General features: G+C 31.7%; 225 protein-coding genes, 2 pseudogenes and 1 riboswitch (2 of these 228 cut by a window edge). Of the genes and pseudogenes, 106 read left to right on the forward strand and 121 right to left on the reverse strand.

What is annotated here, in order from left to right; translation table 11 throughout:
* From Q0828_RS09630 to Q0828_RS09660, 7 genes are all read left to right on the forward strand, one after another.
* Positions 1-284 carry the 3' portion of a DoxX family protein gene (locus tag Q0828_RS09630; RefSeq protein WP_298420008.1) on the forward strand. It extends 73 nt beyond the left edge of the window, so the window shows 284 of its 357 coding nt (coding positions 74-357); its start codon lies beyond the left edge, outside the window; the stop codon is at positions 282-284.
* 23 nt (positions 285-307) lie between these two features.
* Positions 308-844, forward strand: coding sequence for an NAD(P)H-dependent oxidoreductase (locus Q0828_RS09635; protein WP_298420010.1), 537 nt, complete (start codon positions 308-310; stop codon positions 842-844).
* A 103-nt stretch (positions 845-947) separates the two neighbouring features.
* Entirely contained in the window at positions 948-1,388 is a 441-nt protein-coding gene (locus tag Q0828_RS09640) for a MarR family transcriptional regulator (RefSeq protein ID WP_298420011.1), read from the forward strand.
* Positions 1,389-1,493: 105 nt separating this feature from the next.
* Positions 1,494-2,351, forward strand: coding sequence for a pirin family protein (locus Q0828_RS09645; protein ID WP_298420013.1), 858 nt, complete (start codon positions 1,494-1,496; stop codon positions 2,349-2,351).
* Between the two features lie 309 nt (positions 2,352-2,660).
* On the forward strand, positions 2,661-3,377 hold the full coding sequence (locus tag Q0828_RS09650) for a pirin family protein (RefSeq protein ID WP_298420015.1): 717 nt from the start codon (positions 2,661-2,663) through the stop codon (positions 3,375-3,377).
* Positions 3,378-3,515: 138 nt separating this feature from the next.
* The gene (locus Q0828_RS09655; protein WP_298420017.1) at positions 3,516-4,463 is read left to right on the forward strand and encodes a glycosyl hydrolase family 17 protein; all 948 of its coding nucleotides are present in this window, start codon (positions 3,516-3,518) and stop codon (positions 4,461-4,463) included.
* 183 nt (positions 4,464-4,646) lie between these two features.
* Entirely contained in the window at positions 4,647-6,671 is a 2,025-nt protein-coding gene (locus Q0828_RS09660; RefSeq protein ID WP_298420018.1) for an NADPH-dependent 2,4-dienoyl-CoA reductase, read from the forward strand.
* A 135-nt stretch (positions 6,672-6,806) separates the two neighbouring features.
* Here Q0828_RS09660 and Q0828_RS09665 read toward each other — a convergent pair whose 3' ends face one another.
* Positions 6,807-7,697 carry a TraB/GumN family protein gene (locus Q0828_RS09665; RefSeq protein ID WP_298420020.1) on the reverse strand — a complete coding sequence of 297 codons (891 nt, stop codon included), beginning with the start codon at positions 7,695-7,697 and terminating at the stop codon, positions 6,807-6,809.
* A gap of 298 nt (positions 7,698-7,995) precedes the next feature.
* On the opposite strand from Q0828_RS09665, the gene Q0828_RS09670 reads away from it, so the two are divergent.
* From Q0828_RS09670 to Q0828_RS09680, 3 genes are all read left to right on the forward strand, one after another.
* Complete coding sequence (locus Q0828_RS09670; protein ID WP_298420593.1) at positions 7,996-8,178, forward strand: CAL67264 family membrane protein; 183 nt, start codon at positions 7,996-7,998, stop codon at positions 8,176-8,178.
* A 147-nt stretch (positions 8,179-8,325) separates the two neighbouring features.
* Positions 8,326-8,856: a sigma-70 family RNA polymerase sigma factor gene (locus Q0828_RS09675; RefSeq protein ID WP_298420023.1), complete on the forward strand. Its 531-nt coding sequence runs from the start codon at positions 8,326-8,328 to the stop codon at positions 8,854-8,856.
* A 1-nt stretch (position 8,857) separates the two neighbouring features.
* Positions 8,858-9,670, forward strand: a complete 813-nt coding sequence (locus Q0828_RS09680) for an anti-sigma factor (protein ID WP_298420024.1) — start codon at positions 8,858-8,860, stop codon at positions 9,668-9,670.
* A 197-nt stretch (positions 9,671-9,867) separates the two neighbouring features.
* Here the strand turns inward: Q0828_RS09680 and Q0828_RS09685 are convergent, their stop codons facing one another.
* The 5 genes and pseudogenes from Q0828_RS09685 to Q0828_RS24540 all read right to left on the reverse strand — a co-directional run.
* Complete coding sequence (locus Q0828_RS09685) at positions 9,868-10,032, reverse strand: hypothetical protein (protein ID WP_298420026.1); 165 nt, start codon at positions 10,030-10,032, stop codon at positions 9,868-9,870.
* 175 nt (positions 10,033-10,207) lie between these two features.
* A complete protein-coding gene (locus tag Q0828_RS09690; RefSeq protein WP_298420029.1) occupies positions 10,208-10,393 on the reverse strand; it encodes a hypothetical protein in 186 nt (61 codons plus the stop codon).
* A 168-nt stretch (positions 10,394-10,561) separates the two neighbouring features.
* A complete protein-coding gene (locus Q0828_RS09695; RefSeq protein ID WP_298420031.1) occupies positions 10,562-11,857 on the reverse strand; it encodes a cell surface protein in 1,296 nt (431 codons plus the stop codon).
* A 112-nt stretch (positions 11,858-11,969) separates the two neighbouring features.
* Positions 11,970-12,905 (reverse strand): annotated as a pseudogene (locus Q0828_RS24535) (DUF4331 family protein).
* A gap of 33 nt (positions 12,906-12,938) precedes the next feature.
* Positions 12,939-13,211, reverse strand: a pseudogene (locus Q0828_RS24540) (DUF4331 family protein); the annotation flags it as partial.
* Between the two features lie 290 nt (positions 13,212-13,501).
* Between Q0828_RS24540 and ettA the strand changes: the two are divergent.
* A complete protein-coding gene (ettA, locus tag Q0828_RS09710) occupies positions 13,502-15,193 on the forward strand; it encodes an energy-dependent translational throttle protein EttA (protein ID WP_298420037.1) in 1,692 nt (563 codons plus the stop codon).
* A gap of 126 nt (positions 15,194-15,319) precedes the next feature.
* On the opposite strand, the gene Q0828_RS09715 is transcribed toward ettA, so the two are convergent.
* The 3 genes from Q0828_RS09715 to Q0828_RS09725 form a co-directional block, all read right to left on the reverse strand.
* The gene (locus tag Q0828_RS09715) at positions 15,320-16,210 is read right to left on the reverse strand and encodes a phospholipase D family protein (RefSeq protein WP_298420039.1); all 891 of its coding nucleotides are present in this window, start codon (positions 16,208-16,210) and stop codon (positions 15,320-15,322) included.
* An 81-nt stretch (positions 16,211-16,291) separates the two neighbouring features.
* Positions 16,292-16,837 (reverse strand): aspartyl/asparaginyl beta-hydroxylase domain-containing protein, encoded by a 546-nt coding sequence (locus Q0828_RS09720; RefSeq protein WP_298420041.1) that lies wholly within the window; start codon positions 16,835-16,837, stop codon positions 16,292-16,294.
* A 26-nt stretch (positions 16,838-16,863) separates the two neighbouring features.
* Positions 16,864-17,277, reverse strand: a complete 414-nt coding sequence (locus tag Q0828_RS09725) for a dioxygenase (RefSeq protein WP_298420043.1) — start codon at positions 17,275-17,277, stop codon at positions 16,864-16,866.
* Positions 17,278-17,449: 172 nt separating this feature from the next.
* Between Q0828_RS09725 and Q0828_RS09730 the strand changes: the two genes are divergently transcribed.
* Positions 17,450-19,648: a response regulator gene (locus Q0828_RS09730; RefSeq protein WP_298420044.1), complete on the forward strand. Its 2,199-nt coding sequence runs from the start codon at positions 17,450-17,452 to the stop codon at positions 19,646-19,648.
* Here the strand turns inward: Q0828_RS09730 and Q0828_RS09735 are convergent.
* From Q0828_RS09735 to Q0828_RS09750, 3 genes are all read right to left on the reverse strand, one after another.
* On the reverse strand, positions 19,641-20,198 hold the full coding sequence (locus Q0828_RS09735) for a VTT domain-containing protein (RefSeq protein WP_298420046.1): 558 nt from the start codon (positions 20,196-20,198) through the stop codon (positions 19,641-19,643). The genes Q0828_RS09730 and Q0828_RS09735 overlap by 8 nt on opposite strands.
* A gap of 109 nt (positions 20,199-20,307) precedes the next feature.
* On the reverse strand, positions 20,308-21,261 hold the full coding sequence (locus Q0828_RS24545; RefSeq protein ID WP_366523577.1) for a bifunctional helix-turn-helix transcriptional regulator/GNAT family N-acetyltransferase: 954 nt from the start codon (positions 21,259-21,261) through the stop codon (positions 20,308-20,310).
* A 71-nt stretch (positions 21,262-21,332) separates the two neighbouring features.
* Positions 21,333-22,349, reverse strand: a complete 1,017-nt coding sequence (locus tag Q0828_RS09750) for a formimidoylglutamase (protein WP_298420048.1) — start codon at positions 22,347-22,349, stop codon at positions 21,333-21,335.
* A gap of 126 nt (positions 22,350-22,475) precedes the next feature.
* Here Q0828_RS09750 and Q0828_RS09755 point away from each other — a divergent pair, with 126 nt between their 5' ends.
* Together Q0828_RS09755 and Q0828_RS09760 are read left to right on the forward strand one after the other, a co-directional pair.
* Positions 22,476-23,510 (forward strand): helix-turn-helix transcriptional regulator, encoded by a 1,035-nt coding sequence (locus Q0828_RS09755; protein WP_298420050.1) that lies wholly within the window; start codon positions 22,476-22,478, stop codon positions 23,508-23,510.
* A 206-nt stretch (positions 23,511-23,716) separates the two neighbouring features.
* Positions 23,717-24,472: an isoprenylcysteine carboxylmethyltransferase family protein gene (locus Q0828_RS09760; RefSeq protein ID WP_298420052.1), complete on the forward strand. Its 756-nt coding sequence runs from the start codon at positions 23,717-23,719 to the stop codon at positions 24,470-24,472.
* A 73-nt stretch (positions 24,473-24,545) separates the two neighbouring features.
* Here Q0828_RS09760 and Q0828_RS09765 read toward each other — a convergent pair whose 3' ends face one another.
* Together Q0828_RS09765 and hutI are read right to left on the reverse strand one after the other, a co-directional pair.
* A complete protein-coding gene (locus tag Q0828_RS09765; RefSeq protein ID WP_298420053.1) occupies positions 24,546-25,106 on the reverse strand; it encodes a hypothetical protein in 561 nt (186 codons plus the stop codon).
* A 150-nt stretch (positions 25,107-25,256) separates the two neighbouring features.
* Positions 25,257-26,492 carry an imidazolonepropionase gene (hutI, locus tag Q0828_RS09770; protein ID WP_298420055.1) on the reverse strand — a complete coding sequence of 412 codons (1,236 nt, stop codon included), beginning with the start codon at positions 26,490-26,492 and terminating at the stop codon, positions 25,257-25,259.
* A 74-nt stretch (positions 26,493-26,566) separates the two neighbouring features.
* Between hutI and Q0828_RS09775 the strand changes: the two genes are divergently transcribed.
* Positions 26,567-27,256, forward strand: a complete 690-nt coding sequence (locus Q0828_RS09775) for an aspartate/glutamate racemase family protein (RefSeq protein ID WP_298420057.1) — start codon at positions 26,567-26,569, stop codon at positions 27,254-27,256.
* A gap of 145 nt (positions 27,257-27,401) precedes the next feature.
* Here Q0828_RS09775 and Q0828_RS09780 read toward each other — a convergent pair whose 3' ends face one another.
* The 3 genes from Q0828_RS09780 to Q0828_RS09790 form a co-directional block, all read right to left on the reverse strand.
* Positions 27,402-28,514 (reverse strand): T9SS type A sorting domain-containing protein, encoded by a 1,113-nt coding sequence (locus Q0828_RS09780; protein WP_298420059.1) that lies wholly within the window; start codon positions 28,512-28,514, stop codon positions 27,402-27,404.
* Positions 28,515-28,601: 87 nt separating this feature from the next.
* Entirely contained in the window at positions 28,602-30,461 is a 1,860-nt protein-coding gene (locus Q0828_RS09785; RefSeq protein ID WP_298420061.1) for an endonuclease, read from the reverse strand.
* Between the two features lie 35 nt (positions 30,462-30,496).
* Positions 30,497-31,702, reverse strand: a complete 1,206-nt coding sequence (locus Q0828_RS09790) for a methyltransferase domain-containing protein (RefSeq protein WP_298420062.1) — start codon at positions 31,700-31,702, stop codon at positions 30,497-30,499.
* Positions 31,703-31,952: 250 nt separating this feature from the next.
* Between Q0828_RS09790 and Q0828_RS09795 the strand changes: the two genes are divergently transcribed.
* The 9 genes from Q0828_RS09795 to Q0828_RS09835 all read left to right on the forward strand — a co-directional run bounded on the left by Q0828_RS09795 (position 31,953) and on the right by Q0828_RS09835 (position 39,088).
* Positions 31,953-32,531, forward strand: coding sequence for an RNA polymerase sigma factor (locus tag Q0828_RS09795; protein ID WP_298420065.1), 579 nt, complete (start codon positions 31,953-31,955; stop codon positions 32,529-32,531).
* A 128-nt stretch (positions 32,532-32,659) separates the two neighbouring features.
* Positions 32,660-32,974 (forward strand): hypothetical protein, encoded by a 315-nt coding sequence (locus tag Q0828_RS09800; RefSeq protein WP_298420067.1) that lies wholly within the window; start codon positions 32,660-32,662, stop codon positions 32,972-32,974.
* 8 nt (positions 32,975-32,982) lie between these two features.
* Complete coding sequence (locus tag Q0828_RS09805) at positions 32,983-33,426, forward strand: Spy/CpxP family protein refolding chaperone (RefSeq protein ID WP_298420069.1); 444 nt, start codon at positions 32,983-32,985, stop codon at positions 33,424-33,426.
* A 68-nt stretch (positions 33,427-33,494) separates the two neighbouring features.
* Positions 33,495-34,664 (forward strand): YHYH protein, encoded by a 1,170-nt coding sequence (locus tag Q0828_RS09810; RefSeq protein ID WP_298420071.1) that lies wholly within the window; start codon positions 33,495-33,497, stop codon positions 34,662-34,664.
* Between the two features lie 160 nt (positions 34,665-34,824).
* Positions 34,825-35,628 carry a YHYH protein gene (locus Q0828_RS09815; RefSeq protein ID WP_298420073.1) on the forward strand — a complete coding sequence of 268 codons (804 nt, stop codon included), beginning with the start codon at positions 34,825-34,827 and terminating at the stop codon, positions 35,626-35,628.
* 4 nt (positions 35,629-35,632) lie between these two features.
* Positions 35,633-36,223, forward strand: a complete 591-nt coding sequence (locus tag Q0828_RS09820; protein WP_298420075.1) for a toxin-antitoxin system YwqK family antitoxin — start codon at positions 35,633-35,635, stop codon at positions 36,221-36,223.
* Complete coding sequence (locus tag Q0828_RS09825) at positions 36,189-36,875, forward strand: SCO family protein (protein WP_298420077.1); 687 nt, start codon at positions 36,189-36,191, stop codon at positions 36,873-36,875. The genes Q0828_RS09820 and Q0828_RS09825 overlap by 35 nt, the downstream gene beginning before the upstream one ends.
* A 129-nt stretch (positions 36,876-37,004) precedes the next feature.
* On the forward strand, positions 37,005-38,021 hold the full coding sequence (locus tag Q0828_RS09830; RefSeq protein WP_298420079.1) for a hypothetical protein: 1,017 nt from the start codon (positions 37,005-37,007) through the stop codon (positions 38,019-38,021).
* A 5-nt stretch (positions 38,022-38,026) separates the two neighbouring features.
* A complete protein-coding gene (locus Q0828_RS09835) occupies positions 38,027-39,088 on the forward strand; it encodes an oxidoreductase (protein ID WP_298420081.1) in 1,062 nt (353 codons plus the stop codon).
* A 3-nt stretch (positions 39,089-39,091) separates the two neighbouring features.
* On the opposite strand, the gene Q0828_RS09840 is transcribed toward Q0828_RS09835, so the two are convergent.
* The 6 genes from Q0828_RS09840 to Q0828_RS09865 form a co-directional block, all read right to left on the reverse strand.
* On the reverse strand, positions 39,092-42,409 hold the full coding sequence (locus tag Q0828_RS09840; protein WP_298420083.1) for a hypothetical protein: 3,318 nt from the start codon (positions 42,407-42,409) through the stop codon (positions 39,092-39,094).
* A 289-nt stretch (positions 42,410-42,698) separates the two neighbouring features.
* On the reverse strand, positions 42,699-43,154 hold the full coding sequence (locus Q0828_RS09845; protein WP_298420085.1) for a sensor of ECF-type sigma factor: 456 nt from the start codon (positions 43,152-43,154) through the stop codon (positions 42,699-42,701).
* Between the two features lie 4 nt (positions 43,155-43,158).
* Positions 43,159-43,689, reverse strand: a complete 531-nt coding sequence (locus Q0828_RS09850; protein WP_298420087.1) for a hypothetical protein — start codon at positions 43,687-43,689, stop codon at positions 43,159-43,161.
* Between the two features lie 30 nt (positions 43,690-43,719).
* A complete protein-coding gene (locus Q0828_RS09855) occupies positions 43,720-44,268 on the reverse strand; it encodes a sigma-70 family RNA polymerase sigma factor (protein WP_298420089.1) in 549 nt (182 codons plus the stop codon).
* A 161-nt stretch (positions 44,269-44,429) separates the two neighbouring features.
* Positions 44,430-46,250: an ABC transporter ATP-binding protein gene (locus Q0828_RS09860; protein WP_298420091.1), complete on the reverse strand. Its 1,821-nt coding sequence runs from the start codon at positions 46,248-46,250 to the stop codon at positions 44,430-44,432.
* Complete coding sequence (locus Q0828_RS09865; RefSeq protein WP_298420093.1) at positions 46,250-47,974, reverse strand: phospho-sugar mutase; 1,725 nt, start codon at positions 47,972-47,974, stop codon at positions 46,250-46,252. The genes Q0828_RS09860 and Q0828_RS09865 overlap by 1 nt, the downstream gene beginning before the upstream one ends.
* A gap of 98 nt (positions 47,975-48,072) precedes the next feature.
* On the opposite strand from Q0828_RS09865, the gene Q0828_RS09870 reads away from it, so the two are divergent.
* Complete coding sequence (locus tag Q0828_RS09870; RefSeq protein WP_298420095.1) at positions 48,073-50,721, forward strand: T9SS type B sorting domain-containing protein; 2,649 nt, start codon at positions 48,073-48,075, stop codon at positions 50,719-50,721.
* Here the strand turns inward: Q0828_RS09870 and Q0828_RS09875 are convergent.
* Positions 50,711-51,673 carry a glycosyltransferase family 2 protein gene (locus Q0828_RS09875; protein ID WP_298420097.1) on the reverse strand — a complete coding sequence of 321 codons (963 nt, stop codon included), beginning with the start codon at positions 51,671-51,673 and terminating at the stop codon, positions 50,711-50,713. The genes Q0828_RS09870 and Q0828_RS09875 overlap by 11 nt on opposite strands.
* Before the next feature lie 8 nt (positions 51,674-51,681).
* The gene (locus tag Q0828_RS09880) at positions 51,682-52,188 is read right to left on the reverse strand and encodes a DUF4199 domain-containing protein (RefSeq protein ID WP_298420099.1); all 507 of its coding nucleotides are present in this window, start codon (positions 52,186-52,188) and stop codon (positions 51,682-51,684) included.
* A gap of 147 nt (positions 52,189-52,335) precedes the next feature.
* Here Q0828_RS09880 and Q0828_RS09885 point away from each other — a divergent pair, with 147 nt between their 5' ends.
* The 3 genes from Q0828_RS09885 to Q0828_RS09895 all read left to right on the forward strand — a co-directional run bounded on the left by Q0828_RS09885 (position 52,336) and on the right by Q0828_RS09895 (position 54,337).
* The gene (locus Q0828_RS09885; RefSeq protein ID WP_298420101.1) at positions 52,336-52,587 is read left to right on the forward strand and encodes a type B 50S ribosomal protein L31; all 252 of its coding nucleotides are present in this window, start codon (positions 52,336-52,338) and stop codon (positions 52,585-52,587) included.
* Positions 52,588-52,719: 132 nt separating this feature from the next.
* Entirely contained in the window at positions 52,720-53,895 is a 1,176-nt protein-coding gene (locus tag Q0828_RS09890) for a GlmU family protein (protein ID WP_298420103.1), read from the forward strand.
* A 13-nt stretch (positions 53,896-53,908) separates the two neighbouring features.
* The gene (locus Q0828_RS09895; protein WP_298420105.1) at positions 53,909-54,337 is read left to right on the forward strand and encodes a hypothetical protein; all 429 of its coding nucleotides are present in this window, start codon (positions 53,909-53,911) and stop codon (positions 54,335-54,337) included.
* A 75-nt stretch (positions 54,338-54,412) separates the two neighbouring features.
* On the opposite strand, the gene Q0828_RS09900 is transcribed toward Q0828_RS09895, so the two are convergent.
* The 4 genes from Q0828_RS09900 to Q0828_RS09915 all read right to left on the reverse strand — a co-directional run bounded on the left by Q0828_RS09900 (position 54,413) and on the right by Q0828_RS09915 (position 55,798).
* Positions 54,413-54,730 carry a hypothetical protein gene (locus tag Q0828_RS09900; protein ID WP_298420107.1) on the reverse strand — a complete coding sequence of 106 codons (318 nt, stop codon included), beginning with the start codon at positions 54,728-54,730 and terminating at the stop codon, positions 54,413-54,415.
* A gap of 117 nt (positions 54,731-54,847) precedes the next feature.
* Entirely contained in the window at positions 54,848-55,147 is a 300-nt protein-coding gene (locus Q0828_RS09905; RefSeq protein ID WP_298420109.1) for a hypothetical protein, read from the reverse strand.
* 48 nt (positions 55,148-55,195) lie between these two features.
* Positions 55,196-55,501 (reverse strand): hypothetical protein, encoded by a 306-nt coding sequence (locus tag Q0828_RS09910; RefSeq protein WP_298420111.1) that lies wholly within the window; start codon positions 55,499-55,501, stop codon positions 55,196-55,198.
* An 18-nt stretch (positions 55,502-55,519) separates the two neighbouring features.
* Complete coding sequence (locus Q0828_RS09915; protein WP_298420113.1) at positions 55,520-55,798, reverse strand: hypothetical protein; 279 nt, start codon at positions 55,796-55,798, stop codon at positions 55,520-55,522.
* Positions 55,799-56,037: 239 nt separating this feature from the next.
* On the opposite strand from Q0828_RS09915, the gene Q0828_RS09920 reads away from it, so the two are divergent.
* Positions 56,038-56,556: a hypothetical protein gene (locus tag Q0828_RS09920; RefSeq protein ID WP_298420115.1), complete on the forward strand. Its 519-nt coding sequence runs from the start codon at positions 56,038-56,040 to the stop codon at positions 56,554-56,556.
* Between the two features lie 24 nt (positions 56,557-56,580).
* Here Q0828_RS09920 and Q0828_RS09925 read toward each other — a convergent pair whose 3' ends face one another.
* Complete coding sequence (locus tag Q0828_RS09925) at positions 56,581-58,212, reverse strand: ABC transporter substrate-binding protein (RefSeq protein ID WP_298420117.1); 1,632 nt, start codon at positions 58,210-58,212, stop codon at positions 56,581-56,583.
* A 129-nt stretch (positions 58,213-58,341) separates the two neighbouring features.
* On the opposite strand from Q0828_RS09925, the gene mtaB reads away from it, so the two are divergent.
* Both mtaB and Q0828_RS09935 read left to right on the forward strand, forming a co-directional pair.
* Positions 58,342-59,679 (forward strand): tRNA (N(6)-L-threonylcarbamoyladenosine(37)-C(2))-methylthiotransferase MtaB, encoded by a 1,338-nt coding sequence (mtaB, locus tag Q0828_RS09930; RefSeq protein ID WP_298420119.1) that lies wholly within the window; start codon positions 58,342-58,344, stop codon positions 59,677-59,679.
* Between the two features lie 181 nt (positions 59,680-59,860).
* Complete coding sequence (locus tag Q0828_RS09935) at positions 59,861-60,760, forward strand: DUF6438 domain-containing protein (RefSeq protein ID WP_298420121.1); 900 nt, start codon at positions 59,861-59,863, stop codon at positions 60,758-60,760.
* Positions 60,761-60,818: 58 nt separating this feature from the next.
* Here Q0828_RS09935 and Q0828_RS09940 read toward each other — a convergent pair whose 3' ends face one another.
* On the reverse strand, positions 60,819-61,115 hold the full coding sequence (locus Q0828_RS09940) for a GNAT family N-acetyltransferase (protein ID WP_298420123.1): 297 nt from the start codon (positions 61,113-61,115) through the stop codon (positions 60,819-60,821).
* A gap of 114 nt (positions 61,116-61,229) precedes the next feature.
* On the opposite strand from Q0828_RS09940, the gene Q0828_RS09945 reads away from it, so the two are divergent.
* From Q0828_RS09945 to Q0828_RS09990, 10 genes are all read left to right on the forward strand, one after another.
* Positions 61,230-61,892 (forward strand): alpha/beta hydrolase, encoded by a 663-nt coding sequence (locus tag Q0828_RS09945; protein ID WP_298420125.1) that lies wholly within the window; start codon positions 61,230-61,232, stop codon positions 61,890-61,892.
* 425 nt (positions 61,893-62,317) lie between these two features.
* A complete protein-coding gene (locus Q0828_RS09950; RefSeq protein ID WP_298420127.1) occupies positions 62,318-63,283 on the forward strand; it encodes a lytic transglycosylase domain-containing protein in 966 nt (321 codons plus the stop codon).
* Between the two features lie 168 nt (positions 63,284-63,451).
* Positions 63,452-64,093 (forward strand): hypothetical protein, encoded by a 642-nt coding sequence (locus Q0828_RS09955; protein WP_298420129.1) that lies wholly within the window; start codon positions 63,452-63,454, stop codon positions 64,091-64,093.
* Positions 64,094-64,097: 4 nt separating this feature from the next.
* Positions 64,098-65,231 carry an AAA family ATPase gene (locus Q0828_RS09960; protein WP_298420131.1) on the forward strand — a complete coding sequence of 378 codons (1,134 nt, stop codon included), beginning with the start codon at positions 64,098-64,100 and terminating at the stop codon, positions 65,229-65,231.
* On the forward strand, positions 65,204-65,929 hold the full coding sequence (locus Q0828_RS09965; protein WP_298420133.1) for a hypothetical protein: 726 nt from the start codon (positions 65,204-65,206) through the stop codon (positions 65,927-65,929). The genes Q0828_RS09960 and Q0828_RS09965 overlap by 28 nt, the downstream gene beginning before the upstream one ends.
* Before the next feature lies 1 nt (position 65,930).
* Entirely contained in the window at positions 65,931-68,309 is a 2,379-nt protein-coding gene (locus tag Q0828_RS09970) for a hypothetical protein (protein ID WP_298420135.1), read from the forward strand.
* Entirely contained in the window at positions 68,306-69,709 is a 1,404-nt protein-coding gene (locus Q0828_RS09975) for a hypothetical protein (protein WP_298420137.1), read from the forward strand. Before Q0828_RS09970 ends, Q0828_RS09975 begins: the two co-directional genes overlap by 4 nt.
* Positions 69,690-70,691 (forward strand): hypothetical protein, encoded by a 1,002-nt coding sequence (locus Q0828_RS09980; RefSeq protein ID WP_298420139.1) that lies wholly within the window; start codon positions 69,690-69,692, stop codon positions 70,689-70,691. The genes Q0828_RS09975 and Q0828_RS09980 overlap by 20 nt, the downstream gene beginning before the upstream one ends.
* Before the next feature lie 61 nt (positions 70,692-70,752).
* Positions 70,753-71,718 (forward strand): YCF48-related protein, encoded by a 966-nt coding sequence (locus tag Q0828_RS09985; RefSeq protein ID WP_298420141.1) that lies wholly within the window; start codon positions 70,753-70,755, stop codon positions 71,716-71,718.
* Positions 71,719-71,851: 133 nt separating this feature from the next.
* The gene (locus Q0828_RS09990) at positions 71,852-72,055 is read left to right on the forward strand and encodes a class I lanthipeptide (RefSeq protein WP_298420143.1); all 204 of its coding nucleotides are present in this window, start codon (positions 71,852-71,854) and stop codon (positions 72,053-72,055) included.
* Positions 72,056-72,179: 124 nt separating this feature from the next.
* On the opposite strand, the gene Q0828_RS09995 is transcribed toward Q0828_RS09990, so the two are convergent.
* Positions 72,180-72,746, reverse strand: a complete 567-nt coding sequence (locus Q0828_RS09995; RefSeq protein ID WP_298420145.1) for a DUF2892 domain-containing protein — start codon at positions 72,744-72,746, stop codon at positions 72,180-72,182.
* 169 nt (positions 72,747-72,915) lie between these two features.
* On the opposite strand from Q0828_RS09995, the gene rpmH reads away from it, so the two are divergent.
* The 8 genes from rpmH to Q0828_RS10035 all read left to right on the forward strand — a co-directional run bounded on the left by rpmH (position 72,916) and on the right by Q0828_RS10035 (position 82,783).
* On the forward strand, positions 72,916-73,074 hold the full coding sequence (gene rpmH, locus Q0828_RS10000) for a 50S ribosomal protein L34 (protein ID WP_083777297.1): 159 nt from the start codon (positions 72,916-72,918) through the stop codon (positions 73,072-73,074).
* A gap of 104 nt (positions 73,075-73,178) precedes the next feature.
* Positions 73,179-76,034 carry a carbamoyl-phosphate synthase large subunit gene (gene carB / locus Q0828_RS10005; protein WP_298420148.1) on the forward strand — a complete coding sequence of 952 codons (2,856 nt, stop codon included), beginning with the start codon at positions 73,179-73,181 and terminating at the stop codon, positions 76,032-76,034.
* Positions 76,035-76,401: 367 nt separating this feature from the next.
* A complete protein-coding gene (gene rsgA, locus Q0828_RS10010) occupies positions 76,402-77,466 on the forward strand; it encodes a ribosome small subunit-dependent GTPase A (RefSeq protein ID WP_298420150.1) in 1,065 nt (354 codons plus the stop codon).
* Positions 77,467-77,700: 234 nt separating this feature from the next.
* Positions 77,701-79,152: a serine hydrolase gene (locus tag Q0828_RS10015; RefSeq protein WP_298420152.1), complete on the forward strand. Its 1,452-nt coding sequence runs from the start codon at positions 77,701-77,703 to the stop codon at positions 79,150-79,152.
* A 102-nt stretch (positions 79,153-79,254) separates the two neighbouring features.
* Complete coding sequence (locus tag Q0828_RS10020) at positions 79,255-79,803, forward strand: GNAT family N-acetyltransferase (protein ID WP_298420154.1); 549 nt, start codon at positions 79,255-79,257, stop codon at positions 79,801-79,803.
* Between the two features lie 322 nt (positions 79,804-80,125).
* Positions 80,126-80,689 (forward strand): Crp/Fnr family transcriptional regulator, encoded by a 564-nt coding sequence (locus tag Q0828_RS10025; RefSeq protein WP_298420156.1) that lies wholly within the window; start codon positions 80,126-80,128, stop codon positions 80,687-80,689.
* 70 nt (positions 80,690-80,759) lie between these two features.
* On the forward strand, positions 80,760-81,368 hold the full coding sequence (locus Q0828_RS10030) for a short chain dehydrogenase (RefSeq protein WP_298420157.1): 609 nt from the start codon (positions 80,760-80,762) through the stop codon (positions 81,366-81,368).
* A gap of 266 nt (positions 81,369-81,634) precedes the next feature.
* On the forward strand, positions 81,635-82,783 hold the full coding sequence (locus tag Q0828_RS10035) for a VWA domain-containing protein (protein ID WP_298420159.1): 1,149 nt from the start codon (positions 81,635-81,637) through the stop codon (positions 82,781-82,783).
* Between the two features lie 76 nt (positions 82,784-82,859).
* Here the strand turns inward: Q0828_RS10035 and Q0828_RS10040 are convergent, their stop codons facing one another.
* From Q0828_RS10040 to Q0828_RS10050, 3 genes are all read right to left on the reverse strand, one after another.
* A complete protein-coding gene (locus tag Q0828_RS10040; protein WP_298420161.1) occupies positions 82,860-83,369 on the reverse strand; it encodes a DUF1440 domain-containing protein in 510 nt (169 codons plus the stop codon).
* Between the two features lie 5 nt (positions 83,370-83,374).
* The gene (locus tag Q0828_RS10045) at positions 83,375-83,875 is read right to left on the reverse strand and encodes a carboxymuconolactone decarboxylase family protein (RefSeq protein WP_298420163.1); all 501 of its coding nucleotides are present in this window, start codon (positions 83,873-83,875) and stop codon (positions 83,375-83,377) included.
* Between the two features lie 141 nt (positions 83,876-84,016).
* Positions 84,017-84,604, reverse strand: a complete 588-nt coding sequence (locus Q0828_RS10050; RefSeq protein WP_298420165.1) for a Crp/Fnr family transcriptional regulator — start codon at positions 84,602-84,604, stop codon at positions 84,017-84,019.
* Between the two features lie 304 nt (positions 84,605-84,908).
* Between Q0828_RS10050 and Q0828_RS10055 the strand changes: the two genes are divergently transcribed.
* Positions 84,909-86,360: a sigma 54-interacting transcriptional regulator gene (locus Q0828_RS10055; RefSeq protein WP_298420167.1), complete on the forward strand. Its 1,452-nt coding sequence runs from the start codon at positions 84,909-84,911 to the stop codon at positions 86,358-86,360.
* A gap of 35 nt (positions 86,361-86,395) precedes the next feature.
* On the opposite strand, the gene Q0828_RS10060 is transcribed toward Q0828_RS10055, so the two are convergent.
* Positions 86,396-87,253, reverse strand: a complete 858-nt coding sequence (locus tag Q0828_RS10060) for an AraC family transcriptional regulator (RefSeq protein ID WP_298420169.1) — start codon at positions 87,251-87,253, stop codon at positions 86,396-86,398.
* A gap of 146 nt (positions 87,254-87,399) precedes the next feature.
* On the opposite strand from Q0828_RS10060, the gene Q0828_RS10065 reads away from it, so the two are divergent.
* Both Q0828_RS10065 and Q0828_RS10070 read left to right on the forward strand, forming a co-directional pair.
* Positions 87,400-87,924 (forward strand): ankyrin repeat domain-containing protein, encoded by a 525-nt coding sequence (locus Q0828_RS10065; RefSeq protein WP_298420172.1) that lies wholly within the window; start codon positions 87,400-87,402, stop codon positions 87,922-87,924.
* Positions 87,921-88,682 carry a T9SS type A sorting domain-containing protein gene (locus tag Q0828_RS10070; protein ID WP_298420175.1) on the forward strand — a complete coding sequence of 254 codons (762 nt, stop codon included), beginning with the start codon at positions 87,921-87,923 and terminating at the stop codon, positions 88,680-88,682. The genes Q0828_RS10065 and Q0828_RS10070 overlap by 4 nt, the downstream gene beginning before the upstream one ends.
* Positions 88,683-88,774: 92 nt before the next feature.
* Here Q0828_RS10070 and Q0828_RS10075 read toward each other — a convergent pair whose 3' ends face one another.
* Positions 88,775-90,058 carry a hypothetical protein gene (locus Q0828_RS10075; protein WP_298420177.1) on the reverse strand — a complete coding sequence of 428 codons (1,284 nt, stop codon included), beginning with the start codon at positions 90,056-90,058 and terminating at the stop codon, positions 88,775-88,777.
* 208 nt (positions 90,059-90,266) lie between these two features.
* Here Q0828_RS10075 and Q0828_RS10080 point away from each other — a divergent pair, with 208 nt between their 5' ends.
* A complete protein-coding gene (locus tag Q0828_RS10080) occupies positions 90,267-90,596 on the forward strand; it encodes a T9SS type A sorting domain-containing protein (RefSeq protein WP_298420179.1) in 330 nt (109 codons plus the stop codon).
* 62 nt (positions 90,597-90,658) lie between these two features.
* Here the strand turns inward: Q0828_RS10080 and Q0828_RS10085 are convergent, their stop codons facing one another.
* The 3 genes from Q0828_RS10085 to Q0828_RS10095 all read right to left on the reverse strand — a co-directional run bounded on the left by Q0828_RS10085 (position 90,659) and on the right by Q0828_RS10095 (position 95,332).
* Positions 90,659-91,216: an acyl-CoA thioesterase gene (locus Q0828_RS10085; RefSeq protein ID WP_298420181.1), complete on the reverse strand. Its 558-nt coding sequence runs from the start codon at positions 91,214-91,216 to the stop codon at positions 90,659-90,661.
* A 94-nt stretch (positions 91,217-91,310) separates the two neighbouring features.
* A complete protein-coding gene (locus Q0828_RS10090; protein WP_298420183.1) occupies positions 91,311-92,996 on the reverse strand; it encodes a CotH kinase family protein in 1,686 nt (561 codons plus the stop codon).
* Positions 92,997-93,148: 152 nt separating this feature from the next.
* The gene (locus Q0828_RS10095; RefSeq protein WP_298420185.1) at positions 93,149-95,332 is read right to left on the reverse strand and encodes a DUF5916 domain-containing protein; all 2,184 of its coding nucleotides are present in this window, start codon (positions 95,330-95,332) and stop codon (positions 93,149-93,151) included.
* A gap of 293 nt (positions 95,333-95,625) precedes the next feature.
* Here Q0828_RS10095 and Q0828_RS10100 point away from each other — a divergent pair, with 293 nt between their 5' ends.
* Genes Q0828_RS10100 through Q0828_RS10110 form a run of 3 tightly spaced genes read left to right on the forward strand, consistent with a single transcriptional unit; the run spans position 95,626 to position 97,851 of the window.
* Positions 95,626-96,636: a sensor histidine kinase gene (locus Q0828_RS10100; protein WP_298420187.1), complete on the forward strand. Its 1,011-nt coding sequence runs from the start codon at positions 95,626-95,628 to the stop codon at positions 96,634-96,636.
* The gene (locus tag Q0828_RS10105) at positions 96,633-97,349 is read left to right on the forward strand and encodes a response regulator transcription factor (protein ID WP_298420189.1); all 717 of its coding nucleotides are present in this window, start codon (positions 96,633-96,635) and stop codon (positions 97,347-97,349) included. Before Q0828_RS10100 ends, Q0828_RS10105 begins: the two co-directional genes overlap by 4 nt.
* Entirely contained in the window at positions 97,333-97,851 is a 519-nt protein-coding gene (locus Q0828_RS10110; RefSeq protein WP_298420191.1) for a hypothetical protein, read from the forward strand. The genes Q0828_RS10105 and Q0828_RS10110 overlap by 17 nt, the downstream gene beginning before the upstream one ends.
* Positions 97,852-97,923: 72 nt before the next feature.
* On the opposite strand, the gene Q0828_RS10115 is transcribed toward Q0828_RS10110, so the two are convergent.
* Positions 97,924-99,156 (reverse strand): HEAT repeat domain-containing protein, encoded by a 1,233-nt coding sequence (locus Q0828_RS10115; RefSeq protein ID WP_298420193.1) that lies wholly within the window; start codon positions 99,154-99,156, stop codon positions 97,924-97,926.
* Between the two features lie 224 nt (positions 99,157-99,380).
* On the opposite strand from Q0828_RS10115, the gene Q0828_RS10120 reads away from it, so the two are divergent.
* The 3 genes from Q0828_RS10120 to Q0828_RS10130 all read left to right on the forward strand — a co-directional run bounded on the left by Q0828_RS10120 (position 99,381) and on the right by Q0828_RS10130 (position 103,336).
* Positions 99,381-101,537: a VIT and VWA domain-containing protein gene (locus tag Q0828_RS10120; protein ID WP_298420195.1), complete on the forward strand. Its 2,157-nt coding sequence runs from the start codon at positions 99,381-99,383 to the stop codon at positions 101,535-101,537.
* On the forward strand, positions 101,530-102,537 hold the full coding sequence (locus Q0828_RS10125) for a hypothetical protein (RefSeq protein WP_298420197.1): 1,008 nt from the start codon (positions 101,530-101,532) through the stop codon (positions 102,535-102,537). Before Q0828_RS10120 ends, Q0828_RS10125 begins: the two co-directional genes overlap by 8 nt.
* A gap of 223 nt (positions 102,538-102,760) precedes the next feature.
* Entirely contained in the window at positions 102,761-103,336 is a 576-nt protein-coding gene (locus Q0828_RS10130) for a hypothetical protein (RefSeq protein WP_298420199.1), read from the forward strand.
* A 198-nt stretch (positions 103,337-103,534) separates the two neighbouring features.
* On the opposite strand, the gene rmuC is transcribed toward Q0828_RS10130, so the two are convergent.
* From rmuC to Q0828_RS10140, 3 genes are all read right to left on the reverse strand, one after another.
* Positions 103,535-104,956, reverse strand: a complete 1,422-nt coding sequence (gene rmuC, locus Q0828_RS10135) for a DNA recombination protein RmuC (RefSeq protein ID WP_298420201.1) — start codon at positions 104,954-104,956, stop codon at positions 103,535-103,537.
* Between the two features lie 374 nt (positions 104,957-105,330).
* Positions 105,331-105,636 carry a DUF4293 family protein gene (locus Q0828_RS24550; RefSeq protein ID WP_366523579.1) on the reverse strand — a complete coding sequence of 102 codons (306 nt, stop codon included), beginning with the start codon at positions 105,634-105,636 and terminating at the stop codon, positions 105,331-105,333.
* 15 nt (positions 105,637-105,651) lie between these two features.
* A complete protein-coding gene (locus Q0828_RS10140; protein WP_298420203.1) occupies positions 105,652-106,152 on the reverse strand; it encodes a GNAT family N-acetyltransferase in 501 nt (166 codons plus the stop codon).
* Positions 106,153-106,463: 311 nt separating this feature from the next.
* On the opposite strand from Q0828_RS10140, the gene Q0828_RS10145 reads away from it, so the two are divergent.
* From Q0828_RS10145 to Q0828_RS10155, 3 genes are all read left to right on the forward strand, one after another.
* Positions 106,464-109,061, forward strand: a complete 2,598-nt coding sequence (locus Q0828_RS10145) for a LytTR family transcriptional regulator DNA-binding domain-containing protein (RefSeq protein ID WP_298420205.1) — start codon at positions 106,464-106,466, stop codon at positions 109,059-109,061.
* A 155-nt stretch (positions 109,062-109,216) separates the two neighbouring features.
* Positions 109,217-109,402, forward strand: a complete 186-nt coding sequence (locus Q0828_RS10150; RefSeq protein ID WP_298420207.1) for a hypothetical protein — start codon at positions 109,217-109,219, stop codon at positions 109,400-109,402.
* Positions 109,403-109,444: 42 nt separating this feature from the next.
* Positions 109,445-109,633, forward strand: a complete 189-nt coding sequence (locus tag Q0828_RS10155) for a hypothetical protein (protein ID WP_298420209.1) — start codon at positions 109,445-109,447, stop codon at positions 109,631-109,633.
* 870 nt (positions 109,634-110,503) lie between these two features.
* Here the strand turns inward: Q0828_RS10155 and Q0828_RS10160 are convergent.
* The 3 genes from Q0828_RS10160 to Q0828_RS10170 all read right to left on the reverse strand — a co-directional run bounded on the left by Q0828_RS10160 (position 110,504) and on the right by Q0828_RS10170 (position 113,612).
* Positions 110,504-111,223, reverse strand: a complete 720-nt coding sequence (locus Q0828_RS10160) for an ABC transporter ATP-binding protein (protein WP_298420211.1) — start codon at positions 111,221-111,223, stop codon at positions 110,504-110,506.
* 184 nt (positions 111,224-111,407) lie between these two features.
* A complete protein-coding gene (locus Q0828_RS10165; RefSeq protein ID WP_298420213.1) occupies positions 111,408-112,439 on the reverse strand; it encodes an iron ABC transporter permease in 1,032 nt (343 codons plus the stop codon).
* Positions 112,440-113,612 (reverse strand): ABC transporter substrate-binding protein, encoded by a 1,173-nt coding sequence (locus Q0828_RS10170; protein WP_298420215.1) that lies wholly within the window; start codon positions 113,610-113,612, stop codon positions 112,440-112,442.
* Positions 113,613-113,684: 72 nt separating this feature from the next.
* Positions 113,685-113,922: riboswitch (cobalamin riboswitch) on the forward strand.
* Between the two features lie 64 nt (positions 113,923-113,986).
* Here Q0828_RS10170 and Q0828_RS10175 point away from each other — a divergent pair.
* On the forward strand, positions 113,987-115,852 hold the full coding sequence (locus Q0828_RS10175; protein WP_298420217.1) for a TonB-dependent receptor: 1,866 nt from the start codon (positions 113,987-113,989) through the stop codon (positions 115,850-115,852).
* A gap of 86 nt (positions 115,853-115,938) precedes the next feature.
* Here the strand turns inward: Q0828_RS10175 and Q0828_RS10180 are convergent, their stop codons facing one another.
* The gene (locus Q0828_RS10180; protein WP_298420219.1) at positions 115,939-116,568 is read right to left on the reverse strand and encodes a hypothetical protein; all 630 of its coding nucleotides are present in this window, start codon (positions 116,566-116,568) and stop codon (positions 115,939-115,941) included.
* Between the two features lie 227 nt (positions 116,569-116,795).
* On the opposite strand from Q0828_RS10180, the gene Q0828_RS10185 reads away from it, so the two are divergent.
* A complete protein-coding gene (locus Q0828_RS10185; protein ID WP_298420221.1) occupies positions 116,796-118,043 on the forward strand; it encodes a beta-1,3-glucanase family protein in 1,248 nt (415 codons plus the stop codon).
* A gap of 65 nt (positions 118,044-118,108) precedes the next feature.
* Here Q0828_RS10185 and Q0828_RS10190 read toward each other — a convergent pair whose 3' ends face one another.
* Positions 118,109-119,608, reverse strand: coding sequence for a S41 family peptidase (locus tag Q0828_RS10190; RefSeq protein ID WP_298420223.1), 1,500 nt, complete (start codon positions 119,606-119,608; stop codon positions 118,109-118,111).
* 152 nt (positions 119,609-119,760) lie between these two features.
* Here Q0828_RS10190 and Q0828_RS10195 point away from each other — a divergent pair, with 152 nt between their 5' ends.
* The 4 genes from Q0828_RS10195 to Q0828_RS10210 all read left to right on the forward strand — a co-directional run bounded on the left by Q0828_RS10195 (position 119,761) and on the right by Q0828_RS10210 (position 121,896).
* A complete protein-coding gene (locus Q0828_RS10195; RefSeq protein ID WP_298420225.1) occupies positions 119,761-120,270 on the forward strand; it encodes an RNA polymerase sigma factor in 510 nt (169 codons plus the stop codon).
* Positions 120,257-120,688 carry a hypothetical protein gene (locus tag Q0828_RS10200; RefSeq protein WP_298420227.1) on the forward strand — a complete coding sequence of 144 codons (432 nt, stop codon included), beginning with the start codon at positions 120,257-120,259 and terminating at the stop codon, positions 120,686-120,688. Before Q0828_RS10195 ends, Q0828_RS10200 begins: the two co-directional genes overlap by 14 nt.
* Positions 120,689-120,691: 3 nt before the next feature.
* On the forward strand, positions 120,692-121,234 hold the full coding sequence (locus tag Q0828_RS10205; protein ID WP_298420229.1) for a DUF4252 domain-containing protein: 543 nt from the start codon (positions 120,692-120,694) through the stop codon (positions 121,232-121,234).
* Positions 121,235-121,350: 116 nt separating this feature from the next.
* A complete protein-coding gene (locus Q0828_RS10210) occupies positions 121,351-121,896 on the forward strand; it encodes a DUF4252 domain-containing protein (RefSeq protein WP_298420231.1) in 546 nt (181 codons plus the stop codon).
* Between the two features lie 63 nt (positions 121,897-121,959).
* On the opposite strand, the gene Q0828_RS10215 is transcribed toward Q0828_RS10210, so the two are convergent.
* The 3 genes from Q0828_RS10215 to Q0828_RS10225 all read right to left on the reverse strand — a co-directional run bounded on the left by Q0828_RS10215 (position 121,960) and on the right by Q0828_RS10225 (position 124,560).
* The gene (locus Q0828_RS10215) at positions 121,960-122,502 is read right to left on the reverse strand and encodes a hypothetical protein (protein WP_298420233.1); all 543 of its coding nucleotides are present in this window, start codon (positions 122,500-122,502) and stop codon (positions 121,960-121,962) included.
* 62 nt (positions 122,503-122,564) lie between these two features.
* A complete protein-coding gene (gene purB / locus Q0828_RS10220) occupies positions 122,565-123,908 on the reverse strand; it encodes an adenylosuccinate lyase (RefSeq protein WP_298420235.1) in 1,344 nt (447 codons plus the stop codon).
* A gap of 79 nt (positions 123,909-123,987) precedes the next feature.
* On the reverse strand, positions 123,988-124,560 hold the full coding sequence (locus Q0828_RS10225; RefSeq protein WP_298420237.1) for an adenylosuccinate lyase: 573 nt from the start codon (positions 124,558-124,560) through the stop codon (positions 123,988-123,990).
* A 37-nt stretch (positions 124,561-124,597) separates the two neighbouring features.
* Between Q0828_RS10225 and Q0828_RS10230 the strand changes: the two genes are divergently transcribed.
* Entirely contained in the window at positions 124,598-125,074 is a 477-nt protein-coding gene (locus Q0828_RS10230) for a heme-binding domain-containing protein (RefSeq protein WP_298420239.1), read from the forward strand.
* A 31-nt stretch (positions 125,075-125,105) separates the two neighbouring features.
* On the opposite strand, the gene Q0828_RS10235 is transcribed toward Q0828_RS10230, so the two are convergent.
* Together Q0828_RS10235 and Q0828_RS10240 are read right to left on the reverse strand one after the other, a co-directional pair.
* Entirely contained in the window at positions 125,106-125,795 is a 690-nt protein-coding gene (locus tag Q0828_RS10235; protein ID WP_298420241.1) for an NAD-dependent deacylase, read from the reverse strand.
* Complete coding sequence (locus Q0828_RS10240; protein ID WP_298420243.1) at positions 125,777-126,973, reverse strand: hypothetical protein; 1,197 nt, start codon at positions 126,971-126,973, stop codon at positions 125,777-125,779. The genes Q0828_RS10235 and Q0828_RS10240 overlap by 19 nt, the downstream gene beginning before the upstream one ends.
* A 100-nt stretch (positions 126,974-127,073) precedes the next feature.
* Here Q0828_RS10240 and Q0828_RS10245 point away from each other — a divergent pair, with 100 nt between their 5' ends.
* On the forward strand, positions 127,074-127,733 hold the full coding sequence (locus Q0828_RS10245) for an RNA methyltransferase (protein WP_298420245.1): 660 nt from the start codon (positions 127,074-127,076) through the stop codon (positions 127,731-127,733).
* A 101-nt stretch (positions 127,734-127,834) separates the two neighbouring features.
* On the opposite strand, the gene Q0828_RS10250 is transcribed toward Q0828_RS10245, so the two are convergent.
* From Q0828_RS10250 to Q0828_RS10260, 3 genes are all read right to left on the reverse strand, one after another.
* A complete protein-coding gene (locus tag Q0828_RS10250; RefSeq protein ID WP_298420247.1) occupies positions 127,835-129,145 on the reverse strand; it encodes a hypothetical protein in 1,311 nt (436 codons plus the stop codon).
* Positions 129,146-129,244: 99 nt separating this feature from the next.
* Positions 129,245-130,081 carry a helix-turn-helix domain-containing protein gene (locus Q0828_RS10255; RefSeq protein WP_298420249.1) on the reverse strand — a complete coding sequence of 279 codons (837 nt, stop codon included), beginning with the start codon at positions 130,079-130,081 and terminating at the stop codon, positions 129,245-129,247.
* A 103-nt stretch (positions 130,082-130,184) separates the two neighbouring features.
* Positions 130,185-130,643, reverse strand: a complete 459-nt coding sequence (locus Q0828_RS10260; RefSeq protein WP_298420251.1) for a DUF1801 domain-containing protein — start codon at positions 130,641-130,643, stop codon at positions 130,185-130,187.
* Between the two features lie 108 nt (positions 130,644-130,751).
* Here Q0828_RS10260 and Q0828_RS10265 point away from each other — a divergent pair, with 108 nt between their 5' ends.
* Positions 130,752-131,117, forward strand: a complete 366-nt coding sequence (locus tag Q0828_RS10265) for a VOC family protein (protein WP_298420253.1) — start codon at positions 130,752-130,754, stop codon at positions 131,115-131,117.
* Between the two features lie 36 nt (positions 131,118-131,153).
* Here Q0828_RS10265 and Q0828_RS10270 read toward each other — a convergent pair whose 3' ends face one another.
* Together Q0828_RS10270 and Q0828_RS10275 are read right to left on the reverse strand one after the other, a co-directional pair.
* A complete protein-coding gene (locus tag Q0828_RS10270) occupies positions 131,154-131,318 on the reverse strand; it encodes a hypothetical protein (protein ID WP_298420255.1) in 165 nt (54 codons plus the stop codon).
* Between the two features lie 116 nt (positions 131,319-131,434).
* Complete coding sequence (locus tag Q0828_RS10275; RefSeq protein ID WP_298420257.1) at positions 131,435-133,075, reverse strand: alpha-amylase family glycosyl hydrolase; 1,641 nt, start codon at positions 133,073-133,075, stop codon at positions 131,435-131,437.
* Positions 133,076-133,534: 459 nt separating this feature from the next.
* Between Q0828_RS10275 and Q0828_RS10280 the strand changes: the two genes are divergently transcribed.
* The 3 genes from Q0828_RS10280 to Q0828_RS10285 all read left to right on the forward strand — a co-directional run bounded on the left by Q0828_RS10280 (position 133,535) and on the right by Q0828_RS10285 (position 134,747).
* Positions 133,535-133,873 (forward strand): TM2 domain-containing protein, encoded by a 339-nt coding sequence (locus Q0828_RS10280; RefSeq protein ID WP_298420259.1) that lies wholly within the window; start codon positions 133,535-133,537, stop codon positions 133,871-133,873.
* Between the two features lie 122 nt (positions 133,874-133,995).
* Positions 133,996-134,289: a DUF2752 domain-containing protein gene (locus Q0828_RS24555; protein ID WP_366523584.1), complete on the forward strand. Its 294-nt coding sequence runs from the start codon at positions 133,996-133,998 to the stop codon at positions 134,287-134,289.
* Positions 134,286-134,747 (forward strand): hypothetical protein, encoded by a 462-nt coding sequence (locus tag Q0828_RS10285; protein WP_298420261.1) that lies wholly within the window; start codon positions 134,286-134,288, stop codon positions 134,745-134,747. The genes Q0828_RS24555 and Q0828_RS10285 overlap by 4 nt, the downstream gene beginning before the upstream one ends.
* A 117-nt stretch (positions 134,748-134,864) precedes the next feature.
* Here the strand turns inward: Q0828_RS10285 and Q0828_RS10290 are convergent, their stop codons facing one another.
* From Q0828_RS10290 to rlmH, 5 genes are all read right to left on the reverse strand, one after another.
* Positions 134,865-135,647, reverse strand: coding sequence for a carboxypeptidase-like regulatory domain-containing protein (locus Q0828_RS10290; RefSeq protein ID WP_298420263.1), 783 nt, complete (start codon positions 135,645-135,647; stop codon positions 134,865-134,867).
* Between the two features lie 113 nt (positions 135,648-135,760).
* Complete coding sequence (locus Q0828_RS10295) at positions 135,761-137,560, reverse strand: DEAD/DEAH box helicase (protein ID WP_298420265.1); 1,800 nt, start codon at positions 137,558-137,560, stop codon at positions 135,761-135,763.
* A 201-nt stretch (positions 137,561-137,761) separates the two neighbouring features.
* Positions 137,762-138,751 (reverse strand): hypothetical protein, encoded by a 990-nt coding sequence (locus tag Q0828_RS10300; protein ID WP_298420267.1) that lies wholly within the window; start codon positions 138,749-138,751, stop codon positions 137,762-137,764.
* Positions 138,752-138,760: 9 nt separating this feature from the next.
* Entirely contained in the window at positions 138,761-139,339 is a 579-nt protein-coding gene (locus Q0828_RS10305) for a non-canonical purine NTP diphosphatase (protein WP_298420269.1), read from the reverse strand.
* Positions 139,340-139,351: 12 nt separating this feature from the next.
* Positions 139,352-139,825 carry a 23S rRNA (pseudouridine(1915)-N(3))-methyltransferase RlmH gene (rlmH, locus tag Q0828_RS10310; RefSeq protein WP_298420271.1) on the reverse strand — a complete coding sequence of 158 codons (474 nt, stop codon included), beginning with the start codon at positions 139,823-139,825 and terminating at the stop codon, positions 139,352-139,354.
* Positions 139,826-139,975: 150 nt separating this feature from the next.
* Here rlmH and nadC point away from each other — a divergent pair, with 150 nt between their 5' ends.
* The 5 genes from nadC to priA all read left to right on the forward strand — a co-directional run bounded on the left by nadC (position 139,976) and on the right by priA (position 145,491).
* Positions 139,976-140,836: a carboxylating nicotinate-nucleotide diphosphorylase gene (gene nadC, locus Q0828_RS10315; protein WP_298420273.1), complete on the forward strand. Its 861-nt coding sequence runs from the start codon at positions 139,976-139,978 to the stop codon at positions 140,834-140,836.
* A complete protein-coding gene (locus Q0828_RS10320) occupies positions 140,836-141,777 on the forward strand; it encodes a YihY/virulence factor BrkB family protein (RefSeq protein WP_298420275.1) in 942 nt (313 codons plus the stop codon). Before nadC ends, Q0828_RS10320 begins: the two co-directional genes overlap by 1 nt.
* Positions 141,778-141,853: 76 nt before the next feature.
* Positions 141,854-142,420, forward strand: coding sequence for a chalcone isomerase family protein (locus Q0828_RS10325; protein WP_298420277.1), 567 nt, complete (start codon positions 141,854-141,856; stop codon positions 142,418-142,420).
* Between the two features lie 18 nt (positions 142,421-142,438).
* Positions 142,439-142,870 (forward strand): DUF2147 domain-containing protein, encoded by a 432-nt coding sequence (locus tag Q0828_RS10330; RefSeq protein WP_298420279.1) that lies wholly within the window; start codon positions 142,439-142,441, stop codon positions 142,868-142,870.
* Between the two features lie 167 nt (positions 142,871-143,037).
* A complete protein-coding gene (gene priA / locus Q0828_RS10335; RefSeq protein WP_298420281.1) occupies positions 143,038-145,491 on the forward strand; it encodes a primosomal protein N' in 2,454 nt (817 codons plus the stop codon).
* Between the two features lie 98 nt (positions 145,492-145,589).
* On the opposite strand, the gene Q0828_RS10340 is transcribed toward priA, so the two are convergent.
* Positions 145,590-146,282 carry a LytTR family DNA-binding domain-containing protein gene (locus tag Q0828_RS10340; RefSeq protein ID WP_298420283.1) on the reverse strand — a complete coding sequence of 231 codons (693 nt, stop codon included), beginning with the start codon at positions 146,280-146,282 and terminating at the stop codon, positions 145,590-145,592.
* Between the two features lie 187 nt (positions 146,283-146,469).
* On the opposite strand from Q0828_RS10340, the gene rpsF reads away from it, so the two are divergent.
* The 5 genes from rpsF (at position 146,470) to Q0828_RS10365 (ending at position 148,579) form a co-directional block, all read left to right on the forward strand.
* Complete coding sequence (gene rpsF, locus Q0828_RS10345) at positions 146,470-146,808, forward strand: 30S ribosomal protein S6 (protein WP_298420285.1); 339 nt, start codon at positions 146,470-146,472, stop codon at positions 146,806-146,808.
* Positions 146,809-146,813: 5 nt separating this feature from the next.
* Positions 146,814-147,110: a 30S ribosomal protein S18 gene (gene rpsR / locus Q0828_RS10350; RefSeq protein WP_007094157.1), complete on the forward strand. Its 297-nt coding sequence runs from the start codon at positions 146,814-146,816 to the stop codon at positions 147,108-147,110.
* 14 nt (positions 147,111-147,124) lie between these two features.
* A complete protein-coding gene (gene rplI, locus Q0828_RS10355; RefSeq protein ID WP_298420288.1) occupies positions 147,125-147,574 on the forward strand; it encodes a 50S ribosomal protein L9 in 450 nt (149 codons plus the stop codon).
* 152 nt (positions 147,575-147,726) lie between these two features.
* On the forward strand, positions 147,727-148,008 hold the full coding sequence (locus Q0828_RS10360; RefSeq protein ID WP_298420290.1) for a carboxypeptidase-like regulatory domain-containing protein: 282 nt from the start codon (positions 147,727-147,729) through the stop codon (positions 148,006-148,008).
* A gap of 100 nt (positions 148,009-148,108) precedes the next feature.
* Positions 148,109-148,579, forward strand: a complete 471-nt coding sequence (locus tag Q0828_RS10365) for a DUF6495 family protein (protein WP_298420292.1) — start codon at positions 148,109-148,111, stop codon at positions 148,577-148,579.
* 92 nt (positions 148,580-148,671) lie between these two features.
* Here the strand turns inward: Q0828_RS10365 and Q0828_RS10370 are convergent, their stop codons facing one another.
* Complete coding sequence (locus Q0828_RS10370) at positions 148,672-148,830, reverse strand: hypothetical protein (RefSeq protein WP_298420294.1); 159 nt, start codon at positions 148,828-148,830, stop codon at positions 148,672-148,674.
* Positions 148,831-149,018: 188 nt separating this feature from the next.
* On the opposite strand from Q0828_RS10370, the gene hisS reads away from it, so the two are divergent.
* Entirely contained in the window at positions 149,019-150,386 is a 1,368-nt protein-coding gene (hisS, locus tag Q0828_RS10375) for a histidine--tRNA ligase (RefSeq protein ID WP_298420296.1), read from the forward strand.
* 218 nt (positions 150,387-150,604) lie between these two features.
* Here the strand turns inward: hisS and Q0828_RS10380 are convergent, their stop codons facing one another.
* Together Q0828_RS10380 and Q0828_RS10385 are read right to left on the reverse strand one after the other, a co-directional pair.
* Entirely contained in the window at positions 150,605-151,723 is a 1,119-nt protein-coding gene (locus Q0828_RS10380) for a GTP cyclohydrolase (protein WP_298420298.1), read from the reverse strand.
* 32 nt (positions 151,724-151,755) lie between these two features.
* The gene (locus Q0828_RS10385; RefSeq protein WP_298420300.1) at positions 151,756-152,754 is read right to left on the reverse strand and encodes a transporter; all 999 of its coding nucleotides are present in this window, start codon (positions 152,752-152,754) and stop codon (positions 151,756-151,758) included.
* 86 nt (positions 152,755-152,840) lie between these two features.
* Here Q0828_RS10385 and Q0828_RS10390 point away from each other — a divergent pair, with 86 nt between their 5' ends.
* From Q0828_RS10390 to Q0828_RS10400, 3 genes are all read left to right on the forward strand, one after another.
* On the forward strand, positions 152,841-153,128 hold the full coding sequence (locus Q0828_RS10390) for a DUF4834 family protein (RefSeq protein ID WP_366523580.1): 288 nt from the start codon (positions 152,841-152,843) through the stop codon (positions 153,126-153,128).
* Between the two features lie 72 nt (positions 153,129-153,200).
* Positions 153,201-155,732 (forward strand): YfhO family protein, encoded by a 2,532-nt coding sequence (locus Q0828_RS10395; RefSeq protein WP_298420302.1) that lies wholly within the window; start codon positions 153,201-153,203, stop codon positions 155,730-155,732.
* A 13-nt stretch (positions 155,733-155,745) separates the two neighbouring features.
* Positions 155,746-157,032, forward strand: a complete 1,287-nt coding sequence (locus tag Q0828_RS10400) for a glycosyltransferase (RefSeq protein ID WP_298420304.1) — start codon at positions 155,746-155,748, stop codon at positions 157,030-157,032.
* Positions 157,033-157,103: 71 nt separating this feature from the next.
* Here the strand turns inward: Q0828_RS10400 and Q0828_RS10405 are convergent, their stop codons facing one another.
* Both Q0828_RS10405 and Q0828_RS10410 read right to left on the reverse strand, forming a co-directional pair.
* Positions 157,104-158,309 carry a hypothetical protein gene (locus tag Q0828_RS10405; protein WP_298420306.1) on the reverse strand — a complete coding sequence of 402 codons (1,206 nt, stop codon included), beginning with the start codon at positions 158,307-158,309 and terminating at the stop codon, positions 157,104-157,106.
* Positions 158,310-158,695: 386 nt separating this feature from the next.
* Positions 158,696-159,337, reverse strand: a complete 642-nt coding sequence (locus tag Q0828_RS10410) for a hypothetical protein (RefSeq protein ID WP_298420308.1) — start codon at positions 159,335-159,337, stop codon at positions 158,696-158,698.
* 572 nt (positions 159,338-159,909) lie between these two features.
* On the opposite strand from Q0828_RS10410, the gene Q0828_RS10415 reads away from it, so the two are divergent.
* Positions 159,910-160,998: a DUF3667 domain-containing protein gene (locus Q0828_RS10415; protein WP_298420310.1), complete on the forward strand. Its 1,089-nt coding sequence runs from the start codon at positions 159,910-159,912 to the stop codon at positions 160,996-160,998.
* 149 nt (positions 160,999-161,147) lie between these two features.
* Here the strand turns inward: Q0828_RS10415 and uvrA are convergent, their stop codons facing one another.
* Positions 161,148-163,928, reverse strand: a complete 2,781-nt coding sequence (uvrA, locus tag Q0828_RS10420; protein ID WP_298420312.1) for an excinuclease ABC subunit UvrA — start codon at positions 163,926-163,928, stop codon at positions 161,148-161,150.
* Between the two features lie 308 nt (positions 163,929-164,236).
* Here uvrA and Q0828_RS10425 point away from each other — a divergent pair, with 308 nt between their 5' ends.
* Positions 164,237-164,818, forward strand: a complete 582-nt coding sequence (locus tag Q0828_RS10425) for a sigma-70 family RNA polymerase sigma factor (protein WP_298420314.1) — start codon at positions 164,237-164,239, stop codon at positions 164,816-164,818.
* Between the two features lie 213 nt (positions 164,819-165,031).
* Here the strand turns inward: Q0828_RS10425 and nth are convergent, their stop codons facing one another.
* Positions 165,032-165,697, reverse strand: a complete 666-nt coding sequence (gene nth, locus Q0828_RS10430; protein ID WP_298420316.1) for an endonuclease III — start codon at positions 165,695-165,697, stop codon at positions 165,032-165,034.
* 46 nt (positions 165,698-165,743) lie between these two features.
* Here nth and bcp point away from each other — a divergent pair, with 46 nt between their 5' ends.
* Positions 165,744-166,205, forward strand: coding sequence for a thioredoxin-dependent thiol peroxidase (gene bcp, locus Q0828_RS10435; protein WP_298420318.1), 462 nt, complete (start codon positions 165,744-165,746; stop codon positions 166,203-166,205).
* A gap of 163 nt (positions 166,206-166,368) precedes the next feature.
* Here the strand turns inward: bcp and Q0828_RS10440 are convergent, their stop codons facing one another.
* Together Q0828_RS10440 and Q0828_RS10445 are read right to left on the reverse strand one after the other, a co-directional pair.
* On the reverse strand, positions 166,369-166,851 hold the full coding sequence (locus Q0828_RS10440; RefSeq protein ID WP_298420320.1) for a CIA30 family protein: 483 nt from the start codon (positions 166,849-166,851) through the stop codon (positions 166,369-166,371).
* 64 nt (positions 166,852-166,915) lie between these two features.
* Positions 166,916-168,379 carry a TonB-dependent receptor gene (locus Q0828_RS10445; protein WP_298420322.1) on the reverse strand — a complete coding sequence of 488 codons (1,464 nt, stop codon included), beginning with the start codon at positions 168,377-168,379 and terminating at the stop codon, positions 166,916-166,918.
* A gap of 166 nt (positions 168,380-168,545) precedes the next feature.
* On the opposite strand from Q0828_RS10445, the gene Q0828_RS10450 reads away from it, so the two are divergent.
* Positions 168,546-169,313, forward strand: coding sequence for an MBL fold metallo-hydrolase (locus tag Q0828_RS10450; RefSeq protein ID WP_298420599.1), 768 nt, complete (start codon positions 168,546-168,548; stop codon positions 169,311-169,313).
* Between the two features lie 26 nt (positions 169,314-169,339).
* A complete protein-coding gene (locus Q0828_RS10455; protein WP_298420324.1) occupies positions 169,340-169,861 on the forward strand; it encodes a hydrolase in 522 nt (173 codons plus the stop codon).
* On the opposite strand, the gene Q0828_RS10460 is transcribed toward Q0828_RS10455, so the two are convergent.
* From Q0828_RS10460 to Q0828_RS10530, 15 genes are all read right to left on the reverse strand, one after another.
* On the reverse strand, positions 169,862-170,935 hold the full coding sequence (locus tag Q0828_RS10460) for a S41 family peptidase (RefSeq protein WP_298420326.1): 1,074 nt from the start codon (positions 170,933-170,935) through the stop codon (positions 169,862-169,864).
* Positions 170,936-171,035: 100 nt separating this feature from the next.
* Positions 171,036-171,974, reverse strand: coding sequence for a helix-turn-helix domain-containing protein (locus tag Q0828_RS10465; RefSeq protein ID WP_298420329.1), 939 nt, complete (start codon positions 171,972-171,974; stop codon positions 171,036-171,038).
* A gap of 205 nt (positions 171,975-172,179) precedes the next feature.
* Complete coding sequence (locus Q0828_RS10470) at positions 172,180-172,749, reverse strand: hypothetical protein (protein ID WP_298420331.1); 570 nt, start codon at positions 172,747-172,749, stop codon at positions 172,180-172,182.
* A 1-nt stretch (position 172,750) separates the two neighbouring features.
* Positions 172,751-173,404, reverse strand: a complete 654-nt coding sequence (locus Q0828_RS10475; protein ID WP_298420333.1) for an alpha/beta fold hydrolase — start codon at positions 173,402-173,404, stop codon at positions 172,751-172,753.
* A gap of 10 nt (positions 173,405-173,414) precedes the next feature.
* A complete protein-coding gene (locus tag Q0828_RS10480; protein WP_298420335.1) occupies positions 173,415-173,741 on the reverse strand; it encodes a hypothetical protein in 327 nt (108 codons plus the stop codon).
* Complete coding sequence (locus Q0828_RS10485) at positions 173,738-174,994, reverse strand: dihydroorotase (RefSeq protein ID WP_298420337.1); 1,257 nt, start codon at positions 174,992-174,994, stop codon at positions 173,738-173,740. The genes Q0828_RS10480 and Q0828_RS10485 overlap by 4 nt, the downstream gene beginning before the upstream one ends.
* Positions 174,991-176,940, reverse strand: a complete 1,950-nt coding sequence (locus Q0828_RS10490) for a BatA and WFA domain-containing protein (protein ID WP_298420339.1) — start codon at positions 176,938-176,940, stop codon at positions 174,991-174,993. Before Q0828_RS10490 ends, Q0828_RS10485 begins: the two co-directional genes overlap by 4 nt.
* Positions 176,941-177,249: 309 nt before the next feature.
* Positions 177,250-177,441 (reverse strand): hypothetical protein, encoded by a 192-nt coding sequence (locus Q0828_RS10495; RefSeq protein ID WP_298420341.1) that lies wholly within the window; start codon positions 177,439-177,441, stop codon positions 177,250-177,252.
* Between the two features lie 24 nt (positions 177,442-177,465).
* Positions 177,466-177,897: a hypothetical protein gene (locus tag Q0828_RS10500; protein WP_298420342.1), complete on the reverse strand. Its 432-nt coding sequence runs from the start codon at positions 177,895-177,897 to the stop codon at positions 177,466-177,468.
* Positions 177,894-178,232 carry a PadR family transcriptional regulator gene (locus Q0828_RS10505; protein ID WP_298420601.1) on the reverse strand — a complete coding sequence of 113 codons (339 nt, stop codon included), beginning with the start codon at positions 178,230-178,232 and terminating at the stop codon, positions 177,894-177,896. Before Q0828_RS10505 ends, Q0828_RS10500 begins: the two co-directional genes overlap by 4 nt.
* A 142-nt stretch (positions 178,233-178,374) precedes the next feature.
* The gene (locus tag Q0828_RS10510) at positions 178,375-179,709 is read right to left on the reverse strand and encodes a S41 family peptidase (protein ID WP_298420344.1); all 1,335 of its coding nucleotides are present in this window, start codon (positions 179,707-179,709) and stop codon (positions 178,375-178,377) included.
* Between the two features lie 46 nt (positions 179,710-179,755).
* Complete coding sequence (locus tag Q0828_RS10515; RefSeq protein WP_298420346.1) at positions 179,756-180,193, reverse strand: MarR family transcriptional regulator; 438 nt, start codon at positions 180,191-180,193, stop codon at positions 179,756-179,758.
* A gap of 116 nt (positions 180,194-180,309) precedes the next feature.
* Positions 180,310-181,104, reverse strand: a complete 795-nt coding sequence (locus tag Q0828_RS10520; RefSeq protein ID WP_298420348.1) for a hypothetical protein — start codon at positions 181,102-181,104, stop codon at positions 180,310-180,312.
* Between the two features lie 16 nt (positions 181,105-181,120).
* Positions 181,121-181,948: a hypothetical protein gene (locus tag Q0828_RS10525; RefSeq protein ID WP_298420350.1), complete on the reverse strand. Its 828-nt coding sequence runs from the start codon at positions 181,946-181,948 to the stop codon at positions 181,121-181,123.
* A 108-nt stretch (positions 181,949-182,056) separates the two neighbouring features.
* A complete protein-coding gene (locus tag Q0828_RS10530; protein WP_298420352.1) occupies positions 182,057-182,620 on the reverse strand; it encodes an NUDIX domain-containing protein in 564 nt (187 codons plus the stop codon).
* Positions 182,621-182,814: 194 nt separating this feature from the next.
* On the opposite strand from Q0828_RS10530, the gene Q0828_RS10535 reads away from it, so the two are divergent.
* Together Q0828_RS10535 and Q0828_RS10540 are read left to right on the forward strand one after the other, a co-directional pair.
* Positions 182,815-184,923 carry a LodA/GoxA family CTQ-dependent oxidase gene (locus tag Q0828_RS10535; protein WP_298420354.1) on the forward strand — a complete coding sequence of 703 codons (2,109 nt, stop codon included), beginning with the start codon at positions 182,815-182,817 and terminating at the stop codon, positions 184,921-184,923.
* Between the two features lie 48 nt (positions 184,924-184,971).
* Positions 184,972-186,051, forward strand: coding sequence for an FAD-dependent monooxygenase (locus tag Q0828_RS10540; protein WP_298420356.1), 1,080 nt, complete (start codon positions 184,972-184,974; stop codon positions 186,049-186,051).
* A gap of 115 nt (positions 186,052-186,166) precedes the next feature.
* Here Q0828_RS10540 and Q0828_RS10545 read toward each other — a convergent pair whose 3' ends face one another.
* The 6 genes from Q0828_RS10545 to Q0828_RS10570 all read right to left on the reverse strand — a co-directional run bounded on the left by Q0828_RS10545 (position 186,167) and on the right by Q0828_RS10570 (position 192,473).
* Positions 186,167-186,862 carry a hypothetical protein gene (locus tag Q0828_RS10545; RefSeq protein WP_298420357.1) on the reverse strand — a complete coding sequence of 232 codons (696 nt, stop codon included), beginning with the start codon at positions 186,860-186,862 and terminating at the stop codon, positions 186,167-186,169.
* A 159-nt stretch (positions 186,863-187,021) separates the two neighbouring features.
* Complete coding sequence (locus Q0828_RS10550) at positions 187,022-187,681, reverse strand: hypothetical protein (RefSeq protein ID WP_298420358.1); 660 nt, start codon at positions 187,679-187,681, stop codon at positions 187,022-187,024.
* 131 nt (positions 187,682-187,812) lie between these two features.
* Complete coding sequence (locus tag Q0828_RS10555; RefSeq protein WP_298420360.1) at positions 187,813-188,253, reverse strand: hypothetical protein; 441 nt, start codon at positions 188,251-188,253, stop codon at positions 187,813-187,815.
* Positions 188,254-188,390: 137 nt separating this feature from the next.
* On the reverse strand, positions 188,391-189,515 hold the full coding sequence (locus tag Q0828_RS10560; RefSeq protein WP_298420363.1) for an SRPBCC family protein: 1,125 nt from the start codon (positions 189,513-189,515) through the stop codon (positions 188,391-188,393).
* 64 nt (positions 189,516-189,579) lie between these two features.
* On the reverse strand, positions 189,580-190,431 hold the full coding sequence (locus Q0828_RS10565; RefSeq protein WP_298420365.1) for an AraC family transcriptional regulator: 852 nt from the start codon (positions 190,429-190,431) through the stop codon (positions 189,580-189,582).
* A gap of 269 nt (positions 190,432-190,700) precedes the next feature.
* A complete protein-coding gene (locus tag Q0828_RS10570) occupies positions 190,701-192,473 on the reverse strand; it encodes a TIGR04141 family sporadically distributed protein (protein ID WP_298420367.1) in 1,773 nt (590 codons plus the stop codon).
* A 239-nt stretch (positions 192,474-192,712) separates the two neighbouring features.
* On the opposite strand from Q0828_RS10570, the gene Q0828_RS10575 reads away from it, so the two are divergent.
* The 4 genes from Q0828_RS10575 to Q0828_RS10590 all read left to right on the forward strand — a co-directional run bounded on the left by Q0828_RS10575 (position 192,713) and on the right by Q0828_RS10590 (position 195,881).
* Positions 192,713-194,269 (forward strand): FAD-dependent protein, encoded by a 1,557-nt coding sequence (locus tag Q0828_RS10575; protein ID WP_298420369.1) that lies wholly within the window; start codon positions 192,713-192,715, stop codon positions 194,267-194,269.
* A gap of 455 nt (positions 194,270-194,724) precedes the next feature.
* Positions 194,725-195,150, forward strand: coding sequence for a hypothetical protein (locus Q0828_RS10580; RefSeq protein ID WP_298420371.1), 426 nt, complete (start codon positions 194,725-194,727; stop codon positions 195,148-195,150).
* A 213-nt stretch (positions 195,151-195,363) separates the two neighbouring features.
* Positions 195,364-195,534, forward strand: coding sequence for a hypothetical protein (locus Q0828_RS10585; protein WP_298420373.1), 171 nt, complete (start codon positions 195,364-195,366; stop codon positions 195,532-195,534).
* A 152-nt stretch (positions 195,535-195,686) separates the two neighbouring features.
* Complete coding sequence (locus Q0828_RS10590; protein ID WP_298420375.1) at positions 195,687-195,881, forward strand: hypothetical protein; 195 nt, start codon at positions 195,687-195,689, stop codon at positions 195,879-195,881.
* Between the two features lie 19 nt (positions 195,882-195,900).
* Here Q0828_RS10590 and Q0828_RS10595 read toward each other — a convergent pair whose 3' ends face one another.
* Complete coding sequence (locus tag Q0828_RS10595; protein WP_298420377.1) at positions 195,901-196,662, reverse strand: TIGR02757 family protein; 762 nt, start codon at positions 196,660-196,662, stop codon at positions 195,901-195,903.
* A gap of 63 nt (positions 196,663-196,725) precedes the next feature.
* Between Q0828_RS10595 and Q0828_RS10600 the strand changes: the two genes are divergently transcribed.
* Positions 196,726-197,736: a carboxypeptidase-like regulatory domain-containing protein gene (locus tag Q0828_RS10600; RefSeq protein ID WP_298420379.1), complete on the forward strand. Its 1,011-nt coding sequence runs from the start codon at positions 196,726-196,728 to the stop codon at positions 197,734-197,736.
* Here Q0828_RS10600 and Q0828_RS10605 read toward each other — a convergent pair.
* From Q0828_RS10605 to Q0828_RS10625, 5 genes are all read right to left on the reverse strand, one after another.
* Complete coding sequence (locus Q0828_RS10605) at positions 197,724-199,571, reverse strand: cytochrome c peroxidase (protein WP_298420381.1); 1,848 nt, start codon at positions 199,569-199,571, stop codon at positions 197,724-197,726. The genes Q0828_RS10600 and Q0828_RS10605 overlap by 13 nt on opposite strands.
* Positions 199,572-199,575: 4 nt before the next feature.
* On the reverse strand, positions 199,576-201,042 hold the full coding sequence (locus tag Q0828_RS10610) for a phosphatase (protein WP_298420383.1): 1,467 nt from the start codon (positions 201,040-201,042) through the stop codon (positions 199,576-199,578).
* A gap of 477 nt (positions 201,043-201,519) precedes the next feature.
* Complete coding sequence (locus Q0828_RS10615) at positions 201,520-202,086, reverse strand: hypothetical protein (RefSeq protein WP_298420384.1); 567 nt, start codon at positions 202,084-202,086, stop codon at positions 201,520-201,522.
* Between the two features lie 106 nt (positions 202,087-202,192).
* Entirely contained in the window at positions 202,193-202,855 is a 663-nt protein-coding gene (locus tag Q0828_RS10620) for an ABC transporter ATP-binding protein (RefSeq protein WP_298420386.1), read from the reverse strand.
* 50 nt (positions 202,856-202,905) lie between these two features.
* Positions 202,906-205,386: a DUF5916 domain-containing protein gene (locus Q0828_RS10625; protein ID WP_298420387.1), complete on the reverse strand. Its 2,481-nt coding sequence runs from the start codon at positions 205,384-205,386 to the stop codon at positions 202,906-202,908.
* A 215-nt stretch (positions 205,387-205,601) separates the two neighbouring features.
* On the opposite strand from Q0828_RS10625, the gene folE reads away from it, so the two are divergent.
* Entirely contained in the window at positions 205,602-206,198 is a 597-nt protein-coding gene (gene folE, locus Q0828_RS10630; RefSeq protein WP_298420389.1) for a GTP cyclohydrolase I FolE, read from the forward strand.
* A gap of 115 nt (positions 206,199-206,313) precedes the next feature.
* Positions 206,314-207,528, forward strand: coding sequence for a DUF885 domain-containing protein (locus Q0828_RS10635; protein ID WP_298420392.1), 1,215 nt, complete (start codon positions 206,314-206,316; stop codon positions 207,526-207,528).
* A 5-nt stretch (positions 207,529-207,533) separates the two neighbouring features.
* On the opposite strand, the gene Q0828_RS10640 is transcribed toward Q0828_RS10635, so the two are convergent.
* The 7 genes from Q0828_RS10640 to Q0828_RS10670 form a co-directional block, all read right to left on the reverse strand.
* Complete coding sequence (locus Q0828_RS10640; protein ID WP_298420394.1) at positions 207,534-207,746, reverse strand: hypothetical protein; 213 nt, start codon at positions 207,744-207,746, stop codon at positions 207,534-207,536.
* Positions 207,743-208,645: a sterol desaturase family protein gene (locus Q0828_RS10645; RefSeq protein WP_298420396.1), complete on the reverse strand. Its 903-nt coding sequence runs from the start codon at positions 208,643-208,645 to the stop codon at positions 207,743-207,745. Before Q0828_RS10645 ends, Q0828_RS10640 begins: the two co-directional genes overlap by 4 nt.
* Before the next feature lie 2 nt (positions 208,646-208,647).
* The gene (locus Q0828_RS10650; RefSeq protein ID WP_298420398.1) at positions 208,648-209,154 is read right to left on the reverse strand and encodes a hypothetical protein; all 507 of its coding nucleotides are present in this window, start codon (positions 209,152-209,154) and stop codon (positions 208,648-208,650) included.
* Positions 209,155-209,822: 668 nt separating this feature from the next.
* A complete protein-coding gene (locus Q0828_RS10655; RefSeq protein WP_298420400.1) occupies positions 209,823-210,488 on the reverse strand; it encodes a pyridoxamine 5'-phosphate oxidase family protein in 666 nt (221 codons plus the stop codon).
* Between the two features lie 2 nt (positions 210,489-210,490).
* A complete protein-coding gene (locus tag Q0828_RS10660) occupies positions 210,491-211,006 on the reverse strand; it encodes a GNAT family N-acetyltransferase (RefSeq protein WP_298420402.1) in 516 nt (171 codons plus the stop codon).
* Positions 211,007-211,019: 13 nt separating this feature from the next.
* Positions 211,020-211,310: a DUF1272 domain-containing protein gene (locus Q0828_RS10665; RefSeq protein WP_298420404.1), complete on the reverse strand. Its 291-nt coding sequence runs from the start codon at positions 211,308-211,310 to the stop codon at positions 211,020-211,022.
* 1 nt (position 211,311) lies between these two features.
* Entirely contained in the window at positions 211,312-211,830 is a 519-nt protein-coding gene (locus tag Q0828_RS10670; RefSeq protein ID WP_298420406.1) for a DinB family protein, read from the reverse strand.
* An 80-nt stretch (positions 211,831-211,910) separates the two neighbouring features.
* Here Q0828_RS10670 and Q0828_RS10675 point away from each other — a divergent pair, with 80 nt between their 5' ends.
* Both Q0828_RS10675 and Q0828_RS10680 read left to right on the forward strand, forming a co-directional pair.
* Entirely contained in the window at positions 211,911-213,389 is a 1,479-nt protein-coding gene (locus Q0828_RS10675; RefSeq protein WP_298420408.1) for a PLP-dependent aminotransferase family protein, read from the forward strand.
* Positions 213,390-213,500: 111 nt separating this feature from the next.
* The gene (locus Q0828_RS10680) at positions 213,501-213,824 is read left to right on the forward strand and encodes a hypothetical protein (RefSeq protein WP_298420410.1); all 324 of its coding nucleotides are present in this window, start codon (positions 213,501-213,503) and stop codon (positions 213,822-213,824) included.
* A 62-nt stretch (positions 213,825-213,886) separates the two neighbouring features.
* On the opposite strand, the gene Q0828_RS10685 is transcribed toward Q0828_RS10680, so the two are convergent.
* The 9 genes from Q0828_RS10685 to Q0828_RS10725 all read right to left on the reverse strand — a co-directional run bounded on the left by Q0828_RS10685 (position 213,887) and on the right by Q0828_RS10725 (position 225,717).
* Positions 213,887-214,447: a type 1 periplasmic binding fold superfamily protein gene (locus tag Q0828_RS10685; protein ID WP_298420412.1), complete on the reverse strand. Its 561-nt coding sequence runs from the start codon at positions 214,445-214,447 to the stop codon at positions 213,887-213,889.
* 11 nt (positions 214,448-214,458) lie between these two features.
* Positions 214,459-216,858, reverse strand: coding sequence for a TonB-dependent receptor (locus tag Q0828_RS10690; protein WP_298420414.1), 2,400 nt, complete (start codon positions 216,856-216,858; stop codon positions 214,459-214,461).
* A 42-nt stretch (positions 216,859-216,900) separates the two neighbouring features.
* Complete coding sequence (locus Q0828_RS10695) at positions 216,901-217,233, reverse strand: hypothetical protein (protein ID WP_298420416.1); 333 nt, start codon at positions 217,231-217,233, stop codon at positions 216,901-216,903.
* 149 nt (positions 217,234-217,382) lie between these two features.
* Entirely contained in the window at positions 217,383-217,910 is a 528-nt protein-coding gene (locus Q0828_RS10700) for a DUF6787 family protein (protein ID WP_298420418.1), read from the reverse strand.
* A 39-nt stretch (positions 217,911-217,949) separates the two neighbouring features.
* Positions 217,950-218,381: a DUF6146 family protein gene (locus Q0828_RS10705; protein ID WP_298420420.1), complete on the reverse strand. Its 432-nt coding sequence runs from the start codon at positions 218,379-218,381 to the stop codon at positions 217,950-217,952.
* Between the two features lie 137 nt (positions 218,382-218,518).
* The gene (locus Q0828_RS10710; RefSeq protein ID WP_298420422.1) at positions 218,519-221,440 is read right to left on the reverse strand and encodes a CHAT domain-containing tetratricopeptide repeat protein; all 2,922 of its coding nucleotides are present in this window, start codon (positions 221,438-221,440) and stop codon (positions 218,519-218,521) included.
* A 2-nt stretch (positions 221,441-221,442) separates the two neighbouring features.
* Positions 221,443-222,996: a T9SS type A sorting domain-containing protein gene (locus Q0828_RS10715; protein ID WP_298420423.1), complete on the reverse strand. Its 1,554-nt coding sequence runs from the start codon at positions 222,994-222,996 to the stop codon at positions 221,443-221,445.
* A 111-nt stretch (positions 222,997-223,107) separates the two neighbouring features.
* Positions 223,108-225,081 carry a T9SS type A sorting domain-containing protein gene (locus Q0828_RS10720; protein WP_298420425.1) on the reverse strand — a complete coding sequence of 658 codons (1,974 nt, stop codon included), beginning with the start codon at positions 225,079-225,081 and terminating at the stop codon, positions 223,108-223,110.
* 27 nt (positions 225,082-225,108) lie between these two features.
* Positions 225,109-225,717 (reverse strand): hypothetical protein, encoded by a 609-nt coding sequence (locus tag Q0828_RS10725; RefSeq protein WP_298420427.1) that lies wholly within the window; start codon positions 225,715-225,717, stop codon positions 225,109-225,111.
* Between the two features lie 144 nt (positions 225,718-225,861).
* Between Q0828_RS10725 and Q0828_RS10730 the strand changes: the two genes are divergently transcribed.
* Together Q0828_RS10730 and Q0828_RS10735 are read left to right on the forward strand one after the other, a co-directional pair.
* Positions 225,862-226,464 carry a sigma-70 family RNA polymerase sigma factor gene (locus Q0828_RS10730; protein WP_298420429.1) on the forward strand — a complete coding sequence of 201 codons (603 nt, stop codon included), beginning with the start codon at positions 225,862-225,864 and terminating at the stop codon, positions 226,462-226,464.
* A 32-nt stretch (positions 226,465-226,496) separates the two neighbouring features.
* Positions 226,497-227,186 carry a hypothetical protein gene (locus Q0828_RS10735; protein ID WP_298420431.1) on the forward strand — a complete coding sequence of 230 codons (690 nt, stop codon included), beginning with the start codon at positions 226,497-226,499 and terminating at the stop codon, positions 227,184-227,186.
* A gap of 298 nt (positions 227,187-227,484) precedes the next feature.
* Here Q0828_RS10735 and Q0828_RS10740 read toward each other — a convergent pair whose 3' ends face one another.
* From Q0828_RS10740 to Q0828_RS10755, 4 genes are all read right to left on the reverse strand, one after another.
* Positions 227,485-228,150 carry a DUF937 domain-containing protein gene (locus Q0828_RS10740; RefSeq protein ID WP_298420432.1) on the reverse strand — a complete coding sequence of 222 codons (666 nt, stop codon included), beginning with the start codon at positions 228,148-228,150 and terminating at the stop codon, positions 227,485-227,487.
* A gap of 190 nt (positions 228,151-228,340) precedes the next feature.
* A complete protein-coding gene (locus Q0828_RS10745) occupies positions 228,341-229,300 on the reverse strand; it encodes a D-2-hydroxyacid dehydrogenase (protein ID WP_298420434.1) in 960 nt (319 codons plus the stop codon).
* A 48-nt stretch (positions 229,301-229,348) separates the two neighbouring features.
* Positions 229,349-230,413, reverse strand: a complete 1,065-nt coding sequence (serC, locus tag Q0828_RS10750) for a 3-phosphoserine/phosphohydroxythreonine transaminase (protein WP_298420436.1) — start codon at positions 230,411-230,413, stop codon at positions 229,349-229,351.
* A 138-nt stretch (positions 230,414-230,551) separates the two neighbouring features.
* On the reverse strand, positions 230,552-230,686 hold the end of the coding sequence (locus tag Q0828_RS10755; RefSeq protein WP_298420438.1) for a hypothetical protein. Its footprint extends 606 nt past the window's final position; only the last 135 of its 741 coding nucleotides appear in the window; its start codon lies beyond the right edge, outside the window — the gene reads right to left on this strand; its stop codon occupies positions 230,552-230,554.

A 230,686-nucleotide genomic window follows, 5' to 3' on the forward strand; every position in this document is an offset into this window, starting at 1 on the left:
TGTATATTTTTAATAATGCAGCTATCACAGAAGCTTTTACAAGTTTCGGATATCCAACATATATTATATATCCATTAGCATTTGCTAAAATTTTAGGAGTCATTGCAATTTGGCAAAATAAATTGCCTGCATTAAGAGAATGGGCGTATGCAGGATTCTTTTTCGATCTTATTTTAGCATTTTTTGCACATTACATGATTAGCGATGGAGAACAAGGAGCATCAATTATAGGAATTATCCTTTTAATAGTATCATATTATTTTAGTAAAAAATTAAACAAATAATAAAACAACATAAAAAATATAAAATGAAAACAATTATAGCCTTTGCAGGAAGTGACAGTAAAAATTCAATCAACAAAAAATTAGCAGCTTACGCAGCGAATTTAGTGGAAGGTGCAACCGTAAAAGTATTAGATTTAAATGATTACGAATTACCGTTATACGGAATGGACAGAGAAGTAGCAAACGGAATTCCAGATAATGCACATATATTCTTAAAAGAAATTCAAGAAGCAGATGGGATTGTATTATCACTTGCAGAACACAATGGAGCATATGCAACTGTATTCAAAAACATATTTGATTGGATGTCTCGTATTGATGGAAAATTATGGTCAAACAAACCAATGCTATTAATGGCTACGTCACCTGGAGGTAGAGGTGGACAAACTGTATTAGATATTGCAAAAGGAAGATTTCCATACATGGGAGGTAATATTGTAGCAGATTTTTCATTACCATCATATGGAGACAATTTTTCAGAGAATGGAATTAAAGATGAAGCATTAGCTCAAAAACTAGAAGAAGCTGTATTTCAATTATCAAAAGCAGTTTTTGAATAACATACATCTTTAGTATCTTTAAGAAACATTTAAAACAAATCTTATTGCGATGGAACGCATATAGTAGCTGGTTTCAAAGGATAATAAAATAATAAATTTACGCATGGGAGATATCTCTAAAGACATACAATCAACATTTCCATCAGAAAGAGTGAAAGCTTATATCAACATAAAATATACTGCTAATTGGCTAAGTAGTCAGGAAAATGAGTTTTTCAAAACATTTGGAATCTCTCCACAACAATTCAATATATTACGAATATTGAGAGGAGCAGGAAAAGCAATAAAAGTGCAAGAAATCAAAGATAGAATGATCGAAAGAGCACCAAATGCCACTCGTTTAATGGACAAACTATGTGCTAAAAATATGATAGAGCGTATCCGATGCCCAGAAGATAGAAGAGTTGTACACATTGCAATCATAGACAATGGATTAAAATTATTAAAAGAGATTGATACCATAGGAGAAAAAAGAAATATTCTAGATAAATTAACAGAAGAAGAAGCAAAACAATTAAGCGATCTGTTAGATAAAGTCAGATAAAAAAGCAGTATTACGAATAGGCTATTATTATATAGTCTATTTTTAAAAATATTTATTTTCCATGGAAAATATTTTAAACACAACAAAAAAGAAAGAGTAGAAATTATGAAAACACTACGAAGCATAGTATACAAAGGAAAAAGTGACTATGTAAATATGGGCGGAAACTTAATTCGTCAACCTTTGCCAACACAAGAAGTAGATCAAGTAGATCCATTCTTATTACTACACCATTACAAATATGATGTAGGACCCTACAGTCCAGGATTATCATTATCTCCACATCCACATAGAGGATTCGAGCCTGTGACATTTATATTTAAAGGAGAACAATTACATCGCGATTCACTTGGAAACGAAGGTATACTACATGCAGGCGATGTACAATGGATGACAGCAGGAAGTGGAGTAGTGCATGATGAAGGTCCAAGCAAAGACTTTGTAGGTACTATGGAAGGAATTCAATTATGGGTAAATCTTCCCAAAAAACACAAAATGACAACACCAAAATACCAAGATGTAAAAGCAGAAAAAATGCCTTTAGTAGCGGTGAAAAACGGTAAAGGAATTATAAAAGTGGTTGCAGGTGAACTCAATGGGCAAAAAGGACCAACAAGCACTTTTACAGATATCAATGCGTATATAGCTAATTTGGAAGCAGGAGATAACATCACGATCCCAATTCCGGCAAATCATGAACTATTAGTATACCTATTAGAAGGCGAAACACGTGTAAACGATGTAGATACCTTAAAAGAAGATAAGTTACAAATACTCACTTTTGCCAAAGATGGTGAAGCAATTTCGTTAGAAGCAAATCAAAACAGTACACTTTTGATTCTTTCAGGTGAGCCAATAGAAGAAAAAGTCACTTCTTGGGGACCATATGTCATGAATACGCAAACTGAAATCATGGAAGCTATGCGCGATTTCCAACAAGGAAAAATGGGGTATCTCTACTAATCCAAAAAGGATTGACAGCTCATTATTGAGAAGTTGAAAATTTTTCAATAAACAAAAATGGTCTGAGGTTCTCGTGTAGTCTGAGGTTCTCGAAGACAATTAATAATATTAATTATTATAAATGATAGGGCGTATCTCCCAAGAAAAATGGGAGTCGCGCTTTCGAGAGTCGCTCTCTGCGAGGAGCTTCAACAAATCTCTCAATCGCTTACGCGAACTTAGAATTGAGATTTTGGTAGTGAATATTGAGAGCTTCTAAAATAAACTTTGAGACTTTTGAAGATCAAATCAACAAACACCAAACTTAAAATGAACACAATAATTCATAAAGCAAATACAAGAGGAAAAGCAGATCACGGTTGGCTAAAAAGTCATCACAGTTTCAGTTTTGCCAGTTATCACAACCCTGAACGAATGGGATTTGGACAATTAAGAGTATTAAACGACGACATTGTAAAACCAAAAATGGGATTCGGAAAACATCCACATCAAAATATGGAAATCATTTCCATTCCATTAAGTGGCGCATTATCACACAAAGACAGTATGGACAACAAACGCGCCATCACGGTTGGAGAAGTACAGGTAATGTCTGCCGGAACTGGTTTACAACATTCTGAATTTAATGATAGTAAAACAGATGAGGTGAACTTTTTACAATTATGGATTCAACCACAAGAACTTGGAGTAACGCCACGTTACGAGCAAAAAGAGTTTGATATATCCAAGCGAGAAAATCAATTTCAAACGGTTGTAGCTCCAAAAAATAACGTCATTGACGATGCACTTTGGATACACCAAGATGCATACATTTCTATCGGAAACTTTAATGCGGAAAAAACGATCAATTTCAAACTCAACAATGCTGCTCACGGAATCTATATATTTCTATTAGAAGGTGAAATTACTATTGAAGACGAAATACTTGATACAAAAGACGCTATCGGAATTTGGGATGCAGAAAACGTTCAAATCAAGACTCATAAAGATTCAAAAATCTTAGTGGTGGAAGTTCCGATGAATTAATAAAAAAATTCAATTATAGTAAAAAGACTATCTGAAAAAAATTACAGATAGTCTTTTTCTTTTTCTGAAATATTAAAACATCGCGACTCCTAAAGATTATTTCTTTTATACGTATCTTATAAAAAAATAAAACCAACCATGAATAACAGAAATTCATTATTCGGTGGAAGCGATATGATGGGCGTATGTTATGCACCATATCATCAAGCCGCTTCTGTAAAAAAGACAGCTTACACTAAAGCAAATGTAGATGCAGATTTAAAAATCATTAGTGACTTCAAAATGAAATTCATTCGTACCTACACAGTACAAGGATGTCAACAATACCTGCCAGAATTATGTAAAAAACACAGTATGGGTATTGCTTTAGGTACATGGATTTTTCCAGGCGATAGTACCAAAACACATACAGAAATAGATACAGCACTTACACAGGCAAACGCATATCCAGAAATGGTAAAAGTTATAGTGATAGGAAATGAAGTAGATCTTGGTGCAAATGGATATACATTTAGTGAAGTAAAAGCAGCCTTTGAGTATGCAAAAGCACAACTAGTTAAGTATCCAAAAATCAATCATGTTCCTTTAACGATTTGTATGACAGGAGCTGGACCAATGAGTGCTACTTGGTCACCATTGTTGAATATTATAGAAAACTATGCGTTTCTTACCATTTATCCGTGGTATGGACAAAAAGGAAATCATGAAAAGGATTCTAAAAAATATCCAATGACTCCTGGCGACATTACAGGAAACATGCAATATTCCTATGAAAATGGAATGAAACAAGTAGAAGCAATAGGATTGGAAGTAGTCATTGCAGAAATCGGTTGGCCAAGTGATGGAGATATAAATGCTGATACAAATTGGAAAGCAGAAGTAACCAACTTTAACGCAACATGCGAATGGATTAATGGAACCAATAGTTACAACAAAGCTTTTATTACCATGTGGTTTGAAATGTTTGATGAACCATGGAAAACTGCAGAAGGCGCTTGGGGACCACATTGGGGAATTTATGGCTCAGGTGTATCTCCCAAAATAAAAACTGATAATGCTAAGACTCCATTTTCCAAATGTAGTTGATTTTAAACAACTGCAAATACAGGGCAAACATCGAATAATCTTCTTGACTTCATAAAAAAATAGTTATATTGCATAATGTTATGCGTGCATAATAAAAATATACTATTCTTTGTGAAAGAATTGCACTATATTTAATAGAAGAACTCATGAAAATGAGTTCAGTAGGAAAAACTATCGATACATATGAAGTATAAACACATATTTGAACCATTAGATTTAGGGTTTACGACGCTAAAAAACAGAGTGTTAATGGGTTCTATGCATACAGGTTTAGAAGAGGAGAAAAATGGATTTGAACGATTGGCAGCGTTTTATGCAGAACGTGCAAAAGGTGGCGTAGGATTAATTGTTACTGGAGGAATGGCGCCAAGTATTCGTGGTTGGTTAACACCTTTCTCATCTCGAATGAGTACAAAAAAACATGCACGTAAACACAAGATTATTACTGAAGCTGTTCATAAAAACGGCGGAAAAATATGTATGCAAATATTACATGCAGGTCGTTATGGACATCATCCATTAAACGTAGCACCTTCCGCAATAAAATCACCAATAACACCATTTAAACCAAAAAAACTAAGTAATTCAGGAGTTCAAAAAACGATCAAAAACTTTGCCAATTCAGCTTCGTTAGCAAAATCAGCAGGTTATGATGGAGTGGAAATTATGGGTTCTGAAGGATACTTAGTTAATCAGTTTATCGTAGAACATACAAATCAACGAAATGATGAATGGGGCGGGAATTACGCAAATCGAATGAAATTCGCTGTGCAAATAGTAAAAGCCGTTCGAGATGCTGTTGGCGCAGAATTTATCATAATCTATCGTCTTTCAATGTTAGACTTGGTAGAAAAAGGAAGTAGTTGGGAAGAAGTAGTACAACTTGCGAAGGCAATTGAAAAAGCTGGCGCTACTATCATAAATACAGGAATTGGTTGGCATGAAGCCAGAATTCCAACAATTGCTACTTCAGTTCCTAGAGCTGCATTTACGTGGATTACGGAACGTATGAAAAAAGAAGTAAACCTACCTTTAATTACGTCTAACAGAATAAACATGCCAAGTGTAGCAGAAAAAATTCTGGCTGACGGACAAGCAGATATGATTTCAATGGCACGTCCATTTTTAGCAGATGCAGATTGGGTAAACAAAGCAGAAGTAGAAAAAGACGATGAAATTAATACATGTATTGCCTGTAATCAAGCGTGTTTAGATCATATATTTAAGCAAAAAGTGGCAAGTTGTTTAGTAAATCCAAGAGCATGCCATGAAACGGAATTTGATTACAAACCAGCAAGTATAAAAAAGAAAGTAGCCGTTATTGGAGCTGGTCCAGCAGGATTAGCAGCTGCTACAATTGCTGCACAGCGTGGTCATGAAGTTACTTTATTTGACGATCATAAGGAAGTTGGTGGACAATTTAATATTGCAAAACAAATTCCTGGAAAAGAAGAATTTTACGAAACAATACGTTACTTCAATAAACAAATTGAATTGCACAATGTTGAATTACAACTAGGAAAACGTGTAAATGCAGATGAACTTTCACAAGGAAACTTTGAAGAAATCATTTTGGCAACAGGAATAAAACCAAGAGTTCCAAGAATTGACGGAATAGAACATGAAAAAGTACTAAGCTATATAGACGTTTTAAAACATAAAAAACCAGTAGGGAAACGCGTTGCTGTAATTGGAGCAGGAGGAATTGGCTTTGATGTTTCAGAATACTTATCACATGAAGGCGAATCTACTTCGCAAAATATTGACGCTTGGTTGGCAGAATGGGGAATTGATAAAACTTTAGAAGCTCGTGGTGGAATTGAAAATATGAAACCAGACTTTCACGGTTCGCCAAGAGAAATTTACATGTTTAAGCGCAGCAAGGGAAAATTTGGAGGAAACTTAGGAAAAACTACAGGTTGGATTCATAGAGCAAATTTGAAAAAGAAAAAAGTAAACTTTATCAATGAAGTTCAGTATACAAAAATTGATGATCAAGGATTACATTACATGCAAAATGAAGAAACTCAAATATTAGAAGTTGATACTATAGTTATTTGTGCAGGACAAACGCCATTAAAAGAACTTTTAGATCCACTACAAGCAAAAGGAATGACCGTTCATGTAATTGGTGGTGCAGATATTGCTGCCGAATTAGACGCAAAACGCGCTATTGATCAAGGGAGTCGATTGGCAGCGAAGTTGTAATATTGAGAAAAGATAACATAATAAATCCGTAATATTCTATAAGGAATGTTACGGATTTTTTTATATAATTTGTTTAAAGCAAGATACTTCTCGCTAAAATGAGAACCAGTTACAAAAGCGAAGCAGTCTAGTAATCTAATATACTGGTGTAACTGTATATCCTTGATTTCGTAATAAGTTAATAACACCTTGTTCACCAGGTAAATGCAATGCGCCAACACCAATAAAAGTAGGCGATGCTTTTGTCATTTTCATAATTAGTGGAATCCAATTTCTATTTCGTTGATCGACTAAATTTTCTTGAAAATCAGCTTCCAAACCTTGTTCAGCGGTTACTTTTAACAAACCTTCTAAATCTTCTGCATTGTAATAACGTGTCATTTCGTCAAAACCCTTTTTACTTTCTTCCATACCTTCTTTTGCCATTTCTACTAAGGTTTTCAGTTGATCTTCATATGGAATATTGTCAAATACTTTCATTTGATCACCAATGGTTTCCAAACCGATGATTTCTTCTTCTTGCGCTTGTGCAATTTTCATAAACTCCATATCGTAAGCAGTTCGATTGTCACAAACCGCTATTTTTGAAGTCAGTGCTGAAGAAATAGCCAATGGTTTCATGGTATTGTAAATCTGCAAATCTAAGCTAACTTGTTCTTCAAAAAATGTTGCTAAGGTTGTATAATCTTCATCACTTAGTAAGCTTTTAATGGTTTTTCCATCTTCTAGAAAAATATATTTCATCATATTTATTTGCAATTTCGGATCGGATATATCGATCTCCAAAGCGAGTTGATCTGTTTCATCAAAAGCTTTTTTCAATTTATCTGTAAAAACATAGTCACAAGTTAAATGAATTGTTCCGTACAAATACGAAGGTTTTTCAATGCCATTCCCTGAGATTTTCCAAAGTAATGAGTTTTCGAGTTTTGGTGTTTTTGATGTATCTGTGACTGATTTTGTTGAATTACAACTTACAAATAGTGCAAGTACACACAGTACTAATAATGAAAGACTTTTACGCATGGGGATAATTTAAATGTATATGTGTTTTGTATAAATTTTTTGAAAGATACTAAAAATCATAGTGAATAATTTGAAACAAGAAAAGAAGTCATTTTGAATTGTGTCTGTTAAATTTTTAGTTTTTAAATTAAAAATTAGATATTTGTAACTCATAAAAGCGCAAAGGATAGAGGTTTTTTGGTTAATTCACCATAAACATTTGTTGAAGCTCCTCGTAGAGAGCAACTGCCGAAAACCTAACTTTTGAAATACTGAGGAACTCTAAGTATTACAAAAAATGCGCCCAAACAAACAATATATGGGAATGAACAAAAATACAGTATTAGCATGGGCAACATGGATTATGATCATTGTTGGAATTGGCTTGATTGTTTTAGGAATTGTAAAATATGAAGAAGTAGCAGCCATCGGATTTTCAGCAGTAGGAATAGGCTTTTTTGCTATTGCATGGGTTTTCAATGCTCTGAAAGGTCGCGTATAATACGAAAGATTTTAAAAATAAAGAAGCTTCAGTTTTTGAAGCTTTTTTTATGTCCAAAAGTGAAATAATCATACGAAAAATTGTAAATTGAAACATTAAAATGAATCTCTTTTTTAGGAGAGAAATGATAGCTGATCAATTGTATTTATGGAGTTAGAGAAACTCATAGAAAAATTTCAACAAAAAGATGTCAAGGCATTTGAATCGTTATACACTATGTATAATGATAGCATTTTTGGGGTGATATATACAATTGTAAAGAATGAAGATATAGCTACCGAAATTTTGCAAGATGTATTTGTAAAAGCATGGAATAAAGCAGATAGTTACAATGCTGGAAAAGGTCGCTTTTTTACTTGGTTGTTAAATATAGCAAGAAACGCGGCGATAGATAAAACACGTTCGAAATCGTTTAAGAATGCACAGCAAAACCTTGACGTTGATTTTTTCGTACATAGTATAGAAACCAATGATAGTTTGGATGAAAAAACCAATGCAATTGGTCTTAAAAAATATGTGAGTAAACTTGCCGAGAAATGTAAAAAAATTATAGATTTTATTTATTTTAAAGGATATACACAAAAAGAAACTTCGGAAGCACTTGAAATTCCTTTAGGAACCATAAAAACTCGAAATAGAAATTGTATTAATGAACTTCGAAAAATGTTAGAAGTATAGCATGAATAGTAAAGAATACATAGCATCAGGAATATTAGAACTGTATGTAGCTGGAGCGCTTTCCGAAAAGGAAAACGAAGAAGTATATGCAATGATGCAAAAGTATCCTGAAGTAATGCAAGAAGTACTTTCTATTGAAGCGGCAATTGTACAGTTAACAGCTGCGACAAGTGCTACAGACACTACAGGCATATTTGATGTTATTCAAACAGAATTGAATCTTTCTGATGATACCTCTAGAGAAACAACGATTGTTCCAATACAAAAACCACGTTCTATATTCCGTTATACAGGTTGGGCTGCTGCTGTGATATTAGGAATTAGTTTGATTTATTCTGTATTGAAAACGAGCGATTTACAATCGGAACTTGAAGTTGTACAATCTGAAAAAGAAGCACTTAAAGAGCAAATTTATAAAGCAAATAACGATTTAACAGCTGCTACAAAATTGTTATCTGTGTTGCGTACAAAAGATATTATTTCTGTTCCACTTGGTGGACAAGCGGTTTCGCCAACATCATATGCAAAAGTATATTGGGATAAAAAGGCAAATCAAGTATACTTAGATTTACAAGGATTACCAGATCCGCCAGCAGGAAAAGTATATCAAGTTTGGTCATTGACACTAAATCCGTTAACACCAACAAGTTTGGGAGTTATAGAAGGTTTTTCTTCAGACAAAGACAAAGTATTTGATGTAACAAATACAAACGAATCGGAAGCTTTCGGAATTACCTTAGAACCAGCAGGTGGAAGTGAATCGCCAACACTTGAACAGTTATACACACTTGGAGTTGTGGCTTCAAATCCATAATTGATTATATTCCAATACAAAAACTATCTAAAAAAAATTAAAGAACGTCATTCTGAATTCCTTTTCAGAATCTCATAAAACTCATATTCAAATATGATGAAGAATCGAATCAAGTTCGACTTGATGAAAATTTTACTTTTTTGAAAAAAGAAAAGCGAACTTTACAGTCCGCTTTAAGTTTCAATTCATATATCTTTTTAACAAACCCAAGGGCAACTATTAAAAAATGATACACAATAATCATTTCTACATTCGGTAAGTCTGTCACTTGCGCCACGACCTCCAATTTTGGAACCTGTAACTTCTAAATGTGAAATCGCTTTTTTGTTTAATGCTAACGATTTAAAATTTCTTTTTTTCATGGTATAATTGTTTGGTTAAACAGCTAAAAGTTAAAAAGAAGAAGCTAAAGTAGTTTACGGGATTACCTTAATTAACAGTTTTTTAGCTGCCACCTTTATAAATATAAAAAGACACTTTGTTGTAAAGTGTCTTTTCAATTAATAGAACTAATCTTGTCTACTAAAAAGTTCGTTTTTAATCTTCACATCTAACCAAAATGCTTGCAAGATCACAATTTGGATGGTATGTTCTTTTACAAAGAATTTGTCCATTTGGAAGTGGATAAGATGTAAAAACAGAACCGCCTTTTGGCGAAGCTGGATCAAAATTAGAAATTTCTGTTTTGTTTAATTTCAAAGATTTAAGACTCTTTTTTTTCATGGTAGGTATTTTTTTAAATTATGTTTAAATGTATTGAAATTGGATTGTTTAGAGTTACGGGATGGCCGTAAAATATAGGTGAGTTAAAAAGACACTTCATCGTGAAGTGCCTTCCAATCAATAAAAACCAATCACTTAACGAAAGTTAATTCTTTAATAACTAACGAATTATAATCGCTGTATTTTTTCTGTCATAATAGGACCTAGTTCAAAACTACTTTCTAGTAATTCAGCTTTTATCTCCGAAACTGTTTCTGTATGTCCATTTGCTTTTAAAATTTCAGCAACATGATACATAGCAATAGGTTCAAACGTTTTGTCGATGACATGAGTTTGAATAACTTCTAAGGCTTTAGCCGAATTACCATGTAAATGATACGTCCAAGCTAATAAATCATAAGATTGCGCAGTTGGACGCAGTTTTACTTCATGTTGCGCAATTTCCAATGCTTTCTCCGTATTATTTAACTCTTCTGATAAAACTGTAATCGCGTACGAAGTATACATTACACCATAATTTTCATCTTGAATCGCATCCATAAACGCTTGAATGTTTTTTTCTTTTTCTGCATTATTCCCCATGTATTCTGCAATTTCTGCTTTCAATAAGTAATAATCAGGTGCTATGTGTTGTGACATGATGGTATTTAAAATTCGTAATGCTTCTACTGAGTTTTTCTCATGAGAGAATACAATCCAAGCAATTCCTTTTTTTGCATATGCATCATTTGAATCTAATTCCAAAGCTTTTAAATAATGATTGTACGCATCTTTAATTCTTCCCGCATGACCGTAAAAATCTCCCAAATTTGTATAAGACCATTGTTTTAAATAAGTATTATTAGCATCTTCAGCTTTCAACTTTGCTTTCTCCATTACTTTAATGGCTGCCATCAATTTTCCTTCATGATCGTACCATTTGGATAATCGAATCAAAGCATCAAAACTGTATTCGTTTTTAAAATGATTTAAATACTGTTCGGCTTTCTCAATATTTCCAAGTTCAAGATGTACATCAAAAAGCATCTTTTGTGTTGCTTGTAAATTTTCGCCTAATATTTCAGCTTTTTTTAATAATGTCAATCCTTCTTGAAAACGATGTTGCGAAATATAGTTTCGAACTAAACTTCTTATATAATTTGCGTTTTGATACTTTGTGCGTTCATTCAGCAATTCTAAATGTTTAGAAGCCGCAATCAAACTTGAAATATTTCCAGTTGTGGCAAATAACTGCGAATGTGAACTAGCTATTTTGGCATGATAAGGAAATTGATTTGGTGCTTTTTCAAGCTTTTCTAACCAAAATTCTTTAATCTCTTTCGCATTAATACTGTTTTTATTTTCAGCAACTTCTAAATAGCTATTATACGATTCAGCAGTTGTAATTTTTTGTGAAGGAGTAGATGTACAACTCATAACAAGCATACAGATTCCAAGAATTTGAAAGGCAGTTTTAGGATTCATTAGTTTGATTTTTAGATGTTTAATAATTAAATGAGAGAGCATTTAGCATGATCGCTAAAAACTAATTAAGACAACAAATTGTTAGGCTAAATGCTCTCAACAGCAAGTTAAATTACCACGGCGTGGCTAAGTATGGAAATGAGGACAAAAAAGGTTTGTCGTTAGCGTCAACATGATCATCAGAAAGATTTGGGTTTTCTGTGAAGTCTTCGCCTCCAAAAATTAATAATAATTCTACCGTAATAACATCATCTGCTAACGCACGACCTGTTAATACATTTGTTCCATCGTAAAAAGTAGTTGTGCCATCTAAAGAAACATTCAATACATCTGTTGCTAATAATCCTGTAAAAGCTGCTGCATCTTGTCCTAAAGCATTTTGATCTCCAGTATTTGCGAACGCTGGACTTAAACCTGTTAAATTGGTTTGAAACATGCTCTGAAAAGCTGCATTCTGTTGCGATGGTATTGTGGTATTAAATAGATCTTTACTAGTAGAAGAAACAAACACAGTATTCACTGCGGGTCTTCCCATTTGATCTTGCTGAGCAAAAGTTCCTGAGAAATCTGGCGTATTGTCAATAACAATTGTATTATCGTCTGAAGAACAACTTGTAAGTGTAAAAGCGCTTATAAGTACGATTCCTAAAATTGATTGTATAGTTTTCATTGTGATATCTTTTTTTGTGTAAATTTTTAATGATTATTGTTTTCCTTTGGCTTCAACCCAAACATTGATTGTTCCTGAACCACCAATTTGAGATTTTGGCACTTCTACAACAATGGATAACACATTGGAACCTGCGAAGGTGTCAGTTCCAGGATCATTGAAGGAAGTTGCGTTTCCGGCAATGATTTCACCATATTGAGCAAAATCCATAAAGAATGGATCGTCTCTTGGGCCAGCAAAAAATTGCATTCCGTTATTCGTTTCTACAATAGCATTGCTACCATACGGAGTAATATCTACTGAAGAAGTAGTGGCAGAAGTTTCAATAACACTATTCAAACCTGTAGCACTTGGTGCTACAGGGCCAAAAAAGTACATTTTATCTCCTCTAGGAATTGCTTGAATCACTAAATCTTCAATATTGTCTCCCGTAGTATCAATATTAATTTCGATTAAAGTGTTTTCATCGAATGAAGCTGCTGAAGTAGCGGTCGGACTCAATAACCCTTGTGTGTTTACTACAAATGCAATAGCATTTGTATTTGCACCCTGAAAGGCATAGAAATCTGTAATATCAGAAGTTGTTCCTTGTACTGCTGGCGCATCAATATGATCGGCGGCAATTAAAAAGAAACTTCCAATCAATACAATACTGATTCCTAAAATGGTTGTTACTCGTTTCATAATTTAAAGTTTAATTAGATTTTTACTGTTTGGAATTATATACGAGAGCAATGACAAGACGGTTTTTTAAAAATGCATTTTTAAAAAAAAAAAATATAAAAACCCATCGCTTTAAAATTTTAACATACTGTTTATTAGTTGTTTGTGTGGTTTTTGGGAAAGACAATATTTTATGAAAAAATAATCGTTAAACTATTTAATCGTTTAATTTTTCAATCCTAAATTTATATGTGCGAATGCTACGACAATTATGTATATTTGCTGTAAAGCAATTAAATTAAAGTATAATTATGTCAGACGATAAGAAAGTTATCTTTTCAATGAATAGGGTTTCTAAAACCTATCAAAGTACTAACAAACAAGTTTTAAAAGATATATACCTAAGTTTTTTCTACGGAGCTAAAATCGGGATTCTTGGTCTCAATGGTTCTGGTAAATCTACCTTACTAAAAATTATAGCTGGTGTAGAGAAAAATTACCAAGGAGATGTTACATTTTCACCAGGTTATAAAGTAGGTTACCTAGAGCAAGAACCACAACTTGATGAAACAAAAACGGTGATGGAAGTTGTAAAAGAAGGTGTTGCTGAAACAGTTGCCATTCTTGATGAATACAACAAAATTAACGATATGTTTGGCTTGGAAGAAGTATATTCTGATGCAGACAAAATGGACAAGTTGATGGCACAACAAGCAGATTTGCAAGATAAAATTGATGCTTCAAACGCTTGGGAATTAGATACAAAACTTGAAATTGCAATGGATGCTTTGCGTACGCCAGAACCAGATAAATTGATTGGTGTACTCTCTGGAGGAGAACGTCGTCGTGTAGCTTTATGTCGCTTACTATTACAAGAACCAGAAATCTTATTATTAGATGAGCCTACCAACCACTTGGATGCAGAATCTGTACATTGGTTAGAACATCATTTAGCACAATACAAAGGAACTGTAATTGCGGTAACGCATGATAGATATTTCTTAGATAATGTTGCTGGTTGGATTTTAGAATTAGATAGAGGAGAAGGAATTCCATGGAAAGGAAACTATTCTTCTTGGTTAGATCAGAAATCTACCCGTATGGCGCAAGAAAGCAAAACAGCTTCTAAACGTCAGAAAACATTAGAACGAGAATTAGAATGGGTTCGCCAAGGTGCAAAAGGTCGTCAAACAAAACAAAAAGCACGTTTGAAGAACTATGACAAATTGATGAGTCAAGATCAAAAGCAAATGGACGCGAAACTGGAAATCTACATTCCAAATGGTCCACGTTTAGGAACAAATGTGATTGAAGCTACAGGAGTTTCCAAAGCTTTTGGGGATAAATTATTATACGAAGATTTAAACTTCAACTTACCACAAGCAGGAATTGTTGGTGTTATTGGTCCAAATGGAGCAGGAAAAACGACTATTTTCAAAATGATTATGGGTGAAGAAGCGCCAGATAAAGGAAACTTTACGGTTGGAGAAACGGCAAAAATCGCGTATGTAGATCAGTCGCACTCTAATATTAATCCTGATAAATCAATTTGGGCAAACTTTTCAGATGAGCAAGAATTAGTTATGATGGGCGGAAAGCAAGTAAATTCTAGAGCGTATTTAAGTCGATTTAATTTTGCTGGAAGTGAACAAAATAAAAAGGTAAGTACACTTTCAGGTGGAGAGCGTAACCGTTTACATTTAGCTATGACGCTAAAGGAAGAAGGAAATGTTTTATTACTAGATGAGCCAACAAACGACTTGGATGTAAACACATTAAGAGCTTTGGAAGAAGGTTTAGAGAACTTTGCAGGTTGTGCAGTAGTGATTTCGCATGATAGATGGTTTTTAGATCGTATCTGTACACATATCTTAGCTTTTGAAGGAGATTCGCAAGTATATTTCTTTGAAGGAAGCTTCTCAGATTATGAAGAAAATAAAAAGAAACGTTTAGGTGGTGATTTAATGCCGAAGCGTATTAAATATAAGAAGTTGATTCGATAATTGATTAACTTTAATTGTCACATCGAGCGCAGTCGAGATGCCTTTAATACTAAAAGAGTTTCTCGACTGCGCTTGAAATGACACATGTAAAACCAAAAACCCTTGCAATTTGCGAGGGTTTTAACTTTATAAGATTGGATTTCTCATGCTAGTTTTACCATTACTTCTTTTGCCAGTTTTGTGACAATAATTTTCACCATAATCATAGTTTTCAAATTGACTCCAAGTTTTGTAAGCATTGTAAGAAAATGGTCTTTCAGGGTTAAAAGGAATTTGCTCGCCAGTTCTTATACAAAACCCGTGGAATTGTTTCTTTTCTTTACGTTGATATCTTGATGCAGTTGATTTTTTCTGTTCAGAGCGGTCTTGTCTTTGTGGTTTTTTATTAAATACTTTATCAATATCCGTAATATGCTCGTTTTCAAACTCACATAAGCTTTTTGAGTCATATTTTTCACCTCTAAAAAAACTATCAGAAATATCAAATATTGTAGAAGAATCTAGATACGATTTAGTTAAGCCAAACATTTTTTTCTTGTAACGTGGTCTTTTTAAAAAAACTACTTCACTCTTTTCGAAAATCAACTCATTTGTAAATCTTTCTGTTTCTTCAAATAATTTATCAATTGGATTAAGAACTGTTTTACTAAAATATACACCATATTCAATATTATTAACTAAGGAGTAGTCATAAAGATTTAAAGAAGTTATTAAACCTTCTCTTTCATTACAATAATGTTTTGCATGTAAATCTTTTAAATATAAAATAGAGATGTTTTTAAATTCTTTAAAATAGTCAAAATCGTTTTTATTGAAACTATCGTATTTAGAATTTTCATTTTTACCGAAAATCAAATGTATTTTTACTTCATGTCCAGTTTTAATTTTTTCAAAAATACTTTTTACATGATTATCTAGTTTTATATACGGAGAAATAATTATGACATATTTTTTAGCATTCCATATGATGTCAGTTAACTTATCTTCAAGTTTTTTTCCTGTTAAAAAATTACTCATTATTCTACTTTATTTTTTATAAAAGTAAGATAATGGATACTATTTTGCAATGAGGTTTCCCGTAAGATAAAAAGAATCATATTACTCTTTACAAGAAGCTTCTTCAAAAACACCAGTTAGCCAATCATTTACAATACAATCTAGAATAATATGTACGCGTGGTTGATCACTATTGTTTTTGACTTCGTGCTCGAGATGAAAATTACAATACCAACATTCGCCTTCTTTCATCTTTATAACTTCGTCATTAACTATTATTTCTACCTTATCATTGGTGTATATAGGAATATGAAGTCGCACTTGTCCCATTTCAAAACTATAACCAGTATCTCTATGTTTTTGAATACTTGCGCCAGGATCTAAAGTGTGAATGCGAAAAGTTTCTACTTGACATTCAAATTTCTCAAACATAGAAAGTAAATAGGGACATTTTTTGAGTGCATCATTCGGTAAGAAAATAGGAAGTCCATCATCGCCAATAATTGGTTCTATAAAGTGTATAAGCCATAATGTTTCTAGCATTACGGAAGAATTATAAATATCTTGATAGTCCGTTTTTGAAAATTGAGAAAGTTCTTTTTTTATGATTTCTACATCAAATTCAAAAGGTAATTTTAGTGCATTCATATAGGTAAGGTACGCAGTTTTTATAATTATTTGGCAAAGACTTCATTTTCATCAGAAAAGGCTTTGAATTCTAATGGATTTCCACTAAAATCAAAGACAAACATTGTCCGTTGTTCGCCCACTTGTCCAGCATATCGTGTTTGTGGTTTTACTACAAATTCAATATTATTTGCTTCAAAAACGTGATGTAAGGTTTCAAACTGAGCAATTGTAAGTACACAACCAAAATGCGGAATCGGAACATTCACTCCATCAACTTTTCCACAGTAATCTAATTTTGGAAAATTCTCACTTACATGACCAGATAATTGATGTCCGTAAAAGTCAAAATCGATCCAGTTTTCAGTTGATCTGCCTTCCGTACAACCTAATAATTCAATGTAAAACTTACGAGTAGAAACAATGTCTTTTATTTTAAATGCGTAATGAAAAATGTTCATGAACTATGAATTCGATTATATTATTCTTTAAAAATAAGCGAAAGATTAATGGTATACAACCTAAATAGTACAATGTGTTTAGATATCAATTTTTAATCATTAGAAAATACTTAGATGTAACACTATCTTATTTTTTTGTATTTTGTAAATGAAATAACCAAAGCTTCTTTTTTTGAAATTTAAATTAATACCTACCATTGTATGTTTCTTTTCTCTGTTCTTCTCGCAAGGTCAGGATATAGATAGCTTAGCTATAAAAGATAGTATACATAAGTATTCTTATAAAATTGAAGCTAGCTTTAGCAATTATAACTATAAAAAAACATTAGAAGCTGCAAATAAAGCAATTGAATTTGCAGAACAGATTGATGATTACTATAATTTGTCAATATTGTACAATGATTTAGGTTTGGTGTATGAAAGTTTTTCTGAATTTGATAAATCAAAATCGAATTATCTTAAAGCCCTAAAATATGGGAAGCTAGTAAAAAATGACACACTTAAGAGTTGGTATTATAATAACTTAGGAAACATTTATTCAGAAGGTTATAAAAATACTGATTCTGCTCTTTTCTATTATAATGAGTCTTTAAAAATTGGGGTGAAACTCAAAGATACTGCCGAAATTTTCACACCAGTTTTAAATATTGGTTGGACTTATATGGATTTAAAAAAATATGATACTGCGTATCCATATTTGATAGATTCAGAAAAGATGATCAATACAAAACACGGTGATATTTCAGCAAAAGCACAAATTAATTTTTTACTTGGACGTTATCACATGCATGAAGGAAATTACGAATTGGCTGATAGCTATTTTAAAGAGTCAATTTTTCATGCAGAAAATGAAAAAAGGCTATTTGAACTAACAGAAATCTACAAATCATATGCAGAATTGGCTCAAAAGCAAGAGAAACCAAATGAAGCTTACACACGATTAGAAAAACATTTAAACTATAAAGACTCGCTATACAATAAGAATAAACTTCGCGAGTTACAAAATGCGCAAATAAAATTTGAAGTAGCAGAGATTAAGAAGAATTATAAACTTGTAGAAACGGAAAAGAAAGACCAAGCTATCATTTTACAACAATCACAACAAATATCTTATATATTGATGATAGCAGGTTTTATTTTGATTCTTTTACTGATAAATATGTTTAAGAATTACAAATTCAGAAACAAAGCACTGGCCAAGCTACGCTTAAAAAATTCAGAATTGCGAACAGCAAAAGAAGAAGCCGAGCAACAAGCCAATTTAAAATCACAGTTCTTTTCTACGGTAAGTCACGAATTGCGAACACCTTTGTATGGAGTAGTTGGTTTAACGTCTTTACTTTCAGAAGATTTCCCAAATTTGAAAGAAAATGAGAACTTTAAATCATTAAAATTTTCTAGTAAATATTTATTGTCTTTGATCAATAATGTTCTTCAAATTAATAAGATAGAATCCAAAAGCGTAAAGCTTGAACGAATACCTTTTAACATTCGCAATTTAGTAAATGAAGTCGTAAACTCATTTGGTTTTGCAATCAATCAGAATGAAAATACAGTACATAAGGAAATTGATACTAAGATTCCAGAAATATTGCTTGGTGATTCAGTGCGATTGTCTCAAATATTAATGAATTTAATTGGGAATGCTATCAAATTTACAGAATCAGGAAACATCTGGATTCAGTTAAATTTAGTAGAAATTGACGCTAATAAGCATACCATAAAGTTTACTATTAAAGATGATGGTTTGGGAATCCCTGAAGAGAAACAAATTGCAATTTTTGATAAATTTGTTCAGTTACGACCAATTGAAAAAAACTATCAAGGAACAGGTTTAGGATTGCCAATTGTAAAGCGTTTACTGGAATTGTTTAAAAGTGATATAACACTAGAAAGTAAAGAAAATGAAGGTGCAAAGTTTACATTTACTATTGTTTTTGAAGAAAGTAAAGAATTATTAGAACAATCGCCGTTTATTACAGATAATACGATTGATGCTGATAAAAAGAACATATTAGTAGTAGATGATAACAAAATTAATCGGGTAGTAACAAAGCGTATTTTAAAAAGAAAAGGCTATCAATGTGATGTTGCAGAAGATGGTTTTGAAGCGTTGGAAAAGTTAAAAAACAAAGCATATCATTTAATTTTGATGGATATTAACATGCCAAAAATTAATGGAATTGATACAACAAAACAAATCCGTCAATTGAAGATTGAAACACCAATTATAGCATTAACTGCGGTTGAAGAAGATCAAATTAAAGATAAAATATATGATGCAGGAATGAATGACTTCATTATAAAACCATATGATATTGAAGAGTTTCATCAAATTATCTTGAAAAATTTATATGTAAACCTTATATAAAATACGCACTTCCGTAGACGTATACACTGCACAAAATCAATTCTCCAATAAAAATACTAATGGCAAAAATAATAGGATTAATCTTCATCGCGCCAGCTGTATAACAAATTAAATCTGTTGGCACAAAAGGGAAAAAAGCCCAAAAAATGATAAACAACGGACCGTATTTTCCAGAAAGTTTCTCTTTGACAAGGTTTGTAGTTTTCGTATTCTTATCAAACAGTTTGGAAAAGCCCAATTTGTCTGAGAAATAATATACAATCATAGAAGATATCACAATTCCGATAACAGAAAGTAAAAGAACCAAAAATAAATCATTAGGAAAAAGAAAAACACCCGCAAAAATTAACGCCGTACTTGGTAGCATTACAAATCCTCTGATGAGGTGACAGAAAAAGAAAATTGCCAAACCGTAGTTTCCATACGCTTGAATATGTGTTGCGATATTTTCTCTGGAAAACGTTTCTGGATAGATAAAATTGTATGCTATAAAAGCAATAATGAGTAGTATCCAAAAGCGTCTAAAAAACGTGATGTAACTTTCTTTCATTGATGATTCAGAATTCAATACGCATAGTAGACGATAAAGCTACAGAAATGTTACGGAAAACGCAGATTAATTTAAAGTTAATATTTTGAACTCACTTAATACAAGTGATTTAGGTAGTAAAGGTCAATTCCATCTTAATATCACCACGTGCATACGGATTATTTTCTTCAATAGGAATTTCAACAAAACCATATTTCTCATAAATATACAGTGCATTTTTTAGCTTTCGACTAGAGTAGAGTAGGAGTTTTTGAAAATTTTGTGCTTTGGAAAAATCTAAGCAATGTTGTAATAGTTGTTGCCCAATTTTTTTACCTCTAAAAGAAACCGAAACTGCCATTTTACTCAATTCAAATATTCCATCTTCTATTTTGATTAATGCTACAGTTCCTGCTATTTGATCTCCTATTTTTGCAAAAAAGATATGACCGCCATTGTCAATGATATATGTTTTTGCCTGACTTAATACTTCTTCGTCATGAGGTTCAACATAAAAGAATGTTTCTAACCATTCGATATTTAAATCATAAAAATCTGTAGCATATTTTTCGTCAAACGGAATGATAGAAACGGTTACTTTTTCAGATTTTTTAATGTGTTCAAGCATCATTATGCTCATATCTTTTTGAGAAAACTTACTTTCCAATTTATCCAAATGTTCTACTAATGAACCTGACGAATGTGTTGTGTATTTTTGTAATACTTCATACATACGATTCCAAACGGGAATGATTCGAATTAAGAGTTGTTCTCCTTTTGGAGATAAGCAAATGTTCTTTTTGCGCTTATCTTGATCATCGGCTTTTATGATGATTAATTCTTTCTTTACTAGTTTATTTAATGTTTGGGTAATAGCAGGTTGCGATACATGTAACACTTCTCTAAGTTCTGTGTTTGTCACTTTGTTTTCTAGCGAGATTAATTTGAAAACAGGAAATAAATACGGATCAAAGTCAATAGCAAGTGCATCATACACTTTTTGTGTTTCTTTCATCATGTATTCACTCAAACGAGTTAAGCGTGAACCAATTCCTATTTCTCTAAAACTACGTAATGCATCCATTTGAATAACTGTTTATATAAGTGGTTATGTAAAATTATGAAGTTCTAGTATAATTTCCAAATAGGAATGAATTATTTACGCATAAAATCTGTGATAATGTAGCTTAAGAGTTTTCCAATTCGATACATTTCGTCTGCATCATTCTCGTTTGGTGCTGCTTCACATAAGTGTAAATATGCTGCATTTCTATGTTTTCCAAAGAAAGAAGCAAAAGCTCTAGCTTGATTGGTACTAAAACCGCTTGGTGTCATGGCACTGCTAGGAACATTTTCAATAGAATCACAATCGATTTCTACACCAAATGGGCGATTGTTTATAAAATTCAGTGCACGATTCATTTGAAAAGAAAATCCTTGTTCTTGCCTAATTTCAATACTTTCAAAAGTATTGTACTGCAAACGATCCGAATAGGTTTCTAAAATGTTGAAAATCTTTTTTGAAGTATAGTTTTCATGCAACCCAAACATAAAATAGTTGTGCAGAAAACATCTTTTAAACGCATAACTAAAACCATTTCCGCTATGTCTACCTTCTAACGATCGAAAGTCGGTATGTGCATCAAAATTTACAACATTAATGGCTTCGCTTTTACCAAGTGAAGTTCCTTTAATATTTCCGTATGCATTATTATGTCCACCACCAATAATGATCGGTTTTTTACCTGCTTTTACAATTTGAAAAATTAAATAACTAACTTCTTCATCAACTTTATTGACTAAATAGGAAAGTTGTTCGTGGTAATCAACCGTTGTTGGATCTAAACTTTTAGCAGCTTCCATTAAAGCAGGAAACTCTAAATGCCCTAAAACTAACATCCTTTTTCCTTTATTAATAGCGTTGTCTTGCGTATTTAGTAATGAACTTAAAACGGCTTTCCAAGCACTAGTAGCACCAGCTTTTCCACGATTTGCTCTAATTCCAATATCTTCAGAAATTCCTACTAATACATATTTAGCTTCACGCTGTTTCAATTGATCCACTAAGTTTTCTTGTGAAGAAAGTGTATCTACTTTTTCACCAAATTTAGTTTCGCCTTTGCGTGCGCTTATGAAAGTTTCAAGTGTAGCTCTAGTGTAAAGTTGTAGCATAGGTTTTGATCGATTGCGTATTGCTAATTTACACTTTTATATGAATGAAATCCATTTCTTGAAAAGATTATTTTATGTTTAGTTAGACTAAAATTAAGATAAAAACGTTGTGACTAAAACTACTTTATGCTGCAAACAATACAAATATTAGCATTAATCCAAGGGCTCTTTTTATTAATTGTAATATTTAAGAATAAAAAGCAATACAAATCAACAGTGTTTTGGTTGTTTGTGGGCAGTATTGCAGCTTTACAATTGTACATTTTAGGAGATGATGATAACAATCTATTTTTCGAGGATACAGATTTATTTCTCTTTGATATTACGTTGTTTGCCACGTTTTTATTTCTTTTCATAACCTATAAAACAAAACCAGAAAAGACTTTTTCAAAAAGAGATCTTTTGTATTTTATTCCAAATATAGCATACTTGATTATAGAAATTTTAGAATCGAAAACTATGTCAAATGGAGTTTTAATTGAATTTTTAGAATTGGTTATAGAGCTTACATTTTTAAGTTATTTTATTGCTATTGCAAAAATGTTATTTGACTCTAAATCTGAGAAATGGATGCTGTATTTTTTAATCCCAATGATAACTGTGATCAGTTTTTCTATTGGTGGTGAGGTGACTACACTACTCAGTTTTCCTGAATTTTGGTTATTTGGCGATCAATATTTTAATAGTTCTATGATCATATTAGTTGCATTTTTATATTATTCATTCAGCTTTAAACTCATTATTTCGCCAAGAGAAGTTTTACCTAGTGTAAAACCATCAAAATATAAAACATCAAGTTTAGCTGTTCGTGAATTTTCAAGTTATCAAAAAGAATTAATTCGCTTAATGGAAAAAGAAGAATTATACAAACAGGCAAAGCTATCTATTCATGATGTTGCGCGCACACTTTCAGTTCCAAGGCAACATATTTCAGAGGTTTTAAACGTGCATATGAATGTAAGTTTTCAAGATTTTATCAATCAGTATAGAGTGAATGCATTTATCAATTGTTTACAAAAGGAACAATATGCGCATTATACACTGTTTGGAATCGCAAATGAGGTTGGTTTCAATTCAAAATCATCATTCAACACTACATTCAAGAAAATCAAAGGATTAACTCCTTCAGAGTATAAAAAAACGCTACTTGTCGTTTCTTAAAAAATGTTCAGAATGCGCATACTGAGCGCTAAGCATATATTTTAAAAGATAATACATACGTTATTTGATGGTAACAAAACCACAAGTATATGAATGTATTATTTTCTATGAAAACTTATCTTTTAATTGGATTACTTTTTTGCATTACAACTTCAAATGCTCAAGTAGACGAATTTCTAATTGGATTCTCATTAAAATTTTAAGTTATGGCATTACAAGAAGAATTTAAAACACAAGGTGATTACTTATTCAAAAACAGAAGTAAATTACCATTACTTATTCTCATAGTAGCTTTAGGTGTATATGGTTATATGGAATATTCAGAAACAGAAACTGAAAGAGAGGATTTCTTTATAGAAGCTGAATACGTATATTTATTAGTAAGTCTTTTTGGGCTTTTTTTACGAATAATTACAGTCGGATTTACACCAAAAAACACTTCAGGAAGAAACACAGCAGATGGACAGTTAGCTGCAAAATTGAATACTACAGGAATGTATTCACTTGTACGGCATCCATTGTATTTAGGAAACTTTTTTATGTGGTTAGGTTTAGGATTGATGACAGAAAGTTTCTGGTTTATCATTAGTTTTATATTGATCTACTTTATGTATTATGAACGAATTATGTTTGCAGAAGAAAGCTTTTTAAGAAAGAAATTTGGAGACAAATATTTGCAATGGGCAGTAAATACTCCAGCAATTATTCCATCATTTAAAACCTGTGTAAAACCAGCTTATTTCTTTAGTTGGCGTAAAGTATTGAAGAAAGAAAAAAATGGTTTTACAGCAGTATTTCTTTTATTTTGGTTGTTTGAAGTTATTGGTGAAAGTATTGAAAATCATGAATTTAGCTTTGAGTTTAATTTTTGGAGTATTGCTGCATTTGCTTCATTAATCATTTATTTAATTTTAAAATATATTAAAAAGAAAACAAACTGGTTTGAAGAGGCGTATAGATAGGTTTTTAATAATAAAAATAACCTAGAATAATATTTGAAACGTTGTAAATTTATATTTTAGCCTTAACTCAATGTTATTGAGTTAAGGCTAAAATACATGCTTCTCTAATTTTCCATATTTTTTGGAAGGAATAGGGAAGCTTTTCTTCAAGAATCCATTGTTTTAAGAAATTTTGATGCCAAGTTACTTTGTAATTAGCAATTTGATGTGGAAGAATTTCTTGTTCAATGAGTAAACTATCTTCAAAAGCAGCTTCGCTTTTGGTGTTTCTAGTAATATCAAGGATGTTTCCATTGATTTTAAGATACGTATGTGCCTCTGGAATATAATCTAATTGATACTTCGTTAAAACGCTTCCAACACCTTTGGTATTGATTTCATCCATTTTATAAATGCCAATATACAATGCTACTGTTTCTTGATTGTTTTCAATAGCGAGTTGCTTTAAGAAAGCGTGTTTTGTAGAGCAGGTTCCTTTGTGTTCAGGAATGATCAAACGATAATTGCTTCTATCAGATGTTCTTCCGTATGGCAATTGATTCACATATGCAATCGCACTTTTGAAATCTACGATTCCTTTATCAAGCAACAACTTTGACAGAGATGAATTCAGCGAAAGCAAGAAATTATACATGAAAATTATTTTAAGTATTCGTCATACTGAACTTGATTCAGGATCACATTATTTAAGTATTGTTTCTTAGTACAGACAATTTACAGTAGTATGAAATTTATTTCAATCGAAGAATCTAAAAGTATAGCGTGTCTAGAAATCTAAGAAATTCTAAATTACTTTTCCATTAATTAAAACCTGTTCAATATTGTTATCTCCAAACGCATATGGTAATACGTGATAGGAAGGAATTTCTTTGGTAATGATTAAGTTTGCAGCTTTTCCTTTGGTAATACTTCCATGTGTCTCCGAAAGTCCCATAGCATACGCACCATTTATAGTTGCTGCATTGATGGCTTCTTCGGGCGTCATTTTCATCTTTATACAAGCTGTACTTACCACAAAATTCATATTTCCAGATGGTGTTGAACCAGGATTGTAATCTGTAGCCAAAGCAACAGGCAAGCCAGCATCGATCAATCTTCTAGCGGGCGTATATGGAATGCTTAGAAAATAGGAGCATGAAGGCAATGCAACTGGCATTGTATTACTTCCTTGTAACGCTTCAATATCAGCATCATTCAATTCTTCCAAATGATCTACAGAAAGTGCATTGTATTTTACGCCCAAAGCTACACCTCCAAACGCATTGAATTGATTTACATGAATTTTTGGTGTTAAGTTGTATTGTTGAGCCGCTTTTAGTAAGCGTTCTGTATCTTCTAGGGTGAAATATCCTTTTTCACAAAATATATCAACATATTCGGCAAGTTTTTCTTCTGCAACTTTTGGCAACATTTCATCAATAACCAAATCCATATAACCATCTTGATTTCCTTTGTAATTTGCAGGAATAGCGTGTGCGCCTAAAAATGTTGTTTTAATAGGAAAGTTATACGTCTCTTTTAAACGTTTGGCAACACGCAACATTTTGAGTTCGGCTTCCGTTGTGAGTCCATAACCCGATTTTATTTCGATGCCGCCAGTTCCCATGTGCATTACTTCTTCTAATCGTTTGGAAGATTGTATAAATAAATCATCTTCGGAAATTTCTTGAAGTTTTTTAGCAGAATTTAAAATTCCACCTCCACGATTTGCAATTTCTTCATAACTTAATCCATTAATTCTGTCTACAAACTCTTGCGATCTGTTTCCTGCATATACCAAATGCGTATGACTGTCGCACCAAGTTGGCAATACTACTTTCCCAGTACAATCGATAATTGTATCTGCGGAAGCGATTTCTATAGTTGCCATTAAACCAACATCAGAAATCACATCATCTACAATATATACATAGGCGTTTTCTAAGATAGGAAGTTGTTTCATATCGTTTCCTGAAACTTTAGAAACGTTGGTTTCTCGAACTTGAAGTAATTCTTTAATGTTGATGAGTAAGGTTGTCATGTGCAAATATTATACATACAAATGTAGAAGCAAAGCGAATAAATCCCTAATTTTAACGGTATAAATTATCAATCATGAAAACTATTGGACTTATTGGTGGAATTACATGGCAATCTACCATTTTATATTATCAAGTGTTAAACACCTTAGCTGCAGAACGACTTGGTGGAAAACACACAGCAAAAAGTATTATTCATACTGTACAGTTTGAAGAAATACACAAACTGCAAACGGAAGGTCGTTGGGATTTGTTAGATGAACTGATGGCAAAAGCGGGAAAGAGTTTAGAAAATGCAGGCGCAGATTGTATTTTAATTTGTGCAAATACAATGCATTTGACAATTGAAGCTGTTCGAAAGAATGTTTCGATTCCTGTAATTCATATTGCAGAAGCTACTGCTGAAAAAATTATAGCAAAAGAGTTGAAAACGGTCGCTTTGTTAGGAACAAAATATACAATGGAAAAAGATTTTTATAAAGATATATTGACTTCTTTCGGAATAAAAACGTTAATTCCAAATGATGAAGATCGTGATGAAATTCATCGTGTTATTTATGATGAATTGTCTAAAGGAGAATTAAATTCAAGTTCAAAACAACATTATTTAGCGGTTATTGATCGTATGCAAAAAGCTGGAGCAGAAGGAATTATTTTGGGATGTACTGAAATTCCTTTATTAATAAAACAAGAAGATGTTGCTGTTCCTGTATTTGATACGACTACAATTCATGCAACAAAAGCCATGGATTTAGCTTTACGTTAGTTTCATAAACATTTGTTATATCATTTTTAGAAATAGAAAATAGTTTATACATTTATGAAGAATTACATTTTTACTGGCATAATTATGTAATATAAAAAAGCTCCGAACGTAGTGTCGGAGCTTTTCATTTATAGGTCTTTTTTATTTATTGACGAATCAATTTATGTGTGCTGATTTTATTTCCAGATTGAATCTTTACAAAATAGACACCTTGTTTAATGGTTTGTATATCTAATATGTTATTGATAAGGTTAGCTGTTTTTAACACATTTCGTCCATTGATATCTAAAATGGAAACCGAATCAATAGTTTGATTATTTTTTGTAGAAAATTGTAATGTATTTGCTATAGCAGGATTTGGGTAGATTTGAAAAGAATTTAACTCTTCATCTTCAACATCTAATAAAACTAAAAACGCATCTCCAAATAGTTGAGGACAGTTTCCGTTATTAGAATAAATATTCCAACCATTTAAATCAAAAGATGTGGAAGGAATAGGAGATGATAGACTTTCCCTTTTAATAAATTGATCTGTGTTTATGAGTGTTCCGTTATTGCCTAATTCGCCAACTACATCATATAAAACATCATATTTAAATAAGCCAATTACATCATTTCCATCAAAACTGGTAATTATATCGTTGTAGTCATTGACTTCATTTGTACAAATTGAAATATTAGTATGCGCAATTACAAAACTATCAAGGGACAAAATAGTTGTATTTGTTGGAAATGTATATATCGCATCCCATGTTCCACTACCATCATGACTTATTTTTAATGAATAATCTGATAAATCAATATCTTGATTCGCTTGATTTGATATTTCAATAGCTTTATCATCACCTGTATAATTTAAAAAACCAGATATATATGGTTTAGTAGGTCCGTTTTGATGAATGATGTTGACTGTTTTGCAAATTTGATTAGATAGTGGTGATGCATTTCCAGCTGCATCTCTGGCAAGAATAGTTAAACAATAAGTACCGTTATTATAATTTAAAAAAGGAGCATATTGGATAGTATTGGTGCCATTATAGGTTATTATTTCTTCTAAAGTACCATTTATATAAATCTCATAAGTAGCTACGCCAATATTATCTGTTGCATGCTCCCATTGAACAGAAATGTCATCTGGTTGTATTATAGGATTGTTTATAAATTGAAAATTTGGAGGAGTTGTTGGTGGTTCTGTATCATTTGCAAAACAGTAAATACTTACGAAAAGTAGTGCAAATAATAAGGTGACTTTTTTCATGGTTGGTTTTAATTTTTGTTTAAAAGTATAAAAAAAAGCGGTACTATTTATTAAAATAGTACCGCTTTTTATAAATTACGATTATAATTATTGCTTTATTAGTTTCTTTGTAACTAATTGATTTTTAATCTCTAATTGTAAAATATATAATCCTTTTTGTAATCCTTGAACGTTAATTACGTTATTTGGATTTACTTCTAGTAAAACTTGCTTTCCTGTAATATCATATAGACGAGCTTCAGAAATTTGAGCATTGTTTTTTGTATTGATATATACAATATCTCCATTTGTTGGATTTGGATATATAGAAAAAGTTTCAGTTTCAACAGTTGCAACACTTAATGTCTGTGAATGTGTTCCTAAATCTGTACATGTATTAGAAGCAAAAGTGTCCCATTCACTTTCAGTATATGTTGTATTTGGAGAATCTATACTTGCTTTTCTAACTAAAGTTGTATTACTAGCATAAGTAGTTCCATCACCAAGTGTTCCTAAAATATCGATTAAAACATCGTTTTTAAATAATCCGATAGCATCGTTTCCGTTAAAACCAGTAATTGTGTCGTTAGAATCATCTACAACTCCTGTACAAACAGCTAAACCAGTATTTCCAATTACATATACATTACCATCAGTAATCATTGCTCCTACGGGAAACGTATACGTTGAATTCCATGTAGCACTTCCGTTAGTGCTAATTTTTAATGTATATGTATTTGCAGGATCGTTAAGGTCAACAGTAGCACCTGTATAGTTTGCAATTTCTAATGCTTTATTGAAAGAACTTCCTTCCATATATTCAGAAAAGTATAAGTTGTCACCAGTTCCGCCACCACCACCAGCAAGTGTGGTTCCATCAACTGACATTGATTGTGCAGAGCTATTTCCTTGTGCGTCTTTTGCTAATACAGTAAATCCATATGTTGTCGAAGCTGATAAGCTATTTACGGTAGTAGAAGTTGTAGAAACAGTTTGATTTAACATTCCATCGACATATACATCATAAGCAGTAACTCCAATATTATCAGTAGAAGCTGTCCAAGAAACATCAATACTATTTCCTGTTTCGTTACTTACCATTACATTCATTGGCACAGTAGGATCTTCCGTATCTGTTCCAAAAATTCCCCAACGATCTTCTGCAGGAGTTCCTCCCCAAATTTGTGTTGCTAAACGTGGATTATCAATAAAAGGATTACGATTTCCTTGTGCAGTTGCATTAAAAATATCTTCATGATATGTATTACGTGCATCTTCATACGTAGAAACAGGATCTGCCGCATTCCATTCTAACAATAAATCTATCATATTTGAATCTACAGCATTTGTTGTTCCGTTTGCTACTAAATTTGGCGCACATTGATTCCCGTAACGAATGTACATATACATTACAATTCGAGCAACATCACCACGCCAATCAGTTCCTCCTAGAGTAGCATCACCAGGATACCAATATGAACCAACAGGTCCAGAGTTTCCGGAACCAGCAGAAAATAAACGACTTCCACGTTGCCCATTTCGTTGCACGTCAGATGAACGTAAGTTGTGAGCATCACTATATGGAGGACCATTTGTTGTATTATTATCTAAATCAGGAGAAGCTAACGAATTTGCAAATGTGTGCTCTCTGTTCCAATCACCAACATTTCCACCATTATCATTCTTACTTCTTGATAAATCATTAGTAACATCTCCATCACTTCCATTTTCCCATCCGTAAATTAGTAAAACATTATTTGAATTAGTAGGATCTAGATCAGTTACCATTGTCGCAGTCCAAATTTCAGAATACGATAATGAATTTGAGTGTGTATTAATTACTTTAGTTGCTAAGGCATCTCGTAGTTGTGTTCCCGTTAAGGTAAGATCTACATCATTATAATACGTTTGTTGCGCAACAGTTGTAAATGATATCAATCCGATTAAAAAAAGTAAAGTTTTCTTCATTGTAATAATATAATATATTGAAATAATTTAGGGTTCTATTTTCGTTCAAGTAATGCCATGTAGAATCCATCAAAGCCAGATTCTGAAGCTAAGATCTTTTTATCTTCAACAAATGTGAAATCTTCGTTGGAAGCTAAAAACTTCTCTACTTGTTCTTGATTTTCTGATGGTAAGATAGAACAAGTCGCGTAGACTAATTTTCCTCCTGATTTTACCATACGAGAATAGCGTTGTAAAATATCTTGTTGTGTATTTTTGACTTTCTCTAAAAAATCAGGTTGAATTTTCCACTTTGCATCAGGATTTCTTCGTAAAACGCCTAATCCAGAACATGGTGCATCAATCAATACACGATCTGCTTTATCATATAATTTTTTAATCACTTTCGAAGAAGTAATCACACGTGTCTCAATATTGTGAGCTCCATTACGACGTGCTCTACGTTTGAGTTCACGTAGTTTTCCTTCGTAAATATCTAAAGAAATTAAGTTTCCTTTGTTTTCCATTAATGCAGCTAAGTGCAATGATTTTCCGCCAGCACCTGCACAAGTATCTACAACTTTCATTCCAGGTTTTACGTCTAAAAACTCAGAAACTAATTGTGAATTAGCATCTTGCACTTCGAATAATCCGTTTTTGAAGGCTTCATTTCTGAAAACATTAGCACGTTCTTTCAAACGTAATGCTACAGGATGTCCTTTTATCTCTTCCGTTTCATTACCAAAAGTAGCCAACAGCTCTTTTAGTTTAGCTTTGGTAGTTCGTAAGGTATTTGTTCGAAGAATTACATCTGCTTGCTTGTTTAAAGCATTAATTTCTTTTGTCCAAACAGCTTCACCTAATTCAGAAACACCTAATTCATCCAACCAATCAGGGATAGATTCTTTTATTTTTCTGATTTTAGATACTTCGTCAAAACGTCCTTTTATTCTTCGTGTTGGCGTTCCTTCAAGCTGATTCCAGTCAGGTAACTCAATACCGCGTAGTGTTGCCCAAACAGCAAATATGCGCCATAAATTTTCACGAGAATAATTTTCTTTAATATCTGCTATTTCAGCATATAAACGCTTCCAGCGTACTATTTCATAGGTAGTTTCAGCAACAAACTTACGATCACGACTTCCCCAGCGGGCGTCTCGTTTTAGTAATTTTTCAACTACTTTGTCTGCATATGCTCCTTCATTAAATATTAAGTTAAGACCGTCAATAACGGAAAAAACTAAATTTCTGTGTAATCGCATGTGATTTCAAAATTAAACCGCAAAGGTATTGTTTTATGTTTAGATTTTTTAGTTAATTTAACCCGAATTCTATGTTAGAACTTCATGATGAAGATTTGAATGACAATATGATACAAGTATTTTCTTAATTTCAACATCAACTGAAGATGATTAAGCTAAAAAATGAAACGTATTTGTTTGTATTTGAAGACATTCAAAGTTATACTAGTCTTTCTAATATGTAATTCATATATCCAATTAAGTAAAACCATTGAGCGAAACTACTTTTATAGCAGATTTACAAGCAGGAAAACGTGAAGCATTTAGTCGTTTGTTAGACGAATATGAGCAACGAGTTTTTCATACATGTTTGTCTTTTGTGCCCAATAAAGAAGATGCTGAAGACATTGCGCAAGAAGTTTTTGTAGAAGTTTTTAAATCGATTCATAATTTTAAAGGAAATGCAAAACTTTCTACATGGATGTATCGAATTGCAACGAATAAATCCTTAGAATTTATCCGAAAGAAAAACACCAAAAAACGATTTGCATTTATGCAATCAATCTTTGGAAATGAAATTCCACTTGATAAAACGGTCTATTTTACAGAAATGAACCACCCTGGGGTTTTATTAGAAAATAAAGAAAAAAGCGAAACCATTTTTAAAGCCATTCATCAATTGCCTGAAGCGCAGAAAGTAGTTTTTACATTGAATAAAGTAGAAGGTTTGCCTTATAAAGAAGTTGCCGAAATAACAGAGAAAAGTATCTCATCAGTTGAATCGTTATTATTTCGAGCAAAGAAAAATTTACAGAAAATATTAGATGATTTTTATAAAAATGAAATGTAACGCAAGTTTTTAAAAAATATTGCATCTAATTAATAGTTATAAAATGCGCAATGACAATTTTTTACATTTACTAAAATGTTGAATAGCGAATTGTAGCTGACCAACATAGAAAAATGAAACATGAACAGATGAAAACATCAAAAGACATAACAAAACAAGTAGAATCCACATTTGATAGTTTGGAAAATATCAAAGAAGTGAATGTTTCTCCATTTTTTAAAGATAAAACCATGCAACGTTTGTTTGCTGAAAAGGAAGAACCAATTGCAACTGGTTTTGGATGGTTTACACCAAGACTACAATTAGCAACACTAATTTGCGTTTTAATCATGAATGTTATCGGATTTTTACAATTGAACAAATCAGAATATAGTACAGATGTTTCTGAATTTGCAACTATTTATGGATTGTCACAAGACGGACAGCAATCATTATTTAATTAAAAAAGCGTATGAAAAAAAATACTCTCTTATATATATTAGTAGCTTTTCTCGTTGTAATGAATGGCTTCTTTATGTTTCGAATTTTTGGAGACAAACCTCCCAAAGGTCCAAATCCAGGTAATTTTATTGTAAAAGAATTACATTTTGACGAAGCACAACTAAAGGATTTCAGAAAGATAAACGATGCGCATCATGAAGAAATGCGTAAAATTTCTCGTGAAGTAAAAGAATTAAAAGATCAGTTATTTGCTCAAATTTCAGAAGCTTCAGTTAATGAAGCTAAGGTAAATGATCTGGCAAGGCGAATTGGTGAAAAAGAACGCCAAAAAGATTTAAAACTTTTCTACCATTTTAAAGAAGTACAAAAAATATGTACGGACGAGCAACGTGAACGTTTAAGCACAATTTTAAGAGATGCATTACACAAACACGGAAGAAGAAAACCAAGATAATCAAAAGTAAACACAAGTTTTTCAGAAAGATTGCATCTAACAACAAAACACGATGAAACTCTTTCAATATGAAAAACATACTTATCTCTTCACTTTTGTTAGTTGCGCATATATCTTTTGCGCAAGAAAAAGCAACTGTAAATACATTTTCAGTAACTAACGGAAACGAATGTACTGAAATGGTCACCTACGAAAGTATTGTAACTACTACTGAGAAAGGAAAGTACAGAATCCTCAAGTCGAATGCAATTCCAGCACATTTAACAGGGAAATTTCCAAATTCAGGAAACCCAAATACCATTTCTCCTCAAAACAAAACGTATAAAATAACCTTAAAACCTAAAAAGAATAAGAAGCTAACTTCTGTATATAGTGACGGCATGTTAGGGCAAGGTAGACCTGAATATATTTTTGGTGTCGCAATTAATGGTGTAAAAATGGAACCAACGGCAATGGAATTTTTCGTAAACCCAAATACACGCGAAATAAACATGGCTTGGTCAAAAGAAGCATTGAGCACAAATGTAAACTTAGGCGACGATTGCAATAATGCACATGTACAACCAACGGGCGAGTATCATTATCATGGAACACCTTGGGGGATTGTAAAGCAAGCCAAAGAAAATAGTATGTTTCTACTCGGTTGGGCAGCGGATGGTTTTCCTATTTATTATAAATATGGCTACGCTTCCGCAGAAAGTACGCAGTTGGTAGAAATGACTTCTAGTTACAAACTAAAAACTGGAAATCGCCCTGGAGATGGCATCACAGCTCCAAATGGACAATACGACGGAACCTACGCACGCGATTTTGAATACATAGAAGGTCACGGAGATTTAGACGAAGCAAATGGGCGTTTTGGAAAAACACCTGAATTTCCTAACGGAACTTATTACTATATAATTACGGATAGTTTTCCTTCGTTACCACGATTTTTTGTAGGAACACCTCATAAAAGTTTCAAAGTTGGAGGTGGTATGCGTGGCGGAAATCGAGAAGATTTTCCTAGAAGAAACAATCGAAGCAACAATAAAGAACGTCAAAGTGTAGATCAGCTTTTTCAACAAATGGATACAAATGAAGATGGAAAACTAAGCAAAGAAGAAGTAAAAGGACCTTTGCAACGCAATTTTTCAAGAGTTGATGCAAATGATGACGGATTTATTACACGAAAAGAACTAGAAAATGCTCCAAAACCACAAGGAAGACAGCGTGGACAAAGAGGAAGAAGGCAGTAGTTTATACGATTGATAACTTACTATTCATCTAAATATTAAAAGTGAAGCGCGTTCAAAAACGATAACGATACGAAAAATTTAATAATCTAAAAGGACACCGCAAGTTTTTTAAAAGAAACACATCTAAATAAAATATACACCTAATTAAAACGTACATAACATGAACAGAAAATCATTTACCATACTACTTTTAGTTGCAGTTACGGTAACATTTATAGCCGCTTGCGGAAGTGATGACAATGCGACAACAACTACAACAGGCGAAGACGATACTGCAACATTGCATGCCGCTTTTAATGAATTTGATACGGACAATGTAACAGTTATGCTAAATGGGTCTAATGTAGAAATAGAAACCAATGGTAGACCCAATCATACATCACCCTATTGGTCAAGTACAACAGCTAGAATAGGAACGCCAGCTGTATCAACAGATCATCCTTTATTTGTAGCGCCAACTGTTACTTCATTTGATGACATGGCGCCAGGGAATATTGATGATTTTAACGGATCTTATTCGTTAACAGTTTCAGCAAATCCAACATTGGCTGCAAGCTCTAGCGCAACAGGTTTAGGTGCTATTGGAATTGCAGTTTCAGGAGCTGTTATTTATAATGACCAAGAAGGTCCAAATGTTCCTATTGATAATGCGCTTCCTTCATTAGATTACACAGCAGCGCATACAGGACCGCAAAGTTATCATTACCATTTAGAGCCAAAAGCTTGGTCTGATGATGATGAAAAATTGATTGGAATTATTGCAGATGGTTTTTTTCTTTATGGACGTAAAGATTATGATGAAACTTATCCAACGGATTTAGATGCTTCAGGTGGACATTTTGGTCCAACTCCTCACAATCCAGATGGAGAATATCATTACCACATACAAAACGAACTTTATTTGAATGCTTATTATATCTTATTTCCAGGAAATTATCAAGGAACTGCGAGTAACATACAATAGTTTTATGATGGTTCTTATCATGATGTCTCTATTGGTTTCATGTAAAGAAGTTACTCAGCAGCAGGAAGCAACTACCGAAGTTATATCCCCAAAAACTTTGGTAGTAGTTTCTAAAGAAGCACTTATATTAAAACCAAATGAAGGATTGGTATATTTTCAAAATAAACCATTCTCTGGAATTTCTGAAGCTAAATATGCTAACGGAGTCATTTCTGAAACCATTACATATGTTGCAGGAAAGAAAAATGGTGAACGAAAAAAGTGGTTTCAAAATGGTTTGCTAAGTTTTAAAGCAAATTATGTTAATAGAAAACTACATGGAACTTCTAAAACTTGGTGGAACAATGGAAATCTTCGTTCTATTACAAATCATACACACGGAATTGTAAACGGAATTCAAGAGAAATGGTATAAAACTGGAGAGAAATTTAAAAAGCTGATAATTGTGAACGGAAAAGAAGAAGGTTTGCAAAAAGCATGGCGAAAAAATGGAAAATTATTTAATAATTATGAAGCAAAAAATGGACGAATTTTTGGCTTAAAACGATCAGGGTTGTGTTATGAATTACAAAATGAAATCGTACAGACAAATTAAATTAATTGCAATTACAGTTTGTAGTTTGTTATTGTTGAATTGTGAAAATAAAGTAAAGAACAAACTTGACAGTCGTGTAGCAAGTTTGCCATACTATAATGAAGCATCTTTTACACCATATTGGTTAGAAAGTGGGAGTGAAGTACAACAAACATTTCATCAAATTCCTGCATTTACGCTAACGAATCAAGAAGGAGAAACCATTACAGAAGCTACATTTCAAGATAAAATTTACATTACAGATTTCTTTTTTACGACTTGCCCAGGGATTTGTCCAAAAATGACAGCTAACATGGATATTTTACAGCAAGAATTCAAAAAAAATGATGAAATCCTACTCTTATCGCATTCGGTTACACCAGAAATTGATTCGGTTTCTGTATTAAAAGAATATGCTACAACTAAAGGAATCAATAGTGAAAAATGGCACTTAGTTACAGGGAAACGTTCTGATATTTACGACTTGGGTCGAAATCACTATTTCGTAGAAGAAGACTTAGGAGAAAACAAAACCGATGCTGATTTTTTACACACGGAAAATTTTGTATTGATTGATAAAAATAGACAAATTAGAGGAATATATAATGGCTTGAATAAGACAGCAGTGCAGCAATTAATTGCAGATGTGAAGACATTACAGTTAGAAAAATAAGATTAGTTTATTACGAAAGAAAAGGCTTCACAGATATTTATGTGAGGCTTTTTTATTTCGATAATACTCTATTTGACATAATTCTAATTCAAAAAAACTTCGTAGTTTACAGCATCTTTTTTAAATATCATGAAAACCTATAATGTAGACCTTTTAAATACTGGATTAATAATAATCTCACTCATATTTGCCTATTGGTTACCATTTGAGCTTTTTATTTTTGTCTATGCGGTATTAGGTCCATTACACTATTTTACTGAAATCAACTGGATTCGTGATAAAGAATATTTTGTTGAAAATAATAAAATTTGGATTTCTCTCACTATTATTTTTTGCGTACTTCTATCAATTCCGCTACTACTTCGGTTGCCTGTTTTTGAAGCATTTAAAGATGCAACAATAACAAAGCAAATTGCATATTACGTACCAAAATACTTAAATTCCTGTTCTTTTTTGATTATAGCTTTTGCTATAGCTTTTGTAGGGTTTAAAAAGAAAATACATCAATATATAGTGATCATATTAGGAGTCATTTTGGCAGTATTATTACACTTTTATGAACTATACCAAGTCATTTTTGGAATATTAGTGCCAACGGTAATTCACGTGTATCTATTTACACTATTATTTATGTGGTATGGAAACTTAAAATCAAAATCTAGAATAGGCTACTTTAACGTACTCTTACTATTTGCAGTTCCTTTCATTATTGCGTTTGTCGATTTTTCATTGTATAATTTTTCAATAGGAGAAACAACCGTTGGTATATACAATCAAAATAAATTTCATATGTTGAATATGACGATTTCTAAATTTTTTGGCTTTTCCAATGGAACTACTTTTTCATTAACAAATTTGATAGACGTGAAAATTCAAATATTTATAGCATTCGCATATACCTATCATTACTTAAATTGGTTTTCAAAAACAACTGTTATTGGTTGGCATAAAAAATTAACGCAAAAACGATCGCTACTAATTTTAACATTATGGATTGTTTCTGTAGGTTTATATTTTTACGATTATAAAATTGGGTTAACCTTACTTTTCTTCTTAAGTTTATTACATGTGTTCATGGAATTTCCATTGAATGTAATTTCAATAAAATCAATTGGAGCGTCTATATTTAATCCCAAAAAAACATAACAAACATGCGTTATACTACTTTACTATTCTTATCAATTCTTTGTTTTTCTTGTGGAAAGAAACAATCGGAAGAAATTAAAACACCAAGAAAGACAATCAGCTCAGTTACTATTGATCCTATTTTTGACGATTCTATTAGTATCAGAGCCATAGTTGTTACACCTAAAAATGATTTGATCTATGGTGGAAATAAAACAACAATAAATCATTATGATGCAGCAAATAATACACATATATCTTTATTAAAAGGAAAAGTTCCAGATTCTTTAAATGTGAGTTTTAGAGCAACGGCGTATGTAAATGGTAATACTTTTGGAATTTCGATAGTTAATCCTGCTTTATTGTATAAAATATCTAAAAATGGAGACGTATCGTTGGTATATAAAGAAGAACACGAAAAAGTATTTTATGATGCAATGACGTTTTGGAATGATACAGAAGGAATTGCCATTGGTGATCCAACCGGTGATTGCATGAGTATAATTGTAACTCGCGATGGAGGAAATACGTGGCAAAAAATTGCTTGTGAAAATTTACCAAAAGCGAAAGAAGGAGAAGCTGCGTTTGCCGCAAGTAATACGAATATTGTAACCAAAGGAGATGAAACTTGGGTAGCTACAGGAGGAAAAACGAGTAGAATATTATATTCAGCAGACAAAGGAAATACTTGGACATCGTATATGACTCCAATTATTCAAGGATTAGGAACTACAGGAATCTATTCTTTAGATTTTTATGATGCTAAAAATGGTTTTGCCATTGGTGGCGATTATACACAAGCTGATGTAAATGATATTAACAAAATAAGAACAGCTGATGGAGGAAAAACTTGGGAAGTTGTATCCAAAAGTAGCGGCCCGGGATACAGAAGCTGTGTGCAATATGTCCCTAATAGTAACGCCAAAGAGTTGATTGCTATAGGTTTTAAAGGAATTGATTATTCTAAAGATGCAGGAAACACTTGGACACATTTATCTGACGAAGGATTTTACACAATTCGTTTTGTAAATGATTCTATTGCGTATGCTGCAGGAAAAAATAAAATTGCACGTCTAACGTTTAAGTAAAATTTATTGTAACTCTTGTATCGTTTTTTCAATACTACTATGTTTTAGCATTGATTGCATAAATTCAAAAGCAGGAATTGCCATTACACGACTCATTTCGGGTTCTATAATGGCATTGGTGATACTTTTTTGTTCTTTAACAAGGTTTCGGATTTCGTCATTATTTGCTTTAATAATTGCATAGATGTTATCAACGCAATCAAGCGTTTTTATTTCATCTCCATAAATAGCCTTTACATCCTCAAAATCAAAACGGTGTGGTAAGTAAATACTTTTAAAACTAACATGTTCTTTTTCCAAAGTATCTAACAGTGTTAGTTTATCTTTTATATAATTTGGAAACATTTCGGTCGCCGCAACAGAGTTGAAAATAGCAGAAACTTCATTAGAAATATTAATCTTTGTTCCTTTACAATCAATCATAATTGTATTTATTTGCGACTTTATATATGCAGATTTATCATTGACAATATTAATAAAAACTGAAGTTTTCTCTTTTGCAGTCGAATCAACTTTATCGATAGCTTCATATAACTTGTACGCAGATAATAAACCTGAATTCTCATAAATTCCACCGTCATTGTATTGTCCTTTTCCTTTAATAGTTGCTGCCGGACTTATTAATGGAAATCTGTTGGTTGTAGAAGCTGCGTTGTAAAAACTTAAGGTAGTTGTGTCGCTTAGCTTTAAAATATCACTTGCTCCTGCATACAGAATATCACTAACGGTATCGTTTTTTGTTTTAATAGAAACTGCCATTCCTTGGCGACCTTTAATGTCAGTTGTATTACTAATGAGGATTGGAAAACGTTTTCCTCTTTTCATGTACATATCAAACCAATATTGTCGGTATGAAGCGGAATTGAATTTTTCTTTTGTAAAGTTTGGATTTGCATAATTTGCATAGATGCGCATTGCGCCTGTAGAACGATCTTTTCCTTTCAAATCTTTAAAAGGAATCAAAATATGATTTAACCAATCTCTTCCAAATACATGGGTTAAATCCATGGACAAAATGTTCTCTGTTCCAATCTTTTGAATCGCTTCTTTTTGTCTTTCTTTAGAAGCTATTTCATGTTTAATTACAGAGTAGTTTATCAATCCAATAGTTCCACCAGATGCACCCGATAAACAAGCTGTTTTATCGTATAAAGTATTGTTTGAATCCAAAGCATTCAATACAGTCATTGTCCAAGCATTTGCTTTCATTCCGCCGCCATAACAACCAATATAATAACGAGTTTTAGGCAGTTTTGAAGCGTATTTTTTTAAATCAATTGCAGTGTCAGGTACAGTTTCTATGATTTGAGCTAACTCAAATAAATTACTACGACTCTCTTCATTAAATCGAGCTAAAAAGTTTAAAATCACTAAGGATAAAGCACTGACATATAGTGTGAATAAGAAGTTACGTTGTTGGGAAATTGGCTTCTCTTTTGATGTATTAATAGTTGCTAATTCTGCTTGTATTTCTTTTAATTTTTCTGTGAGTATTTGTAAGCGTAACGTTTTTTCAGCTTCATTTTCTATGTTCGGAATTTCGGTTACTTTCTTTAGTGTTAGCTTTTTAATTTTTCGCGTTAGCTTTTCTTCTTTGTCTTTTACAGCATCAACTTTTGATTTATAGTAAATAAAGTGTTTTAAGATAATGACAATTATTCCATAAAAAAGAAAGAAATACGAAAGTAAAATTAAAATTGTATTAATTTTTAAAGCAATTGTTGGCCAAATATTAATAACAACTAAAAAAGCAGCATTGAAGAAACCGAAATACGCAATCGTTTGTAGAAATATGATGTTATTACTCAACGAACCAAAACTCAAACTTCCAATTCTAAGCTTGGCAATTCGTTGAAACATAGAATTTTGATTTTGCAGTTCATTTTTTTCAAACTTATCCAGAATTTTTTGTTTTTTCTCTGTGTCCGTTCCGTCGTAACTTTTATCACGCATAATGATAAAACTATCAATAATTGCAGGTATATTTTTATTGAAAAAAGCATATTTAAATACAGAACGAAACGTTCTATAATACATATAGGTAATCGTTTGAAGAATAATACAAATCAAACTAAATACTACGGTTACATAAGTATATGGACATTGCTCTTGACAGGAAAAAATAAATAATAAAATGAACAATACTAAATGTACTACTATCGTAATCACTAAGAAATAGATATATGTTCTAATTTCTTTATGTAAACTTGGTTTTTTAGATTTTACATAGTATGCATTTGGATTGTCAAAATCGATGGCTTGTATCTCCGCTTTATTATATGCGTACCAAGCATCTTTTTTCTTTTTCAACTCATACAGCCACCAAAGTGCAGCGATCAATAAAAATAGAGAAGAACTACTAATACTAATTGGCATATCAAAATTTGTATCCGTAGTATATGCTATCATATAAAATAGTGCTATGTAAAAGAAGACACCTAAGGTTCTTCTCAAAAAACCAAGTGAACTTTCATGAATGAAGTTTTTCGATTTATCAATTTTTTCACGTTTACTATCGCTACTGTACCAAATGATTCCAAAAAAGCCCAATGATTTTGTCATGCGCCAATTTTTTTTTCCAATTCTGTTATTGGAAGAAGAGAATAAAAAATAAGCAGGATAATGTGATAGCGTAATACAGTAAATAGGTGCATACACACCTAAAAGTATGATAACGAACCAAAAAGGATGATAATATAAGTCTACGATGATAGAGTTTACTTGTGGCGCTTTTGGTAAAGTAAGTCCAATAATAACAAGGAATAGTAGACTAATCCAAGCAGAAGAAATAAAATCTCTCAAGACTGCAAGTCTATCTTTTAGCGAAAAATACATAATCACAACAATAACATATACAATAGTTATAGCGTAGGTAATTATTTTATAGAAAGCAATATTTTCAGGATATGTATACGAAATTAAATAGCTTGTGTTTTCAATACAATCTAGTATATAAGCTATACTACTAATGATGAGAAATCCCCAATAGAACCATTGTGGTTTTTCATTTTTTAGTGTTGCTTTTTTATAGACATAAAATCCTAATAAGAATACTAATAAAAATGCCCAAATATAATCAAGTATAAAAAATGCCCAGAAATAGGAGAGTTGCCCAAATGATTCATTTGCAGTTATGGTAAACCATGTAGTTGTAACGATTTCTTCATCAAATTGCGGAACGTTAATCCAACCTTTTAAGCTGAATAATCTTGTTGCAATTTTCATCAATACAGATAAAATTACAAAAATAATGATGATACTTTTTGTATATCCTTTTTGGTTTATATATGTATATGGATTGAAATTTTTGAGTTGCGGCATACTACTGAATTAGTTCAGAAAAGTACGATTATTCTCCAATAATAAAAATACTTATATGTAAGTATTGAACAAAAAAAAGAAGCGTTTTATAGAACGCTTCTTTTACCAATCACCAAAAATTATAATTAAATGAATAACTATTACTAGTTGTTACATTATGTCTTTTAGACTATTTTGATTCTCAAAGGTTTAAAAACAAAAAGAGCATTTTTATATAAAAATGCTCTTTTCTTCATCAATGCATGAGAATAGAATTCTACTCGAGGCTTTTTAGGGCATTGATTATTTTTTATTCACGACGTTTTTTTCGAAACTCTTTCATCAATTTTCGATTAAAATCGCGTTCTGCTTTTTTGAGTTGTATTATTTTTTTTGCAGGAAGTATTTTTTTAAGCTTTCGCATTAAATCCTGATTATTTTCATACACTTGTGTTTCTAAGGCTTCCAAGCGTGCTAAGACTTCTTGTGCTTCTGTTTCAGACATTTGCTCTATGTCTTTCACTTCTTTTTTAATTTTATAAAATCCTTTTACACGCAAATCATGATTCTTATCATCATACGCATTGTAAATTGGCCAAAATTGTTGCGCTTCTTCTGCTGTAAGGTTTAAGTTTTCTGTGAAGTAAGCAATCTTTAATTTCTTAATTTTTTCTTGATGTTTCTGACCGCGTTCATGTTTTTGGGCAAACCCGAAAGAGAGTCCAAGGAACAAAAGTAGTAGTGTTGTATATAATTTTTTACTCATAATATTATTCAATTAATAAATCATACGGATCAGCAGTGTTTTCCAAATAATCTATTGTTTCTGTTTCGTTTAAACTTACTTCAAAAATAGAAGAAGTATCTATGTTTTCTTCTTCAAAAGCAGCGATCAATTCATAATTGTTCAGTGCAATTAAATCATTTTCTATAAAAGTATTAATGTCACTATCTGCAATATCTTCCATACTAATTCCACTAGTTTCAGGATTGATCAAAGTTGAAATTCCAAATAGTAACAGACAGGCTGCGGCTGCATATCCAACATATTTTAAATATGTTTTTCTATTGGATAATGGAATTACTTTGGTTTCTTCTTTAGAAGGAGCAAATAACTTGTCAGCCAAACAGTCTTCCAAACCATCAAAATAAGCGTCAGGAACTTTGAAACCTTTTTCTTTAGGAATCGCAGTTTCTGCTTCTAACTTCCCAAAAAGACGATCTTCAAATGTATTGAAGTAATTTTTTGGAGTAGAAAACCCTTCGGTTATTTTTTTGTTATGTAATTCGTTCTTTTTCACAATAGTATGACTCTAGTTTTTGTAAAAGGTTTAATGCTCTGTCGTTAAAAATTGTTCTATCTTTTTTACTGCATGATGATACGAAGCTTTCAATGCGCCAACCGAAGTATCCAACACTTCACTCATATCATTATATGTAATATCTTCAAAATACTTCATGTTGAATACTATTTGTTGCTTTTGTGGCAATGTGGCAATCGCTTTTTGTAGTTTCAACTGAATTTCTTCACCTTCAAAATAGACATCAGCTTGTAAATTATTGACTAAATGATTTTGTATTTCTTCTGAAGAAATCCCAGCTTTTTTAGCACGTTGATTGATAAATGTAATTGCTTCATTGGTAGCAATTCTGTACATCCATGAATATAATTTACTATCACCTTTAAATTTATCAATACTTCTGAATACTTTAATAAATGTGTTTTGTAGCACATCATCAGCATCTTCATGATTGGTCACCATTCTACGGATGTGCCAATACAAACGTTCTTTGTATGTAGATACAAGCTCGCGAAACGCTTTTTGTTGCGTTTTCGGGTTTTTTAAATCATCTATTAGCGTTGTTTCTACGACGTTCAATGTGTTTGTATTTTATTCTTTGACTTTTTAAAGAATAAAAGGTTTAATCTAAAGATAAAAAAAATGTCATTACCATGAAGATATAAATCCATTGGTAATTAAAACAATGGATTTTTGTCTACACAGAAATGACAATTATAAGTGTGTGTTTGTGTTTTATTTTAAATTGTCTGCATTTGTACCAATTTAGAGTACATACTATTATTACTAATGAGTTCTTCGTGCGTTCCTTGTTCTACAATTTCTCCTTTTTGCATCACTACAATCACATCTGCATTTTGAATGGTAGATAATCTGTGTGCAATCACAATAGAGGTTCTATTTTTCATCATGTTTTCCAACGCAACTTGTACCAAACGTTCACTTTCGGTATCTAGGGCAGAAGTAGCTTCGTCCAAAATCATAATTGGCGGATTCTTCAAAACAGCTCTAGCAATGCTTAAACGTTGTTTTTGTCCACCAGATAATTTTCCACCAGAATCTCCAACATTATGATCGAGAACTTCGGGTAAATCTTTTACAAATTCCCAAGCATTGGCAATTTTTAAGGCTTCAATTACTTCTTCGTCAGTAGCATCTTGTTTTCCAAGTTTTACATTATTTCGAATACTTTCATTGAAGAGAATAGAATCTTGTGTTACGAGTCCCATTAGATCACGTAAAGAAGCTTTAGTAAGCGATTTGATATTTTCTCCATCAATTTCAATACTTCCTTCATTTACATCATAAAAACGTGTGACAAGGTTTGCAATGGTACTTTTTCCACTTCCAGATTGACCAACTAAGGCAACTGTTTTTCCTTTCGGTACTTTGAGTGAGAAGTTTTTAAGGACATAAGTGTCATCGTATTTAAAGGAAATATCTTTTAATACTATCTCAGAAGAGAAATTTTCTTTTGTTTTCGCATCTAGCGCATCTGCAATTGGACTTTCTGTTTCTAGTATTTCTAACACGCGATCTGCGGCAGCATTCCCTCTTTTAACACTATAAGAAGCTTTAGAAATTGCTTTTGCAGGCGTTAAAATTTGCCATGATAAACCTATGTAAGCAATAAATGCGCTTGCTTTTAATGTTTTCTCAGTCAATACCATGTTTCCTCCATACCAAAGCAATACAGCAATAATTACAATTCCTAAAAATTCACTTGTAGGCGAAGCTAAATTTTGGCGATTTAATAATTTATTAGAAAAATTAAAAAAGCGATTAGTAGACTCTTTAAAACGATTGCCAAAATAGGATTCTCCATTAAACCCTTTAATTACACGTAACCCTCCTAATGTTTCTTCTAAATGTGATAAAAATATTCCTTGTTCTTTTTGCGTATTTTCAGAGTGTTTTTTTAATTTTTTTCCAACTGCTGAAATTATAAACCCTGAAATTGGGATAAAGATAAATACAAAAAGTGTCAATTTTGCACTGATAAAAAACATGGCTCCAATTGTAAATAAAATAGTCAAAGGTTCTTTTACGATTAATTCCAAAACGGATAAAAAAGAATTCTGAATTTCTCCTACATCTGCTGAAGTTCTAGCGATAACATCACCTTTACGTTTTTCTGAATAAAAGGAAATAGGCAATGCCATAATTTTATCATACAATTCATTTCGAACATCTTTCAAAATTCCATTCCGTAAAAATGTAATGAAATACATAGCCATATATGAAAAAATATTCCTTAAAAAGAACAAAACAATAATCAAAATAATCATATACATTAATGTATTGATTTGCCCTTCGTTTTCAGATGTAGTTGTAATGAAGTAATTTAAGTAGTTTTCTAAATATTCTTTGATATTACTAGCATCAAATACAGGTTTTTCATTTAGTTGTTCTCCTTCTTGAAAAAGTACTGTAAGCATTGGAATTAAAGCAACCATTCCTAGTGTGCTAAATAATGCATACAATACATTAAAAAAGATATTTAAGTATGCGTATTTTTTATAAGGTATTGCAAAACGCAATATTTTTTTAATATAATTCATTAGTTGAGTTTCATTTCTTGAACGATGCGTTCTATTTTTGCATCGAGTTGTTTTTCTACGTTTGCAAAGTCTGCTTTGTTTGCTAATGGCAGATTTACGCTAAAGTAGAATTTTATTTTCGGTTCCGTACCGCTAGGACGTGCTGCAATTTTAGTACCATCTTCTGTGTAATAGATTAATACGTTCGATTTTGGCACTAAAATAGGCGTTGTGTCAGTAGTTGTCATGTCAATTGCTACAGAAGTTTGATAATCTTCAATGCGAATTACTTGTGAACCATCAAGACTTGTTAAAGGGTTTTGACGTAAATCGATCATCATTTGCTTAATTTCTGCTGCGCCATCCATTCCTTTTTTAACCATAGAAATTAATTTCTCTTTGTAAAAACCATGCGAAACGTACATATTAATCAAAGTTTCATAGAAAGAATTTCCATTTGCTTTTGCTTGTGTTGCAATTTCACATGCTAATAAAGCTGCTGTAACGGCATCTTTATCACGTACAAAATCACCCGTCATGAAACCAAAACTTTCTTCTCCACCACCAATGAATTCCAATTCGGGGAAATCTTTGATCATTTTGGCAATCCATTTAAAACCTGTTAAGCCAATTTTACATTCAACATCATATGCTTTTGCCAAATCAACCATCATTGGTGTAGAAACAATTGTAGAACCAATAAACTGTTTCCCATTGATTTTATTATTGTTTTTCCATTGTTGTAATAAGAAGTCTGTCATAACTACCATGGTTTGATTTCCGTTTAGTAAAATCATGTTTCCATCCAAATCGCGCACGGCAATTCCTAAACGATCACTATCAGGATCAGTTCCAATAACGATATCAGCGTTTGTAGTATCTGCTAATTTTAATGCCATTGCTAAAGCTTCTGGTTCTTCAGGGTTTGGTGACTTTACAGTAGGAAAATCACCATCTGGCTTCGCTTGTTCTTCAACAATGTGAATATTAGTATATCCTGCTTCGCGCAATACAGCCGGAATCATTGTGATAGAAGTTCCATGTAACGATGTAAAAACAATTTGTAAATCATCTTTTTTAGGCGCTTTGAAATCTGCATTGGCAACACTTGCTTGTATAAATGCTTCATCAATTTCAATATCTACTAATTTGATTAATTCATTTTTGGCATCAAACTTAATTTGAGAAAAATCTAATGCATTAATTTCATGAATAATTTCTTCATCTTGTGGTGGTACAATTTGTCCTCCGTCAGTCCAATATACTTTGTAACCGTTGTATTCTGGCGGATTATGCGACGCTGTTAAAACAATTCCACAATGACAATCTAAATATTTTACTGCGAATGATAATTCTGGAGTCGGACGTAAATCTGAAAATAAAAAGACTTCAATGTTATTTGCAGAAAATACATTGGCACAAATGGTTGCTAATGATTTACTATTGTGTCTACAATCGTATGCAATTGCAACTTTTAGAGGTTCGTTTGGATACACTTTTTTAAGGTAATTACTCAATCCTTGCGTGTTTTTTCCAAGCGTATATTTATTAATTCGATTTGTTCCAGGTCCCATTACACCACGCATTCCACCTGTTCCGAAAGCTAAATCTTTATAAAAACTTTCAGTAAGCTCTTCTGGGTTTGTATCTATAAGTTGTTGCACTTTCGCAGTTGTATCTGAATCAAAATTTGGAGTTAACCAAGCCGTTGCTTTTTCCAAAATTTTAGCGTCAATCTTTGTCATTAAATGGTGTTTTAAAAAGCAAAAATAATGAATTCATTTGGTTTCTATTTTGCTAGGAAAGATATTTTGGATAACTTTATTGAATTGCTATGAATTATATGAAAGAAAATACTCTAAAACTCTTTTGCGTATTATTCTTTTTCTGTACTACAATCAATGCGCAACGAGAAACCGCTAACTGGTTTTTTGGTGTAAATGCTGGATTAGATTTTAACACTGGAACCCCGTCTTTGTTAGGAAATAGTCAAGTGAATACATTAGAAGGTTGCTCTACGATTTCAGATGAAGATGGTTATTTGTTATTTTACACAGATGGAATAACTGTATGGAATCGTATGCAGGGAATTATGCCCAACGGAACTGGTTTGATAGGAAGCTTTTCCAGTACGCAATCATCTATCATTGTACCAAATCCTGACAATCCTGACATTTATTATATTTTTACAGCAGACGTTGTAGATGCATACGATCCAGATACAAATGAAAGTAATGGATTTAATTATTCTATTGTAGATATGACGCTCAATAATGGATTGGGAGATGTTACAGATAAAAACGTCAATTTAATGCCTAATACTTCTGAAAAAGTAAGCTCAGTGTTAAGTTCTGATGGAAATTTTTGGGTAGTTACGCATTATGAAGATTCATTTTATGCATTTAAAGTAACTGGTACTGGTGTAAATACTGTTCCTGTTATTTCATCGACTTCTTTTTCTGTTTCAGATCATAGAAATACTAGAGGAAATATGAAAATATCTCCTAATGGTGAGAAAATTGCAATTGCGCACACGTTCTTTTTCCCTGAACAGACAGGATATTTGTATTTGTACGATTTTGATAGTGAAAATGGTACAGTGAGTAATTCAAATTTTCTGGGAGGAAACATTTCATATTATGGTGTTGAATTTTCATCAAATTCTTCAAAATTATATTCTACAGGAAAAATATATACAGCAGATAATACACTTTCATACATACAATTACAACAGTATGATATTGATGCAGCTAATGTTAGTAGTACAAGATATATTTTATATAGTTATGAGCAAAGTCAAGTTGCGCCATCTTTAGGTGGGAGTTTGCAAATTGCTTTTGATAGGAAGATTTATCATTCATTACCAGGTGCAAGATTGTCAACAATAAATTCGCCCAATTTAGCAGGACAAGCATGCAATTTTCAAATTGAGAATATAGATTTAGGAACTGATTTTGCACGTTTTGGATTGCCAGCTTTTGCGCAATCATATTTTGAAAGTATTGCCCTTATCCAAAATCAGTGCTTAGGAGAAGAAACAACGTTTACAGTAGAAGATACTACTAATATTGTTTCTATAAATTGGAATTTTGGGGATGCAGCTTCTGGAGTAAATAATACTTCTACACAAATATCACCTTCTCATGTTTTTACAAGTACAGGTCAGTATATTGTTACGGCAGATGTTACATATGTGAATTTACCAAGTAGAACTTTTAATGAAGTAATTGTTATTAGTGAAGCGCCTGATGTTGTAGATATGCCATATTCGATAGAGCAATGTGATATTGATAGTGATCCGAATGATGGTATTACAATATTCGACTTGCAAGTTGCAGAAGATCTTATTCTTGCGAATACAACAACGAATAATGTACAAGTATCATTTTTTGAAGCGTTAACTGATGCAGAATTAAATGAGAATGCAATTAATACTACTAATTATATAAATACGGTTAATGATCAAATCATTTATGCGAAGGTTTTTGAGACTCCAGAGTGTTTTACTATTAGAACAGTGCAATTAATGGTTAGTGTCGGAGGATATCTTGATCAATATACTAATATTGATATTTGTGAATTAGATACCAATGAAATTGCAATTTCTCAAATAATAACAGAGCTTTCTCAGGATTTTCCTGGAGCTACTATAAGTGTATACTTATCCAATAATGATGCAGTATTAGATGAAAATCAATTATCTGATTCAGATCAAATAGATTCATCAGTAAGTGCACTTTTCTTTAGAGTTGCTTACGGAACGGAAACTTGTTTTGCCATAGGAAACTTAACAATAAATGTAATAGCACAACCGCAAGCAGAAGATCAATTAGTATTTTTATGTGGAGCAGGAGTTGAATCTGTTACATTAGCATTAGAAGGTAACTTTGCAAGTTATACGTGGTCTACCAATGATACTACGCCAACAATTACTGTAACAGAAACAGGAATTTATACTGTAGTAATTACCAATGGAGCAGGTTGTGAAAAAGAAGTCACTTTTGAAGTTGTAGAAGTACCACCAATAGAAGTTACTAGTGTAGAAGTTTCGGATTTTCAGGATAGAAATTCTATGAAAATCATTCTTGGAAATACAAATACGGATGCTATTTTATATTCTATAAATGGAGGAACAACTTTTTTTGAATCTAATGAATTTACGAATCTGGCTCCTGGAGTATATACTATTGTTGTAAAACGAGAAAGCTGCGATGTAACTTCTGAAGTAGTTTTAATTGGAGGATTTCCAAAATTCTTTACACCAAATGGAGATAATGTAAACGATACTTGGTCTTTGGTTGCTAAAGAATTTTACCCTAATGCAATCATTCAATTATATGATAGATATGGTAAAAACCTAGATTATATCAAAGCAGATAGAGAGTGGGATGGAACTTATAGAGGAAGCCCATTACCTGCAGGTGATTATTGGTATAAGCTTACACTAGAAGATGGAAGAACTATTAAGGGAAATGTAACTCTTAAGCGTTAGTATTAGTTGTTTCACTGATTTTATAGTGATCTTTATCGCGTCTGCTACGTAAAATAATTTCACCTAGAAATCCAGCTAAAAATAATTGCGTTCCTATCATCATGGTTGTTAATGAAATATAGAACCAAGGATTGTCGGTTACTAAAATTGTAGGCATATCATAAGCAAGTTTATACAACTTCATGCCTCCAATATAAGCTGCTGCTGCAAAACCAATCATAAACATCAATACACCAAGTGCGCCAAATAAATGCATTGGACGTTTGCCAAACTTAGATAAAAACCAAATAGTTATCAAATCTAGAAAACCATTAATAAAACGATCATATCCAAATTTCGTTTTTCCATACTTACGTGCTTGATGTTGCACAACTTTTTCACCAATATTAGAAAAACCAGCATTTTTAGCCAGTACAGGAATGTATCTGTGCATTTCTCCATATACATCAACATTCTTAATCACAACATTCTTATATGCCTTTAAACCACAATTAAAATCGTTTAATTTTAATCCTGAAGTTTTTCTTGCTGCCCAGTTGAATAACTTAGAAGGAATATTTTTAGAAATGACAGAATCATAACGTTTCTTTTTCCAACCAGAAACCAAGTCAAACCCTTTCTCTGTAATTAAACTAAATAATTCAGGAATTTCATCAGGACTGTCTTGTAAATCTGCGTCCATTGTAATGACAACATCTCCATTGGCAATATCAAAACCAGCATGTAACGCTTGTGATTTACCGTAATTTTGTAAAAAACGAATTCCTTTTACTTGTGTGTGTTGTGTAGATAATTTATCAATAATTTCCCAAGAACGATCTGTACTTCCATCATCAATAAAAAGGACTTCATATGTATATTGGTTGGCTTCCATTACACGTGCAATCCATGCATAAAGTTCTTGTAAAGATTCTTCTTCGTTAAGTAGTGGTATAACTACAGATATATTCATACAGTATATTAATTCTTAGGTTTTGAAAGTATTCCTGATTTAATGACCAATGAGGTAACCAAAGAAACAAAAAATCCTGTTAGTAAACCTTTAAACACATTTTCAACAAACATAGTGAATTTAAAATTTTCCTTTAAAGAAACCAATTTACTTTGTATTTCTGCATCAGTAAAATCACTATTTGCTTGTAAATCTGTTTCTGCGGCTACAGCTAACTTATCTACAAAATCAGGTTCAATAAAAGAAGCGTGAATAATAATGTAGATCCATATTAAGAACGTTCCTAGAAGAATTACACCAATACCTGCCTTTAAACCTCCTCTAATAGAAAACTCTTCATCTGTGCGACTTACTTTTACAATGGCTAATATGATAAATAACACCATAACCAAAAACATGGATAATGAATACACATTTGTAGGATCGGTATGAACATTTAGCGTATATTGCAAAACAAAGGAAGCAATGAGGATAATTCCTAGAGCAATTCCGTAATGTGATGTTTTTGAAAACATGAATAGGGTTTTTTTAAAGCAGACAACAAATATAGAAATTCAAGTTTAGAAAATGTCAAAATATTTTTATTTAAATGTTGCACATTCAGAAATAATAATTAAATTTGCACCTCGAAATTTGAGAAAGTCACAATAAAGATTACAAAGATGAAACAAGGTATACATCCAGAAAATTATAGAGTAGTAGCTTTTAAAGATATGTCTAACAACGATGTATTTCTTACAAAGTCTACTGTAGAAACTAAAGAAACTATTGAACATGAAGGAACTGAGTATCCTTTGTACAAATTAGAAATTTCAAGAACTTCACACCCATACTACACAGGTAAGTCTAAGTTAGTAGATACAGCTGGTCGTATTGATAAGTTCAAAAACAAATACTCGAAATTCAAGAAATAAGAATTTCGATCACAAATTAAAAAATGTCTTTCAGTTCGCTGTAAGACATTTTTTTTTTTTTTTTGAAAAATTAATAACAAAATCATAGCAATAGCCTAGCTTTTTTTACATTTACAAAAATTCAAGACACTCATGAACTATATTCTGTTTGATGGAACTGTTAGAAATGCACTATTGCCATTTACATATACGAAGCCTGTTGCCGATATTAGAGTAGGTATATTAACCATTAGAGAAAAGTGGGAATTATACCTTGGAAGTACTACTACAACTATTACAGAAGAATATCTTTCTGAAAAATATCCAATGGTAGAATTGGAAGAAAATGTAATGATTAACGCTTCTTTTTTACCAAATGCAGAATTGACAGCATTGATTAAAGGATTATCCGCTAAACAAGCTATTTTTTCTGGAGATGAAATTGTTGCTTTTCACGCTACTGACGAACAAGATGAGGTTGATTTTGATGCCTATGATGTTATTTCATACGAAGAAGATTGTTTACGAATAGAACATACTTGGGATATCTTTTCAAAAAATGCTAAAGCAATTCAAGCAGACTTTGATTTGGTTACAAAAGATAGAACGTCACAACCAATTCCTGCAACTGTAAATGTAATTGCTCCAGAAAATATTTTCATTGAAGAAGGCGCTACATTGAACTTTTGCACACTAAATGCAAGTTCAGGACCTATTTATGTAGGGAAGAATGCAGAAATAATGGAAGGAACTGTAGTTCGAGGAGCTTTGGCAATGTGTGAGAATTCTGTGTTGAAACTCTCCACAAAAATTTATGGAGCAACCACATTAGGGCCATTTTGTAAAGTAGGTGGAGAAGTTAATAACTCAGTGTTAATGGGGTATTCAAACAAAGGACACGATGGGTTTTTAGGAAATTCAGTCTTAGGCGAATGGTGTAATATTGGGGCTGATAGTAATAACTCAAACTTAAAAAATAATTATGCACCTGTGCGTTTGTGGAGTTATGAAACAGAAAATTTTGCAAAAACAGGATTGCAATTTTGTGGATTAATGATGGGAGATCACAGTAAATGTGGAATTAATACGATGTTTAATACAGGAACAGTTGTAGGTGTAAATGCAAACATATTCGGATCTGGGTTTCCAAGAAATTTTGTACCAAGCTATAGTTGGGGAGGCGCTAGCGGATTTACGACGTACTTAACTAAAAAAGCTTTTGAAGTTGCCAAAGTTGTAATGGCACGTAGAAAAGTTGAGTTTACAGCACAAGACGAAGCAATATTAACACACGTTTTTGAAGAAACTAAAAAATGGCGTAAAGAGTAATATTTAGAATACTATGTTAGAAATTATCATCATGATTGCCGTTGGAAGGCAATTTTACGAATTGGCGAAAAAATATGAGCAACAATTAGCATGGTTATATGCAATATTGGGCGTAGTTTCATACTATGGAGGCGCTTTTGTTGCAGGAATTATCATAGGAGTATATTCTGAATTTTCAGGATCATACATTCTCGATAATCTATCAGATATACAGCTTACGTTTATATTTTTACCAATCGGAATATTAGCATGTTGGGGATTCTATCAATTATTAAAAAAGAATTGGAAGAAGAAATTTGAAGAAATACAACGTTTAAAGCCAAAAATTTCTGATATTGGAAAACCTGAAAAAGAGGAAAAACCAACAGAAGATTTCTTAATAGGAAACAAAGACTTAGGCGATTTATCAAAGAAAAAAGATACTGATGATTGGCGTTTTTAATACATAACAATTATCTATAAAAGTGAAAGTCCGTTACGATAACAGTAACGGACTTTTTATATATGAAACTGATAATTACCAACCAAATTGAAATATGCTCGGTACTTCAGTAGAAAATTTATGAATAAATAAAACGTAATACATAAGTGATAATAAAACAGATCCTACTATGCTTAATACAGCAATTGTTTTACGTTTTGATTGTTGATGTTCGTCTTGAATGCGTTTTCTAATTTGTGTCAAAACTTGTGGACTTACTTTCGGAAACACATTTTTGATTCCATCATTTTTATAATAACGTTTAGCATGATCAAAAGGTGTTCTTTTGCTACGTCTATACTTTGTTCTAGCAATATCTCCAAATACTTCAAATGCCGATCCTGATCCCATCATAACTATATCCTTTTAAATTAAACATTTATTTATACTAAATAGGTGTCTGCAATACAGGAAATGTTACAATATTTTGAATAATAATTACTTAGAAGCGAATAAGTAAAAAACGATTAGTTAAAACTGAAATATAAGTGGGACTTCATTAGAAAACTTGTAGATAAACAAAAAGTAACACATTACAGAAATCAAAAGAATGCCAACTATAGTAAACACTAGGATTGTTTTACGATGTGCTAACCGTTGTTCAGCTTGGATACGTTTTCTAATTTTACGGAGCATGTATTCTGAAGCTTCATTATATTCGGCTGTAGAAGATTCTGTACCAATATAACGTTCTACACGCTCAAGTTTATCAATACGTTTGCGTCTATTATTTCGAATGACGTTATTTGCGTGTGATGAAAATCCAGACATATATGTTTGTTTTAATGGTTAATATTCGAATGTTATTTGATAATGATTTTATTCAAAAATTGAAATTGACATAAGGTCAGAATCAAATGATTTAAAAAACATGAAATAGCAAAAAACTAATGTTAGTAATACACCAAAAATAATTCCTGCTTTTATGTTTCGCTGTCTTCGTTTTTTTTCTTGCTCTTGAATCTTCAATCTAATATCTTTCAATATACCTTCTGAAGCTGTTTCATACTCAGCTTTTTCTGTAGTAGTTTTAAGATATAATTTTCGTTGATCTTGTCGATGTTCTAATCTGCGTTTACTATTACTAAACGCAACTGTAGAAGCTGATTTTACAATAACGGGCATAACTTTATAGATTAAGTGTTAGCGTATCCAAAAATTTACAATTCCATATAAAAGCCCAATGGATGCAGGAATTGCCAATATAAATGAGATAATAAGTTTGTCACGTTCTTTGCGTTCCTGTTTTTTTATTTTTTCGCGAATAGCATTTAGTTGTATTTCCGAAACTTTTGGAAACGTTTTTTTTATACCTTCATCTTTGTAATAATGTTGATTTTTATCAAAAGGCGTTCTTTTATTGCGTCTTTTTTTAGTTCTTTCTAAATCGCCATGTACATAAAACCCTGCTCCTGATCCCATAATTCTTATTTTTAAATGAAACGTATACAATATCTGTATCGGAAAAAATAAAAATGTTACAAGCAGGAAAAGTAATTGACTATTTTTAAATATATTAAAGTTCGTTGATTATCAGTAAATAATGATGTTGTGATAAAGTTTGATTTATGTGAAATTGTAAATAAAAACAATAGTTTTAATAGTATTTAGTTTAAATTAGTTTCATCAAAAATTTAAACCATATAACGCTTCATTCTAAATTGATTCAGATTCCTAAAATCATTAAAAGTAGATTGATATTCTTCTGGATTTCAAGTTTTGTACTTGCGTCTGCATTGTATTACACACTATGGTTGCTGACTCCGTATCACCATGTATTTGGTGCATTGTATCGTATGTTTCTATATCATTTTGCATTTCCGTTACAATACATTATGATTCCTTGTTTTTTCTATGGAATTTTTGCAACAGTATTCACAAATAGCTTCAGAAATAAAAACTGGATAGGACGTGTATTTATAACAATCATAATTATAATACTGACAATTCTATTAAGTTCTCCTTTTGGTGGAATGCTATGGCATTTTCATGATATGCAGGCTGGGTATTTTCCTAAAGATTGGGTATATAAAATGATTTACAAAGGATTCTCTTGGGGAATTCAAATTGGTTGGTATATAATTCTATTGTCCATTCCGTATAACATAATTTGCGCTATAGGTTGTTATTTCCTTACGGAAAAAGGAGTTGAATTATATGATAAAAAACAGAGCTGGTAATATTGTAAAAAACAAAAGGTAAACTTACTTATTTTTTCGAACACGTTTCAACTCTAATAAATTCAATGCATTAATACCTAAACCTTCCACGTTTTTTTGTGTAAATCGTACAACCTGATCATAATACAAAGGCACTAATGGCGCTTCCGAAATTAACAAAGAATCCATTTTTGTGTACAAGTTGGCGCGTTTAATAGCGTCAGTTTCTTTCAAAGCAGTTTCATACCATTCATCAAACTGTGGATTGATGAAATGTGTATAATTTGGTCCGTTTGGTGTGAAATTCTTACTATAAAAAAGCGATAAATAATTCTCAGCATCTGGATAATCGGCAATCCAACTGGCTCTAAAAATAGGTAACTCTCCTTTTGAACGTAATTCACGCAAAGTAGAAGCCGGAATCACGTTTACGCTAGCTTTCATACCAATTTTTTCAAGTTCTCGCTGAATATATTCGCAGAAATTCAAATACTGTCCGTTTGTCGTAATAGAAACTTCTGGCGACGCATTTCCGGTTTCTTCAATGTATTGATTAACTAAACGTTGCGCAAGCTCAGGTTCGTAATCAAACCCTTTAATACTTGCAAAACCAGGTAATCCTTTCGGGATAAAACCATGAATAGCTGGCGTTCCAATTCCACTTCGTAAATAGGTGATCATTTTCTGTCGATCAAAACTATAATTCATTGCTTTTCGAAGCAAATGATGACTGGAAACATTAGTACTATCGCCAATAAAAATCCCTAAATATTCAGTGTTTAAATACGGTCCGGAAATCATATTAATTGTTGGTGAATACGTATTTCGTAACTGACCAGAAGCATCTAAAATCTCATCCTGATAGGATGGATCAAGCGAATTTAAAAAATCTATATTTCCTTGTGCAAACTGCAAAAATTCACTTTGCTTATCTGGTAAAAAAGTAATCGCAACCGCTTCTAAGTAAGGCAAGTTATTTCCTGAAGTGTCTTTCTCAAAATAATTAGGATTCTTACGCAACACTAATTTTGTGTTTTCTTCCCAAATCTTAAACTGAAAAGGACCAGTTCCTATCGGGTTTGCTCTAAAATCATTGCCATAATGTGCTACAATTTCTTTTGGAACAACAGAACAATATTTCATCGTTAGCAAGCTTAAAAAAGCCGGAAAAGGTTGTTTTAAGGTAATCGTAAATAATTCATTATTTAATGCTTTAAAACTTTCAACACTTTTAAAAATCCAACGCCCACTAGAAGCTACTTTGTCATCTAAAATTCGATTAAAACTGTACTCAAAATCGAATGCATTAACGGTTCGTGTGCTATTTTTTCCGAATAACTCATGTGTATGAAATTGTATATCGTTACGAATTACAAACGTATAGGTTAACGCATCATCAGAAATTGCCCAAGACTTTGCAATAGAAGGAACTACATTCAAATCGTTGTCCATTTCTACCAAACCATTAAACAATTGATGCACTGCCCAAATATTACGTTGATCTTTCGCAAAAGCAGGGTCTAACGAAGTAATATTTGCATGCTCATTATAACGAAAAACCAAATGATCTCTAGCGTCAGAATTGTTTTTCTGACATGAAAAAGAAATCAACAACAAACAAAGAATTGATATATAGCTGATTACCAATTTAAAATGTTGTATTGTTAATTTTATCATATGCTGAATTAATTGTAAATTTGCAGGCTTTTACCTTTTATAACTACTCAAATATAGTAGTGTTTAGAAGGTTTAAAAATACACAATATAAAATAGAAATCGCTACCGTTTTGGTAGAAAAGTACAGGAATGAACGATAGAAAAAAAGTCGCTTTTTATACGCTAGGTTGCAAACTGAATTTTTCAGAAACGTCTACAATTGCTCGAAATTTTCAAGATGAAGGCTTTGATAAGGTAGAATTTTCGGAACAAGCAGATATATATGTTATAAACACGTGTAGTGTAACAGAAAATGCTGATAAACGCTTTAAAACTATTGTAAAACAAGCACAAAAAGTAAATCCTGATGCGTTTGTTGCTGCGGTTGGTTGTTATGCGCAACTAAAACCAGAAGAGTTGGCAGCTGTTGATGGTGTTGATTTGGTGCTTGGCGCGACAGAAAAATTTAAGATTACTGATTATATAAATGATCTTTCTAAAAATGACTTCGGCGAAGTGCATTCTTGTGAAATAGAAGAAGCAGATTTCTATGTAGGAAGTTATTCTATTGGTGATCGTACACGTGCATTCTTAAAAGTACAAGATGGTTGTGATTATAAATGTACATACTGTACAATTCCATTAGCTAGAGGAATTTCACGTAGTGATACACTTGAAAATGTATTAAAAAACGCCAAAGAAATCTCTGAGAAAAACATCAAGGAAATTGTATTAACTGGTGTAAATATCGGCGATTACGGAAAAGGTGAATTTGGAAACAAAAAACACGAACACACATTCTTAGAGTTAGTTCAAGAACTTGATAAAGTCGAAGGTATTGAGCGTTTACGAATTTCTTCAATAGAGCCAAATCTGCTAAAAAATGAAACGATTGATTTCGTATCAAAAAGTAACACATTTGTTCCGCACTTTCATATTCCATTGCAAAGCGGTAGCAATACATTATTGCGTTTAATGCGTCGTCGTTACATGAGTGAGCTATACGTAGATCGTGTAGCAAACATCAAAGAAGTAATGCCGGATGCATGCATTGGCGTAGATGTAATTGTCGGATTCCCTGGAGAAACGGACGAATTATTTTTAGAAACTTATAATTTCTTAACGCAACTAAACATTTCATATTTACACGTATTTACGTATTCGGAACGTGAAAATACGGTCGCAGCCGAAATGGAAGGAGTTGTGTCACAAAATGTACGTAAAAAACGTAGTAAAATGTTACGTGGATTATCTGTGAAAAAACGAAGAGCATTTTATGAAAGTCAAATAGGAAATACAAAAACAGTCTTATTTGAAGGAGAAAATAAAGCTGGTTACATTCATGGTTTTACAGAAAACTATGTGAAAGTAAAAGCGCCTTGGAATCCAGAATTGGTCAATACTTTGCATGAAGTCATACTTACCAAAATTGATGACGACGGAATAGTACGTTTTGACTTTGTATATGAAACAGTAGCTTCAAGTTAAATTGCTATTCAAGCTTAAAAATTGATTACTCAGCATCATTAGTACTTTACTGATTTTAAAACTAAATTTTCATTATTTTGTCGAAGTTATCTTAAGTGTAATCGAAAGATTGGTACGATTCATGTAATTATTATCCTATAATTACGAATAGATACCTATATTTAACTATAAATAAGAAAACATGCGAACAACACTACTCTCTATATTAATCTTAACTTTAATAAGTTGTGATGCAACAACCAAGGAATTTATAGGAAGTTCATGGGTTGTTAGTGAATTGACCGAAAATAACACAGACATTCCTGTAACAAATGATGTTATTTTAACTATCAAAAGTAACACAGAATTTACATTAAAGCTCGATGCAAACAACTGTTTTGGAAGTTATACAATTTCAAATGATGGAAAAATAAAATTAAGCGATTTAGCTTGTACAGAAATATGTTGCGATTCTAAGTTTTCAATGGCTGTAGCCAGAGCTTTAAGTAAAGTATCTAAAATAAAATTAGATAAAGATCGTGCTACATTGTCAGGTGATAATGTACAAATCAAGTTTAAAAAGTATGAACTAACAGCTAGTAAAATAAAAATGATGAATGATGATGGTAAGAAGTTTGTAAAAGGAGAAAAATCAACATCAATTGATGGAATGGATATCGGAGTGATAACAAGGCAGGACAAAAACCAACAAAGTAATGTTGATTTGCCAAAGGGAGAATCAATCACGTTATACAAATCTCCATGTAAAGGAACCTGTGAAGAATTTACAATGATTATGTATGCAGATGGAACGGTTTATTACACTGGAAAATACAATGCTAAAATACAAGGTAAACGCATAGTAAAGTTAATGCCAAGTAAATCGGAATCATTATTCAGGCAATTTGAAGAAGCTAACTTTAAGAATTTTCAAGATAAATATGATGATGAACGTATCATGGACATTCAAAATACATACCTAACATACAAAGGGAAAAAAATAGAGATTCGTTACCAACCAAATGCACCAGAAAAATTAAAAATATTATTAGCAAAAGTTGAAGAAAGAGCGAAGGAAGTATTAGCGGAATTGAAAAAATAATATATTCAAAATAGTCTATTAAAAAAGGGAACTGATAAAGTTCCCTTTTTTAATTCAATTAGATTCGAACGCCAACTGGCAATAAATCTTTATATTCTTTGTGCTTTCGTAAAAAACTAGCAATCTTGGGACTAGTTGGTACAACTCTTAAGTTGCGATCTTGAATAGTGTCTAAAACGGTTCTAATAAAAGCATTCTTAAAATCTACTGTATCTAACGCTTCAGGTACAATTAATTTTGTTAAAAAAATCTTACGTTCTTGTAGTGAATACTCAATCTTAGCAATTCCGTTATCAGTTTTGTATTCGAATTGTCTTAAAAATTCGTTATCGTTGATAACAATTTCATTATCCATAGCAGTTTAATTTAAATTAATCTTTAAATGGTCTTTAGAAGAAAAAATCTTGGGTTAAGTTGCAAAGATACAAAATTTAGAGTAGATTTCCGAGTTTTTAGTAATACTATCTGTATGAAACCGAATAAAATACCTGTCTATTTCATGCCAGGAATGGCCGCGAATCCTTCAATATTTAAGTATATTCAGTTGCCAGAAGAAGAATATGAAATGTATTTTTTAGAGTGGTTTATTCCTGAAAAAGAAGAAACTTTAGCAGCATATGCATTGCGTATGACGCAAAAAATAGTACATGACAATATCATTTTAATAGGTGTTTCTTTCGGAGGAATCTTAGTGCAGGAAATGGCACGTCATATCAATATTCGAAAATTATTTGTGGTTTCTAGTGTAAAAACAATGTTTGAATTGCCTAGAAGAATAAAATTTGCTAAAAAAACTAAAATCTACAAACTCTTACCTACAAGTTTAGTTAATAGTCTTGATGTTGTACGTAAATATGCTTTTGGCGATTTGGCAACTAAACGACTAGATTTGTATGAAGAATACTTATCTGTTCGTGATAAATACTACTTAGATTGGTCTATTGATCAAATTGTGAATTGGGAACAAGCAGAAGCGTTGCCAAATACTGTGCATATTCATGGAGAAAAAGATGGTGTATTTCCTAAGCAATATCTTTCCAACTATATTGAAATCAAAGGCGGAACGCACATTATGATTATCAATAAATACAAATGGTTCAATGAAAATCTTCCTAGATTAATAAAAGAATAAAAATCTTCTATATTGAAAAATGTAGAAGTGGTAATTTTCATAAATAACGAGTGTATTAGATAAGTTTAAGTGTGAAGTCTAATTCAAATGTTTTCTTTTCCAAAGTGTATTAAAGCGTTCTTATTAAAAATTTTTGAAGCCTTGGAGATAATTTACGGTTTTAGATTTTTAGCTAAAAATGCCTCTGGAAATGTTTACATTCATAAACTAAAAGTACCTTTTCTTTTGTTGTGTTTTCTCTGGATAAATAAAGAAAATCAGAATTATAAGAAATCTGTTTAAAATAAAGAAACTATCTTCATAAAATAACTTAAATTATAAAACTGTTTACTATTTTTGTAGTAATCTACCCAACCTTTTTTTACAATCTCACCAAAAATAGTTAACTTAATAGTCGAGTAAGAAAATATTAAAAAAAGTATACAATGCGTAAAATTAAGAATGGATTTGCCTTTTTAGGATTAATATTCCTTGGAATATTATTAATGAATGCTGTACAACAAGACAAGGCATTAACTGCAGAAACAGAAAAAGAGACAATGGAAATGAAGTCTGTGACCAACCCTGAAGTGAAGGATGGAAACGATTATAATGTATATGCATTAGAAGTTCCTGCTATTTTAGATTTTGCAGGTGAAGAAGTTCCTTTGCATTTGCCAGATATTAAAGAGCGCATGGATCGTGAATTGTTAGTAAATACATACTGGCAATCAAATGGTTTATTACTCTTCAAACGTGCGAATAAATATTTTCCAATCATAGAGCCAATCCTAGAAGAATATGGTGTGCCAAACGATTTTAAATACTTAGCTGTTATTGAAAGTGGTTTACAAAACGTAACATCTCCTGCAGGGGCAAGAGGTTTTTGGCAAATAATGAAAACTACGGGAAGAGAAAACGGATTAGAAATCAATTCTAATGTTGACGAACGTTACCATTTAGAAAAAGCAACACATGTAGCATGTAAATACTTATTAGAAGCGAAAAAGAAGTTTGGAAACTGGACATCAGCAGCAGCAGCTTACAACGCAGGAAATGCAGGAATAGGGCGTCGTATGGAAAAACAACAGGTGGATTCATACTACGATTTATTATTAGGTCAAGAAACTGGTCGTTATTTATTTAGAGTAATTGCATTAAAAGAAATCTTTACCAATGCGAAAAAATACGGTTTCAATTTTGACGAAAAACATTTATACACACACATTCCAACATATAAAGTGGAAGTAGACACTGCAGTTACCAACTTTGCTAGTTTTGCAAAAGGATTCGGGATCAATTACAAAATTTTAAAAATTCACAATCCTTGGTTGCGCGAAAACAAATTGAACAATAAATCGAGAAAAAAATACAAAATTGCAATTCCTGAAAAAGGATATTACACAAAATAAAAACAATTTATACTATTTAATATAAAAGCTGTTTAGAAATCTCTAAACAGCTTTTTTTAGTTTTAATCTTTGGTTACTAGCAACTTCTATCGCTTACTATTGCTTCTTCCATATAATTTTCGTTCTTTTGAGTAATGTCTTCATAACGTTAGCATTTATCTTAAATTCTTGAATACAAAGAACAACATACTTCAAACCATCCATCATTTGCGCACTTCTGGGCAATTTGTGTTATACACAAACAAACCGAAAGTAAGTAACAGTGAATTGAATGATTTAGGTGATTTTTTAGAACAAGAATATGAAAATGAGGTGTTAAATTATCCGTGTGAAGCTCCAAAGTTTGATAGGGAAGCTGCCATTTGGGGCGCAAAAATGATCTATTTTGGAGCACAATTTTTAGCACATCGACACGAGGAACCAAAAGATTTAAATCAATACTTTGAAATGATAAAAGGTGAGCTTACGCCAAACAGTTGCCTTTCGGCAGATTTGTCACTGAGATTTTTGCCGTTTATCACCAAAGAATTAGAAGCTATTGACTTTGATGATTGGTTAGTGAAAATTTTAAAATCACACTTACAAAAATTTTCATATTCAGCTATCGGACAAGGATTTGATTTGGAAATCAATCAAGAAGAACTCACAAAACTCTTTCAAAACGAATGTTACAAAACACTCTTTATTGATCGAGTCATCGAAAAAAAAGACATCAGCCTTACAGAACACGCAATCATTCACGAAAACATCGCAATTCATTTAGGAGAACATAAAAATCACTTTTGGAGAGCGTTTGTTTCTGAAGTATAATATTATGAACGAAACGAAAAAATTACGAACCATTCTTGAAGAAATCAAAAACATATTCGTTGGAAAAGATGAAGTGATTGATTTACTTGGGATTGGATTGTTGGCAAGAGAAAACGTATTCCTATTAGGACCTCCTGGAACGGCAAAAAGTGCCATAGTAAAGCAACTATCAAGTCATGTAATTGGAGGAATTAACTTTGATTATCTATTAACTCGATTCACGGAACCAAACGAAATATTCGGTCCATTAGACATCCGTTTGCTAAAAGAAGGAGAACTAAAAACGAATACTGACGGAATGCTTCCAGAAGCTTCGTTGGTGTTTTTAGATGAAATATTTAATGCAAACTCTGCCATTCTGAATAGTTTATTAATGGCATTAAATGAAAAAATATTCAGAAGAGGAAAAGAGACGAAAAAATTACCAGCGTTAATGTTTATTAGCGCGAGTAACTTATTGCCAGAAGATGAAGCGCTAGCGGCATTATTAGATCGTTTTTTAATACGATTAAAAGTAGATAATGTAAAACCTGATCGTTTGGAAGAAGTATTGCAAGCTGGTTGGAAGTTAGAACGAAATGAAGAAACGGAGCGTACACTTATATCTCCCGAAGAAATTAAAGGGTTACAACACAAAGTAAAAGAAGTAGATTTATCATCCATCAGAAACTCTTATATTGAATTGATTCACAGTTTAAGAAACACAGGTATAGAAGTTTCTGATAGACGAGCCGTAAAAATGCAAAACTTAGTGGCGGCAAGCGCAATGTTATGCGATCGTACAGAAGCAATTCTTTCTGATTTATGGGTGTTAAAATATATTTGGAATACAGAAGAGCAAATAGAAACCTTACAAGGAACGGTAAATGCATTGATAGAAAAAGAAGAAACGGCGGAGCGTTCGCATCCACAAGCGTTTTTTAACAAAGCACCAAATCCAGAAGAGTTGATGAATGAAGTGTCCAACCTAAAACAAAAACTATCAAATGAAGGTTTGTCATTGCAAGAATTAAACGTTATCAAAGATAAACTTCGTTACTTGCAAAACCGTACAGATTGGATCAAAGAGCAACAGAAAAAACAATACATAAACAATGAAATAGATCAGTTGTGGAAAGACATCTTGCACAAGGCGTAACAGAATATTGGTTACGATTACCTTCAAAATACAAAGAAAAACTTTCACAAATTCGCGTGTGGAAAACACTGCGTATGGCAACTGATGAAAATGATGTTTGGGTTCGTGGAATTGAACCAAGTAAATTGCATAGTCCAGAAATACGTAGCATTCCATTCAAAAAAATATATTTTCAAAAAAACAATGCATTATTTCTCCTTGGCGGGAATTTACCAGAAGAACGACTCAAAACGTCATTACTTTGGTCACCAATAAACAAAGCATTGCCTGTAGAAATACCATCCTATAATTTCAATTATTTTGGTGTTAATGAAACCATTGATTTCAAATTGATTCTTTCTAGCGTAGAGCATGAATCAAAAGCATTATTAGTCGATTTTAAAATCTTAGATACATATATTCCAAAAGCGCCTGCAATTCGATTGCAATCCATAAAATGGACTATTGTCAATAAAAAAGCATTTCTTATAGGAACTCCTTTATTACCAATTCCTGGGAAAAGTTATTGGCTACATCAACATTTCTTGATTCCTACAGGATACGATTTTGAACATCCAGAGTTGAGTAATTTCTATCATAAAAATTTACAAACAACACAAGAAGAATATATTGTATTACAACCAAATAATACATATTATAAAATAACAACCGAGCAACTAAAACCTCTTACAATTAGCGGATACCGACTATCACAATAGCATGAATATTACACAACGAAAAGCTATATACTATTTTCAATCCTATACAGATTATTTCTGGCAATGGGAAACTGATTATATGTTTACTAGTGATGTTATTGAAAACGCGTATGACTATCATGGAGGTATTAATTGCATAAGTATTCCAGATGGAATCACAGTTGCGTACAAAGAACAAATTGAAGAAATACTGAAAGCAATTTCTTCTAATGATTTGCCTCCTTTTGGAGCATTAATATTAACTTTTTTAGCAACAAATTCTGGAGAAGTTTCAAAAGCAATTGACGAACAGTTTAAAAAGATTCAAAAAACATTTGAAGACGATTTATTATTCAAACATGTCTATTTTGAAGAAGCTCAACGTTTTTTAGAAACTCTAATAACACTTCCGAAAAAATATAAAAAAGGAAAAAACAGGATAGATTTATTTATCTTTTTATTTCAAAAAGTAAAGCATGGTTTATCTAACAAATATGCAGATGCAATTGTAAGCTGTATACAAAATAAAGCGTTTGAATTAAACCAATGTAGTAGGCAAACGGAAATTACAATGTCTGCACTAAGCAAAGATTTTAATTCCTTGGCTTTATTACACGAACGTTTTCCAACAGTAAACGCGTTATTAACTGCTTGGGAAAAAATACTTCCAGTTCCAGTAGATCCAGAAGATACTGAAATAGAAACCATAAGTGAACAACCAGATTTAATTCAACAGCTCATTGAAGATCCAAAGACGTTCTTTATGGGAAGTCTTATCAAACGAATATGGTCAGGAATTCAATTACCAATGCACTACGTGCATCCGGGAGAAATGCCGCTTGGAGGAATTTCAGATGTTACAAACAAAGGAAAGTTTGATAACTTGTTGACCTCAGAATTTGCCAATGATGATCTTATTTTTCTGCATAGAATTGCTAACAAGGAAGCTTTATTTATACGTCGTGAAACAACACCAGAAGAAGATTTACGCACACGTATCTTTTTAATAGATACAACCATAAAAAATTGGGGAACACCTAAAATACTATCATTTGCAACGGCTTTTGCTTTTATGCATCATCCCAAAAATGAAATGACCTTTCAGTCATATGCAATTGGTGAAAAATGTGCCAAACTAGCATTTGATGAAAAAATAGACATCATAGAAGGTTTACAAGTTACATCTCCCATATTAGATGCGTCAAGCGCGATTATACAATTCATTGACACCTGTGAAGAAGAAAACATAGAAGTTACCTTATTCACGTCTCCAAAAACCTTGGAGCATGCAGCAATGCAACGTATTTTTAACCTACATCATGATAAATTTGGTGGTGTAATAACAGCAGATACAGAAGGAAATATTGATGTGTATAAACTTAAAAATGGTGCCAAACGATTGGTAAAACACATTCAATTACCATTACAGGAATTATGGGCGCATCCACCAAATACACGAAGGAGAAAGCTTCTAAAGACACAAAAAGAAGCTCCAATTATTGAATATCCGTTGTTGTATGGTTATCCAAATGGTTATTTAACACATTTCTTTTCAGTCGATACAGGATATGTACTGCGAAAACGTGGCGCGGTGTATAGAATGAATGGATATGACAAAGGATTTGATCTTGTGAGAACAGATGTTCGTTTTGTGTCAGGTATGAAAAAACCACTGAATGCTACAATTTTTGATGATGAATTAATCACTATTTCTTGTAGTGCATCTGACAAAATAATTGTGAAAAGCGAATCTCAAACAAAGACGTTTACAGGAGATTATGATGTACAATACCGATCATCTATCAAAAACGCATTAGTACATCAAAACGAGTTGTATTTCATCACAAGAAAATATTACAGTGATGATCCAGTATATCTAAAAATAGATTTTAAACACAAATTTATTGACGAAATTACAACACCTTCTAGTGAATTAAAAAAAGATTATGATACATGTATAAGTAACTATTTCCCATATTTCCCAGGCTCTATATTCACTAAAATAAAATCAATTGCAGTTACTAATAGTTTAGAACTTATCTTTAATAACATACATAGATTGCATATTTCAGACGATTATTTATTATTTCAATTAAACAGAGAAGAAGAAGGGTATCTATCTAATGCAGAATACATTGATAGGACAGAATTCCGATTTTCTAATGGAAATAAAATTGCTATAGATAAAAAAGGAATGCTAACATTTTTAAGTTCAGATCCTGCGGTAAAAACATTTTACTTAGTTTCTTACATTGAAATAAGCTTGGCAATGGCAACTGATACAGAATTTGCTGGAAACGAATATTTCTTACCTGAAAATTCACAATTAAAGGTAATCAGTGTAAAAGAGTTCAAACGAAAACACATCGATCCATTCATTGACAATTGTATAATTATATGAAATTAGCGCTGAAATTTATCGATACTAATCCGTATCCACGTTGTGGGATTTTCATCAAGCATGCATCTCCCAAAGTATGGTTGCAGGAAGTGAAGCGCATGCATCTCAAGTTATCAGATTGTACAGCTTATGCATGTCCAAGTTTAGAAGCTAATGGTATTTCGGGTGTGTTATTAATTCTAAAAACGGCTCAAAAAAATATAGATATCGGTACTAACATAACGATACAAAAAGCATATAAAAATTTCTTTATTCCAGAAAATACAACATTAAATATGGCGTTAACGGATGAAGAATTTTCAAACCTACTAAATGGAACACCACATTTTTTTCATTATGAATTTGGCATGATAGAACTCAACGAAGAGTTAAATTGGTCAACAATCATACAAAATCCAGAAGAACAATTTCCAACGATAGCAATGCCCGCAAAAGGGGTTAAAATTCCTAAAAGAGTAACTTCATTTAGTATCGAAATTGAAGAAGAGGAAGCAGAAGAAGCATTCGAAAATCCTTTTGGAGAAAAAGAAGAAGATTCAGAAGATGTGCCTTTTGATATGAAAAAAGTATTGGAAGGAAACAATGCTGAGGTTGCTAAGTATTTAAGCTATTTAGAAAAAAATCCTGATGCTGCACTCAAAATGGCGATTCCATTAGATATGATGGGAACTTCAAGAGGAAAAGCATTTGCAAAATACAAATTTAAAAGTGGTTTTTTTGAATCATTAGGTTTTGGTGATTCGGACGATAGTGGAAAGAATTATTTACGAGTTGTACTCGCAGCTTTGGCAATAGTAGCTCTTTTTTGGATTGGATATGAAGTGTTATACGCTGTTAAAAAAGATACACCAGGAGTTGAGTATGTACATCCAAAATTTGAGGAAATTGAACCTACAAATGATACTGAGGTCACTTTTGAAGACGATGAAAACCTTACTGTAGATCTTTCGGAAACGAGTCATCAGCAAGAAGAACAAATAAAACCAAAACCAGAAAATAATATCATTCAAAATATATTATTAATCATAGCTATATTGGTATTATTACTTTTAATTCTGTATTTATTCATGTATCGAAAACAAAAGATACAAGCAAAGCCATTAGAAAAAAAACATTCTTGGTTAGATTTACCAGACGAAAGTGAATTTTTTAATATTGAAGATGAGGAAAATACAAAAAAGCAAAAAGGAAATTTCTATTTTGGAGGAAATGAAATAAGTGTTCAAAATAAAATAATCCTTACCATTATTATTGTAGGATTATTAATGTATCTTTTCTATCCAATTTTAAATCAAGATGGATTTCCTGCAGTTTTTGGTGTTATAGCTGCATTTATAGTATTACGTATGTTATATACATTACTAAATAGAAACAGAAAATTTGACGAAGAAGATGCGTAAAGAAAGTAGATTTGAAAGTAAACTTCTGTATTTCATCATCGTGTTGTTGATGTTGAAATTGTTATACGTCATATTTGATACAATTTTGAATGGAGATATTGGAAGTTTTTTTCTAGCGCTTTTTATTATTGTGATTTTATTTTTAGGCGTAGGATTGTTTATAGGTTCTATGTTTAAATCTTCTCAGGAATATAGTGGAGGAGGAGGCTCAACAACTGTTGGAGACACACAGTTTCAACAGTTAATGAATCGTTATGAAAAATTATGTGATGATTTCATTGAGAAAAAGCAATTCAAAAAAGCAGCGTATATTCAACTAAAACTACTTCGCAATCCATACAGAGCTGCCTATATTTTAGATGAAGGAAATTTGCACAACGATGCAGCATTAATCTATCTGAAAAAATGTAATGACAAGCAAAATGCGGCAGAATGTTATGAAAAAGCACGTTCGTACAAAAAAGCAATTAAACTGTTTAAAGAATTAGAAGAACACGAATCAGTTGGTGATATTTATACCAAAATAAAAGATACCAAAAATGCACATCACCATTACAGAATTGTAGCAGATGATTATACTAAAAATGATCAATATGTAAAAGCAGCGTTACTATATCGTAAAAAAATGGACGATAAAGATTCAGCGAGTAAACTGCTAGTCAAGGGTTGGCGAGAAAACAAAGATGCGATTAATTGTTTAAACAATCACTTAGTACATTTTGACAGTAGAAAAGCACTCGAAAAAGAAATTGATACTTTCTACAAAAACGAAGTGCATCTAGGAAACAATCTTAATTTTCTAAAAGTTTTAAAAACGGAATTCAAAAAAGATATCGCACCAAAACAAAACATTCAAAATATTGCTTATGAGTTGGTATCTAGGCATAATCAAAACTCAGAAATTTTGGCAAACCTACATTATTTCGTACAAGAGGATTCGCAAATTGTCTCAGATGTCATTCGTCATCGTATCAAAAAATAAAAAAATGTCACAAATGTAATTTTGAAATGTTATATAAGTATAAACGTTTAATATAGAGCGCATGAAAAATATCCTATACTTCTGTTTTCTTATTCTAATCTTTAGTTGTTCACAAGATGATTCATCCGAAACTGTAAGTCCGATGTTATGGAGTGAATTAAACAGTCCTACATCAAAAGGACTTTCAGATATAAAATTCATCAATGAAAATTTTGGTGTTATCTGTGGTTCATTAAACGCATTATTTAAAACAGAAGATGGCGGAGAAACTTGGGAAGAATTAGATGTTGGGATTCCTACATCTTTAAATACTGTGTTTATTCTGAATGAAAACGAATTTCTTACTTCAAGAGTTGGCTTACATAAAACAACCGATGGAGGAATAACATTTAACGAAATAGGTGGTTTAGAGAATTATTCTAATACTATTTTCCATATTCATTTCTTTACAGAACAGAATGGAATCATTGTAAAAGGTGGAACTGTGCTCAAAACTAATGATGGTGGTGCAAATTGGGTTGTAGCATATTCAAATACTCAATATGCTTCTGAATTAGTAGTAACAACAAATGAAACTATATATCTTGCAGGTGGCACTACCTATGACAATGTGAGTTTAGGATCACTTTATAAATCTACGGATAATGGTATAAATTGGCAACAATTAGAATTACCAGAGTCTATACGAAACGTAGAAATATCTGCTACTGAATTTGTCAATGAAAATTATGGGTTCATAGGAATGTTTGATCGTAATATTTATAAAACAACTGACGGCGGAGCAAGCTGGGCACATATAGCCAGTGGTTTTACAGATGGTTTTGCAGACATACATTTTATAAATGAACAAGAAGGCTATTTATTAAGTCGAAATAAAATATATAAAACTATAAATGGTGGTGTGTCATGGAATCTTGAGTACGAGCATGAAGATATAAACATATACCTACGCTCAATAACTTCTACTTCTAACGGGAAACTATATGCTGTTGGGAAGAATGGTTTAATACTTAAAAGAGACGAATAATAGCATCAAGAAATAATTAAAATATTTTTCTAAAAACAGATTGGTCGTTATTTATAAATAGCGACAAGCTTCCTTTTTTAAACTTTAAAATCATAATTAGATTTGAAAATACACAAATCAATATCAAATAATTATGAAAAAAAAGAACCTTAAAGGATTATCCTTAAATAAGAAATCAGTTTCAAACTTAAATGCAGAAAATATAGCAGGAGGTGGATTCACTGCTGGTTGTACAGATGGCTGTACACCTTTCCAAACACAATGGAATTGCACGCGTATAGGAGGAAACTGTACAGCAGATTGTGACAATGGAAATTCAAATCTTTGCCCAATATAATAACCAATCAATATGTTTTAAATTGTTTTCAGTAAATGATGTCATAACAATAACTGAAGCAAATTTTTGGTAAAAAAAAGCGACTTATTAATAAGTCGCTTTTCTAATTCTATTCTTTTTCATATTATCGTCTTCGCATATTTTGGCGATTGCCATAATGTTGTTTAGGAGCGTTTGAAGCGCGTTTCATCTGCTGTTCCATCATCTTTATTTGCTCAGTTAGCATTCCTCGCTTATCAAGTGTCTTAGCTTCTTTCATTAAACTTTTAGCTTCAACCTTTCTATTTTTTTGAGATGCAATACCAGCTAAGGTCATTTTTACCATTGCCATATCATGATCCATACTCAAACCAAGTTTCTCTGCTTTACGCAAATACTTTTCTGCTTGTGTTAAATTATTTTGAGAGGCCATAATTCCATGTAAATAATTATAATATCCTAGTTGCTTCTTTGTCAAAGCAGTTTCAGGATTTTTAATTTTAGATAACAAGCGTTTTGTACCATCAAAATCTTGTTTACGAAGTTTTAAAAATGATAATAAAATAAACTCATTCTTAAAATATAGTAACACAAAGATCGCAGCTAATAGAATCAGGAAAATTCCATTACCTATATAGCTTTCATAAAACTGATAAATTGCGAAGGCAAAAATTGCTGCCGCTATAATTAATTTGATATTTTTGTTGAACATAAAACAGTATATATTAATCGAGTTTGCAAATGTATAAAAAACAATCGAAAATATTTTTTAAAATCTGTTTGTGAAAGTAAAAACTCTTTGTATATTTGCGCCGCACTTTTAGAAAGGAATCTCGCGTGCAATTACAATTATTTTCAAGAGAATTAAAGATATTTAAATAATGAAAAGAACATTTCAACCATCGAAAAGAAAAAGAAGAAACAAGCACGGTTTCAGAGAAAGAATGGCTTCTGTAAACGGTAGAAAAGTGCTAGCTCGTAGAAGAGCAAAAGGAAGAAAGAAAATTTCTGTGTCATCTGAATTAAGACATAAGAAATAATGATATAGATAGTATATAGATAAGGTGTTGTTTTTTTTAAGCAACACCTTTTTTGTACCCAAACGTTTTTTTATTTTTACGCAACACAACACACACACAAACTAATGCCAAAAAGAGAAGACTTAAAATCAATTTTAATTATCGGATCAGGACCAATTGTTATTGGTCAAGCTTGTGAATTTGACTACTCAGGATCGCAAGCATTACGTTCACTAAGAGAAGATGGAATCGAAACAATTCTTATCAACTCAAACCCAGCAACCATCATGACCGATCCTACAATGGCGGATCATGTATACCTAAAACCATTAACAACAAAATCTATTATTGAAGTTCTAAAAGAACATCCTCAAATTGATGCCGTTTTACCAACTATGGGAGGACAAACTGCATTAAACTTATGTATTGAAGCAGATGAAAAAGGAATTTGGGAAGATTTTGATATAAAACTTATTGGAGTTGATATTGATGCGATCAATATTACAGAAGACCGTGAAAAGTTTAGAGAGTTAATGGGGGAAATTGGTGTTGGAATGGCGCCACAAGCCACAGCAACATCATTCTTAAAAGGAAAAGAAATTGCACAAGAATTTGGTTTTCCATTAGTAATTAGAGCATCGTATACACTAGGAGGAGCAGGAGCTTCAATTGTATATGATCCAGAAGATTTTGACGAATTATTACGTCGCGGATTAGAAGCTTCACCTATTCATGAAGTAATGATCGATAAAGCGATGATGGGTTGGAAAGAATACGAATTAGAATTATTACGTGATAAAAATGACAACGTAGTAATTATCTGTTCTATTGAAAATATGGACCCAATGGGAATCCATACAGGAGATTCTATCACAGTAGCTCCAGCAATGACTTTATCAGATCGTACATATCAGAAAATGCGTGATATGTCTATCAAAATGATGCGTAGTATTGGTGACTTTGAAGGTGGATGTAATGTTCAGTTTGCTGTAAGTCCTGACGATAAAGAAGATATTATCGCTATTGAGATCAATCCACGTGTATCACGTTCTTCAGCATTGGCAAGTAAAGCAACAGGATATCCGATTGCAAAAATTGCTGCTAAATTGGCTATCGGATACTCGTTAGACGAATTAGACAATCAAATTACAAAATCAACATCAGCATTATTTGAACCAACACTAGATTACGTAATCGTAAAAATTCCACGTTGGAACTTTGATAAATTTGAAGGTTCAGATCGAGAATTAGGATTACAAATGAAAGCGGTAGGAGAAGTAATGGGAATTGGACGTTCATTCCAAGAAGCCCTACATAAAGCTACGCAATCACTTGAAATTAAGCGTAATGGTTTAGGAGCTGATGGGAAAGGATATAAAAATTACGATACAATTATCAGTAAGCTTAGACATGCTTCTTGGGATAGAGTATTTGTAATATATGATGCCATTCAGATGGGAATTCCACTGAGTAGAATTCACGAAATTACAAAAATTGACATGTGGTTCTTACGTCAATATGAAGAATTACACCAGTTAGAAAAAGAAATCGCTTCGCATAATAAAATTGATAGTATTTCAAGAGATTTATTATTAGAAGCTAAACAAAAAGGATTCGCAGATCGACAAATAGCACATATGTTAGGATGTTGGGAAAGTGAAGTATACAAAAAACGTGAAGACTTAGGAATTAAGCGTGTATACAAGTTAGTAGATACCTGTGCAGCAGAATTTACAGCAAAAACACCTTATTACTACTCTACGTTTGAAGCAGAAATTGAAACTGCTGATGGAAAACGTTTTGTACACAATGAAAGTGTAGTATCAGACAAAAAGAAAATAGTTGTATTAGGTTCTGGTCCAAATAGAATTGGACAAGGAATTGAATTTGATTACTGTTGTGTGCATGGTGTATTAGCTGCGGCTGAATGTGGATACGAAACTATCATGATCAACTGTAACCCAGAAACGGTTTCTACCGATTTCGATACGGCTGATAAATTATACTTCGAACCAGTTTTCTGGGAACACATTTACGACATCATTCAACATGAGAAACCAGAAGGTGTTATTGTTCAATTAGGAGGACAAACCGCGTTGAAATTGGCTGAAAAGCTAGATCGTCACGGAATCAAAATATTAGGAACAACTTATCAATCGTTAGATTTAGCGGAAGATAGAGGAAGTTTCTCTACATTATTAAAAGAAAACAATATTCCTTATCCAGAATTTGGAGTGGCTGAGAATGCTGATGAGGCCTTGGCTTTAGCAGATGAGTTAGACTTCCCAATCTTGGTTCGTCCGTCATATGTACTTGGAGGACAAGGAATGAAAATTGTGATTAACAAGCAAGAATTGGAAGAAACTGTAGTAGACTTACTGCGTAAAATTCCAAATAATAAATTGTTGCTAGATCATTATTTAGATGGAGCAATAGAAGCAGAAGCGGATGCAATTTGTGACGGTGAAAATGTATACATCATTGGAATTATGGAACATATTGAGCCTTGCGGAATTCACTCTGGAGATTCAAACGCAACCTTGCCACCATTCAACTTAGGTGAGTTTGTGATGCAACAAATCAAAGATCATACAAAAAAGATTGCTTTAGCATTAAACACTGTCGGATTAATTAACATTCAGTTTGCTATCAAAGACGATATGGTATACATCATTGAAGCCAATCCAAGAGCTTCTCGTACGGTTCCTTTCATCGCGAAAGCGTACAAAGAGCCATATGTAAACTATGCGACAAAAGTAATGTTAGGAGAGAAGAAGGTGACGGACTTCAATTTTAATCCGCAATTAGAAGGATATGCCATCAAACAACCAGTATTCTCATTCAACAAATTCCCGAATGTAAATAAACGCTTAGGACCAGAAATGAAGAGTACAGGAGAAAGCATCTTATTCATAGATAGCTTAAAAGATGACGAATTCTATAACTTATATTCAAGAAGAAAAATGTATTTAAGTAAATAAGCTTACATTATTTTTTAAATAGAAAATGCTTCCAGAAGACTTATGTTTTTTGGAAGCATTTTTAATATATAGAATTATGAAGTAAAGAATGTATTTCTTAATTTTGCTATATTAATATTGTATAAAACATTTTATGTCTATAATATCATACTTGGATATTGTTAAATAAATAGTCAATTCTCTTATTGACTATCACTCCAACTCCAGATACGCATCTGGAGCTTCACTATTTTTTTAAATTTTAAAAACATCACATTGATTGTGATTAGTTTCTATATATGTAATTTTCTATATAGGACACTATCTCGCATATGTATCTCATACATTCAATGCAAATGGTCACAATCTTTTTAAAGACATATTAAACATGAAACTAAAAGATTTCGGATACAATGAAAACATTAAAAAATTAAGATCAGAAATGAATCTTGAAAACTTTGACATTGGCAGAGTGAGTGCTCAACATAAAAATAAGTACATTGTAAAAACAGAAAAGGGAGATATAGAAGCAGAAATTACGGGAAACTTAAGATATTCAGCAGATGATAGTGAAGACTACCCAGCTGTTGGCGATTGGGTTTTTCTAATGGTTTATGACACTTCTTTAGCATTGATATATAAGATAATACCAAGAAAATCTATTATTTCAAGAAAATCTGTTGGACAGTATGGAAAAAAGCAAGTGATAGCAACAAATATAGATTATGCTATAGTTTTACAAGCTGTTGATAATGATTTTAATATCAACCGAATAGAACGATATTTAACGCTTTGTTATTCATCTAATGTCCAACCAATTATTGTACTGAATAAAATTGATTTAATTGACAATACAAAGCTTGAAAAGTTAGTAAATTCAATTCGGGCAAGAATTAAAAAAGTGCCAATTGTTACTATCAGTACTAAAATAACAGGAGGAATTGAACCTCTGAAAAAATATTTAGAAAAAGGTACAACGTATTGTTTACTAGGCTCATCAGGAGTAGGGAAATCTACCTTGACGAATAATTTATTTGGAAAAGAAATGATGTTGACTAAAGAAATTCGACAACACGTAGAAAAAGGAAAACATACGACTACCCATAGAGAATTAATTGTAACAAATTATGGAATTCTGATAGATACGCCAGGTATGAAAGAAGTTGGAATTGTTGATTCTTCGGAAGGAATACATACTGCATTTGAAGATATTATTGTATTAGCAAAACAATGTAAATTTTCAAACTGTACACACACAAATGAAGTACATTGTGCAGTTTTAGAAGCAATTGATAATAATAGCTTGGATCAATCAATATATGATAACTATGTAAAGATTGAGAAGGAAAAAGTACACTTTGAATCCTCAATTGCTGAAAAAAGGAAAAAAGATAAAGATTTTGGCAAAATGGTAAAACAAATGAAGTATACTAAAAAAAGGACTAAATACTAAACCTAGTAAATTGATCCTTAATTATAAGTAGTAGTTAAAAATAAATTCCAGTTTGAAAACAAGATATATTCCTGTTTTTAACTGGAATTTTATATGTTGTACTTATACTTTAGTGAAGATTAAATTCTTAACTGTAAGTAGCATAAAATAAAGATAATTTAGTCTAACGTAGATTTAATAAATGCAACATTGAAGAAAATGTCACGTCTTTATGAAAACTAACATTCAAACCTTATGAAAAGACTAAATTCTTTTTTTATCCTTATACTTTTTCTAATCAATATGTCTTGTACTGATCAAAAGAAAAAAGAAACTATTACTGAAATTACAAGCGAAATTGACACCTATCTCTCAGAGACAATGGAATTACACAATATCCCAGGATTGGCTTTAGCAGTAATTATAGATGATGTAATAGTATATGAAAAGTATTTGGGGAAATCGTCTTTAGAAAATAATCAGCTTGTTGATGAGCAGACATTATTCAGAGTTTTTTCAGCAACAAAACTAATTACTACCACAGGAATTTTCCAACTTATACAAGATGGAAAATTAGATTTAGAAGATACAATTTCAACATATTTAGAAGATTTGCCTAAGCAATGGCAGGAAATTCAAATTAAAAATCTATTAAGTCATTCTTCTGGTTTGCCAGATATTATAAGGTATGAAAGTACATTATCTGATAAAGCATTAATGGAGAAATTGTTCAAAGATGATATGGATTTTGTTACAGGAAATCAATTTAGATACAATCAAACCAATTATTGGTTACTTGCGCAAATTATCGAAAAAATTACAGGAATGACATTTGACGAATATATCCTTAAATATCAATTTGATAATACAACAACAGGTGTTTTATTCTCTTCAAATTCACAAGAAATCATCCCAAATCGAGCTACTCGATACTTCTATAATAATGAAGTTAAAGAATTTGAAAAAGATACCAATAACAGTGGAATTAGAGGTCATTCTGGAAATGGACTAAATATTACACTTCAAAAATTTATAGAATGGAATAAGCGATTAGACGCTAATAAATTACTAAATAACAAAGTGAAATATGAAATGTGGAAACCATTTAATTTTGCAAATCAAAAAGATACATTTTTACATGGTTGGGGAAATTATCCTGTAAATGAATTAGAATCCTATGGCTTTTCAGGAGGAAATTTAGCAGCATTTAGGAAATTTGTCAATCATAAAGCAACGATTATTCTATTATCTAACGGATATAAAATTCCAGCTCATGATATCATCATAAATGACATAGCAAGAATTGCGATTCCTGAATTAAAAGAAAAAGCTCCAACATTGGAAGAAGATGTCATGCGTTTTGTTTTAAATAGTAAATACACTGAAGCATCTCAAGCTTACAAAAAGTTTGCACAAGAAAATCCAAAGGACGATGTTCTAAAATGGAGTATAAATAGTATTGGAAATTTATATTTATACAGCGAAAAAAATAAAGAGAACGCATTTGAAATATTTAAAATTAATGCGGAGGTAAATCCAAATTGGTGGGTTTCTTTAGCTGGATTAGCAGAAGTTTATGAGCTGAAAAAAGACAGTCTCAATGCAATTGAAAACTATAAAAAAGCAATTGAATTAAATAAAGAGAATCAATACAATTATAATGAACAAATGAAAAATAAAATTGAAGAACTAAACACAGGTAAATAGTAAACTTAGAATTGAAAGCAGGCAGATATAAGGATAAAGTAATAGAATAAAAGGAACTTCATATTTTATTTATTACATTACGGTGTACTAAAAAAACTATAATTGAACTTTCAAAAAACAAACCATACGCTAAAATCAGGTAAACAAATAACCATCAGATTGCCTGAAGAAAAAGACGCACAAGCTATTCTTGATTTAAAAAGAGGCTACATAAAAAACACAAATACACTTCCGCTTACGCTGGATGATTATCCTAATGATCTGCAAAAAGAAAAACAACTTATAAACAGATATGAAGAAAGTGAAAACAGTATCTTTTTAGTGGCTGAATACAATAGTAAACTCATCGGAAACATTGATCTAACAGGAAGTAAAAGATTCAAAATAAGTCATACAGCAATGCTTGGTATGGGAATTGATGAAAACTGGAGAAATCAAGGTTTAGGTAGAATTTTAATTAAGAGTGCTATAGAATGGGCTAAAAATCAATCTAAATTAGAAATCATTTGGTTAGATGTTTATGCTTCCAATGCGATTGGATATAACTTATATCTAAAAATGGGTTTTGAAATCAGCGGAACAATAAAAGGCTTTTTCAAACAAGAAGATACATATATTGACAAAGTTCAAATGTATCAGCAAATAAAGTAACAAACAACAAATTTCCATGATCCAATCTTTTCTTTAGTTTTATAAAAAAATACAACTTTTACACAAACTCAAACACACTAAAAGACGAATCTGAAACTAATAACTCTTCTAAAACGGTAGTACAAAAAAGTTTTATTCATGTAAGCTTAAAAATAGTAATTTAAAAGAAATCAAGCTCTTTATAGAAAACATAAAATATAGTGAGTTCTAGTTTGCTTGTTAAAACTTTAATGAACCTTCTATTCAGTTTTTATTTACTAACTTTCGTGTTTAACCTAGGAATACATTTTATAAAATATGTTGATTGTAATTAACTAGAGGAATGAAAAATTATTTAAAATCATTTAATATACTCTCAAATGATGATATAGAATTATTTGAAAGTAAAGTAACTTATAAAAAGTTAGAGAAAGGAGATTTTTTCATTAAAGAAGGTAAAACGTGTAAAGAAATAGCGTTTGTAATTTCTGGGATATTCAGGTCATTTTATTATTCATCATCATCAGAAGAAGTAACATACTGTTTTACTTTTTCGAATTCCTTTGTTAGCGCATATTCTTCATTTTTATCTCAAGCTAAAACCGCTGAGAATATTCAAGCTTTAACAGCTGTTGAATTATTAGTGATTTCAAGAGATGAAATTTTAAAATTAGAAAATTCAAGCTCCAACTGGCTTAGATTTTTCAAGCTCATTGCGGAGCAGGAATACATCGAAATGGAAAAAAGAATTTTTATTCTACAAAAAGAGACTGCTGAAAAAAGGTATCAAGACTTATTGACAAATGCTCCTGAATATTTACAATTAATCCCTTTAAACTATCTATCTTCTTATTTAGGAATTACACAGCGGCATTTAAGTAGAATAAGAGCAAATATTTCTAATTAGACAAATGTCCTAAAATAAGACCTTCATCACTTGATAAATTTGCATATGATTTAACTAAAATAGATATCATATGAAAACAATAATTTTAATTGGAGCAAACGGAAAAATAGGTCAAGCAGCTCTTACAGGCTTAGGAAAACATAAAATAATAACTGCAGGACGTGCTGCAGGTAGCTATGACTATCAAGTAGATATCACTAGTGTAAAATCCTTAAGAAAACTATATGAAGATGTAGGACATTTTGATGCCGTAGTAAATGCTGTTGGTGTTTGTGAATATGCCAATTTTACTGAAATGACTGAAGAACAATGGATGAACACCATTTTAAGTAAAATGATGGGGCAAATCAATATAGTGCGTATAGGTCAAGAATACATCGCAGATAACGGTTCTTTCTCATTAATTTCAGGAATTTTAAACGAGAAACCACTTCCTACAGCTATTGCTGATGCAACAACTAGTGGAGCAATTGATACGTTTGTTAAATGTGTGGCATTTGAAATGCCAAGAGGAATTCGAATAAACTCTATAAATCCAACTGTTTTAGAAGAAGCTTGGGAATTATATGGGGAAATGATGCCTGGATTTCAACCAGTGCCTGGAGCTTTAGTAGGAAAAGCTTTTGAACGTTCTGTGGACGGATTTATTACTGGGCAAGTAATTTTTGTAGATGCATAAAAAGAACTATCATCAGCGTAAATAAAAAATTAAACACTAAGTCCCTTTCGGGGCTTTTTTAGTTTTCATGATATACATTAGATAGATACTAGTTTACTTCCCAAAGTATTTGCTTCTAACTGAAATTGTAGAACCTTAAAACAGAAAAATTAATTACAAACAACAAATCTTCATTCTCCAATCTTTTCCGTATTTTTATAGGAAAAAGAAAAATCTAGTAAAAACTTCAATCTTACACTAGAAAACCCGAAAAGAAAGGACGATTAATGACCAGTATGAATTTTAACTATGGAAAAGGATTTACTTTTAGTAAGCACATTCCAGAAGAAGTATCGCATTTTGATCGTGTGTTTGACATTTTTAAAGACATTCTTACACATACTTCAGGCGATATAGAAGAAGCGTTTGAATGGTTAGATACGCTTGATAAAGAATACAACATTTTTACAGACGAATATACATTGCAAGACTTTGAAAACGACCTGAAAAAGCGTGGTTATATCAAAGAAGAAATTGATCCCGAAAAAGGAAATACAGGCAACGGAAGCGGAAAAGGAAAGAATGTATTAACCGCCAAACTTGAATCTGCGTTGCGTGCATATGCGTTAGATCAAATATTTGGGAAGCTAAAAAAAAGTGGTTTAGGAAATCATAATACTTCAAAACTTGGAAAAGGAGATGAGCACAATGGAGAACATCGGGCATATCAATTTGGAGACGATTTGGCAATGATAAATATGACAGAAAGCATCAAAAATGCACAAGTCAATAACGGAATAAGTGATTTACGTCTTACCGAAAATGATCTCATCGTTGAAGAAACCAAACACAAAGCCCAAATGAGTACTGTGTTGATGATTGATATCAGTCATTCAATGATTCTGTATGGAGAAGATCGCATCACGCCTGCAAAAAAAGTGGCAATGGCATTGGTAGAATTGATTCATCGTAAATATCCAAAAGATTCGATTGATGTAATTGTATTTGGAAACGAAGCTTGGCCGATTAAGATTAAAGATTTACCATATTTAAAAGTTGGTCCGTATCATACAAATACGGTTGCAGGATTGGAATTGGCAATGGATATTCTTCGCCGAAAGCGAAACACCAATAAACAAATTTTCATGATTACGGACGGAAAACCAAGTTGTATTCAGTTGCCGACAGGAGAATTTTACAAAAACAGTTTTGGATTAGACGAAATGATTGTCTCAAAATGTTTAAACAAAGCTGCTCAAGCGCGAAAATTGAAAATTCCAATTACAACTTTCATGATTGCAAAAGATCCACACTTACGACGATTTGTAGAACTATTTACAGAACAAAATAGGGGAAAAGCATTTCTAACAGGTCTGTCAGGTTTGGGACAAATGATTTTTGAAGATTACGAAAAAAACAGAAAACGAAGAATATAAATATTTTATATCTAAAAAAAGGACATTTGATATTAAACCAAGTGTCCTTTTTTGTATAATATTTCTATGTTGTAATTTAGCTCTCTTTCTTTAGATATTTAGAGGTAATTAAAGCAATTGGTAGTCCAACTAATACCATATGCCAAACAATACCCACAATTGCCAATCCAATATCAAAAGGACCTTTTGGAATATTTGAATATGGTAAAACAAGTAGATTCATAAATAACCAAATGACGAACCCATAAAGTAATCCCATTAATACTTTGTTATTGCGTAATAAACTTATTTTAGGATAGGCAAAGAAGTAAATAATAGCAGCTACATACGCTATTAAAAAGTGGAAAAAAGTTCCAATAAGGATCATTCCTACTCCTCCGTTTATGGCTTCAGGACCGTAAACACCTGCTGCAATGAATTGTAATACCTGTAAAGGATTTAAACCAAAATAAATATAATATACTATTACTCCAGCGATTGAATCTAAAATACCTGATATTAAACCAGACCATAAAATAGTCTTAATAGGACTTGATGATCTCGTGAAATCAAATGATAAAAAAGAAGTTTTTTTATGTTGTTCCATGTTTTTTAAATTTTTGAGACTTCTGGAAAGTCAATTGGTACTTGAGTAATATTATGGAGATAATTTGTGATTGTTTTTTCTCCAATTTGTAGAATAACATCTACTAAATGACCTTGGTTGTAACCTTCATTAAAAAATAACTCTAAATATTGTGGCAGCACTTTTCCTCGCGTATTCACAATATTTTGACTTAGTTTAACAAGGGCATTTAACTTATCATCAAAAGCGGCTTGCCCACTTCTTAATTCAAGAGCTTGCTCATCGGTAAATCCATTCATTTTTCCAATCGTAGTATGAGCAGCTCTGCAATAATTGCATTCATTTACTTCACTTACAATTAAATTAATGGCTTCTTTTTCTTTATTACTCAATGAAGATTTCTCGTTTTGAAAAGAGATATAACGATTCAATCCATTATCAGATAATCCTAATGTTGCAAAAAGATTTGGCATAAAACCTACCGATTTTATGATTGCGTCATACACAGGTAAATTGTCTATAGACATTTGTTCCCTTTTAGGAACCTCGAAGTTAATTTTTAAATTTTTTTTCATTTTTTTGTATCTTATTTTGCAAAGATGGAGATACAAAAAACGTTGTGAATTCAGCTATCTGAAGAAATTTTGTTCAGGTAGTTGAACATTTTATCAATTGGAAGTTAATAGATTGCGTATTTCACTTAGATACTGTTTAGATATACCTAAGTAAGATGCTATCATATATTGTGGTATTCGTTGCTCAAATGCTTTATATTCTTTTCTAAATAATAAATATCTTTCTTTGGCAGGAAGGCTTAAATTATTAATGATACGCTTTTCAAGAGTTATAGAAACTTTTTGAAAAAGAAGACGAAAAAAATGCTCGAATTGAGGAATTTCAAGATTTAAACACTCAAAGGCTTGCAATGAAATTTGAATAACTTCTGTATTTTCTAAACATTGAATATTTGTATTGGCAATATCTTGATTAATAAAACTTGGTAAGTCGGTAGCCCACCAATTTTCAATTGCAAATCGAAAAATATGCTCGTTGCCTTCACTATCTATATGAAAAGTTTTTGTGACACCAGAAACAACAAAATTTAATGTTTTACAAGGATCTCCTTGTTGTAATATATATTGACCTTTTAAATACGTTCTGTTATTTATTTTAGATACTAATAACGATTCCTCTTTATTAGAAAGTGGAATGGAATTTTTTATATAACGTATAAAGTTAGAAGTATTCGTTTTCATTATTGGATACAGCGCTTAGTGAGTGAAAAGTTAAGTTCGATATAGTTTTTTCTAAAATACAAATTAAAAATATGACAGATCATCATTTAATGTCTAATAACAATCTTACGATATTATTTGAATCACTTGTATAAAGTTATGTCGAATCTAAAAGACAAATTATACATTAATAATATAGATAATTAACGTTGAATATCTTTTTTCGAGAATTCTTAACGAAAAACACTCACTATATTTAGAAAAAAGAACGTTATACATTAATTTTATAGAGTTCTATACGACTACTGAAAAAGAATAAAAAAATATGCAAAAAGAAATCACACTCAAAGAATTAAAAAATTCTGGATACATCAATAAAACCATTAGTGAAGAATTACAAGCAAACTTAATAGCTCGAATCAAAGCAAATGAACCTATTTTTGAAGGATTGTTAGGTTATGAAGATACCGTAATTCCACAACTGAAAAAAGCAATTTTAGCCGGACATCATATCAATCTATTAGGACTGCGTGGACAAGCTAAAACACGAATTGCGCGTAGCATGGTAGACTTACTCGATGAATATATGCCAATTGTGAAAGGTTCTGAAATCAATGATAGTCCGTTTCAACCAATTTCTAAATATGCAAGAGATTTACTAGCAGAACACGAAGATGAAACGCCAATAGCTTGGGTGCATCGTTCAGAACGTTTCTTTGAAAAATTAGCCACACCAGATGTAAATGTATCTGATTTAATTGGAGATATTGACCCAATTAAAGCGGCAACTTTAAAATTACCGTATTCAGACGAACGCGTATTGCATTATGGCATGATTCCACGTGCAAATCGATCGATATTTGTAATTAATGAATTGCCAGATTTACAAGCACGTATTCAAGTGTCATTATTCAATATTTTACAAGAAGGAGATGTTCAAATTCGTGGTTTTCAGTTACGAATGCCGTTAGATATTCAATTTGTTTTTACGGCTAATCCAGAAGATTATACGAATAGAGGAAGTATAGTAACACCATTAAAAGATAGAATTGGTTCACAGATATTTACACACTATCCAAAAACAATTAAGTTGGCACGTGAAATTACAGCACAAGAAGCAAATGTTTCTAAAGAAGACAAATTAGCAATACAAATTCCGAATCTTGCAAAAGATTTACTTGAAGAAGTAGCTTTTGCAGCACGAAATAGTGAATATGTAGATGCAAAAAGTGGTGTAAGTGCACGTTTAACTATTAGTGCCATGGAAAACTTGATGGCTGCTGCCAAATTGCGATTGATAGAAACTGGCGATGAAAAAACAACGATTCGTTTGGTAGATTTTATGTCGATCATACCTTCCATTACTGGAAAAATAGAATTGGTATATGAAGGCGAACAAGAAGGCGCTGATGAGGTTGCCAAGCTATTGATTGATGATGCCGTAATGACACAGTTTGAAGACATCTTTCCACGTGTTCCAAAGCTTGAAAAAGAAGGCGTGAAAACAACGTATACGGATGTTATTGATTGGTTTGAAGATAACTTTATAGAACTAAATTATACAGCATCAGATGAAGAATTCTACGCAAGTATCAATTCAGTTACACCACTAAAAGCGATCATTGATGAATATGCTGCTGATTATAGCAAAGAAGATCAAACATTTTGTATGGAATTGATTCTTTGGGCGTTGACCATTAATAACAAACTAGACAAATCAGAAAACAGTACAGCATTTACATTTGATTCTATTGGTTTTGGAAAGCACTTTTTATAAGAATATGTAGTTATGTGTTATTACACATTATTTAATTATAATTCATAATTTTTCAATAATTGTTTCTGTAATTCAGAAGGGTTTAATCCTGTTTGTGACTTTACAAACAAGCTAAAATTAGAAGGAGAATCAAAATTGTAATTATAAGCAATCTCTTTATGGCTTAATTCTTTAAACGTAAGATCCCGTTTAATCTCTGTAAGTAATTGTTTGTGAATATACTTTAGTGGTGTTAGTCCTAATTGTTTTTTGGTTATTTGCGCTAGCTTTTTTGTAGAAACATTCAACAAATTAGCATATTCTTGAACAGATAACGTTGTCATATTTATTTCGATAAGATTGGCGAAATTGGTAATTAAATCACTAGTAATACGAGTTTCTTCTTGCGTATTTTTTTGTATAGACTCTTCAATGTTATATAAAAGAGTACAAAGTTCATGTGCTATTTTTTGTTTATAGTACATGAATTTTTCGTTTGACAATTGCTTTATATCCTCTAAAGCAACTATAAAAAAATCGGTCAATACTTTATTGTATTCAAAAACTATAGGTTGGATGTGACGTTTATCCAAAATAGATAATGATTTTTTCAATACATCAGGAAAAATCATTGTTTCTGTAAACTGAATCAACAAACCGTCTGCTTTTTCTTCTCGTCTTATTAAATGTACTTGTCTTGGTTTTACAATGTAACAGCTATTAGAATGTATTGGATACTTTTTAAAATCAATAATTTGATAACCGCCACCATGCGTAAAGAATAAAACTTCATAATAATTATGTCTATGAATGGCTTTATAATCATAACTATTAGTATGTGATATAAACTCAATATTGATACTATCTATAGTAGATAAATCATGCGTAGGTATTTCATTTACTGTATTAAACATAGTTTGGGGTATAAATTAATATGTAAAACTCTTTTTTTCATATCACATTACTACATGTAAACAAATAGTTTTGTAATACTAGTTTGTTGTATATGAGTTTCTAAGAGATTATACCCTAATAGAACAGTTTAAAACCAATTTACCCTATGCGCAAAATCATAACAATTCTTTTTTTGTTGAATGTAATATTCATTCATGCACAAGAAGATGTATTCACAGTAGCTAGAAGTGGAAGTAAAGCACAAATAGCAAAAATTTATAAAGAGACACCTGAAATGATTAATTTAAAAAATGATGTTGGATATACCCCATTTTTACTAGCATGCTATAATGGAAACGCTGAGGTTGTTGAGTTTTTAATAAACAAGGTAGAAAATATAAATAGTGTTACTTCATACGGAACTCCACTAATGGCAGCTGTATATAAAAAGGACGAAAAAATTATTGACATATTATTAAAACATAATGTAGATGTGAACAAAACTGATGAAAACGGTACAACGGCTTTACATTATGCAACATTATTTAATAATACGAGTATTGCTGAAAAATTGATTAATTCTGGAGCAAAAGCAAATAAAAAAGATGGTAGTGGAAAGACAGCTTTAGATTATGCAATCAATTACAACAATCAAAAAATTATTACACTTATCAAAAACAAAGCGCTATGAAAAAAATTACATTTTTTATTTTCTTATTATCCATAAGTTTCTGTCTTGGACAATCTTGGAGTACAGGAACAGTTTCTTTAGCTTCAGATTTTACCGTAAAGTTTGATGTAGATTCTTCCACATCATTGGTTACGATGACTTTGATTGGTCCTTCAAATGTATGGTTAGGAGTTGCTCCAGGAGTTGCCGCAGGTAATATGATGGGAAATGCAGGAGATGATGCAATTGTGTATAATTCAATTGGATTACAAGACAGGAATATGTTAGCGGGGAATGGAATGCCTAATTTAGATGGTAGTCAAGACTGGACTGTAGTTAGTAATACAATTCTAATAGGAGTAAGAACTTTAGTTGCCACGAGAGCTATAAATACTGGAGATGCTAATGATTATGTATTTCCAACAACAACAGGACCTATCCCTTTGTTGTGGGCAAAAGGCGGAGGATTAGCTTTTGGATATCATTCTGGAGGACGAGGAGGAACTGTTGCTAATTTGACACTTGGAGTTGACCGTTTTGCATTAACAAACTTTTCAATAAGCCCGAATCCTTCAACTTCTAACTTTACAATTACACTACCGAACAAAAATAGTGTGGCAAAAGTTGAAATTTATAATATGTTAGGAAAACAAATTTTAATAAAAAAACTAGAGGAAAAACAAACTAATATTGAAGTTTCCGAATGGAATAGTGGAATATACTTGATTAAAGTTACTGCGGGTAATTTTACACAAACGAAGCGTTTTGTAAAAAGTTGAATAGTACAGTAGTAATGATTAATGAAGAAAAACACTCCAAATAGGAGTGTTTTTTTATAATTAAAGGTTGGTTAGTCACTATTCTAAATAGTCTAGTGATTATCTTTTGCAATTGTTAATGCGGCTTCATCAATCTTTTGTAAATCGATTTTCGCAATTTCTTTTACGGCATATTCGTAATCTTCTAAAACATCTTGTTCTTTTGGTTTATTAGCTTTCAATATTTTTTCATATTCAGCCATAAATGGAACAATATCTAATAATTTATGATATTCACTAGTGTGTTGTACAGCCGCTTGTGCTGCGAAACGTGCTAAATTTCTCAAATACACAGCATACTTTCCTAAAGCTAATGGCAATACCAAATTAATGTATTTTAATTTTTCAGAAATTTTATCGTCCATTTCTGTATTAAAAGTACCATCAAGTGTCGTAGACGGACTTATCTGTTGATAGCGATTTACAGGAACACCAATAATATTTTTAGTAGCTAATGCATTCAAGGCAGCAGCACTTGCTAAAGTACCAGTAATGGTTTCTGCAGGGTTTGCATCACTTGGTTGCTTTATATAATCTTGATAAATAGTTGGTATTTTTTCAATATCTTCTTTTTGCCAAGCATGTGGTACTACATCAATAGCATTATGCTGACTTAGATAATATATTTTATCAGCGGCAATTTGTTTTTCATAATACGAAGCAAAAGCTTCATCACCAGGCGTTGGACCTGCCGTTGGAAACGCACCAATAGAGGTCATTCCATTCGGATCCCAATCAGATTTTGTATCAGAAAGAAATAGTGCTAAAGTAGGAGACAAGGCACCACCTAAACTATGTCCAGCTACAGCGACTTGCATTCCTGTTAAGCTAGGGTTTTCACTCAAAAAGTTTTTTAGAGCAGCAGTAACAGTTTCTTTTTTACTGTTTTTCATTTCACGTAAAATAGATAAACCTACATACGTTCCGTTTGATATATTTCCTGAACTAGGAACTCCAGTTACGGTTTCCCATGATTTGGTAGTATGTACTGAAAAATCTTCTACAAACCAACCAAATGGAGAGTTTACATTTGTTCCAGCAATCGCAATTACCATTACATTTTCATCCGAATTATAATACATTCCCATAGTGTTATCGGCATGTACAGAAGTGGATGTAGGATCATTTGCATACACAATTGGTCCCCAAATTGCTTTCCAATTACCAATAATAGAAGCAGTTTCTGACAGAACAGCTGCCGCTACTTTTTTTATATACGCTTGCATTTCAACCATACCGCTTTTGCAATCGGTTTGTTTCCATGATAGGTTAGATGCTGAATTTACTGAGAAAGATAGGCTATAAATTTGTTTTAAAAGTTCATTAGATGGATTCATAAATTATGTTTTCTTTTTCTTGAATTACTAAGTGTGATTACAAACAAAGTAACTATTTTCCATATGTTTGTGATAGAAGACTTACACGCGAATATAGAAACAGGTATTTCTACTGATAAAAAATAAAAAATGCATATGAGAATGTTAAAAAAATGTCATATTTGTAAATAATTATTATTTTTGTAATATATAACCCAAATCAGAAAGAGTGAAGCTAAAAATACTCATTACAATTTTATTATTTTCTTTCGGTACTGCAATGTTTGCTCAAAACAATAGTAGTGTCGCATTAGCTTCTTCGACGGAAATTGTTTTTAACATTCTACCAAACCCTGGAATCAACGAATTAAACATTAGACTTACGCAAAAGAAAAACGCCGCAGTTGAAGTGTATAATTTATTGGGTAGAAAAATCTACACAGGGAAATTAACGGCTTTACACAACGCAATTGATATTACTTCTTGGAAGTCTGGAATTTACTTAGTTAAAGTTATTACAGATAAAAAATCGATTACGAAGCGTTTTGTGAAGAAGTAATCTTTCTCTATAAGAATTTTATATTTATAAAAATCGATTACTTTTAAGATCCAAGACCAAGTCTAAATTTCGTCTGTACACGTTACTTTTATTTTATATTTTTCTAAATCAGCAAGATAATCTTTTGGAACAAAATCTTCATGATCAAATTCTTCGCGTCGTTTGCGTTTCATTTCTATACGTTTCAATGCTTTTAAAAAACGTTTAATTGCAGTAACATCATTTAAAATTAAACCATCTACTTCTATCCCTTTTCCACTATCATCACGTGCTACCATTGTAAAATATGAAGAATTACAATGTTTGATTACACCAGTTTGAATGTTTTCAGCTTCAACTCGAATTCCGACGACCATAGACGTTCGTCCGACATAATTTATAGAAGCACGCATTGTAACCAATTCGCCCACTTCAATCGGATTCAAAAAATCTACAGTATCAACAGAAGCCGTTACACAATATGCTCTAGAATGCTTGGAAGCGCAGGCAAATGCAATCTGATCTAACAAAGAAAGTACATAACCTCCGTGAATTTTGCCACTAAAATTTGAATGTGATGGTAACATCAATTCAGAAATAATAACTCTTGATTCTTCGGCAGATTTGTATCGTATACTCATAATTGATTCGCTATAAATGTTAGTCTTTTCTTCAGCTATTTAAAGCTAAGTTACTAACTAATATATTAAATCTTAACATACGTGTATAAAGATATTACTGCTGAACTTCTAAATTTTTCACAGCATTATCCATAAAACTTAATCGTTCCTTTATCTTTTCACGTACTTGTTCTGGTGTAAAACGATTTCCATAATGGAATTTATCTTCGCTTTCCCAACGCAAACTATCTTTTTTATAAATTTCTCCAGAGCGTAATACGGCAATTAATTTGTCTGTTCTTGATAAGATATTTTCATCAGATAATACAGGATTTTTTCCACCGTTACCAGTTCTCCAATCATTATATTGATTTTTAAACATGTTAACGTTCTGCGGACTTTTCATATAATCTTTCATTAACAAAAAACGATTTAAACCAAGTAAATCTCCGTATTTAGGATTCCCATACATCAATTCACTATTGGGAGCATAATTTCGACTTGCTGCCCAAGAAGAACAAGATGGTGTTTTAGGGTAACAAGATTCTACACCAATAGGAGAATAAATATAACACCAAGGATTATTGCCATCACATACATAATAAGGTGTTCCAAACGACCATATATAATCCCAAATAACAGGTTCTAGCTTGTCATCTTTATTATAAAAATAAAATACATTTTTCCCATTATAGTAACTATCTGGGTTTGCGAATACATCGGTAATAATAAAATAATCAATCTCTGTAGATTCAGCCACGTAGTTTGGCCAATCTAAACCTTTCAATACTTTCTCCTCATACAAATTTATCTTTTCTTGAATATCATTCTTTTGTTCAAGAGTTGCATCTTCATTATCTGGATATTCATATTGGAACCTTCTTCCTGTAATTGTTACAAAATTAGGTTCACTATCTACTTCTTTTACTATAAAACCGCCTTCACTTTTCTTAGCTGTATCTACATGGTTTTTTCCTTGTTGTATCTTTTCTCCAAATGTATATAATCCCCAATATTGATTATTCAAAAATACTTGTACATGCCTGCTTTGCGGTCCATAATGTCCCATATCTGCATAGGTGTCATATGATACTTTATTACATAATTGAGAAGTATCAACCCAATTACCAATCATTACCCATTTGTGACTTTCAGGCATTCCCATGATGGATAGTGGATTCTCTTTTCCAAAATTTAATGAAAAACTTTTCTTTGGAAACCCCAGACTTCCTTGACCTCTTGCATGAATGGTTCCTGAGCTTGCTTGATATGGACCAGACATACTGTATAAGCCATCTTCTCGAACATCATAAAACTTAAACTCTGCATCTATTCGTGTTCTGTCTACCGGATTTACTCCATCTTTGGTAGTAATTACAACATATGGAATTGGAGCAGTAGCGTCATATAAGTATTGTATATCATGTACAATTTTTTTACTAACTCCATCACCAATCAAAGTGACATCTAAGTCTAAATCTTGGTTGGTATATTTTTTAAGCGTTGCATTTTTTTTCAAGTTAATTGAAAATTCTTTAGAAAGCTTAAGAGTGTCATTTGTATGCACTTTTCCATTTCTATTACTCAATGTATATGTATAATGTGAATACTTATTCAGATCACTCAAAGTAATGTTTACTATTGCATTATCATCATCAATGATAGCAATAGAATCACTAGTAATACCATATTCGGTATTGAATGATATAGTTGGGTCAATGTTTGTTTTACAAGAGGTAATAGTACTTATAAGTACTATACAAAATATTATTTTCTGTAGAAGATTGATGGTAGGTTTCATATGGCTAGTTTAAAATGATTATCAATTATTTCCATTGGTTAAATATAGAAGAAAAAAGAATTTCTTTATAGGAAATAGTGTGTAATCATTTGTAAATCAGTTAAAAACAGGTGTTTCTGCTTGAAGAGAAATAAGTTGTATTTAATTTTTAACTAAAAATCAAACCTATAATTCATTTTAAAAGCTACGCCCCAATTTTCACGTACAATGTCTTGATTATAGTTATCCGAAATTACTAAATAGATATATGACAATGGTTTATATTCCCATTGTAAACGACTATTAATGTTAAAATTATCAAATTGAGTATTGTACTGTAAATAAGTAGTCCAACTCAATCGATTGGAAAAGAAAACTTCACTCGTAAAACGTGCTAAATGAAACGTTTCACTTCCCAATTCTTTTAAATCTATATGATTTCGTTCGTATCGAATTTGTAAACGGGCTAACGGCATTAATCTGTATTGAGCATTTACACTAACTCTATTTTTATGCCCGCTATAATAGCTGCCATAACTTGCATTACCACCATATTGAAACTTTTTATTATCGGCAGAAGAATACCCAAAACCAAGATCTAAGTATCTGTATTTGTCTGCTACAATTGCATTTCCATTATTCAATGGATCAAAAGCATATTTAAGGTTTACGTATTCATATCTCATTCCACCATACAAAAATGACTGATTTTTAAATACTAAATCATTGTTTAGCACTACTGTTGATTGTGCTACATTACCTTGATCATCCCAATAGGTGTTATTCCATAGATTAAGATAGCGATGATTGTCAATAATTTTAGAATCCTTATAGAATTTAGTCAAACTAATACGACCTCTAGCTTGTGTATAACCTTCTCTTATAACACTTTCTGAAATAGCATCATAATTGTATAAACGTGGAACAAAACCAACATCAGTAATATAATTTTTTTCTACTTTTCTAATACCAACATATCCAGCAGCATTTATAGTATTGTACCAAACTCCTAAGTTGTAAAAGTTAGTATCACCTGAAATATTGTTAGTAGCACTGTTTGCAAAATTTGCAAGCCCAGACCATTTGTTATTTTTAGATTGATAGTTTATGTTAAGTCCTGCTACTCTATTATAATCATCTAAAAACGAAAAACCATCTGTTTCCTGTCTGTTAATGAGAAACCCTGTTGCTGTAAAAGATTTTGACAATTGTTGCTGTACTACCAAAGCCCCATAATTTTGTGCAGGATTAGCATCTTTGGCTTTTGTAGCTACATTCAGTACACCTAAACGTGTTTTCTCAGCAATATTTCCAGATAGTTTTAATCCGAACAATATGTCGCTGTCTGCACCAATACGTCTGGAATAAAACGGGTTTACGCCAACAACTCCAAGATTTGTAAAAAGATCGCTATTTTCTAAAAAGAAATTACGTCGCTCTGGAAAAAACACTGAAAATCGGCTTAAATTAGTTACTTGTCTATCCACATCTATCTGTGAAAAATCAGGATTAATTGTAGCATCTAATTTTAAGGAAGAACTTACATTGTATTGAATATCCACGCTAGGTTTTACTGTTGTATCTTTACTATTACTTGCAACATCTTCTGTATGATTTAACGTTACAGATGGCGTTACAGCAAATCGAGATGATTTGTTTTCCGAAAGGTTTTCCATTTTAAAGGTTTTGGTAAATCGTAAATCGAATTGCGAATAGTTACGATCTATTGGTGTGTTTGTAGTCCATTCATTTAATTTAATATTTCTCGTATGAAACATAATTCCCCATTCAGAAGTATCTGCTTTATAACCTAGCGCCTTTAAAGGAATCTCTATTTCAAATACTTTTAAATTCCCTTTTGCAGAAGTTTTAGCGTTCCACACCGTATTCCAACTAGTGCTTACATCAAAACCATCTCCACTTCTAGAAACTAACGCGTCTATTAACGCGCCGCCCATATTGACAATAAAGAAATATCCCGATTGTTGTTGATTATACGTATCCAAAATTATGGCAAATGAATCACTATCCGCTCCAGAAGTTCCAATATCATCTCGTTTTAAGGACCCAATTTGTACATCAGGAGTTGTATCATAATACACAGCACTTATGTACAAGCTTTTCCCGTTATGAAACATTTTTACTTCCGTTTTATTGGAAGCCAAATCTCCATTGTTTGGTATATAATTAAGGAATCCACCTTCAGGAATAAGATCATTCCATATAGATTCGTTTAGTTCTCCATCTAATTGAATATTACTGTTGCTAAAAACTATTTTGCTTGAAGCTAACTCAGACTGAGCTAGAACATGAAACATTCCAAAAACTAATAGTATAAGAAATACAATTCTCTTCATTTAGATAAATTAAAAAGTTGAACAAGGTGTGATTTTCTAAAAACACATTTAGTAAACAAAACTATTGTCCGCATACATTGCTATTTAAAAAAGTAGACTAATACAATATTTTTATGTTTGGAAAGTGATATTTGAAAGAAATAAAGTTTCGTCTATGGTATATTTAGTTTTAACTACAAAAATCCAGTTTTAAGCTACTTTTAATTTACATCTTCATTAAAATTGTATTTTAGGCGCATATGAGTAGTTTAAAAAAACGATCGACATTTTTTAGCATTCCAATAGTCAAGCATATGTTGTTTTGGCTTGTTGTGTATATCTACTTTGTCGGCACTGTGAATATGGATTATTATAGCGGTTATCAGGAAGCTATAGAACATTACGCTATATATGTCCTATGTCAAATTATTGTGGGGTACACGTGTTTATATATTTTAATACCACGTTTCTTAGCACCGAAAAAAAATATTCAATTTGCAATAAGCTTATTGTTGTTATTAGCTGTAGTATTTGTCATTTTTGTAGGGCTTCACGAATATTATCACATACCTAAATATTTTGAGTCATCAGATAACTCTGTATATGAATCCAATAAAATCTTCTGGAAAAAATTATTAAGCCTACGCATTTTCTTAGGAAAGTCTACAATACTATTAACACCGACTATACTATTAGTCATAGCTAAATTTTACAAAGAGAAACAAACCTATTTACAGCTAAATGAGCAAAAGGTATCTACAGAATTATCAGCATTAAAGCATCAATTAAATCCACATTTTTTGTTTAATACACTAAACAATTTATATGCTTTATCCATAAACAAATCTGATGAAGCACCTGAAGTAATAGCAAAACTTTCTGAGATGTTAGATTATATGTTATATGGTTGTAATGAAAAATATGTATCCTTGAATAAGGAAATAGAACTCATAGAAAATTATCTTGCTTTGGAAAAAGTTCGATATGATGAACGTGTAGTTATTAATTTTCATAGAAATGTGGAAACCGACGTTAAAATTGCACCGTTAATTCTTTTAACCTTTATTGAAAACGCTTTTAAACATGGTGTTTCTCAAGAACTAAAGAAAGCATACATCGATATAAAGATATCAGTAGATGGGAAGTTCATTCAGTTTAATATTACCAACTCAATAGCCAAAAATAGAGTTCCAATCAATAAAGAACCCATTGGATTAACCAACGTGAAAAAACAACTGAAATTAGTATATTTAGAAAGTTATTCTCTAGACATTAAAGAAGAAACAAATAGCTTTAACGTACATTTAAAATTGCCTATAAAATGACATACAAATGTTTAATAGTTGATGATGAAAAGTTGGCAAGAGGACTTATAAAAACACATTTGTCTCAATTGGATAATTTTGAATTGATTGCTTCTTGTGGAAGTGCCATTGAAGCTAGTAAAATACTTCAAGAAGAAACAATAGATTTACTGTTTTTAGATATTGAAATGCCAGTTTTAAAAGGAACTGATTTTTTTAAAAACCTCATACATAAGCCTAAAGTTATATTTACGACAGCCTACAGAGATTACGCTGTTGAAGGATTTGAGCTAAATGCAGTTGATTATATTTTAAAACCTATAACTTTTCAACGTTTCTTTAATGCCATAGAAAAATTTAGAATTTTGCAAAGAAATGCTATAGTCGATCCAATTGTGATTGCTACTTCTGAAAATAAAGCTGCGTTTATTTACATACGAAAAGATAGAAAGCAGGTAAAAGTGTATTTAGATGCTATTTTGTATATAGAAAGTTTAAAAGATTATGTCAAAATACATGTAGAGAAAGAAAATCATGTTACGAAATCTAGTATATCTGCCTTTGAAGAAAAACTAGACAAACGTTTTGTACGAGTACATCGTTCATACATTATCAATAAAGATAAAATTACGGCATACACAAAAAATGATCTTGAAATTGGAGAAATAGAAATTCCAATTGGAGAAAACTTCAGAAATAATCTCACTACTTTTTTAAATGAAACAAGTTCATAAAACGAAACGTTACAAAAGACATTTTATCTGTTTTAAATGTCGTAAAAACTTCAAGCAGCCCAATGAAAAAGACTTAGCCGAAAAGGATGGCGAATTGTCTTTATTACTTAATGCTTTCTATTTCTCTAAACCAAAGAAAAAAATATCAAAAGATATAGTAGCATATTTAAACAATAAATATTTTAGACAAACTATAAATTGCCCAGAATGTAGAACAGAAATGGTTGAAGTTTCTATGTCATTTGAAACTCCAGCAAAAAAGTATATTAAAAAATGGGAAATTTTAGAATCTCATTACAGAGCCGAAGGGTTTATACATAATAGTTTGCCAAACAAAATGAAAGACTATATACGATTATTGGAAAATAGTCATAAATGGCATATTCAGATGCTTCAAAATGCTGAAAATCATAAAGCATATGGAGAAAGTAGCGCGGAAGCTAAGACAAGACTACAAGAAAATATAGCTGCTTTGGAAAATGAGTTAAAAAAATTATGCTAGAGTATTATTACTTAAAATATGTTCACTTTCGTGAGATGAATCTCGTTACAAAACGAATTCTAGATAATTGTTTTAAGTTGCCGAATTTAAATCATCTAAAGTATTTTGGAGTAATTTTGTGAGGTAATTTGCAGAGTTCTTATGTTTCTGAATTTGAAACTCAATATGTGGAATAAAACTCTTATCATTTAGATTTTCAATTGCATCTAAGATGAGACGACCTTGTCCGTCGATCTTTTGAAGTTCTTTGAGTAGTATATCTTTTAGATCTTCTTCTTTTCGTTCAGACAAAGCTAAAATTGCCGTATGTCTTACCTCTTTATTTTTATCATGAACGCTATTCCAAAGTGCTTCTAAAAGCTTTACATTCGCTGATTCTGTAAGATTTCCTAATTTAGATACTGCTGTTTCTCGTACCTCATAATTTTTATCTTTTGAAAATTCAATCAAGACGTCAATAACTTTTTCATTTTCAATCCAAGAAAAAGCATCCATCAAATTCAGCTTTACGTCATCTCTGTAGTTTTTAAACTTACATAGGAATTCGATTTGCTGCTCACTAAAATTCTTGTTTATACTATCCAAAGTATTTAGTATAAGACTAATAATTTCTTCATTATCTTCTAATTTTAATATGTCAAAAAAGAGAATAAAAATTTCCGAAGATTCATAATCTGAATAATATAGCTTTACCAAAATCTCACAACCAATCATTCTTTGATGATGTGCGTCAGATACAATGAATGTTTTTGCTTTAGAAAATGCTTCTTCTGGTTTTCGATCTATCAATTCTCTGATAAGTTTCCAACGCATTTCCATATTTGCTTCTTCGTCAATTTTCTTAAAAATACTTGTAATAGTATCTTTGGTGACTGTAATCCATTGATCTTCCTGAGAGAAATTTACATGTCTTTTTATGTTGCCGCTAGCTATTTCCTCAGTTACGGAAGTAAAAATGTTATTAGAACCTTGTTGCCATTGTCGATCAATAAAAATCAACTTAAAATACATGTATCGTTCTATTGGGTGTATAATGCTAATACTTAAAGAATCTCTTTCCGAAGGTTCATAATCAAAATCAAAAGTAGTAAGGTCTGAATTTAGTTGTTCACAGATGGCATCTAAAGTAATTCCATTTCCCAAATCTTTTGTAGGCATCATAATTTTACCTCTTATTCTAGATTCTTTCGAACCAAGATATCGTATCAAAGTCCAAATGTAATATACTGTAAGCTCATCAGTAGAAGGATCTTCATTCTTATCTGAACAGCTACAAAATATAAAACGGTTATTTGCTTGACACATATTTTTTTTTAAAAGAATTTCAATTTAGTAAAAATAATACGAATGGAAATAAATTATAGCCATTATCTAGTTATGCTCTTTTTATTTTTCACTTTCGTGAGATGAATCTCGTTACAAAACGAATTCTAGATCATAAGTAACGAATACTAAAACGACACAAATTCTACCACAGTTTCATAGGATATTTGAATCATCAAGAACAAAAAAATCAAAAATCCAACACCATGAAACATATTTGTATACTCATCATCGCGTTCATTTCCAGTTTAGGATTTGCGCAAAAAACAGAGAGTCCTTTCCTAGAAGTATTAACTCCAAATGCAATCATTCCGTTAAAATCTACAAAAGCAGACGTGAAAATTTCAGGAAACATTGCACATGTGCATATTACACAAACGTATCAAAACATAGGAAGTATTCCTATAGAAGCAAAATATGTATTCCCATTGTCAACACAAGCAGCAGTTCATAAAATGCAAATGACAATTGGCGATCGAACTATCAATGCTAAAATCTTCGAAAAGCAAGAAGCACAACGCGTATACGATAAAGCATTAAAAGAAGGAAAACGAGCTGCCAAACTTGATCAACATCGACCAAATGTATTTCAAATGAATGTTGGAAACATTATACAAAATGATATTGTCACAATTGATATCTATTATACAGAAATGCTCGTTCCAGTTGCCGGACAATACGAATTTGTATTTCCAGGCGTTGTAGGACCACGATTTACAGGTGAAAATACTTCTGGCGAAAAAGTGTTTAATCAACCTTATACAAAAAGTGGTGTAAATGATACCTTCAAGTTTGATTTAACAGCACAAATTAACTCAGGAATTCCAATTGCAGATGTTTCATCCAATACGCACAAAATCAAGGTGCATTATCCTAATACACGTGTTGCAGAAATCTCCTTGACAAAGGAAAACAAAAATCCTTCTAACCGTGATTTTACCTTAAAATACGGAATGCGCGGAAATGAAATTCAAACAGGATTATTACTATACGAACACGAAGATGAAAAGTTTTTTGCCTACATGATGGAACCGCCAAAAGTTGATGCAAAAGTAAAACCAACGGCAAAAGAGTATTTGTTTGTTGTAGATATTTCAGGCTCTATGAACGGATTTCCAATGCAAGTTTCTAAAAAACTACTCCGTAATTTATTGGTAAATCTGCCAAAAACGGATCATTATAATATTTTGTTCTTCGCTGGCGGATCAAAAATATTATCTTCAGAACCTATGCCATGTACGATGGAAAATATTCAAAAAGGACTTAATTTCTTAACGAATATTCGCGGTGGCGGTGGAACAAATTTGCTCAATGCACTTGAAACTGCTTACAGATTGCCAAGAATGAATAAAACAAGCGCACGATCAATGGTTGTAATTACTGATGGTTATATAAGTGTGGAAAGAGAAGCATTCGACTTAATCGAAAAAAACCTTGGAGAAGCAAATGTTTTTACGTTTGGAATTGGTTCAGGTGTGAATAGATATTTATTAGAAGGTATGGCTAAAGTGGGTAATAGCGAATCGTTTATTGTTATGCATAATAATGAAGCAGATATTATGGCAGAAAAATTTAGAAATTATATAAAATCACCATTATTAACGCAAATTCGCATCAAAACAGAAGGTTTTGAAGCCTATGATGTAACACCAAGTAGTATTCCAGATGTATTTGCATCTCGACCAATTTTACTTTTTGGGAAATATAAAGGAGATCTAAATGGAAAACTCATCATTACAGGGCAACAAGGCAATGGAATCTTCAAAAAAGAATTCAATGTTGCAGACGGTATGTTGAGCAAAGACAATATAGCCCTACGTTATTTATGGGCACGTAAAAAAATAGAACGTTTGGACGATTACAGAAAACGTTTTGGAAACAATAGTAAACAAGAAGTAATCAATTTAGGATTGAAATATAACTTGGTAACACAATACACTTCTTTCGTAGCTATAGACAATGAAGTTGTAAATAAAAATGGAAAGCAAAAAACAGTAAAACAATCGTTGCCTATGCCAAAGAACGTGAATAATAGTGCAGTTGGAGCAGCAGCTTCTGTAAAAGGGAAAACATTTATAAAAAGAAAGAAGAAAGCAACGAAAACTATTGCTGATAATTTAGAAGCAACCGAATGGTTTACATTAAATTACACACAAATTATTGAGAAATACTTAGCTAAATATGATGGAATACAAGTGCATTTAGATGCCAAAGGAATTATTTATAAAGTAGAAATTTTAGTAAACAACACATGGATTACTAATGAAGTATTGCTTGAAAAAATACTTACTATCACAGATGTAGAAACATTTTCAAAAGGCAAAAAAATAGTTATAACTATTAAAAGTAAGCAAGATGCGTAATATATGCTTCATATTCTTATGGTGTTACTCAGTTTCCGCTTTCGCGGGAACTGAAACGGTACAAAATTTATTAGGCAAGCCACAACCAATCGTTTTTATTGCTGGATTTGATGAAGGCGAGAATACGTATTACACAAACGCAAAAAACTATTTTAGCAACGCAAATTATCAAGTAATTGATGATGTACAAACGTTTGCTGAAATTCTCAATTGGATTCGATTGCACTATGACAAATATACATATGGAGATATTCATATTGTAAGTCATAGCAATCCTTGGCGTGGTTTATCAATGAAAACTTCCAAAGAAGGCGAACGTATTACAGAAGCTACTTTGCAAGAAGCAATTCAGACTAAAAAAATAATTCCCTTAACTTCAAACATCTTAATGAAACAAACAAAAATTATTTTTCACTCTTGTGGATTGGGAAAGAATAAAACCTTATTAGCAAGTTTAAAAAAGGCGTTTACATATAATAAAACTGTAGAAATATATGCTTCTGCCTATTTTAATGTATTTGGAGGGAAATATACAGGACATTATTTAGCAAAAACCTATTATGGCTATTATCCAACAGCACATTCGCCAGGTCCGAGAGCATTGGCAATGGAATTCAAAAAAAGATATCCAAGCGTAAAAACAGATTGGGAAATCGTTTTAAAAACACGCGCTGAACAATTGCAAGGTGAAATGTATACCTATCGTTTCAATATTCCTGTAGAATGGGAATTTGAGTTTGAAGACAAAGCAGACATTCCAGATTTTGAAAACAAAAAAGAAATCATGGATTGGATTTCAGAAGATGAAAATTTAGCGGATGTGATTAAGGAGTTTAACATTCCAATAGAAAAGTTTAGATGGTTGACTAAAGTGCGAGGCAATACATTATTCATTAAAGGAAAAACAACAGTTTTATGCGTAATGCAACCCGTGATGAAACAACATTCGAAAGAATACCTTCCAATAAATATTTTAGGAGAAAGTTATACAAAACTATAAAAAATATAAACCGAGATATTTTACATTAACATGAAGAAAACCCTTGATAAATATGTGTTTATCAAGGGTTTTACGTGTGTGCTATACAATAATGATCTTCAAATACATGTTTTTCAACGAATTCTAGATAACTCTTAACGAATACTAAAGCTACCCAAATTGTTCGTCAGTTTCGTCGCATATTTGAACTATAAATAAAGCATAACACTTAAAAACTATAATTATGAAACGAACAACATTCACAGTATTAGGATTAGTAGCATTAGCATTTACAGCATGCAATTTTTCAACAAAACAAGAAGTAACAGAAGAAAAAGTTGCTGTAGAAACCACAATTCCAGTAGCAACAGAAACTACTAGCGAATTTGAAGCAAAAGCATTAAAAGAATGTATTGCAATTGCACAAATGATGGACGAAGTAAAATTAATGGAAGCACAAGCCGAACAACGATTAAACGATAGTTTAGTAAAAGCAGAAGAAGAGTTAAGACTTGCATTAGAAAAATCAATTGCAGCAAAAGAAGAAAGAGCAAGAACACCTGAGCAATTAGCAAAAGAAGCAAAAAGGGCTGAACGTTGGTTCCAAGAAAACTATGCTTCTGTAATGGAAAAAAATAACCTTAACTATAAAGGATTACGTATCAAATTTGCAACAAATGGAGAAATGTATGATGTACTAACTTTAGTAAATGGAGAATGGAAAAAAGATGAAAAATTATTGAAAATCCTTGAAAAAGTAGAAGTAAACAAAGATTTAAGTATAGGAAACGCTGTTTCAATTACCGTAAGTCAGGTATAAAATGGAGAATTTACCAAATGAATGCCAGCGTAACAAAAACACCTTATCAAACTCGCAGATAAGGTGTTTTTTTTGTTCTTGCGTAAGTGGGAATTTATATTCATTATATCTTAGATTCTATATCAGGTGCGGAATAATATAAATTGTATAGAAAAGGATTAAAAAATAACTCCTCAATATTAATATCTCACTACTTTTTTACAACAGCCTTCTTGGTTCTTCATCTTGATTAAGTTCAGGATCACTTTCAGCACGTTTGATGATTGCATCAGGAAGTGACTTTTTAGCCTTAGCACCCATTTTCTTGATTTTTTCAATACTTTTAATGATATTTCCACGACCTTCAAAAAGCTTATTCATTGCCGAAGTATAGTCAGATTTGGTTGCGTCAATCTTTTTGCCAATTCCAATGAGGTCAGTCATAAAACCTTCAAATTTATCATACAATGCGCCTGCTTGTCGTGCAATTTCAATAGCATTTCGTTGTTGTTTTTCATTATTCCACATCGTATCAATTGTACGTAATGTAGCTAATAAAGTTGTGGGCGTTACAATGATAATATTCTGTTCGAAAGCTTTACTATATAAGGTGTTATCTGTATTTACTGCAATTGCGAAAGCAGGTTCTATCGGAACAAACATTAATACAAAATCAGGGCTTTCCATTTCGTATAAATCTTCGTATTTCTTAGCAGAAAGCTGATCTACGTGACGTTTGATAGATGTTAAGTGTTCTTTTAAACTCAGTTCTCTTTCTTCATCTTCACTATTTACATAACGTTCGTAAGCCGTCAAAGAAACTTTTGCATCAATGATCATTTTCTTATTATTCGGCAAATTAATAATCACATCAGGTAATACACGTGAACCGTCTTCTCGCGTAAAATTTTGTTGAACAACATATTCACGATCTTTCTCTAAACCACTTTTTTCAAGGACGCGTTCCAAGACTAATTCACCCCAATTTCCTTGCATTTTACTATCACCTTTCAACGCCTTCGTTAAGTTGATTGCTTCTTGACTGATTTGTAAATTGGCTTTACTGAGTTCTGAAAGCTTTTCTTTCAATGCTGAATGAATGCTGATATTTTCTTTTTGACTGTCTTCTACTTTCTTTTCAAAATGTTGAATCTTCTCTTGAAGTGGCGTCAAAATATTTTTAATATTCTCTTTATTTTGTTCTGTAAATTTAGATGACTTTTCTTCCAGAATTTTATTTGCTAACAATTCAAAATCTTTGCGAAGTTGCTCTTGTTGTATTTTTAAAGCTTCATCACGTTCTCGACTTTGTTTTTGAAGATTTTCAAATTCAGAATTTTTTCGTGCGAGTTCAACATTCAAGAAATCTTTCTCTCTACGAATCTCCTCACGCTCTTTTTCTGTTTTTGTAAGATTGTTTTTGACGTCGTTTAATTGTTGCAGAAACGATTCGTTTTGCTTTGTTGTTTCAGTTATAGCAGATTGTTTTAAATCATCAAACTGTGACTGTAATTGACGATTACGTTCGTGCATACCTTCCTGTTGTGCTTTTGTTTTTAGGTTTCCGATGTACATTCCTAAGAAAATACCAATAGCTGAAAACAGGACAATAAGAACAATATAAATAACGATTTCTGACATGAATTAGATTTTGCGTAAAGATACTATTCCATTTTAGAATAGTGCAAATCATTCAGTATTCAATTCTTGAAATTGTATAAAAATGGAGATCAAATAAAAAATAAACCAAATACTATTTACGACAATCATTCCAAGATGTAGCTTGCGTGTTTTTTCAAATGCTAAGTTGAAAGTGTTTACTAATCCCCAAATTAGTGATATAAAAAGTATGGTCATTATAGTTAGGTACTTGGGCATAAGTACATTTGTACTAGTAACCCATAAAGAAATTAAAATGATGATTGAGTGAACAAGTAAGCCCACTAAAAGTCCTTTTTTAAAATTTCGATGCATATTATGTTAGTATCAAAACTCAATAATAAGTAACAATAATGCTAATAATTCAGTTTGTGGCCAACTATAATATATAAAAGGAATACTAGGCAGAATAAAATATATGTGCCATTTATAATTAAGAAACCCATTTGTAAAGGACGATTTTTATGTAGTGCGATCAATATTATTGAAATAATACACCAAATTACTGCCAAATAAAACAATAAAATCAACACAGCTTGATGCACACTAGGTGCATGTGCGTATGTGTTTTCTAGAGTTAGATATATAATAAACGCAGTGACGAAACCGATTCCGTAAATACTAGCACCAATGATAATTCCTTTTTTTCGTTGTGGATGCATTATTTTATGTATAAATCATGAAAATAATAAAACCGTATCATCTTCAGATAGTTGCAACTCTTTTTCAAACTGCAAGCCTATTTTGTTAAGCAAACCAATAGATGCCGCATTTTTAGTATCAGTAATGGCAACTATTTTTTGAATATTTAAAGTGTCTTTAGCATAATTAAGTGTTGCTTTTGCTGCTTCAAAAGTATATCCTTTTCGTCCATATTCAGGTAATAAAGCAAAACCAATATCAACATCTTCTAAAGTATCTCTTTTCACTAAACCACACATTCCAATCGGTTTTGAAGTTTCTTTCAATTTCATAAGCCACAAACCAAAACCATTTGTAGCATAACTTTTCATCAAACTATTTTCAATATAATCTTGCGCAGCTGTTTCAGTTTTAATATTTCGATCACCGATAAATTCTATCCAAGTAGGTGTATTAACGAGTTGTATTACAAATGCAACATCTTCTATGATGAATTCACGTAGAACCAGTCGTTCAGTTTCAAGTATATTTTTCAAGAGAATTGTATTAATTCATAAAAATATTGAATTCTATTTCAAACAAAAAACATACAAGACACTATTTTTGGCACGATACTTGTTTTATATGATAACGTAACGCGGTGAGGACATTACACAGAGCTGGTTACTCGAAGTAAAGAGAGTCGCATTACATTTTGGTTGGTTAGTTTTAAAAAAACACTTCACGCTTGTGAAGTGTTTTTTTGTATGTGACATTTACTATGTATTCGTAACTGTTAAATTGATTTTAATATATTAGCTGAGATGTAAAAATATACTTCAATAGCACTAACCACTTTTAACCACGTATGAATTCTCGATTTTTTACTTTTCTTTTTCTGTGTTTCTTCAAGTTTTCGTTTTCTCAAGATTGTATTTATACTGAATTTGGTATCAATGACGGATTACCTAGTTTGGAAATATATGATTTGTATCAAGATAAAAACGGTAATATTTGGTCAGCTTCCGATAGAGGATTAGCAGCGTATAATGGATATGAATTCAAAGAGTATGGGATTAAAGATGGTATTTTAAATCATGTTATACTTGATTTTTACCCTCAAAAAGACGGAAATATCTATTGTAGTACTTTTGATAATCAGTTATTTTATTTTAATGAAGAATTTAATGGATTTAAACCGTATGCATACAATTCTATACTGAAACAAGAACTAAGGTTTCAACAACATATTAATAGCCTATACGTTGATTCAGAAGGAAGTTTGCATATTAGTTGTGATGTTATGTTTGGCAAACTCATTATTTCTAAAAATGGTGACATCATTGAAAAACCTAAACTGTATTCAATAAATGAAAAAAAACGTTATTGGATGGATCTACAAGTTAAGGGAGACGATTCATTTTTTCAATATTATACAAATGATAGTATTAAAAATGATAAAAATACGCTAAAATTCTCCGTAGATGGAACAATGAATAATGAAGCCATTTTTTTGAAAGGCAGTGAAAATACTGTTTTAAAAAATTCAAAAGAAATTCGTTTAGTAAATAAATATGGGAATATTGTAAAAACGATAAAAATGGATAACGCTCCAATCTCAATTAAAAAAATAGATGATAATCACTTTTTTACAGGTTATTTTTTTGGAGGAGGAATTATTAGAGATAAAGATGGAAATATTGTTGAGCATTTTTTAAAAGATAAGTCGGTTTCTGATTTTCTTATAGATAATGAAGGTGGTTATTGGTTTTCAACACTTCATAGCGGTATGTTTTATGTAAAAGAACCGAGCATAAAGTTTGTAAAAACCAATGTGCATTCTCCTATATGGACATTAACAAAAAATAGTGAAAACGAATTATACGTAGGCTATAGTACTGGTGAAGTAATAAAACTAGATACGAATTACAACACAACATACGAACAAGAATTTGCAAATAATTCCAAAGCATTTGTAGAATTTGATGCTATAAACAAGCAACTATACGTGCATTCAAACGAAATCTTTTACAAAAAGAAGCATCAAAGTGATGCTAAAATCTATTTTAAAGATTCTTTAACCTTGAGTTATGCCGTAAAATTATCAGAACCTTCAACACAAGGAATGGTTATTTCACAACGGTCAAAATTTACCATTTTACAAAATGATGCATCAGCAACACATATAACGACACCTTTTAGAACGCAAGATGCTGCAATTTGGAATGATGAAACTTATTTAGGAACGCCATTAGGTGTTTATATCTCTAAAAATGATACTATAATTTCTTTGGCAGAAACGAATTCAATATTTAAAAACAGAGTTGATGACATTGATATAAATGAACAACGAAAAGAACTCTACTTTGCTACGCTAGGCGCTGGAATTATTCTTTACGATATAGAAACAAAAGAAGTACGAAATATTACTAAACAAGACGGTTTGTCAAGTGATATTATCAATGAATTATACATTGAAAATAAAAATGAATTGTGGGTTTGTACAAATGCTGGATTAAATAAAATACTGTTTCATGAAAATAATACTTATGAAATCACAGGTTTAAAAAGTGTTAATGGTTTATTAAATGATGGAATTAAAGATGTAGAAGTAATCAATAATACCGTTTGGATTGCTTCCAGAAAAGGACTCATTCATGCGCCAAAATATTTATTCGATCAAAAAAATGAAACAAATTCATACTATCTCAGAATAAAAAACTGTTTTGTGAATGATATGGTTGCTACACCAGAAAAGTTAAAAAATCTGTCGTATACAGAAAATAGATTAGAGTTTTTAGTAGAAGGTGTTTCTTTTAAAAAATCTAATGAATTATTATATAAATATAAAGTAGAAGGTTTGGATACCAAATGGTATTACACCAAAAATAGAAGCATATCGTATCCTGTGTTACCTTATGGGAATTATACATTTAAAGTTGCAGCCACTATTTCTAAAAACAATGAAAATCTAACATTTTTAGAAATTCCTATTCATATAACTGCTCCGTTTTGGAAACAGGCTTGGTTTATCATTTCTGTAATTTTTGCTATCGGATTATTAATATTTCTATTCTTTAAGTATAGAATTCTTTCTTATAACAGACATATTATACGTGAACTATTACGTTTGATTGTCAAAAAAATTAAACGAAAAGAAAAATACTTTACATTCAAAGAGGCTGGTAAAGAAATCAGAATCAAAACAGATACAATTTTATATGTAAAGTCTTCTGGAAACTATATCGAATTGATTACAGAAACTAAAAACTATACTATTCGTAAAAAAATAGGAGAGTTCATTGATTTAATGCCAGATCCATTAGAATATTTACGAATTCATCGATCGTACATTATACGCATGGAAAAAGTAGCTGAAAAAAATAATAAAGAAGTAACCATTAACGACGAAAAATTACCTGTAAGTAATACGTATGTAGAAGAATTAAATAATTTAATTTTTTAGCGCTAAAAATTCATCCCAGAAATATTCAATTTCATCACACTTCATTTTTTATTCATCACTATTTATACGGTAAATCATCACAAAGCCCTATAAATAGAACGATTTCGTTTTTCATAGCGATACTTTTGAGTTGTTAACTTAAATTTATAACCAAAATGAAAAACCAACAATTCACAACTCTAGACAAAGAGTTTACATTACAAATTTTGGGAGGAATTACTGATCCAAACTTGGATCCAGACGCAGGTTATGTAGAACCAGCGGACGATCCTGTATCAACGGATGATCCTGTAGATACAACGCCAGTTGATACAGCTCCTGGACCTAGAAGATCACGATAAAATTACCTAAACCTAAATACATTAATCTAAACAATTTAAACGATGAAAAAACAAAACATTAAATCTCTAAAATTAAACAAGAAATCAATTTCTAATTTTCAAATTAATGGTGGGCAACGTCCTACTTCAGCTAATTGTGCACCTGTAAGATCAGACAATAATCATACTTGCGGACCAATTGAACCTAATTGGGTAAGTATAGGAGGATTTATTTGTTGGGTAACTAATTAATACAACTTGCTAAAAAACTAAGTATTTCGTCTAAAGTCACAAGATAGTATTGCTGTTTTTTTGATGAAATATGTAACTAATCAATCACGAGTAAACAATAATGCTCATTTTGGCTAAAATTTAATAGTTAACATATTATTTTGGCACGGAAGTTGGATTATATAAAACGTATTATGATGATGACGTTACAAAGAGCTGGTTACTTGCGTAAAGAGAGTCATAATATAATTTTTGGTTGGTTAGTTTAGTAAAAAAACGTTTCACGCTTGTGAAGCGTTTTTTTGTTAGTGAAACTCACCATTGAAAAGTCAGGATGACGCATTCAATGGTGTAAGTTGAACTAATCCTGCTGTATAGCAGGATCTCTTTAAGATTTTCTAACTTTATTTAACAGAATAGTAATTCTTTTTTAAGGTTTCATACAATATTTTGGCACGGAAGTTGTTCTATATAAAGTGTATTACGATGATGACAGTACTAAGAGCTGGTTACTTGCGTAAAGAGAGTCGTATTACATTTTGGTTGGTTAGTTTAGTAAAAAAACGTTTCACGCTTGTGAAGCGTTTTTTTGTTATTGAAACTCACCATTGAAAAGTCAGTATGACGCACTTAATGGTATAAGTTGAACTAACCCTGTTGCATAGCAGGATCTTTTTAAGATTTTCCTAACTTATATTTAACAATTGTACGATTTTTTTTAAGAAAACGTGTAACAAATTGGCACGGAAGTTGTCTTATATAATGTGTATTACGATGATGACAGTACAGAGAGCTGGTTACTTGCGTAAAGAGAGTCGTATTACATTTTGGTTGGTTAGTTTTTATAAAGCGCTTTATCTTTTGATAAGGCGCTTTTCTTTTTAGGGAAAATCAATTATTTTTCACCTTAAAACTACCAGAAGTTGCATCAAAAGTGATCAAATCATTTGGAAATAATGCTTCAAAAATACCTTGTTCAATTAATTCGCAAGGTGTTCCCGAAAATACGTTGCCATCATGCATCACAATCATTTCATCACACAATTGAATAGCCAAATCAATTTCATGTGTAGAAAACAACATCGTTTTTTTTGTGTCGTGTGCTAATTTTTTGAGTAAATTCAACACATATGCTTTATGATACATATCTAAATGTGTAGTGGGTTCATCCAAAATAATCATGGAAGTATCTTGCGCCAAAGCACGTGCAATCATTACTTTTTGCAACTGTCCATCACTTAAGGTGTAACACTTTCTATGCTTTAATTCTTGCAAATTGGTTTTTCGCAAAGCACTTTCAATAATGGTATGATCATGCTTTGAAAGATTTCCAATCCAATTGGTATAGGGTTGGCGTCCAAGCGCGATTAATTCCAATACAGTCAAATTTTTAGATGGTAATTGTTCCGTTAATACCAAACCAATTTCTTTTGCTAAATCACCATTTGAATAGGAGTGAAGCGACTTGTTTTGCAATAAAACTTCTCCTGTAAGTGGTTGTTGAATTTTGGCTAACGTACGTAATAACGTAGATTTTCCAATTCCATTAGCTCCAACCAATGCAACTAATTTCCCTTTAGAAATACTAAAATTAATAGCTTCCGCAATCACTTTTGTATTGTTCTTATCTTGATAACCAATACTTAGTGCTGTAGCTTGTAAAACTGGATATGTGTTTGTTGTAGAAATAGGTTTTAATTTGAATTGACTAAAGTACGAATTATTATTAGTAGTTAGTATTGAGAAATTAGTATTGAGTTATGTGAGAAGTCTAAAAATTTAATAACGAATCTAATTAAAAAATCATCTTTCGTTTACGAACTAATAACCAAATTACAATAGGTGCGCCAATAATAGAGGTAATCGCATTAATTGGTAACGTGATTTCATGAAAAGGAACTTGCGCAATACTATCACAAATCAACATTAAAATTCCACCAATCAAACAAACACTTGGAACCAATATTCGATGATTTGTAGTATTAAAAAATAAACGTGTAATATGCGGAACAGCTAAACCTATAAACGCAATTGGTCCTACGAAAGCAGTACAACTTCCAGCCATCAAACTAGTCGCGATAATAATAATTAAACGCGATTTGTTAATATTAACACCTAAACTTCTAGCATAATTTTCACCTAAAAGAAATGCATCTAAGGACTTTATTGCCCAAATGCTTAATCCAATACCAAGCACTACTAAGAATGCAAGAATACTTAATTCTTCAGGATTTAAATTTCCTAAAGAGCCTAATGTCCACATCATAAATTGTTTTAATTCATCAGCATCACTAAAATAGGTCAAAACACTTACAATAGCACCAGTTATGCTTCCAAACATCAATCCAATAATAAGAATAGACATAGTATCTTTTACACGAAAGGAAACTGCCATCACAGTTAATAAAACGAGTAAACTTCCAATACTTGCTGCAATAACCAAACTATAACTTGATAGTAATAACGTTCCGAAAAATCCACCAAATACAGAAGCGCCCATAATTAATAAAGCTACGCCTAAACTTGCGCCAGAACTTAATCCAAGAACAAAAGGTCCTGAAAGTGGATTTCTGAATAAAGTTTGCATTAACAAACCACTTAATGATAAACCGAAACCAACTAAAATTGCAGCAATTGCTTTTGGTAAACGAATGCTTAAAATAGTAATTCGCCATGTTTCTTTATCAATATCGCCACCTGTAAACGCTGCAAAAATCCCTTTTAACGGAATGGCTACTGAACCTAAACTTATATTCATCAGAAAACAACTGATTAATAATAAGCTAAGTACAATAAACGTAATGCTATATGACGATTGATTTGGCAATTATAATAAAGGTTTAAAAAAGAATGGTTCGTAATCTGGTAAAATCGCTGGATGAATAGCTTTAATAATATCTTTTAGAACAATATCTGGTCGTGTTGGTGCGAGTTCATAATACATAGTTCCACCAGTTTTTCCGACTGTATTTGCAGCAGAAAATATTTTTTTATGTTGAAAAGGAGCAAACTCAGCATACGTTTTACTAGCTTTTTCCAAATCATCATACGTTTTAAAACGTCCAGGTCCAATCCAAATATCTGCGTTTGCAGCTTTATCTAGCACACTTTCTATACTAAGCGACAAACTTCCAGTACCATCAGAATCTGTCCAAATATAATTTGCATTGGCATCTTTTAAATATTGTGCCTGAAAACTTTCACCAGCTGGCAAATACCAAATGTCTTTATACATAGCGCCTGCTAAAACGGTTGGTTTTTTATTTATTTTGAGCGCTAACTTTTTAGCTTCTAGGTAATTGTGTTCAATTAATGCAAATACTTCTTTCGCTTTGGCTTCTTTTTGGAAAAAAGGCGCAAAGAATTTTACCCATTCTGCTCTTCCTAAAGGAGTTCCTTCTGTCCAATCACCATTATAAACAACAGGAATATGCACATCTTCAATCTTTTTATAGGTAGGATTTGAATTGTTGATAGAAAAACCAATCACTAATTCTGGTTGTAAATCGATCAATAATTCCATATTTATTTGATCATTTTGACCAATGTCTTTTACTTTTTTAGTATCAATTAAAGCTCTTGTCTTTTCAGAAGAAATATAATCAGTATCAGGAAAACCAACTAATTTATCTTCTACACCAAGCATTTCCAATGTTGGAATATGTGTGGTAGAAGTTACCACAATACGTTCTACCGGAGTTAAAATAATAGCATCATATGCATCGCGGTTTAGCGTAATGGAAGCTGCTTTTTCTCTAGGAATTAAGGCATATGTGAAATTTTTATCAGCATCTGGCCAAGGAGAAAATACAGTAATTACCGTAATATCTCCTGTTTTTTCAATAGCAAACTTTTTAGCATGCGCTAATGATACGTTTGTATTGGCTATTTTTTGTATAGGTGAAAATTCTTGTTTTGGTTCTTTCTTCTCGGTTTTACACGAAAAAGAAAGTGTACAAAGTATAATGAAAAGACAATAAAATGATTTGAAAGATTGCATATATGGTTTCGCTAGTTTTTTTCAAAAGTAATATTATTTCATCTTTTAGTAGATAGATTCTAAAGAATGTTTATTTTTGCGCCGAATTTTGGTTTCAAACATACAATAGTATGTGCGAATTAAAAGGGAATCAAGTGAAAAGGTAGCAAACCTTCATTCTTGAACTGTTCCCGCAACTGTAAACATGTGCTGATATTGTTCAGTACCTCATTTCAAAAATGAGTTGTTATAACTACAAGACCACTGAATATTCGGGAAGGTATATAGCAAATTGTAAGTCAGGAGACCTGCCAATTTTTCAAATGAAATGTCAAACTTTCGGGATAAAAGTTTGCGTATGGAAACCCATACTTTTTCCCATAAAACGAAAACAAATGAAAAAAACTGTACTATCAGTTAGTGCTTTGTTATTGGCTTGTACTACCGTATTTGCACAAGAACAAGATGACAAAAAAGAACAACTTGATGAAGTTGTGATCTCTGATTCACGTCATGCTTTAAAACGTGAAAACTCTGGAAAAACAGTAATTTCTATCTCTAGTGAAGAAATTGCAAGAAGCCAAGGAAAAACAATTGCTGAGGTAATTAATACGAAAAGTGGAATTGAGATTTTAGGAAGTAGAAGTAATGCTGGACAAAATCTAAGTTATTTTGTACGTGGTGGTAACAACCGTCAGGTATTAATTTTAATTGATGGAATTCAAGTAAATGATCCTTCTTCTATTGCAAATGATTTCGATTTACGTTTGGTATCTTTAGATCGTATTGAATCTATTGAAATCATCAAAGGAGCTTCAAGTACTTTATACGGAAGTGGTGCTGCAACTGCTGTAATTAATATTACAACAAAAAAAGCATCTAAAAATGATATCGCTTTAACGGTAAACAGTTCTTTCGGAACAAACCAATCACAAGACGATTCAAACTATAATATCAACGATTTTTCAAACAGTGCTCGTATTGATGGAACTGTTGATAAATTAAGCTATGTAGTTGGCTTTGGTCACCAAAGTACAGATGGTTTGTCTGCTGTAATCGGTGAAGAAAGTGATCCTTTTTCAAGAATTAACACGAATGTAAAAGTAGGATATAAATTTTCTGAAGCTTTTGAAGCTAGTATTTACGGTACGTTAGATAAATTTAAAAATGACTTTGATAATTCCTCTCCAAGAGGAGATGCAAACTTTGAAGCAGATAGTGAACAATATCGTTTTGGAGTTGCTCCAAAGTATACATATAAAAATGGTAGTGTAACGTTAAATGCTGCGTATACTTCAATTGAGCGTAGATTCTTTTCAAACTTTCCATCTAATTTTGAAGGTGAAACAATAGCATTGGATATCTATAACAAATACAACTTCAACAATCAGTTTTATACAGTTGTTGGTTTAAATTATATTGACAATCAAACTTTATTTGCTGAAGAGCAATCTTCTTCAATTGTAGATCCATATGTAAATGTTGTATATGTTTCTGATTTCGGTTTAAATGTTAATGCAGGAGCGAGAATGAATAACCATAGCGAATATGGAAGTCACTTTACCTATAACTTCAACCCATCATACCGTATGCCTTTAGGAAAAGGATATGTAAAAGCATTTGCTTCTTATAGTACTTCATTTATTGCACCATCATTATCACAATTATTTGGAAACTTTGGACCAAATCCAAACTTAGAGCCAGAAGAAAATACAACTATAGAAGGTGGAGTAGAAGTAAAGTTATCTGAAAAATTACGTGCAAGTGCTGTGTATTTTAACAGAGATGAACAAAACTTTATCAACTATGTCGTAACTGATTTTGTAACCTTTGCTGGAGAATATCAAAATGTAAGTCAAGATTTTACAGTAAATGGTTTCGAATTTGAAGTAGCAGCAACTCCAATTAAAAACTTAACAGTTGATGCAAACTATACATTTACAGAGAAGAAAGATGTAAAAGTATTACGTATACCAAAGCACAAAGCAAATTTAAATGTTGGATATGCTTTTACGCAAAAAACAAATGCTGCAGTATCATATCAGTTTACATCTGAGCGTTTAGATACAGATTTTGCAACATTTCAAGATGTAACCTTAGAATCATTTAGCTTAATCGGAGCAAACGTAAACCATAAGTTTAACAAGCGTTTAAGTGGATTTTTAGCAGTATCTAATATTTTCAATGAAGAATATACAGAGATTACAGGATTTACAACAAGAGGAACAAACGTTCGCGTTGGTTTTTCTTTAAACCTGTAGAGTTTATTTAATACCTATCATAAGTTGAAAGCCATTGGGAAACCAATGGCTTTTGTTATTTACAATGATTAATTTATATAAAGAAACTAATCAATCAAGAAAACTACATCAAAAAAATGTAATGTTGGTTTATCGGGAGCTTTTACAAGGATTTTTTCTAAAATAGTTTCTTGTGTTTTACTCTTGGTAACTCGTACTTGTAAACCTCTTTCTCTAACTTCTAATCTTTTTAGAAATTCAGATCTTTCAAGTGCATCTACAATATCGAGTCCAATATTAGAATCTGTAATATCAGCTAGCAATTCGTTTTCATCATAAACAGCTTTTGATGGTATACGTATAGTAAGTTCGCCAGTTTTAATTAATGCTAGATTTTTGAAAAACGCGAGCATAATGCTTCGTACAGCATTTTTAATACAAGCGCCAAACCAGCCACCTGTTAAGGTAATTTCTGCTCCGTGTAATACATATGTATTATTTACTCCATTTGGTGCATCTTGTTGACTTAGGTTTATACTTAAAGGCGGAATTTCAATAATTGATGTCGGATTACTAGTTGTAATATCTTCCCAAAAACTAACATGCATATTTGCTTTGAGCGCGTTCTTTATCATTGGTTCGAGAGTCGTTTTCACGGTGTCTTTAATATCTTTATTTGTTTTGTCAAAAAAGCTTTCTTGAAAATGGACAATAATTAAATCATTTATGGGTTCCATGGTTTCTAAATTTTATTAATTGTACCAAAATTAAATGAAGATTATATTGTGTAAAACACATAATAGTAGGGTTTTGCATCACCAATTTATGTGATTTTCTGGTTTAGCAGAATAAAAAAGAGAATATGTCAGAATCTTTCAAATTTAGTAATTACGTATAAGTACGTTGCATATTTCAATATAGTTATGTTACCTTGTTGTACTAACTTTTTTAAACCATATTACTTATGAGTAGCCCAAACCCGTTTCCAATTACGATTGCAAATAATTCAGGATCAGATGAGGAATTGTATATTACAATAAAAGGAATGAATGCTTCTATTGAAAACAACAAAAAGCAACAATTTTATAACTTAACAACCAAAACATGGAGTGATAACGCAGTTGCTTTAAATGTAGGAAAGGTTAAAGAGAAAGTGATTAACATTCCAAATATAGACTCTGGAATTGTATACCTTTCTTTTGGAAGTGCGTTAAAATTTGCTGATCGAATTTCTCCACCAAATATTGGAAATCCTTCTGATCCAAGTTTTCATGTAATTTATGATAAGTTTGAAATTTCTTTTCTACCAAAAGATGGTTTTCCTTTTATAGACATAACGAATGTTGATTTTTTCTGTGTTCCTTTAAAATTAGAAGAAAAACTGCCAAACGGAACTACAAATGGACCTAAAGGGTTTTTAAAAACACGAAAAGAAATTTTTAAATCTTTTGAAGATGGACTTGATGGACATTGGGCAAATATTGTACAAACACCAAAAGGAAATGATGAAGAAACAATACGAATTATTGCCCCAAATAAAGCATTAGTAAATATACCAGATGTCATAAATAATGATTTTGACGCTTCTAGTTTTCAAAATTATATAGATGCTGTTTGGGATTTTTATGCAGAAGGAAAAAATAAATCGGTTCAAGTAGATATGTCTGAAATTGCAGAATTTAATCCAGGTTATGAAAATATTGTTTTTGAAGGAATTGTAAAAAATGGAAAGTTCATATTCTCTGAAAAAGGAGGAACAGGAAAATTACCAAGTATTTCGTTTGACAAACCATCGGGAAGTAGTCAAATAAAAGGAAGTGTTTTTGGTTGCGAAGATTTATTTGCTGCGCCAAATAAAACGCCACAATCTGTTCCTGCTAAAAACTTAGGAGCTGCCTTTAATGTTGGAATCTTAGCACATCCAAATATTAAAGATAATACGTTGTTTTTGATGCCACCAACAACTAAAACACAAGATAAAAACTGGACAACATACAAAGATGAAAAAGTTTTTTATACTAATACAATGAAATTAACAGATGGAAGTACATTAGATTGTTACAATGTATATTCAAAATACATTCATGAAAATGCTATTGATAGTGATGACTATGCTTTTGCTTTTGACGATGTAACACAAAGTGATTCTACATTAGCAGACAAAGATGCAACAAGTGCTATTGTTACAATTCAGAACATTAAGTTATCATAAATATAAAGCATAAAAAAACGCTTCTAAGAAATTAGAAGCGTTTTCTAGTAATAAACTGATATGTATTATTCTTGTGGAATAATTAATTTATGATTTTGTAAAGCATCGTCATTATCTCCAACTTTTAAGTCGATATACATACGATCTGCTGTGATAGTTCGCAATTTAGTATCTGTAATAGCATCAATTGGTACAATTTTCATTGGATTAATATTTAACGGTCTTCCAGCATTTGCAATACTATTTAATGCTGCAGCTAGTAAAGGTTCTGTTTCATCACCTAGTACGCCTAAATTTGTTAAATCTTCTGCAATATTAATATCTGGAGTTAATCCGTCTGTATAGTTTGAGAAACCTGCGCTATTTTCCAATCTAGAAATTAGTGGTTGCATTGCCCATTTGTGATTTGGGTTTAATTGTGAATCACTAAATGTCCAAGAAGGAGAATCATATAAGGAAACAGAAGCTTCATTTTTTCCTCTTGAAGTTGTTCCTACTTGAACTACATCAATATAAGGTTCTAAAGAATTAATAACCAATTCACTTGCAGAAGCTGTACTTCCTGTAGTAATAACATATACTTTGGTTAAGCCCAAACTATTAATAGCTGCTCCAGTACTTAACGCATTTACAAAATATCTGTTTTCTTGTGCATCTGTTAATTGTGGTTGAATTTTATTATTGTAACGAAACTTTGTGAATAACTGTCCATCAAATTGTCCTGTAGCCATACTTCCTAAAGCAATAGCTGAACTTACGAATCCACCTGGATTATAACGAAAATCTAACACTAATTCTGTAACACCTTCTGCTTGAAAAGTAGCAAAAGCACCATTTAGTTGTGTATCAAAAGTAGAAATAAATTGATTGTACATTAAATACCCAACTTTTTTAGGTCCAACATCAATAGTAGAAGCAATATGTACAGGGTTTTCAGTAATGTTTGTTTTTGTTAAATCGATATTTCTTCCGTTTGGTGTTATAGAACGTACACCATTTGTAACCGTTAAATCAGCTAAGTTATACGTAGTATTTGTAGGATCGAGTAAATTTAAATTATTATCTGTTTCTGAGTTGAAGAATAAACTTTGTCCATTTACACCATAAATAATATCTCCTCTACGAATATCTTTTCCGTCAGCATCAGAGTTTGGTACAATATAGCGTACATATCCAATAACTTCTGAACTTCCGCTATTTAAAAAGATATAACGTGCGTCTACTCCGTTAGAATCTGAATTTCCCTGTTGGGAAGCTTGTAATTCATCATAATCGCTTACAATAACACTAAAACGATCATCAGGATGGCGTAAGTGTTCAAATAAATCAGCAGGATTTGGATAACTGCTTAAAAAAGAAATGTAATCACCACTATTATCTAACTTGCTATCTGCTAAATCTGTTACTTCGGCTTGCCAAAAATACCAAAGGTTTAGTCCTTTCCATACAAAGTCTTGGACTTCTAAATCGGCAGGTACACTAAACAGGTTGTCATCTTGATCTGTACAGCTTACTGTAATAACAGAAGCCGCAACAAATAAGAAGAGCAATTTCTTTATATTCATAATTTTCTTCATCATAGTAATATCTTAACTTGTGGGTTTACTAATAAACACTAAAAATAGCTACATTATTGCAAAATAAAAATTATTTGTAACAAATTTGTAACTGGCTCGTCTTCCTTATAAGCAATCAAAAAACAAAAACAACCATCACAATGAAACAGGCAGATTTTTTACATATGATATTGCCGTTCAAAGATAAACTCTACAGATTGGCAAAGCGCTTGCTAGTTTCAAATGAAGAAGCAGAAGACGCAACCCAAGAAGTATTGTTGAAATTATGGTCAAAAAAAACAAAGATTGCAGAGTTTAACAATGTAGAAGCTTTTGCAATGACGATGACTAAAAATTATTGTTTGGACAAATTAAAATCGAAACAAGCAAGTAATTTAAAATTAGTTCATAGTAACTATAAAGACGAACACACGTCTTTACAAAAACAAGTAGAAGTAAGAGATAGTGTTAATTTTGTGCATCAGATTTTAGAAGAACTACCACCGCAACAAAAAATTATTATTCAGCTTAGAGATGTAGAGCAATATGATTTTGAAGAAATAGCAAAGGTGGTAAATATGAATCCGACAGCAATTAGAGTAGCATTATCTAGAGCAAGAAAGTACGTTAGACAAGAACTTATAAAAAAACACAACTATGGAGTTAGCTAACATAGAAAAATTATTAGAGAAGTATTTTGAAGCAACAACAACGGTTCAAGAAGAACAAGAGTTACAGTTGTATTTTTCGCAAGACAATGTGGCGCCGCATTTGCAAGAATATCAACCAATGTTTCAGCACTTTGCTAATTTACTAGAAGAACAATATACACGAAACGTTCCATTACAACCTAGAAAAAACTATTTAAAATGGATTTCTGTTGCCGCTGTATTTATCTTCATGAGTACCATTGGAATTACCTATTATGTAGACGCTCAGGAAAGAGCAAAAGCAGAAATAGCGTATGCACAATTTAAAGAAAGTATGACCTTAGTTTCCGAGAGTTTCAATACGGGAGCTAGTCACATCAATCATTTAAATCAATTTACAGAAACAACTAACAAATTTATTATAACAGAAAATAATTAAAACATGAGAAAGATAGTAATTTTAGTAATCTTAATGGCGTTGCCATTAGTTACATTCGGACAAGGAATTTTTGAAAAATACGCAGATAGTGAAGACGTAGCATACGTATCTATAAAGCCAAGAATGTTTAAAATGCTTGCAACAATGGGATTAGATTCAGACGATCCTGATGCAAAAGAATTTTTAAAAATGGTGAATAGTATCACAAGTTTTAAAACAATTGCAACAAGTAATCCAAAGATATCATCAGACATTCAAAAGTGGGTTGGAAAACGCTCTAACGAATTAGAAGAATTAATGGTTGTAAGAGAAGGAAATACACGTATGAAGTTCTACGTAAAATCAGGGAGAAATGATTCACAAGTAAAAGAATTATTAATGTTTATTACGGGAATCGAAGACAAAGTAAAAGTTAGCGAAACAGAAATTAATACAGTTGTTGTATCTTTAACAGGAGATATTGATTTAAATCAGATTTCTAAACTTACAAGTCAAATGGACATTCCAGGTGGAGAACACTTAAAAAATGCGAAAAAGAAAAACTAAATAACGTTCTAATTTTAAGCGCATCAATGGCATTTGTCTATTGATGCGCTTTTTTGCTTTTTTTATATTATCATCAATCATCAATCATCAATCAAATCAATCAAATCAATCAAAAAATGAAAACTTTACAATCAATTATTTCAGTATTTGTATTGCTTATATGTTTTAGTAGTTGTTCTAATAAGAATAGCTTACAGAACTATATTTTAGCAAACGCTGAAAACAGCGGATTTTCTTCAAGTAGCATTCCTAAAAGCGTTTTAAAACCAATTGCTTCACAAATGAATGAAGCACAAACAGAAGCTTATGAAGCTATAGAACGTGTAAATGTATTGGCGTTTAGAGTATCAGAAACAACAAAAGATGCCTATACTGAAGAAAACAAAAAAATTAAATCCATCTTAAAACAAGAGCAGTACCAAGAACTTATTAGCATGGGATCACGCGGTATTGTAAAATATACAGGCGATGAAAATTCTATTGATGAAATTGTCATCTTTTATACTGATAAAAATATTGGTTTTGCTGTAGCACGTATCATTGGAGATGATATGACTATGAATAAGTTTATGGAATTATACCAATTAGTAGCCCAGCAAGATTTTAGTGAAGATGGCATGGATTTAGGTGTGTTTTCAAACTTCATAAATATGGCACAATAAAAAATTGGATAAATGTAGAGTAGTATACATTTATCCAATTTTATATTCTTATTATTCTATTTTTTATCTCGAAAACAAGTAAATACTAATAATTGCTATGACAAAGAGGATTACGAAAAAAGTAATTTCACGTATCTCTCTTTTCTTGATAGCCATACGGTTTTGAAGCTCAATTTCCGTTAACTCTTCATTTGCTTTTTTATTATAGATGTTCAAGAAAGAAGTTTCTAACTTTCGAATTCCATTCATAAAATCCTCAGAGTCTATACCATCTTTTGCAACAAACGTACATGTGAAACTTTCATATAAGCCAAAGTTTGAAAATTCATTTTGATTCTCGTTTATTCCAGCAAGCTTGTTTACATCAATAGCAGGTAATTTTAATGAACTCACCATGATGTTATCTAATGACAAGTCTTTTAAAATTTCTTTTAGATTATTATTCATACTTCCAAAATGAACTCCAGTTTCGTAGTTTTCTTGGATATATGATTTGATGGCTTTATTAAAAATAGCCTTCTTAATCTGTAATCGTCCTTTATTTTCTTCGGTAGTCAAGCTTTCGTATTTTTTTTGATTCTTCAGTTTAATACTTAAACTATTCATTATTTACACATTTTAACAACTCAACAAAATTAGCAAAAAAAAATTGGGAAACTAGCTTTTATTTAAATTCCAGTATAATTACTTGGATTTATGAATTTTAACTCAGATTTGATGTTGTGGGAAATTTCCAGTGTATCAATAAAAGCAGCTATAGATTTTTGCGTTATTTTCTCATTAGTTCTTGTTAATCCCTTTAAAGCTTCGTATGGATTTGGGTAGCTTTCTCTTCGTAATATTGTTTGAATTGCTTCTGCTACAACAGCCCAGTTATTTTCTAAATCTTGTTCAAATTTTTCAGCATTCAATAATAACTTGTTCAATCCTTTTAAAGTGGATTGAAATCCTATAATAGTATGCCCAAATGGAACTCCTACATTTCGTAATACAGTAGAATCTGTTAAATCACGTTGCAAACGCGAAATGGGAAGTTTTGCCGCTAAATGTGTAAATATAGCATTGGCAATTCCTAGATTTCCTTCACTGTTTTCAAAATCAATAGGATTTACTTTATGTGGCATTGCAGATGAACCTACTTCGCCAGCTTTAATTTTTTGTTTAAAATAATCCATAGAAATATATGTCCAAAAATCTCTATCCAAATCAATTAAAATCGTATTGATACGTTTTAATCCATCAAAAATTCCGGCAACATGATCGTAATGTTCTATTTGTGTTGTTGGGAATGAATGGTGTAACCCTAAAATTCGCTCTACGAAGTCATTTCCGAACGCTTTCCAATCAATTGATGGGTATGCAACTTTATGTGCATTAAAGTTTCCTGTAGCACCTCCAAACTTCGCAGCATGTGGAATTCCTGAAATTGATTCAACCTGAGCTTCAATACGTGTAATAAATACTTCAATTTCTTTCCCTAAACGTGTTGGAGAAGCAGGTTGTCCGTGCGTTCTAGCTAACATAGGAATTTCTGACCATTCATTTGACAGTTCTTTCAATTTTTCCAAAACAGTTATCAATTCTGGAAGATATACATCTTGCAATGCTTCTTTTATAGAAAGTGGAATAGCAGTATTGTTAATGTCTTGAGACGTTAATCCGAAGTGGATAAACTCTTTGTATTGTGAAATTTCTAATTTGTCAAATTTCTCTTTAATAAAATATTCAACTGCTTTTACATCATGATTGGTTACTTTTTCAATGTCTTTGATTGCTTGTGCATCTTCAGCAGAAAAGTTTTCATAAATACTGCGTAAATCATCAAATAATGAAGCGTCAAAATTTTCTAGTTGAGGTAATGGTACATTGCACAAAGCAATAAAGTATTCAATTTCTACCAATACACGGTATTTAATCAAAGATTCTTCACTGAAATAGTTGGCTAAAGCGATAGTTTTGTTACGATATCTTCCATCAATAGGAGAAATTGCGTTAAGCGGAGTAAGCGTCATTGTTGTTGTGTTGTTGTTTTAAGCTGACAAATATACTTGTTCCGTTTTATGAAATAAAATTTATTGCGTTACATTTTAATTACTTAGCACTTTTTTTAATGCGTTTAATTAAATCGCGTGCTCTTGCTTTAAAAGCAGCACTTTGCGAAACATAATCACGTTCTAAAATAATGATGAGTTCTTCATGAATCCAATCGAATTCTTTTCCTAATAAAAATAAGGAACGCATGGAATACGCTTTTACCGCTACTTTTTGATCGCTTATCATCCAATCGAAACAAGTTTCTGTAATTTTTTCACGATGAACTAACGTTAACTTATCTTTTGTCTTATTTATTGATTTATGATAATAAGCTTCAATTAAATACTCAGCTACTTTTGCGATTGGTCGTACAGCAGGATCTAAATGTACAGTTTGCATTTTTTCTGTGTAATTGTCCAAATGTGGAAGAATAGCGTCTAGGTTTTCACGCGCTACAAATTCAAATAGCCAAGCGGCTCTTGCCGAAATTTTATCATCAACTCTAAACACGACATCCAGTAAAGTTGGAAGCAATGTTAAGTTGTTTAAAACGATATTTGCATAGTAGTTTCGCTTTTCGCGAGAATGATTTACGTAATTTAGCTCCGAATAGAGTTGTTCAAATGTCATACTTTTTATACTTTTAAAACCAAATAAGAATAACAAGATGAAGATACTTAAAAAGATAGCAGTTTTAGCATTATTTATATTGATAATTTTACAATTTTTTGGACCTGAAAAAAATATCGGCGATGTTTCTGATTTAGAGCCTTTTATAACAGAAACAAATCCGTCAGCTTCGGTGCAAACAATATTAAAAACAGCTTGCTATGATTGCCATTCAAGTAATACACGTTATCCTTGGTATAGCAACATAGAGCCTGTTTCTTATTGGATGAACGATCATGTAAAGCATGGAAAAGATGAATTAAATTTTTCAGAATGGAGTACATATTCAGTAAAAAGAAAAGATCATAAGTTAGAAGAAGTTATTGAAGAAGTAGAAGAAGGACATATGCCAATTTCTTCATATACTTGGACACATGGCGATGCCGTATTAACAGAAGCTCAAATTAAAGAACTTGCGGATTGGGTTACAGAAGCAAGAGCTGTGTTGGCAATAGGAAAGGAACAAGCTAATTAATGTATCAGTTTAAAAATGAATTGTTTGTAAATTAGTGAATTAATAAATCCACAACTTTTGGAACGCCTACAGAACCATTTTCGGAAATTACGGTTAGGTTTTTATAAAAGCTATTCGGAACAGCAGGATTTGGATCAATGAAATAAATTGGTGTGTTTTTAGGAACATAATCGATCAAGCTAGCTGCAGGGTATACTTGCATGGAAGTACCAATAATGATTAATATATCTGCTAATAAGCATTCAGTTATAGCAGTTTCAATCATAGGAACAGCTTCACCAAACCAAACGATATGTGGGCGCAATTGTGCTTCATTTTCACAGAAATCACCTAATACAATATCTTTTGTGCAATCATATATTTTATAAGGAGCTATTGTGCTTCTCGATTTTACAAGTTCACCATGTAAATGAATAATATTGCTACTTCCAGCACGTTCGTGTAAATTATCAACATTTTGTGTAATGATGGTAACATCGTATTTTTTTTCTAACGCAACCAATGCTTTGTGTCCTTCATTTGGATGCACTTCTTTTAATTGTTGTCTGCGTTGATTGTAAAAATCTAACACTAATGCAGGATTTTTTTCAAAACCTTCAGGAGAAGCAACTTCCATAATATCATGTCCTTCCCATAATCCGTCAGCATCACGAAATGTCTTGATACCACTTTCTGCGCTTATTCCAGCACCTGTGAGTACAACTATTTTTTTTCTTTCCATTCTTTATAAAGTTGAGCAGTTGTTATATTTTTAAGTTCGTTTTCGGTATTATCAATAAAGTTAATTAAGTCTTGTTTGGAGTAAAAATCATTTGCAATAAATTCTTCAAGCATGGAAATGCAAGCTTCAACCATTTTTGCTTCATCATACATATACAATAAATTCAAACGGGCAGCTTCAAAATCGGGATATTCTGCCATTGTCGCTTTATAAGCTTTTTCAGCTCCTTCATAATCATTAAATTCCCAAGATAGATTTCCACGCATGTACTCAATAAATGTATCACTCGTTGCAATTTCTAATGCGTCTAAAGCTGTCATGGTAGCATTATAATCTTTTAACATAACATAATAATCTACCGCCATTAATTGCGTAGATGGATCATTGGGGAATTTTTTTAGTAATTCATCAATTGCTTCCATATAATAAACTTCGTTAATCGCGGAAGCCACTTGAATTTTCATTATGTAAATTATTTTTTGCTCTTTAATATCTCCTTTTAATGTCGACAACAAATCAAAAGCTTCTTTGTATTTTTCTTTTGCGATTAATTTTTGATAACTGTAAAAGAAAGCAATATTTTCTAACCGATCTTCTTTGGCGTCAATACCATCTATGTAGGTTTTTGGCAAGTTGATTAAGTATAATTGTTTGATGGTGTCACTTAAATATTCGCCAGTTGTATAGATGTAAATATCTTCAATTTTGAACTTTTCGTTTGCATAATTCAATTGATAATCATGATAATTTAGTCCATCATTATCCGAATATGTTCTGAATAACAAATGATATTTTTTTTCGAGATCATCGTAATAATAATTCACCACATCATAGGAAGAATCATTTTGAATACTCTGTGTTATTTTTACAGGAAATAGATCAAATTTCTTTAGAAAACCATCCTGAAATGCTTTGTTAAAGGTTTGAATATCTTTGTTTTCTAGAGATTTTTTATCATTCAAAATTACTTTATTTGCAAAAGATTCAGCATTAAAATTATCTAAAAAGAATTTCGTTTCAAGCTTGTATAAAGATGCTTGAAGTAAGTCTGCAAATTTAAGTACTTTCGCATCATTGATCGTATCATTTGCAGCAAAATTAACGGTAAATTCTTCAGGGTTTTGTGCAAAAGATGTATCCATACAAAGTATGAGTACCAATAATGCAATGTATTTCATTCGGCAATAATTTTTTAAGGTTAAATTAAGGAAATTACTCAGATATCTCAAATGTTTTCAACTATTTTGCTCCAATATCTTTTTATGATAGTTTTGCAACATGATTGATAAAGACTTATTAGCACATTTAGAAGGATATCTTACCGAACGCAGACGCGGATTGTTTACAAAAGTTTTAGCACAGCGTACACGGCATTTTACAGTAGCTGTAGAAGATGTGTATCAATTACATAATACGAGTGCTGTATTGCGTAGTTGTGATGTTTTTGGTTTGCAAGATGTACATGTGGTAGAAGCGCAATTGGGTAAAAAAATGGACAGAGAAATTGCTATGGGTGCACAAAAGTGGGTTGATATTCATAGATATAATCAAACGCAAACCTGCATTGATACTTTAAAAAGTCAGGGATATCGTATTGTAGCCACAACGCCACATGAAAATTCTCAATACTTACATGAGTTTGATGTTACGCAAAAAGCCGCTTTCTTTTTTGGTAAAGAAACTGAAGGTTTAAGTGAAGAAGTATTAGCTCAAGCTGATGAGTTTTTAAAAATTCCAATGGTAGGTTTTACAGAAAGTCTTAATATTTCTGTTTCAGCAGCAATTACGATTCAACATGTCACAAATTTGTTGCGTAATTCAGATATTCCTTGGAAATTAACTGAAGAAGAAAACCTTGAAAAGCGAATGGATTGGTGTAAAAAGTCAATAAAAAGTATCAATGATATTTTAAAAAGATATGAAGAAGAAAGTTTGTAAAATATACTAGAGTTTTATTTTTTTGAGTGCATCTTTTTTCATTAGTACAAAAGATGGTCGAAATTTCTTCCGACCATACTTGAGTTAGCTGTTACTTTAATTTATTTAGCAGTCTTAAATTTTATGGTATAAGGTTTTAAAGGGAAAAAGCGTTTAGTTCTATACCCAAAATTAATTACCATTTCATACTCGGTATTGGGTTTTAATTTTTTAATAGTATAAAGTATTGACTTACCATCTTGAGAAAAATCTGCAGAAATTGTTTGAGGACAATGATCAGCTCCTAGACTTCCATAACCTGTCGATTTAAATCTCTGATCCATTTCATTCGAAAATAAAACTTTAAACTGTGTTGTACTTGTAGATACGTTTTGACTTCCGTTTTTTAGACCTTCAATACCTATTACTGTAGGTCTATTTTTCTCATATTCATTTTTATAATATTGTAATGGTTTTGAAAAATACGCAGTGCTTTCTACAAATGCTTCAATTACTTCTGGTTTTGTATAATCTAATTCTATGATTTCTTTTATTGCTTTTTCTTTATCTGTAGCTTTATTGTAATGCTTTTTTACGATTGCATAACCAATATAATATCCTAAATCTCTTGTGTTAAACTCATTGTTAGTATTGTTCCATATCCAATTATATACAGATTGAACAAACATCTCTTTTTCAAATTTAGATTTTACTTTTTCATCATTTTCAATACCATAACCTATTGCAGTATTAATTGATGGTTTTTCTGTTGCAATTTCTGCTATAAACTCTGCAGATCCTTCAAAAACACTTTGTGATAACAAATCGTATGCCCAACTTACATTTTGTTGTGTATGTACATATTCATGAACATTTAAAAAGGCTAAATCTTTTACAGGATTTAATTTAGCTAAGTTTTTAACATTATTAAGCTTTTGAGGTAATTCATCAGTATGTACGGTTTCATCCGTCATTGCAATCTCTGAACCAATAAGCACTAAACTATCTAATGCGGTTCCTCCAGTCCTAAAAACACCTATTTCAAAAAATACTTTTGCAGGTTTAAAGTCAGGATATATTTTTTTAAAATTGTCAATTCCTCCTTGAATGTCTTCAGCATATTCATGTACAGAATTTGTATTCTCTCTTATAGATTTCCAAAACTTGGGATAGTTATTTATTGCTTCTAGATATTCAGAAGGCTTGTATCTCCTTACTTGCATTATAGCTTTTAATCCAGTTGTACCTTTATCTAAAAATAATTCTTTCAGATATTTCATTTGTTGTACTGAATCTTTTGTAGTTTGAATTTTATCGTATGCTGTCCAGAAATTATCAATATCTGTAGTAACAATATTATCTGTCTGTATTTTTGTTTCACAAGAAACAAAAACTATTACCACTAAAAATAGGAAGCTTATTTTTTTTAACATTTTAAGTTTAATTAGATTATTTTTTTCTAAAGCTTGTTTTTATCAAAAGCTAGTGCAAAGAAATAATAGATATAAATCTAAAAATTGTAAAAATGTAAACTACTTAATATTCCAGTTTAATAATCCATCTTGAATATCTTTATTATTTTTAAAAAAAATGGAAGGAGACATTTTTGAAAAAGAACTAAAATCCTTAATTAAATGTGATTGATCATAATATAAACTTTCATACGTCAAATCAGTTAAAGATTGATTCATTTCTTTTGACTTTGAATAATTTTTTAATGCATTTCTAAAACGTTGTACTTTTTTAAATTCACTTGGGGATTTACATAAATGTAATTTGAAAAGTTTATTTAAATATTGTCGAGAGATGTTATATTTTTCAGATAAAAAATTTATCTCAATAGTTGGATTTTGTTTAAGTTCTGTAATAATGCTTTTTAAGTTTTCATTTTTAAAACCAATATATTTTGGAAGCCAATAATTTTCTATTTCTTTTACAATAGTAGCTTCGTTAGTAGCTTCTAAAATTACGGCTATCATTTTATGGTAATCCTCAAATTGATTAAATGGAGTGTAATTTCCGACACCTATTTTCAAATTAAAAAGTGATTCTTTAATCAGTGCATTGAAACCTAAAGATTTAAATACAAAATTAACTTCTTTGTAAGTTCCTTTAGAATTGAATTTTATAGGTTTACTGTAGGAGCATATGATATTCGTTGAAATACTATGTTGCTTTTTTGAAGGTAATATGGTTACTGAATGTTCTGGGAAATTTGCGATATAGTCATATTTTGTAATACTTGTAACAACAACAAGATTACTTGGGAAAATTTTATATTCTATTGGAGTATTAAAATCTGCAATATAACATCCTTCCATGATTTCTTGTAAAATAGGATGTTTAGGTTTTATGAATTTTATATCCATTAAATGTTTTTTCAACTTAATTTGTAAGACGAAAGTTAGTATTACGTTCTATACTATATTCATAATAAGTAATTTAATACTTTTTCTTTTTACTGGGTCAAAATTACTTCTTCTTTACATTTGCTTCATAGATATCAATCCAATCTTGAGGAGACATTTTTGTTGCCAATTCAGCAATTAAATCATACGGAATATCATCCATCTTTTTGAAACGAATACAGCTTTTTCCCATATCTAATTTACGTTTGCAATGTTTCGGATATTCGGCTGTAAACCATTCCATAAGCTCTGGATTGGCATAAATTCCCATATGATATAGAGCAACAAAATTCTTTTGTGAAGCATAACTTATAAAAGGTAATGGTAATTTTGGATCACAATGATAACCACCAGGATATGTGTCATGTGAAACAACAAACGATGGCATTTTATAATTAATTGCTTCTGAGAAACCTGCGGGTAAATTTTCTGTAAGGATGGTTCTCAGTTTTGTAATTACTTCTTTACGTTCTTCGGGTAGTTGTGAGATATAATCATCAATTGAATGTGCGTCGTATGTCATGCTGTTCGATTTTTTAAAGATTTAAATGTACTAAATTTTTAAAATAGATATCATTTTTGAAACAAAATAAAAAGTATCTTTAAAAAAATATTTTTAAAATTTTACGATATGATTGCATGGTTTGAAATTCCTGTTGTAGACATGGATCGCGCACAAAAGTTTTATGAAACGGTATTTAAAGTAGCTATCAAAGTACAAGATTTTGGAGGCGTATTATACGGTTGGTTTCCACCAAAAGCAGCTCCTGAAAATTGTACTGGTGCTTTAATAAAGCAAGAGTCTTATATTCCTAGTAAAACGGATGGGACATTGGTCTATTTTGCTTCGGACGATGTAGCCAATGAGCTAGCACTTATTATAGAAGCAGGCGGAACTATTATACAAGGGAAAACTCAAATTTCTCCAGAAACAGGATATATGGCAGTTTTTATTGATACAGAAGGAAATAGAGTAGCGTTGTTTTCGAAACCGTAAAAAGCAAAGCGAACCGAAGTTCGCTTTGCATCTATTTTATGTTGGTTGATAACAAGAATTAACTCTAATATTACAAAGTTCATGTGCATAGCAATCTTCATTTGAATCGCATTCATAAGGACGATGTTTTACACCTCCGTTGATGGCTTTTTGTTTGGCTTTGTTTAATACTGATCCTAGGTTTTCAATGTTTTTTAACATACTAAAAAGTTTTTAAGTTAATAATGTTTCAAATGAATAGAAAATTATTAATGAAGACAATTATAGTAAGTCGTGGTTTACGTAAATCCGATATATAAATACTTGAATTGTATTTGTTACAAGTGTAATAATACAATTGTAAACTCAGAGTCAATTGTTACTTTTCCATTTTCTACAGTTACTGTTTTTCCAGAATAATGATCGGTTATGGTAGTACCATTTTCAAAATTATCACCAACAATGATTTCTTTATTTCCTTTTACTAAATCTAATCCAATGATAACTATATCGTCTCTGTAAGTTCTTGAAAATACATATGGATTATTAGATAACATTTTGTGAGTTCCAGCACCAATTGATGGGTGTGCTTTACGGAATGTTCCAAGTTTTTGCCAATGCTCTAATAAGTCTTTTATTTCAGTATTGTTGAGATCTTCCCAATTCATAAATGAACGTAGTGTAGCATCGCCATTTGTTCCTTCAATACGTAAAGAACGCTGTGTCTCATCACCATAATATATTTGTGAAATCCCTGGTGTTAATAGTAATTTAGTAGCTGATTCATAAGTTTTAGTTCTATCTTTATCAAACGGTTCTCCATCGTCATGCGAACTAATATAATTCATGATACTTTTCCCTTTTAATTCATTTTGAAGAATAGAATCATAGGTAGCAAAAATATCTTCATAATTTTTATGAGCATCACTTTTAAATTGAAAATTGATTAAATTATTGAAACCATTTGCATAATAATCTACTTTCTTATCACCAAAATCATAGAAACGTTTTTGCGAAATTCCATATCCGTATAATTCACCAAGCATAAAGAATTCGTTATTATCTAAAACAGCTTCAGGATGTGCTTTTTTCCATTCAGCGAAAGCGATTTTAGCCTGATTATTTAAAGAATTCCAAGCATTTTCCTCCACATGTTTTACCGTATCAACTCTGTAACCATCTATACCATATTCTCGTACATAATCCGTTAACCATTTAATGATATAATTTTTTGGACTTCTTGTTACCCCTGTTTTTTGGAAGAATTCATCTAACTCTTTCATTTCTTGCTCATAACGACCTTCTGCTTTCCATTTTTTCACCAAAGCTGTTGGTAAATCACTAGCTTCTTCACGATTTGTCAATACGTCTGGAAGATTCTTTACTAATGTACAACTTACAGCAGTATCGTAATTTTGATAGCTACAACCAGGTTCAGTTCGAACCCAATTATTGTCCCAAACAGGATCTTTTTCAGTTACTGGACCTGTATGATTCATAACAACGTCCATCAGAATTCGGATTCCGTGTTCGTGTGCTGTTTTTATTAATTGAGCAAAATCGGCTTCTGTTCCAAAATTCGCATCAAAATTTGTCCAATCTTTTGTCCAATATCCATGAAAAGCATATGTATTTCCTGTTCCTTCGTCTGTACTATCGTGAATTTGTTCTAAAACTGGTGAAAACCAAATTGCATTTATACCTAACTCATCAAAATATCCTTCTTTGATTTTTTGTGTAATTCCTGCCATATCGCCACCCATAAAACCACGTAGTTTTGCAGGTTCATTAGTTCTGTCATATGCTAAATCATTTGCTTTATTTCCATTATTGAAACGATCTGTCAACATGAAATATACATTGGCAGCTTCCCAAACAAATGGCTGTTGTTTAGGAGTTGTTTTTACAACTTCAGAAGAGTTAGATTTGCATCCAAAAATAAATAGAGAAAGTATACAGAATAAAAATAAATGCTTCATGTTTTGGCGTAAATTGAGTTAAGAATTACTGCAATATAAGTGTTAGGATATTATTTTCATACCTAGAAATAGTGAATAGCGTAAAAAACAACAACTACATCGATTGAGTTAATTATTTTCTTAATAAAAAGTTCTTAGTAAAACGATTATATTAATCATTTATAACCAAAATGATTAGGATTTATATGATAACTGAATATATGTTTTTTTAAATCTCAGTGTTAAAAATCTTATGTAGAATTTTGATGTTGGTTAAGTTTATTATAGATTTGATACGACTAGTAGTATTGAGTTTATGTAGTTTATATATAAAGAAGCTACAAAATATACAAACTCTTTACAGTTCCCAAGCAAGATTCAATATATTATTAGCAAGTGGAGACTTGACTCCATTGAAAAAAACGGGGCGAAACCAAAAAGCCATACGAGTAGGACAAAATAATAATAAAAAAACTAACAATGGAAGCACAAAAAGTCGACATGTTCATTATGACGAACAGTAAATTCTTCGAAGGTCATCAAATTAACGCTATTAGAGAAAAACTAATTGCATTAGATGATTCAAAATGGGCGATGTTATCAACAGTTCAATTTAAAGATCCAACAACTACACTTATTGTATCAATTTTGGCAGGTAGTTTAGGTATAGATCGATTTATGATTGGAGATACTGGACTCGGAGTAGGTAAACTATTAACTTGCGGAGGATTTGGTATTTGGGCAATCATTGATTGGTTCATGATTCAAGGAGCTACGAGAGAAAAGAATATGCAAAAAATTAGACAATTTCTAAACTAAGAGCACTCAACAGGAATAGGCTATATCTACTATTATTTATAGCTTGTATAGCAGGGTATATTTGGTTATATTTTAATATTGCTACTACTTCAACTGATACTACATCAGTAAGTGCTTGTTTTATAAAAAATATTACAAGTATACCTTGTCCTTCTTGTGGAACTACACGTTCAGTTATTTCACTAACTAAAGGTGATTTTTTTGACGCAATGACTATAAATCCATTGGGTTTTATAGTTGGAATAATAATGTTAATTGCGCCAATTTGGATACTTTTTGATATACTAACAAAACGAAGTTCCTTATTTAATTTCTATAAAAAAATAGAAACTTATTTACAAAAAACAACGTACGCAATACCATTGATACTATTTATTGTGATCAATTGGATTTGGAATATAACAAAAGGATTATGATACGCACTAAAGAATTTGATTACGCTCCGCAAGAGCACGAAGCAGAAGCAGCTTCAAATAGTTATTTAATTTCCTTAGTTGTAATTGTAGTTGGACTTCCACTACCAATAGCGACGCTTATTGCTACAATTATTTATTACTTTGCTAACCGAAAATCTTCTTCATATTTTGTACGTTGGCACTGTACACAAGCTTTATTATCACAATTGACTTTATTTTTTATCAATAGTATTGGTTTCTGGTGGACTATTTCCATTCTCTATGCAAATGTTTCAGTTACTACAAACTATATTGTTTACATAGCTATTTTATTGCTTTTGAATTTAACAGAATTTATAGCAACTATTTATACAGCTATTGAAACGCGTAAAGGAATTCATGTAGAATGGGTAATTTATGGTGATTTAACCAATAAAGTGTGCAAGCCTCAAGAACACAAGCATAAGTATTTAAAATAAGCGTTAAACGCGATAAAACTCTATGCAATCAAATTAGTATCTGATACATTTTATTAGTAAAAGATAGATCAAAATAATATGAGTTGGTATATCTAAATAGAGGAGAGTTTAAAAAAATTACTTCTTTTTCTGTCTGCTTAAAACTTTATATTCTTCATAACAATCATTAATTGCATCTAAGATTTGAAGATCATTAGCTGTTGTAATGAAAGTTTTTGAATAATTACATAAAGAAAGAATTTCATCAATATCAACGCGTTCTACCTGTAGTAATTCACGAAGCATTTGACGGTCAAATTTTGATGAAAGTAAATTTCTAATTTCATCATCTTCTTTCATTTGACGTAATTTACGCATCTGCGCAGGTTTTTTACCAAATAAGTTTTGAAGAAAATCACCAGGATTAAAAATAGCACCTAAGACCGTAGAAATGGCGCCAGGAGCGTTTCCACCAGCTTCATAACCAGAAGAAAGTCCAGCAATGCGGTAACGGTAATTTGGTCTAATAGGAACATTTTTAGCATCAATATCTAAATATCCTGTCAATTGATAAGGTGTAACTACTACTTTCTCTAGCGCATACGCAAGTTCTGTTAATCGAATCGTAGATGAACCTTTGTATTTTAACATGTCATTAGTCACTCTAACTTTTATCGACTTAAAACCAAGAAACGAAAAGAACAATTCATCATCTGCTTTTGCAGTCAGTTCAAATTCTCCTTTTTCATTAGTAATAACACCTTTAATTGTGGTTAAATTAACAACATGTACATTTGGCATTGGCTTGTCATCAGCGTCATTGACAACCTTGGCATACAATTTTTTATTTTTTTGCACAGTCTGTGCAGAAATTGTAGTAATGGCTAAAAATAAAATTAGAAAAGTAAATGCCTTCTTCATGTATGCAATTTTTAAAATTAGCCTAACTGACTAAATTTTATATAAAAATACTAAACAAAACTAAAAAAAGCGCGCCGTAGCGCACTTTTTACTTAATATTAACAATATTGTTGTTATTTCCTTCTAGATCTCCCTCTAAATCCGCCGCCATCATTTCGGTCACTTCTACGGCGTCTTCCACCATCTGAAGATGAGTTTTCACTTCGTCTGCTTCTTCTACGATCGCCGCCGCCGCTGTTTCCACCGCCATCTCTACGACGTCTTCCACCGCCACCATCTCTACGGCGTCTTCCGCCACCACCGCCACCGCCAGTGTTGGTAGATTCTTCAACATTTACAAAACGTCCATCAACTTTAAAGTCAGTAAAATGAGCTAAAACTTTCTCTTTCTTATCATTATCGGTGTTAAAGAATGAAAAACTTTCTTTTACATCAACTTTGTATACATCATCACGTCCTAAATCTAAGGTTTCTTTTAAGAAATCTTTCAAGCGCATCCAGTCATATCCATCCTTTTCACCAACGTTAATGAAGTAACGTGTACTATGATCATTGCTTGCGCCACGAGAAGAACGTTCTTCACTGTTTCCTTTCGGTTGATTTAAATCGCGTTTATTGTTGTAATAGTTATAAAACCTGTTGAACTCAACAGAAACCATACGTTTGATCAAATCTTCTTTTGAAGTATCTTCAAAGATTTCCATAATAGCAGGTAAATATTCATCTACTTGTTCATTTACTTCTGTATTATGAATTTTGTTTGCTAAATGAAACAATTGAACTTGACAAATTTCAATTCCAGTTGGAATGGCTTTTTGTTCAAATTTCTTTTGAATTTTACGCTCAATCGATTTGATTTTACGCATTTCACTTTTTGTTACAATTACCATAGAAACTCCATCTTTTCCAGCTCTACCAGTACGACCACTTCGGTGTGTATAGGTTTCTATTTCATCAGGAAGTTGGTAATTGATTACGTGTGTAATATTGTCAACGTCAATTCCACGAGCCGCTACATCTGTAGCAACTAACATTTGAATTTGACGTGTACGGAATGATTTCATTACTAAATCACGTTGATTCTGACTTAAGTCACCATGAATCGCAGCAGCATTGTAACCATCTTCAATTAATTTTTCAGCGACACTTTGTGTATCACGTTTTGTTCTGCAAAAAACAACTGAAAATATATCTGGATTGGCATCAGCCAAACGTTTTAAAGCTAAATAACGATCTCTTCCACTTACTGCATAAAATTCGTGACGAACTTTATCTGAACCAGAATTACGCGATCCCACAGTAATTTCTTGTGGTGTGTGCATAAACTTCTTAGCAATGTTAGAAACTTCTCTAGGCATAGTTGCAGAGAATAACCAAGTACTTTTGTCATCAGGTGTGTGCGATAGGATAGAAGTAATATCTTCATAGAATCCCATGTTTAACATTTCATCAGCTTCATCCAATACACAATATTCTATTTTTGTAATATCAACCAATCTACGATTGATCATATCTTGCATACGTCCTGGAGTTGCCACAACAATTTGTGCACCTTTCTTTACTTGTCTTGCTTGATCAGTAATACTTGCTCCACCATAAATAGCGACAACATTAATGTTTTCGTATTTAGAATAGTTTTTAAGTTCGTTTGTAATTTGCAGGCATAATTCACGAGTAGGAGATAAAATTAATCCCTGTGTAGTACGGCTTTCTGCATTTATTTTTTGAATTAACGGAAAACCAAAGGCAGCTGTTTTACCAGTTCCTGTTTGGGCAAGTGCCACAATATCAGTTTCTTCGTTAAGTAAAATTGGAATTGCTTTTTCTTGAACTTCACTAGGCGTTTCAAAGCCCATATCTTGAATTGCGCGCAAAAGCGTGTCTTGAAGACCTAATTCTTCAAATTTTGTCATATTGTAATTTTAAAAGGTTCGAACAGCTTCTTGCTGTCTTGAGAAGTTACATGGAGCGTTACGACCTAATAAAATACCCTGACGCTGCATAACTTCATCCCGCTCTGGGATTTCAAGGCGCAAAGGTAGTGTTTTATTTTGAAATAACTAATTTATGTGTAATTTGTTGATCTTTAGGTGATTTTAATAGAAATATGATTGTTATTTGGTTTCTGAGAGTCTAATTTCTATTTGTGGATAATCAATTCCGAATGCTTTTTGATTTTTGAATGGAATTTTTAGCGTGTCTATTTCTCCAAATGGAATCCAAATTTCGAGATTATCGAGGTTTTTGAGTGTATATTCTTTAAATGGTTTAGAGCGCGTTTCGGTTTCAGGCTTTTTATTATTTTTAAACTTTAGGTGAAAATTTTCTTCATAACGCATATTGTGGTCAATATTAGAAATATTTACATATTGTCTATCTTTATTTTTATTTTGAATAACAATTGTGGGCGCGTCATATACCTCGTTCTTTAAAGCACTAATCAAATAATGATTATTTTCTGTTTTTATTGATTTGATATTATCATTTGAGCGTAATAGTGAATATCCTCTTAAATTAAATAATTCATATTCAGATGAACTGGTGCAACATCCATGTTTTATTGCGACAAGGTATCCTTCATCTTCATAAACTATGAGAGCATCAGTATAAAAATCAAGTTCATATACTGGAGTATGTGTATAATTAGGATTGATAAATTGTAAATTATGTTTAGTCCCAGAAAGTCCAGATACTTTGAAATCGTAATATCTTTGTGTGAGCTTTTTTAAAGTGTATATTTTTTCAGTTTTTTTTGAATCTAAAGAGTGTATAATGTTTATGACTTTAGTTTCTTGAATATATTCGTCATGCGCTCCAACTTTAATGTGTTTGTCTTCAAAAGTAGCCTGAATATTATAAATACTATCAAATCTATCAAAAGATGGCTTTTGACTATATCTTTCCTCAGAAGAATATGTACTATCTTTCCGTATGATTTTAAATCGATGAAATCTATTGTTTTCTTTAGGTGTGGTAACTTCTAATAAAGTATCATTCACTTTTTGTAAATACACAATTTCTTTTTCAATTACAGTTTCAGTAACTATTTCAGTACAAGAAATTAGAAATGTAGAGAGTAAACAAAGTAAAAAACGAAACTTCATGAGAATTGACTATTTTTTGGTGTTCAAAAAATCAATCAATTTTTGTACCGCTTTTCCACGATGTCCCACACGATTTTTTTCTGCTAATGAAATTTGTGCAAATGTTTCTTTAAATCCATTTGCCATAAATATTGGATCGTAGCCAAAACCCTTTCCGCCTCTTTTTTCTTCAATAATCGTTCCTTCGCAAATACCTGTGAATGTATGCTGTTCGCCATTTAAAATTAAGGCAACTACCGTTTTGAAATGTGCCGAACGATCTTTTTTGTCTTGAAGTTCATCCAACAACTTATTCATATTGTCATCTGCATTTCGTTGTGAACCAGCATAACGTGCCGAAAAAACGCCTGGTTCGCCATTTAGCGCATTCACTTCTAAGCCTGTATCGTCAGCAAAACAATCATGGCCATAATGTTCTTTTACATATTGTGCTTTCTGAATAGCGTTTCCATCAATAGTAGGTTGCGTTTCAGGAATATCTTCTTCACAACCGATATCTTTTAAACTTAAAATAGTAATATGATTTGGTAATAACGATTGTACTTCGTTTACTTTATTTTGATTGTTTGTGGCAAATACGAGTTTCATAAATTTATATTTTTATCGATGATGATACGGTTCATTTTTTAGAATTGTAAAAGCTCTGTAAATTTGTTCTACAACAAACAAACGTACCATTTGGTGTGAAAAAGTCATTTTAGATAAAGATACTTTTCCTTGTGCTTTTGCATAAATGGCCTCAGAAAAACCATAAGGACCACCAATTACAAATACTAGAGTTTTAATGCCTGAGTTCATTTTTTTTTGTAAATAATTCGAAAAATCTACGGAAGTGAACTGTTTTCCGTTTTCATCTAACAAAATCAAAGCATCTGTTGGAGAAAGTTTTTTCAAAATCAATTCACCTTCTTTTTCTTTCTGCTGTGCTTCACTCAAACTTTTTGTGTTTTTGAGATCAGGAATAATATCCAATTCAAACTTTACATAATGTGATAAACGCTTTACATACAACTCAATGAGTTGTTGCAATTGCTTATCATCTGTTCGCCCTATGGCGAGTACTTTAATATTCATGCTTCAAAAATAATAGAAATCATATAAAATATTGGTAAATTAACTGTTTTTAGGCTTTCTTGATCGGAATCAGAAAAATAATGAGAGGTCAATTTTGATATGCAATATAAACTTTGCAATTTTGAAGTAAATATTATTTATCTTAAAAGAATGATTTCAGAAACGCAATTTCAAAAAGAATTAGAATTAATAATTTCAAATGCTATCCGTGAAGATGTAGGAGATGGTGATCATAGCTCATTAGCCTGTATTCCAGTATCTGCAACTGGGAAAGCAAAACTATTAGTAAAAGATGAAGGAATTATTGCAGGAATTGAATTTGCAAAAATGGTTTTTGAATATGTCGATCCTGAAATGAAAGTGGAAACACTAATCGAAGATGGAAGTAAAGTGAAGTACGGTGACATTGCTTTTTATGTAACAGGAAAATCACAATCTATTCTAAAGGCGGAACGTTTAGTGTTAAATGCTATGCAACGTATGAGTGCTATTGCAACGAAAACAAACATGTTTGTAGCACTTTTAGAAGGAACCGGAACAAAAATATTAGACACACGAAAAACGACACCTGGTATTAGAGCTTTAGAAAAGTGGGCGGTGAAAATTGGTGGCGGTGTAAATCATCGTTTTGCATTGTACGATATGATAATGCTGAAAGATAATCATATAGATTTCTGTGGCGGAATTACACAAGCAATTACACAAACAAAAGCATATCTAAAAGAAAACAATCGTGATTTAAAAATAATTGTAGAAGCACGTGATTTAAAAGAAATAGAAGAAATTCTTCAAACTGATGGCGTGTACAGAATTTTAATAGACAACTTCAATTATGAAGATACACGAAAGGCAGTACAAATGATTGGTGATACCTGTTTGACAGAATCTTCAGGAGGAATCAATGAAAAAACCATTCGCGAATATGCGCTTTGTGGAGTCGATTACATTTCTTCTGGTGCATTGACGCACTCTGTATACAATTTAGATTTAAGTCTAAAAGCCGTTGAATAATGTCTAAAGACATCGAAGACAAATTAGCCAAAATTCCGCTGCTAAACATTTTAGCGGCTTTGCTCAAGAAAATAAAACTTCCTGGACTCGAAGGCTTGTCTATCTATGATCTTTTAGAAATGTACATTTTAGGAATTATGAATGGTGCGTTAACATCGCGCGCTGGTGCAATTGCCTTTAGTTTCTTTATGGCAATATTTCCATCCTTACTATTTGTGCTGAATCTATTACCATTTGTTCCTATTGAAAATTTTCAAGCAGATTTCATAAGTACTATAACCTCTTTTTTACCAGATGAAACGGCTACCTTTTTAAATGAAATTATTGTGGATATTGTAAAAAACAAGCGTGGAGGATTACTATCTACAACATTTTTACTATCCATCTTTTTAATGGCGAATGGTGTCAATGCTATCTTTGCAGGATTTGAAAACTCCTATTATATTCAAAAAAGAAGAAACTTTCTACAACAATATCTATATGCATTAAGTGTTGGGTTAATTTTGGCATTGTTATTGATTTTTACCATTGTAGTATTAGGATATGTAGAAATATCTGTGATTCCATACATAAGTGATTTGGCAGGGAAAACAACAGGCATCAAAGTAGCAAGTGGTAATGAAATAGCCATCAACATTGCAAAATACCTGTTCATCATTCTCATGGTGTACATAGGAACGGCAATTCTATACTATTTTGGAACGTATCAAGGAAGAAGAGCAAAATTTTTCTCACCAGGTGTGTTACTAACAACAGTACTTATTGTGTTAACGTCGTATCTGTTCGGAATCTATATTTCAAACTTTTCACAATACAATGAGTTATATGGTTCTATAGGAGCGTTATTAATTCTGATGATGTATATATGGTTGAATGCTAATATACTACTGCTTGGATTTGAGTTGAATGCTTCTTTAGATATGTTGAAAAAGAATAAATAGGTAGACTAATTTATTATGTTTGCATAATAAAAAATGCTATATTACAACACGAAATTATAAATAAACCCAATATAAAATGAAAAAGACAATTTATGCGTTATTCGCTTTTCTAATCGTAGGTATGAGTGTTTCACAAGCACAAATAGAAATTGGTTCAGCGACACTTCCTGAAACAGTAACCTTTGAAGGTCAAGAGCTCGTATACAATGGAGCAGGAGTAAGAAAGAAAGCTTGGTTTAAATTATATTCAGGCGGATTATACTTAGTGAAAAAGTCTAGTGATGCAAAAGATATCATGGAAGCTGATGAGTCTATGGCTATCAAATTGCACATTACATCACGCTTAATCTCAAGTAAAAAAATGATCAACGCTGTAAATGATGGTTTTGAGAATTCTACAAACGGAAACACAGCACCAATCGCAACAGAAATAGAAAAATTCAAAGGATTCTTTAGTGATGAAATCAATGACGGTGACATCTTTGATATTGTATATACAAAAGGAAATGGCGTAACTGTTTACAAAAACGGAACAAAAAAAGGAACAATCTCAGGATTGGAGTTTAAAAAAGCGCTGTTTGGAATTTGGTTATCTGATAAACCAGCAGATAAAAAGCTAAAAAAAGGAATGTTAGGTAAATAGTCTAAAAACATTCATAAAATGAAAAATACACTTTACATATTCATAAGTTTACTATTTCTTAGTTTTCAAGTTGTTATTGCGCAAAGCGTAGAAGGTAAATGGAAAACAATAGACGACGAAACAGGTGAAGCAAAATCCATTGTAGAAATCTATGAAAAAGATGGAAAAATCTATGGGAAAGTGATTGAAATTCTAAATCCTGCAAAACGTGATGGAATATGTGAAAAATGTAAAGATGATCGGAAAAATAAGCCAGTTATAGGAATGGTTATTATCAATGGGCTTACCAAAGATGACAATGAGTATTCAAGAGGAAAGATTTTAGATCCAGAAAAAGGAAAAGAATATAAATGTAAACTTTGGCTCGATTCCGACGATAAAAATAAATTATACGTGCGTGGTTATGTCGCGTTTTTATACCGAACTCAAAACTGGTATCGCGTAAATTAACAACATATACAAATCATAAAACCACTCTTCTCGGAGTGGTTTTTTTATGTAAAAAAAGTATTTTTGAAATATGATTCTGGAATTGTAAGTAAAATAGATCATCATACACTTATGAAAATGATCAAAGAATAGTGTTTCCTTTTATAGAAAGTATTTACCTTTGAACAATGTCTTACTTCATTGATGTCATATTGCCAATTCCGCTACAACGACTCTTTACGTATAGCGTAACTGAAGCTGAAGCACAATTTCTGCAACAAGGAATGCGTGTAGCTGTTCCGTTTGGAAAAAGCAAGGTATACACAGCATTAGTGTATAAAATTCATCAAACAGCGCCAGAAGTCTACGAGGCAAAAGAAATTCAGCAAATTCTTGATGAGCAACCAATCATTACGAAACAACAACTACAACATTGGGAATGGATTGCAGGCTATTATATGTCGAGCTTAGGAGAGGTGTTTCGTTCGGCAGTTCCAAGCGCTTTTCTGTTAGAAAGTGAAACAATTATTTCCAAACGAGTTGATGTTGAAATTGATGAAAGTAAATTAAAAGATGATGAGTTTTTAATCTTTGAAGCATTACAACATCAATCACTATTAAAAATTCAAGAAATCAGTAGTATCCTTGGAAAGAAAAAAGTAGTACCGGTCTTAACTCGATTGATTGAAAAAGAAGTCATTCAAGTATATGAAGAAATCTACGAACAATACAAGCCAAAATTAGTAAGGTATGTAAAGCTTCATGCAAAATATACAAGTGAAGAAAGTCTTCAAATCTTACTTGATTCATTAAATAGAGCTAAAAAACAGCGCGAAGTTATACTAACATTATTTTCGCTTACAGCAACTTCAAAACGACCAATTACTGTAAAAGAGTTGACGAAAGAAAGTAGAACGAGTTCTGCTGTCATAAAAGCGTTAATTGATAAAGAAATCCTAGAAGAATACTACATCCAAAGGGATAGAGTTGAATATGATGGAGAAGAAGTAGAAGCTTCGAAAAAACTCAATGAATATCAAGTAGAAGCCTATGAAACTATAAAAACAGCTTTTACAATGCAAGATGTGTGTTTGTTATACGGAATAACATCTTCAGGAAAGACGGAAGTCTATGTAAAACTCATTGAAGAAATCATTGCAATAGGAAAACAAGTTTTATATCTATTGCCAGAAATTGCATTAACAACACAGCTTATAGAAAGATTGCAAAACTATTTTGGTGAAAAAGTTGCAATTTACCATTCCAAGTACTCTATTCATGAACGTGTTGAGGTTTGGAATAATGTGTTGGAAAACAAGCCGAAAGCGCAAATTGTCTTAGGTGCGCGTTCATCGTTGTTTTTACCGTTTTCTAACTTAGGGCTAATCATAGTAGATGAAGAGCATGAAACGTCCTTTAAGCAATTTGATCCTGCACCACGTTATCATGCACGTGATGCAGCTATAGTATTAGCAAAGCTACACAAAGGAAAAATTGTATTGGGTTCGGCAACGCCAAGTGTAGAAAGTTATTATAATGCACAAACTAATAAATATGCAATCGCAACGATTAAAAGACGTTATGGGAATGTTTTGTTGCCAGATATGGAGTTAGTTGACATCAAGGAAAAGCATCGTAAAAAACGTATGAAAGGACACTTTTCAGATCGTTTACTAGAAGAAATAGAAGAGACAATCGGAAATGGAGAACAGGTTATTTTATTTCAAAATAGACGCGGTTATGCGCCAATTATAGAATGTAATACATGTGGACATTCGCCTCAATGTCCAAATTGCGATGTAAGCCTTACGTATCATCACTACAAAAATCAATTGCGATGTCATTATTGTAGTCATCACATTGCAATGCAACAACAATGTTTAGCTTGTGGAAGTCACGAGTTGGATTCCAAAGGTTTTGGAACGCAGCAAATAGAGGAGGAATTGAAAGAAATATTACCGAATGTGAAAGTTGGGCGAATGGATTTAGACACCACACGTGGAAAATATGGATATCAAAAAATCATTTCAGCATTTGAACAGCAAGAAATTCAAATTTTAGTAGGAACGCAAATGCTAACCAAAGGACTAGATTTTAGAAATGTAAATTTAGTAGGAATCATGAATGCGGATAGCATGCTAAACTTTCCAGATTTTAGAGCGCATGAACGTAGTTTTCAATTAATTCAGCAAGTTGCCGGTCGAGCCGGAAGAACCAAAAAACAAGGAAAGGTCATTGTGCAAACGTACAATCCGTATCATCAAATATTGCAACAAGTTTCAGTTGGTGATTACGAAGGAATGTTTAAAGATCAATTAAATGACAGGCGTCAATTTCATTATCCGCCTTTCTATAGATTGATTAAAATTACACTAAAACACAAGGAGTACAATCGTGTCAATGAAAGTGCGGCTTGGTTTGGTAAATCACTTCGTAACAGTTTTGGGGAAAACGTCTTAGGTCCAGAATTTCCGCCAGTAGCACGCATTCGAAACTTATACTTAAAACATATTTTGCTAAAAATACCAAAGCAACAATCATTAGCTAAAACAAAAGACGTTATAATGCGTGTGAAAAATAGCTTCTCTTCTATAGCAAATTACAGAAGTGTTCGCGTTATCATTGATGTGGATACAGTTTAATCAAAAACATGAAATGAAATCTAAGCGAATCCGAATATGGTTCAATTAAAGCCTAGAGGTAATCGAAATATGGTATCTGAATGAAATCGAAGATAAGGCTAAATATTAGAAAGAGCTTCAGAAAGTTCTACCTTCTTGTTTCTGCTCAATGGAATCAATTGACCAGAAATCTCAACATTTTTACTGTTAAAGCGATCAACTTTATCCAAATTCACGATGTAAGATTTGTGAATTCGTAAAAATTTATTCTCAGGTAATTGCTTTTCAAAAGCTTTCATGGTAGATAAAACCACAATATTACTATCATCAGTAACTAGCTTTACGTAATCTCCTAAAGCTTCAATCCATTTGATACTGTTTAAGATTACTTTACGTTTCTTCAAATTACTTTTTACAAAAATATGATCATCGTCTTCAGCACTTTTTGTTCCATAATTAGATTTATCCAATGCTCGAGCAATGGCTTTGTCAAAACGATCTTTTGTTAAAGGTTTGTGTAGGAAGTCAGTAACATCGTAGTTAAATGCTTTAAAAGCATATTCTGTTTTTCCGGTAACCATGATTACTTGTGGTGGATTTTTCAAAGACTCAAGCAAGTCAAATCCATTTAAAACAGGCATTTCTATATCCAAAAAGATTAAATCTACATTATTTGTCTTTAGTCCATTCTTAGCCTCTATAGCATTGCTATACTCAGCAATTAAGTTTAGAGAAGGATGGTTTAGCGTCAACTTCGCCACAGCCATTCGCTGTATGGAAGAATCATCTACTATAATACAGTTAAGCTTCATATGCAAAAGCGATTTTTTCAAATTTGGGTACATGCAATGTTATAAAAAATAAATCAAAGACACAACAAAAACGGGGATTTATTACGGATTTTATTACATATTTGCGAAAAAAAAAGATGGTTTTTTATTTGTATTCAAACAATAAAACAGTACTTTTGCGCTCAATTTTAATTAAAAAATAGTATTTATGAATCATTATGAAACTGTTTTCATTTTAAATCCCGTTTTATCTGAAACTCAGATAAAGGAAACAGTAAAGAAATTTGAAGATTTCGTTGTTTCTAGAGGTGGAAAAATGATTTCAAAAGAAGATTGGGGACTAAAAAAGTTAGCGTATCCAATTCAGCACAAAAAGAGTGGTTTCTATCACTTATTCGAATTCCAAGCACCAGGAGAAGTAATTACTCCTTATGAACTAGAATTTAGACGTGACGAGCGTATCATGCGTTATTTAACTGTGAGGTTAGACAAACATGCAATCGCTTGGGCAGAGAAAAGAAGAAATAGAAAAACCGCTAAATCTTAAGAAATATGTCTTCAATAGAACAACAAGCAAAAGGAAAAAAAGAAGGAGAAATTAGATATTTAACTCCTTTAAACATAGAAACTACGAAGGCAAAGAAATATTGCCGTTTTAAGAAATCTGGTATCAAGTATATCGATTATAAAGATCCTGACTTCTTATTAAAATTCGTAAACGAGCAAGGTAAATTATTACCACGTCGTTTAACAGGAACTTCATTAAAGTATCAACGAAAAGTGTCTGTAGCTGTAAAAAGAGCGCGTCACTTAGCATTAATGCCATATGTTGGCGATATGTTAAAATAAAATAGAGACAGATTATGGAACTTATTTTAAGACAAGACGTTGAAAATTTAGGATTTAAAGATGATATTGTAACAGTGAAAAACGGTTACGGAAGAAACTATTTAATTCCTCAAGGATTTGCAACATTAGCAACAAGTTCAGCTAAAAAAGTTTTAGCAGAGAACTTGAAACAAAAAGCATACAAAGAACAAAAATTAGTTGATGAGGCTAATGCAACTGCGAAAGCATTGTTAGACTTAGAGATTAAAATTACTGCAAAAACTGGTGCTGGAACTAAACTTTTTGGTTCTGTTAACAACATTGATTTAGTTGAAGCATTAGAAAAAGCTGGTCACGGAATCGAAAGAAAATTCATCAAAGTTATTGGTGGAAGCGTGAAAAGAACAGGTAAGTACGAAGCGAAAGTTAGATTACACAGAAGTGTAGTTGTAGACTTACCATTCGAAGTTATTGCAGAAGCATAATAATAAACGATAAACGTTTTTATATAGAAAGCCACTCAAAATTGAGTGGCTTTTTTTGTACGTATTTGTACCTCATTTTATAGGAGAATTATTGAATACATGTTACTTTTTCTATATTTAGATTAATAATTAATCAAAATAAACTATTTACTATGGAGAAATCAGAAATTACAGGATATGTCAATGATATCCATGGAGAAGGACTTCCGGGCGCTCTTGTAACTTTAGAAGGTCTTACAGAGTCAGTAACACTTACAACAATTACTAGTGCTAATGGACACTATGCTTTTAGAGAGCTAGGTCCTGGAAAATACAAAGTAACAGCTTCGATGTCAGGGTTTAAGACTAGTTATCAGAAGGTAGGGTTGCAAATGGGGGAAAATAAAGAGGTTGATTTAACATTAGATGATGATGGTGTAAGTGAAGTGGGATGATAAATTCTAGAATTTAGCAATACAATTACTTTTAAATCAAAATAGATCATCGTAAATTTGCGCTCTTTATTAAATCAAGAGCGCATTTTTAGTTACTGCAATGAAATACACAAGACTTACAAAGGAACAATTAGAAGAATTACACCAGGAATTTATCAACTTTTTGGCAACACAATCTATCACAGCTGATGAATGGAATACATTAAAAACTGAAAAACCAGCAGTTGCCGAACAAGAAATAGATGTATTTAGTGATTTAGTTTGGGAAGGTGTATTAAATCAGGCAAGCTATCTTGAAAATATCTCTCCAAGTCATATGTATTTATTTCACTTAGGTGAAGATCAAATGAAACTAATTGCTGTCAAAATCTTAAAAGAAGGTATTGATATTACTACGAAAGAAGGTTTTGCTTGGTTACGTGATAATTATTCCACGGAAGAAGTTGAAATCTTAACGGCTAACAAAGCGTATTCTGATGATCGTAATGGCGATAAATTTGCATTGTTACAGCAAGGTTCTAATATTACAAAAGGGCAATTGTTTCAGTGGTTTGACGCGATGATGTCGTAATACGAATGTAAGAATATTGATGTTTTTTATTGTCAATTCGAGCGCAGTCGAGAATACTAGAAAATCTAAACTATTCCAATGTTTTGGTAAAACTAAGTACGTTCCTTACCAAAACGATCCATTTTACAACCACAATTTTTACAGGTATTTCCACCCCATAAAATCTCGTACCAACCTTTTGGTTTGCGAATTTTTGGTTGCTCTTCTCTACATTTTGGGCAGTTTACTGTTTTTGTATTGATCAATGCCATAGATGTTTTTTGTTTAATCAACTAAAAATAAACGTTTTCTTAATACTATCCAAAACGTTTCAATTGATTGGGTAAAGTTGTTTTATAATAGAGAATATCAAATACACGAATTAACAAATCAACAATCAAACAATAATCTTTTCCATCCACAAAAAATTAAACTTATATTTGCGCCACAATACAGAATCATGGCACAAAAACCTAGCATACCAAAAGGAACACGAGATTTTTCTCCAATAGAAGTAACGAAACGTAACTATATTTTTAACATCATAAAAACAGCTTTTCAAAGCTTTGGATTTCAACCTATTGAAACACCATCTTTTGAAAAATCTGAAACGTTACTTGGGAAATATGGAGAAGAAGGTGATCGCTTGATTTTTAAAATCTTAAACTCTGGTGAAAAGGTAAAAAAGGCTGATTTACAAGCGTTGGAAGATGGAAATTTAGCTCGTTTTTCTAACTCTTTAGCTGAAAAAGCATTACGCTATGATTTAACGGTTCCATTTGCACGCTATGTAGTGCAGCACCAAAACGACATTACATTTCCTTTTAAAAGATATCAAATTCAACCAGTTTGGCGTGCTGATAGACCGCAACACGGAAGATTTCAAGAATTCTTTCAATGTGATGCAGATGTAGTAGGTTCAACTTCGCTTTGGCAAGAAGTAGAATTTGTGCAATTGTATGACAAAGTATTTTCAAACTTAGGTTTGGAAGGTGTTACGATCAAAATAAACAATCGTAAAATTCTTTCAGGAATTGCAGAAGTAATAGGTGCTAAGGACAAATTAATCGATTTTACAGTTGCTTTAGATAAATTGGATAAGATTGGCGAAGATGGTGTGAAAAACGAAATGTTGAACAAAGGTATTTCCGCGGAAGCAATAGAAAAAGTACAGCCATTATTCAGCTTTTCAGGAAACTTGGATGATAAATTAGATCAACTAAAACAATTACTTTCAAGTTCTGACGAAGGAATGGAAGGAATTGCTGATTTAGAATTTGTATTTGAAGCAATTGAAGTTTTGGGATTAGAAACGGCAAGGTTGGATTTAGATATTACGCTTGCTAGAGGCTTAAATTACTATACAGGAGCTATCTATGAAGTTGCTGCACCAAAAGGCGTAAAAATGGGCTCTATTGGTGGTGGTGGACGTTATGATGACTTAACAGGGATTTTTGGATTGAAAAATGTAAGTGGTGTCGGAATTTCGTTTGGTTTGGATAGAATCTACTTAGTATTAGAAGAACTTGGTTTGTTTCCAGAAACGGTTACGGACAAAGTTGATGTATTGTGTATCAATTTTGGAGAAAAAGAGGCGCTTGCTTCTATGAAATTGATTAAAGTGTTGCGTGAAGCTGGAAAAAGTGCAGAGTTGTATCCGGATAAAGCAAAGCCAAAGAAACAAATGAATTACGCGAATAAACGTAATATTCCATATGTAATTATAATTGGTGGAAACGAATTGGAAAATAATACTTGCACTGTTAAAAATATGAACGATGGAACGCAACTAGAAGTTCCTTTTGATGAAGTTTTGACAGCTTTTTAAATTATAGTATTGAGAATTGAGATGTTAGTATTTAGATAAAAACTTCTCGATACAAAATTCTATTGAATTTCACTCGAAATGACGTTTTAGAGTATAATCAAAGTTAAGTATTTAGATAAAAAAACTTCTCTATATTCAATGTCACATCGAGCGCAGTCGAGATGCCTTTATAAGTTCCAAAATACTAAAGCGAAGTGTTTCTAGCAATCTGAAAAAATCTAAAGACTTTTTTTATACGTTTTACGACGTTTATGAGTCACAGGTTCAAAATGTTTCCAAAGTTGATGAATTGCTGTGTTTTCAATCAATTCGGGAGTTCGGATACAAGTTTCAATATTTTTTTCAGTAAAGGTTAAATAGTATTCCATGAATAAAATTGCTGTTAATCCTTTGTTTTGATATTCCGGATGCACACCAATTAAGTAGAATGTAATATTTGTTGGCTTCTTTCTAGCTTTTAATAAATGAAAAATCCCAAACGGGAACAATTTTCCATTCATCTTTTGTAAAGCGCTGGCAAATGATGGCATTACAATAGCGAAGGCAACCAGTTCATCATCTTTATCTACGACAAATTTTATGAATTCTGGATTGATAAAATTTAAATAGCGATCTTTAAAATAAGCTTTTTGAATATCTGTAATTGGAACAAAAGAAGATAACGAAGCATACGAAGCGTTAAATAAATCAAACATTTGATCTACATACGGCATAATGTCTTTGGTCTTGGTAAAGTTGAGCTGACGCAGTTGATAACGCTTTTTTACTAAGTTTTGTACACGTTCAAAAAACTTTGGCTTTACATTCTCAAAAGGAAATTTATTCTCTAAATATTCTTTCTCTTTAACGAGTCCGTGATGAATAAAATGTTTTTCATAATACGGGTGATTGTACCAAGTAATCATAGTTCCAATATGATCAAAACCTTCTGTAAGAACACCTACTTTATCTAAATTAGAAAATCCAACAGGACCTTCCATGTATTCTAAATTATGCGATCTTCCAATTTCAGCTACTTTATCAAGTAAAGCACCAGAAACTTCAAAATCATCAATCATATCAAACCAACCAAAACGCATTTTGGAAAGTTTTTGTTTTTTAATTTCAATCCAATTGACAATTGCAGCAACACGTCCAACCAATTTTCCATTTTTATATGCTAAGAAAAAACGTGCATCAGCGTCTAAAAATGCAGGGTTTTTGTCTTTATCAAATGTTTCCAATTCATCTTTTATAATGGGTGGAACCCAATATTTGGAACCTTTATATATACTGAATGGGAATTTTACAAAAGTCTTTAATTCCTTTTTGGAAATAGCTTCACGAATATCAATCATGGGGTCAGTTAGGTTAGTTAGAAAAAAATACGTTAGATAGATCCGTCGTCTCCATCTCCATCATCTTCAAACTTTTTTAATTCGTCTTCATCTTTTTTCTTCTTCTTCTTTTCGTCACCTTTCGGATCTTGCTCATCAATTGGAATTAATTCATCAACATGCCAATCATCAATTCTGTACGAAATACCAATAGAGGCAAATAAACGTGTTGGCGTATTTTTTATACTCGTTCCAATAGCGCCATCTAACTGAAAATCGTCACCTAACAAATATGCACCACCAGCTCTGAACAAAGCATCAGCATACCGATCACTATCAATTCCTTGATGTTCTACAAAAGCAGACCATTTTGGATTGTCAAATGCGTGTGTTAAAGTTAAAATATAGCTTAATTCTTTAGTGTCAGAAGTAATACGATCATACGTAATGTTTGAAACAAACACCCAACGTCCAGCAAAGTGACTTTGCGTTGCTACCGTTACTTTTGGACTGATAGAAGGTTCATTTCTTGGAAAATATGGATTGTCTGAAAATATAAAATTAGCGCCAGCATATACTCCAATAGCAGGAATTAAATCTTTCCAACGGAAAGAATTGTTTGCTCTCCAACTTAATAAATTTGGTTTTTCTAATGATGATTTAATATATGGATCGTAAATCATATATTTTGCTCCAATTGTATGAGATAAAAACCCATTTCGGTTAAACTCAAATGCTGGAATCGTAGCATTCCTTGTAAATGTATCGAACTGATATGCACCTTCCCAACTAATTTCAAGCTGCTCTTTAAACACTCCATAACGCAAAGCGAAATCTAAACCAAATGCTTTAACTTCTGTATTTAATTTCTTGTGTTCTTGCTTTTCTACATACATTCCACCTTCAAACTGAATCACATTTTTTCCAACAGAAAAAGCGCTAATAGAAGCTCCTGGGCGATTCGAGTTAATCACTTCTGTATATTGAGCAAAAGCCGAAGTGGATAAAAATAAAAAACCAAGGACTACTAAGAAGGAATTTGTTTTCATCATTTTTTTATTGGGTTAAATTCAAAACTACATAAAATTATACTTTTTTATCTAGTAAAAACGATATTAAATCTTCATAAATTGTATTTTTGAAAAAATATAGGTTATTCTTAATTATGTTAATAAACTTACTACGAACCATAGCAATTATAATTCTTGTGATATACGGATTGCGTATATTAGGAAGATTATTTGGACCATTACTATTGCGATATGTAGCAAAAAAAGCCGAGAAGAAATTTTCAGAGCAATTTAAGCAACACGCAAAAAATCAGCAACAATCACCACGTGAAGGGGAAACCGTAATTGACAAAGGATCAAAAACAAAGCCTTCTAAAAAAGTTGGAGAGTATATAGATTTTGAAGAAGTAGATTAACACTACATAATAAACCTTTCAAAAAAAGGTTAGTATATTACTTTCATTCATTTACACAAAAAACAACATCAAGTGCATATAGATTTTAAAAAAATAATTCCTCACGCAGTTGCAATATTACTGTTCGTATTAATGGCGTTGGCCTATTTTTATCCAGTATTACAAGGAAAAAAAATGCAACAGTCAGATATTGTTCAGTATGTCGGAATGGCAAAAAAACAAAATGATTTTAGAGATACTACTGGAGAAGAATTGTATTGGACAGACAGCTCTTTTGGTGGAATGCCAACTTATTTATTAGGAGCACGTTATCCGCATGCATACATAAAAACACTTGATAGGACGTTGCGTTTTTTACCAAGACCTGCAGATTATCTATTTCTTTATTTTCTAGGGATTTACATCTTGCTGTTAGTAATGAGAGTCAATTATAAACTGGCATTTTTGGGAGCCGTCGCCTTTGGCTTTTCAACCTATTTTATAATTATTCTCGGTGTTGGACACAATGCCAAAGCACATGCAATAGCGTACTTTCCGTTAGTATTATCAGGAATACTACTAACATTTCAACGGAAATATATTTGGGGTTTTTTGTTAACCGCTGTCGCGATGTCGTTAGAAATAATGACAGGACATCCGCAAATGACATATTACTTAATGTTATTAGTCGTTATACTCGGGTTAGTATACTTCTGTCATTACCTATTCATTAAAGAAAAACCTTTTAAGTTCAATAAAAAATACTTTGGAAAAGCGTTTAAAAACAATGAATTACCCCACTTCTTTAAAACAGTAGGAATACTAGTTGTAGCCGTTATTTTGGCAGTTGGAGTTAATGGAGCTAGCTTGTTAACAACGAAACAATATGCAGATTGGAGTATTCGTGGAAAAAGTGAATTAAATATAAATCCTGATGGTAGTGAGAAGGTAGCAAAAGGACTTTCCAAAGAGTATATTACAGAGTATAGTTACGGAAAAATGGAAACTTTCGATTTGTTAATACCACGATTTATGGGAGGTGCAAATTCTGAAGATTTAGGAACTGATTCAAAATCGTACAAATTTTTATTACAACGTAATGTTCCTGCATCACAAGCGAGAGATATTGTTAGTAATATTCCAACGTATTGGGGAGAACAGCCAATTGTTGCTGCACCAGCATATGTAGGAGCAGTGATCATTTTCTTGGCATTACTTGGTTTATTTTTAGTGAGAAGTAAAGCAAAATGGTGGCTTGTTGGCGGAATTGTGATGTCTTTATTATTATCATGGGGAAAAAATTTAAATTGGTTGACAGATTTCATGATTGAAAAGTTTCCTTTATATAGTAAGTTTAGGGCAGTTTCATCTATACAAGTAATCTTAGAATTGTGTATTCCAATTTTAGGAGTGTTAGCTTTGGTAAGTTTGTTTAATAAGGATATAAAAACAGCAGAAAAAAAGAAAGCCATCATATATAGTACGGGAATTATTGGAGGGATTATTCTTTTCTTTATTTTGTTTAAATCGGCATTGTTTGATTTTACAGGTTTAAATGATGCATATTACGAACAAGCGGTTTTTGGTCCAGAATTTATGGAAATCATTCGTGAAGATCGTGTGGCAATATTTACACAGGATTCAATTCGTTCGTTACTATTGATTTTACTTTCTGCGGCAGTTTTATTTGCTTTTATCAAAGAGAAACTAAAAGAGAATATTGTTATTATAGCATTACTTGGGTTGTTATTGTTTGACTTAGTAGGTGTAGCTAGACGTTATGTTGCTACAGATGGATTTGTTTCCAGATCACAATTTGAACAGCCATACAGACAACTACAAGTTGATAAGCAAATTTTACAAGACGAAGGTCATTATCGTGTATTTGAACCAAGATTACGTTTGGCAGGTGCACGTACAGCATATTTTCATAATACATTAGGTGGATATCACGCAGCAAAACCAAGACAGTTTCAAGAATTATACGATTTCTATTTAGATCATGGAAATGGAAAATTTGAAGTTACTGAGCGTAATATCAATGTGATTAATATGTTGAATGTGAAGTATCTTATTAAAGATGCCGAAAGTGAGCAAAGTCAATCAAGAGATATAATTCTCAGAAACCCATATCCAAATGGAAATGGATGGTTTGTAAACAAATTGAACTTTGTAGAAACCGCAGACGAAGAAATACTAGGAATAGCTGGAATAAATACTAGGAGTGAAGCTGTCTTCCGAAAAGGTCAAAAAGCAGCCGAAAACTTAAAAGCAACGTATACAAAGGATTCATTGGCAACTATTGAATTGGTTGACTATAAGCCAGATGCTTTGTCATACAAGTCAGAAAGTAAAGAAGCTGGCTTTGCCGTATTCTCAGAAATTCATTATCCACATGGTTGGAACGCTTATGTTGATGGTAAATTAGTACCTCATTATCGTGTGAATTATGTATTGCGCGCATTGGAAGTTCCAGCTGGAACGCATGACATTGATTTTAAATTTGAGCCTAAAGTAGTAAGTACTGGAATTATGGTTTCACTAACAAGTACCATTATTTTAATTCTTCTAATCATTGCAGCTTTATTTTTTGAATTCAAGCGTAGGAAAGAAGTGAACGCATAATTAATTCTCAGTTATGCCAAAAAAAGTAGTTATTATTTCATACTATTGGCCGCCAGCAGGTGGACCAGGAGTACAACGTTGGTTAAAGTTCGTAAAATATTTACGTGATTTTGATATAGAGCCAATATTGTATATTCCTAAAAATCCAAACTATCCTATTATAGACGAATCGTTTTCAGATGAAATTCCAACAGATATAACCATACTGAGGAAATCAATTTTTGAACCGTATTCGTTAGCGACTGTTTTTTCCAAAAAGAAAACAAAAAAGATTAGTAAAGGAATTATAGATAAAGAAAAGCAAACATTTATAGAGAAGTTATTACTATACATTCGAGGAAACTTTTTTATTCCCGATGCTCGCAAATATTGGATAAAACCATCTGTAAAGTTTTTAAAAAAATATCTTCAAGAAGAAAGTATAGATACCATTATTACAACAGGCCCGCCACATAGTTTACATATGATTGGACTTTCGTTGCGAAAAGAGTTAGATATAAAATGGCTTGCAGATTTTAGAGATCCTTGGACAACTATTGGATATCATAGCGAATTGAAATTAACTCAGAAATCACAACAAAAACACAAACAGTTAGAAGCTGAAGTTTTACAAACTGCGGACACAATTATAACGACAAGTTTTACCACAAAAGATGAGTTTTCTACGATTACAACACAACCTATTGAAGTAATTACAAACGGTTTTGATGTTGAACAATATGAACACAAACCGCTTAGCGAAAAATTTACGATTTCACATATAGGTTCATTGTTATCAGAACGAAATCCTGAAATATTGTGGGGAGTGTTAGCAGAGTTGATCCAAGAAGATACAAACTTTGCAAATGATTTTCAATTACAATTTGCAGGTGTTGTAAGTGATCAGATAAAGCGTATGATTCGTAAAGTAGGATTAGACAATTATACAGAATACTTCGGATATGTTTCGCATCAAAAAGCATTAGAATTGCAAAGAACTTCACGCGTATTATTATTAATTGAAATTGATGCCGAAAAGACAAAAGGAATCATTGCTGGTAAAATATTTGAATACATGGTTGCTGAACGACCAATTATTGGCTTAGGGCCAGATGGTGCAGATATTTCAAAAATAATCAAAGAAACCAATACAGGAACGTATTTCTTGTATACTGAAAAAGAACAGCTGAAAACACAAATAATTGCATATTACAATTTATACAAAAAGCAAGAATTAAAAACAGCGCCAATTGGTCTTCAAAAATATTCACGAAAAGAATTAACTAAACGTTTGGCGAGTTTACTTCACAATTTGACATAAAAAAATCTTGCCTGATATTTTGGTAAGGAATATCAAACAAGATCATTTTTTATTAGAAAACACCTTAAGTATTAACTTCTAGTCCTTCTTTTGCGAGAAGTTGTAGCTTTTCTTTGTGAAGAACGACTAGATCGTTGTGAAACAGCTCTTCTTTGTGAATTTCTATTACTTTGTGTAGCTCTTGAAGAATTTCTGTTTGAACTTCTTGTTGCTCTTGTATTGTTATTTCGAGTAGATCGTGTTGAAGTAACATTTCTGTTTGTGCGCGTATTGTTACGTGTTACAGATCGTGTATTATTATTTCTCGTATTGTTTGATCGTACATTGTTGTTACGTGTGTTACGCGTTGTACCATTTTGAGTAACTCTTGTATTGCTAGAACGAACATTTCCTGTCGCAGATGTATTTCTGTCGTTTCGTGTACTTCTTACATTATTATTACGTGTTGTGCGTGTATTGTTACGAGTTGTAGCATTGTTACGAGTGTTATTTCTTGTAGATGCTACACGTGTGTTGTTTCGAGTTGCTCTTGTTGTACGTGTTACCGTGTTACGTCTTGTGTTGTTAATTGCACGATCATTTCTACGTGTAACTCTTCTGTCATTTCTATAAATTCCTCTTCTAGAGTTGTTTGCAGCATAACGATATGAACGCCCTACTGATACATATGAACGTCTGAAGTTGTTTCTATATGGAGAACAATATGTATAACGAATAGGAGTGTAATACCTTCTATATGGTCTGTAATTTACCAAACATAAATTTACAGCTGGACGAAAGAAACAGTTGTTATAAAAAATAGTTCTTCTGTTAATTCTGTTATATCTGTTTACATAACCGTTGGTATATGAGTAATTTCCAAAATCATCATAATAAACATACATGTTTCCAACTTGAAGTAAACTTCCAAAACTGTTGTAATTCATAGAAATATTTCCAATTCTAAAAACACGACCGTAATAGTCATAATAAATAGGAACATTTTCAATTTGAATTACAGCTCCATAATCGTCATACTGAATGTAAGGATTGTAATTGTAACCAGAATTAAAGCTAATATTTAAACCGCCTGTATTGATGTTGGCGCTAATTCCTGGGTGTAAACGATTAATATAAAAATCGAATTCTCCATCATTATATACTGAAAAAGTAATTCCTTGTTCTACAAACGAAAATGAATTGTTATAGACAAAAGTAGCTGTTGTTGCCCGTTTAGCTTCTACTGTTGTTGCAGCGAAGAGAAAGAGTCCTGTAAGTATGTATATTATTTTTCTCATAACACAAAGTTTTAATGTTACTTACTATAAACCAAACAACGTGCCAAAGTTTAATAATGAATAGAAACGAGTTGAAAATGAAGTTTGTAAAATTTGTAAATAACGGATAGGAAGTACGGTTTTGCCATACTAATATATAGTTTCAAATAATTATTTTAGTTGAAATTATAGTAGTGCTGTTTTAATCTTGGATACTATGAAGGAGGAAAATTATAATCGTCTGACACAATCTTAAATTTTGTAGTTTAGTTGGCTCTGTCATTGTAGAAAATATACGAAAACGGCGAAGAAATAGTTGGAGCGTTTTCTTTATACTATAAAAAATAAAAACCTCGTGAAGTCAGACACTTTTCACGAGGTTTTACATTACTATTGGTTACTACTATTTATTGTTTCTTTAATTTCTTTTGTCCTCCATTCTTTCTGTAATAATATAAATCATCATCATTTGCTGGAATATCATGGCCATTTTGAAAATCGTCGTCAAAACCAATATCTGTATGGTCAATTCCACTAATAATTGGTTTTACACTTCCGTATTGTCTAATGAGTCTTCCTCTACGGTTATATTTTAAATGTAATCCACCAATTTGTTTCACTTTTCCGTATCTGTGATGGTAACGCATATATATAGATCCAATTCTTTTTACTCTTCCGTAACGGTCGTAGTTAATGAATAGGTGTCCAATTTTTCTCACTCTTCCGTTTCTGTCATGTTCCACACGAACGCCAATATTTCTTGTGTTAAAACGAGTTCCTCTGGTACGAACTCTTGGAGCTCCAAATGTGGCATTTACAGAACTTCTTCGCGTTCTATTATATGCTACTGGATGTGTGTTAAAATCGAATTCTCCATTTTGGAAAATGAAAAATTCTACACCTCGCTCTACAAACTGAATTGGTTGTGCGTAACGATAGCGATTAGTTAACCCATTTTCGGTAGCTTCTAGTTGGTTACTAGTTTCATTTGCTTGTGTAGCTGTTACACTAAATAACAATCCTACAAATAAAAGATAAAAGTTTTTCATAATATATACTTTTAGGGTTATGCCTACTCTTTAGCTTTTCGGCGAGCGCTATATTTGTATAGTTAAAACCAATTTGCGTGCCAAAAATGCAATGTTTTGTTTATGAGTGTTTTATATGTGTTCTGAGAAGGTGTTTTTTTATGTAAAATCAAAAAAGTATCTTTAAAAATGTAACATTAAATTGTAAAATAGTACAGATCATACTAAGATTTATCAATATCAATCGACAATGAAAAAAGTGAAAAATTTGTCAAACATCATTTGGAATTCCTATGAATAAACAAATTACTTATCCATTACAGATTTTGATTGTTTAACTAATATTGAAGGTTTTTAATGTAATGAAGAATGAGGTGAATGTAGAAATTAGTGAATGGAAAGATACTTTTTTTCAAGGTGATTTTGTTGGAAAACCAGTTGCAGCAGAAAAATTTATGAGCTAGTGGAAATCATTATTAACAAAACAAAAACTATTACTTCAATATTATACATTAATTGATAATGTACTTACTGATTGTGAATAGAATTTAGCATCTTTGTATGTATTGCAAAGTAAACCTTAATCAAACCATATGTCAACCGAAACAAAACATTGCTCCAATTGTGAATATCAATTGACACAATATCATAACTATTGTCCTAATTGTGGTCAAAAAGTTGATGATAAGTTGAGCATGCGTGTACTTTTTCATAATACGATTATGAATTACTTTTCGGTAGATGCCCGTTTTTTTAGGAGCTTTATTCCATTACTTATAAAACCGGGTTTTCTAGCCAAGGAATTTGTTAAAGGAAAACGTTTGTTATACTTGCATCCGGCTCAGTTTTATTTATTTGCTTCTATTGTATTTTTCTTTTTATTCTCAATTTCAACACGCTCTGCACAACGAAGTTTTGATAATTCTATGAAAGAAACATTTAGTAAAGAAAAAGCAATTTTACAGGAAGGTCAGCGTATAAAAGATTCTATATCAAATGCTTTAGAAATGCAGAAAATAAGTGTCAATGGTACTGATAGTTTAGAAATTATAAAGTTGAAAAACTTGTTAGATGCTGAAAAAACGAAAGATACTTTACATGGAAATTCGAAAAAGCAGAATACAATTACAGGAGAAATTTTTGGATTTAACTTTGATACAGACTTATTAGATTCACTAGAAAATAGTAACGCAACAATGGATGAAAAGCTTAAAGCTATTGGTTACAAAGAAACGGATAGTTGGTCTTCAAAATTTATAAAGAAGCAAGTTTTAAAATTTAGAGCAAATAGAGGTGTAGGATTGTTAAAAGCATTCTTTGATACCATTCCAATCTCAATGTTTTTCTTGATTCCAATTTTCGCCTTTTTATTGAAAATTCTTTACAGAAAACAAGGCCGTTTTGCGCATCATATGGTATTTAGTTTTTACTATTTTGCCTTTATGTTTTTAGCTACAAGTATCATTTTGGTAACAAATTATATTGTAGATATTCCCAATGGAATTGATGCTTTATTAGTTATATCCACATTCTTTTATCTTGTCATTAGCTTAAAGCGATTCTACGATCAAGGATACATAAAAACATTTATCAAAACCTGTATATTATCTTTCATATACCTAATTTTCGTGGTTCCAGTTACGTTTGTAATGTTGTGGATTGTATCGTTTTTCTTATATTAAGGAATCAAAATTATAGTATGTTTACGCTAAATAAACACCAAAAAAGCAATTGTATAGCCAATTCTCTGTCAAATTAAACTTGATTTAAGTTCCTTATAGTTATTGTGAATCAATATGAAATTCCGAATCAGGTTCGGAATGACGTTTTTTTACAATTTCTCTTTCAAATACTTTCCTGTAAAGGAAGCTTTGTTTTTAATGATTTCTTCTGGCGTTCCATATGCAACAAGTGTTCCGCCATTTTTTCCACCACCAGGACCTAAATCAATAATGTGATCTGCACATTTGATCAATTCAATATTATGTTCAACCACTATAATAGAATGTCCTTTTTCAATTAAAGCATCAAATGATTTCAATAACTTTTTAATATCATGAAAATGCAATCCAGTTGTTGGTTCATCAAATATGAACAATGCCTTCTCTTTTGTAGTTCCTTTTACTAAAAATGATGCAAGTTTAATACGCTGTGCTTCTCCACCAGAAAGCGTTGAAGAACTTTGCCCAAGTGTTACATAACCTAAACCAACATCTTGAAGAGGTTTTAACTTTCGATAAATTTTCTTTTGCTCATGTTTTGTAAAGAAATCCATAGCATCATCAATCGTCATGGTTAAAATGTCGTCGATGTTTTTATCTTGAAAAGTAACTTCTAATACTTCTTTCTTGAAGCGTTTTCCATTACAAGTTTCACATTCCAAATGCACATCTGCCATAAACTGCATTTCAATAGTTACTTGTCCTTCACCTTTGCAAGTTTCACAACGTCCACCATCTACATTAAAGGAAAAATGTTTGGTTTTGTAATTACGAATGTTTGATAATTTCTGACTAGCATACAACGCACGAATATCATCATATGCTTTTATGTACGTTACAGGATTTGAACGAGAAGAACGCCCAATAGGATTCTGATCGACAAATTCAATATGTTTAACGTTACTATATTTTCCTTCTAATTTTGTGAATTGCCCCGCTTTTTCCCCATATCCGCCTGTTTCTTTCAACATAGAAGGATATAAAATCTTTTTTACTAGCGAACTCTTTCCGCTTCCAGAAACACCAGTAACAACCGTAAGCATGTTTAATGGAAACGTAACATCTATATTTTTTAAATTATTTTCACGAGAACCAACAACTTTTATGAACTGATTTGAAGTTCTACGTGTAGAAGGAACTTCAATTTGAATAGTTTTGTTGAGGTATTTTGCAGTTAAGGAATCTGCTTTTAAAATGGTAGGATAATCACCAAAAGCAACTACATGTCCACCATGTGTCCCAGCTTCAGGGCCAATATCAATAATTTCATCAGCAGCTTGCATAATGTCTTCATCATGCTCTACAACAATAACGGTATTTCCTAAATCGCGCAAGGAAAGTAATACTTGAATCAAGCGTTCACTATCTTTTGGATGTAGCCCAATACTAGGTTCATCCAATATATACATAGAACCAACCAAGCTACTTCCAAGTGAAGTTGCTAGATTGATTCGTTGTGATTCTCCTCCAGAAAGTGAATTCGATTTACGATTTAAGGTCAAATAATCTAGTCCAACATTCGTTAAAAATGTCAAACGGTTTTTAATTTCTTTTAATAAACGTTTAGCAATATTTTCGTCGTGTTCACTTAGTTTTAATTCATCAAAGAAAACAATCAATTCATTTAATGGTAGCACAACTAAATCTGTAATTGTTTTTCCGCCAATTTTCACATAATTAGCTTCTTGACGAAGTCGTTTTCCTTCACAAGTGGCGCATTTTGTTTTCCCACGGTAACGTGATAACATGACACGATTCTGAATTTTATAACTTTTCTCTTCTAAAAATGAAAAGAATTGATGCAATCCTTCAAAATATTTATTTCCTTCCCAAACCAGTTTTTTATGTTCATCAGTCAATTCAAACCAAGGTTTGTGAATAGGGAAATCAAAATGATACGCATTATTTACCAATTGATCTCTGTACCAACTCATGCTTTCTCCGCGCCAAGGAAAAATAGCATTTTCATATACAGAAAGTCCAGTATTAGGAATAACTAAATCTGCGTCAATTCCAATAACATCACCATATCCTTCACATTTTGGACAGGCTCCATATGGATTGTTAAAACTGAATAAATGTACATTTGGTTCGAGGAATTTCATACCATCTAACTCAAACTTATTACTAAAATGGACACTTTTCTGATCGTTTACAGTTTCTATGTAACATTCTCCTTTTCCTTCAAAAAATGCAGTTTGAACCGCATCTGCTAAACGATTGAAAAAATCTTCATCATGACTCACCACAATACGATCTATAACCAAAGAAAATGCTTCCGAAAAATCTTCATTAATTTCATCAATTCGGACAATTTCATTGTTCTTTTTAATACGTGCATATCCTTGTTGTGCTAATACTTTAATTGTATGAAAAGCACTTCTTCCTTCTGGAACAGTCACAGGAGCTAATAATAGAAGTTTGCTACGTTCGTCAAACTTTTTTACATAATTAATAACATCTGTAACGGTATGCTTTTTTACTTCTTCACCAGAAATAGGAGAGACCGTTTTTCCAATTCGTGCAAATAATAATTTTAAATAATCATAAATTTCGGTAGTTGTTCCAACAGACGAACGTGGATTGGTAGAGTTTACTTTTTGCTCAATAGCAATTGCGGGAGCAATTCCTTTAATGTAATCTACTTTGGGTTTGTGTAAACGTCCTAAAAACTGTCGCGCATACGAAGAAAGACTTTCTACATAACGTCGTTGTCCTTCTGCATATAAGGTGTCAAAAGCCAAACTTGATTTTCCAGAACCCGAAAGTCCTGTAATTACAACCAATTTATTTCGTGGAATTACTACATCAATATTTTTTAAATTATGCAGTTTTGCACCTTTAATAATGATGTTTTCTTTTGGATTTACAGTAGCGAGATCTTGTGTCATTGGAAAAAAAATAATTGCAAAGATACTGCTTTTAATACTCGAATTAAAATGAATTTACAGCAAAGAATATCATAAATTGAACGTAGAATAGGGAAGAAGGGTTCATAGAAAATGGCGTTTCAAGTCAATAAATTCAAGCTAAATGTTAAAATATTGAATTTTATTTGCATTTCTTTAACGATTCTTACTATATTTGAGTTCATTAATTCAAACTACAAAAACATCTGCGTATAGCTAAAAATTACTTTTTTAAAAAATAAATAGATTTTATCAGCCTCGATAATTATCAAAGTATAAAAAGTAATGCTATGGAACAGATTCTGCAAGATTCAGTATTGGTATCTAATTACATCAAAGGTGACGAATGCGCACTTGGCGTATTAATTGAACGTCACAAACAACGTATATATAGTTTTATATATTCAAAAGTTCTGAATAGAGATATTACAGAAGACATTTTCCAAGACACTTTTATCAAAGTGATCAGAACGCTAAAAAAAGGAAATTATAATGAAGAAGGTAAATTTTTACCTTGGGTTATGCGTATTTCTCATAATTTGGTAATTGATCATTTTAGAAAGAATAATAGAATGCCTAAGTATGACAATAATGGTGATTTTAATATTTTTTCTGTGTTAAGTGATACAGATTTAAATGCGGAGAAAAAAATCATTAAAAATCAGGTAGAACGTGATGTTCGCAGACTAGTTGATGAATTACCATCAGACCAAAAAGAGGTATTATTGATGCGTATGTATCAAGATTTAAGCTTTAAAGAAATTTCAGAAAAAACAGGCGTAAGTATCAATACAGCATTGGGAAGAATGCGTTATGCATTGATTAATTTACGAAAAGTTATAGATAAGCATAATATAGTTTTAACAAATTAATACAATAAAATATATTTCTGTGCGTTGTATTTTAAATATAAAAACCGACGTATGGCAAAAAATTACACTAAGAGTTCATCTGAAATGAAAAAAATGTTGCCTAAAAAGGAAACAATTAGTTTCTTATTGAACTATTCAAAGGCTTTAAGTGTTATTAATTACAAAAGGATGAAGTTTGAAACGCTTCTCAACTAAACTTTGGAAAAAGACTCGTTAGCTGCGAGTCTTTTTAGCTTTTAAATAATCGTTAATTACCGTTTTTCTACCAATAGTTTTGGTAATAATGTCATTGTCTAAGTTCCAACCGCGTGCTGGGCAGTATTCTCTACCGTACCATATAATTTGTAAGTGTAAATCGTTCCATTTTTCTTTTGGAAACAACCGTTTTGCATCTCTTTCTGTTTGAACTACATTTTTTCCATTAGTTAAATTCCAACGATACATTAATCTGTGAATGTGTGTATCTACAGGAAAAGCAGGAATTCCGAAAGCCTGACTAATCACAACACTGGCTGTTTTATGTCCAACAGCAGGCAATTCTTCCAATGCTTCTAAGGTTTTAGGAACCTTACCATTATGTTTATTAATCAAAATATGTGATAAACCGTGAATTCCCTTCGATTTCATAGGCGATAACCCAACAGGTCTGATAATATCTCTAATTTCTTCTACAGAAAGTTTAATCATATCATACGGATTGTCTGCTTTTGCGAATAGTAACGGTGTAATTTGATTAACGCGTACATCTGTACTTTGTGCAGACATCAACACAGCAATAAGTAGGGTATATGGATCTTTATGATCTAATGGAATTGGAATCTCAGGATATATATTTTCAAGTGTATCAATTACAAACTGAACCTTTTCTTGTTTGGTCATTTTTCAGTATTTTTACACAAAAATAACCAATAAATTATTGAAAGCTATGAATACCTTAAAAACTGGAGATAAAGTACCTAATTTCACTGTGAATGATCAAGATGGAAACGCAATTTCTTTAACGGATTATGTTGGAAAAAAATTAATTGTTTTCTTTTACCCAAAAGCAAGTACACCAGGTTGTACAGCTGAAGCGTGTAATTTGAGAGATAATTATGCAGAATTACAAAGCAAAGGATTTGAATTATTAGGTGTAAGTGCTGATTCTGAAAAAAGACAAACAAATTTTAAAAATAAATACGAGTTTCCTTTTCCACTACTAGCTGATGAAAACAAAGAGGTTATTGAAGCTTTTGGTGTTTGGGGCGAAAAGAAATTTATGGGAAAAATATATGATGGAATTCACCGTAAAACGTTCTTAGTGAATAAGAAAGGTATTGTTGATCACGTGATTGATAAAGTGAAAACAAAAGATCACGCAGCTCAGATTTTAGAGTTGATAAACTAATTTGAAGATTTTGAAAATGTTTTGATTTGATAATGCTTTAGATCACATTTATAAGATATAACAGACTTTACAATTTCTTTGTGGAGTCTGTTTTTTTATGATGTAAATAATTAAAAGTCTATATCTTAAAAATGAAACGATTTAACTTCTCAGTTCTAATTCTTTATTTTAACTCAATAAAATCCAACTCTAATTGAAATGATTCCTGTTTTCTATTAGCAATCAAAAAACCGAGTTCTTCAAAAGTAGTTGCTGAGAAATTTCCAATATCTAACGTACGACCACGGAAACTCGGATATAAACTATTTAGTGGAATTTCGATTGTTTCCCAATCGCCAGAAGTTTCAAATGTAGTCATGAATGTATGGCGATCTTTTTGCTGTTGTTTGATACGGAATTTATAGGTTTTTCCGTCACCTTTCAAACGAATTACTAGTGTCGTTTTCTCTCTAATATCAGTTATACCAATTCCATAACGAAGTGATGTAAAACCACCATTGTTTTCAAGTGTAACTATGCCGTGGAAAATAGCATTTCCTTGTTCATTTATATAAAATCCTCCTTGCGATAATCCACCCATAGCGCCATCATTGACAATATACCAGTTGGAAATATCACTTTTAAGAGAAAAATCAAATAGCTTCATTGTTATATGTTACGATTTAATACATGGCATAAAAAAAGCTCCTATTTAGGAGCTTTTTAATATATTATTTATTTTCTATCAATTCGTTTTCATTTTGTTGTAAATACCCGAATAATTTTTTCTCTTTAATGATTTGTGCAACACCATCTGGCAACATGCGTTCCCAGCCTTCTTCATTATCAGCAATCATTTTTAATACTTTTCTAGAGAAAATATCTAGAATATTATTGTCAAAATCAAAAATATCAACAACTTTTCCATTGTACTTAAAGAATTTGTATAATTCTTTCATACGTGGATGTACTTTTAAGTTGTTGCTATTCACTAATTCACCAGTTTCCTTACGTCTCATAGGATATAAGTATACTTTTAAATCTTTGTAGAATAATTTCCCAAAAGCTTCTAAAATTCCTCCACTTACGTGACGATAATACTTTTCATCAAAGATATCCACTAAGTTATTTACACCCATAGTCAATGCCATACGTTCTTTTGTATAGTTTGAGAAGTAATCAACTAAGCGATAGTATTCTTTAAAGTTAGAAATCATAACTGTTTGCCCAAGCGAACCTAGCAATTGTGCTCTGTCCATGAAATCTTGTTCATCAATTTCTCCTTCTGCACGTAAATTGGAAAGTGTAATTTCAAACAGTACGACTGTTTTTTCTTCTTCTACTTTATTTTCTCTAATAAAGATATCATATGACTTTTGAAACATGTCCATGTTTACTTTAGTCACAGGACGAAAACTTCCACGAAGTGCTAATACATTCTTTTTGTATAGCAATCTTGCAGGAAGAATATTGTTTCCATCAGGTCCAAAAATAACAGCTTCTGTCATTCCGTTCTTTAACAACTGTAAACTCATTAAACGGTTGTCAACTTTGTCAAACTGTGGTCCTGAAAAGTTAATGGTATCAATTTCTATTTTATCTTTATCAATATGATCGTAAAGATATTTTAATAGATTTTTTGGATTGTTGTATTTATAAAAAGCACCGTGAATAAGGTTTACACCCATAATTCCTAGTGTCTCTTGCTGTAGTTTGGCATCATTTTCATGGAAGCGAACATGTAGAATAATTTCGTTGTATTCTTGATCAGCATCAATTTGATACTTAATTCCCATCCAACCATGACCTTTGTATTTTTTAGCAAAGTCAATAGTTGCTACCGTATTGGCAAAACAGAAAAACATTTTATCAGGATGCTTTTCACGTGTAATACGATCTTCTAATAATGACATTTCATGAGAAAGCATTTTCTTTAAACGAGCTTCCGTAACATAACGTCTATCGTTTTCAACACCATAAATGGCATCACTAAAATCTTTGTCATATGCACTCATTGCTTTTGCAATTGTTCCAGATGCTCCTCCAGATCTGAAAAAATGACGAACAGTTTCTTGTCCGGCTCCAATTTCTGCAAATGTACCGTAGATTTGGCTGTTTAAGTTTATTCGTAAAGCTTTCGCTTTGATGGAAGGGACGTTTTCTAAGTTTGTATCACCTTTATAGACAATAGCCATGAGTAGTTTGAATTTGTTTGATGCAAAAATAAACAATCCTTATTTTTTTGAATGCATTATTTCGGGTTTTTTGTTAAATAATAAGTTAAATTTGAATAATGATCGATGAATTGAACACATCTATCTAAAAAAGCACCTGATTTTTAACAAACTACCATAGTTTATGATAACAGTTACTTTTCTTGGAACAGGAACTTCACAAGGAATTCCTATTATTGGAAGCGATCATCCTGTATGTTTAAGCACTGATTCTCGCGATAAACGCCTCCGTGTTTCTGTGTTGATTTCTTGGAAAGATGCAACTTATGTGATTGACTGCGGTCCCGATTTTCGTCAGCAAATGTTGCGCGCAAATTGCAATTATATTGATGGGATTTTATTTACACATGAACATGCAGATCATACAGCAGGATTAGATGATATTCGTCCTTTTTATTTCCGTCAAGGTGATATTGATATGTATGCGCATAAACGTGTATTTGGAGAATTACAAAGACGTTTTGATTATATCTTTGCAACAGAGAATAAATATCCAGGAGCGCCAGGTGTAATTCAACATGAAGTTATAAATCATGAGTCATTTACTTTAAAAGGTGTTACAGTAACGCCTATCAACGCATTTCATTATAAATTACAAGTTTTTGGCTATCGTTTTAATGATTTTGCATATTTGACAGATGTTAAAACAGTAGAATCAGCTGAAAGACCCAAATTGAAAGGTTTGAAGGTTTTAGTAATCAATGCATTGCGAATTCAAGAACATATTTCACATTTTTCACTAGAAGAAGCGTTGGAGTTTATTGAAGAAATTCAACCAGAAAAAGCATATTTGACACATATTAGTCATTTGTTAGGTTTTCATGAAGAAGTTTCCAAAACATTACCAAAAAATGTATTTTTGGCGTACGATACACTCACAATTAACGTTATCTAAAATAAAGTCATAAAAATTAACCATACATGAAAAAGAGAATCTTAGGGTACGCACTTTTATTTGTCATTTTATTAGCATTGTATCAGTATGTAAATACGAATAGAATGTACGAAAAAATGAACGGAAAAATAGAAAAACTAAGAACTGAGCGTGATGAGATGTCAACACAAATACAAGCGAAAAGAGATTCTATAGATGTCTTAATTAATGAGAATCTTGATTTAAGTTATTTTACATTGAAACACAATGCAGAAGCATTAGAGTATTTTGAAAAATATCAATTTACAGATGATTTATCTCAATACATTGAAGATGTTATTTATGACAAAAACTCTACTAAAAATGACAATCCACTAGTTCCATTTGCTGGAATGGATGGTGTTTTTGTTATTGATAAAGTAAAAGTAATTAACCATAAGTGGGCTTTATGTAGCTTTACTGATAGTGGTTATTGGGGCGAAATGATTTTGAGTTACGAAATTGACAAAGACAAAAATCTAACCTTTGAGATTGTTTCTGAAACATTGTATAATAAATTCACAAAATAACTACTTAGAAAGATAAATCCATTTTGCGGCTTCGTCAATTACTTTTCCTTTGGTAAGTTTTCCAAAATTAAAACCTTCTATAATTTCAATATCAGGTGTAATTCCATCTGTATGAGCAGTATAATCTGTACTCATATAATACGCTATTGCAGGATTTACAGATATATTTTGAGTAATCGCAAACCAAGAATTAGTTGTACTAGCTCCAAAAGTTATTTCACCAAATAGTTTACAGTTTCTTTGACCTTTTAAACCACTTGCAACGGCTTCTCCAGAACTTGACGTGTATCTTCCGATAAGAATTGCAATTTTTTTATCTTCGATCTGTATGTTACAATCAATATTTGGCATGTTTTGAGTAGCATAATCATCCACATGAAGATTTCCATTGATAAGTGACCATTTCGAGTATAATGTTTTGCCATCTTTAGTGTCTCCACCTAGTTCCATATTTGGGAAAAGGACACCTAAACCAGAAAACATTGGCCACATAGTTCCGCCTATATTTGCTCTTAAATCAATTATGTATCCTTTAGGATTATGCTTGTTGAGTTCACAAATTTTGTTTCTAATCTTTATCGTATAAGCTATATTCAAACTATCGTTACCGAAATTATTAATAATCATCGGGATTTGAATATACGCAATGGAATCATATAATATTGTGGAAACTATTTCTGTCGTTGTAATTGTCTTTTGATAAATTTCAGACATATTTGTTACATAATCTTCGTTTTCATAATCATATGAAACCTTTCTCTTTCTTTTTATAACTCCTTTGCATTGTATTCCGTTAACCATAGCAAAACCGTGAAAATCGCCAAGTTTTGTAAACATGTATTCAATAGGTTTTTGTAATGAACTTATTGAGTCGTTATCTTGATACTTTGCAAAAATTTCTTCACGAAAGTTATTCCAATCGACAGTATTTGTATACAATGAATTTTCTTTTGTAATGCTAATAATAGAATCTAAAATAATGCTATTAGCTGAACTTTCTTTTACAGAATTTATATTGTTTTTACAACTTAAAAATGATAGAGAAATGAGAGGAAACAGTAAAAAGTACTTCATGGTGATGTGTGTATTATTTTTGACAAAACTCAGGTTTTATCACGTAATATGAAGTACATTTTTAGGCGAATAAGTTCAATATTCCGAATATTGAACCTATTTAACTCGTCTTTTGTAGTCGTCTATATTCAGATGGCGTTTTTCCTGTAAGTCTTTTAAATGTAGTATTAAAAGATGATTTTGTTCTAAACCCTGCAATTTCAGCAAGTGCGAGTAAAGTATACTTTTCGGTTTCAATTGAAGTTAGTAGTGTTTTTACTTTTTCAACACGATGTACATTTAAAAATTCGGAAAAATTCATTTTTAACTGTTCATTAATTTGCTCAGAGAGTTTTTTAGGACTAACCTTTAACAATATAGCAGTTTGTGCTAATGACATTTTCGGGTCTTTGTATATTTCTTCCTCTTTAATCAATGTCAGTAATGCATTAATAATTGGGTTCTCTTCTGTAGAATTAGAAGTGTTTGTTGGTTCAAAAAAGTTAAAAAATGATTTAAATTGTGTAAAGCCTACATAGCCAATCCAATAAATAAAAACAGCATTCATAATTAATATTGGATAATAAAAAGACCAAGTTCCGGTTCCAGCGTGCAGTATAAAATCTAGCGAATGCATACCAATACTTAAGCTAGACGTTAGGACAAATACATAGGTGATGATGCTTAGAAAACGAATATTTTTTTTGTGCTTAAATGCAAAATTCGTCTTTTCTTGTTTTCGTATAATTTGTAAAGAAATTAATCCCATCACTAAATTGAAGAATAGATACAGGAATCCATACAATTTAAAAAAGCCAGCAGTAATCAAAATACTTGTAAGGCTATAATCATTAAAAGCAATCGCAACCAAAAATAGATATGTTTTTAGAAGTGTGAAAAGTATTGCAGGAATCCATAAATAAACTTCTTTTTTAAGCTCAAATTTTTTGTGTAAAGATGAAAATTGACTTTTAATATAATAGTAGAAGCCTAACCCAATGCACCATTCATAAGGAATAGGAAGCAAGTCTAATTTGTGATAATACTTAAATAACCCCATATCTATAAGTGCGGCAAATAGATTTGAAAAAGAAAGTGAAAACAAGAAAAGGAGAAAGAATTTTAAAGAAAGACTATGCTGCTTATTTCTTCTTTGAAATAAAAATAGACAAAGTACAAAGCCTTGAATAGCTCCAAAAATAGTTATGATATTGAAGATGTTAAAGCGCATAATTTCTTTACCTATTAGTTTAGTTTAAAGAATTTTAGTGTTTCAATCGTATGTACTTTTGAAACTTCCTTTGAAACTGTTTTTCTATTTTTCGACTGCTAAACCAATGAAAAGGAGATTTTGCATCATATTTACCAAACGTAGTACAATTAATTAAAATATCTTTTCCATCATAAATTATAAATAATTGCCTTCCCCAATTTGTAGAAGTCCAAGTCCATTTCTTTTTAAAAACGGTAATTTCTTGGTTATGACGTTGAATTTCCCAATTTGATTCTAATTTGATATTTTTGATAATAGTTCTGTTTTTACTTCCTGAAATTCCAATAATCCTTTTCAATTTACTACTAGCTGCTAAAGAAAATAGGATATAAAAACTAATTACAATGCTAATAATTGTAGATAAGAATGTAAGTATGAAAGAATTATTATTTTTTATGTTGTCTATTAATGTCATTATACTAATAAAAGGAAATGCACTAATAAAAATAGTATTTAGGAAGAATCTAGAAAATTTATCTATAAATGAAAATAAGGAAGTTTCACGTTCAAAAACTAATTTCTCTTTCTTTATTGAAGCTCCAACATCAATTTGATGATACATACTAAATTCGCTTCTCCAACCAAGTTTTGAACGAATAGAAATTTTGCGGAGCTACGCCATGTCCAACAGGAAATTCTTCGTATACATGTTTCAATTTATGTTCTTGCATAAACGGCTCAATTTCACGAGCTGCTTGTACAGGAATTACTTGATCTACACTTCCGTGAGAACAATAAAAATCTAGAGAACTGTAATCTTTATCCGCATTGAAATCAAATATATTATGGTTTAAATAACCACTTAATGCAATCACATTCTTAACTTTTTCAGGATACGTAAACGCAACAGCGTAACTTAGAATTGTTCCTTGGCTAAATCCTAAAAGCGTAACATTAGACACATCTACAGGATAGTTTTCTACAACTTCATCAATAAATGTAGCAACTGCATCACGCGATTCAATAGCATGTTCGTCATTGCTTATTTTTTCAGTAGCTGTGTAATGAATGTCATACCATGAATATCCATAAGGTTGTAAATCTCTTGGTGCACGAACAGAAATTATAAACAACTCTTCAGGTAATTCAGCTGCAAAGGAAAACAAGTCTTCTTCATTACTTCCGTAACCGTGAAATAATAGTAAAACTGGCGACTTCTCTACAGTAGTTTTTGGTGCTCGGATGATATGATGTAATGATAATTTTTTAGCTTGCATACTGATAAAATTATAATGATTTAAATAATTTTTGGAAAAACTCTCCAACTATAGGAATTGGTTGATACTCGCATTGAAACGCATTTGAAAGTCCAAAAAACCACAAAACAGCAAAGAATACATAAAAAGCGGAGGAAATCATCCAATTGTCAAAATAGCTGACAATGACAGCAAGTGCAATAAACATCGTGTTGAGTCCTAAAGCTTGTCGAATATGAAAACTTGCATATGGATTTTTCTTATCTGAATTAGAAACAATTGCCACTACAGTTCCTATTAATGTATAATAAGAAATAATAGCATTTTTTCTTCCTTCTTCTATGATTTGTGGATTCATATTGAATCTATTTTTTGTTGATTATGTATAATTCCATATACAGTTCCTTTAAGTTCTTTGTCTAAAAAAGCACTATTTTTAGATGTACTATGGATGTGTTTTTCTGTAAATGTATAATTTCCTTCTGGATTGAAAAGAGTCAAGTTGGCTTTATGTCCTACTGAAATTTGAGAAGTTTCAATACCAAATCGATCTTTTCCAGCAGTTAATAAGTCAATTACTTTTTCTGTATCTAAAACAGTTTGTAATGCGCCAAAAGCTGTTTCTAAACCAATGGTTCCATACATGGCGTTATCGAATTCTACTTTTTTATGTTCAACGTCAATCGGATTGTGATCAGTTGTAACCATATCAATCGTACCGTCATGAATACCTTCAAGCAATGCTTTACAATCGTTCTGTGTACGTAATGGAGGCAATACTTTGAAATTGGTATCAAATTCTTCCAATTCGTCATCAGACATAACCAAATTATGAATGGCAACCGAACAACTTACATTTAAGCCTTTTTGTTTAGCTTCACGAATTAATTCTACAGATTTTGCAGAAGAAATAGTCGGAATGTGTAATTTTCCTTTGGTGTATTCTAACAGAAATAAATCTCTGGCAACTTGTAATTCTTCAGCTAAAGCTGGAATTCCTTTCAAGCCTAAACGTGTACTATTATGTCCTTCGTTGACAATTCCTTTTCCAGCAATTTTATTTTCTTGTGGAAATGATAATACCAAACCATCAAAGTTAGAAGCATATAACAATGCAATTTTTAACAGATTTGGATTAGTAATCGCTTTCTGATAATCGCCAAAAGCAATCGCGCCAGCGTTTTTCATATCAAACAATTCGGCTAAATCTACACTTTCACTTTTCGTAGTCAATGCGCCAATAGGGTAGAGGTTTACTATATTTTCAAGAGCATTACTCTTTAAGAAAGCAATATCAGCCTTTGTATCTGCAATCGGATTTGCGTTTGGGTTTACGGCAATTGCTGTAAATCCACTTTTTGCAGCCGTTTTGAGTCCGTTTTCAATCGTTTCACGTTCTTCAAAACCAGGTTCTCCTAAACTTACGCTACTATCAAACCAACCTTGCGAAACATGCAAGTTTTCATGAGAAATAGTTTCGTAATTGTTTGTGTTTTCAATTGTAGAAGCAATTTGTGTAATAATTCCGTTTTCTATCAAAATATCATTTGTAGAGCCGTTGTGTTTGCTCTTAGAATCAAGGATAGTTGCAGATTTTATGATGAGGTTCATTTGACGAATTTTAAAATCAAAATTTCAATACATAAAAATAATAGCGCAAAAATAACAAACCATTTCCAAAGCGAAGCAACGGACTGTTCATTTTTTAAATCTTCAAAAAATTGCGCTACCGTAGTATGTGTATTTTCTGGATATAAATTGGCAATATTGTGATATTGTAAGCTACTTTCTTTTCGATCAAAATTATAACTAATTTGCTGTAAAACAGTGTTTTGATTTTTGATATTGTAAATTCCTGCGACTGTAGGGAATTCATCCGTTGTTAAACGTACTTTATTGTTTGCAGTTTGTTGTAATGGAATAAATTTTTCCGACTCTTTTGCAATTGTTAACACAGCATCTTGACTCAATGATGTTTGGACATCAAAGGTATTTTCTTTTCCAACGGTATAATACAGGTTTGTTAATTGCAGACTGTTTTTCCCAATATTATAAAAAATAGGCACAATTAATGGCGTACTTTTAAAATTTGAATTCTCATTGTTAATAGCAGCCGTAAACAAATACGTATTGTTTTTTTCTAATAAAAATGGGGCATTGTTCTCCAATTGTAAAATAGCAGCATTTGCATTTTCAAGTGCTACATAATGATTCACTTTTGGATATTGAAAATTGGTTACTTTTTTCTCAAACACATTTGTAAACAACGGATGAGAGAAATTTATATTTGTAATTTTCTTTTCTGTTACGTTTGGAATTTCTTGAAAACGTCCAAAACTAGCTGCTTGTAATAGTTGATTGTAGGTAGTAAGATTACTTTCCTTAGCGGGAATGATGATAAGTGAACCACCATTTTGTTTGAAACTTCTCAATGCTGTCAACAATGGATTCGGAATCGTTTTTAATTCGTTTAGAATGATCAATTGCTGCGTTGTAATAGCATTATAATTCAATTGATTTACGGGAGCAGAAATCAGATTAAACTCATCATTAGTATATAATTTCTTCAAAAACTCATCATCCGCTTCGTTAACGGCTAATACGTTGATTTTTTCAGGAGTATTGATATTGAAAAATAGTTCATTGTCAAACTGTAATGAATTGTCATCAATTTTAATACTACCTTGAATCACTTTATTCGAAGGAATTGAAAACGTGACTTCAGAAGTGTTTTGTGTGTCTAAATTTACAGAAGATTTAGCAATTAAACTTCCTCCATCATATAATGAAACTGGAATATCTTGCACAGGAATTCCAGAGTTTTTCAAAGTAACAGCAATTGTAATTGAACTTGCATCTTGCTCTGCAATGTATAAACTATCTAATGCAATGTTATTCGCATTTGCAGGTTTTAGCTGAATATAATTTGTATTAAATGTACTATCACTTTGAACTGAAAGTTGTTCTTGTTGTTGAAAATCAGAGATTAGAATTAGATTTTTAACTGAATTCTGTTGCTTTGAAAACAACTTACGACCTTTTAAAATTAAAGCAGGAATTGCTTCTTGTTGATTTGAATAATTCAACTGTAACAGTTCGTTACGAATGCTTTTAATTGTTGTGTTTTTATAGGTTTCCGTATTTGTGAAAATACTAACTTCTTCATCTTCAGGAACAGTGTTTAACAATTCTTGCACAGCACGTTTTAGCAAAGCTCCTTTTTCGCCTTTTGTTTGCATACTAAACGAATTATCTAAATAGATAACCGTTTCGTTTTCAGTTTTTACAATATCTCTATTCGCAAAATACGGTTGTGCAAAGGCAATAACCAGTGCAGCCATCGCTAACAATCGCATACAAAGAATCAACCATTTTTTTAATTGTGAGCTTTTACGTGTTTGAAGAATAACGTTTTGAAGGAATTTCACATTCGTAAAAGAAGTCTTTTCAAACCTGCGAAGTTGAAATAAATGAACCAATATTGGAATGAGCAGTAATAATAGCGCGTAAAGTACTTCTGGGTATTTGAATTGCATTCCTAAATAAACGTTTGTCAAATATAAACGTTTAATTTTATTTTAGCATACTTTAGGATTTATAAAGATGTGTTAAAAAGAGTTTAGCGGTATATGAGTTTAGATGTTTTAGTGTATGAAAAGGAGCAATCTTTATCTCAATTGTGGCTAACATAAGTATGGCAGGAATTAATTTCACAAATACTTCCTGTTATTTGCTATAAATGTAAAACAAGGCTTGCACATATAAATGTGGTTTCCCGTAATTTTCACACTGAGCGAAGTCGAAGTGCACAACAAAAAAAGGAACCTCATTACAAGATTCCTTTTTTTAACTTTATAAAACTGCAATTATGCAGTTACCTTCCTTTTTTCGGCGTTGTATAACTTGTAAAATAGTGTTGGTAAAAAGCCAAAATTGAATAAAACAAAACCTAGCAGTATTAAGATACCTGCATACGGCCAACGCATGATTTCAAACATAAATGCTGTGCTAAGTGTGAATAAGGCTAGAAAGCCTAATACATAAACTGATTTTTTCATTTTTAATTGATTTTGATGTTCGTATTATGATTGATATTTAAGTAATGAATTTTTGTATTTAGTATAAAAGTAGAGTGGAAGGGTCATAAGAATTAAAAGGACAAAACCTGAAAATAGTATTTGACCAGCAAAAGGCCAATGCAAAATTTTAAATAAACTTCCTGTAGCAATTAATATTGCGCTTAAAAAACCAATTATAAACAAGAGTTTAGTACGGTTTTTAGTAGATTTTAAATATAACTGCACATTCGTTTCTGTTTGTATGTGATTGATATTTAAATATCCACCAAATTGATGAATGGCAGCTTTATATGCTATATCAAAATTGTTTTCTGTTGAATTTTCTATGTATGTACATATATGATCTAGAATATCTTCTTTCAGTTCTTCATTTTTTAAACCATACAATGCCAAATTTTTAGCAATATAATCGATGTTTTCGTCCGTAAGTATCATTTTGAAGCTGGATTAGGATTAAAAATTAACGATAATGTTTTTATAAAATCATTGATCTGATTGGTTTGATCCGCTATTACTTGTTTCCCAGATTTGGTTACCGAATAGTATTTTCGAACACGTTTACCTATATAGATTTTTTCGGTTTCTAATACATTACTCTTTTCCAGTTTGTGTAGAATAGGATAGAGTGCACCTTCCGAAATATCTATTTTTCCTTTAGTGAGTTCTTTTACTTTTTGAGTGATTTCATAACCGTACATTTTTTCATGTTGACTTAACAACTTTAAAATGATAGGTTGCAATGTTCCTTTAGTGAGTTCTTTACTATACATATGGCAAATATACATTTTATTTGAATACATTTTATTAAAATGTATTTTATTTTAAATAAATTATGAATAGAATTAACAAAAAAAGGAACCTCATACAAGGTTCCTTTTCAAAATTAGGACATGAAAAAAAGGTTAGTTAGGTTTAGTTGGTTTTTAGATTTTTATCAGTACGTCCATTATCATATACTCCTTGAAGCGCAATGATTTTATTGTTTTCTTTAATGAATCGGATTCTGAAATACGAAATATCACCTACCATAAATTCGTTGGCATTCAATGGAACTAGTTTGTGTTTTCCACGATTTTCACGTTGGTAGAAAAGTGTTCCGTTTTCCATGGTTATTTTTCGAACCTCATAGGTTCCTACATAGGATTTTAAGATAGATTTTTGTACCGTTATCGGATTATTCAATGCTTTTTTGCTACTGAGTGCCCAATTGTATCTAGATTTTAATTGAGGATCTTTCGTTTTTTGAACCAAATATTCCAATGCTTTCATTTCGGCAACAGCCAAGGCTTTGTTAGCTTCCACTTTGATATGCGGTGCAACGCCAGTTCCTTCCCAATTGGTATTTGTAATCGGATTAATGGCTCTTCCTGTTGGTGTCCAAACCATAAAACCTTCTGCGGCATTGATTGTTCCACCAGGATGTGCGCCACCGCCAGTAGTTTCTCCAATCAAGGTTGCACGTTCTAAATTCTTTAAATTATAAGAGAACTCTTCCGCAGCAGAAAATGTACTGCTACTTGTCAATACATATACTTTAGCATCAGGATTTCGTTTTCCAGGGACATGTGGTAAGGTCCATGTTTGTGTGCGAGAATCAGCAGGCCTATTATAAAAGTTATTTAAGTGAATTCGTTCTGGAGGATATAAATAACTTGTAATCAGTTGAATCATACTTGGCGATCCGCCACCATTATTACGAAGATCAACAATAATTACATCTGCATTGCTCAAATAATTCATAGCTGCAACCGCAGTTTCGCTTGCATATTGCGTGTCCATAAATGCGCGTAAATCTAAATAGCCAATATTGCCATCTAAAATTTTAACTTCTTTAAAGCCAAAATTTTGAAATTTCATTTGATTCACACGATTATCTATGTATGCCAAGCTATCTTCAGTTGTAATGACACGTTCTTGTGCTGCTATTTGAGCAGGGTTATATATAACTCTCAAATGCTTATCATGACTAATACTTTGTAAATCTTTTGTAAGTGCTGAAGCCAACAGTTGTGGATCATTAATGGACTTGTACAATTCTTTTTTGAGATTATTTTTGATCAACGAAGTCATTTTATTGGCAACTTCAGGAAAAACATAATTAGAATCTAAAATGTTGCTAATAGAGTTAATTACTTTAGAAGTTTGGGTTTGTGTTAGATTGGCAGCTTCGTTTTGAGCTTTTAATATGCTTGTTGCATATAAGAGCAAACAGCACGTAATGATAGTTTTTAATTTGATTAATTTCATTTTTATTGATTTGATGATTGATGAATGACGCTTGATGAATAACGTTTTATGCTGTGCAATTTGATTTGATTTTCTTTAAAATTGACTCTAACTGGACAATTTCTTCTTCTGAAATTCCTTGGAGAGCATTGTTTCGATTGTCAATAATAATAGGCGCTAAGGTTTTTAAAACCTGCTTTCCTTTTGTTGTAATTTCTATTTTATATCTTCTTCTGTTTTCTTCGTTTATTGATCGTTTTAGATAATTTTTCTTCTCCATTAAATCCAACATTCGTGTCATAGAAGCATTGTCTTTAAAAGCCATTGCCGCAATTTCTTTCTGTGTTTTATCTGGATATTTATCTAAAAAAGCTAAAATCATTCCTTGATCAATAGTCATATCACTTACTTCACTAGAAAGCTGTTTTTGTGAAGACTTTCGATATTCTTTTATCGTAGATTCTATAGTATAAAAAATAGTTTCTGAAGGTGATTTTAGGTTCATAAATAAAATATTTGATACAATAATAGTTGATATATCAATTATATGCAAATAATTATCATAATATTAAGATTTTGAATAAGAGTGGAGTGTGTTATTATATATTGAAGACGAGTACTCTATTTGATTTCAAACTCATTAGAAAAAGGTACAACTAAAATTTTCCCTCTTTCTTTAAATTCTAGTTTTCCTTGAATAAAATAATTTCCGCGTTGTAAAGAATCGAATGTGATATCTGAAAAAGAAGTGTTGTCAAGAACTGTATATTTCATATCAGTATTGATACCATCTTTACTAATCTTATCAACTATTACAGATCTATATTCATTAGAAGTTTGTGCAATTGCTGATGATAATGATAGGACTGTACGATAATAATTTTGTGTCACTTTTATATCCACATGTTTTAGTGATTTAATATTATTTTTAATACTTGCAGGTTTACTTGAATGTTCAAAAGCATAACTCATAGCTATCACAAGGTTATTTCGCATTATATTTAGATGATATTTTGCATTGAGCTGATGATTTTTGTTATTCGTTAAAATACGATTTATGGTATAACTTTTATCCGTTTTTACAAATTGTTCAATTTCATCTAATAATTGATTGTACTTAGTTTGTAATGGTTCAATTTCAGTGTTCTCAGCAACAATGGCTGCATTTAATTTAGAAGAAAGTTCACCATATGTTTTATAAATAGCATCCAAGTTTTTAATACGTGTACTTGGTTTTTCCTCCGCTATCATATGGTATTTTTTTTGTTGATACTCCAAAGCTTCTGTATTTACTTGATAAGTATGATACAGAAATGAATTGAGCTCTTTTAGTTCTTCCGAATTGTCTTTTTTACAAGATGATACACTCAAAAGTAGTAAAATAACTGGTAAAACAGATTTATATATGGATTGCATAGCTAGACTTTTTAGATTATTTTACTTCAAATGTTTCACGAAATGGAATGTCTTTTTTTCCATTCCGATCAAAATATTGAACTTTTCCTTCAATTTGATATGTTCCAGGCGCCAAAGAATCTAGTATGATATCTGTAAAGTTTTGATTTTTAGCAATGTTATATTTTAGCTTTTTATCAATGCCATTCACAGTAATTTTATCGATACTAATATTTTTTTCCTCTTCTACAGTTTGAATTAAAGCGGATTTTAATGTAATTTTTGCTAAATTTTCATGTAGTGCTACAGCTGTGTTAATTCGAACGCGAATAATACCACAGACGGAAGTTGTTACTAAGCTTCCATAAATGGATTGATAGGCGAAAATCATTGATAATGTAAGACTATTTTTCATTGCTTTTAAACGATATTCAGTATTAAAATTTATATCATTCATAGCTGTAATATGAGGTGCTAATTTTTTTCGATAATGGGTTGGTAGATTATAAAGACTTAAAAAAAGTGTTTTAATTTCGGTAAAAAAATTGTCGTATTCTTGTATAAGTGGCTCAATAGATGTCTCTTTTACAGTTATGGAACGATCAATTTTTAACATAAGTCGTTCATAAGCAACATTAATTGTATTGAGTTTCTCAGAATGAATTATGGGTATCTCTTTACTTTTCTTAAAATAAATTGCTTTAGCACGATTTAATCCAATAATATTAAATGCATGGTTTGTTTCTAAAAAAGCGGTAAACGTTTTTAGTTCATCACTTACTTCTATTTGACAAGAAGAAAAACTGTAGAAAATGAAGCTAAAACTGAGTAATAGCCTGATTTTATAATATATAGATTTTGGCATAGTTGGTTGGTTCTACAAATAGAACGATTTTCTATACATTATTAGTATCTATACTAAATATAAGTTTACGCAGTTTTCAATCTTTTAATTCTTGAATCCTTCAATCTTTCAATTACGAAGTAAATACCACTGAATCGCCATAATCGTTTTTGTATCTTGGAACTCTTTGTTATGATACATTTGAATAACTCTTTCTTTTGATAACTTAACCAATTGAATATCTTCTTGTTCACTTTTGAGTCCGCCGCCTTCAGAAGTTTTATCTGTTGAATTAACTTCTGCATAATACAAAAAGCTTTTTTCGGAAGTTCCTCCAGGAGAAACATACGATGCATTTATAAATTCGACTGTTTCTATCTCATAACCGATTTCTTCTTCAACTTCTTCTCTAACTTTCTGTTCAGGATCATCGCCATGTGGTAACGAACCTGCTGTAATTTCTAACAGCCAAGCATCAGGTTCACTAATAGTAGGATATCTAAATTGTTTTGTAAATAAGAAGCAATCAGTATCTTTTTCATAAATAAGAATTGCTACAGAATTCCCTCTGTCCAAACACAATCGATCAGCAGTAATTTCTTTTTGATCAAATGTATCGTATGTAACGGTTGCTTTTTTTATCTTGAAAAAACCATCAAAAACAGTCTTTTCTTCTAAAATCTTATATTTCATCTATTTTAATATATAATTATAGCGCAGCTTTAAAATTCTCAAAACTAAAATATCATTGCTTCTGTTTTATAAATATATGATAAAGACTTTATTCGTACACGTATTTTCTGAACTTTGATAAAACCACGTAAAAACACCCTAGTATAAAGTTGTGGTGCCATTTATCTTTATACAACTTAAAAAATTAACCTATTATGGCAAATAAAAATCCAAAATTTAGAATCTATCCTTCAATAGGAATTGCGCGACTTGGAAATGGTCCAGCAACTAAAGAAGAAGTGATATTTAGTCCAGAAATTCCTTGGGAAAATCTATACGATACAGATCAAAATTATTTAACAAAAGACGGACGTTTAAAGAAACAAGCTCAACGTTTTTATATTTATGAATGTGACGATAATGGAAATCCAACAAGGCAAATTAAAACAGATGATTTTGATATTGAATGGTCTGTAGAAGTCGCAAATAAAAAACCGTTTTGGTACGACTTCAACAACAGTTTAGATTTATCAGTAATGATTGAAGATCATCAAAACTTATCTCCAAATTTTGCAAAAGATAAACTAGCGCCAGGCATTAGTGCTGAATATCGTAATCCAAATGTATTGGATCAAGGATTGCGTGTAGAAGGTGGTTATGATTATCGTAAAGATTTAGTAAATAGCCCAGGAATGGTAAGTGTGCATGAATTTGAAAAACGCAAAGAAATTAAAGGACAGTTTCCTTCTTCAAGATTTTCAAAAGATGGAATTAGCATGCTTGCAAAACGTATGAAAGTAGATTCAAAAGATGTAAATCTTGGAACAGTAGAATATGATGAAGATGGTACAATGATTTTTTATGGCGCAGATGGAATTTCGGCAGCATTGAATCCTTCAGATTTGAATACCGATTTTGCAGACAACTCCAACTGGTATGATGACATTTGTGATGGACACATTACAGCCAAAATTCGTAGAAAAGATACAGGTGAAGAATATAGATTAGATGATGCAAATTCTGCAGCTTGGGTTGCATCAGCGCCACCAGATTATGCGCCGCAAATTCAACCAATTTCAACAATGTATGATTTAATTACGGGAGCAGCTAATGAAAAGCACGAACCAGAATTGGCAACTGTATTTCCTATGATGTATCGTTTGTATAGAATGCAATGGGTAAACTTAGGTGATTTCTTAGCGCCATCATTTAAAGAAGCAATAGATGAATTAATTGCTAAAGATCAATTCAAATACATTTATCAAAAAGAACCAAAAGCAGAAGCGGATGCGGTACGTGAAAAGATTTTCAATATGTTCCGTAATCCTGCATATAACATGTCGAATGAACCAATCATTCCAAGTAAAAACGCTACAGATTTAGTAAATCGTGGAAGTGGAACAGACGAATTAAAACTTCCATACTATCCAGGAGATGCTATTGATTATCCGGGAAGTCCAGCACAATGGTTTGCCATTCCTCCAATGCTTTATGAGCAATTAAGACAATGGCGTGATGGTAATTTCTATACACCAGACAGTTTTGAGTTCAAAAATATGGATGAAATGGGTGAGTTCTATCGTGAACGATTCTTAGAATCAGCAAAAGATGAAGCGCGTAAACCATTATTAATGACACGAGCAGTATTAGAAACTTTATATGGAGGAGGTTTTCATCCTGGCGTTGAATTAACTTGGCCAATGCGTCACAATCAAATCTATGCTGAAAATGATGAAACATACAAACTTATTGTAGACAATTCTAAATACAAAATTGGCGCATACGGATTACGTGAAGTACGATTAAACATAGCATCAAGATTTGAACAAGAAGCAATTTTTTATAACAATTTTGGTTTCTCTATGACGGCAGATGATGTACGTAAATCAATGATCCCAGATAGTGAAGAAAGTTGGTTATGGAAAGTAACACCAGGCGATTTAACCAAATGGATGGGAATTCCTTGGCAATCAGATGCAGGAAGTTGCCAAGCTGTATATGTAGAAAAACAATATCCAGTTCCATCATGGTGGGCTGCAAACTTACCAGTATTTGTATTACCAGCAGATAGTTATGAACAATTAAAAGATCCGAACATTTTACCTGATACCAAACGAAACATTTATGCCAATCGTTTAGCTTGGTTGCACACTGCCGATACTGGATTTATTGGATATCATGCAGAAGGTGGTTATATGAATGGCTTAATCAATATGGTATATCAATGGAAAGATATTGGAGTGGTGACAGGAAGAAGACTTGATTTAGACATTGATGGAATTCCAGAAATTGTTTATGTAGCGTATGATGCAAAGGATAACTAAAATGATTGTTTGTATGGCTCTACAGTGCTATATAACATAGAATTATATATGAAAAAAGATGTAATTATTATAGGTAATGGCATTGCAGGCGTTACGCTTGCAGTGCTTTTACAACGTAAAGGAATTCCTTTTGTGTTACTGCATAGAAAAGTAGAAAAAGAAGCTTTTGCGCTTGGTGAAACTTTGCCACCGACTGCAATGCCTTTGTTGAATGAATTACAACTACTTTCTGTTTTTGAAGAAAATGCATACCGAAAAACCTATGGATATCATTCTATGTGGGGAAGTTCGCGTGTAACAGATATCAACTTTTTTCATCACAATCCGTATAAAAATGGATTGAAAATTAACAAACAACAAACGCTACAACAATTACGAGAAATTATCAAAGAAAACATGATTTCGTATCATAAAGAGTTTGATATCATTCAAGAAGCACATGGAAATACAGTTGTATTGGCAAAAAATGAAGGAGTCAAAATAGTACAAGGTAAAATTCTAATAGACGCTACAGGAAGAAACAGAGCTATTTTACAGAAATTGAATGTAAAAAGTAATGTTCATGATGAATTAGTTGCGTTGAGTTGCCATATTCCAAAAATAAAACATCCAAAACTCACACATGAAGTCTATGTGGAAAGTTTTAAAGAAGGTTGGGGAATTGTATCTGCATTAAACGAAATAGAAAATATTTGTACAATTTTTACTCATAAAGGGAACGAAATTTTATCAAAACTAAAAGATGTTTCTCAATGGAAAATTGTCTTGTCTGAAACAATGTATTTGAAAGATTTTTTGCAAGAAACCAATCAAGCAAAATTCAAAGGAGGCAATGCAAATTCGTCTGTAGCTGCACAAATAGCTGGAAGTAATTGGTTGGTACTTGGAGACGCTGCAATGTCTTTTGATCCGTTATCCTCACACGGAATTACCAATGCGATTTATACAGCTGCTAAAGCATCAGAAGCAATTGTAAAGAAACTCAACTTTGCAGATACAGAAGCATTTCCTGAATATGATTCCACTATGAAAACCATTTTTCAGCAATATTTACAATCTAAAAATAATTTGTATCAACAAGAAACACGTTGGAAAGATGCAACTTTTTGGAAACAGTTTTTTATGTAATTGCGTATTTGTGAACTAATAGAACCCTTTTAGACAAAAGAGCAAAAACTACAAGTTAATAGCTTTCACTCTTTAAATATTTTTAAAAATAATGTCTGTATAATACAAATCTTATTTAGGCAAATTTCACAAAGCCATTGGTATGATCATAATTATATTGAGTTATATCATATTTATTATTCGAATCAGGATTTGTGAAAACATAAAACGTACCAGCTTTTTGAGGACGTGTAAAATTTCCAGGCCATTGATTATCTTTCGAAAGTGATTGTAAAATATACGTTTTTTTATCACCATCATCATTCCAAAGTCCTTGTCTGTCCCAACAAATAAGTGTAGAATGATTATCTGAAATTAGTCCTTCTTTGTTAAAACCTGGATCATCTTTTAATTTAACTTCAACATTCATTCCCGGATTTATAGTAGGATCTTTACTAGCTTGAATAGCATATGCTGATGGAATCACAGTTTGAAACGGGTTTTGTGTTTGCTGAATTGTCCTTGGATCTTTTGTAATTACAAGATTTACTGTTGCCCAATGTTTAGCAATCCAATTTGGTAAATCAGCGGCTACATTTTTAGCTTCGGTAAAACCATCTGGCGATAAGCGTTGCCTAGGAAGCGTTACAATACCTTCATTTGGATCGGGTAATGGATAATCTTTGCTTTCATGAATATAATAATAACTTTCATCTCGAGGATTATCTGGATGTGCTTTATTATAAGCATCCATTTCTTCTTTTTGTTTAGGAGTTGGAAGATCATGTGCATGTCTAAATACAATAATTGCAGCAGGTTTTGAATCACTCATAACTATAAGTCGGTTTTAAGTATACGTTTAGTTACGTAAACTTTCTTCAAGATAGCCTAATGATATTCAGCATTTATTAAAATTGCCTTATATCTTATACAATCGATACAATAAGGTTAGAAATACGTAGGAAAGAATGAATATTTAGGTAAATGTTTTTTATTTCTTTGAATTAATTGATGCTGTAAGATTTTGAAAAATCAAATCGTTTAGAAAATCATTTTCAAGTGATAAAATATTGTATTTTTTCTGTTTTAAGTAGACAATAATTCCTTTAGTTGGTAAATCATTAAAATAATAGGCAACATGTGAAATTTTGGCGCCTTCACTATTTTGTATATAATCAGTATTTAATATTGTAGAAACTTTATTCATTGTCAAATCGTTCACCCAAAGTTTCTTTATTTCTTGTGTATATAAATTAGTTCTACCTATATACTCTTGTCCTTTACGAGTAATTTCATTACTTTGAAATAAAGGATTTTTATCATTATTAATAAACTCTTTCTCAATTTCAGATAAAAATTTACCATATGCTTGTGTTAGTTTATGGTAACGATTTACTTTATAAATACTTACGCTATCATAGACTGATTTTTGTATTTCTATTTTTTTATTATTTGAGATTTCAACAAGAACTTTTCTATCTGCTGAAATTTTCATATCAATCTCATCGATCAAAAAGATTGTTCTATTTTCAATTTCAGCTCCCAAAATATTGAAGGAACCGTTAATATCTTTTGAAAATTCTGTAGTACATGCGCTTAAGAGATAAGTAATACATATAAAGAAAATAGACTTTTTTATAGTTGAAATCATGGCTAAATATAAAGTTTCGATAGTTAAAAATAAAATCCATACGATACTAAATTTAGAAGTACTTTGGTAAAAAATAATTAGAATTTATTTGTTTTTCGCCTCAGTTCTTTGCTGTACACCGCTTTTTTCTTTTAATCATTGATTCCTGTCTTTATTTCACTTCTTGAAAAGTCTTCTCTGTCTATCGGATTATCACATAGTCTCTGCAACATTGCAATTTGTCCGATATGAGTTAGGATGTCCGAAAAAGGTCCTTGAAAAAGTGTTTTCGAATAGTTAATATCTAAATCCTTTTTATCTAGCAAGTAGTCAACTCTTTTCAATTCAGAGTTAAATCGTTCAATTTCGTTTTCAAAACTCACTTCTTCTATTTTTTCTTGCGGCATAGACTCTTGCTCAATGAAGACTCGTGTGGAATAGATTACATCATTCATATGATGGATTATTTCTTTTGAACTTCTGCTGCCTTTTCCTAGACTAAAGTCACTGAAGTTTTGCTGATTGCCATTTATCGATTTTTCAAAGCGATATTTTATTGTGGATATAATATGTCTTAGTAATTCGTTTTTCATTTTTTTTATGGTGTACAACGGTTAGTATATGAGCTGTAGTGTTTTTTACGCACTAATTTTTTGGTTTATTATAATTCCTAATTATACAAAAAATCCATAGAAGAGTTCCTAAATTCCACTATGACTTATATACATTGTTATTTTTTCTTTTTTTCAACTTGTCTTTTCTTTGCTTCAGAAACTTTACCTGTTTCTGCATAGATCTTTAATTCTTCCAAAACAATTGAAACTTGCTTAGTCATTTGTTTGGTAATTACACAACCTAAAAAGAATCCTGCAAAAGGTTTCAGATGCATTGTAACATTCATTTCTATTCTGGATTGGTTTAGTCCGATTTCGATAATTCTCCAATGATTGTTGACATGCAGAACAAAATCTGGTGCTCCTTCGGTAAGGTTGTAGGATAGTTCCTTATTCTTGTCACTGAATAATATAAGTTCTTCTTTAACAGTACTTCCACCACCAATATTAGTTTCACAAGTACGTTCGTTGCATGTAGCTCCTTCAAATTTGGGATTATCAGTTCCATAAGAATGATTTAAAGTTGAAGTCCATTCAGCTGTTCTATCAAACTGTCGACAAATCGCCCATAAGGAATCTGCAGAAACATTAATAATTTCGCTGGACAGGTGTCTTTTAATTTCCTTGTAACGTCTTGGTTTTTCTTCCTCAAGCAATATTTCCATTCGTCTGTGTTTAGTCGGTGAAATAAATCCAGTTTCTGCAAAAAATCGTATGTCATAGAATACACCTTCAGCATTGTTGTTTATAGCTTTGAGCATAGGTCTCTTTAAGAAAGCAGCGTGGAACTTTTTCATTCTCATTCTAACCACAATGCGCAATGCTGACTTGTTCTCTCCCTTGTCTATTACCCGCCACTCAGTTTCGTTGGAAATAATAAAACCAGGAAATTCTGTGGATGCAAATTTAATTTTGCGCTCGGCATTGTTATAGTCAATGAGGGATTCATGCGATTCATGATGTCCCCTTGAATTTACCTGACTGACACGACTGCTCCAATTTACACCATCGAACTTTTCTTCTCCGAATACAAAAGTACTATCCAAAAGAGTACTCCACCGCGAGAGATCTGGACTACTGATGATTTTCCAAAGTGAATCTTGTGATACATTCATTGTTTGACTAGTTTTATCAGATGTGATTTCTGTAAATCTTTGTTCTTTTTGTGCCATAACTACAGTATTAAGTCCACCAACAAAAGTCAACGCAATTGTTAGTAGAATAGATTTTATTGTTTTCATTTTTAATTGTGTTTATAAAAACAAATTTGGCCGAAAGTAGACGTAGAAGCTTGACTGAGAAGTTCTACCGTTTGTCTGAGAAGCTCAATCTGTAGTCGGTCGGGGATGAGCCATATTTTTTCTTGAAAACGCGCGACATGTGTGCCAGTGTTTTGAATTCACAATCGTAAGCTATATTGCTGATGGTGTCTTGAGAATGAATTAAAAGTGAGGCTACTTTTTCTATCCGTTGCTCTATGATATAGTTCAAAGGAGTGTTGTTGTATATTCTTTTAAAATCCCGTTTAAATGTAGATAAGCTTCGGTTTGTGAGTTGCGCTAGATTTTCAATGCTGATATCTGAGAATATGTGAGACTGGATAATCTGCTGAAACTTGAAGTTCTTTTCTGTGAAGAGGTTGAACATAATTTCTCTTACCTGTGTTTTTTCTTCAAAAGACAGTAGAAGTACGATTAATTCTTTTAGTTTGATAATTAAAAGTTCTTCGGTTACTAATTCCTTATGATTAAAATAAGTTAAAAGATTGGTTGCATATTGCTTAAGTAATACATTGTTTTCAATAGCAGCATTATTGGTGTTTAAAGGAGTGTTACGATTTTCATAGAAAACAGAAGGACTGTCTTTATATAATTGTTCTAAAACACTCTTGTGAAATCGTATTGATATAGATTTAAAATTTGGCTTATTTTGGTGCATTATTGTCTTAAAAACCCCATTTCCCGATTTTGCTAAAACGGCTTCTCCTTGTTTTAAATCAAATTCCTTTAGCTCTGTAAAGTTTTTGCATCTACCTTCTAAAATGTATACAAAACCAGCTTCATCCTCAGGCATTGAGGCTGGTAATTCTAACAGCTCGGTAATCTCTAAAAGATTAATAACTGGTTTGCCAAAAAGTGTTATGGTTTGAATATTCATTTTCTAAACGCAAGATATGAGTATTTGAACTAAAATGTTTGTCTGAGAGGTTCTTTATAATGAAACACAACGGACTTGTGTATGAAATGTAGGGCAGTAGGTTTACACTTGGTTTCTGTTTGATACTAAGCCAAATATAAATATTTTGTATTTATCTTCTCAACCGTAAATGCCAAATTTTATATTTGGCGACCCCACAGAAAAACAACAATATTTCGAAAAGTACTTAATCCACCCTATGTTTTTTATACAGTGTTAGCTGTAGTTTTTTATTTCCTCATAATTTGAAATGTCTGCATATCGTAGTAATAAGCTCTCATTTCTCCCGAACATTGTATTAGCGAATATCTTGCAATATTAGAGTCAAATTTATCTATGTTATCAATAACACTTAAATCATCTTTTAAATGAGAAGTAAATGCCAAAACATACGTAATCTTTTTATTGAATAATTCTTTAAATTCCGACAATGTTAAGTTATCAATATTCTTACCCTTGTTAATTAAGCTATTATATATTTTTGTTAGTATAGATTTATCTTTAGAACCTAATGTTTCTCTTAATCTTCTTGCTGAAATTGTAATTTGATTAGTAAGTTCACGCATTTCAGATTTGAATCCGTATTTGACGTGAATTAAATATAAATTTTGATTGTCATAATGTAATATATCGCATAGTTCTAAACCATCTTTTATGATTGTGTCAATTACAATATAATTTTTTAAGTTATCGTAAGATGAGTTGTAGTCACTTTCTCTTTTAAGAACTTTTTTATCCCATTTTAAAGGCAAAATTCCATTTGAAGCGTTATATGTTTTTAATATATGTTCTGTATTTGTTTTAAGGTCTTGTACAAAAGTATCTCTTAAATGATACCATTTCGTATCCACTAAAAAAATGGGTTTATTATTAATTGGAAATTCTGTTGAAATATTAAATAGAAAGCTTGAAGCCGTAGTTTGTATTTTATTATGATGACTTGTAATTCTTGCACCTTGTAAGAAAACCATAAATTTAAATCTGTCATTTACTCCAAATCTTTCGATTCCTCTTTTGATAACAGTATCATAAATTTCAGTTCTATCAGTTACTTCTGCAAATGTACTGTAACCATTGTTTACAGTTTTCTCTTTTAGTTTATAATAGTCAGCCTCATAAAATTTTTCAATATTATTTGGGTCACAAAAATCGTGTTCAAAAGTTGTACTTGAATATTGACTTCTTTTATAAACGTTTTCTGTATCGTTAAAAATTCGAGTTATTAATTCGGGATGCAAGTAATCCGAAATATATTTTTTATCTGTAATTTCCTCATATGAACTAAGATAATCTGACGCAACTAATTCAAGGATATAACCAATCTCAGTAATTATTTTATTCAAATCTTCAAAGTCTACAGATTTTTTTATTTGAAATGATTTACCAACAAAAATTTGAACTCTATCTGTTCCATTCTTTTTAAGAAATTTAAAGTGTAAATCTGAAACTTCTGTACTTAATTTTAAATGAATTTCTTTAGGGACTTTTCCGAATTTTATAAAATCAATAATTCTATAGTTATCTCTAAATTGTTCGCTAATACCTGCTCTTGAACCAGTTATCCCTCTTGATTTAATAGACAGTAATTCATCAAATTCTGGTTTGATTATTCTTGAATAAAGATTTAAACCAAAAGATTGGTCAATAAACGGCAAAACTATTTGATAAGCATTTCCACCAACAATAGAGAATAGGTTAAATTCAGTTTCTATAAAAAGTAATAATGATAGTTTTTGTTCTGTAAAATCTTTTTTTGAAGTTAGTCCGTTTGGTAAAAACTCTTTCCAATCTGAAACGATATCTTCCGATTTATATAAATACAGATAATATGTAGTTTCTCCTTTTGTGATTTTCTGTAAATTCTTACTGTCAAAAACGTTTGTGTATTTTAGTTTTTTAAATGAAATATTTATTATTTTTTGAATGACTAAATCTGTTTGCTTGAGAGATTTCAGCAGACGATTAGTTTTGTCTATCCTGTATATTTTAGGATTCTTAGTCATTCAGGATTTTGGTTTTTTTAAATTACAGCTAACGTATGTATAACAGGAGTTCCTGATTTCATACTAAATTTGGTAAATAAAAGGAACTTTTGTTATTATAACTTCCTCTTATTTTTCATAAATGTAAAGCAAAGATTACATATACACAATGAGACTTTCCGTAATTAATAGTGAGACAGGTGTTATTTAACTAAAAAACAAAACATAACCATTCTCAAAAAAAACAATAACTTCGCAGCATGATCAAAGAAATTCAATTACGCGTTACTTTAGAAGAAGAAATACAAGAAGATATTGTATTGCAAAAAGCAGTCAAAAAGCTACGTGTGAGTAAAGATGAGGTAAATGGAATTAAAGTATTACGAAAGTCGATTGATGCTCGAAAACCCTTGATAATCTTTAATTATAAAGTAGCAGTCTATATCAATGAAGCATTGCCTGAAGCGAGTGAATATCAATTTGATTATAAAGATGTATCGAATGCAAAAGAAATTCATATCGTTGGTTTCGGTCCAGCCGGAATGTATGCTGCGTTGCGTTGTATAGAATTAGGTTTTAAACCGATTGTACTCGAGCGTGGAAAAAATGTAAAAGAACGTCGTCGTGATTTGCGTGCAATCAACCAAGAACATTTTGTGAATGAAGATTCTAACTATTGCTTTGGTGAAGGTGGCGCAGGAACCTATTCTGATGGAAAACTCTATACTCGAAGCTTAAAACGAGGTGATGTACGTAGAATTTTTGAAAATTTAGTGTATCACGGTGCAACCGATCAAATATTAGTAGATGCGCATCCACATATTGGAACAAATAAACTTCCCAATGTTGTTAAAAATATACGAGAAACCATTCTAAAGCATGGCGGAGAAGTTCATTTTGAAGCACGTGTTACCGAATTCATCATCAAAGAAAACAAAATACAAGCGATACAATTAAAAGATGGTCGTGAAATGATTGCAAATCGTGTCATCTTAGCAACAGGACATTCGGCAAGAGATATTTACGAGTTGCTTCATAAAAAAGAAGTGGCTTTAAAATTCAAATCATTTGCAATGGGCGTGCGTGTAGAACATCCACAAGAAATTATAGACAACATTCAATATCATTGTACAGGCGAACGCAACGAATTATTGCCAGCTGCCGCATATAGTTTAGTACATCAAGTGCGTGATAGAGGTGTATATTCGTTTTGCATGTGTCCAGGCGGATTTATCGTTCCAGCTGCAACAGCAAACGGAGAAGTGGTTGTGAACGGAATGTCACCATCACGTAGAAATAACAAATTTGCAAACTCTGGAATTGTAGTTGAAATTAACGCGGATAAAGATTTATACAAATACGAACAATACGGAGTCCTCAAAGGATTGGAATTTCAAAAAGACTTAGAACGATTGGCATTTACGGCTGGCGGAAGGAGTCAGGTAGCGCCAGCACAACGTTTAACGGATTTTGTGGAAGGAAAATTATCAACTGATTTAAATCCGACATCATATCAACCTGGTTTACAATCGGCTCCTTTACATTCACTTTTACCCAAAAGTATTGGTGGACGTTTGCGCAAAGGATTTGCGGCATTTGGACAAAAAATGAATGGGTATTATACAGATCAGGCGAATATCATAGGAGTAGAATCACGAACATCTTCACCTGTAAACATTCCACGAAAAGAAAACTTAGAACATCCAGAAGTTGCTGGCTTGTTTCCTTGTGGAGAAGGCGGTGGTTATGCTGGCGGAATTGTCTCTGCGGCTATGGATGGTGAACGTTGTGCGGAAGCAGCAATTGTTGGTTTGTAGCATTAAAAACAATAAATCACAATTTAAAAATTTAGTTAGCAACTACTTCGTAAGTGAAAGAAATTTAGTATTGTACTGTCTATCTTGTTAATACTGTATTTTGATTATAATTTATTTACAATCGCTAAGGTTTACAAGTAGTAATTCTGGAACAAGTTCGGATACATCAAGTATCTTATTGAAAGTACTAAATGATACTGAGAATTTTCTAAACTTTAGTACTTGTCAAATTGTAGGAGCAATTGCTTGAAAATTTCATTATAAAAGCTACGTTTTTTATATTTTCCCAGAAGTAAAGATATCTTATGAATCTGTAAGACAATTCATTTATTGTTGAAAACTCACAATTTTTGATTGGTCTAAATTTTTTAAGAATAATCATACAAAAATACTATTGCCGTTGTTGAAATATTAATTTATCTTGTTGGTGCTAAATAATACTTAAATATCCGATTATGAAGATTTTGAAAAAACTCTCTTTTGCCCTGATAACATTAATGCTTTTATTTTCTTTTACTGCCCCAAATGGAGAACATGTAGGAAAATGGGAAGGAGAAGATAAAGGTGAAATAGGTTTTTTGACCTTAACAGAAGATGGATATGCTTCGTTTGAAATCAATGGTCAAGTTGTTGGAGGAAGATCATATAATATACAAGGTGTAAATGCATCTATGAAATATACAGTGAATAACGGAATGTCTCCGACTGGTATTGATTTTATTATCATTGATAGTGATTCAAAAGAAGAATTAGGACGCTTGAAAGGTATCATAAAGATGCGTTCGAGAAATAAAATGCAAATGGCAATGACCTTTGGAGGTGGATCTGGTAGGCCTACTGATTTCTCTGAAGATGCTATCGTTTTTAAGCGTGTTAGATAACAAAAAAGATTGAAATCATACTAAAATAGAAGCCTCATCAATTGATGAGGCTTTTTCATGTTAAGTAATTATTTTTAAATGCAATTATTTGTATGTTAGTGTTTTATGTGTTTGTTTTTGAATCTAGGATTGTCTAAAACTAGATTGCTTTTGTTGTAAGTGCTACTTTTTCATGCTAGTTTCGTTTCAAATTAATTATTAAAACTTACTATTATGAAAAAACAAAATTTAAAGAGTTTAGCATTGAACAAAAAGTTAGTTTCAAGTTTTACACAATCGGAAATTACAGGTGGAGGTTATAGTGCAGACAATACAAATTGCGCTTCGCATTGTTATGCTTGTGGACAAGTTCCGACAAAGCAAACAAGATGCTGTATGCAGTAAATTCAAATGAAATTTTTAAGAAAAACGGACTTCGGTTCGTTTTTTTGTTGTGTATAATTTAATGATGATCTTTTATAAAGGATCACATAGTATTATTTTTTTTGCTGTTTTTTGTTTGTTACTTCATGCCTATAAACTTTAAAATTAATATCATGAAAAAACAACCGTTTAAAAAATCAGGTTTAACAAAAAAAGTAATGAACAGCTTATTAGGAGGTGTAACAGATCCTAATGATGAAACATCTAAAGATTTGGATAAAAAGAATCCAATCCCAGGAGGTACAGCATCACCAACAACATCTAATAATCATGAAGAAGCTAATAATTCATCTAGTACAAGCTCTTAATTATATTTTGTTGAGGTTCTTAAAATTTTTCAAAAACACCTAAACCAAAGAGTGCGAAATCGTACTTTACAGGATCCGTAGAATCCAATTTACGCAAAGCGATATCTAGTTCTAACAAAGCTTTGTTATCGTTTTGTTTTCGTTTTAATAAACCAAGTTTTCTAGCAACATTTCCAGAATGTACATCTAACGGACAAGATAACTGTGAAGGAGAAATTGTTTTCCAAATGCCAAAATCAACACCTGTGTTGTCATTACGAACCATCCAACGCAGAAACATATTAATACGTTTGGCAGCACTTCCTTTTTTTGGATCAGAAACGTGTTTGCGCGTACGATCGGGATGCGGAATACTAAAAAAAACTTCTTTAAACTCTGAAATTACATTTTGTAATCGATTTTCTTTAGAATTTGAAAAAACAGCTTCCAATCCACCATGATGTTCATATATATTTTTCAATGCTTTGATGAAAAACACAAAATCAGTTCCGTTAAACGTTCGATGCACAAAAGATTGTAACGATTCTAAATCTTCTTCAGTATGATTCATCACAAAGTCATATGGTGAATTTCCGAGCAAATTCATCATCTTTTTTGCGTTATTATTGATCATTTTTCTGTTTCCCCAAGCTATTGTTGCTGTTAAAAAAGCAGCAATTTCAATATCTTCTTTTTGATCAAATTGATACGGGATTTGAATCGGATCGCTTTCTACAAATTTTGGTTGATTGTATTCAACGACCTTTTCATCAAGAAAGACTTTTAATTCAGTTAAATTCATATTAAATTGGAGTCTAATCACAAAAATAATTATTATTTTCATTACAGATATAATCTCACCTATATGTTTACAAATTACTCAAGATTTATTTTATTGATTGCACTACTTTTTTCATCTATTTCTTTGGCACAAACTCTTTCTGGAGTTGTACTTGATGAAAAAACAAAAGAACCTTTATATGGTGTTTCCGTATATTTTGACGGAACTACTAATGGAACAGCTACTGATATGCAAGGAAAATTTGTGATCAGTTACAAAGCATCTACAGAATCTGCATTGGTAGTCAGTTATTTAGGGTATAATACACAAATATTTGATGTACGAAAGCTAACGAGCGGCGTTAAAATATATCTAAAATCAAAACCAGAAAGCTTAGGTGTCGTATTTATTGAAAATGATCCGTGGCCACGGAAAAGAAAAATGGCAATATTTAGACGCGAGTTTATAGGAAAGACTGTTGGTGCTTCTGAATGTAGAATATTAAACGAAGATGATATTGAAGTCGTGTTTAATCCGACTACAAAAAAACTTACTGCATACGCTTCCAAACCAATTCTTGTAAAAAATAAATATTTAGGATATACAATTTCCTATAATATGGAAGAGTTTGAAGCGCAATTAAATGTATCACGTAACGGATTTACCACAACTAGAAGTGTATATGTAGAAGGTACAAGTTTTTATTCTGAATTACGTAAAAAAACACGAAAACGGAACTTAAAAGCAAGAGAAAAAGAATACGAAGAATCTATATTACATTTTATGCGCTCGTTGGCAAAAAAACAATTGGAAGAAAACGGTTTTCAAATTTTTCACAAAGGTTTTATTGTACCACCATATAAATATTTTGATGTTACGTTAGAAGGTGAAAATGCCAAAATTGATATGAAAACAAATAAATTGATCATTGTATATGATAGGTTTCATAAATCATCTTTGACAATTCCGTATGAGAATAAAGTATTTTACATCAATAAATTTGGAAACTTTTCACCTCCGAAAAAGTTATCTTTCGGAGGGTTTTTTGGTAAAAAAAGAATTGCAAATACATTGCCGCTAGATTATAACTTATAACTTTCGTTAAGTTCGTCTTCTAAAGTATTGATGAAAGAGATAAGTGCACTAATTTCTTCATCTGTTAGGTTAAGTGGATCTGGTGGAAGTGTCTGATTTTCTAAATCAATTCCAATACCTGCGCCACCGCCTAGATTGTAAAACTTTAAAACTTCTTCCAAGGTGTCATATACACCATTGTGCATATACGGAGCAGTTTTAGAAGCATTCCGAACCGTTGGTGTTTTAAAGGCAAATCGTTTCAATTCGGCCTGCGCAATAGCATAACGTCCAACATCTTCATCTACTGTAGCATTTTCCCAAGCTTTTGAATTAGGAACGCCTAACACTTCCAATTCACTTTCGGTAAAGTAGGGTGGAACTGTACCATTAAAAACTGGTGCAAAGTGACAAGTAGCACATTTTCCTTTTCCCATAAATAGATTAAAACCAAGCGTTTCTTCTTCCGTAAATGTATCTTCTTTTCCAGAAATATTTCTGTCAAATTTTGAGTTGAAAGGTGTTAAAGTTCTAATATACGTAGCTATGGCGTTTCGTACAGATTTATGCTCAATTCCTTGTTTGTATAAATTTTCAAATCGTTTTTTATAGATAGTGGACTTTTCTAATTTTTCAATAATAATAGCTGTATTGGCATGAAATTCTTTCTTATTATTAATGACATCTAAGATTTGATTTTCTAAATTTTCTACACGCGCATCATAAAATTGCGATTGTTGTAAACTAGCATATAGAAGCGTAGGAGAATTACGTTGTACAGAGTTTCCAGTATTATCTTTAGAGAAGCGCAAACCGTCTGTAAAAGCTTTTTCTGGCTGATGACAACTTGCACAATTCATTTTGCCAGACGCTGAAAGTGAAGCGTCAAAAAATAAATCTTTTCCCAATTGCGCAATTTCAGGAGACACATTTGGACTGTATCTAGGTTTAAATGTATTTGGATTAAACGTTTCAGCATCAAAAAATGATTCAATTCCGTAGTTGAGTTTTCGATCTAATGGAAATTTTACATTCCAATCCGTTGCTGTTTGATTCCACAAAGCAACCATTGGATGCAAGTTATTTTTAATGAAATCATATCTATTGAACGCATCAAAACTTTCTGCATTAGTAAAGGATTCTTCAGCTTTTTTAAAAGCATTCATCCAACTTTTGTATAATTCCTTGTCATTAAAATAATCTTCATAAAATTTAAAATAGGTAGCTAAACTTGTAAAAACTTCTTTGTTTTCAGGAATAGATTGTAATAGTACAGGCGAATCAAAGCCAGATATTCCTAACGACATAACACGAACTAGCGCCTGACGTGTTAACCATAAAAACTTATAATCTGTATGTTTTAGAATAGAATTGTGCTTCTGTTCAAGTTTTAATTTATTGTAAATATCATTTGCGTATGCATGAATTGCTTCAATGTCAATATCTGTTTCAGCAATGGCTTCTTCCAAAGCTTGAAAACCAGAAGCTTCTACTACTTTTTCTGCATTGTCGCCTTCATCAACTTTAGGCAAATTTGCTTTGTTCAATCCATAATAATTCGCACTATTATAAAAAGATAAAATAGGTTCCAAGCGTTTAAATGCCAATCGTGATTGTTTGAAATGGTACAAAATGCTGTCCTTGTTTGTAGCTTCGCACAAAGCAAAAACTTCTTCTAAACACATTGTAATATCTGCTGCATATTGTGTTTTAATAGCAGTTGTAATTGTAGCAGTATTTTGTGCAGGAACAGGAATTGTTTCGGCAGTCTTTTTACATGAATTTAAGAAACTCATGCATATAACAAAGAGGCTTATTAAATAAGCCTCTTTAGGTAGATTAATTTTTCTTTGCATGGTTTTATCGTGCTAATCCTTTAACAACTAATAAAATACTTCCTTCATCACTACTGTTAGCGTCAGTTCCTGCACCATCAGGATTTAAGAAGGCGTCGCTTTTCCAAGAATGCGCTTGTTGAATCAATAAGAAAGTATCTGGTTCACCAATAATGTCTGAAATATCAATCATTCCTGTAAGTTCCCATTTTCCCCATCTATCATCAAAACTTGCATATCCGTTATCAACTGCTTGTACAGTTCTGTGTGCTGATTCTAAAACTACTTTTAATTCACCACTATTTAAGTTATACTGATATAAATATGCGTCGTGTTGTTTTACCATATCATCTACATATCCGTTTGGATCTTCTTGAATGTACGCGTAGTTTTCAGTTACTAAAATATTATCTGGACTGTGAAATGTTTTTGCTTTTCCAGCCAAGTCATCTCCATTTAATACCAACGTTAACTTTCCTACTAACGGATTGTTTTCGTCTAATACTAACTTATACGTCCGTCCGTATTTTGTACGTGTATCCGAGTTAGAACTATGTCCTGTAGCATTGAAATAGATTTCTCTATTGGCAGCAGCAGAACCTTTTCTGTAATCAATATCTTCTACACGATTGAATGCCATTACGTTTTTGGCTATACTTTCTGCATTTAACTCATTGTACGTAGTTTGTTCAAGTTGCATAAATTCCACATTGTACTCAGTTCCTACGACTAAATCGTTGTCTGTGATAGTTCCGTCACCAACCTTCATTCCGTAAAGACTTCCGTTGTGTAAATCGCCTAATGTATTAGAAACATACATAGCTAACTGTCCACCAGCATCTCCACGACTATCGTCACCAATCATGATTACTGTTTTTCCTTCAAAAGCATTTTTATTTAAAGGAACAGCGTTTTCAATTGTCCATTGTCCCATTGCAGGTAATATTTCTGCAACACTAGCGTCAGAAGCAGCTTTATACGGATCTACCATAAATACGTTATTCGTAGGCATTGATCCCCATTCTCCACCACTAAAGTACACAGGCCCATATCCGTGTTCTTCAGGCGTAGCTAAACTTCCAGAACATTGAGCAGTGTTTCCAGTTGCGTCTGAATTTAAGATGTATTCTCCTTTTACAGGTTTAAAAGTTGCATCGAGAGTGATACGTGCAATAGCATAATCGGCTTCAATGTTATTTATTAATGTAAATGTTCCGTCTTGATTTCTTAATAAACCACAACCATCTGCCATACTTCCGTATACAAAGTTTGGAGAATCTGATAATGCATCTTCAGAGCTTAAAATGCTGTATACTTCTATGTTGTTAAATTCAGATTGCTTTGTTACAAAAGCAGGTGTCATTGAATGATTTTTTAATTCAATTACTGAATTATTTGTGCCTGGAATGTCTACAGTATTATTATCATCACTATCACATGATATGAATGTAATTAATCCTGTTAAGGCTAAAATTTTTGAAATAGTTTTCATCGATTTATTAGTTTGCGAATTTTTAGTTGCACAAATCTATTGATGAAGTGTTAGTGAATTTTTAGCACAATATTGTTTTACGTTTACCTGTATATTAAGTTAACGTTTCTAGTTTAAGTTTGTATGAAATTGTAGTTAAGTGTCTTTTTTGATAGCAAAATCGGTTATTTTATAGAAATGATGCGTTTAAACTCCCATTGCGTGATTATACCAAAAATTTATACCTTTTACTTACTGGTAACGATCTAAGAAATAAAAAAGTTTGTCAAATAGGTATGGAAAAAGACCTATACATACTTCTGCAAATACAAGTAGTGTTTTAGTTTGTATAATTTTTTCCAGACGATGTATTCGGACGAAATATTCATTGAGTTTTTAAACAAATAAAATTACTCTTGTTTCAAAGTATGAAAGTCATTATTATGAAAATAATGAATGTTTTTTGTCAATATTAATGATTGAGTTGTTCAGGATTATTTATTCAAAAGTGATTTCATTTGTAGTACTAGAAATGACTTGATTATTTTCAAAAACAGCTGTCATTGTAAATTGTACAGTAGTTGTTGATGGAATCTCTGTATCAAATCTTAAAAATCTTTCAAGATATGTATGACTATGATTTGTATTTATCCACAACCTATGCATGTCAAATAGTTCACCTTGATTGAATTGGTGTTCAACAATTACATGGTCATTTAATGATTCTCCAGCAGGAATCCCAAATAAAGGAACATTTGCAGTAAGCGTGATCGTACTCACAAGTTTTACGTTTGTAAAATGTTCATCACAAGAAATGGAAGCATAAGCTGTGTTTATAACTCCTGACTTTTTAGATAGGAGTGAAGCCATTTCTACATAGTAATCAACATTATATTCTAAATTGAAATTTTCATTTGCTACATTGGTACTATCTTCGTCTAAATCATCTTTAGCAGAGAGTGCTATTGAGGTTATAAATACATTGTAATCGTCACTACAACAGGCATAAAAAAAGAGTTGTACAAAGACTACAAAAACAACAAGCTTAATAATTTTTTGTTTCATATTTTTCTATGGTTTCCCAATAGATGCAGGAACACAAAAAAGGTTGCGTTTTTTTGAATTATAAATGTAAAATGCTAAATTTTAAAGTGTTTTTATTAAAACAATTCTAAGAAACAATATTCCCATCTCGCATTACAATTTTACGATCGGCCATTTCTGCTAATTCTTTGTTATGCGTAACAATGATAAATGTTTGTCCAAACTTATCGCGAAGTTTAAAAAATAAATTGTGTAAGTTTTCTGCCGATTCAGAATCTAAGTTTCCACTTGGCTCATCAGCAAAAATGATAGAAGGCTTGTTCATTAAAGCTCTGGCAACAGCTACACGTTGTTGTTCTCCTCCAGAAAGTTCATTGGGTTTATGATCATAACGATGCGACAATCCTAAGAAATCGAGTAACTCTTTTGCTCTTTTTTCAGCATCAGCCTTATTTGTATTTTTAATAAAAGCAGGAATGCATACATTTTCAAGTGCTGTAAACTCCGGAAGCAATTGATGAAACTGAAAAATAAATCCGATATGATTGTTTCTAAACTTAGCCAATCCTTTTTCTGAAAGTCTTCCTATTCGCTCATCATTGATAATGAGTGAGCTTTCTTTGTTAGGAGTCATTTTATCTAAGGTTCCTAATATTTGAAGCAGAGTAGTTTTTCCCGCTCCCGAAGCGCCAACAATGGAAACAATTTCTCCTTTTTTGATATTTAAATCAATTCCTTTAAGTACTTCTAAATCGCCGTAACGTTTGCGTATATTTTTCGCTGTAATCATGGATTCTCCTATAAAAGTTCCAATTTACTACATAAAGCTGTCATGCACAATTATGAATTAACTTTCCCTCTTCTTTTTTTACTTTTGAAGATGTTTTTTACATTATTATAATCGATAAAGTATACCAAACGAAGTGATAATGTATGATCAATTGGCTCATCAAAGAGTTTATTTAAACTACTAAAATATGTATCCGAAGAAGCTTCTGTCTGATTAAAAATTTGATTCCTATATAATGCAGTTAAAAAACTACCAGGAGCAAATTGCCATGTATAATTTAAATCTAAATTCCAAGTACTGAAGTTAATGTTAGAATTTCCTAAATTTAAATCTTCAAAGCTACTTTGCGATTGTACCAAACGTCCGTTGTCTCTTAAAAAATAAGGGTTGTCGTCATAATCAACTGTAGACCAGTAATTTCTGAAGGTTAAGTTTAAGCCATGTAACGAATTGAAACTATAATTAGCAGAAATACTATTAACTAAGATGATTTGATCACGTTGTCCAAAGATGATTTCGTTTTCCAAATCATTGGAGTCATTTGCATATCCTCTACGATTATTTTCAATGTTTAAAGATGATCTGTATACTAATATACATTTATCATTTACACGAACTCTTGGCTCTATATTTATTCTATAACTAGTAAATCCCTGATCTTTTTCAAATAACGTAGAAAAACCTAGATTTACATCAAGAGCGAATGTTTTGTTATAATCTGTAGAAATGAAACCTCTTAAATTCAATCTGTTTTCAGTAAGAAAGAAACGTTTGTTATCAAAATCACGTGGTTCAAAATAATCAAACTGTTTTCCTGGTGCAAAGCTTGCATTTCCACCAAATCCCATCAAGCTTTTTTTCAAAACTCCAAATAGATTTACACCAAAATTAGCACCTGTATATACATCAGGACTGTACAAACGGCGATAGTTTACCCATGTATTAATTCTAAAGTTATTTAGCTTTTTTGTAGGTTCAAATATTTGATACGAAGCATCCAGTCCAAAGTTGTTGAAGTTGTTTCGAAAATTCAATCCTAAATCATTGATGTCATATTTTGTATTAGAAAAACTATGATCAAAACTATATCTGAATTTTCCGCTAATCTTACGAATGGCAAAGAATGAATTGAAACCAGTTTCAGTTCCAGTTTCTAAGTTTCGATTGCTCATTTTTAATTGAGCATCAACATTTACAGTATTCTTTTTATTTACAATATCAGCTACAAGTGCCGTTACATTAGCATCTCTAAAACCGCTTCCATCTCTGGTAACATTTGTATTTATTAAACTAATTGAAGAGTTTTTATTAAATTGCTGATCTACAACCATAATGTTATAGTTAGTCAACGGTTCTATAACTTCTTCACGGAATTCGCCAGTATCGTTGTTTCGGATAGTAGCTTTTGTTTTTTCGGTAATTGCATTAAAGAAACCAATACCCAAACCGTTTTTAGTTCTTCCTGAAACTTTTACCGCATTTATTAATTTTACTTCATCGGGAGAATCAACAACTTCTTCATTGTCGGCTGTGTCAGCACTTCTAGACGGAGCATTTCCTATACGACGTGAAAAGAATAATCGTCCTTTATTAAACAAATCGACACCTTCTGTGAAGAATTGTCGTTGTTCAGAGAAAGTTTGTTCAAAAGGCCCTAAATTCAATTGAAGGTTGTCAAATCCAGCTTGACTGAAATCAGGAACCAACGTAGCATCCAATGTAAAGTTTTCAGTAATTCCATACTTTACATCCATTCCAAAATTATATTCGTCGGTCGTTTGCCCATCGCTTGAACGAACTACAGCTGAGGTAAAGGGATAAAAAATTAAACGTGTTGGCGGATGAATATCACGTAATCCTTTCAACTCTCCAGCGTATAATCCAATATATCCTTTTGTTGGGTCAAAGGCATTCCATGTATATTGTTTTCTAGTTTTTCTAAATTGTCGGTGAAATTGAATTCCCCAAGTTGGCACTTTCTGATTGGTAAAACGAAGTGTACGATAAGGTATTTTTACTTCCACAATCCAGCCATCGTCAACCATTGTTGCAGCATTTTTCCAAACAGCATTCCAACTAAAATCTTCTCCAACACTCGGATTTGCAATGGCATCTGCTTGATTTCCATTTGGAAATACAAAAAACTCAGTGTCATTCTGTCCGTCATTGTTTGGATTAATTACAATTCCCAAAAAATCATTAATTCCAAAATTATCACGCGTTGTAAATTGACGCATAATATTTTCAGGTTTATCATACATATATGCAGCAACGTATATTGCTTCATCATCGTATGTCATTTTTACAACGGTTTTCTGAAAATCGGGTAATGTATGTCCAATATCTGGTCTAAATTGGATAAAATCGGTTGCTATATCAGCATCTTTCCATACTTCATCATCTAAAACGCCATCAATTTTTGGAGGATTAGAAGTTCGTTTAATATTATAAGTTTTTTTTGGAATACTATCTTGAGCAACAGAATTGAGGGAAAAAGATAAGAGTAGTACGAATACTAAAAGGCGGCTCATTGTTTACAGTTTTTTGATTGATGATGTCTTAAAGAGTAAGGGAATTTGAAATTGTTACAACAAGACAACGCAAAACTAGGTGGATACTTCACTTTTTTATCCTAAAAAAAAGTTAAATGTTGCTTAAAATTTTTAACAAATACAGTATTTCAACACAGTTTACATGAAGTTTTTTTGAGTATCTTTAACAACTTTGAAAATGAAATTTGAGAATCATGCCCTATAAAAAATTAGAAGAATATAATATTGAAGTTACGAAAGAAGTAAAAGATCGTTATAAGACTATTATAGAAGAACTTGGTGAAGATACCACGCGTGAAGGTCTATTAAAAACACCTGAACGTGCCGCAAAAGCTATGCAGTTTTTGACACAAGGTTATGAAATGGATCCAGCTGCAATTTTGAAAGGAGCCATGTTTGCCGAAGATTATGATGATATGGTGATTGTAAAAGATATTGAATTGTATTCGTTATGTGAACATCATATTTTACCATTTTTTGGAAAAGCCCATATTGCCTATATTCCGAACGGTCATATTGTTGGATTGAGTAAATTGCCTCGTATTGTAGATGTTTTTTCGAGACGATTACAAGTGCAAGAACGTTTAACACATGACATTTTAGAGTGTATCAATAACACGTTGAAGCCCAAAGGTGTTGCCGTTGTGATTGAAGCTTCTCATATGTGTATGATGATGCGTGGCGTACAAAAACAAAATTCTGTAACCACAACTTCGGGCTTTAGAGGTGCTTTTGAAAAAATAGAAACGAGAACGGAATTTTTAAAATTGATCAGTTCGAGTTTATCTTAAATAGTATGTTTCTTTGAAAAAAATCCAATTCATATTTTTGTTTTTATTCCTGTGTAATAGTTCACTGTTTGCGCAAAAGTCACTACAGGACTGGAATGAGTTTGAAACTGCTTTCGTGAAAGACTTTAAACGATTGCATATTGCAGATTTACAAATTTATTATGTAGATAATTTAGAACTCATACAAAGCAATCGAAATATTGCGAAGCAAGAAAAGATGTTTTTAAGGTATAAAATAGCTTTGAAATCAATTGATTTTGAGAAGTTAACGAAATCTCAACAATTGGATTATGCATTGGTTTCGTATGAAATTGATTTACACCTAGAACGTATTGTTCTTGAGAAAAAGTGGCTAAGCATTAAACCAAAAAAAATTTCTACAGAAGGCTTACAGCAAGTTCCCATGGGAAAAGAATGGTATGCATATTTCTTAAAAAAGTGGGTAGATGCAGAAGTGACACCTGACGAGTTGTTTCAATTTGGATTATCAGAAATAGAACGAGTGAAAAAAGCAATGAATGCTATTGAAAAAGCATCAGGTTTGGATAGTTTGGAATATCAAAATTATATCAATAGACCAGTATTCTTTTTTAATGATGTAGCTACCATTCAAAAAAGCTTTGAAATTTTTAAAGAGGAGATTTCACCAAACTTAGTCGGGCATTTTCCAAAAGTAGATCAATTACCAGATGTATATATAGAACAAGGGAAAAATAAGGCATACGGACAAGTTCCTGCCTATTATGCTGAAGTGAGAAGTACATTTTATTACAATTATTTTGATACTCCTTTTAATCGAAGACAGGTTGCTTGGATTTTTATGCATGAAGCCATTCCAGGACATCATTATCAAATTAAATATGAAGATCAGTTAGAGAAATCAAAGATCAAAGAATTGTTTTCATATAGTGGTTACCGTGAAGGTTGGGCAGCATATGTGGAAGAACTCATTCATGAATTTGGTACGTATACTACAAAATATGACGAGTTAGGAAAGTGGGAATGGGACATTATTCGTTCGGTTCGTGTGGCAATGGATGTTGGATTAAATTATTATGACTGGAGTGATGAAAAGGCATTAGAATTTTGGCAACAACACATTCAGGGACAAGATGATATTGCGAAACGTGAAATTGGCCGTATGACACGTTGGCCAGCACAAGTAATTACATATAAGTATGGTGTCAACCAAATATTACAATGGAAAGCGCAACTCACAGCAACACTCCCAAGAGGAAAAGAATTTCCTTGGTTGGCTTTTCATACAAAAATTCTGCAAAACGGTGCGTTGCCATATTCTGTGATGGACGCTGTAATTTTTGGGAATTAGATTATTTATATCTTTTTTATATAGAAAAATGCCTTATTGGAAGGATCTGAAAGTAATATACGATTTCCATCAGTTACAATTTGTTTGCCTCCGTTTTGAGAATTAAATTGGTCAGGAGTTTCATATAAACCAGCAACTTCTATCGTTTCTATATAAGCAATATAATATGTGTCAACAGTATAGTATTTCCATCCAAAAACACGCTGATAAAAAGTCATTTGGATTCATAAATAGTGTCGTTTTTTGGCATCCAATCAGGAGGTTTTATAAATGCTAGTAACTTATTTTTTATGCCGTTGATTTGTTTTAATTTTCGAAAGAAGCGCGCAATTCCATGAAAAAATACTTTTACTGGATTTACACTATTTAATGGCTCTGAAATTCCATAGACAACTTTTTCTACTTCGGGTTCAAATGTACCTAATAAACGATCCCAAATGATAAAAATCCCAGCATAGTTTTTATCCCAATATTGACGATTTGATCCATGATGTACTCTATGATGTGATGGTGTATTGAAGATATATTCAACAGGTTTTGTTAATTTTCCAATGATTTCTGTATGCAATAAGGTTTGAAATACTTGCACAAACACTTCTGAAAGTAAAACCAAAATAGGATCAAATCCTAGCATAACTAGCGGCAAGGAAAATGCAATAGGTAAAATAGCATCAAAAGGTCCAAAACGATATGCAACTGACATATTAAAATGCGGAGAACTGTGATGAACAGTATGCGTAGCCCAACCGATCCCAATACGATGCATCATGCGATGTTCCCAGTAATAGGCAAAATCTGCCAAAATGATACAAGCAATAATTGTTGTTAAGTTTAATTCTAAATGTGGTAAACTAAAATGATGATGTATCCAAAAATAGACTTTAGTTATTGCTAATATTCCTAACGTAATTTCTATGATTAAGAAAGCTCCAAATGTTATGACATTAGCAATACTATCTAATACCAAATCTTTGTTGAGCCGTTTTAAAAAGGCATATCGAATTAATTCCACTACAAAAAATGGAACAATAATATAGAGCAGACTTAAGTCATTGAATATGTAAAACCAGTATTCAATATCAATCCAATCGATTTTCTTTGATAAAAATTCAATCATGATTATTGTTTTTTCCAAGTTTCAAAACCATTATACTCATAATAATTGTAACTCAATTGAAAAGTATTTTCATCAACCATATCAATTGTACAATCAACATCATATATTTCTCCTTCATATTCAATTTCATAAATGCCTTTTCCTTTGTATCCATCAAATGAAGTTATACTAAGTGTTTTTGTTTTTTTAGCTTTTTCACTATGTCCTACTTTGTCCAAATATGAAACAGTATATGCGTTAAATTTGTTACCTTCTTTTTGTATTTCATATAGTATGGAACCTTTAAATTCCTTTTCATTGTACTTTACAATCCACTTTCCAACAATATAATCTGTTTCATTGTTTATAGTGTATTGTGAAGTTTTTTCAGCACTGTTAACTGAAGTTGTATCATCATAAGAATTAAAGTTTTGTGGACTGTTTTGAGAAGCATAAGTTACTAAGTGTGCGCCGCCTGCAATGAAGACAATAACCAACAAGCTTCTGAATAATAAAGTTGAATTTTTCATAAGTTTTGTATTTCGTACAAATATCCATTGTCATTTTCACTCTTTTTTTGACATAGATCAAAAAGGTATTTTGATGGTTGATATTTTTTTAGCTATGGTAGTTTAATTTTGTGTTCTCAATCTGCTCAACGTTTCTTGAGAAATTCCTAAGAAAGAAGCAATATAGCCAAGTTTTATGTATAATTCAATATCAGGGAAGTAGGTGAGTAGAGTTTCATATTTTTCATTGGGAAGAAGAAAAGATCAACTTTTTTAAAATTCATCCAGAAAAGTCAGCATTTCTTCTGTGAGTAACCGGGCAAAATTTCCAAATGAAGGAAAATCGGCAATTAATTTTTGATACTTTATATAACGGATCTCATATGGTACAGAATCTTTCAAACATTCAATTTGCTTAAAGCCAGCTTTTTGTTAGTAAAAACTATGCCAAGATGTTATGTATTGTTGTTCTTTATAAAACTAAGAAGAAACTTTTTTGCCATCATGATAATAGTAACTATGTAAAATTCCTTTATCTATAAAATACAAATAGTTTACTTTATATCTTTGTGTTAAGATCTTAGTTCCTTGTTCAATTTGTTTGACTTCAAAGTCCGGTTGAATTCTTTATAATAAGTCTTGATTTAAAAAAACAGCATTTGTCTATATACTCTAATAATGTTTCTCTTTTATGAATTTTTATTTTCTTCATAATAGGCTAAAACATGTGCTGGAATTTCCATTTGTTGTGGCAAACCTTTGTCAGGAATTGGATATTCTGCAACTTGTTTTAAAGGTACTAAACCAGCCCAAACATCTAAATTGTAATCTTCTGGCTCGTCACCAACGCCAACATCTCTAACTTTAGCGGAAGCGGTTTCAATTGTCATTTCAACAACCAATGTTCTGTCTAACTCTTCTTTATGCATTGGTCTAATTTCGTCCCAACGACCTTTCATCATATGTTCCATAAAACAAAATAACGCTGCGTCCTTTTCTTTTGGATCTTCAATTTTTTTGACAGCACCAAACAAGGTTGCTGAACGATAATTCACAGAATGATGCAAACCCGAACGTGCTAAAACAAGTGCGTCTAAATGTATTACTGTCATGCTCATTTTTTTGGCTTCTAATAAAGCAAGTAACATTCTATTGGCTTGCGAACCGTGTAAATAAATTTTGTCACCTTTCCGTCCATACGCCATAGGTAACGTAATGGCGTTGTCTTCATATATATAACTTACATAACCAATGAAACCAGCATCTAAAATGGTATTGATTGCAGAAACATCATACGTAGCTCTTATTTGTCCACGTTTAATTCTGTTTAATTTTGACTTTGAATATTCTTGCATATTTATATCTTTTTTGAGAATACTATATTCTCATAGGAAGTTCCATTTACTAGAAAATTTAACTCACCGACGTTTTTAAAATCATTTCTTTCGTAAAATCGGATAGCTCTATTGTTTTTAATATACACGGAAAGCCACATGGTGTCTAATTGTAATTCTTTGGCTTTTTCTACAATAAAAGCTAAAAATTGTTGCCCAACTTTAAGAGGTATAAACTCATCGAGAACGTAGATTTTTTCTAATCGGCAATTGTTTTTTGAAACAACATTTTCATTTGGCGCATTCAACACTAGCTTCGCATAACCTATAGGAAACTGATTTACATAAATTATGTAAAAAAAGTTTTTAACGTTTAGTATTTCTTGTCTAGTTTTAGAAATAGAAAAAGCATTGTTTACATAGGCTGTTAAGTCATTTTTATCAGCAATAAAATGACCGTGAGATTCAATATATGTAATTCTACCTAATAGGGCTAGAACTTCTGTGTTTGCTTCAGTAGCGGTTTTAATTTCAATCATTTATAATACTATTTTATCTTTCTTCTGGAGGAATTTTTTTAAACTTTTTTGAATTGAGTTTCACTTTTTCTAAATCTTTTGGTTTAAAGATTTGTTTGGCTGAAGCCGGATACTTCTCAATCATTTTATTTGGTCGAATCGGACGTGCTACAAAATTTCCAGAACAACTTGGGCATACATTTTCAAAGATTTCGAGCGCACAATTTTCACAATATGTACATTCAAAAGAGCAAATCATGGCTTCTGTAGAAGTATTAGGCAATTCTTTGTCGCAATGCTCACAATTAGGTCTTATTTCTAACATATTATAGGTATTTATCCTTGATAATTTCTATATGCCAAACATCGTGACCTAGAATTATAAAAGCTGCAGCTCTAGCAGACAAAGCATCTCCATTTGAATTTCCTATAAAAGACAAATCTTCATCAGTCAAACTATTAAGAATTGAAATTGAATTGGTACGATTTACGGTAAATTCATTCAATAAATCTTCAATTGATTTGTCATTTGCTAAAGATGGACCAGCATATATATTTTGATCATATCCAGCTAGCGGAGTAGTATCTCGTCTAGCAATTCTAAAACAACGATACATAAAAATACGCTCTGTATCTATCATATGTTGTAATACTTCTTTGATGCTCCATTTTTCAGGCTGATACTGATAGGTTAATCTCTCATTAGGAATTGATGTAAAGAAATTGATTATGTCTTCCTTTCCAAGTTCAAAGCCTTTTCTTAGCACAGTTTCATTAGTTAATGTATTAATATATCGTGCATAATATGTGCCAAATTCTGAAATATTTAGATCTGATTTTATCATTCTTTCTGCTTTTGTAGTTCAAAAATACTATATTTATGGACTGTTAAAGTCGTCCAGAATAAATATAATTAGTAGTCCAGATGTTTCCATACAAGACCAGTATTAAGTTTGATAGAAAATGTAACCAACCATTATATTTACAATTGTCTAATCAAATTATTCAATTTATCAAGCATCAAAAATTAATACCAAATACTAAACTTCCTGGTAGTAGAACTCTAGCCGAACAATTGCAAGTACATCGAAAAACAATTGTGGCTTGTTATGAAGAGTTATTGCTGCAAGGTTGGGTAGAAAGTATTCCAAAAAAAGGAACTTTTGTGCATCGTAATTTACCTGAATTAGATCAACAAAAATTGCATGATACAACAGTTTTTGATTTTAAAAAAACAGCAGGTTTTTCGTTTTATAAAAACCCTATTTTACCGAAAAAACCAAAAGAGAAGTTAGAAAAATTCATGTATTTAGATGATGGAGTTTCAGATGGAAGATTAACGCCAATTGATGATATAGCAAGAACGTACAGAAGAATTTCGGCTAAAAAACACATATATAAGCATTTATCATACGTAACTACTTTTGGAAATAATACGTTGCGAGAAGTTTTAGCCAATTATTTAAGCGGAACAAGAGGTTTACGCATTACAAAAGATAACATATTAATTACACGCGGTAGTCAAATGGGAATTTGGTTATCATCACAATTATTATTGAAAAAAGAGGATGTCATTGTTGTTGGAAGTACTAATTACGGATCAGCTGATTCTACCTTTTTGAATCAACAAACACAATTAAAACGTGTGTCTGTTGATGAAAACGGAATTGTAACAGACGAGATTGAAAAACTTTGTAAACAAGAGCAAATTAAAGCTGTATATGTGACATCACACCATCATCATCCGACGACAGTAACACTTTCTGCCAAAAGGAGAATTCACCTTTTAAACCTTTCACGACAGTACAACTTTGCAATTATTGAAGATGATTACGATTATGATTTTAATTACAATCACGCTCCAATTCTGCCTTTGGCAAGTCATGATACAAACGGAAACGTAATATACATTGGTTCAGTTTGCAAAACTGTTGCACCAGTATTTAGAATTGGATATTTAATTGCTCCAAAGGAATTTGTAGACGAAGCGGCTAAACTAAGAGGTTTCGTAGATAGGCAAGGAGATGCCTTATTAGAGTTGACATTCGCTGATTTTATAAAATCAGGTGATTTGGATAGACATATTCGTAAAGTGATGAAAATTTACAAACAACGTCGCGATTTATTTTGTAGACTTTTACAAGAGGAATTAGGTGATTTTTTTGAGTTTGAAATTCCGAAAGGAGGAATGGCAGTTTGGGTAAAATTGAATTCAACCTATTCATGGAAAGCCATTTCAGAAGTTGCAATAACACATAAATTAGAAATAGGAACCTGGGAGCGTTATGATATTGCTAATGTGGGACATAATTGTATACGAATAGGTTTTGCATCTTATAATGAAGAGGAAATTCACGAATTGATATATAGATTAAAGAAAACGATTTTTGAAGTTGTAAACTAGTAGAATCATTTTTAATTATATAAATGTAAATAGATGGCATTTTAAATTCTGAAGTAGTATCTATTTTGGCATTTTTATTGCTTTAGTTATATTAGAATAATTAAAAACTACATGACAAAACACAACAAAGACAACAAAATTTTAAAACTAGTACTAGGAATCATTTTTGATTTAATAGGATATGTTTCTTATTTCGTCCCAGGATTGGCCGAAATATCAGATATCGCTTGGGCGCCACTTTCTGCTTGGTTAATGACTCGTATGTATAAAGGAACTTCAGGAAAAGTAGGAGCTGTAATTACATTCATAGAAGAAGTGTTGCCACTTACAGATGCTATTCCAACATTTACATTGATGTGGTTATATACCTATGTTTTTAATCCAAAAAAAGATGATGAAAACGACAATGTAATTGATATTACTGATATGCAATAACTAAAAAATCCCTTAGAAACTTCTAAGGAATTTTTTATGTGTAATATACGGTTTATATGCAATTACTGAATAGTTACAGGGAAAGTAACAGAAATATCAGTTTCTCCACCAGCATCACTTAAACCAGTATTTGGCTTTGTTGGCTCATGACGAAGTGTTATTGTGTACGAACCAGTACTTGCAGCTCCAGTAGTTACATCAAATGTAGTTCCTAATGGGTTGCCGTTTCCATCTAAGTTTAAGTTTGCAGTTGTAATATTTAAACTAGTTGTTGTAGTAAAGAAGAATTGGTGCTCATCATCTTCTTCTTCAACTTCTAAAGTAATGTTTTCTGCAGGAGTTTCTGTTTCATTTAATAAAACAATAGCTCCATTATACGTTGTTGAAGCTGCTAAATTTCCAGATACAGTTATTACCGGAGCATCTGGTCCATCACCATCTAAATCACGTGATTGTAATGTAATTGCTGCGCCACCACCAACTGGAGTTAAGGTTGCTGTTAGTGTAGTAATTACTTCTTCTTCATTTACAGGAGCAGGTGCATCATCATCACTAGAACATCCTGTAATAAATGTTGCTGTCATTGCCATTACTGCTAAAATTGAAATCTTAAATTTTTTCATGTTTGAATTTTTTAATACGAAATTTTTAAATTAATTGAAATGTTTCTACCCAAATCATCTGCATAATAACGCAAACGGTTTAAGTAATTTCGATAGTTAGTATCGAATAAATTCGAAATAGATACACCAACATTTAACATTGTTTTTTTACCAATATTAAAATCTGCATTTGTATGCAAGTGAAGTAAATGATACGCATCCGGTGGCGTACTTACATCTACTAACTCAAGTGTATTTGTTTCAGGAATAAAAGCTTCAAAATTATTATCAGGGAATTCATTTTGTCTAAATGTATATTCACTTTGTAATTCAATTCGAAGGTTTTTTAATTCCTCATTTTTATATACCAATCCGTTAGTTGTATTTACGGGTGGCATATCTATTAATGGTAAATCTAGTGTTCTGTCATATCCTTTGACTAATGAAAATTGATGAAAGAAACTCAAATTTTTTGTAAAGGTTAGCGACGCATCAATATCAAGTCCTAATAGACGAGCATTGGTTTGTCGGTATTCCCATACTTGAAAATTTCCTCGTATAGTTTGTCGAATTTCTGTTGGTTCAATAATCATAAAGTCATTTATAAAATTGATATAAGGATTCACTGAAAAACCAAAAGTACTTCCTTTCTTCTGTAATGTAATCGACATTTTGTGTGCATTTTCAGAATCAAAACGCAAGTCTCCTAATTCAATTCGAGATGCGGAATGATGCAATCCTTCGCTAAATAATTCAGATGGGTTCGGAGCACGAGACGCCAACGAATAATTAGCAAATAATGTATAATCATCATTGATTGTATAGCGAGTTCCTATTGTAGCGGATACATTTGAATAGTTCAATTTCGGGTTGGTTAATATTTGATTACCAAATACATCGACTACGATTTCAGGAAATAGTTCATCGTAGTTACGTTCTTCCCAGAAAGAACTTTTATAAAACTTTTGGGCGTCAATATTAAAATAATCAAATCGACCACCAACTTCGACCAAAAAGTTGTCCGTTATTGAAAAATCAGCAACACCGTAAATTCCAAAATTAAATCGTTTATAATCAGGAATTAATCTTCTTACACCAGTACTAGGATCAGCCACATTTTTTTGATATTGTGCCATGACCCCTGTTTTTAAGTTAAAAAGGTCGGTATTGTTTGTATCTAAATCCAAACGTATTGTTTGTGAGTTTAATGCTAAATCTAGGGATGCTTTGTTTGCATCGTCACCTCTACGAATATCAAATTCTAGACGTTCGTTTTGTTGAAAATCATATTGAAGTGTAAGTTTTCCTAAGTTCTTAATATTTTTAAATGCACGTATTTTAAATAGATGATGTGTTACATCTTGTTTTGGAGCGTCTATTTCGTACGTGAAATCATTAATAATTAAAGGTATGCCACTATTAATGGCTCTAACTTGATCACTTGCACCACCAATATGAGATGCACGCAAAATGCCGATTTCATTTTTAAAGAAAGAATAATATGCTTCTACACCGTAGTCGAAACGATTGACTCCGATTCTGGCAGAAATGCTACGCTCAAATACACCTGTGTTACTAAGTATATAATCTGGCGATTCATAGTCGCCAAAACGTTTCATGCTTCCTTGGAGTGATCCGTACCAACCATTTTTATAACTTTTGGTAAGTGTAGAAGTAATGTTTCCTCCGCGACCATTGGTAGCAGCTGTAACATGTGTTTTACCGTATATGGTATCTTTTACTGGAATTTTGGAAGCCTCTGTTACAATGACTCCACCAACTGCATCACCACTGTATTTCAACGCTCCTGCGCCTTTAATAACTGTAATGTTGCCAATGGTATTGACATCGATGCTTGGAGCGTGTTCGGCTCCCCATTCCTGATCTTCCATACGAACACCATTGTTCATCACCACAATACGACTACTGTGTACACCATTTATAATAGGTTTTACAACAGCATTTCCCGTATTTAGAGAAGAAACACCACTCATTGTATTTAGAATATCTCCTAAGGAGCTATTACTAAAACGATCTAATTGTTTTTCCGTTATTTTCTGCTCAAAAATTGTTTTGGTTTTGTTCCCAAAAACTTCAGCACTTAACGTAATAGCATTCAGCTCTTCTAAATGATGTTCTAGTTTGAAATTTCTTTCTAAATTACCAGACACCTTTACTTTATAAGCTTTTACCTCACAATTTGGATGTGATATTTGAATTGTATATGTTCCTTCACAAAGGTTTGAAAAAGTATACTTTCCATCAAAATCTGATGTCGTTGCTTTTTCAAGTCCTGCAATGATAAGTGTTGCACCCGGAAGTACAGAATTATCATGCAAGTCAATGATTTTACCAGATAGTGCATAGTTACAAGTTTCATTTTGAGCAACCATACTACTACATAGCAATAACATAAATAAATATGTTCGCATGTAAATATTCTTAATTAAAAATAAAAAGTTGTTTTGCTTTTCTTAAGAAAGAGTAGGAGGTGCACGTAATTGCGTATTTGTACGCGGTAAATCATAACATAATTGAGTAGTTGACCCTAATGTAGTTTCTGAAATAATTGGAGGCACTTGTAATTCAGGAAGATCTATAGCTTCATATATGAAGTTAGAAAAATGATAATCACATGAGTCACAATGTAAATTGTTTTCATGAATATGTGCCTTTTGTTCATGACATGTAATGATATCGTGGTTTTCTAATAATTGATGAGAAAACTGTATAAAAGATGGTAGCGCCAATGTTATGACTAACAATGAAGCAATGCAAATTTCTTTTATATTGATTATAATTTTCATACTTGTCAAGAACAATTTACTTGTTCCAGTAAAGAACAAAAGTACTAAATGCATTACGTTTAAAAAAATTAACTTTATAGAAACAGTGATATCTAACAAAGTAGCGTCAATTTGTATAATGAAAAGTACTGTTTTTTAGTGAAGTAAACTTATTTTATAATTCGCATACGTCTGAGCATTTTCTTTTCAAATTCCCAGAAAAATTTGAATTGCCCCAAAAGAGTCCCAAAAATGATTAGTAGTATTTGATAGATTGGTAAAATTATAATGATTCTAACAATCCAATACAAGAAACCGCCAAAAAAACCATCAGGAAATAGTGTTCGTGTAAAACCAATAAATTCTAGTATAGGTTTTGCTACTCTTACAGAGCTTGTTCCTGTTAAAGCGAAAACAATAAAAATGGTGATAATTTCCCAACGATATGTTGTGACCCATTTATTCTCTAGCTTTTTAAAACACCATAGAAAAAAGCGTAGCATTATATAAAAAAGTATACTAACAGCAATGAGCACTAAGATATAATAAAGCCATCGGTACTCTTGTCTGTCTATAAAATTGCGAATAATTCTTTTTGAAAAAAGGTAAGCTGTATATAATAACGCGAGAATTCCTAAAAAGGGAAAGGTTAGTTGCCAGTTGTTTTGGATTTCCCAACGTTCTTTAAATGCTTTCATGTGTAAATTTTACTTTTACAAAGATACACAACTTCTACATTATAAACGAGCTTGAAATGCTGCCAATCTCTGATTGTATCTTTGTTGAAAATATATGAAGTAATAATACAATTGATAGTTTACTTCATAACCATAGTCAACGCCTGGGCGAAAGTTAATTTCTTGCTGATACAAACTTGTATCAAAACGTCCCGGCTGAATAACACGTTGATTCCATTCTGTTACATATACAATATTACGAGTACGTAAAAATTGTTTAGAATAGTACTGTCGTGGTCGTGCATTTGCAACCATCCAAGCGGTAAAACCAGGTTCGAAGATGATGATTTCATAACCATCGTCATCTGCGATACGAATACTATCGGAAACTTGCGTAGTGTCGTCTGTTTTTTTTGTCATTGCTTTTTTTGGTGTGGCGCATGAAAAGACGACAAATCCTGCGCAAGCAATTAGTATGAATACTTTTTTCATAAAAAATTCAATTTGTATAAAGGTACGATTTTTTTGAGAGCTGCCCTATCATAACAAGTGAACGATACATATGAGTTCGTAACGAGTACTTTTGAGTGATTAAGATTTTTTAAGCAATATTTAGTAAAGTATAAAAGCTACGACTGACGCGTTTTTTTAAACCATAAAACAACAGCAAATACGAGTATACATATAAAAGCGATTGTAAAGTAGTTTATATAGTTATTTTCTGGCTGAAATGTTATGGCTTCATCCATGCCAATATGTGTCCAAGCTGCCCAATAGAAAGGCAATCTGGAAGCTGGACTGCTGATTTCATCATTTTGTAAATATTCTAATTGTGCTTTTTGCAACGCAACGCTTTTAGACATTCCTTGTTTTAAATTTGTATAGTACAATTTCATAATACTAGCAGAAGAAGCATCGGGAATACTCCATAAAGTTGCCGTAACACTAGGTACGTTTGAAAAATTGAATGCGCGTGCTAAACTTTGCAAACCTTCTCCTTTTTGATATTTTCCAAATCCTGTATTACAGGCGCTTAGTGTAATCATGCTAGAGTTAAAGTTATGATTGTAAATCTCGTTCAAACTTAATAAATTACTGTTGTTATCAGTAGTTTTAGTGAAAATCAATGCAGAAATATTCGGGTTTTGAGTATTTACCAATGCATGTGTAGCTAGATGAATACTAGTGGAATTTGTTGCGTTTTCAATGAAATTAGTTTTGGTTGCTTGTTCATTAGTCCATGATTTTCCATGCATTAATGTGGCGAGTTGTAGTGCTTCATCATCTGAAAAGCTAAGTTTGGAAAATAAACCATTTCGTAGATTTTCAGCAGTCAAATTGTTGTGAAGACTATCTTTTGTAACTGTTTGTAAATATTCTAATGTAGTTTCATCTAACTCTAAACCAAAAGAAGTAAATTTATTGGTACGTCTTAATTCTTCAGGACTTTGTACTAACATTTTTGAAAAATAATGATAGCTAACAGCGTATTTCTTTACAATAGCATTGTCCAAACGTATCCACGAATCACTTTTATTGGTTAGTAATGTTTGAAACGGAATTGTATGTAAAACACCATCAGGGATAACAGTAAGTTGTTGAATTTTAGTATTGTTTCGATAATGACTTAGTGGTTTTTCTAAAATTGTTTTATAAAGTTCAAATGCTGTTTGCAAGTATTGTTTTTCAGCAAGATTAAGATTGTTGTTTATATATACAATATCACTTAACGATTGTCTGTAAGTATCAATTAATTCTTGAAAATTTTCTGGTAATTTAATTTGATCTATAAAAAACTTTTCTTTCGAAATTGAAAATACATATATGCTTTCCTTTCCAAAAAAATATTTAAGAAATAACGTATTTGAATTTAAATTGTGTTGAACTTCTTTTACAGAAATTCCTTCTAAATCGTTGCGAAGTTTGGTAAACTTAGGATAGTTTATTGCAATCAAATCTTTCAATTCTTGAAATGCTTCTTTTTTAGTCACAAGTACATTTTGCAATGAATCTTTGTTTTCTGAATATTCAATTTTTTCGTCAAGTGTTGCAATTTGTTTTCTATGATTTTGAAATAAATCAATTTTATCCATAGGAATTCCTGCAGCTTTTAAAGCAGCTTGTTCGTTTACCAATTCACGTAAAACAAATGCATTGGCTCTTTGTGCTATTTGGAATGCTTCAGCTATGTATGTGTCATCTTTAGTGCGTTTATGCAAGATTAGTTTTGCCTTGATGAGATCTTTGTAAAAAGTATTCGTATGCGAACCCAACAGTAATTTAGAGTTTGTTTCTGTATAGTTTAATCGAATTTTTTCACCAAAGGTAATCGCAAGGTTATAGTTTTCAATTGCTTTATGTAACCAAGCTTCATTTTTAAAATCATGATACATTTCAATATAACAATCGCCTTTACTTTTAAATATTTCCATCAACCAAATTTCTAAGGTCCATAACTCTTGCGAAGGATTTATGGAAGGATCATTTTCTGTAAAATCAGGAATAAAAGTTTGCAGTGCTTTTTGATGATTTGCTAACGCTTTGTCATACTTTTTTAATGCCTTGTAAGTATCTCCAATTGAGAGTTGTACTTTTCCAATTTCACGTAAATTACCTTCTTCTTTAATATGATTTATACTTTGCTTATATAGGTCAAGTGCTTTTTTATGTTTACCAAGCTTTGCATAAATATCGCCAAGTAATATGCTCACAGTATTAAAATTAGTAATACAATACTGTTGATTTTTGGAAGCTTCTTTTTTACACTTTTCAGTGATTAAAAGTGTTTTTTTTGCAGTCACTAATGCTTTTTCATATTCTTCTAATTTATATAATATTTCAGCTTCGTACAACTCAAATGTACCATCTTTATTATCGATGATTTTTTGTGCACTTTTATATGTTTCTTGTGCCTTTTTTAAATTTTTGAGAAAGAGATAGGCATCACCTAAGGCTTTTAAGTTTTTCCAAACAATAATAGAATCATTGATAGATTTTCCATATTCGATACCACCTTTTAAATAAGGAATCACTTTTTGGTATTCACCTAGCTGAGTGTAAATTTGACTTATATTTCCATATGCCAAATTTATCATCAAAGTGTCTTTTGCTTTTTTGGAATTTTTTAAATTTTGTTTATAAGCGTCTAAACTATCAAAAATACGACCGGTTGCATTGTAACAAAACCCTAAAATGAACTGCATTTCTCCATGTATTTTTACTTCAGAATCTGGAAGTTGCGCAATCCCTTTTTTTATAATAGGAATACAAGAATTAGTATCTTTAGCATAATAAAAGTTATAAAAAATTGCTTTATGAGCTTTAAACCAAAGTGTCCATTTTTCTGCTTTTTGTAATATTGAAACCGTTTGTAATGCTAGTGTATTAGATTCTTTATATTTACCTTCTTCAGTAAGCGAATCTACTTTAATTAATAATTGTTTTGCAAAAATAGTATCACGTTGTATATCCTGCGATTTCCCAATGTATACTGAGCAAACAAGTACATACAACGTGAATATAATTTTTAGTTGTTTAATTTCGAATTTCAAATTCAATATTTAATTATCTTTTTTGTGTGTTGACTTTCGGAGGTTTTTAAAGTCATAAAATACAAACCACTTGGCATATGTTGTATATTAAAACTCTTTTTAAAGATAGTTGAATCATGTTGATTTATGAAAAGTTCTTCTATAATTTTCCCAGAATAATCTCTAAGTTCAATACTAAACTCTGAAGTTTTTTTTGTGTTAAAGTTTATTTGAATATTAACTTCACTAGACGCAGGATTTGGATATATATTAAAATCTAAATCATCTGATTCTATTGGTTGTATAAGTTGTAAAGGCAATTGAGTTTGACTTCTATTGTGCTCTCCACAAATATCATAATCCATACAATCAACTGTGATACAAATTTTTGAAGTATTTGTGTAAAATATAGGTTGTGAATCAAATACAATACTTGCTGTATTTAGAATACAATCAGTCAGATTTGTTTTTGTGCAAATTTTAAAAGAAAAATACGTAGATGCCTGATCATAAGAATATTCAATTGGTCTTGTTTGGTAGGTTCCAGGTATTATCTGGTTTGTTCCTGGGAGGTTTATATTTAGGAAATTAAAAAAAGCAGAGCCTCTTTCTTCATGCCAAGTAGGTTGCACTTCATAATCAATCACTGCAATTTTGTCTCCTACTAAAGAAGATTGCAATATATCTTTTACATATACATCTTTTGCATAATTTTCACCATCATTAAAAAAACCAACGGTATAGACAAGTTCTTGTTGATCATTCAAGCTAGCTTTAATACAGTCTTTATTTACAATTTTAAAATTAGGGTCGTGCGGATATCTACGTGTTATAAGCTTTTTTTGGCTTGTAGTTTCTATTCCATTAGCAGCATATTTTACTTCTAAATCAAGTTTATCTCCAACCATTCGTAATGTGGTAGCTGGAACGTATATATAACGCACTTCATCAACATCTAAGCTAGTAAACGACCAAGTTAATTTTTGATTGTAATGTCCAGTAGATAATATTGATGATGGTTGAGCTTGTTGACTTGCCCAACCTTGGAGTACTTTTATTTCTGAAGTATCTACTTGTATATCATCTGTGTTATATGAAAATTCGATAAAACCATTTGAAATAGTTTGACTTGTTGTGTTTTTAAAAGCGATTATGTAAAAATTTTGATAACCGCTTGCTGTTGCCCAACTTGTCATTAGATCAATATTTCCAGTCATATTAATGATTGGATTTAATTGTGTATTTGGATTTCCAGTTATGTTGTTAGGTGTTATTTGAACAATTCTTTTTGGTGGTAAATGCGGATCATATGCTTTGGCAAAATACATCTCATTTGTATATGTTAACCCATTTGGATGATGATCAAATATATGAGTTGGTTCATTTTGCGTACTAAATGTTCCATCACCAAATATGGTGAATACATGTGTGTTGTTCCCAGCTTTTTCAACATCAAATGTAACAACTCCATTATTGTTTATAATAGGATTTACTATTGGATTGAATTGTGCATATCCAGAAATTATAAAACACATCCAAACAAAAGATGTGATTATTAAATTATGTGTTTTTTTCATGTTTATTTTTTTAAAAATTAGATAAAATATTGCAATTCTTTAGCTATTAAATAAACAATCAAATATCACATAACCTATTTATAGATTATGTGATACCTTATTGATTGAAAATTACTTTTTGATTAATTTTTTGACTTCTTTTTTAGAGCCAAATTCAATTGATAAAAAGTAAATTCCTGATGTATATTTAGAAATATCTAAACCATATGCTGCAGTAGCATTAATTGCTTTTTCGTTTAGAATTGTTTTTCCAGAAATGTCTTTAACTGTAATAGAAAATGTTTTCACTTTTTCAGCATGCATAGGATCAAGAGTTACCGTATAGTTTCCGTTTGAAGGATTCGGATATACATTATTATTCATTTTTTCTTTTTCAAATTTCCCTATATCTCCGTTAATGTATGGAGCTTCTCTTTTAAAACTACAATACACAGGAACTGGGACATTGGCACAGTTTCCATTGTAAAAGCGTAATGTAATATTTGTGATGCATTTTGTACAGCTTCCTTCAAAGCTAGTGTATGTTAAACATAATAAATCGCCATTTCCACCATTTCCAAAAATATCATATCCGCCATTTGGATCAGTCAAGGTTAAATTTGTAAATGTTTGTCCTGTAGCATTATTAACAAGTTTAAAACCATCAATATTTTGTTGACAATTAGGATCAATAATAGTTGATAAATCAAAACTTGTAGTACCAGCACACCAAGTTGCATATACATTTTGTACTACAGGTTCGGCTAATTTGTACACAACAGTACAGATACAGCCTTGTGGAGAAGTATAGCTTACTGAATATGAATTGCCTGGTACATAGGAAACCCACATAGAAGGGTCAGTTGTGCGAATGGCAGTATTATTTACATAATAATCGTAATAACCACCACTACCATTTCCGCAAGCTTCAATTAGTAGTTTACCATCTTTTGAAGGACAAAATTCTCTCACGATTTCTTCTTCTTTTTGAATTCTAATATTTAAATATAATATACAACAATCAGGATAGGTAACTTTTAGTAACGCATCTTGAGATAATGACAAAGGCGCATTTGGAGGATACGAAGTATTGGTAATCATATCTTCAATGGCTAAAATTTGACCACTACATGGATCTATAAAGTCAAACTGACTAATGTCAAATGATTGTCCGCATTGTAGTGTAATATCTTCAAATTTGTTGATTTCTTCTTTTATAGAAAAATCATAATAGTATGGATAGGTGTTTCCACAGTCATCGTCGTAAATAAGTGTAACACGATATTGTTTTCCAGCTTGAAAACCATTCCACAAGGTTTTTAGATTTATTAGAGGTGCAGGACCAACAGCTGAAGGAGATGTGTATTGTGTAACAAGTCCACCAGCAGTGATTTCTGAAATTTCCCATTGATAATCTAATACATTTGAAGGAACATTTAATGGTACTATTGCATCACTTTCACAATAATCGTTTTCCATTACTAAAGGATTTGGATCAACAACAATATTTATATGCTCTGAAACAATAATGTCGTCTATCGTCATTTCTGCCTGACTAAGTCCATTGAGTCTTGGTTGTGCCATATATGGAAAAATCCAGAGGCGTTCATAATCAGCAGTAGGAGTGTATTGTACGGTTACAGTTGTCCAATTATATAAATATGATCCCATAGTGTCTTGATAGATAATATCTCCATTAGGAGTTGCTGTTACATTTCCAATATTATTAGTTGCAACAAGATTAAATGTAGCAAGATTGGCAACATTTGGATCATTTGTGTTACGATCGCCAGTTTTGATTCTAAAACAAATATTATAGGTAACTCCTCGTTCAAAATTTACACGAGAAGCAATAGCTTCTCCAACACCTTCTACAGACCACATCCATGCAGATCTTGTACCATTATAATCTATTAAACTTGGTGTGCCATCTGGACTTACCCAGTTTTGTACACAGTTATTTACAAAAGGATTTAGTTTACAACTTGCATTGCTAAAATCTCCATTTACAATAATACTATTTGTAGGGTTGCAACAAGGACCTTGTGCGTGTACAGTGAATGTTGCGAATATCAGTAAAAATAATAGGCATATTTCTTTTTTCATAATTGTTTAAATTTAAGATGTGACAGATTAATTTTGTGTAATTTCAACAACAAATTCACCATATTCACTATTGGAATAATCAATAGGATATGCTCCTGGAAGAATAGTAATTTCTTGAACATCAGTGTCGGGAAGAAGTAATTGTGAAATTTCTTGACCTATGTATAGTTCTCCTTCTATATTTATTCTTGTTTTAAATAATTCGTATAACTCCTCTGCAGTAATGTCTGAACCGCTAAGCATGTTAATTCCATCTTGTATTTCTTCAAAAGGAGTAGGTTCGCGAAGTATTTGCACCTGTAAATGATTTTCATCAATTAAAGAGAAATATACAGGAGTTCCGCCATGCTCATCAGTTAATTGGAAATCTTCGATATCTGAATTGATAGGAGTAAAATCACAGTAGCCTAAATTAAAACAAGTACTTCCTGTATAGATACCGTTTTCATAGTGTTTTGTTCCTTCTAGCGGAAGCCAATAAATTATTAATTGCGATATTTCATATGGATTAAGACGCTGACTAAGGTTACTGTTCTGTTCATCTCTAGTATTGTTTTTTAAATTGTCAGTAGTGTCATTTGTACATGCTAAAAAGATCATGCAAACGAGTAAAAATAAAATTTTTGTGGTTTTCATAAAATAAATGTTAATGATTAATAGATTGTATTTGTCATATAACCATCGTAAAAATCAAACGTGACATTTTTTTTAGTCACATCACCGTAATTTTTTATTTATACTACCGATGACCACTTTTTTTCTTTAGTTTTATAGAGAATTATGAAGCATCAACCTACCGAAAATAATACTGAGAAAAATCGCGCGAATGCGAATCAAAATTTTGGACTGAAAGAAGAGGAGTTTGATGAAATGCTTCAAGCAATGCAAAAAGGAGATGAAGATTTGTTTGAAAAAATATTTTTAGCTCAGTTTGAAGAAACAATCGCTTATTTAATGCGTCGTTATAATGCAGACAACGCTATGGCGTATGACGCTACTATGGACGCTATGCTTAAGTTTAGGAGAAGATTGCTTGAGGGAAAAATCACATATTATAACATGCGCTTTTTGTTTACACAAATGGCTGGTCAGTTTTTAACAGATGCATTTAAGAAAAAGAATAAATTATCAGAAATACAAGAAGATAATAGGGTAGAAGATGAGTATGAAGAGATTGACGATGTAATTTTAGATTATTTAGATATCGCATGGAAAGGACTAGGTGAAAAGTGTAGTAAGTTGTTGGAAAATTTTTATTATAAAAAAATCACCTTAAAGGAACTTGCAGAAACATTAGGGAAATCTGATGCTGCTTTACGAAAACAAAAACAACGATGCTTAGAAACATTACGTTCCTATTTTTTAAAACATTATAAACACTAATCATAGATCGTATTTGCACGATATAGAAGTATATGCAACATAAGAAATATACAGAAGGAGAAGAATTGTCAGCAGATGAACTTGAATCAATTAGTGAAACATTGATTCAGGCTAAGTTTGATCGTGATAAACGAAAAAAATGGGCGCAACGTTTGAAAGAAGATTATAATATTGACAAGGAATCTATACAAAAGAAACCAGTTTTTAGACTTTCAAAACTTGCCATAGCAGCTATGATTGCGTGTGTTTTTGGAATTGTAACTTATGGAATTATTACAACCACAATGTCTAGTTATGATAGCTTTGTGAAGAATTCTATTGAAAATTTAATTACTATTGATAATCATGCAGTTGTAACACGTGGTGATTCTGTAGTGGATGCGCAAGTTTTACAAGCTATTGAAGCGTATAAAACACAACAATATGATAAAAGTATTGAACGTTGGAAAACTATTATTACTTCAGGAAAAATACAAGGGTTTGCTAGTTATAATATAGCTTTATGTTATTTACAAAAAACACCTTCTTCTCCAGAAAAAGCAATTAATTATTTAATAGAAGCTAGACAAACGAAAACGATTCAAGAAGAAGCTAATTGGGCATTGGCATTGGCATATCTTGATGTAAATCAGAAAGAGAAAGCAAAAGAAGTTTTACAACAAATTATTGCTAGTAAGTCGTATAAGTATAAAAAAGCGGAAGCGTTAATAATACTCCTATAAAAAGATAAAGCGAACAGAAGTTCGCTAGGACATGATTATTGTTAAAAATTATCTGGTGGCACTCCGTCGTCGTCACCATGATCACCTCCATAAATGCATTGACAATTTTGAATTTCGAAATTTTTAAGTTTTTCTAACATACGATCAGTTTTATAAAATTAATATGATTGAAATTAATAAGAATTAAGAAAGTGATAAAAGAAAGTAAGTCGTCTTTTATAAATCACGGATCATTTGTGTAAAATAAAAAAGCATCAACTTTCGTCAATGCTTTCGTATTTGTGTTATGTAAGGATTATTATTTTCCTCCGAAAAGACCACCTAGCAATCCGCCAAGTCCGCCTCCGCTATTTCCGTTTCCTTTTTTGTCGCCACCTAGGAACATTCCAGCGATATCATCAATAACGCTACCATCATTATCAGCATCTAATATTGCTTCAATGAATCCTTGTTGTCCTTGTTGCTGTTGTTGGTTTTGTCCGCCACCTAGTAAACCACCAAGTAAATCTCCAATACCACCAGAACTTTGAACGTTTTGTTGTTGTTTTTGCTTTCCTAATACTCCCATTAAGATTGGAGCAGCAACTTTTAAGATGTTTCCAATTGAAGATGCATCCATTCCAGATTGCTTACTGATTGCATTTTCAACATTTTGACGACGATCTCCAAGTACGTGACCTAGGATTCCATCTCCATCATCTTTTACTTCTTGGTCAACACCACCTCCAAAAAGGCTTCCTAAGTTATCTAGAATACTTCCGTTGTGTTTACTTTCTAAAGCTCTATTTAATCCTTCTGCACCTTCAGGTGAACTTGCATTTCTTTTCATTGCTCCCATAAGTACAGGTAACGCCATACTTAATACTGAAGCTGTTTTGTTTTGATCTTGTCCCACTTCATTACTCACACCGCCAATGATTTGTTTCCCCAAATCACTATTTAATAAATCTAAAATTCCAGACATTTTACAAATAATATTTATTGTTAATATGTTAACAAGATAGTAATATTCTGTAAGACTTTAAGTATGCATATATGTTTTTTATGTTAATTGTCAAAATGCATAAATATCAGATGAAGCGTTTCTTTATCCGATTAAAAACAAAAAAAGCACTCGTTTTGAGTGCTTTTAGGTTGTATATATGAACTGAGTTTTATTTTTCAGTTTTCAATATTGCTGTAATTTGAGAAGCCAATTCTAAACCAATTCGGTCTTGTGCTTCGTTAGTTGCAGCTCCAATATGTGGAGTTAAAGACACGTTCGGGTTCATTAATACCTTGATAGCAGGTGTTGGTTCATTTTCAAATACATCTAATCCTGCAAAAGCTAGCTTGTCTGAATCTAAAGCATTAATTAAAGCTACTTCATCAATTACACCACCGCGTGCTGCATTTACAATTCCGGCACCATTTTTCATTAATCCGAATTCCTTCTTACCAATAATATAATCTTTCTGTGCTGGAACGTGTAATGTTATAAAGTCTGAATGTTGTAAAACATCTTCCATAGGTTCAGTATCAATTTCAACATTGATAAATTGTCCATTATAGAAATCTACCTTTACGGTTGCTTTGCTAATGAATTTGTCAGATGCAATAACTCTCATCCCTAACCCTAAAGCAATTTTAGCTACTTCACGACCAATACGTCCAAAACCAATAATTCCTAATGTTTTTCCACGCAATTCAGTTCCTTTAGCATATGCTTTTTTCAAGTCTTTAAAACGAGAATCGCCTTCTAATGGCATGTTTCTGTTAGAGTCAAATACGAAACGAACACCATTAAATAAATGAGCAAATACTAACTCAGCTACAGAACTAGAAGAAGCAGCTGGTGTATTGATAACATGAATTTCTTTAGAACGTGCATATTCAACATCAATATTGTCCATTCCGACACCACCACGACCAATGATTTTTATACTTTCGCAGGCATCAATGATATCTTTACGAACTTTCGTTGCACTTCTAACCAAAAGTACATTTATTTGGTTTTTATTGATGTAATTGATTAATTGTTCTTGGGCAACTTTTGTAGTAATTACTTCGAATCCGTCTTTTTCAAGCGCATCAACTCCGCTTTGAGAGATTCCATCGTTTGCTAATATTTTCATGATTTAATTTAAATATTCAAAGATTAAATGATTGAAAGTTGTTTTGTATTAAGCTTTACTTTCGAGAGCTTGCATTACATCAACTAAAACTTGTACACTTTCTAAAGGAAGTGCATTGTACATAGAAGCACGATAACCGCCAACACTTCTGTGACCGTTTAGTCCATTGATTCCTGCCTCAGTCCACATAGTGTCAAATGTTTCTTTTAACGATTCGTCTGTTAGTGTGAATGTTACATTCATATGACTTCTATCTTCTGTAGCTACTACACCATTAAATAATGGGTTTCTGTCTATTTCATTGTAAAGTAATGCAGACTTTTGCTCGTTGATTTTTTCAATAGCAGCAATTCCTCCCAAGTTTTTCAACCATTCTAAGGTTAACATCGAAACGTATACTGGAAATACAGGTGGCGTATTGAACATACTATCTTTTCCAATATGTACGTTATAATCTAGCATTGAAGGAATAGTTCTGTTCACTTTTCCTAAAATTTCTTCTTTTACAATTACTAAAGTAGCTCCGGCTGGACCCATATTTTTCTGTGCTCCAGCGTAGATTAAATCAAATTTTGAAAAATCTAACTGACGTGAAAAGATATCAGAACTCATATCGCAAACCAACGGAACGTTTGTTTCGGGAAAGCGCTTCATTTGTGTTCCAAAAATGGTATTATTACTTGTACAATGGAAATAGTCCGCATCTGAAGGAATTTCAAATCCTTTAGGAATGTATGTAAAACCTTTGTCTTTAGAAGAACCGACTTCTACAACTTCTCCAAAAAGATTCGCTTCTTTAATCGATTTAGTACTCCAGGTTCCTGTGTTTAAATAAGCAGCTTTTGTATTTAATAAGTTGTACGCTGTCATTAAAAATTGAGTACTTGCACCACCTTGTAAAAAGAGTGCTTTGTATCCTTTTCCTTCCAATCCTAATAACTCTAATGCCAAGCTACGGGCTTTTTCCATTACAGCTACAAAAGGTTTGCTTCTGTGTGAAATTTCAATTAAAGAAAGATTATCATCATTAAAGTTTAAAACGGCTTCAGAAGCTTTTTGTAGTACTTCTTGCGGTAAGATGCATGGTCCTGCGCTAAAGTTGTGTTTTTTCATTGTATATGTTGTGTGTTGTAGTAATTAATTTGAATGCAAAGTTCCTAAATTATGAACGAATTGTTGTTATGAATTTGCTAAATATTTTATGAGAGTAGTACAGATAATTCATTTTTAGCATCTTTTATCAGCACTAATTTATTCATGATAATCATTTTTTTCAATTTCATTTTCTATGAGTAAGAGCAATTCGTTGAGTTCTTTGATTGATGTTTCGTAAAAAGCCAATCCTTTACCTCGCATTGCCATAGAAAGAGTTAGTATATTTCTAAA

The organism is uncultured Kordia sp. (assembly GCF_947496985.1).
Classification (GTDB): Bacteria; Bacteroidota; Bacteroidia; order Flavobacteriales; family Flavobacteriaceae; genus Kordia.

Excerpts from the sequence above, each read along its gene's own strand:
- Q0828_RS09635 (WP_298420010.1), top strand. The coding sequence starts at position 308 with ATGAAAACAATTATAGCCTTTGCAGGAAGTGACAGTAAAAATTCAATC.
- Q0828_RS09640 (WP_298420011.1), top strand. The coding sequence starts at position 948 with ATGGGAGATATCTCTAAAGACATACAATCAACATTTCCATCAGAAAGA.
- Q0828_RS09645 (WP_298420013.1), top strand. The coding sequence starts at position 1,494 with ATGAAAACACTACGAAGCATAGTATACAAAGGAAAAAGTGACTATGTA.
- Q0828_RS09650 (WP_298420015.1), top strand. The coding sequence starts at position 2,661 with ATGAACACAATAATTCATAAAGCAAATACAAGAGGAAAAGCAGATCAC.
- Q0828_RS09655 (WP_298420017.1), top strand. The coding sequence starts at position 3,516 with ATGAATAACAGAAATTCATTATTCGGTGGAAGCGATATGATGGGCGTA.
- Q0828_RS09660 (WP_298420018.1), top strand. The coding sequence starts at position 4,647 with ATGAAGTATAAACACATATTTGAACCATTAGATTTAGGGTTTACGACG.
- Q0828_RS09665 (WP_298420020.1), bottom strand. The coding sequence starts at position 7,697 with ATGCGTAAAAGTCTTTCATTATTAGTACTGTGTGTACTTGCACTATTT.
- Q0828_RS09670 (WP_298420593.1), top strand. The coding sequence starts at position 7,996 with ATGGGAATGAACAAAAATACAGTATTAGCATGGGCAACATGGATTATG.
- Q0828_RS09675 (WP_298420023.1), top strand. The coding sequence starts at position 8,326 with ATGGAGTTAGAGAAACTCATAGAAAAATTTCAACAAAAAGATGTCAAG.
- Q0828_RS09680 (WP_298420024.1), top strand. The coding sequence starts at position 8,858 with ATGAATAGTAAAGAATACATAGCATCAGGAATATTAGAACTGTATGTA.
- Q0828_RS09685 (WP_298420026.1), bottom strand. The coding sequence starts at position 10,032 with ATGAAAAAAAGAAATTTTAAATCGTTAGCATTAAACAAAAAAGCGATT.
- Q0828_RS09690 (WP_298420029.1), bottom strand. The coding sequence starts at position 10,393 with ATGAAAAAAAAGAGTCTTAAATCTTTGAAATTAAACAAAACAGAAATT.
- Q0828_RS09695 (WP_298420031.1), bottom strand. The coding sequence starts at position 11,857 with ATGAATCCTAAAACTGCCTTTCAAATTCTTGGAATCTGTATGCTTGTT.
- ettA (WP_298420037.1), top strand. The coding sequence starts at position 13,502 with ATGTCAGACGATAAGAAAGTTATCTTTTCAATGAATAGGGTTTCTAAA.
- Q0828_RS09715 (WP_298420039.1), bottom strand. The coding sequence starts at position 16,210 with ATGAGTAATTTTTTAACAGGAAAAAAACTTGAAGATAAGTTAACTGAC.
- Q0828_RS09720 (WP_298420041.1), bottom strand. The coding sequence starts at position 16,837 with ATGAATGCACTAAAATTACCTTTTGAATTTGATGTAGAAATCATAAAA.
- Q0828_RS09725 (WP_298420043.1), bottom strand. The coding sequence starts at position 17,277 with ATGAACATTTTTCATTACGCATTTAAAATAAAAGACATTGTTTCTACT.
- Q0828_RS09735 (WP_298420046.1), bottom strand. The coding sequence starts at position 20,198 with ATGAAAGAAAGTTACATCACGTTTTTTAGACGCTTTTGGATACTACTC.
- Q0828_RS24545 (WP_366523577.1), bottom strand. The coding sequence starts at position 21,261 with ATGGATGCATTACGTAGTTTTAGAGAAATAGGAATTGGTTCACGCTTA.
- Q0828_RS09750 (WP_298420048.1), bottom strand. The coding sequence starts at position 22,349 with ATGCTACAACTTTACACTAGAGCTACACTTGAAACTTTCATAAGCGCA.
- Q0828_RS09755 (WP_298420050.1), top strand. The coding sequence starts at position 22,476 with ATGCTGCAAACAATACAAATATTAGCATTAATCCAAGGGCTCTTTTTA.
- Q0828_RS09760 (WP_298420052.1), top strand. The coding sequence starts at position 23,717 with ATGGCATTACAAGAAGAATTTAAAACACAAGGTGATTACTTATTCAAA.
- Q0828_RS09765 (WP_298420053.1), bottom strand. The coding sequence starts at position 25,106 with ATGTATAATTTCTTGCTTTCGCTGAATTCATCTCTGTCAAAGTTGTTG.
- hutI (WP_298420055.1), bottom strand. The coding sequence starts at position 26,492 with ATGACAACCTTACTCATCAACATTAAAGAATTACTTCAAGTTCGAGAA.
- Q0828_RS09775 (WP_298420057.1), top strand. The coding sequence starts at position 26,567 with ATGAAAACTATTGGACTTATTGGTGGAATTACATGGCAATCTACCATT.
- Q0828_RS09780 (WP_298420059.1), bottom strand. The coding sequence starts at position 28,514 with ATGAAAAAAGTCACCTTATTATTTGCACTACTTTTCGTAAGTATTTAC.
- Q0828_RS09785 (WP_298420061.1), bottom strand. The coding sequence starts at position 30,461 with ATGAAGAAAACTTTACTTTTTTTAATCGGATTGATATCATTTACAACT.
- Q0828_RS09790 (WP_298420062.1), bottom strand. The coding sequence starts at position 31,702 with ATGCGATTACACAGAAATTTAGTTTTTTCCGTTATTGACGGTCTTAAC.
- Q0828_RS09800 (WP_298420067.1), top strand. The coding sequence starts at position 32,660 with ATGAAAACATCAAAAGACATAACAAAACAAGTAGAATCCACATTTGAT.
- Q0828_RS09805 (WP_298420069.1), top strand. The coding sequence starts at position 32,983 with ATGAAAAAAAATACTCTCTTATATATATTAGTAGCTTTTCTCGTTGTA.
- Q0828_RS09810 (WP_298420071.1), top strand. The coding sequence starts at position 33,495 with ATGAAAAACATACTTATCTCTTCACTTTTGTTAGTTGCGCATATATCT.
- Q0828_RS09815 (WP_298420073.1), top strand. The coding sequence starts at position 34,825 with ATGAACAGAAAATCATTTACCATACTACTTTTAGTTGCAGTTACGGTA.
- Q0828_RS09820 (WP_298420075.1), top strand. The coding sequence starts at position 35,633 with ATGATGGTTCTTATCATGATGTCTCTATTGGTTTCATGTAAAGAAGTT.
- Q0828_RS09825 (WP_298420077.1), top strand. The coding sequence starts at position 36,189 with ATGAATTACAAAATGAAATCGTACAGACAAATTAAATTAATTGCAATT.
- Q0828_RS09830 (WP_298420079.1), top strand. The coding sequence starts at position 37,005 with ATGAAAACCTATAATGTAGACCTTTTAAATACTGGATTAATAATAATC.
- Q0828_RS09835 (WP_298420081.1), top strand. The coding sequence starts at position 38,027 with ATGCGTTATACTACTTTACTATTCTTATCAATTCTTTGTTTTTCTTGT.
- Q0828_RS09840 (WP_298420083.1), bottom strand. The coding sequence starts at position 42,409 with ATGCCGCAACTCAAAAATTTCAATCCATATACATATATAAACCAAAAA.
- Q0828_RS09845 (WP_298420085.1), bottom strand. The coding sequence starts at position 43,154 with ATGAGTAAAAAATTATATACAACACTACTACTTTTGTTCCTTGGACTC.
- Q0828_RS09860 (WP_298420091.1), bottom strand. The coding sequence starts at position 46,250 with ATGAATTATATTAAAAAAATATTGCGTTTTGCAATACCTTATAAAAAA.
- Q0828_RS09865 (WP_298420093.1), bottom strand. The coding sequence starts at position 47,974 with ATGACAAAGATTGACGCTAAAATTTTGGAAAAAGCAACGGCTTGGTTA.
- Q0828_RS09870 (WP_298420095.1), top strand. The coding sequence starts at position 48,073 with ATGAAAGAAAATACTCTAAAACTCTTTTGCGTATTATTCTTTTTCTGT.
- Q0828_RS09875 (WP_298420097.1), bottom strand. The coding sequence starts at position 51,673 with ATGAATATATCTGTAGTTATACCACTACTTAACGAAGAAGAATCTTTA.
- Q0828_RS09880 (WP_298420099.1), bottom strand. The coding sequence starts at position 52,188 with ATGTTTTCAAAAACATCACATTACGGAATTGCTCTAGGAATTATCCTC.
- Q0828_RS09885 (WP_298420101.1), top strand. The coding sequence starts at position 52,336 with ATGAAACAAGGTATACATCCAGAAAATTATAGAGTAGTAGCTTTTAAA.
- Q0828_RS09890 (WP_298420103.1), top strand. The coding sequence starts at position 52,720 with ATGAACTATATTCTGTTTGATGGAACTGTTAGAAATGCACTATTGCCA.
- Q0828_RS09895 (WP_298420105.1), top strand. The coding sequence starts at position 53,909 with ATGTTAGAAATTATCATCATGATTGCCGTTGGAAGGCAATTTTACGAA.
- Q0828_RS09900 (WP_298420107.1), bottom strand. The coding sequence starts at position 54,730 with ATGATGGGATCAGGATCGGCATTTGAAGTATTTGGAGATATTGCTAGA.
- Q0828_RS09905 (WP_298420109.1), bottom strand. The coding sequence starts at position 55,147 with ATGTCTGGATTTTCATCACACGCAAATAACGTCATTCGAAATAATAGA.
- Q0828_RS09910 (WP_298420111.1), bottom strand. The coding sequence starts at position 55,501 with ATGCCCGTTATTGTAAAATCAGCTTCTACAGTTGCGTTTAGTAATAGT.
- Q0828_RS09915 (WP_298420113.1), bottom strand. The coding sequence starts at position 55,798 with ATGGGATCAGGAGCAGGGTTTTATGTACATGGCGATTTAGAAAGAACT.
- Q0828_RS09925 (WP_298420117.1), bottom strand. The coding sequence starts at position 58,212 with ATGATAAAATTAACAATACAACATTTTAAATTGGTAATCAGCTATATA.
- mtaB (WP_298420119.1), top strand. The coding sequence starts at position 58,342 with ATGAACGATAGAAAAAAAGTCGCTTTTTATACGCTAGGTTGCAAACTG.
- Q0828_RS09935 (WP_298420121.1), top strand. The coding sequence starts at position 59,861 with ATGCGAACAACACTACTCTCTATATTAATCTTAACTTTAATAAGTTGT.
- Q0828_RS09940 (WP_298420123.1), bottom strand. The coding sequence starts at position 61,115 with ATGGATAATGAAATTGTTATCAACGATAACGAATTTTTAAGACAATTC.
- Q0828_RS09945 (WP_298420125.1), top strand. The coding sequence starts at position 61,230 with ATGAAACCGAATAAAATACCTGTCTATTTCATGCCAGGAATGGCCGCG.
- Q0828_RS09950 (WP_298420127.1), top strand. The coding sequence starts at position 62,318 with ATGCGTAAAATTAAGAATGGATTTGCCTTTTTAGGATTAATATTCCTT.
- Q0828_RS09960 (WP_298420131.1), top strand. The coding sequence starts at position 64,098 with ATGAACGAAACGAAAAAATTACGAACCATTCTTGAAGAAATCAAAAAC.
- Q0828_RS09970 (WP_298420135.1), top strand. The coding sequence starts at position 65,931 with ATGAATATTACACAACGAAAAGCTATATACTATTTTCAATCCTATACA.
- Q0828_RS09975 (WP_298420137.1), top strand. The coding sequence starts at position 68,306 with ATGAAATTAGCGCTGAAATTTATCGATACTAATCCGTATCCACGTTGT.
- Q0828_RS09985 (WP_298420141.1), top strand. The coding sequence starts at position 70,753 with ATGAAAAATATCCTATACTTCTGTTTTCTTATTCTAATCTTTAGTTGT.
- Q0828_RS09990 (WP_298420143.1), top strand. The coding sequence starts at position 71,852 with ATGAAAAAAAAGAACCTTAAAGGATTATCCTTAAATAAGAAATCAGTT.
- Q0828_RS09995 (WP_298420145.1), bottom strand. The coding sequence starts at position 72,746 with ATGTTCAACAAAAATATCAAATTAATTATAGCGGCAGCAATTTTTGCC.
- rpmH (WP_083777297.1), top strand. The coding sequence starts at position 72,916 with ATGAAAAGAACATTTCAACCATCGAAAAGAAAAAGAAGAAACAAGCAC.
- carB (WP_298420148.1), top strand. The coding sequence starts at position 73,179 with ATGCCAAAAAGAGAAGACTTAAAATCAATTTTAATTATCGGATCAGGA.
- rsgA (WP_298420150.1), top strand. The coding sequence starts at position 76,402 with ATGAAACTAAAAGATTTCGGATACAATGAAAACATTAAAAAATTAAGA.
- Q0828_RS10015 (WP_298420152.1), top strand. The coding sequence starts at position 77,701 with ATGAAAAGACTAAATTCTTTTTTTATCCTTATACTTTTTCTAATCAAT.
- Q0828_RS10025 (WP_298420156.1), top strand. The coding sequence starts at position 80,126 with ATGAAAAATTATTTAAAATCATTTAATATACTCTCAAATGATGATATA.
- Q0828_RS10030 (WP_298420157.1), top strand. The coding sequence starts at position 80,760 with ATGAAAACAATAATTTTAATTGGAGCAAACGGAAAAATAGGTCAAGCA.
- Q0828_RS10035 (WP_298420159.1), top strand. The coding sequence starts at position 81,635 with ATGACCAGTATGAATTTTAACTATGGAAAAGGATTTACTTTTAGTAAG.
- Q0828_RS10040 (WP_298420161.1), bottom strand. The coding sequence starts at position 83,369 with ATGGAACAACATAAAAAAACTTCTTTTTTATCATTTGATTTCACGAGA.
- Q0828_RS10045 (WP_298420163.1), bottom strand. The coding sequence starts at position 83,875 with ATGTCTATAGACAATTTACCTGTGTATGACGCAATCATAAAATCGGTA.
- Q0828_RS10050 (WP_298420165.1), bottom strand. The coding sequence starts at position 84,604 with ATGAAAACGAATACTTCTAACTTTATACGTTATATAAAAAATTCCATT.
- Q0828_RS10055 (WP_298420167.1), top strand. The coding sequence starts at position 84,909 with ATGCAAAAAGAAATCACACTCAAAGAATTAAAAAATTCTGGATACATC.
- Q0828_RS10060 (WP_298420169.1), bottom strand. The coding sequence starts at position 87,253 with ATGTTTAATACAGTAAATGAAATACCTACGCATGATTTATCTACTATA.
- Q0828_RS10065 (WP_298420172.1), top strand. The coding sequence starts at position 87,400 with ATGCGCAAAATCATAACAATTCTTTTTTTGTTGAATGTAATATTCATT.
- Q0828_RS10070 (WP_298420175.1), top strand. The coding sequence starts at position 87,921 with ATGAAAAAAATTACATTTTTTATTTTCTTATTATCCATAAGTTTCTGT.
- Q0828_RS10075 (WP_298420177.1), bottom strand. The coding sequence starts at position 90,058 with ATGAATCCATCTAATGAACTTTTAAAACAAATTTATAGCCTATCTTTC.
- Q0828_RS10085 (WP_298420181.1), bottom strand. The coding sequence starts at position 91,216 with ATGAGTATACGATACAAATCTGCCGAAGAATCAAGAGTTATTATTTCT.
- Q0828_RS10090 (WP_298420183.1), bottom strand. The coding sequence starts at position 92,996 with ATGAAACCTACCATCAATCTTCTACAGAAAATAATATTTTGTATAGTA.
- Q0828_RS10095 (WP_298420185.1), bottom strand. The coding sequence starts at position 95,332 with ATGAAGAGAATTGTATTTCTTATACTATTAGTTTTTGGAATGTTTCAT.
- Q0828_RS10100 (WP_298420187.1), top strand. The coding sequence starts at position 95,626 with ATGTTGTTTTGGCTTGTTGTGTATATCTACTTTGTCGGCACTGTGAAT.
- Q0828_RS10105 (WP_298420189.1), top strand. The coding sequence starts at position 96,633 with ATGACATACAAATGTTTAATAGTTGATGATGAAAAGTTGGCAAGAGGA.
- Q0828_RS10110 (WP_298420191.1), top strand. The coding sequence starts at position 97,333 with ATGAAACAAGTTCATAAAACGAAACGTTACAAAAGACATTTTATCTGT.
- Q0828_RS10115 (WP_298420193.1), bottom strand. The coding sequence starts at position 99,156 with ATGTGTCAAGCAAATAACCGTTTTATATTTTGTAGCTGTTCAGATAAG.
- Q0828_RS10120 (WP_298420195.1), top strand. The coding sequence starts at position 99,381 with ATGAAACATATTTGTATACTCATCATCGCGTTCATTTCCAGTTTAGGA.
- Q0828_RS10125 (WP_298420197.1), top strand. The coding sequence starts at position 101,530 with ATGCGTAATATATGCTTCATATTCTTATGGTGTTACTCAGTTTCCGCT.
- Q0828_RS10130 (WP_298420199.1), top strand. The coding sequence starts at position 102,761 with ATGAAACGAACAACATTCACAGTATTAGGATTAGTAGCATTAGCATTT.
- rmuC (WP_298420201.1), bottom strand. The coding sequence starts at position 104,956 with ATGTCAGAAATCGTTATTTATATTGTTCTTATTGTCCTGTTTTCAGCT.
- Q0828_RS24550 (WP_366523579.1), bottom strand. The coding sequence starts at position 105,636 with ATGCATCCACAACGAAAAAAAGGAATTATCATTGGTGCTAGTATTTAC.
- Q0828_RS10145 (WP_298420205.1), top strand. The coding sequence starts at position 106,464 with ATGAATTCTCGATTTTTTACTTTTCTTTTTCTGTGTTTCTTCAAGTTT.
- Q0828_RS10150 (WP_298420207.1), top strand. The coding sequence starts at position 109,217 with ATGAAAAACCAACAATTCACAACTCTAGACAAAGAGTTTACATTACAA.
- Q0828_RS10155 (WP_298420209.1), top strand. The coding sequence starts at position 109,445 with ATGAAAAAACAAAACATTAAATCTCTAAAATTAAACAAGAAATCAATT.
- Q0828_RS10170 (WP_298420215.1), bottom strand. The coding sequence starts at position 113,612 with ATGCAATCTTTCAAATCATTTTATTGTCTTTTCATTATACTTTGTACA.
- Q0828_RS10175 (WP_298420217.1), top strand. The coding sequence starts at position 113,987 with ATGAAAAAAACTGTACTATCAGTTAGTGCTTTGTTATTGGCTTGTACT.
- Q0828_RS10180 (WP_298420219.1), bottom strand. The coding sequence starts at position 116,568 with ATGGAACCCATAAATGATTTAATTATTGTCCATTTTCAAGAAAGCTTT.
- Q0828_RS10185 (WP_298420221.1), top strand. The coding sequence starts at position 116,796 with ATGAGTAGCCCAAACCCGTTTCCAATTACGATTGCAAATAATTCAGGA.
- Q0828_RS10190 (WP_298420223.1), bottom strand. The coding sequence starts at position 119,608 with ATGAATATAAAGAAATTGCTCTTCTTATTTGTTGCGGCTTCTGTTATT.
- Q0828_RS10195 (WP_298420225.1), top strand. The coding sequence starts at position 119,761 with ATGAAACAGGCAGATTTTTTACATATGATATTGCCGTTCAAAGATAAA.
- Q0828_RS10200 (WP_298420227.1), top strand. The coding sequence starts at position 120,257 with ATGGAGTTAGCTAACATAGAAAAATTATTAGAGAAGTATTTTGAAGCA.
- Q0828_RS10205 (WP_298420229.1), top strand. The coding sequence starts at position 120,692 with ATGAGAAAGATAGTAATTTTAGTAATCTTAATGGCGTTGCCATTAGTT.
- Q0828_RS10210 (WP_298420231.1), top strand. The coding sequence starts at position 121,351 with ATGAAAACTTTACAATCAATTATTTCAGTATTTGTATTGCTTATATGT.
- Q0828_RS10215 (WP_298420233.1), bottom strand. The coding sequence starts at position 122,502 with ATGAATAGTTTAAGTATTAAACTGAAGAATCAAAAAAAATACGAAAGC.
- purB (WP_298420235.1), bottom strand. The coding sequence starts at position 123,908 with ATGACGCTTACTCCGCTTAACGCAATTTCTCCTATTGATGGAAGATAT.
- Q0828_RS10225 (WP_298420237.1), bottom strand. The coding sequence starts at position 124,560 with ATGACATTTGAACAACTCTATTCGGAGCTAAATTACGTAAATCATTCT.
- Q0828_RS10230 (WP_298420239.1), top strand. The coding sequence starts at position 124,598 with ATGAAGATACTTAAAAAGATAGCAGTTTTAGCATTATTTATATTGATA.
- Q0828_RS10235 (WP_298420241.1), bottom strand. The coding sequence starts at position 125,795 with ATGGAAAGAAAAAAAATAGTTGTACTCACAGGTGCTGGAATAAGCGCA.
- Q0828_RS10240 (WP_298420243.1), bottom strand. The coding sequence starts at position 126,973 with ATGAAATACATTGCATTATTGGTACTCATACTTTGTATGGATACATCT.
- Q0828_RS10245 (WP_298420245.1), top strand. The coding sequence starts at position 127,074 with ATGATTGATAAAGACTTATTAGCACATTTAGAAGGATATCTTACCGAA.
- Q0828_RS10250 (WP_298420247.1), bottom strand. The coding sequence starts at position 129,145 with ATGTTAAAAAAAATAAGCTTCCTATTTTTAGTGGTAATAGTTTTTGTT.
- Q0828_RS10255 (WP_298420249.1), bottom strand. The coding sequence starts at position 130,081 with ATGGATATAAAATTCATAAAACCTAAACATCCTATTTTACAAGAAATC.
- Q0828_RS10260 (WP_298420251.1), bottom strand. The coding sequence starts at position 130,643 with ATGACATACGACGCACATTCAATTGATGATTATATCTCACAACTACCC.
- Q0828_RS10265 (WP_298420253.1), top strand. The coding sequence starts at position 130,752 with ATGATTGCATGGTTTGAAATTCCTGTTGTAGACATGGATCGCGCACAA.
- Q0828_RS10270 (WP_298420255.1), bottom strand. The coding sequence starts at position 131,318 with ATGTTAAAAAACATTGAAAACCTAGGATCAGTATTAAACAAAGCCAAA.
- Q0828_RS10275 (WP_298420257.1), bottom strand. The coding sequence starts at position 133,075 with ATGAAGCATTTATTTTTATTCTGTATACTTTCTCTATTTATTTTTGGA.
- Q0828_RS10280 (WP_298420259.1), top strand. The coding sequence starts at position 133,535 with ATGGAAGCACAAAAAGTCGACATGTTCATTATGACGAACAGTAAATTC.
- Q0828_RS10285 (WP_298420261.1), top strand. The coding sequence starts at position 134,286 with ATGATACGCACTAAAGAATTTGATTACGCTCCGCAAGAGCACGAAGCA.
- Q0828_RS10290 (WP_298420263.1), bottom strand. The coding sequence starts at position 135,647 with ATGAAGAAGGCATTTACTTTTCTAATTTTATTTTTAGCCATTACTACA.
- Q0828_RS10295 (WP_298420265.1), bottom strand. The coding sequence starts at position 137,560 with ATGACAAAATTTGAAGAATTAGGTCTTCAAGACACGCTTTTGCGCGCA.
- Q0828_RS10300 (WP_298420267.1), bottom strand. The coding sequence starts at position 138,751 with ATGAAGTTTCGTTTTTTACTTTGTTTACTCTCTACATTTCTAATTTCT.
- Q0828_RS10305 (WP_298420269.1), bottom strand. The coding sequence starts at position 139,339 with ATGAAACTCGTATTTGCCACAAACAATCAAAATAAAGTAAACGAAGTA.
- rlmH (WP_298420271.1), bottom strand. The coding sequence starts at position 139,825 with ATGAATATTAAAGTACTCGCCATAGGGCGAACAGATGATAAGCAATTG.
- nadC (WP_298420273.1), top strand. The coding sequence starts at position 139,976 with ATGATTTCAGAAACGCAATTTCAAAAAGAATTAGAATTAATAATTTCA.
- Q0828_RS10320 (WP_298420275.1), top strand. The coding sequence starts at position 140,836 with ATGTCTAAAGACATCGAAGACAAATTAGCCAAAATTCCGCTGCTAAAC.
- Q0828_RS10325 (WP_298420277.1), top strand. The coding sequence starts at position 141,854 with ATGAAAAAGACAATTTATGCGTTATTCGCTTTTCTAATCGTAGGTATG.
- Q0828_RS10330 (WP_298420279.1), top strand. The coding sequence starts at position 142,439 with ATGAAAAATACACTTTACATATTCATAAGTTTACTATTTCTTAGTTTT.
- priA (WP_298420281.1), top strand. The coding sequence starts at position 143,038 with ATGTCTTACTTCATTGATGTCATATTGCCAATTCCGCTACAACGACTC.
- Q0828_RS10340 (WP_298420283.1), bottom strand. The coding sequence starts at position 146,282 with ATGAAGCTTAACTGTATTATAGTAGATGATTCTTCCATACAGCGAATG.
- rpsF (WP_298420285.1), top strand. The coding sequence starts at position 146,470 with ATGAATCATTATGAAACTGTTTTCATTTTAAATCCCGTTTTATCTGAA.
- rpsR (WP_007094157.1), top strand. The coding sequence starts at position 146,814 with ATGTCTTCAATAGAACAACAAGCAAAAGGAAAAAAAGAAGGAGAAATT.
- rplI (WP_298420288.1), top strand. The coding sequence starts at position 147,125 with ATGGAACTTATTTTAAGACAAGACGTTGAAAATTTAGGATTTAAAGAT.
- Q0828_RS10360 (WP_298420290.1), top strand. The coding sequence starts at position 147,727 with ATGGAGAAATCAGAAATTACAGGATATGTCAATGATATCCATGGAGAA.
- Q0828_RS10365 (WP_298420292.1), top strand. The coding sequence starts at position 148,109 with ATGAAATACACAAGACTTACAAAGGAACAATTAGAAGAATTACACCAG.
- Q0828_RS10370 (WP_298420294.1), bottom strand. The coding sequence starts at position 148,830 with ATGGCATTGATCAATACAAAAACAGTAAACTGCCCAAAATGTAGAGAA.
- hisS (WP_298420296.1), top strand. The coding sequence starts at position 149,019 with ATGGCACAAAAACCTAGCATACCAAAAGGAACACGAGATTTTTCTCCA.
- Q0828_RS10380 (WP_298420298.1), bottom strand. The coding sequence starts at position 151,723 with ATGATTGATATTCGTGAAGCTATTTCCAAAAAGGAATTAAAGACTTTT.
- Q0828_RS10385 (WP_298420300.1), bottom strand. The coding sequence starts at position 152,754 with ATGATGAAAACAAATTCCTTCTTAGTAGTCCTTGGTTTTTTATTTTTA.
- Q0828_RS10400 (WP_298420304.1), top strand. The coding sequence starts at position 155,746 with ATGCCAAAAAAAGTAGTTATTATTTCATACTATTGGCCGCCAGCAGGT.
- Q0828_RS10405 (WP_298420306.1), bottom strand. The coding sequence starts at position 158,309 with ATGAGAAAAATAATATACATACTTACAGGACTCTTTCTCTTCGCTGCA.
- Q0828_RS10410 (WP_298420308.1), bottom strand. The coding sequence starts at position 159,337 with ATGAAAAACTTTTATCTTTTATTTGTAGGATTGTTATTTAGTGTAACA.
- Q0828_RS10415 (WP_298420310.1), top strand. The coding sequence starts at position 159,910 with ATGTCAACCGAAACAAAACATTGCTCCAATTGTGAATATCAATTGACA.
- uvrA (WP_298420312.1), bottom strand. The coding sequence starts at position 163,928 with ATGACACAAGATCTCGCTACTGTAAATCCAAAAGAAAACATCATTATT.
- Q0828_RS10425 (WP_298420314.1), top strand. The coding sequence starts at position 164,237 with ATGGAACAGATTCTGCAAGATTCAGTATTGGTATCTAATTACATCAAA.
- nth (WP_298420316.1), bottom strand. The coding sequence starts at position 165,697 with ATGACCAAACAAGAAAAGGTTCAGTTTGTAATTGATACACTTGAAAAT.
- bcp (WP_298420318.1), top strand. The coding sequence starts at position 165,744 with ATGAATACCTTAAAAACTGGAGATAAAGTACCTAATTTCACTGTGAAT.
- Q0828_RS10440 (WP_298420320.1), bottom strand. The coding sequence starts at position 166,851 with ATGAAGCTATTTGATTTTTCTCTTAAAAGTGATATTTCCAACTGGTAT.
- Q0828_RS10445 (WP_298420322.1), bottom strand. The coding sequence starts at position 168,379 with ATGGCTATTGTCTATAAAGGTGATACAAACTTAGAAAACGTCCCTTCC.
- Q0828_RS10455 (WP_298420324.1), top strand. The coding sequence starts at position 169,340 with ATGAAAAAGAGAATCTTAGGGTACGCACTTTTATTTGTCATTTTATTA.
- Q0828_RS10460 (WP_298420326.1), bottom strand. The coding sequence starts at position 170,935 with ATGAAGTACTTTTTACTGTTTCCTCTCATTTCTCTATCATTTTTAAGT.
- Q0828_RS10465 (WP_298420329.1), bottom strand. The coding sequence starts at position 171,974 with ATGGGGTTATTTAAGTATTATCACAAATTAGACTTGCTTCCTATTCCT.
- Q0828_RS10470 (WP_298420331.1), bottom strand. The coding sequence starts at position 172,749 with ATGTATCATCAAATTGATGTTGGAGCTTCAATAAAGAAAGAGAAATTA.
- Q0828_RS10475 (WP_298420333.1), bottom strand. The coding sequence starts at position 173,404 with ATGCAAGCTAAAAAATTATCATTACATCATATCATCCGAGCACCAAAA.
- Q0828_RS10480 (WP_298420335.1), bottom strand. The coding sequence starts at position 173,741 with ATGAATCCACAAATCATAGAAGAAGGAAGAAAAAATGCTATTATTTCT.
- Q0828_RS10485 (WP_298420337.1), bottom strand. The coding sequence starts at position 174,994 with ATGAACCTCATCATAAAATCTGCAACTATCCTTGATTCTAAGAGCAAA.
- Q0828_RS10495 (WP_298420341.1), bottom strand. The coding sequence starts at position 177,441 with ATGAAAAAATCAGTTTATGTATTAGGCTTTCTAGCCTTATTCACACTT.
- Q0828_RS10500 (WP_298420342.1), bottom strand. The coding sequence starts at position 177,897 with ATGATACTTACGGACGAAAACATCGATTATATTGCTAAAAATTTGGCA.
- Q0828_RS10505 (WP_298420601.1), bottom strand. The coding sequence starts at position 178,232 with ATGTATAGTAAAGAACTCACTAAAGGAACATTGCAACCTATCATTTTA.
- Q0828_RS10510 (WP_298420344.1), bottom strand. The coding sequence starts at position 179,709 with ATGAAATTAATCAAATTAAAAACTATCATTACGTGCTGTTTGCTCTTA.
- Q0828_RS10515 (WP_298420346.1), bottom strand. The coding sequence starts at position 180,193 with ATGAACCTAAAATCACCTTCAGAAACTATTTTTTATACTATAGAATCT.
- Q0828_RS10520 (WP_298420348.1), bottom strand. The coding sequence starts at position 181,104 with ATGCAATCCATATATAAATCTGTTTTACCAGTTATTTTACTACTTTTG.
- Q0828_RS10525 (WP_298420350.1), bottom strand. The coding sequence starts at position 181,948 with ATGCCAAAATCTATATATTATAAAATCAGGCTATTACTCAGTTTTAGC.
- Q0828_RS10530 (WP_298420352.1), bottom strand. The coding sequence starts at position 182,620 with ATGAAATATAAGATTTTAGAAGAAAAGACTGTTTTTGATGGTTTTTTC.
- Q0828_RS10535 (WP_298420354.1), top strand. The coding sequence starts at position 182,815 with ATGGCAAATAAAAATCCAAAATTTAGAATCTATCCTTCAATAGGAATT.
- Q0828_RS10540 (WP_298420356.1), top strand. The coding sequence starts at position 184,972 with ATGAAAAAAGATGTAATTATTATAGGTAATGGCATTGCAGGCGTTACG.
- Q0828_RS10545 (WP_298420357.1), bottom strand. The coding sequence starts at position 186,862 with ATGAGTGATTCAAAACCTGCTGCAATTATTGTATTTAGACATGCACAT.
- Q0828_RS10550 (WP_298420358.1), bottom strand. The coding sequence starts at position 187,681 with ATGATTTCAACTATAAAAAAGTCTATTTTCTTTATATGTATTACTTAT.
- Q0828_RS10555 (WP_298420360.1), bottom strand. The coding sequence starts at position 188,253 with ATGAAAAACGAATTACTAAGACATATTATATCCACAATAAAATATCGC.
- Q0828_RS10560 (WP_298420363.1), bottom strand. The coding sequence starts at position 189,515 with ATGAAAACAATAAAATCTATTCTACTAACAATTGCGTTGACTTTTGTT.
- Q0828_RS10565 (WP_298420365.1), bottom strand. The coding sequence starts at position 190,431 with ATGAATATTCAAACCATAACACTTTTTGGCAAACCAGTTATTAATCTT.
- Q0828_RS10570 (WP_298420367.1), bottom strand. The coding sequence starts at position 192,473 with ATGACTAAGAATCCTAAAATATACAGGATAGACAAAACTAATCGTCTG.
- Q0828_RS10575 (WP_298420369.1), top strand. The coding sequence starts at position 192,713 with ATGATCAAAGAAATTCAATTACGCGTTACTTTAGAAGAAGAAATACAA.
- Q0828_RS10580 (WP_298420371.1), top strand. The coding sequence starts at position 194,725 with ATGAAGATTTTGAAAAAACTCTCTTTTGCCCTGATAACATTAATGCTT.
- Q0828_RS10585 (WP_298420373.1), top strand. The coding sequence starts at position 195,364 with ATGAAAAAACAAAATTTAAAGAGTTTAGCATTGAACAAAAAGTTAGTT.
- Q0828_RS10590 (WP_298420375.1), top strand. The coding sequence starts at position 195,687 with ATGAAAAAACAACCGTTTAAAAAATCAGGTTTAACAAAAAAAGTAATG.
- Q0828_RS10595 (WP_298420377.1), bottom strand. The coding sequence starts at position 196,662 with ATGAATTTAACTGAATTAAAAGTCTTTCTTGATGAAAAGGTCGTTGAA.
- Q0828_RS10600 (WP_298420379.1), top strand. The coding sequence starts at position 196,726 with ATGTTTACAAATTACTCAAGATTTATTTTATTGATTGCACTACTTTTT.
- Q0828_RS10605 (WP_298420381.1), bottom strand. The coding sequence starts at position 199,571 with ATGCAAAGAAAAATTAATCTACCTAAAGAGGCTTATTTAATAAGCCTC.
- Q0828_RS10610 (WP_298420383.1), bottom strand. The coding sequence starts at position 201,042 with ATGAAAACTATTTCAAAAATTTTAGCCTTAACAGGATTAATTACATTC.
- Q0828_RS10615 (WP_298420384.1), bottom strand. The coding sequence starts at position 202,086 with ATGAAACAAAAAATTATTAAGCTTGTTGTTTTTGTAGTCTTTGTACAA.
- Q0828_RS10620 (WP_298420386.1), bottom strand. The coding sequence starts at position 202,855 with ATGATTACAGCGAAAAATATACGCAAACGTTACGGCGATTTAGAAGTA.
- Q0828_RS10625 (WP_298420387.1), bottom strand. The coding sequence starts at position 205,386 with ATGAGCCGCCTTTTAGTATTCGTACTACTCTTATCTTTTTCCCTCAAT.
- folE (WP_298420389.1), top strand. The coding sequence starts at position 205,602 with ATGCCCTATAAAAAATTAGAAGAATATAATATTGAAGTTACGAAAGAA.
- Q0828_RS10640 (WP_298420394.1), bottom strand. The coding sequence starts at position 207,746 with ATGACTTTTTATCAGCGTGTTTTTGGATGGAAATACTATACTGTTGAC.
- Q0828_RS10645 (WP_298420396.1), bottom strand. The coding sequence starts at position 208,645 with ATGATTGAATTTTTATCAAAGAAAATCGATTGGATTGATATTGAATAC.
- Q0828_RS10650 (WP_298420398.1), bottom strand. The coding sequence starts at position 209,154 with ATGAAAAATTCAACTTTATTATTCAGAAGCTTGTTGGTTATTGTCTTC.
- Q0828_RS10655 (WP_298420400.1), bottom strand. The coding sequence starts at position 210,488 with ATGCAAGAATATTCAAAGTCAAAATTAAACAGAATTAAACGTGGACAA.
- Q0828_RS10660 (WP_298420402.1), bottom strand. The coding sequence starts at position 211,006 with ATGATTGAAATTAAAACCGCTACTGAAGCAAACACAGAAGTTCTAGCC.
- Q0828_RS10665 (WP_298420404.1), bottom strand. The coding sequence starts at position 211,310 with ATGTTAGAAATAAGACCTAATTGTGAGCATTGCGACAAAGAATTGCCT.
- Q0828_RS10670 (WP_298420406.1), bottom strand. The coding sequence starts at position 211,830 with ATGATAAAATCAGATCTAAATATTTCAGAATTTGGCACATATTATGCA.
- Q0828_RS10675 (WP_298420408.1), top strand. The coding sequence starts at position 211,911 with ATGTTTCCATACAAGACCAGTATTAAGTTTGATAGAAAATGTAACCAA.
- Q0828_RS10680 (WP_298420410.1), top strand. The coding sequence starts at position 213,501 with ATGACAAAACACAACAAAGACAACAAAATTTTAAAACTAGTACTAGGA.
- Q0828_RS10685 (WP_298420412.1), bottom strand. The coding sequence starts at position 214,447 with ATGAAAAAATTTAAGATTTCAATTTTAGCAGTAATGGCAATGACAGCA.
- Q0828_RS10690 (WP_298420414.1), bottom strand. The coding sequence starts at position 216,858 with ATGCGAACATATTTATTTATGTTATTGCTATGTAGTAGTATGGTTGCT.
- Q0828_RS10695 (WP_298420416.1), bottom strand. The coding sequence starts at position 217,233 with ATGAAAATTATAATCAATATAAAAGAAATTTGCATTGCTTCATTGTTA.
- Q0828_RS10700 (WP_298420418.1), bottom strand. The coding sequence starts at position 217,910 with ATGAAAGCATTTAAAGAACGTTGGGAAATCCAAAACAACTGGCAACTA.
- Q0828_RS10705 (WP_298420420.1), bottom strand. The coding sequence starts at position 218,381 with ATGAAAAAAGTATTCATACTAATTGCTTGCGCAGGATTTGTCGTCTTT.
- Q0828_RS10715 (WP_298420423.1), bottom strand. The coding sequence starts at position 222,996 with ATGAAAAAAACACATAATTTAATAATCACATCTTTTGTTTGGATGTGT.
- Q0828_RS10720 (WP_298420425.1), bottom strand. The coding sequence starts at position 225,081 with ATGAAAAAAGAAATATGCCTATTATTTTTACTGATATTCGCAACATTC.
- Q0828_RS10725 (WP_298420427.1), bottom strand. The coding sequence starts at position 225,717 with ATGAAAACCACAAAAATTTTATTTTTACTCGTTTGCATGATCTTTTTA.
- Q0828_RS10730 (WP_298420429.1), top strand. The coding sequence starts at position 225,862 with ATGAAGCATCAACCTACCGAAAATAATACTGAGAAAAATCGCGCGAAT.
- Q0828_RS10735 (WP_298420431.1), top strand. The coding sequence starts at position 226,497 with ATGCAACATAAGAAATATACAGAAGGAGAAGAATTGTCAGCAGATGAA.
- Q0828_RS10740 (WP_298420432.1), bottom strand. The coding sequence starts at position 228,150 with ATGTCTGGAATTTTAGATTTATTAAATAGTGATTTGGGGAAACAAATC.
- Q0828_RS10745 (WP_298420434.1), bottom strand. The coding sequence starts at position 229,300 with ATGAAAATATTAGCAAACGATGGAATCTCTCAAAGCGGAGTTGATGCG.
- serC (WP_298420436.1), bottom strand. The coding sequence starts at position 230,413 with ATGAAAAAACACAACTTTAGCGCAGGACCATGCATCTTACCGCAAGAA.